Here is a 224296-nt window from a genome sequence, read left to right as displayed (position 1 = left end):
CGATCGCCGCCTCGTTGGACACGGTATCGAGCCGGTCTCGATCGCCGCTGTCGATGGCCGCACGAAGGCGGGGCATGCTGTCGGAAGGCAGGGCGAGGGCTTCACCGGGCGCGCGCTCGATCCAGCGCAAGAGGGTCTCGGCCTGCGTCGGAGTCCACGCCGGGGCGGCGTGCGCGGGAGCGGAAAGGAAGAGGGCGGCGGCAAGCAATAGCCGGGCCAGGCCGCCGATCGTAGGATCGATGCGCGTCGACGGGATATTCATGGGACCACCACGGCGGCGCCCTTGATCCGCCCGTCGCGCAATTTGTCGAGCGCTTCGTTCGCATCGTCGAGCGCGAACCGTTCGATCCGGGTTCTGACGGGCAGGTCCGCAATCGCGGCAAAGAACGCCTCGCCATCGGCGCGGGTCAAGTTTGCCACGGAACGCAGCTTTCGCTCGCCCCAGAGCAATTCATAGGGGAAGGCGGGTATGTCGCTCATGTGAATTCCGGCGCAAACGACGGTGCCTCCCTTTCTGACCGCGGAGAGGGCGAGAGGAACCAACGCGCCCACCGGCGCAAAGATGATCGCGGCGTCTAGCTCGAAGGGCGGGGTCACATCCGATCCACCAGCCCAGGCACACCCCAGTCCGCGCGCGAATTCCTGTCCCTCTTCGTCGCCTGGACGGGTGAAAGCGGCGATCGTGCAGCCGAGACTTGTAGCGATCTGTGCAAGGATGTGGGCCGATGCGCCGAAACCATAGAATCCGATCGTCTGCGCATCGCCTATCTGGCCAAAAGCGCGATATCCGATCAGGCCCGCGCAGAGCAGCGGCGCAGCATGCGCATCGTCGATCGCGGGCGGAAGCGCGAAGCAATAATCCGCTTCGGCCAAGACGTGCGAGGCAAAGCCGCCGTCGACGGAAAAACCGGTAAATTGAGGGGCGTCGCACAGATTCTCCTGGCGTGTGCGGCAATATCTGCACTCGCCGCATGTCGCGCCCAACCAGGGAATGCCGATACGATCGTCCAAGTCGAAACGCGTGACCGCGTCCCCCATCGCAACGACCCTGCCGACGATCTCGTGCCCGGGAACGATCGGTCGTAATCCACGAATGTCGCCATCGACAACGTGCAGGTCGGTCCGGCACACGCCGCAGGCTGCCACCTGGACCACGACTTGCGATGCGTTCGGGGCGGGCATCGCCCGTTCGACCATCTCCAGGGGCGAACCTACTTTCTTGAACTCCATCGCGCGCATGATTGCCGTGGGCGAGGCGCGCCCGTTCATGGTCCGAAACGGCTCAAGCGTCCGATCCGCTCGAGCCGGCCCTTGCGATGGACGGTGATTGGCGCGTGGCCATAGCGATCCCGTTTTTCGCCGACATGGCAATCGCTGATCGGTACTCGGGCCATGCGACCGACATGCCCAAAGCATGATTCGCGTTGGATGCGTAAATCACCGTATACTCATTGCAATCGCGGGTCCCCCCCCCTCGCGATTCGAAGGTGGGTGGTATGGAAACGGTCGACGACAGCAATCAAAAGGCGCCGTCCTTTATTTCCTTGCGCAATGCCGAGGGAATGCATGCACTCATCGATACTGTGCCCGACGCGATGGTCGTCATCGATGGAGAGGGAAGTATTCGCTCCTTCAGCAAGGGCGCGGAGGAGATGTTCGGCTATGGCGAGGCGGATGTTCAGGGCGAAAATGTCAGCCTGCTGATGCCTTCGCCCGATCGGGAAAACCATGATCGCTATATCCGGCGGTATCTCACTACGAACGAGCCGCATATTATCGGAATCGGCCGGGTCACGACGGCACGGCACCGCAACGGCAATACCTTTCCCATCAAGCTGTCGATCGGAGAAATCGAAACCGCGGAGGGACAGGGCTTCGTCGGGTATATCCGCGATCTCACCGAGAGCCATGCGACCGAGCGCGAACTGCATACGCTGCAGTCCGAGCTGGCCCATGTGTCGCGCATTTCGTCGATGGGCTCCTTGGCAACCTCGCTCGCGCACGAATTGAACCAGCCCCTGACCGCGGTAGCGAACTACGCGAATGCCGCGCGGGACCTGCTCGACGAGCCGGGCGAGGAGAACATGGCCCTCATCCGGGAGGCGCTGGAGCAATGTGCTGCCGAGGCTCTGCGTGCCGGGCAGATCGTCCATCGCCTGCGCGATTTCATCAAGCGCGGCGAGACCGAACGGCAAATCGTCAGCCTGCGCCGCATTATCCAGGAGGCAGCGGCGCTCGCCTTGATGAATGGCGATGGCAAGGGCGTCGATTTCGAGACGAGGCTGGACGCATCGCTAGACAAGGTCCTCGTCGATCCCGTGCAACTCCAGCAGGTCGTGCTCAACCTCCTCCGCAACGCGCTCGAAGCGATGCTGGAATCGCCGCACAGACAGTTGAGGGTTATCACGACCGCGACAGAGAAGGCCTTTGTCGAGGTCACCGTTGCCGATAGCGGTCCGGGCCTCGACTCGAAGATCGCCGATCACCTGTTTCACCCGTTCAAGAGCACCAAGTCGGATGGTATGGGGCTCGGTCTCTCGATTTGCCATTCCATCGTGCAATCGCATGGCGGCAAGATTTGGGTAGAACCTTCGGATTTGGGAGGAACGGCGTTTCACTTTACTGTGCCGTTGGCGGAGACAGGAAATGGCGATGACTGAATATCCGATCTATCTCGTGGACGACGATGCCGCCGTCCGCCGTTCGGTCGGGTTTATGCTCAAGACCTCCGGCCACAAGGTCGAAACCTATGTCGATGGATATGAATTCCTGAAAGAACTGCGTTCGCTGGAACCGGGCTGTGTCCTGCTCGACATTCAAATGCCCAAGAGCGACGGGTTGGAAGTGCAAGCCGAGTTGCGTGACCGCGGCGTCGCTTTCCCGATCGTCGTCATGACGGGTCATGGCGACGTCGACGTGGCGGTGCGCGCGATGAAGGCCGGTGCCGTCGACTTCATCGAGAAACCCTTTGCCAAAGAGACCATGCTCGAGGCGGTCGGCGAGGCGTTCGAACGGCTGGATAGATCGGACGCCAAGAGCAGGCGGCGACAGGAAGCCGAAATGCTGCTCAACGGCCTCACGCCGCGCGAGCGCGAAGTGCTGGAAGGGCTTGCGCAAGGCCATCCCAACAAAACCATCGGCTACGATCTCGGAATCAGCTCGCGCACGGTCGAAATACACCGCGCCAACCTGATGAAGAAGCTCGATGTCTACAACCTGTCGGACCTGCTGCGCATTGCCTTTGCCGCGGGTGTGGGTGAAGAAGCAGGCGCGGACATCGGGACCCAGCCGACCGACGGGCCGGCGACCTGAATCGGCTTAGTCGGGCCTGATCGCGGCGACCCGGAACGGGATGGGGCCATTGGCCAGTTCGATGATTTCGAGCATCCTGCCGATCCTCAACGCGCAATCTTCGAACCACGCGATATCGTCGGTTTGCGGACCATTGTTCGTGACGATGAAATGCCATGTCGCTTCTTCGCGCACGATGTAGCCCGAGCGGTCGGGTTCGCTGGGCCAAAATCTCCTCATCGTTGCGCGGCGCTGATCCACGGCGTGCATTAGCGGGTCGATATGCCCATTCGAATTGAGAGGGACCCGCAGGAGATAGGCACGGGTTGCGGACCCGGCGGGAAACACGCCGGTCGGCGCATGCTCAAGTCTGACCAATCTCCAGGGCACTCCGTCAAGCACCCCCTTATCCTTTTATACACCGCTCCCGGCGGGCGGCGATCGCCCGCCGGGAGGCCGCAGTATCGCAAGTCGACGGGCGACGAATCTTCCCGTAAATGTCCCTAGTTTGGGCACGCAGGCGAATGGGGCGCGGCCCTCACTTGGTGAAGCCCGACCCCAACCCATAGACCCGGGCGCCAATCAGAGCGGCAAGGGGCGCTTCGAAAAGGCCCCAGACAATCGAGACGATCGCGATTCCAAATGTCACGAATCCGTTCGCCCACACCGACAGCAGGAACAGGACATAGGCGATGAACCAGAAGGTGAAGGCGGCGACGACCGCCGCCTTGGTATCCGACCGGAAACGCGGGCGCATCGCCGCATAGAGCCAGATCAGAACCACACCGTAGGACAGTGTGAGTATGCTACCGGAAGCGTACTGGGCGGTGCCGGGTTGCGAGATCCCGAAGTCATGCCTCAATTCGGCCCAGTGCTCGGCCAAAAGGACCGCATTCAGCACGTACTCGCCGACGATGATGACGAGACCCGCCACGATGCCTCCGAGTAGGATGCGCGCGAGATGGATGTCCTGCATGGTTCTTCTCCCCGATTACGATTTCTTCCCACGGCCGGGCTCATTGGCGCTTCTTCAGGTCGATCGAGCTTCGGCATCGGTGGATCCTTCGTTCTTTCGCCCAGCCAGCCAATCGCCCAGCCCGATCGGGAAGGGAAAGACGATGGTCGAGCTGTTCTGTTCGTTGGCGAGCACGTTAAGGGTCGAAAGATACCGCAGCTGCATCGCTTCGGGCGCTTCGGACAGGACGCGGGCAGCATCGAGCAGCCTGGCGGCGGCCTGGTGCTCGCCCTCGGCATTGATCACTTTGGCGCGGCGTTCGCGTTCGGCCTCGGCCTGTCGGGCTATTGCCCGAACCATCGATTCATCGATGTCCACATGCTTGATTTCGACATTGGCGACCTTGATGCCCCAGGCATCCGTGTTCTTGTCGAGAATTTCCTGCAGGTCCTCGTTCAGCTTGTCGCGCTCCGACAGCATTTCGTCGAGCTCGTGCTTGCCGAGCACCGAACGCAGGGTGGTTTGCGCCAGCTCGCTGGTCGCCTGCGCGAAATTCTCGACCTGTATGATCGCGCTTTCGGGATCGACGATGCGGAAATAGACCACAGCGTTGACCTCCACCGACACGTTATCCTTCGAGATCACGTCTTGGGTCGGGACATCGAGCACTATGGTGCGCAGATCGGTGCGTACGATCTGTTGCACGAACGGGATCAGGATGATGAGGCCCGGACCCCTGACACCAGTGAACCGACCGAGCGTGAACACGACGGCGCGCTCGTACTCGCGCAGGATCTTGATCGCGGCCCAAAGGAAGAGAAGAACCAGAAGGACCAGCGAGCCGACGAAACCAAAATTCACATATTCCATCGTTATCTCCCGGCTTTCAATTCTCGCTCGCGGCCGATCGTGAGACCGTGAGGTTCAAACCCGCAATCTCGTCGATGACGACCGTCTCGCCTTCTTCCAGGCGATCGGGTCCGTGGGCGTTCCAGCGTTCGGAATGAACGAACACGTGGCCTTTGCCATTGCGCCAGTCGAGCACCGTCGCGGTCACGCCGATCAACTCCTCCGCGCCGGTAACGACGGGGTGTCCGAACGAGCGAATGCCGACCCGCGCCACGAGAACGACTAGTCCCGCCCCGAAGACGGCCAGGGCGGCGATCACGGACCAATTGACCCGGAAATCCGGCACGTCGGTGTCGAACAGCACGGTCGCGCCGAACACGAAGGCGATCACTCCGCCTATGCCCAATATGCCGAACGACGGTGCAAAGGCCTCCGCCACCATCAGCCCGACCCCCAGCGCGATCAGCGCCACTCCCGCAAAACCGACCGGAAGCGCGGCGAGCGCATACAGGGCGATCAGGAGCGAGATCGCGCCGATGGTTCCCGGCACCAGCGCGCCCGGATTGAGGAACTCGAAAACCAGCCCGTAGACGCCGATCATCAGCAAGAGCAGCGCGATATTGGGATTGGTGATCGTCGCCAGGATCTGGGTGCCCAAACTCGGTTCGATTTCGTTGATCAGGAGACCGGCGCTGCTCATCGCGCGTGTCTCGCCGTCCACGATGTATTCACGGCCGTCCAGTTGCCCGAGCAGCGATGCCGGATCGGATGCGACGACGTCGATCACCCCTTGTTCCAGCGCCGCATTGGCGGACAGGCTCGCAGCACCGCGTACCGCCTCTTCGGCCCATTCGGCGTTGCGCCCGCGCATTTCGGCAAGCGAGCGGATATAGGCGACGGCATCGTTGACCGCCTTTCGTTCCGCGGCGTTTGCCGGAACGGCTCCCGTGTCCTGCTCGTCATCGGAGGGTTGCTCGGGAGCGGGCATGCCGCCGATCTGTATGGGAGTCGCCGCGCCGAGATTGGTGCCCGGCGTCATCGCCGCGAAATGGCTGGCGTAGAGAATGTAGGTTCCGGCGCTCGCTGCCCTTGCCCCGCTGGGATGGACATAGGTGGCGACCGGGATGGGCGATGCAAGGATATCCCGAATGATGTCGCGCATCGAGGTGTCGAGGCCGCCGGGTGTATCCATGGCGACGATGACGAGGCTGGCGTCCGCCTGCCTCGCCTGCTCCAGACCGTTGGCCAGGAACGACGCGGTCGCCGGGCCGATCGCCCCTTCGACGCGGAGCAGGATCGCTTCTCCGGATGAGGACCTGGAGGCAGAGCCGAGCACGATTGCCACCGCAACCAGCATCAGCAGGATGCTGCGGACGATCCACCGGCTGCCGCGCGATGCGAGCATCGAAATTCGCTTCCTTCCTGCATCCAGGGCGAACCGGTCGGTACGGCTTCGAAGCGGCCGCAATCGCCCTGAAAAGCGGGGGGATTGCGACATACCCTTCCCGCCTTGGCTATACGGATTTTCGCGGATACGCCGGGCATGACGGTCGGACGGCCTCGGCCTCGGCCGCGTGGCGCTGCTCGTCGTGGGGATCACAGGACGCTGGTGGACAGCCAGTAGGTCGTGGTCGCGCTCAATACGCTGCCGACCAGCACCAGCATGACAGGTGCCGGAAGGCGTTTCGCAACGATTGCGCCAAGAGGTGCGGCCAGCACGCCTCCGATGAGGAGTCCCAGGGTCGCGCCGGCCAGTTCTTCGATCCCGAGCTGGCTGACGAAGGCCCCCGATATGGCAACTGCGACAAAGAACTCGGCGCTGTTTACCGAGCCTACCACTTTGCGCGGCTCGGTGCCCTGAAGCATCAGCCCGGAACTCACGACCGGTCCCCAGCCGCCTCCACCGATCGCATCGAGAATGCCGCCGCTAAATCCGAGAGGCACGACCGCCTTGGGCGTGCGCTGCCGAAACTGGCCATGGATGCCCTTCAGGATCAGGATCACGCCAAGCAGGCCGAGATAGGCGAGAACGAAGGGCTTGACGGTATCGCCGTCGATCTGGGTGAGGCCGTAGGCCCCAATCACGCCCCCCAGGACGCCGGGCAGGGCCACTTTCAGGAACAGCCGCTTGTCGATGTTGCCGCTCAGTGCGTGGCTCGCGCCCGACACCGCCGTGGTGAAGCATTTTATGATGTGAACCCGGTAGGATGCCTGTGCGGGCGGGATACCCATGAAGCCGACCAGCAAGGTGGTTGCGATGGCTCCGAAGGCCATGCCCAATGCGCCATCGACCAATTGGGCCACGAACCCGATCGCGACAAAGGGAAGCAGGTCTCCCCAGGCGGCGTCGACAAAATCCATTTCTCGGCTCCCCCCGACGAACTAGGGCCACCCGTGTTTCGCTCGTATGCGGGAATATACGTGTCCGTGCACTCGCGCGAACCACCAGGGGAGTTCCGCGCACCCCCACTTGCCGTCCCGAGCCGGAATGGGCGTGGCTCGTTCGGCGCCGAGCCCCTGGGCAAGAGGGCATGCTCGTCCGAATAGCCGATAGGCCGACATTCCTCAGGCCCCGGCAGGGGGGCCTCTTGCCGCGCCTTCCTGGACGACGCATGATGGTTCGGTTGCGAATCGAGACTGACGCGGCGGGGGAGAGAGACATGGCTACGGCCCACAAGGACGGCGTAATCGACAAGGAGGCTCTGCGGCGAAAATATGCCGAGGAGCGCGACAAGCGGCTGCGCGCCGATGGTTCGGCGCAATACAAGCGGCTCGAAAGCGAATTCTCCGGTCTCGCCATCGATCCCTATACGCCGCGTGAAGAGCGCGATCCGGTCAGCGATCATGTGACCTTCGCCTTCATCGGTGGCGGTTTTGCCGGGCTGGTCGTCGGGGCGCGGCTCAAGGAAGCGGGGATCGACGACTATCGCATCGTCGAAAAAGGCGGCGATTTCGGGGGGACGTGGTATTGGAACCGTTATCCCGGCGCGCAATGCGACACGGCTAGCATGATCTACATGCCGCTGCTTGAGGAAACCGGGCACATGCCGAGCGAGAAATACGCCCACGCCCCCGAAATCCGCGACCATTGCAGCCGCATCGGCAAGCAGTACGGCCTCTACGACAACGCGCTGTTCCACACGGAGGTAACCGACGTCCAATGGGACGAAGGTCGCAGGCTGTGGATCGTGCGGACCGATCGCGGCGACGAATTCACCGCCAAATATGTCGGCATGGGCACGGGGCCGCTGCATGTCGCCAAATTGCCGGGCTTGCCCGGGATAGAGCAGTTCGAGGGCAAGAGCTTCCACACCAGTCGGTGGGACTATGGCTACACCGGCGGGACGCCCGAAGGCGAGCCGATGACGGGGCTGGCCGACAAGCGCGTGGCGATTATCGGTACGGGTGCCACGGCGGTGCAGGTCGTGCCCAAGGTCGCCCGCGATGCCAGGGAAGTGTTCGTCTTCCAGCGCACGCCGTCGAGCGTCGATGAACGCAACAACCGCCCGCTCGAACGCGACTGGTTCGACAGCGTTACCGGACCCGGCTGGCAAAAGCAGTGGCAGGAAAATTTCGTCGCCAATCTCGGTGTCGGCTTCCCGGCGGAAGATCTCGTCGATGACGGCTGGACCGATCTCGGCAAGCGCATCCGCGCGCAAGTCGTCGACATGCCGCCCGAAGAACGTACGCCCGAAGGCATCATGGCCGCCTTCGAGGATGCCGATAACGAGAAGATGAGCGAAATTCGTGCACGCGCCGAAGCCATCGTCGGCGGCGAAGCGGGCGAGAAGCTCAAGGCCTGGTATCGCCAGCTGTGCAAGCGCCCGTGCTTCCACGATGAATACCTCCAGGCTTTTACCCGGCCCAACACGCACCTCGTCGATACCGACGGCAAGGGCGTCGAGCGGATCACCGCCAAGGGCGTCGTCGCCAATGGCGAAGAATATGAGGTCGACTGCATCGTCTATGCCTCGGGCTTCGAAGTCGGCACCGATTTCACCGAGCGCGCGGGATACGATGTGACCGGGCGTGGCGGGCAGACGCTGTCGGACTACTGGGCGGGCGGCATGCGCAGCTTCCATGGGCTGCATGTGCACGGCTTTCCCAACATGTTCTTCGTCCAGCAGAACCAGGCTGCGGCCTTCATCGCCAACTATCCGCACAATCTCGTCGACCATGCAGACACAGTGGCCTGCGTGGTCGGCCATGCGGAAAGCGAAGGCCATGCGGCGGTCGAGCCGAGCGCGCAGGCCGAACAGAAGTGGATCGATTTCCTGCTCACCGGTCCGGGCGCGCGCCTGGGCAGTACCGAATGCACACCCGGCTATTACAACAATGAAGGGCAGGGCTATGGCGAGCAGGAACGGTTCGCGCTCGGCCATCCAGCCGGGGCGCTAGGCTTCTTCAACCATATCGACCAGTGGCGCAAATCGGGAAAATTCGAGGGTCTCGAATTCAGCTGAGCCACCGGCGGCGGACACGGAAAGGCCGCGCGACGCAGGGTCGCGCGGCCTCGTTTTCATGAGCCGAGAGGATCAGTCCTCGCTCTTGGTTCCGGTCGTGCCGGCCGGAAGCTCGGGGCGTTCGGCTGGCAGGGCGGCGTTGCGGTCGCCCGTCTTCAGATAGGTGTCGAACCAGCGCATCATGCGCAGATTGTAGTCGTAGCGCGCGGCGGCCTTGCGGTTGCCATGGCCTTCGCCCGGGTAGAAGACCATCCGCACCGGCGTATCGGGCTTGCGGATCTTGATCGAGCGATAAAGCTCGAGGCTCTGGCCCGGATCGACGCGGGTGTCTTCCTCGCCATGCATGATGAGCAGCGGGGTTTCCGCCTTGTCGACATGATAGATGGGGCTGACCTCGAGCATCTTCTGCCAGTCGTCCCACGGCCAGGCGCGGCTGTGAACGTTGTACATCTCGAAAGGAATGTCGCCCGTCCCGAACTTGCTGATCTGGTTCGAGATGCCGACGAACATGACGCCGGCGGCGAATTCCTCGCTCCAGCGGGTCGAGGACCAGGCGGTGGCATAGCCGCCATAGGACCCGCCGGTCACGCCCACGCGATCGGCATCGGCAATGCCTTCGGCGACCAGCGCGCGCTTGGCGTCGACCAGATCGGTGAATTCGGGGTCGGTGTAATTGCCCTGGTGTTGCTTGGAGAACGCAGTGCCGTAGCCGGTCGAGCCGCGGTAGTTGGGCAGGAAGACGGCATAGCCCTGGCCCGCCGCGACCTGGCCGGGCTTGGAATATGCGGTCTGCCAGCCATTGCTGTCATGCGCTTCCGGCCCGCCGTGGACGTTGAGGATCAGCGGGGCGCCGCCTGCCGGGGCGCCGCCGACCGGCTCGATCAGCACGCCTTCGACTTCCTGACCGTCGCGCGCGGTGTAACGGAAGGTGCGCTGCTTGCCGAAGTCGATCTCGGACAGCCAGGGGTTGTGGCTGGTCCAGCGGGTGAAGCTGTCGCCGTCGAGGCGGAACAGCTCGGTCGGGTGGCGCGGCGCGCTCGCCTCGACCGCGATGACCGAACCCTCGGTCTCGACATTGCTGATGATCAGCGCGCCGGGATCGATTTCGCGTGCAAGCGAACCGTCGAGATTGTGGATGCGCAGCACGCTCTGCGCGCCGACATGCACTGCCGCGATCAGGCGGCCGTCATCCATGTATTCGACGTCGATCACCGCTTCCGGCGCGCCCGCATTATGTGGCGTCACCGTGCCGGTGGCGGTATCGACGAAATGGATCGTGGTCGCCGCCGGATCGTTTATGTCGACCGCCGCGATCAGCGCCAGCTGGCTCGCATCGGGCGAGATTTCGACATCGTCGATCTTGCCCGGCGTGTTGATGACCAGGCGCACATCGCCCGAAGCCATGTCGAGAATATTGACCTTCTTGTTGACGTACTGGTCGTCGATCAGCGTGGTGGGCGCCGTTTCGATCACGCCGATGCGCGAATCGTCCGCGATCTGGAACGAGGTGACGTAGCCAGGAACGCTGACTTCCTGTGGTTCGGCATCGGGTTCCATGCCGATACGCGCGCGGAAGAGGCGGTTGAGCTGCTGCTCCTCCTCGTAGACGACCGAGTTGAAGCCGGCCTCGCTCTGCTTGGTGCGATCCTTGTCCTCTTCCGCCGCGACCAGCAGGTGCATATGGCTGCCATCGGGCGACCAGGCATAGGAGCGCACGGCTGCGCCTTCGACAGCGGCGAGCTTGCGCTGTGCGCCGCCATCCACGGGGATGCCCCATACGGCGGTTTTATCGTCTCCGTCGGCCCACAGGAAGCTGACCATGCGGCCATCGGGCGAGAACCGGACGCCGCTGACATTCATGTCGTCGGGCAGGAACTCGCGCACATTGCCGGGGCCGTAGGCCATCGACAGCTGCTGCGTCGTGGTTCCGTTCTCCTCGCCTTCGGTGACGTCGGGGAGCCGCGCGGTCGTATAGGCGACACGGCTGCCATCGGGCGAGACGGCGATGGTGCCGACGCTTTCGAGCTTGGCGACGTCTTCGGGGGTCATCGGCCGTGCCTGCGCCTGCGCGGCGATCGAGGCGGTGGCGAGCAAGGCGGCGGCGGTGAGCGGCGCGCGAAGTTTCATATCGGTTGAATCCTCTCCTTAGGGGGTGGTGGGGCCGCTATAGCGATAGGACGGTGCGGGGCAAACCGACGCATGTCGGGTTCGGCTCGACAGGGACGGTGCAAGTGCGTACAATTCCAGCCAACCCCGGGGAGCCAGCAGAGTCTTCGTGCTTTGGGCTGAGAGGGGCAGGTTGCGCTGCCCGACCCGTCGAACCTGAACCGATTAGCATCGGCGGAGGGAGTGGGCGGCACATGCCAAGGGTCCGCTCTCCATCCGCCAAGAGGAGAGATTTCGCGTGGCCGACGCTATCGACATCCCCGCCTGGATCGCCCTGTTTTTCGGGCTCTATGCGCTGTCCGCGGCGATCGGCGAATTGCGCATGCCGGGCGGCTGGGCGGCGCTGCTCGCCCATTTCGAACGCGATATCGGCTTGCGCTTTCTCAGCGGGATCGTCTGCATCGCCCTAGGCGCGGCGATCTACCTCGTTTCGCCATGGCGGCCGGACGACTGGCTTGCCGTGCTCGTCACCGTCCTCGGCGGGTGGATCGCTATCGAAGGTGCGCTCATCCTCGCCTTCGGCGACAGTTTCCTTGCCATCGCCCGGCGCCTGATGGGCGCCGCGAACAAGCTCTGGGCGTGGCTCTCGCTCCTCATGGGCGTGGTGCTGATCGCCGCCGCGCTCATCCGTCTCTAACGTTCCCCCAATCCAAGGAAGGTCCTCATCCATGGCCGACATCAATTCCAAATTCGACATCGGCGTCACCACCGGCCCGATCCGCGGCAGCCGCAAGGTCCATGTCGGCGCGAAGAGCGGCTCGGGCATCCGTGTCGCCATGCGCGAGATCGACCTCGAGGGCGGGGAGCCCAGCGTGCGCGTCTACGACACTTCCGGCCCCTACACCGATCCCGATGCGACCATCGACATCCGCGCCGGCCTCGAGGCCAAGCGCCGCGAATGGATCATGGCGCGCGGCGATGTCGAGGAATACGATGCACGCGAAGTGAAGCCCGAGGATAACGGCCAGCTCGGCCCCGACCGTTCGGGCGGCGTCCCGGCCTTCCCCAATGTCGTCAAGCGCCCGCTGCGCGCCAAACCGGGCGCAAACGTCACGCAAATGCACTATGCGCGGCAGGGCATCGTCACGCCCGAGATGGAATATGTCGCCGAGCGCGAGAACCTCGGGCGCGAAATGCTGCGCGATGCGGCGGCCTACGAGACCGCGCGCGACGGCGGCCAGCCCTGGGGCGCCAGCGTGCCCGATTACGTCACCCCCGAATTCGTCCGCGACGAGGTGGCCCGCGGCCGCGCGATCATCCCCAACAACATCAACCACCCCGAAACCGAGCCGATGGCGATCGGGCGCAACTTCCTCGTCAAGATCAACGCCAATATCGGCAATTCCGCCGTGGCCAGCGACGTCGCCTCCGAGGTCGACAAGATGGTCTGGTCGATCCGCTGGGGCGCGGACACGGTCATGGACCTCTCGACCGGGCGCAACATCCACGACACGCGCGAATGGATCATCCGCAACTCGCCCGTCCCCATCGGCACCGTGCCGATCTACCAGGCGCTGGAAAAGGTCGGCGGCATTGCCGAGGACCTGACCTGGGAGATCTTCCGCGACACGCTGATCGAGCAGGCCGAACAGGGCGTCGACTATTTCACCATCCATGCCGGCGTGCGCCTGCCCTATGTCCCGATGACCGCCAAGCGCGTCACCGGCATCGTCTCGCGCGGCGGCTCGATCATGGCGAAATGGTGCCTCGCGCATCACAAGGAGAGCTTCCTCTACGAGCGCTTCGACGAGATCACCGAGATCATGAAGGCCTATGACATCGCATATTCGCTGGGCGACGGCCTGCGCCCAGGCAGTATCGCCGACGCCAATGACGAGGCGCAATTCGCCGAGCTCTACACGCTGGGCGAGCTCACCAAGCGCGCCTGGGAGCAGGACGTGCAGGTGATGATCGAAGGACCCGGCCACGTGCCGATGCACAAGATCAAGGAGAACATGGACAAGCAACTGGAAGCCTGCGGCGAGGCGCCGTTCTACACGCTCGGCCCGCTCGTCACCGATATCGCGCCCGGTTACGACCACATCACCAGCGGCATCGGCGCGGCGCAGATCGGCTGGTACGGCACCGCAATGCTCTGCTACGTCACGCCCAAGGAACACCTCGGCCTGCCCGACCGCGACGACGTGAAAGTGGGCGTGGTGACCTACAAGCTCGCCGCCCACGCCGCCGACCTCGCCAAGGGCCACCCGGCCGCCAAGGTCCGCGACGACGCGCTGAGCAAAGCCCGCTTCGAATTCCGCTGGCGCGACCAGTTCAACCTCAGCCTCGACCCCGACACCGCCGAGCAATACCACGACCAGACGCTGCCCGCAGAAGGCGCCAAGACCGCCCACTTCTGCTCCATGTGCGGCCCGAAATTCTGCTCGATGAAGATCACGCAGGAAGTGCGCGACTTCGCGGCGAAGCAGAACTCGGACAGCTACCTCGCGAGCGAGAACATCAAGCGCGAGACCTCAGCCGAGGAGGCCGAGGAAGCGGAGAAGGGTATGGAGGAGATGAGTGAGGTGTACCGCGAGAAAGGGGAGAAGTTGTATTTGCCGGAGGAGTGAGCATTTGAATTCAACGAGTCAGGCGCAGGATCGCACCGACTGACCAGATCAAAGTGGTAGCTGTGATCGTAGTCGCGACTGACATCGCGACGAACGAAGCCAACGCAATCGTAGGTTCTGCTTGGTAACTTGCGAAAGTGCCTATCGAAACGATGGCGAAACCAAAGAATCGCCAGAGTGCTGATTGCAGCAATTGGACCAGCTGGCTGAAGCTTTTCGATTCCCGCAAAAGTGCCATACTCTCAGATTTAGTGTGACTGATTAGGAAGCTGGCCGTCGCTAAGCTGAAGCCGAGAAGTGTGGCGGAGATTGTTCCCGCTGTCAGGAATATGCGGCCATCTATTTCGTTCGGCGAACCGAAGAGTAGCCCATTTCGCCAGGCGATCGTAAACGCCACGCCAACTATGCTTGCAACTAGCCAGTCCGCAACGATTCTGTGCCTGAAATACCTTCGCATCAAAATTCACTTGATACTGCCGACTGACGCAATCGCTCGATGTTCTCGGAATAGGCCCGTTCGAGAACGCGATAAGCGTCCTTTGTGTCTATACCACGAGATCGCGAACTGCTCCGAATAAACTCCTCTGCAGTGACCATCTTGCTTTCGAGGATATCGATGTAGCGTGTCATACGCGCTTCTTCGTCCCTGCCACTAGCCAGAATGCTGTTGAATTGATCGCGCTGGTGCGGGTTCCGTTTAATCATGTTGGCAAGCTTGTTGGCTAACTTCAGCAACTTTGCCGAACTGTTATCGGCAGTCATTTTTAGGCCGACGCGCTTTGTTGCACCCAATGATTCTAGCGCTTTGATCGCATCGTAGAGGCTTTCATCTGCCTCTTTAGCGAGTTCAGCAGTGTCTGGGGGAACCTCAACTTCAAGAACCCTAACCGAATTGAGCTTCGCGAGCGTTTGAACAATATCGCGTTCAAGCAATGGCAGAAACGCTGGGGGGGTCGTTGAGTTTGCCCTTTTCCAAGAAATATGGGGTCATCTGAGACAACTTCGGTCCGTCAGCGTTCCATTCAGCCGCTACAAATCCATCTTTGAAAATCACGATATGAGACAGGTCGACAAGGCCTGCATCTTCGTCGAGAGCAAGCGTTTCGAGTTTACCTACTTGTTCTATCTGGGGCAGCCCATCACGACGGATCTTGCCAAATCGCAGCTTGATTGGGAATTCCAAGGTGTCCGGATAAAGCGAATATCTGTAGGGTGATGCTCCATCAGTCCGGTAACGCCCAGTATCGCTAAATTCCAAACCGTCTATACGCTCACAGGCGCTAGGCAGGCCGTCTCTCACCTGATCAAAGTGCGCGATCCGAAAAAAATAGACCTTTCGAGTAATGGTCGGTTCTTCGCGTGCCATTTTTAATCCTTTCAGAACAACCATATTCAGGGTTCGCACTTTGTTCGTCAATGCAACTTTCTAAGTTTTCAGCAACTCTTGGAAGTCTTTGAAACTTGCTCTTCACTGAGCTGCGCGTTATAACTCCCGTATGAACAAGCCGCTCAAGATCACCAGGATCGGCAATTCCGCCGGGATCGTCCTGCCCAAGGACGTGCTGGCGCATCTCGACCGGCAAGTGGGGGACGAGCTGACGCTGGTGCTCAAGCCCAACGGGATCGAGCTTGTCGGCGGGGTGCCGGATTTCGAAGAGCAGATGGCCGCAGCGCGCAAGGTCATGGCGGCACGCAAGCGCGCGCTGCGCGAACTGGCGAAGTGACTTTCTCACGTCATCCCAGCGAAAGCTGGGATCTCCATCGTATCGCTCCACCGCCAGAGATCCCAGCTTTCGCTGGGATGACGGTTAAATCCTGCGATGACTGAGCGTTGGACCTGGATAGCCACCGACGTGGCGCTTGCCGCTCATGCCGAGCAACTGGCCGAGCATGGCGGTGGTGATGGTGTCCGCGATGCCGGAATGCTCGACAGCGCAATGGCCCGACCGCGCAATCTCGCCGACTATGGCGAGCCCGACGCGGCGGCTTTGGCCGCAGCCTACGCCTATGGGATCGCGCGCAATCATCCCTTCGTCGATGGCAACAAGCGCACCGCCGCGGTGGTGAGCGAAACCTTCCTGATGCTCAATAGCCACACGCTCGATGCCACCGACGCCGAACTGGTTGTCGCCTTCGTCGCCCTCGCGGCAGGCGAATTGTCCGAAGACGAACTCGCCGACTGGTTCCGCCAGCATATCGTCGCGACCTAGCGCATCCCCACCAGTACCCGATCCAGCGCCTGCAGGAAGTTCGAGCGGTCCGCCTTGCTGAACGGCGGTGGGCCGCCGCCCATGCCGTCCATCCCGGCGCGCAAGTCTTCCATGATCGCGCGGGTGGCTATGGCGCTGCCGATGCTGGCGGCGTCGAACTCGCGGCCGTCGTGTTTCAGCACGCGCGCGCCTGCCTTCAGGCAGCGCTCGGCGAGCAATATGTCGGCGGTGATCACCACGCTGCGCGCGTCCGCATTCTCCGCGATCCAGTCGTCGGCGGCATCGAAGCTGTCGGAGACCACCACGCGCTTGACCCGCTCGCTCACCGGCACGCGAAAGGGGCTGTTGCTGACCACGCGGACCTGCGCCTTGTAACGCTCCGCCACGCGGTAGATTTCTTCCTTTACCGGGCAGGCATCGGCGTCGACGAGGATGGTGGGGACGAGGATGTTGGGCGCGCTCATGCGCGCCTCGCTAGCGCAGGCGGCCGGGGCAGGTAAACGGCAGGCAAACTTTCCTACATGCCCCATTCTGTGCCTTATCCTGCAGGATGACCCGTCACAGCCCCATCCCGCCCGCCGCTCCCGCCACTCCCGAGCCCTCCGACGCACTCTCCGACTCTGGGCCCGCCACCCGTCACGACGGCTGGTCGCTCGCAAGGCAGGTGCGCTTCCTGCGCGCGCTCTCCGCCACGCATTCGGTGACCGAGGCCGCGAAGTCGGTCGGTATGTCGCGCCAGTCGGCCTATCGCCTGCGCTCACGGCTCAAGGGCAAGGCGTTCGACCTCGCCTGGGAGGTCGCCTTCCACCATTCCTACGACGTGCTCGCGCATGCCGCGCTCGAACGCGCGCTCAACGGGGTGGAGGTGCCGGTCTATTTCCAGGGCGAGAAGGTGGACAGCTATCGCCGCTATGACGAGCGGCTGACCGTCGCGCTGCTCGGCCGGTTCACGCTGGGCGGCAATCCGGCGTTCGGGCGGCTGGGGCCGGGGGCGGAACGGCATGCGCGCGATTTCGAACGGCTGCTCGGGCGGATCGCGGCGGGCGAGGAGGTCGAGACCGGCGCGCCGGGGCCGGACGATCCGGGCGAGCTCGAGGCGCTGCGCGCGCTTGGCACAGGGGCGTACACGCATAAAGGCGCCTCGCCCCACTGTCCGTCCGGTTGGTCGGACGAGGAATTGATCGAGGCATTACAGGAGTTTGAGGATGACGACGAAAGGTGACACGGTGTCACCTTCGTCACGCGGTATCGGCGTTACGCGCGCCCTTCGCCATTCGCCCACCACAGCACGCCGATCGCCGCCGCCGACAGCGCCACCAGCCAGATCTTCGGGTTGATCGTCCAGAAGTTGACGAACAGCGCGCCGTGCATCGCGGTATAGGCGGCGAGCCAGGTCAGGCCCCAGCGCCGCCGAAGCAGCGCGCCCACCGCGCCGACCGAGACCACCAGCCCCATCGCGCCGATGTAGGCGAAATAGGCGGGCACCGAGAAGCCGAGGAGGTTCATCGGTGCCTCGGCCAGGAAAGCGCGCGTGCCGGCCAATGCCTCCGCCGCTTCGCCGCCGAAGCTCCACCAGCCGGCCGCCTCCCCGATCATCAGGCCGCTGACCCCGATGCGGATCAGCCCGGAGGCGAGGAAGACGAGGGCGACGAGGATGGCGATGGCGCGTTTCATGGGCTGTGTCGCTAGTGTAATACACTGGTGCGGTCAATGCGCGCGTGCCGGGGGAGTGCCGCGTCGCCTGCCGTTCGCTTTCGTGCTAGGTCGCGCTCGCTCATGACCCGCCCGAACGAGAGGACCCCCGCCATGCCTGCCTTCAAGCCCTTCCTCGCCGCCGCCCTGCTCGGCGCGCCGCTGGCGAGCGCCGCACCCGCGCTGGCCGACGACCATGCCGCGAGCGAGAAGCGCACCGTGATGCCCGAGGGCGGGCCGGGGCTCGCGATGATGGAGGAATACGGTTTCTCCGAGGCGGTGATCCACGGCGACACGGTCTATCTCTCGGGCGTGATCCTCGGCCCCCCGCCCGAGGGGATGACCCGCGAACAGGCCTATGATCGCAGCTTCCAATATCTCGGCAGCGTGCTCGAACGCGCCGGGTCGAGCTGGGACGACGTGGTCGACATCACCACCTACCATGTCGATATCGACGCCTCGATGCCCGCGCTGGCGGCGGTCAAGAACCGCTATGTGAAGGCCCCGTTCCCCGCCTGGACCGCGATCGATATCGACCGCCTGTTCGCGCCCGAGGGCGAGGTGGAGATCAAGATCACCGCGCGCGTTACGCCCCGCTAGCTGGCACGAAACTGGGCGCGGGCAGGATGCGGTTCGCCTCGCCCGCGCGAACGTGGTATCCTGCGCGCCATCGCATCGCACCCTTAGAGGAGACCCGCCATGCACGCCGCGCACCCGATCCTCGCATTGGCCCTGCTGGCCAGCGCCGCCCCGCTTGCCGCGGGCAGCGAACATCGCCCCGCCATCGCCCCTGCCGGGACCGAGGACACCCGCTATTGCATGAAGGTCGAGGCCGTGACGGGCAGCCGCATCGAGCGCATCATGTGCTGGACCCGCGCCGAGTGGGAGCGGCAGGGCGTCGATGTCGACGCGGACTGGCCGAAAGAGGGCGTGCGGGTCGAAGGCTAGGCTCCGGCAGAATACCGCGAAGAACTTCGGCGGTTTTCCGGCGGATCGGCGATTGCATCGCGGGCGATCCTCCCCATCTCGACAGCTAACAGATCACAACCGAGAGGAGCATCCCCCAATGCAGGTCCAGTTCAATTCCGACAACAGCGTCATGGGCACCGAAAACGTCGCCGAACGCATCGAGGCGGCAGTGCGCGACAAGCTGGCGCGGTTCGAGGAGCGGCTGACCCGGGTCGAGATCCATGTGCGCGACGAGAACGGGCGCAAGGGCGGGGCGGACGACAAGGCCTGCACCATCGAGGCGCGCCCGCGTTCGGGCAATCCCATCGGCGTCACCGCGCACGCCGCCAAGGTCGATGATGCCGCGCGCAAGGCAGCCATTACGCTGGCCCAGCGGCTCGAGCGGAACTTCGGCAAGGAATCGAAGCACAAGCACGAGGCCCGTCCCGACAAGGTGCTGTAGAAGCGGCGAGGCGGGGCATCGCGCGCACCGCTCGCCCGGATGTCGGCACGCTTCGCCGCGCCTCAGCCCCGCCTCGACACAATCTTGCCGAAATTCGAAACATCCGCACGGCCCGTACGTTCGTATCTTGAAGCACCAGCCGGGTGGGCCGGCTGAGGAAATGCTTGAATTTACCGACAAAAGGGAACCGATATGAACAAGCTTACCATTGCGCTCGCCTCTGCCGCATCGCTGGCGATTGCCGCCTGCGCCGAAGCCCCGGCGGAAAACGACGGCTATGACGATACTGCCGCTGCGGCCGACCAGATGGCCAATGCCGAAGCCGAAACCGGCACCATCGTCGAAGTCGCGCAGGGCGACGAGACCTTCTCGACGCTCGTCAGCGCGGTTACTGCCGCAGAGCTGGGCGAAACGCTGTCGGGCGACGGCCCGTTCACCGTCTTCGCGCCGACCAACGATGCTTTCGCCAAGATCCCCGAGGCGACGCTGACCGAGCTGACCACCAACGATACCGAAACGCTCGGCAATATCCTCACCTACCACGTGGTCGAGGGCAATGTGGACGCCGCCACGCTGACCCAGGCGATCACCGATGCGGGTGAGGAAGGCTATACCATCACCACCGTCAACGGCGGCACGCTGACCGCCACTGTGGTCGACGGCAATGTCGTGCTGACCGATGCCGCGGGTGGCACCTCGACCGTCACCGCGACCGACGTCGCCGCCTCGAACGGCGTGATCCACGTGATCGATACGGTGCTTATGCCGCAATAAGCTTCGTTGGAAATCGGAGCGAAAATCGGGAAGCGGCCTCTTTGGGGGCCGCCTTCCTCGCCTCAGCGGGCCTACCGGCTGCCAGCCTGATAGGAGGGCGAAGGGTCGGCCAGATCTTGCTGTTGGACGGCGGGATCGGATTGGACCTCCGGCACCGGACTGGTCGCATAAGTCTGCTCGCCGCGCTCTGCACCGCGTGCCACGGTAACGCGCGGCGGTGAAATTTGGACGGCCACCGGCACCGTCCGGCGCGGCGCGGGTTGCCATCTGGCCAGGCGATCTACCTCGTCCTCGGCCAATTCATCCGCGTAGGTCGCCGCCAGCGGGATGGCATCGGGCTGGTCCCCCCAACCGCCTCGCCTGTCGCGCAATCGCCCGTGCGACGCCAGCGCGGCCACCGGAATGGTGCCGGTCGGGGTGACGAGCGGGTAATGATCGGGTGGCCGCTTGCGCGTGTCGAGCTTGAAGTCGCCGACGCCGGCGTTGGGTGGGGCCTCGGGGATATGGCTCGCCACGCTGCGCTGAAGCATCGGGGTGGAGCCGATCGCCGAGCCGCTCAGCGCGCCGGCCGTGACCACGGCAAGCACGAGAGCGGCGGCGCAAAGGCGAGGGTCGAGGCGAGGCATATTCATGACGACGGGTTTCCACCTTCCCAACGCCGATCGGCCCCGGCGTGTTCCAAAGCCCCGCCGGCTCGCGAACACAGTGGCCCTCGACGATGCGGGCCGAGTTGCATCCAATCCGCCGCCTGCCCGCTGGACACAGGGATTTGGCAGGGTAGTCTCGCCATTGTTTTCGGGAGGGGAAGAGATGAGCAGACAAACTGGCGGATGCCTTTGCGGGGAAATCCGCTATGCATTCGAAGGGGAGCCGGCGGCCACCATGGTGTGCCATTGCACGCATTGCCAGAAGCAGTCGGGCAGTGCGTTTTCGACCATCATCGGCGCGCCGGAAGGGCAGGTCGAGATTACCGGCGATCCCGCGTGCTATCGGGACAGCGGGGAAAGCGGTCGGTCTGTCGAAAGGCAGTTCTGCAACACCTGTGGTTCGCCTCTGTTCACCAGGGCCGAGGTGTCGCCGCAGATGCTGTGGATCAAGGCAGGCACGCTGGACGATACTACGCAATTCACGCCGTCGGCGCATATCTGGACGCGCAGCAAGCAATGCTGGGTCGAGACGGGCGACATTCCCGCTTTCGACACCAATCCCGGCTGAAGGAGCAAGGGCAATGGCCAGCATCCGCGCCCGCCTCGTCAATTTCGCGCTGCCGCTGCTCGGCATCAAGCGCTTCTTTTCCGAGCCGGACAAGTTCGACGAGAGGATTGCAAAGCTGCGGGCGCAAAAGCCGATCCGCCCGCGTGCGAAGTGGCACAAGCGCTTCGCCATTCGCGAGTTTGCCAGCCGCGGCTTCCCGGTGGTGACGATCGAGCCCAAGGGCGGGGCACGGCCGGATGCGCCGCATCTGCTGTACCTGCATGGTGGCGGCTATGTGATGGACATCGCCGCGGTGCATTGGGACACGGTGGCCGATCTGTGCAAGCGGCTGGAAGCATCGGCGACGGTGCCGATTTATCCGCTCGCGCCGGAAAACAAAGCCGAGGATGTGCTGGCGGCCATGCGCTCGCTCTATCATGAACTGGCGGATCGCTACGGGGCGAAGAACATCACCGTGATGGGCGACAGCGCGGGCGGCGGAATGAGCCTGGCGCTGGCGCAACTGTTGAAATCGGAAGGCGCGGCGATGCCGGGCAGTCTGGTGCTCTATTCGCCCTGGCTCGATGCGACCGCGACCGCCGAGGGTCAACGCGCGATCGAAAAGCGCGACCGGATGCTGGCGGTCAGCGGGCTGGAGGCCTGCGGCGAAATGTATCGCGGCGACCTGTCCATCGACGATCCTCGCGTCAGCCCGCTGTTCGGCGAACTGGAGGGCCTGCCGCCGATGGCGATCTTCTCCGGCACTTCGGATATCCTGCTGGTGGACGGCCGCCGGCTTGCCGAGCGGCTGGGCGATGAGGGGATGCCCGAACACATCTATCGCGAGTATGAGGACATGTTCCACGTCTGGATGCTGCTGCCCGTGCCCGAGGGAAAACGGGCGCGTGGCGAGACGGTCGACTTCATCCGCAAATACAGGAGCGCGGCGTGAGGCACAGTAGGTTCTATCTTTGCCTGGGAGCGCTGGCTCTCGGCAGCTGCGGTGACCGCGGCGACGATCCGGGCCCCGGATCGCTGCAGGAATCGACTTTCACCGAGATCGCCGAGGCCGAAGTCGTACACTACACCGGCACCGAGCCGTTCTGGGGCGGCGCGGCAGGCGGCGGCATGGCGACCTATTCCACGCCCGAGAATCCCGATGGCCGCGAGTTCCCGGTACAGCGTTTTGCCGGGAACAACGGCCTTGGCATCAGCGGTCAGCTCGACGGCGCGGGTTTCGATCTGACCATCACTCCGGGAGAATGCTCCGACGGGATGAGCGACCGCAGCTATCCCTATACTGCCACACTGCTTGTCGGGGGCGAGCAGCGCCTGGGCTGCGCCTGGACCGAAAGCCAGCCCTTCAGCGGCCCGGACACGCCGTAATGGCCGACCGTACCCCTATCGGCTGGCGCATCTTCTTCTGGCTTGCTGCGGCCTACAACCTCGTAATCGGCCTCGGCGCATTCCTCGATGCGGAGTGGGGTTCGGCCGAGGCGATCGGCGGAGTGCTGATTTTCTGCTTCGGCATCGTCTATGCGCTGGTCGCACGCCAGCCGAAGCGGTTTGCGCCCGTGCTGATCGCCGGGATACTCGGCAAGGTGATGGTCGTGCTGATGCTCGGCCCTCCTAGCTGGGGTGAGGGCGGTGACCCGGGCGTGGGTGCTATCGTTGCAGGTGATCTGGCCTTTGCACTCGGCTTCGCCGCTTTCCTGTTGCGGGGGCGCAAACTTGGGTAGCATTCCGGCTTTGCCGCGCCTGCTTGGGCTGGCTGGCCTGCTGCCGCAGATCGCCTGCGTCGCAGTGCTCTATGCCGGCCCTACGGAATGGCGCGATCCGGCACAGTCAATCGCTTTCGCCTATGCCGCGCTGATCCTGTCCTTCCTTGGCGGCATGTGGTGGGGGATCGCCGCCGCCGCCCCGGCTGCCGAGCGACGCCATACGCTGGGCTGGGTGTGGATCGCCGCTGTCACGCCGAGCCTAGTCGCGCTGGCCTGCTTCTTGCCTTGGGTGCTGGGCTGGCAGTGGCCCGAACCGTCGTTGGTCATGCTCGGCGGGGCGCTGTTGGTCAGCCTGGGTGTCGATGCCAGGTTGGGCGCGCTCGCGCCGCGCTGGTGGATGGCGCTGCGCGTGCCGCTATCGGTCGGTCTCGGCCTCGCGACGGTCGCCGTCGCGCTGGCCTAGCGTTTCTCGACCCCCGCCGCGTCGAGTTCGGGACCGAGCCGCCCGGTCAGCCACAGCCACCACATGCGGAAATCCGCTCGCAGGCTCCAAAGCGGATAGGTGAAGGTCGCCGGGCGGTTCTTCTCATGCCCGAAATGCGCGATCCAGGCGAAGAAATAGCCCGCCAGCGGGAGCGCCGCGAGCAACAACCATTCTTCCGCCACTATGGCGGCCACGGCCAACGCCACGACCAGCGTGGTGCCGATGTAATGCAGCGCCCGCGTGCCGGGCCGCGAATGCTCGCGAAGGTAGAAGGGCCAGAACTCGGCAAAGGTCGAGTAGCGTCGGTCCGTCATTGCAGTCCCGGAATTTCGAGTTGCGCCGGGCTGGGCGCGTCCGGCATCAGCAATTCGCGCCGTTCCGGTTCCTCGCTCGCAGTTGCAGGCGTCGCAGGAGCCGCACCGATGGCGTTGCAACTGCGTCCGGCGAGGAAATCGAGCGCCGCAGCGACCGAGGCCTCGCTTGGATCGCCGAGCGGTTTGAGAATCTCGTCGGAGGCGGCGCAGGTTTGCGGCATGACATCGGCCAGACCGCTGTAATAGTCGCCCTGATCGTCGGCATTGACCGAGCGGAAGGCGACCACGCGCAGGCGATCGTCGCAGGCGGACCGGTCGCGGGCGATCTGGCCCACGGGCTTGCCGAAGGTGTCCGATCCGACCAGCGCAATGTTGTTGCCGAGGAAGGGAATGAAGGCATTGGCCACCAGTTCGCTAGCCGAAGCCGTGCCATTTGTGCCGATCACGGCGATCTTCGTCGCCGCGATGGCCTGCTGCTCCGATGCGAACAGGCGGGATTCGTCGAAGGCACTCTTCGAATCGCGGTAGACGGTCTTGCTGAAGATCCGGCCGACCTTGTCGGCTGCCAGCAGATCGCCCAGAACCTCGGCCACCGAGACCAGTCCGCCGCCATTGTAGCGGAAGTCGAGGATGATCTGGGTCACCCCTTCGTTGCGGAACGCGGTGAAGGCATCGCGCAACTGCCGCTTGGCATCGTCGACGATGAAGGTGCGCAAATTGACATAGCCGACCTTGGTGCCGCCATTGTCGAGGATCTTCGCGCCGTAGCGGTCGGAAATCGGATCGAGCGCGTATTCGGCCTTGGTTACGTCGACTGTGATTTCGCTGCCGTCGGGTTGACGGACACGCAGATTGCGGGTCACGCCGGGATTGTTCGGGCCGAGCGCATTGACCACCGCCTGCGGCCCGCCCGATGCCATCAGTGTACTGACCAGTTCCCCGTCGATGGCGAGGATCTCGCTGCCGCGGTCGATATTCTGGGCGAAGGCGGGGGCATTCTCGAAGGCCTCGACCACAAAGACCCTGCCTTCGGACTGGTTGTAGCTCAGCCGGACGCCGAAGCCTGCGCTGGAGCCGCTGTTGATCAGTTCGTTTTCTTCCTGGATCGAGGTGATATAGGTGAAGAAGCGATCGCGATCCTGCGCGCGCGCCGGTGCGACCAGCGCGTTGATATAGTCCTGGACCGTGGTGAAATTCGCCTTGTTGACGGTCTGGTCGATCAGGTTGGGGAAAAGGTACCATTCATCGATCTGGGAGAGCACCCAGTCTTGGCGGCTGCCGAGCGAGCAGGTGTTGGCCGTGCCGCCTCCGCCCCCGCCAGTGCCGGCACCGCTACCGCCGCCGGCTGTGGCGTTGCCACCGCCCGAGCCGCCCCCGCCCCCGCAGGCAGCGAGCGAAATTGCCAGTGTTGTCGTTAGAATGGTGCGACCCAGCCCCATGCGATTACTCCCGTACGATATGTCCGATGCCCCGTAAGCGAGGCGATAATGATCCCATGGCGGCTTAATCGGGGGCGGGCAAGGGTGCGCACAGGCGCCCCAAAGACCCGCTTTCCCTTAAAAACGGTGCAAATTCGGTCCGGCGGGATGGTTTGTGACCCCGAGCTATGCCTTAAAGGTTGGCCAAATGCAGCAATGAGCGACGATCTGGAGGAGTATTCATGGCAAGCGGCGTTGCGCCCTGGGTTCAAAAGGCAGTCGGCGGAAACCCCGTCGGCCATACGCTGACCCTGGAAAAGGTCGCCGACGAGCGGGTACTCGGCCGCGGTGGCCTCACGCTGACCAGCGCGGCGTTCCGCCATGAAGGCGAGCTCGATCCCTCTTTCACCGCGATCGAGGAAGACGCGGTGGCCCCGCCGCTCGAATGGACTGCGCCCCCTCCCGGGGCGCAGGAACTGGTGTTGGTGGCAGAGGATGCGGACAAGGGTCACGTCCACTGGACCGTCTGGGGCCTCGCGCCGCAGAAGGGCAAGCTGATGGAAGGCGAGACCCCGCCGCGCACCGGCAAGAACGCGCAGGGTAATTCCGAATGGCTGCTGCCCGACCCGCCGCTGGGCGAAGAACACCGCTACGTTTTCCAGCTTTTTGCGATCGACCTCCCGCTCACACTGATGCCGGGGGCGACGCATGAGGAACTCGTCCGCAATCTGGACGGACACGTGACCGCCGCCGCAGTTCTGACAGCCAGGTTCGAAGGCCATGAGGTCGAGGAACTGGATGTCGACGATCTGGGCGACGTAGAATGAAGCATAGCCAAGGAAAGGATTAGTCATGGCTGGCAAGAACAATGCACTGCAGAAGCCGGTGAACCTGTCGCCGCAGCTCGAGAACGTGGTCGGCAAGGGTCCGATGACCCGTGCGCAGGTGACCTCGAAAGTGTGGGATTACATCAAGGCCAAGGGCCTGCAGGATTCCAACGACAAGCGCATGATCAATCCCGACGACACGCTGGGTGGCGTGATCGGCATGGAACAGATCTCCATGTTCAAGATGACGGGTGCCGTCTCGAAGCACATGAGCTGATCTGCGGTCACCGGCGGCGCAGCGGCCAGTCCGTTACGCCGCCGGTCCACAGCGCCAGCCAGGCGATAAGCGGCTGCGCGATCATCCTCGGTATGTGATAGCCGAGACCGAGCCCGCCATCGGGCTGCGCCATGTCGAGCGCGAAATGATGGATGTTCGCCGGAAACACGCAGACGGCGTAGAGCGCCAGGCCGATGGCGCCCGCGCGGCGCAGCGGCAGACTGGCCCATTGTACCAGCGCCGCCGCGCCCAGCAATTCGGCTATGCCGGTCCAGAAAACAACCGCTTCGGGAGCAGGCACCCAGCGGGGCATGATGGTCAGGAAAGGTGCGGGATCGGCAAGGTGGATAGATCCTGCCAGGGCATAGAACAGGCCGAGCAACCAGCGCAGCCCGGCGCGGATCATGCGCCCGGGTGCCAGTCTGCTGCGGCCAGTTCGAAACCGGAGAATTCGAACCCCGGCGAGACGATGCAGGACATGAGCGCGTAACCTGCCTTGCCTTCGGTCGGTCGGGCGGCCTGCCACCAGTGCGGCGGAATGACATGCTGGACCGCCTGTCCGCCGGTCACATCGGGGCCGAGCAGAATGGTTTCGATGGGGCCGTCATCGCTTTTTGCAAGCGACAGCTCGAGCGGGTCTCCCGCATGCCAGAGCCAGATTTCGGCGGCATCGACCCGGTGCCAGTGCGAATTCTGGCCGTGCTCGAGCAGGAAATGGATCGCCGTCGCGCTCGCTCGTTCGCCATTGGGGGCCGGTGCGCGCCAGGTCTCGCGGTACCAACCGCCCTCGGGGTGTGGCGCCAAACCGAGCTTTTCGATGAGTGCCGCGGCCGAAGTCACTCCTCGACCACCTCGACGCCTTTCCAGAACGCGATGCGGTCCCTGATATCGGCCGCCGCCTCCTTCGGTTCGGGATAATACCAGGCCGCATCGGCGTTCATTTCGCCGCCGGCATTGATCGAATAGTAATTTGCGGTGCCCTTCCACGGGCAGTGGCTGGTGGTCTCGCTCGGCACCAGCACGCCGCGCGCGACGTCGCCCGCGGGGAAGTAGTGATTGCCTTCCACGACGACCGTGTCGTCGCTGCGCGCCAGCGTCTCGCCATTCCAGCGGGCGGTCATGGTCATGATTGGGGCCTTTCCTTGCCGATCCTCTTTGCTAGGACAGCCCGCAAGATGACAAGGGGTTCCTGAACATGCGCCATTTCCTGCTTGCTGCTGCCGCCACGACCGCTCTTGCGACCGCCGGACCGGTGTCGGCGCAAAGCTCGGCAGAGGAAACGGCCGCCGCGGCCCTCGAAGCGGCGCCGGTGTGGGACGGCCACAACGACGTGCCAATCCAGCTACGCGCGCGTTTCGGCAACCGGATCAACGAATTCGATTTCCGCGACACGCTCGACACCGCGCGCGATGGGCGCAATGCCATGCATTCGGACATCTTCCGCCTGCGCCAGGGCAGGGTCGGGGCCCAGTGGTGGTCGGTCTATGTCAGCCCCAGCCTGCCCGAGGCGGAAGCGGTGCAGGCGACCGTCGAACAGATCGATGTCACCAAGCGGCTGATCGCGCGCTATACGAACGACCTCCAGCTGGCGCTGACCGCCGACGAGGTCGAGGAAGCGATGGAGGCGGGCCGGATCGCTTCGCTGCTGGGCATGGAAGGCGGCCATTCGATCGGATCGAGCCTCGCCGTGCTGCGCCAGATGTACGACCTCGGCGCGCGCTACATGACGCTGACGCATGGCAAGACGCTGAGTTGGGCCGACAGCGCGACCGACGCGCCCAGGCATGACGGACTCAACGCTTTCGGCATGGACGTGGTCCGCGAAATGAACCGGATCGGCATGCTGGTCGATCTCAGCCATGTGAGCGAAGCCGCGATGCACGATGCGCTCGATGTGGCGCGGGCGCCGGTGATCTTCAGCCATTCGGGCGCGCGCGCGGTCACCGGCCACCTGCGCAACGTGCCCGACAGCGTGCTCGCCCGCCTGCCCGAAAACGGCGGCATCGTGATGGTGGTCGCGCTGCCGTGGTTCATCACCGAGGATCTGCGCCAGCACGCGGCCGACCGCGCGGCGGAAAAGGCTCGCCTCGAGGCCCTGTATTCCGGCCTGCCCGATACGGTCGAAGCGCAATTGGCGAAATGGGATGCCGAAAACCGTCCGCCGGTTTCGACCATTTCGGACATGGCCGACCATATCGATCATATCCGCGACGTCGCGGGTATCGATGCCATCGGGATCGGCGGGGACTATGACGGCATGCCTACGGGACCGGTCGGAATGGAGGACGTTACCGGCTATCCGGCGCTGTTCGTGGAGCTTGCCGAACGCGGCTATTCGCAGGAGGATCTCGAAAAAATCGCCGCGCGCAACATGATGCGCGTCATGCGCGCAGCAGAAGCCTACGCCGCAAGTGCTGCGGACATGACGCCGATCGAATATGCGGTTGGCGAGCCGCGCGACGAAGAAGGCTAGGTTTTAACGGCGCTTACCGTCATCGCCTTCGAGCCGTCCGAGGATGCGAACGAAGAAGGCGGTCGACCAGCCCAGCAAGATAATTCCGACCACGCCTTCGAGGGCGGCGACCATGCGCCATTCCTGGTGGATCGACGCGTCCGAATAGCCGATTGTCGCATAGCTGATCGTCGAAAAATACAAAGCCTCGCTGAATGAGTGTAGCGCGCCGAGATAATCGTAGAGGAAGGCGAACAGCCAGATCTCGACGAAATGGATGAAGATGATCGCGAACACTGCGATCAGCGTGAAGCCGGCGCCGGTGACGGATAACGGGCGCAGCTTCTCGAAACGCTTGCTCATCCGCTCACCCGACAGCACGCGCTGGATGGTGAACAGGCCCATCCCGTGGATGACCACGCAAACTGCGATCATCGCCGCGCCGATCAGCAATTGTTCGTTGAACGTCGCGCTGATGACCTGGGTGTCGTCCGGCAGGCTGTTCGTCACGGCCCCTCCAGTGTCGGCCCTTCGCCAACGGCGTCACAGGACCGGCCCCGGACCAAGCGATCAGTCGTCCTGATCGGCTTGTTCGGGAAGGCCCGATCGGTCGGTCGAGGCCATTTCCTCGAGTTCGTCCTCGCTCATGCTGTCGTACATCTGCTTCGACGCGCCTTGAAGATCACCGGCGTCGCTCTCGCCACGCTTGGCCGCCAATGCGGCGCCGGCGGCCTGTTGCTGCGCCTTGCTTTTAGCCTTGGCCATGGTTCAGTCCTGCGCTTCCAGCTCGCTACCGCGCTTGAGCACCTCGTCGCCGTCATCCTGCTTGATGAGGTAGGCGGGATTATCCTTGTCGCCATCCTTGGTGACCTCGGTGCCCTGCAGGGTGCGGGTGACCTCGCGTTCGAAACGCTCCTTGATCTGGCCTTTGCCCTTGCCGCTGCCCCAATCCCACTGGACGTACTGGTCGGTCTGGAAACTGTTCGAATTACTCATGGCGACCTCTCTCCGGCTTGCTCAGTTCTCGATGACCTCGATGCCGTTCTCGAATTCGGTCTGATCCCCCTCGGGTGCGGCGACCTGATCGTCGCCGAGATCGGTTTCGCTCGGCACGCCGACGATGCTGTCGGTGGTGTCGCCCTCTTCCTCCATCGACGATATCTGGCCGCTGACGGTGCCCTCTTCTTCCACATCGCCAGTGGTGAGCGCGGGAACGATCCAGACGATCGACATCAGGATTACGGCCAGCAGCAGGCCGCCGGCCAGCACCCAGCGCACGACGCCTTCCTTCGAGCCGCCGCTCGCCTCGGTATCGGTTACATGAATTTCGTCGCCTTGCTTGTGCACGAATTGATACTCCCTGAAATTTTGCGATCCCACTCGTTCTAGGAGGATTTACGCTCCGCTGTTGCGAATGTTCCTGTGCGCTCAGTCGCGCAGGAGGTCATTGATCGCTGTTTTCTCCCGAGTCTGCGCATCGACCGTCTTCACGATGACCGCACAGGCGAGGCCGGGACCGCCATCCTTGCCGGGCAGTGATCCGGGCACCACCACCGAATAGGGTGGGATATGGCCGTGGATGACCTCGCCCGTATCGCGGTAGACGATCTTGGTCGACTGGGTGATGAAGACGCCCATGGCCACGACGCAGCCTTCACCGACGATCACCCCTTCGACGATTTCCGAGCGCGCGCCGATGAAGCAATTGTCGCCGATGATCGTCGGGTTGGCCTGCATGGGTTCGAGCACGCCGCCGATGCCCGTCCCTGCCGAGATATGGCAATTTTCGCCGATCTGCGCGCAGCTGCCGATGCTGGCCCAGGTGTCGACCATCGTGCCCTTGCCGACATAGGCCCCGATGTTGACGAAGCTGGGCATCAGCACGCAGCCGGGCGCGATACAGGCGCCTTTGCGCGCGATCGCGCCGGGCACGACGCGGAAGCCTGCCTGGCGGAAGCAGGCATCGTCCCAGCCGGCGAACTTGCTCGGCACCTTGTCGAAGGCCGGGTGGCCGGCGCTGCCGCCGTCCATCACGCGGTTGTCGTTGAGGCGGAAGCTGAGCAGAACCGCTTTCTTGAGCCACTGATTGACCGTCCAGCCACCCTGGCCGTCGGGCTCGGCGACGCGGCCCTCTCCGCTGTCGAGCATGGCCAGCGCCGCCTCGACCGCCTCGCGCACATCCGCGCTTTGCGGCGTGACATTGGCGCGGTCGTCCCACGCCGCGGTGATGCGATTTTCGAGGTCGGCGCTCATGCTGGTCTCCGTTTGCAATTCCGGAGCGCTCGTTAGCAGGCCCCCCGCGCTAGTCCATCCCCGCCGCCTGCGCGAACTGATAGGCGCGCTCGACCAGCGGTGCGACGCGTTCGGACATCGACTTGGCGTGTGCGCTCGATGCGGTCCCGTCGATCACGCGTTTCTTGATGCCCTGCATGATCCCTGCGAGGCGGAACAGATTGTAGGCGAAGTACCAGTCCATCGGCGGGACCGGATAGCCGGTGCGCGCGACATAGCGTTCGACCGCCTCGTCTTGCGTCGGGATACCCAGCGCGTCGAGGTCGAGGCCGAGCAGGCCCGCGCGCCCGTCATGCGGGTTGTGCCAGTTGAGCATCAGATAGCTGAAGTCGGCGATCGGATCGCCCAGTGTCGACAGCTCCCAGTCGAGCACCGCCAAAACGCGGTTCTCGCTCTTGTGGAAGATCAGATTGTCGAGCCGGTAATCGCCATGAACCACGCTCGATTCGTGCTGAGGCGGGATGGTCTCGGGCAGCCATTCGATCAGCCGCTCCATTTGCGGCATATGCTCGGTCTCGGACAGCTTGTACTGCTTCGACCAGCGCGAGATCTGGCGCGCGCAATAATCGGTCGGCTTTCCGTAATCGCCCAGGCCGATCTCGTCCGGCTTGCGCAGGTGCAGCTCGGCCATGGTGTCGATCATGGCATTGTAGATTTCGCGCCGCTCTTCGGGCGAATAATCGGGCAGCGCGCCGTTCCACAAGCTCCGCCCGTCGGCGAGGCCCATGACGAAGAACTTGCTGCCGATGACCTCCGGGTCCTCGCATAGGCCATAGGTCTTCGGCACGGGGAATCCGGTCGGCCCCAGCGCGTGCATGGCCTTGTATTCGCGGTCCACCGCATGCGCGCTCGGTAGCAGCTTGCCGAAGGGCTGGCGGCGCAGCACGTAGCTGCGTTCCGGCGTGTCGATCCGGTAGGTCGGGTTCGACTGTCCGCCCTTGAACTTGGTATAGCTGATCGGGCCTGCGAAGCCCTCGACATGCGCCTCGAACCACGCGGTCAGCGCGTCGAGGTCCATCCGATCGGCCTCCGGCACTTCGATCGTGCCGACCATTTCCTTGTCGAAATCGATTTCACTCATAGCTGTTTCCCAGCGAAGGCTGGGACCTCCTTCGGGTCGGCGCCTGGCCGGTGGAGGCCCCAGCATTCGCTGGGGCGCATTGCCTAGTCGAACACTATCACGCTGCGGGCGGAGGTGCCCTGCTTCATCTTCTCGAAGCCCTCGTTGATCTTCTCGAGCGGGATCCGCTCGGCGATGATCGTGTCGAGATCGAGCAGCCCGCGCATGTAGAAATCGACCAGGCGCGGCAAGTCGACCGGGAAGTGGTTCATCCCCATGATCGCGCCCTGCAGCTTCTTCCCCGACAGCAAATCCATCGCGCCGAGGCCGACCTTGCAGTCCAGTGGCATCATGCCGAGGATCGTGGCTGTACCGCCGCGACGCAGCAGCTTGACCGCAAGGTCCGCGCTGGCCTGCCGGCCGACCGCCTCGATCGCATGGTGCACGCCGCCGCCGGTGATCTTCATCACTTGCTCGACCGCGTCGTCGGCCATGGCATCGACGGTATGCGTAGCGCCGAGCACTTCGGCGAGCTGGCGTTTCTCGGGCAGAGGATCGATGGCGATGACCTTGCCTGCCCCCGCGATCTTGGCCGCATTGACGGTCGCCAGACCCACGCCGCCGCAGCCGACCACCGCCACGGCTTCGCCGGGGACGACCGAACAGGCGTTGAAGATCGCGCCTGCGCCCGTGGTCACCGCGCAGCCGATCACGGCGGCACGGTCCAGCGGCATGTCCTTGTCGATCGCGACGCAGGCATGCTCATGGATCAGCATCTGTTCGGCAAAGGCCGACAGGTTGAGCATCTGGTTGACCGTTTCGCCACCACCGCGCGTAATGCGCGGCGCGGCGGTCTGCTCGCGCCGGGTGTCGGCCCCCATGCACAGCGCCATGCGTCCGGTGACGCAGAACTCGCAGTGTCCGCAGAAGGCCGAGAGGCAGGAGACCACGTGATCGCCCGGCTTCACCGTCTTCACCTCGCTGCCGACCGCGCGCACCACACCCGCAGCCTCGTGGCCGGGGATGGCGGGCAGCGGGTGCGGATAGGCGCCGTCGATGAAGTGGAGATCCGAATGGCACAGGCCGCAGGCCTTGGTATCGATAAGGACCTCGTGCGGGGCCGGGTCGGCAAGCTCGACCTCACCGATGGTGAGCCCGCCGACCTGTTCGAGGATTGCTGCCTTGGCCATCAGCGCGCCACACCCATGTCGCCCGAGCTGAGGTTCTCGTCTCCCGCGGTCGGGGCGGCGCCTTCGCGCAGGGCATTGGCGGATGGGCCCTTTTCGGGCAGGTGCTTGGCGAATTCCATCCGCGCGATCGAGCGCGCGTGGACCTCGTCGGGGCCGTCGGCAAGCCGCAGGGTGCGCTGGTGCGCATAGGCGTTTGCGAGGCCGTAATCGTCGGACACGCCGCCGCCGCCATGCGCCTGGATCGCATCGTCGATGATCTTCAGCGCCATGTTGGGCGCCTGCACCTTGATCATGGCGATTTCCTGCTTCGCAGCCTTGTTGCCGACCTTGTCCATCATGTCGGCCGCCTTGAGGCAGAGCAGGCGGGTCATGTCGATATCGATGCGGGCACGCGCCACGCGCTCTTCCCAGACCGAATGCTTGTAGATCGGCTTGCCGAAGGCTTCGCGCTCCTGCAGGCGCTTGCACATCTTGTGCAGCGCTTCCTCGGCGACGCCGATGGTGCGCATGCAGTGGTGGATGCGGCCCGGGCCGAGGCGGCCCTGCGCGATCTCGAAGCCGCGGCCTTCGCCCAGCAGCATGTTGTCGACGGGAACGCGCACGTCCTTGAGCTCGACTTCCATGTGACCATGCGGCGCGTCGTCATAGCCGAAGACGGGAAGGTGGCGCAGCACCTTCACGCCGGGCGCGTCCATCGGCATCAGGATCATCGATTGCTGCGCGTGGCGCTTGGCCTCGAAATCGGTCTTGCCCATGACGATGGCGACCTTGCAGCGCGGATCGCCCACGCCCGAGGACCACCATTTGCGGCCATTGATGACATATTCGTCGCCATCGCGTTCGATCCGCGTCTCGATATTGGTGGCATCCGAGGAGGCGGTGAACGGCTCGGTCATGAGGAAGGCCGAGCGGATCTCCCCATGCATCAGCGGGGTCAGCCATTCGTCCTTCTGCGCGCGCGTGCCGTAGCGGTGGAACACTTCCATGTTGCCCGTGTCGGGCGCGGAACAGTTGAACACCTCGGAAGCGAAGCCGATGCGGCCCATTTCCTCGGCGCACAGCGCGTATTCGAGATTGGTCAGGCCCGGGCCTTCGAACTCGTAACTCTCCTCGACATGGTGATGGCCCTCGTTGCGCGGCGGCATGAAGAGGTTCCAGATGCCCTCCTTCTTGGCCTTGGCCTTGAGCTCTTCGACCACCGGAATGACCTTCCAACGGTCGCCCTCGGCGTCCTGCTGCTTGTAGGTCGCAACTGCGGGGCGGATATGGTCGTCGATGAAATTCTTCACCCGGTCGCGCCAGTATGCTTGCCGTTCTGTCGGTTCGAAATCCATCGTTGCTATCCTCTTCTCTCTCGATTCCGTATCTTCAGGAAACTGGCACGGCAGCGGGGCCGCGCCAAGCGATAATCAGGGTGGGGTGACGGCCGCATCGACATCGGCCCGCGCCGCGGCGTCGAGCGCGGCGACGCGCGCTTCGTGCTGCGCGCGGTCGATCGGGAAGCGGCCCAGCCAGTAGGCGGCGATGCAGCCGAGCACGGTAATCGATCCGCAGTAGAGCAGGATCATCTGCGTTACGACCTCGGACGACACGGTCTCGGGCGCGGCACCCGCGGGCAGGTTCGACAGCGCGATCACCTGGCCGCCGATCAATATGCCGCCGCCGGTGGCGCATTTCTGGACGAACCAGTTGCCCGAATAGAAGCTCCCCTCGGCGCGGCGGCCGGTGCGCTCCTGATAAGCCTCGACGATCTCGGCGATCATCGAACTGCCCGAAATCATCACCACCACGCCCAACGTGTTCGATACCAGCAGGAAGGCATAGAACAGCGCCGCGCTGGTCGGCGTGCCGACCGTCGGCCAAAAGCCTGTCAGGTAGAGCGTGAAGGGGGTCAGGATCACGCCCAGCGATCCCAGCGCGCCGATGACCGCGCTCTTCGGTTTGCCCCAGCGGCGGTGCATCGGCCCGACGATGAAGAACATCGCGATGACCGAAAGGAACAGGATGACCGGGAAGATGCGCAGTTCCGCGGTGTCGAACTGCCAGACGAACAGATTGATGTAATTGGTCAGCGAGAAAGTCAGACCCTGGCTGATATAGGCGGCCAGCGCGCCGGCGGCGAAGATCAGGAAGGCCTTCTCGCTGAATGCGTCGACGATCTCGCCGAAGGCACCGCGCCAGGTGAAGGGCGGCGCCTTGGTTTCGGGATATCCCGCGACGAGCGAATGCTGGCCGAGCGCCGAGCCGAGCACCGAAATAGCCATCACGAACGCACCGACCAGCCCGAACCAGAAATAGCCCTCGGGCTGCAGCAGGCCTTCGGCGCCCGGCATAAGGACGAAATAGGCGAGGAACATCATCAACAACCCGCCGCACCATCCGAACAGGTAGCGATAGCGGAACAGCGTGGTGCGCTCGTCGTAATCGGCGGTGATCTCGGGCAGCAGGCTGACCGAGGGCACTTCGCAGGCCGACAGCAGGATGCGCACCGACACCGCGATGGCGAGCAATTCCCAGAAACCGGGCGTACCGCCTCCAGGCGGATGCCACATCAGCACCCAGGCAAAGGCCAGCGGAATGGGCGCCGCATAAAGCCATGGCAGACGCCTGCCCCAGCGCGACCAGGTGCGGTCGGACAGATTGCCCAGCAGCGGGTCGATGAAGGCGTCGATCAGCAGCGCCAGTGCCAGCGCCAGGCTGACCGTGCCCGCATCCATTCCCAAAGCCTGGTTGTAGAAAATCAGCAGGAAGAACGAGAATCCCGAATCTTTCACCCCAAAGGCCACCGCGCCGAAGCCGTGGATCAGCTTGAGGCGCTGGGGGAGGGGGCCGGTGACGAAGGGCATCAGGCGGTCTGCTGCGTCTGTTTGACCTGCTCCTCGAGCGCGATCAGCGCTTCGAAGGCGCCGCCTTCCTCCGGGTCCCAGCTGTGCCGCGGGCCGAGCGTGATGCCGCCATCGACGATCAGCGAGGTGCCGGTGACGAAGCCCGCCGCATCGCTTGCGAGATAGGCGACCGCCTCCGCGATATCGATCGGCTCGCCGCCGCGCGCCACCGGCTGTGCATTGGAGGACATCTGCGCGATCATCGCCTTGGCCTGTGTCTTGAGCTCATCGGGGATGTCGAGGCTGGCGGTGAAGATATTCGTATTGATGAAGCCCGGCTGCACCGCATTCACGCGGATGCCGTGCTGCGCGAGATCGGTCGCCGCGCATTTGGTCAGATGCAGCACGCCGGCCTTGGCGACGGCATAGGTGGTCGGCGAATAGCCGGGACCGACCGCGGCGACGCTCGAGACGTTGACAATGCTCGCGCCGCCCTTTTTCGTGCTTGGGCGGGCCTTCATATGCGGGACCGCGTAACGGATGCCCATCGCGACCGAGCGCAGCAGCAGGTCCATCGTGGTGTCCCAGGCATCGGGCTCGATCTCCTCGATGCTTTCGCGCGCTCCGCCCGCACCGGCATTGTTGAGCAGCGTATCGATGCCGCCGGTTTCTTCGGCGGCGCGGTCCATCAGCACCTCGATTGCCGCCGGATCGCACACGTCGCAGCGGACGAACCGCACGTCGCCTTCGGTTTCTTCGGCGAGCTTTTTGCCGCTCTCGACGTCGATGTCGCTCGCGAAAACCACCGCTCCTTCGCGCGCGAACAGCGCAGTCGCGGCCGCGCCGATACCCGACGCCGCTCCCGTGACGACCACGGTCCTGTCCGAGAATCGCATCCCTACTCTCTCCCCGAATTTCTCCGCGCCCAGCTTAGGCGAGCAGGGCAATGCGTCAACGCATTCCGGCCGACGTTACGGCAATGCGGGCCATCGCGACTGGCCTTGCGCAATTAGGGCGAATCACCCTAACGTAAGCGTCAACATACCGCTGGTTTGAAAAGAGAGGATTGGCCAATGTCCGACAGCGATCTGGAAAGCTTTCGCGCCGAAACGCGCGCATGGCTCGAAGCCAACTGCCCGCCTGAAATGCGCGAGCCGGTCCGCGACGAGGACGACATTTACTGGGGCGGCCGCAACGCCACCTTCAAGAATGACGCACAGAAGGCATGGTTCGAGGCCGCGCGTGACAAGGGTTACACCGTTCCCGCATGGCCCAAGGAATATGGCGGTGCCGGCCTCTCGCCCGCACAGGCCAAGGTTCTGCGCGAGGAAATGAGCGCGATCGGCGCGCGGCCGCCGCTCTCCAGCTTCGGCATCTGGATGCTCGGCCCGGCGCTGCTGCATTTCGGCACCGAAGGCCAGAAACAGCGCTTCCTCAACGAGATCGCGCGCGGCGAAATCCGCTGGTGCCAGGGCTATTCCGAACCGGGCAGCGGCTCGGACCTCGTGAGCCTGCAGACCTTTGGCGAGGACAAGGGCGATCACTGGGTGGTCAATGGCCAGAAGGTCTGGACCTCCTATGCCGACAAGGCCGACTGGATTTTCTGCCTGGTGCGCACCGACAAGGACGACAAGTACCGCGGCATCACCTTCATGCTCTACGACATGGCCAGCGAAGGCGTGTCGACCAAGCCGATCCTGCTGATCAGCGGTAACAGCCCGTTTTGCGAGACCTTTTTCGACGATGTGACAGTGCCCAAGAGCTATGGCGATGACGTTCCCGCCTATGTCGGCGAGATCAATCGTGGTTGGGATGTCGCGAAATACCTGCTCGGCCATGAGCGCGAGATGATCTCTGGCGCGGACGGCGGCGATCGCACCAGCGCGATCGGCGCCGCGCTTGCCCGTGCCAATGGCGAGATCGATCCCGTCTTGCGCGCCGAACTGGCGCAATTCGACGTCGATGCGCTGGCCTATGCCGCGATGGGCGAGAAGTTCCTCGACGAGATCAAGGTCGGCAAGGCGCATCCCGCGCAGCCGAACATGATGAAATATGCCGGGACCGAGCTCAACAAGCGCCGCCACGAGCTGATGATGGCGGCGGGCGGAAGCCATGCGCTCGAATGGGACAGCGAGGAGACGAGCGGCGGCAAACCCTCGCGCAACTGGCTGCGCACCAAGGCGAACAGCATCGAGGGCGGCACGTCCGAGGTCATGCTCAACGTCATTTCCAAACGCATCCTCGAACTCCCGGGAGCCTGATCGATGCCTCTCTATTACGACGACGACCAGACGATGCTGGCCGACACCGCGGGCCAATTCATGGCCGAGGAAGGCTCGATCAAGAACCAGCTGCGCCACTGGCGCGACCGCGAATGCAAGGATGGTTTCGGCCACGCATTGTGGAAGCAGTTCGCCGAAATGGGTTTCACCGGCATGCTGGTCGATGAAAACGATGGCGGGCTCGGCATGGGCCAGGTCGAAGCGAATATCGTGCTCGAGGAAATCGGTCGAAACCTCACGCCTTCGCCCTTCCTGTCCTCCTCCGTGCTGGCTGCCACCGCGCTGAAGCATGGCAGCAACGACGTGAAGGGCCGCTGGCTGCCAGACCTGCTTTCGGGCGACAAGGTCTATGGCGTGGCGATCGACGAAGGACGCAAGCACCGCCCAGAACGCATCGCCTGCAAGGCGGAAAAGTCGGGCAACGGCTTCAAGCTCACCGGCAAGAAGGACTTCGTGGTCTACGGCGCCAGCAGCGAGATGATCGTGGTTGCCGCGCGCACTTCGGGCGACGATAGCGATAAGGACGGCGTCACGCTGTTCGCCGTGCCGCAGGATGCGGCAGGCATGAGCCACGACAGCGTGCGCTTGGTCGACAGCTCGATGGCGAGCCATGTGACCTTCGACGGCGTCGAGCTCGACGGCGATGCGGTGATCGGCGAGGTCGACAATGGCCGCGAAGTGCTCGACGCCATGCTGATGGCGGGCCGGGTCGGTTCGGCTGCGGAAGGCGTGGGCGTTGCGCGCGGTGCGATGGACATGACTGTCGACTATCTCAAGCAGCGCAAGCAGTTCGGCCGCGTGATCGGTGAATTCCAGGCGCTGCAGCACCGCGCCGCGCATCTCTATTCCGAAGTCGAGATCGCCCGCGCCGTAACCGTCAAGGCCGCGCAGCTGTTCGATGCGGGCAGCGAGAAGGCCGACCTCATGGCCTCGGTCGCCAAGGCCAAGGTCGCCAAGGTCGCCGGCCTCGCGGTGCGCGAAGGCGTGCAGATGCACGGCGGCATCGGCATGACCGATGAATACGACATCGGCCTCTATATGAAACGCGACCGCGCGCTGCAGGAATTCCTGGGCGACCAGTATTACCACGCCGGTCGTGTCGCCGAGATGAGCGGCTACTAATCAAACCGTCACCCCGGCGAAGGCTGGGGTCGCGGTCGGCAGGCTCCGCCCGTGCGGCGAGCGATCCCGGCTTGCGCCGGGATGACGAAAGGAAAAGATCAATGACCCTCGAAGACCTGTTCAGCCTCAAGGGCCGCGTGGCGCTGGTGACCGGCGGCAGCCGCGGCATCGGCAAGATGATCGTCGAGGGTTTCCTCGCCGCCGGGATCGAGCGCGTCTATATCAGCGCGCGAAAGATCAACGAGATCGAGGAAACCTGCGCCGAACTGGGCGAGAAAGTGATCGGCATTCAGGGCGATCTATCGACGATCGAAGGGATCGAGAACCTCGTCGAGGAGCTGTCGCAGCGCGAAAGCAAGCTCGACATTCTCGTCAACAATGCCGGCGCGGCCTGGGGTGTCGATTATCTCGAATTCCCCGAGAGCGGCTGGGACAAGGTCATGGACCTCAACGTCAAGACGCCCTTCTTCCTCACGCAGAAGCTGCACAAGCTGCTGACCGCCGCCGCCAGCGCGGAGCAGCCGGGCAAGGTGATCAACATCACCTCGATCGATGGCCAGCGGGTCAATCCATGGGAGACCTACAGCTACCAGGCATCGAAGGCTGCCTTGATCCACCTGACGCGCCGGATGGCCGCGCGGCTGGTCAAGGACCATATCTACGTGACGAGCCTCGCGCCGGGCGCCTTCCCCTCGAACATGAACCGCGCCGCGCGCGATTTCGAGGAGCAATCGGCTGCCGGTATCCCGAACAAGCGGGTGGGCGACAAATTCGATATGGGCGGAACCGCCGTGTACCTCGCCAGCCGCGCGGGCGATTACACGATCGGCGAGACGCTCACCGTCGACGGCGGCATCGTCAACGCGCTGCTGCCGAGCCACTTCGCCCAGCCGGGATGATCCGAACCGGCGAAGACCTCTAATCAGGCCGCCAGAATGCGGTTGCGGCCTTCGGACTTGGCTCGGTAAAGTGCCTCGTCCGCCAGTTTCAGTGTGGCGGCATTGGCATCCTCGCCGCCCACTGCCAGCGCGACGCCTCCCGAAAACGAGATCAGGCCCATCGGCTCGTCAGTTTCGCGCAGCTTGAATTCCTTCTTGGCCAGTTCGTGCCGCGCGTGATCGAGCAGCTTGATGCCCGCTTCGGCATCGGCATCGCTCATCACGAAGATGAACTCCTCTCCGCCCCAGCGACCGACGAAATGCGGACGGCAGATGTCCTCCAGCGTTTTGGCGACCAGCTTGATCACCCGGTCGCCGACGCCGTGACCGTAGCGATCGTTGACCGACTTGAATTTGTCGATGTCGCACAAGGCGATCACGCGCGGCGCGCCTTTCTCGGCCAGTTCGGCAAGATAGGCCTCGATGGCGCGGCGATTGGCGAGGCCGGTCAGCTCGTCGCGATGCGCATCGTTGCGTGCCGCTTCGAGCTCTTCGCGCAGCTCCTTCACCTCTTGCATGGCTTCGGTCAGCCGCCCCTGCGCCTGCTGCGACTGCTCGATCATGCGCCCCACGATCGACAGCGTATTGGCACTGTCGCCGGTGAAGTGATCGGCTTCCTCGGACAGCTCGCGGGCGAAGGCGCCCGTGGCATCCGCAGCCGAAGAGGCAAGCTCGCCCAGCTTGATCGTCTGGTGCCGCAGATGGGCCGCGCGCTCACCCTGCGCCTTGTCCGTCAAGCCGTAGATTGCCGCGCCGCCGTGGCGGTCGAAGATCGTGTCGACTTCTTCCTGCTTGATGCGGTAGCCTTCGTCGACGATTTCCTGGATGGCCCGGCCGATCGGCGAGCCGCTGTCGAACAGCGCGATATAGGCGAGGGTATAATTCTGCGGGCTCGGCGGCAGACGATGGCTCTTGAGGAAAGCCATCGTTTTCTCGCCCTTCTCGAAGTCAACCGCGGCCATCGCTACCCTGCAAAATCGAACCCATATCGCGACGAATCACGCAGGCGTGCATGCCGCGCGTCGATTGACAAATCGCATCTTGGCCCCGGCGTCTCAAGACGGATCATGAGCCTGCTCAGGCCATCAGCTCGCGCACGAAGGGGATCAGCCCCGTCTGGCGCTGGCGTTTCATGCGTTCGGCGTCGAGAATTTCGCGGACTTGCGCAAAACAGGCGTCGACGTCCTCGTTGATGACCACATAGTCATAGGCGTCCCAGTGGCTGATCTCGGCGCGCGCGCGCTCCATTCGCGCGGCGATCACATCGTCGCTGTCGGTGTCGCGGCTGCGCAGCCGTCGCTCCAGCTCGGCGATGCTCGGCGGGAGAATGAACACGCGGACCACGTCCTGCTGGTCCTTCTGGTAGAGCTGCTGCGTGCCCTGCCAGTCGATGTCGAACAGGAAGTCCTGCCCCTCTTTCAACGCGTTGCGGATCCTGCCCTTGGGGGTGCCGTAGCGATGGCCGAAGACGTACGCCCATTCGTAGAAATCGTCTTCCTCGACCATCCGGTCGAACTCCGCATCGTCGACGAAATAGTAATGCACGCCGTCGACCTCGCCCGGGCGTGGAGGGCGCGTGGTGACGCTGACTGAGAGCTTTATTTCCTCGTCCGCTTCGAGCAGCATGCGCGAAATCGTGGTCTTGCCCGCGCCGCTCGGCGAGGAAAGGATGAACATGAGGCCCCGGCGGGCGAGCTTGTCGTGCGAAACGGTGGAATCGGCCATGCGCGCTGTTGGCGCATCGGGCGGGGGCGAATCAACCCCCGCGCATGGCTTGCCGTCAGATCTCGCCGTCGGGATCGGCCTGGCGCTGCAAGGTCCGATTGCCCCGGCGCCGCGATTTGCGCCGCGACTGGCTGCGATCGAACAGGACCTTGAGCACCAGCCCCGTGCCCACCAGCAGCGCGCCGGGCACCGACTTGGTCGCGACCTTGGTCACGCCGTAGGCGGCAAGCGTGTGCACCAGGCTGCGGTTCTCGACCGCGTCCTTGGCGAATTGCTGGCCGTATTGTCGCCCCAGGACCGCCTTCTCCACCGCCATGCGCGACAGGCGGCCCGCGCTGCGCAGCATGATATCGTGAATGATGAGATTTGTCGCGGGATTGGGGCTCGGCCCGGGCACCGGATCGTCCTGCCCGGGAAGATCGTCCGTCGCGCGCTCGAGCTTCTTGCCGACCGCGTCGGTCAGATGGTTCGGCTTGTCTTCGTCGGTAAGCCCGAGTTTCGCCATGTCCTGCCCCGTCTGGCCGGGAAGGCCCGGCGCTTACTTTTTGCGGCCGAAATCGACCGTGACGACGTTCGAGCCGTCTTCGGTATCATCAACGGTCGCGCCTTCCGCCTGTTCCGAACCGTCATTGTCCGGGTGTTCGGTAGCCGCGGGGGCCATGTCGGCGACGGTCGCCTGGAACTGCAGTCCGAAATCGACCGCGGGATCGACGAATTGCGTGATCGCGGCGTAAGGGATGTCGAGTTCGGCCGGAACCTGGTTGAACGACAGGCCCACCGCGAACCCATCCTCGCGCACGTTGAGGTTCCAGAACTTGTTCTGGAGCACGATGGTCATCTCGTCGGGGAACCGCTCGCGCAGGTTTGCGGGGATCGAGACGCCGGGGGCATGGGTCTTGAATGTGATGTAGAAATGATGCGCACCGGGCAGTTCGCCGCCGCCTTCCTCGATTTCGCCGAGCACGCGGCCGACGACGGCGCGCAGGGCTTCCTGCACGATGGAATCGTAAGGGATCAGGCTGTCGGGCGTATCGTCGCTCATGCCTTCTTAGGTGGAGCGGCGTGCGGGCGGGGTCAAGCGGTTTAAGCGCGTCTTTACCCTGCCGATAGGCGCATTTTCTTGCGCCTCGCGGCTTGCGGTTCTAGCGCGGCGGGCATGCGTACAGGCCGGATCGAGCGAAACACCGCGGAAACCAAGATTCTCGTCGAGGTGAATCTCGACGGATCGGGGTCCTATGACATTGCCACGGGCATCGGATTTCTCGATCACATGGTCGAACAGTTCGCCAAACATTCGCTCATCGACGTGACGATGAAGGTCGATGGCGACCTGCATGTCGATCAGCACCACACGACCGAGGACAGCGCGCTGGCGCTGGGCCAGGCGCTGGCCGCAGCGCTCGGCGACAAGGGCGGGATCACGCGCTACGGCAGCGCCTATTCGCCGATGGACGAAACGCTAGCGCGCGTCGCGCTCGACATCTCCGGGCGGCCCTATCTCGTGTGGCGCGCCGGGTTCAGCCAGGAAAAGCTGGGCGAATGGGATACCGAGCTGATCGAGCACTGGTTCCATTCGGTCGCGCAGACCTGCGGGCTGACGCTGCATGTCGAGCTACTCTACGGCCAGAACAACCACCATATCTGCGAGGCGATCTACAAGGGCTTCGCCCGCGCCATGCGCGCCGCGGTCGAAGTCGATCCGCGCAAGGGCGGCGCTATCCCGAGCACCAAGGGCCAGCTCGGTGGGTGACGTGTTATCTGTCTGGTGCGCTCGGGACCTGTGTTCCGACCTTGCTATTCCGTCCCGCGCCCCCTCCCGGCCACCCAAGACACGGTATTCTATGGGTGGCCGGGAGGGGGCGCGGGCTGGAGCAGCCGCTCGGGAGGCATCGTAAATGCCTGCCAATGAAATCGTCGCTCTGATCGACTACGGCGCCGGCAACCTCCACTCGGTGGAAAACGCGCTGCGCAAGGTCGGGGCGAAGGTCACGGTCACCGCCGATCCCGACGTGGTCCGCGCGGCGGACCGGATCGTGCTGCCCGGTGTCGGCTCGTTCAAGGCCTGCGCCGAAGGGCTTCGCGCGGAAAAGGGCGTGATCGAGGCGATGCACGAACGCGTTTTCGTCGGCGGTGCGCCGTTCCTGGGCATCTGCGTCGGCATGCAGTTGCTCGCGGCGCGCGGGCTCGAACATGGCGAGACGCCGGGGCTCGGATGGATCGATGGCACGGTCCGGCTCATGCAACCGACCGATACCAGCGTGAAAGTTCCGCATATGGGCTGGAACGATGTGGCTCCGATGCCGCATGCGCGCGGACATGAGGTGGTTGTCGAGGGCGAGGCCTATTTCCTCCACTCATACCATTTCAAGGTGCGCCACCACGAAGACGTCCTTGCGATGACCGATCACGGCGGCGGGATGGTGGCCGCCATCGGTCGCGACAATCTGGTGGGCGTGCAGTTCCACCCCGAGAAGAGCCAGGCCTATGGGCTCGATCTGCTCTCGAAGTTCCTGGAGTGGAAGCCTTGATTTCGATCAGAACCTCGCCAGCCGCGACCGCCGCAACGGAAGCGGGAACATGATCGTCTTTCCGGCCATCGACCTGAAGGGCGGCGAAGTCGTCCGCCTTGCCGAGGGCGATATGGATCGCGCGACCGTCTATGGCGACGATCCCGCCGCGCAGGCGAGACTGTTCGCCGAGGCGGGTGCGGAGCATTTGCATGTCGTCGATCTCGACGGGTCCTTCGCGGGCGGTGCGCGCAATCGCAAGGCAGTCGAAGCAATCGTGGCGGCATTCCCGGGTCGCGTACAGCTCGGTGGCGGTATCCGCACGCGCGAGGATGTCGAAGGCTGGTTCGCCGCCGGGGTGACGCGGGTCGTAATGGGATCGGCCGCGCTGAAGGATCCCGAATTCGTCAAGGACATGGCGCGCGAACATGCGCACGGCGTGGTCGTGGCGGTCGATGCCAGGGACGGCATGGTCGCGACCGAAGGCTGGGCCGATGTGTCCGACGTGCCGGTGATCGACCTTGCCCGGCGGTTCGAGGATGCGGGCGTCGCCAGCCTGCTGTTCACCGATATCGGCCGCGATGGCTTGCTCACGGGCGTCAATCTCGAGGCTACCGTCGGGCTCGCGCGGCAGGTCGATATCCCGGTCATCGCGAGCGGCGGGGTCGCGGGAATCGCCGATATCGAAGAGCTTGCGCGTCATGCGCATGAAGGGATCGAGGGTGTGATCACGGGGCGCGCGCTTTATGACGGGCGGCTCGATCTGCCCGCCGCTTTGGACCTGGCGAGGGCGGCATGACCGTCCGCATCCGCGTCATTCCCTGTCTCGACGTCGCCGACGGGCGCGTGGTCAAGGGCGTCAATTTCGTCGACCTCAAGGATGCCGGCGATCCGGTCGAACAGGCGCAGGCCTATGATGCCGCAGGCGCGGACGAATTGTGCTTCCTCGATATCTCCGCCAGTCACGAAGGGCGCGGCACGCTGCTCGACATGGTCGAACGCACGGCCAAGGTCTGCTTCATGCCACTGACCGTCGGCGGCGGCGTGCGCAGCGTGGAGGATGCGCGCGCGCTGCTGCTGGCCGGGGCGGACAAGGTCGCGGTCAATTCCGCCGCCGTCAGCCGCCCCGAACTGGTGCGCGAGATCGCCGAGAAATTCGGCAGCCAGTGCGTAGTCGCCAGCGTCGATGCGCGCGCCTCGATCACCGGCAAGACGCGGGGATGGGAAATCTACACTCACGGCGGGCGTAAGCCGACCGGGATCGATGCGGTCGAACACGCGATCCGGCTTGCCGACCTCGGCGCGGGCGAATTGCTGGTCACCTCGATGGACGGCGACGGCACCAAGAAAGGCTACGATGTCGACCTGACCCGCGCGATTGCCGATACGGTATCGGTTCCGGTCATTGCCAGCGGAGGAGTCGGCACGCTCGACCATCTGGTCAAGGGTGTGACCCGCGGCCATGCCAGCGCGGTGCTCGCCGCCTCGATCTTCCATTTCGGCGAACACACGATCGCCGAAGCGCATGCCGCTTTGCGCGCGGCGGGCTTGCCCGCACGCGGCTGAGCGAAAGCTGTCCCGCGACGGGACAGCGCCGCAGCCCTTTACCGCGCGTTTGCTTGCCGATGGTATAGTATCGCCATGTCCAGCCAGATCATCTCGCTGGCCGCGCAATTCGCGGATCTCGGCGGTCCCGCCGGCATCGCCGCGCGCCTGGTCGAACCCAGCGCGCTGACGCTGTTGGCAGCGGGCCTCGGTGGCCTGCTGATCGGGCGGTTCCTGATCGGCCGCAACGCCGATTGACGCTGTGCGCCCGGCCCGTGCATAGCGCGGGGCATGGACACCCTATCCCGCCTCGAACAGACCATCGCGCAGCGGCGCGAGGCCGATCCTTCGCAAAGCTACGTCGCCAGCCTGCATGCCAGGGGCCTGCCGCAGATCGCGCGCAAGCTGGGCGAGGAAGGCGTCGAAGCGGCGGTGGCCACGCTGTCGGGCGGCAGCGAGGAACTGGTCGGCGAGGCCGCGGATATCCTTTTCCATCTGCTGGTGGCGCTGAATGCGCGCGACATTGCGCTGGCCGACGTGCTGGCCGAACTCGACCGGCGCGAGGGGGTGTCCGGTATCGAGGAAAAGGCAAGCAGGTGCGAGTGATGCCCGCCGACCCGGACGCATCCTGGCTGGTTCCCTTGGCCCGGTTCGAAGCGAATCCGGGTGATTACGTTCTTCGCCACGGCACCATGCGGGTGATGCTCTACCATCCGGATCATCCGAATGTGCAGACCCCGCACCGCCAGGACGAACTCTATTTCATCCGCGCCGGCTCGGGGACTTTCACCAAGAGCGGCGAAACGCTGCCGTTCGGGCCGGGCGATGTCATCTTCGTCGAAGCCGGTGCCGAGCACCGGTTCGAGGAATTCGGCGAGGATTTGCTGGTCTGGGTGATCTTCTGGGGACCCGATGGAGGAGAGAAATAATGCCGATCGATCCGACGCAGCCTTATGACGACGACAATATCTTCGCCAGGATCCTGCGCGGGGAAATCCCTTCGACCAAGGTCTATGAAGACGAGTGGGCCTTCGCCTTCGAGGATATCAACCCGCAGGCCGAGGTGCATACGCTGGTGGTGCCCAAGGGTCGCTATGTCAGTTGGGACGATTTCAGCGAACAGGCGAGCGCGGAAGAGATCGCCGGTTTCGTCCGCGCGGTGGGCAAGGTGGCCCGCGACAAGGGGCTGGTCGAGCCGGGCTATCGGATGATGGCCAATGTCGGCGCGCATGGCGGGCAGGAAGTGCCCCACCTGCACGTGCATATCTTCGGCGGGCAGCCGCTGGGTCCGATGATAGCGAGGCGTGGTTAGGGGCGTCGGTTCGAATCTGCTCGGTTCGGGTCGTACCTCCCCGACTTCCTTTGCTCGCCTGACGGCTCGGCTGTACCATCCCGCTCCCTCCCGACCGCCGATGAGATATCGTGCCGTGGGTGGCTGGGAGGGGGAGCGGGACGGACCAGCCAAGGGAAGCACGGATGTGCTTCCCGCACGCAAAAGCAGTTGACCGAATCCCCGTCAGCCTTTAACGGCGCGCTTGATTTCGGCGCGTCGGAACACCATTTCCGGCGCGTATTTATTTGACGAGAGACATCATGAAGATCCGCAATAGCCTCAAGTCGCTCAAGGGCCGCCATCGCGATTGCCGCGTCATCCGCCGCCGCGGGCGCACCTATGTCATCAACAAGACCAACCGCCGCTTCAAGGCCCGCCAGGGCTGATTAGCGCGCTGCTTCCGCGTGGGAGCAGCAGTCTTGCAGACCGGCCCGGCTCCCGAGGGAGTGCGGGCCGTTCGCATTTGAGGTCGTATGATGCAGGTCGATGCGGTTGTCTTCGATGTCGGGCGCGTGCTCTACCAATGGCGCCTTGGCCATCTGTTCGAGAAGATCGTCGAAGACCCGGCGCGGCTGGAAAGGGTGCTGGGCGAGGTCGTGACCGAAGAATGGCATTTCGAGGCCGATCACGGCAGGCCGCTGGCCGAAATGGTGCCCGAGCGGATTGCGCTCTATCCCGATTTCGAACCCGAGATTCGCGCCTACGCCACCCGGTTCAACGAAACCATTCCCGGCCCGGTGCCGGGCAGCCATGCTCTGGTCGAGCGGCTCGATGCGCGCGATGTGCCGCTGTTCGCGATCACCAATTTCGGGGCCGAGTTCTGGGCCGGCTTTCGCCCGACCGCGCCCGTGTTCGACCGGTTTCGCGATATCGTGGTCTCGGGCGAGGAGCGGCTGGCGAAACCCGATCCGGCGATCTTCGCCCTGGCGGAAAGGCGGTTCGGACTGCCGGCAAGGTCGATGCTATTCATCGACGACAATCCCGCCAATGTCGATGCCGCCGCCCAATGCGGCTGGCAGGTCCATCACTTCCGCGCTTCGAAACGGCTCGAGGACGATCTGGCGAACCGCGCGCTGATATGAAAAAGGCCCCGACGATCGCTCGCCAGGGCCTTCGAGTCTGCCACCCGATGGAGAGGGGTGGGGGTAAGACGGTTCAGCCGTTGCACTTCGCCAGCTTTTCGGCATCGAGCGCTTCGTCCTTGGCGGTGAAGGCGGCGATTTCGCCATGTTCGCGCTGGAGTTCGCGGCACACGCGCAGCGGACGCGAATTGCCCTTTTGCGCGACACAGGTCGTGCCCTTACAGTTCCAGGCGACACCGCCGGCAATGGTGGTGGTGCGTTCGGAGACCGGCTGGGCCAGTTCGACGGTGTAGAAGGTGCTGTTCGACCGTGCTTCGGCGGCGGTCGGCGCGATGGCGGCACCGAAGGTCAGCGAGGTGTAGGCGAAGGCAGCGGCGATGGCGCCGATATTGACCGAGCGGGGGAGAGTGGAGGTCATGGGGAGATCCTTCCTGGTTGCAAAATTTTCAACGGGCCTTGATTTCAGTGCAATTGAGTTTCAAATAGCAACCCGTTGCGAATCACTACCTATGCCTATAGGTTGCCCAATGCAACTCAAATCTCGAAAAATTTGGCAAACGCCGAATTTGCGGTAGATAGGTTGTCGGAAGAGGACTGAATTTATGGGTGACATCCGCGAACCGTTGCGTGAACTGACCGAATGCGGCCTGCCGCAGGCGCTGGAGGTCATGGGCGAGCGATGGTCCTTCATGATCCTGCGCGCCAGTTTCAACGGCCTGCACCATTTCGAGGAATTCCTCAGCGAGCTGGGCATCGCGCGTAACATCCTGTCGAACCGCCTCGCCAAGCTGGTCGAACACGGAATCCTCAAGCGCGATCCCTGCGCCGACGACAAGCGCAAGATCGAATACCGCCTGACCGACAAGGGCTTCGACCTGCTGCCCGCAATGGTCGCGCTGCGCCAATGGGGCCAGAAATACGGCGCCGAAGTGGTGGAGAACCCGGTACTCGTCGACGAGCGCGACCGGCTGCCGATCGGACCGACCTCGATCCTCAGCCATGACGGTCGCATTCTCGGCCCCGCCGACCTCTACCTGGTCGAACGCGCCAATCTCGGCATTCGCGCCGATGGCTCCAAGGCGAAGGCCGAGACCATGCTCGAATGCGGCGACGTGATCGACATTGCCAGCGCACGCAAGGCGAAGAGCGCCGCCTGATCGCCGCTCAGTCGCGGAAGCGCGCTCGAGCAGCCGCGCCCGGATCGATCTCGTAGGAAATTCGGATCCGCACCCATTCGCCGACCATCGGCCGACCGCCCCTTTGCGGCGGGCGCACCTTGAACTGCCAGGCCGCTGCCTGCACGGCCTTGCCGATCCCGGACCCTCGCGGCGATTCGCCGACCACCACGCAATCCTCGACCCTGAAATCGGCCACCGTGCGGCAATCGATCAGGCCCCAGCCCGGCCCGCGCGCGGTCGATAGATAGCCGGCAAGCTCGTCGTCATAGGGCCGTCTATACCAGCGCGCGGCGTAGAGCGGCTCGCCATTCGGGCCGCTGCCCGCGACCCGCGGCGTGTCGCCCGCCGCCGGGCTGGAGGCGGGCCCATAGGTCTGCGGCTTGACGGATGTGGCAGGCGGGGCGGCCTTCGGCACGCTTTCGAGCGAGAAGCTGTTGCGAAGGATCGGGCGCGGGGCGGGCAGCGGCGGTGCAAGGGGAGGGACCGGCTCGTCTGTCGCCTGCGGGCGTTGCGGCGGCGCCGGAGCGGCCTGGACGATTTCGGGCACTTCGACCGGCGCAGGGGCGGGCGTCTCCGCCGGTTCGTCTTCGGCGGCGGATGTGGTGAAGGCGACCAGCGTGTCGCGCATCTCGGCCACCTCGCGCTGCACCGAACCGAGCGATAGCAGCACCAGGACCAGCAGCAATTCCAGGATCAGCGCCAGCGCCAGGGCCGGCAACCGTTCGCGCAGCGCGGGCCGCAGCTCGGCATACCGCCGGCGCAGCGAGGCGATGGAATCGGTGGGCAGGGCCGCGGCTGGGCGGATCAATCGCAAGCGTGCCTCGACGGTCAGCGGCAGCGGCCGGATTTCGATAGGTGCCACACGTGCCTTCGCATGCGCGATTTACGGCATGGTGACAAGCAAAGCGTGGACCAGTCGCGTGGTAAAACGGCCCCGTGGCACCGTGACGTCATCGTTAAAGCGATCTCAACATGTCGCTGGCAGGCTGAAGCCCATTCGCGAATCCACCCAGCATTGCCGGACTATCCGCCGTGATCGAAATCGAAGTCCAGAACGAAACGCACCAGAACGTGCATCGTATCAAGGCGATGGCGGTCCCGCGCATCGGCGAAGGGATTCGCCTGCTCGAACCCAATGGGCAATGGGCCTCCTACGACATCCTCGACGTCTGGTACCAGCAGGCCGAGTTCGGCGAGGTCTGGGTCCCCTATATCCACGTCCGCATGACGCCGGAGGAGCTGAAGGCCGGCGAAGCGGCAAGCGTGACGCCGCTGGTCGACAAGGGACAACAGGTTCCGATCGAGGATTTCCTCAAGAAATTCGAAGGCGACCGCGAACACGAACCGGTCAAGCTCAACCTCGACCTGAGCGAGGCGGACTGAGCCTAGCTCTCGTCGTCAATCATCGATTGGATCCGCGCGAGGATCGCCTCCTTGTACTGGTAAATGTCCCGCGGCTCGGCGACAGGATTTAGCGTTTCGTTCTTGTCAGCATCGAAGGTGCCTAGGTGTCTGGTCGTCGGCGAGTTGAAGCGCAGCCTCGCAATCGGCTTGCGATTATTGTCGTCCAATAGGACCGCACAGTATGATTGCGAGTCTCGCATGACGATGCGCGACGTATCGACGAGTTCTGAACCAATGGCGCTTACGATGCGAAAGCCTTCCATCTCGTCTTCGGTCGTATCGACCTCCGAAGTGCTTGCAGGCTCATCGTCTACGCCATCGGACAAGGCTGAAGTCAGGCGCTGGTTGAGACGCTCGCGTAAGAGTGAGTTGAACGCATTGGGAATGTGTCGCGCGACTGCCGCTTTAAGGCCCGCGGTTAGTACGCGGTCAGTAACCTGCTTGCCGATGATCCGCACGAAATCCTGGGAAGGCTTCTCAAGCTCCGCTTCGATTGCCTTTTCGACAGCCCGCTCCATTTGCAGGCTAGCAGCAGCTTCCCTAGTCGCTTCCGGATCAAAATCTCCCTTGTGGAATTTCGCCAGCGCCCTTGCATCCGCCTTTCGAAGGTTGCGTAGGTCAAATTCAAAGAATGGCCGTTCGTCCATCTTGTTCAGCGCATCAAGGTCGGAGTAAAATTTGAACTCAGCGCCGTTGGTCAGGATGGCAAATTTGGCATCAGTGGTCGCAAAATATCGAAACAACTGCGACGCATGCCGGATCGAAAGTGCCTGCGAAGAAGGCTTACACTCGATCAGCATGCTGACATTTCCATTGACGCGGATCGCGTAATCGACCTTCTCGTGGCGGCGTCCGCCGACATCACAGGTAAATTCTGGTACTACCTCATCAGGATCGAAAACGTCATAGCCTAAGGCCTGGAGGAACGGCATAACGAGCGCAGTCTTTGCCGCCTCTTCAGTCGCTAAAATCTCTGCGTGCTGCTTGACCTTTTCTGCCAACGATTCGAGTCGTGATTCTAACTCCATTTGATCCCCCAAGTGATTCTATGCCCGCGGCGGTTGTCTTCTATAACTTAGTGCTTCCGCGACGTGAATGCGGCCGACAGTCTCTGCCCCCGCCAGATCGGCGATCGTCCGCGCGACGCGGAGCATGCGGGTGTAGCTGCGCGCTGACAGGCGCATCGCGGTGGCGGCCTGCATCAGCAATTGGCGGCCCGCCTCGTCGGGGCCGGCGAATTCCTCCAGCGCATCGCCATCGAGATCGGCATTGGTGCGCGTGCCGGTGGCCTCGGCGCGCGCGGTCTGGCGAGCGCGTGCCCTCTCCACCCGCGCGGCGACTTCATCGCTGCCCTCGGCAGGCGGGGGCAGGGCTAAATCGGCGGCGCTGACCGGATCGACTTCGACATGCAGGTCGATCCGGTCGAGCATCGGACCCGAAACCTTGCTCTGGTAATCGGCAGCGCAGCGGGGCGCGCGGCTGCAGGCGAGCGCGGGATCGCCCAGATGCCCGCAGCGGCACGGGTTCATCGCCGCGATCAGCTGGACATTGGCGGGGAAGCTCACATGCGCATTGGCGCGCGCGACATCGACCTTGCCGGTCTCGAGCGGCTGGCGCAGCGAATCGAGCACCGCGCGCTGGAACTCGGGCAATTCGTCGAGAAACAGCACGCCCAGATGCGCTAGGCTCACCTCGCCCGGCTTCACCCGCAACCCGCCGCCGGTGAGCGCAGCCATGCTCGCCGAATGGTGCGGCGCGCGGAAGGGGCGTGTGCGGCTGATGCGGCCTTCTTCCAGCGTGCCGGCGACCGATTGCACCATGCTTACCTCGAGCGCTTCGGCAGGCGAAAGCGGCGGGAGGATCCCGGGAAGGCAGCTTGCGAGCAGGCTCTTGCCCGCGCCCGGCGGGCCGATCATCAGCAGATTGTGCCCGCCCGCCGCGGCGATTTCGAGCGCGCGCTTGGCGGTCTCCTGCCCCTTGACCTGCTTGAGGTCGCCGCCGCTCGGTTCGTTCTCGATCACACCGGGCTCGGGTTCGGGCAGGCGCTGCGTGCCCTTGAGATGGTTCAGCAGGCTGGCAAGGTCGGGCGCGGCGCAGACCGGAACCTCGCTCGCCCAGCGGGCCTCCGAGCCTTGGGCTTTGGGGCAGATCAGCCCGACCTCGGCCTCGCTCGCATGGATCGCCGCCAGCAATACGCCGGGCGAGGGCACGATTCGCGCATCCAGCGCGAGTTCGCCCACCGCGATCCAGTCGCCCAGCTGCTCGGCATCGGTGACGCCCATCGCCGACAGCAGCGCCAGCGCGATCGGCAAATCGTAATGGCTGCCTTCCTTGGGAAGGTCCGCGGGCGAAAGGTTGATCGTGATCCGCTTGGGCGGCAGCGCGAGGCCCATGCTCGAGAGTGCGGCGCGCACGCGTTCCTTGCTTTCGCCAACCGCCTTGTCCGCCAGGCCGACGATATTGAACTTGGGCAGACCGGGGGCGACCGAGCACTGCACCTCCACGCTGCGCGCCTCGAGCCCCAGATAGGCCACCGTTTTGACCAGTGCGACCAGCGTTAACCCCCACTCCGTGATCGTACGGAGGGATGCCTCGAAAGGCGCGATTTGTCGAGGGTAAAGAGCCTCCGACGTGGAGCAAAGGAACATGGTTAACAGCGAGTTATCCAAACCTGTTGGGCGGCTGGAAAGTGGCCGGGCGGCAAATGACCGTCATGTTTCGACAAGCCGCAATCCTGCTTTCCGCCATCGGGTCGCTCTTCGCAGCGCCCGTTTCCGCACAATCGCTGACGCTCGTCAATCTGCCGGTCGTCTACGTCTCCAGTCCGATCGTGCAGCAGACGCACCAGGGCCGGGCCATCGCTCCCGTCCCGGCGGTCCGACCGACGACGCAGCCGCAAGACCAGCGCCAGCAGCTCGCCGCCGTGCGTCCGCAGACCTATACTCCTGCCGCGCTGCCGGTGTGGAAGGCCCCCGCCTATATCGACCGCCGCTTCCGCGATTATAATCGCGGGTTGGCCCAATATGGCCCGTTCCGCGTGCTCGACGAGCGCCGCGTGGCGCTCGTGGGCGAGACCGATGCTGCAACTCCCGGCTATTTCCGTGCGATGATGCGCGCCTTTCCCGGGCTCGAGCAGCTCGACATGGTCGAATGCCCCGGCACGCGCGACGATCGCGCAAACCTCAAGGTCGGCCGCATGATCCGGGAAGCGGGTCTCGTCACGCATGTCCCGACGATCGGTTCGGTACGCTCGGGCGCAGTCGAACTCTTCTTCGCCGGCGTCGAGCGCGACATCGCTCAGGGCGCCGAGTTCGCCGTGCATAGCTGGATGGATGCCTATGGCCGCGAGGCTGAGGATTTCTCGATGAATGCACCGGAAAATCGCCAGTATCTCGACTATTATCGCGAGATGGGCATGAGCGCGGAACAGGCGCGTGCCTTCTACGACTTCACCAATTCGGTTCCGCATCACCGCGCATTGTGGCTGGGCGCGAGCGAGATGCGTCGCTGGACCGGTCGCCCGCAGCAGGCCAAGACGCCTGTCCAGCGCAAGCCTGCACGGCCTGCTCCGACGCTGGCCTATGCCAACGTCACCTTTTCCTGACGCATCGTCGGGCTTGACCTCGGGGCCGCTTTCGCTTAGGCGCGCGGCCCTGTAGGCGGTCGCTTCGAGAAGCGGCCCTTTTTGTTGGTGCGAATCGCTCGGGCCGACAGCCAACCGAATTCTTTTGTAAGGACGATCCGATGAAGCGGACATTCCAGCCCTCGAACCTCGTGCGCGCTCGCCGTCACGGTTTCTTCGCACGCAAGGCCACCCCGGGTGGTCGCAAGGTCCTGCGCGCCCGCCGCGCCCGCGGCCGCAAGAACCTCTGCGCGTGATGTGACCGGTCGCGCCTGAAGCGCGGCGACTATCACTGCGATGCAAGCGGGCTCCCAACGGGGGCCCGTTTTGCGTATCCGGTACCCATGCACCCCTCGCTCTCCGTCATTCGCAAGCGCAGCGATTTCCTCGCCGCGAATCGCGGGCTGCGGGTCGCGCGGCCCGGCTTCGTACTGCTCACCCGACCCAATGACGGGCAGGGCAAGCGCTACGGCATCACCGTCACGAAGAAGATCGGCAATGCAGTCGTCCGCAACCGGATGAAGCGGCGCTTTCGCGAGCTGCTGTGGGCGGCGCTGCCCGAACATGGCCTGCCCGATCACGATCATATCCTGATCGGCCGCGAGGGCGGGGTCGAGCGCGATTTCGCGGCCCTGCGCGAGGAGCTCGCCGCCGCGCTCGCCCGCGCTGCCGAAGGCAAGGGCGACCGCGCCCGCACACCCCGCCACCGGCGGAGCAGGCGCGCATGAAGTATCCGCTGATCTGGATCGCGCGGCTGTGGCAGCTCGGCCCGAGCCGCATCCTGCCGCCCACCTGCCGCTATTCCCCATCCTGCAGCCAGTATGCGATCGAAGCCTTGAGCAAATACGGCGCGATCAAGGGTGGATGGATGGCATTGAAGCGTATATTGCGCTGCAATCCCTGGGGCGGCCACGGCCACGACCCGGTGCCTTAGGCTCCACAACTTGACTGTCTTGACAGGCTAAGACACCGCCCCAAATTCAACATTCGACCGGACAAAGACGGGACCGACCTTGGACAACCAGCGTAACCTGATCCTCGCCATTGCGCTCTCCTTCCTGCTGCTGCTGGGCTGGACATCGGCGATGGACTATTTCTATCCGCAGCCCGAACAGGCGCTGGTCGAAGACCGGGCGGACACCCCGCGCGAACAGGCCAGCCAGGCCGCCGCGCAGCGCACCCGGACCGGCGGGCTGGCCGACCCGGCTATCGAGGCCAGCCGGGTGGTCGATCTCGACAGCGCGCTCGCCAGTGCCGAGCGCGTGCGGATCGATGCCCCGCGCGTCGCCGGCTCGATCAACCTGCGCGGCGGGGTGATCGACGATATCGTGCTCAAGGGCTATAACGAGAACACCCGGGACGATAGCGAGCCGGTGCGCATCTTCGCGCCCAGCGGCACGCCCGAACAGCAATATGCGCAGTTCGGCTGGGTCGGCTCGAACCTCCAGGTGCCCGGCCCGCAGACGCTGTGGGAAGCCGATGGCGAGGTCCTGACCGCCGAAACCCCCGTCACGCTCACGCATGACAATGGCGAGGGGCTGACTTTCTCGATCCGCTATTCGATCGACGACCAGTATATGGTCACCGCCGAGCAGTCCGTGGCCAATTCGGGCGGCAACCCGGCGGTCGTCCAGCCGTTCGGCCTCGTCAACCGCACCAGCCGCACCGCCAGCGAGGATCTGTGGATCGCCCATTCGGGCCCCATCGGCGTATTCGGCGACAGCGCAGAATACGATGTCGATTACGACGATCTCGACGAGGACCAGCGGATCTCCCCCGAGGGGCGCACGAGCTGGGCAGGCTTCACCGACATCTACTGGCTCGCCGCGCTCGTCCCGCAGGACGATAGCGCGCCCGACACCACATTCCGCGCGATGGGCGACGAAACCTACCGCGCCGACATGATCTACGAAGCGACCACCGTTCCCGCGGGCAATGCGCTCACCGTGACCTCGCGCCTTTATGCCGGCGCCAAGGAAAGCGTGGTGCTCGACAGCTATGAAGACGCCGGCCTGCAGAAATTCGGCCTCGCGATCGACTGGGGCTGGTTCCGCTGGTTCGAAAAGCCGATGCTGTGGCTGCTGCGCACGATTTACGACGCGGTGGGCAATTTCGGCATCGCCATCATCGGCCTGACCTTCATCGTGCGCGGGCTGATGTTCCCGATCGCGCAGAAGGGCTTCGCTTCCATGGCCGAGATGAAGGCGATCCAGCCGAAGATGAAAGCCGTCCAGGAGAAATACAAGGACGACAAACAGAAGCAGCAGCAGGAGATCATGGAGCTGTACAAGCGCGAGAAGGTGAACCCGGTGGCGGGTTGCCTGCCGATGCTGCTGCAGATCCCGGTCTTCTTCGCGCTCTACAAAGTGCTCTACCTCGCGATCGAGATGCGCCACCGCGAGTTCCTGTGGATCGAGGACCTCTCCGCGCCCGATCCGGCCAACCTCGCCAATGCGTTGTCCATGGTCGGCATCCAGGTGCCCGGCTGGCTGATGATCATTTTCGGCCTCGGCGTGCTCGCCGTGCTGCTCGGCTTCACCATGTGGCTGACCTTCAAGCTGAACCCCAGCCAGATGGACCCGATGCAGCAGAAGATATTCGACATCATGCCGTGGATCTTGATGTTCGTGATGGCGCCGTTTGCCGCCGGCCTGCTGCTCTACTGGGTCACCTCGAACATCCTCACGCTCGCCCAGCAGAAATACCTCTATTCGAAGCACCCGCAGCTGCGTGCTTCGATCGAGGAGGAAAAGAAAAAGAAGGCGGCCGAGGCAGCCAAGGCGAACTGATTTTCCCAACCTCCGTTCGTGTCGAGCGGGGGCCTAAGGCCGCAGTCGGGATAGGTGTCTCGACTGCGATCGACACGAACGGACAAGGTATGGACGAGCAGGAAGAAGCAGAACGCCGGGAACTGGAGCGGCGGGCGAACAAGCTGTTCTCGGGGCGGGTGGAATTTCTCCTCTCGGCCCCGCAGCTGAAATTCCTGCCCGAACCGACCGTGCCCGAAATCGCCTTTTGCGGGCGTTCCAACGTGGGCAAGAGCTCGCTGATCAATGCGCTGACGAACCGCAAGGCGATCGCGCGCACCTCGGTCACGCCGGGCCGCACGCAGGAACTCAATTTCTTCGAGATCGGCGACCCCACGCTGTTCCGCCTCGTCGACATGCCCGGCTACGGCTTCGCCACGGCGCCGGTAAAGGTCGTCGAGAAGTGGAAAAACCTCGTGAAGACCTATCTGCGCGGCCGCCCCGTGCTCGCCCGCACTTTGGTGCTGGTCGACGGGCGCCACGGCCCCAAGGACGTCGACCGCGAGATGATGAAGATGCTCGACGAGGCCGCCGTCGGCTACCGCGTCGTGCTGACCAAGGCCGACAAGATGAAGGCGAGCGAACTCGCCAAGGTGATCGAGGCCACCAAAGCCGAAGCGCGCAAGCACGTCGCCGCCTATCCCGAAATCCACGTCACCAGCGCGGAAAAGGGCATGGGGATTGGCGAGCTACGGGCTGCGGTGCTTGCGGATGCGGGGGTTTAGGCCGCTCCGACCCAGATCGCTTCATTGCGTTCGCAATGCCTTGCCGAAGTGATCATCCGTCATTGCGAGGAGCCGCAGGCGACGCGGCAATCCATGGCGAAAGCTCGCCAGAACCGCGACCCCAGTGGATTTCGCAAGGGTCCGGCCATGGATTGCTTCGCTGCGCTCGCAATGACTACAACGGGTCATGCCACGCGAGACATTTCAGCCTGCCGTTTACATTATGGCGAACCACAAGAATGGGACGATCTATGTCGGCGTGACATCGAACTTGGTGCAACGCGCATGGCATCACCGCGAAGGCGCGGGCAGCGGATTTACCAAACGCTACGGTTGCAAACGGTTGGTTTGGTTCGAACTGCACGGAACGATGGAGGATGCGATTCTTCGCGAAAAGCAGCTGAAGTCAGGATCAAGGACGAAGAAGATTGCCCTGATCGAAACCGAGAATCCCGAATGGCAGGACCTGTACGAGACCATTCTCGGCTGAACCAAAGCGAGCTTCCACCATGGATTGCCGCGTCGCCTGCGGCTCCTCGCAATGACAGCGGGGGGGGGGGGGGGGGCGACGAACGCCTACCTCGCAAACAGCATCGCATCGTTCGCAAATGCCTTCATCTCCAGCGCATTGCCGCTGGGGTCGCGGAAGAACATCGTGGCCTGTTCGCCGGGCCGGCCCTTGAAGCGGATCGTCGGCGGTATTGCGAATTCGACGCCCGCTGCCTGAAGCCGGTCGGCCAGCGCCTGCCAGTCCTCCATCGCCAGCACGATGCCGAAATGCGGCACCGGCACGCCGTGGCCGTCGACATGGTTGCTGGCCCGGTCCCCCGCCTCCCCGGGCGCGAGGTGGGCGACGATCTGGTTGCCGTAGAAATCGAAATCGATCCATTCGCCCGACGAACGCCCCTCGGCGCAGCCCATTGTCTCGCCGTAGAAGCGGCGTGCTTCGGCGAGGTCGTCGACGGGAAAGGCGAGGTGGAAGGGGCGCAGGCTCATGCCCGGCAACCTAGGCCAGCGCTTTTCGTTTTCCTACAGCACAATGCGCGTGCCAGCCTGCCGCCATGCCGCCCGATCTGTCACCCGAGGACGCCCGCGCCATAATGGACGATTTTATCGCTGGACTGCGGTCCATGCGGTCCACTGTTCAGCATCGACAGCGCAAGGATGAACGCCTAACGACCGACTCGAACGGCAAGGGGCACCGCATGAAACTGATCATCGGCAACAAGAATTACTCGAGCTGGAGCCTGCGTGGCTGGCTGGCGGCCAAGCAGTCGGGCCTCTCGTTCGAGGAGATCACGGTCCCGATGTTCGGCGAGGCGTGGAACGAGCTCAAGGCGAGCGACGGCGGCACGCAGCCTTCGAGCGGCAAGGTCCCGATCCTGTGGGACGACGAGGCAGTGGTGTGGGACAGCCTCGCGATTCTCGAATATCTGGGCGACAAGGTCGGGCGCGATCGCTTCTGGCCCAAGGACGAGGTGGCGCGCGGCATGGCGCGATCGATGGTCGCCGAAATGCACTCCTCCTACCAGGCGCTACGCAGCGAATGCCCGATGAACGTGCGCAAGCGCTTCGACGGGTTCGAGCCCAGCGAGGCGTGCAAGGCGGACATATTGCGCATCCTCGGCCTGTGGGCGGAAGCGCGCAGCCGGTTCGGCAACGGCGGGCCGTTCCTGTTCGGCACTTTCGGCGCGGCGGACGTGTTCTTCGCCCCGGTAGTGTCACGGTTCATCAGCTACCAGATCCCGGTTCCCGGATTCGCCGCCGCCTATATGCAGGCGGTGTGGGAGCACGAGTGGATGCAGGCGTGGATAGAGGCATCGGAAAACGAAGAATGGGTCATCGAACAATACGAAACCATTGCCTGAGCGCATTTGCGGCGCTGGCCGCGCTGCTGCTGCCCGCGCAGGCGCAGGCCTGGGGGTTCTACGCGCATCGGGTGACCGCCGAGATCGCGGAGGCAAACGTCCGTCCCGAAACGCGCGTCGAGATTGCGCGATTGCTCGAGGCGGCCCCGCTGCTGGGGACGCCCGATTGCGCTCTGGACAGCCTTGCCGACGCTTCGGTCTGGGCCGATTGCGTGCGCCGCGATCGCGACCGCTGGGGCTATACCGCGCAGTGGCACTACAAGACCGCGCCGATCTGCGAGGAGTATTCCGCCTTCGCCAATTGCCCCGGCGGGGCCTGCGTCAACGGTCAGATCGAGCGCGCGATGACCGTACTTTCGCGGCGCAACCTGCCCGACAATGTGCGGCTCGAGGCGCTGGCGTGGCTGGTCCATTTCACCGGCGACATCCACATGCCGCTGCATTCGGGCGACAAGGACGATCGCGGAGGCAACGACCGCGAGACCGATTACGGCATCGTACCCTCGCTCAACCTGCACTGGATCTGGGACGGCCCCATGGCCGAGCGCGCGATAACCTCCGCGCAGCCGGCGCTGGTGCGCCGCTACGACAGCGTCGAACGCGCCGCGCTGGCTGGCGGCACCCCCGCCGACTGGGGGCGCGAAAGCTGGCAGCTCTCGCGCGAGCTGGTCTATCCCACCGCTTTCGACACGGACGATCCCTGCGCGGGGGATCTGCCCGGCAAAACCGCGCTCACGCAGGAGGACATCGTGGCGCAACTGCCCGCGCTGCGCCGCCGCGTGCAGCAGGCCGGCCTGCGCATCGCCGATATGCTCGACGAGGCGCTGGGTCCCGCCCAAGCATCGGAGCGCGGCGTTCGCTCCTTCCGCGCCCCACCGCGCGGAGGCGACTAGCGATCTCAGGGGATACGCTGGGTCGGGTAGCGCGTGCCATCCTTGCGCGCGTAGCCTTCGGGATCGAAGACCATGTCGATGTCGGGATATTCGCCCGAATCGCGGTCCTTGTCGCCCGCGCTGACAGCCACGAAGATGCAGTCCGTGTCCGACCGGTTGTGAAGCCGGTGGCCGTTCTCGACCCCCGCCGCCCAGGCGAGCACATCGCCGGGGCGGACAACGGTCTCGCCCTCGTTCTCGATCAGTATCGCCTCGCCTGCGATCATCACCAGCAGCTCGTCTTCGAGCCGGTGCCAGTGGCGCTGCGAGGAATAGGCGCCCGGCTTCAGCACGACATGGCTCGCCCCCATCTGCGTCAGGCCGGCGGCGGGTGCGAGGCGGCGATACCAGCGGCCCGCGACATCGGCGTCGAAGGGCGCGGGATACCCCGTGGCATTGGTCTGGGGGATGGTATCGAGATCGAGCTTGGGCATTGTCGCGCACTCCTGCTAGCGGGGCAAGGATGACCGAAGTTCTCGACCTCGCCAAGCAGCTGATCGCCGAGCCCAGCGTGACCCCGGCTACGGGCCCGGTGTTCGATGCGATGGAGGCGATGCTCGCACCGCTGGGATTCGCGGTCACCCGCTTCACGCGCGGCGAGGGGGAAGCAGGCTCGCCCGAGGCGCCGGTCGAGAACCTGTTCGCGATCCGCAGCGGACCCGAAGGATCGAAGCACTTTGCCTTCGCCGGGCATCTCGACGTTGTGCCCCCAGGCAGCGGCTGGGCGAGCGAGCCCTTCGAGCCCGAAGAGCGCGGCGAACTGCTCTATGGGCGCGGCGCGGTCGACATGAAGGGATCGATCGCCTGCATGGTCGATGCGGTGGCGAACGTGCCTGCCGATGCCGGGACGATCAGCTTCATCATCACCGGCGACGAGGAAGGCCCCGCGCTGCACGGCACCCGTGCACTGATCGACTTCATGCGCGAACACGGCCACCAACCCGACCTGTGCCTCGTGGGCGAGCCCACCAGCGTCAACCGGCTGGGCGACATGATGAAGATCGGGCGGCGCGGTTCGGTCAATATCTGGCTCGAGGTCGATGGGACGCAGGGGCATGTCGCCTATCCGCACCTGGCCGACAATCCGATCCCCAAGCTCGTCGCCATGCTCGCCGAACTCGACGCGCTGGTGCTCGACGAGGGCACCGACTGGTTTCAGCCCTCCAATCTCGAGATCACGGACCTCGAGGTCGGCAATATGGCGCACAACGTCATCCCCGCGAAGGCCGAAGCGCGCATCTCGATCCGCTTCAACGACCGACATTCGGGCGCCTCTTTATCGGAGAAGGTGGGCGCGATCGCGGAGAAGCACGGCGGCGTGGCCAAGCCGATCATCTCGGGCGAACCTTTCCTCACCCCGCCGGGCGAATTCAGCGACATCATCGCCGCGGCGGTAAAGGCCGAGACGGGGATCGACCCCGAACCCTCGACCAGCGGCGGCACCTCGGATGCGCGGTTCCTACGCGCGGTGTGCCCGGTGATCGAATTCGGCCTGTGCAACGCGACCATGCACAAGCGCGACGAGGCGGTGGCAGTGGCGGACCTGTCGACGCTGAGCCGCATCTACGCGCGGATTGCTCGCGATTGCCTTGCAACCTAGATTGCCGTCGCCCCGGCCTTCGAGCCGGGGTCGGGCTTCTTCTTGAAACCTTGCACTGCGCCGCAGGGAAGCACGACCCCGGATCAGGTCCGGGGTGACGATTGTGGGGGTAGGCGGTGTTGGTGCTTCCCTTCCCGCGGCTCATTGCGTAGCCATGCCGCATTCACGGGAGAGGACACCGCATGCTGAAGACCTGGTTCGCAATTCCGCTGTGGCAGCGCGTTATCGGTGCGCTGGTGCTCGGCATCATCGTCGGGTTCGCCTGGGGGCCGGGTGCGGAAAGCATCAAGATCATCGGCGATGTCTTCATTGCCTTCATCAAGATGCTGGTGGTCCCGCTGATCTTCTTCAGCCTGGTCGCGGGCGTCGCGGCGATCGGCGACTTGCGCAAGCTCGGCAATGTCGGCTGGCGCGCGCTGCTGCTGTTCGTCGTCACCGGGCAGATTGCGGTGTGGCTGGGCCTCGGTCTCGGCACGGTGTTCCAGCCCGGCATCGGGCTCGACACCAGCGCGATCGAAATGGGCCCAGTGCCCGATCCTGCGCCCACCACCTGGCGCGAGATGGTTCTGGGCATGGTCCCGCAAAGCCCGGTGCAGGTGATGGCCGACGTCAACGTGTTGCCGCTGATCATCTTCTCGCTGCTGATCGGCATCGGGATCCTGATGGCCAAGGAGGATGGCGCACCCGCGCAGCGCATCTTCGATTCGGGTGCGGTGGTGATGCAGAAGGTCACCATCGTGGTGATGGAACTGACCCCCTTCGGCGTGTTCGCGCTGATGGCCTGGGTGGCGGGGACGCTGGGCGTTCCGGCGCTGCTCGCGCTCGGCCAGCTGGTGGCGCTGGTCTATGGCGGGTGCCTGCTGCTGATCCTGCTGATGTATGCGGGAATCGTGAAATTCCTGGCCAGGCTGCCGGTGGTCGATTTCTTCCGCGGGATCGTCGATGCGATGGCGGTGGCCTATTCGACCGCCAGTTCCAACGCGACGCTGCCGGTGACGATGCGCTGCGTCGAGCGCAATCTGGGCGTCAGCCGCTCGGTCACCAGCTTCACCACCTCCTTGGGCGCGACGATCAACATGGACGGGACCGCGATGTATCTCGGCCTCGCCACGCTGTTCGGCGCGCAGATCTTCGGGGTCGACCTCTCGACCGGCGACTATGTCACTATCGCGGTGCTCGCGACGGTCGGCTCGATCGGCGCGGCGGGCATTCCCGGCGCGGGGCTGATCATGATGGCGGCGATCTTCACCGCGGTCGAAGTGCCGCTGGAAACCATCGCATTCGTCGCCGGAGTGGACCGGATCATGGACATGATGCGCACCGCCACCAACGTCACCGGCGATGCCACAGTGGCGACCACGGTGGGCGTGATGACCGGCGAGATCGACACCGCCGAGATGGTCTCGGCGGACGATGTCTAGCGCGCTTAGCCCCTATGCCAAGGGCCGGAGGCATATGTGGCTGATGCTTGCTTCGGCGCCGGCGGTAATCTGGGGGGTCCCCTTGATACTATTGCCGCTCGACCTTCCGTTCGACACGGTCATGGCAATGACGTTGCCATTTATGGGTCTGCTCTTGGTCCTTGGATTGCGCTCACTATTCATCAAGTGCCCTTCCTGTGGGCGATCTCTTTTCATGCGAGATTGGTTGGGCATTCCAATTACGACGGTCTGGCCTGCTCGTGAATGTGGCAAGTGCGGTCGTGATCTAACTGGGTCCTAGCGCCCCTTCGGCTTCTCGAGCACCTTCTTCCGGTAGCTGCACAAATCCACCACCGGGCACCGCCAGCATTCGGGCGTCCTGGCCTTGCACACGTACCGCCCGTGCAGGATCAGCCAGTGATGCGCGCCTAGCCTGAACGGCTGGGGCACACGCTTTTCGAGCTTGGCCTCGACCTGTTCGGGCGTCTTGCCCTTGGCAAGCCCGGTGCGGTTGCCGACGCGCAGGATATGCGTGTCGACCGCGAAGGTTTCCTGCCCGAACCAGCAATTGAGCACGACATTGGCGGTCTTGCGGCCGACGCCGGGCAGCCGGACGAGGTCCTCGCGGGTGTCGGGCACCTCGCCGCCATATTCGTCGACCAGCAATTGCGAGAGCGCAATGACGTTCTTCGCCTTGGAATTGAACAGGCCGATGGTTTTGATGTGCTGTTTGAGGCCCTCTTCGCCGAGGTCCAGCATCTGCCGCGGTGTCTCGACCTTGCGAAACAGCGCGCGGGTGGCCTTGTTGACCCCCACGTCGGTCGCCTGGGCGCTCAGCGCCACCGCCACCACCAGCTGATAGGCATTGCCATATTCCAGCTCGGTCTCGGGTGCGGGGTTGTCCTCCGCCAGCCGCCGGAAGAACTCGAAAATCTGGTCTTTGGTCATGAGGTCAAGGTCATAGGTCGGTCTTGGTCTCGATCTCTTCGAGCGCCCTCTTCATCGCCTCGCGCCGGCGCTGCATCGCATCGGAAAAAGCCGCCGCGACGATGCCGGTAGGCAGTGCCACCAGCAGAACCCCGCCAATCGCGACTATCATGCCGATCAGGCGCCCGGCGGTGGTGACAGGATAGACGTCGCCATATCCTACCGTGGTCAGCGTGATCACCGCCCACCACAGCGCGCGGGGGATCGAGCCGAAGGCCTTGGGCTGGATCGACCCTTCGATCCAGTAAAGCCCCGCCGCGCCGAGCAGCACCAGCACGAAGGCCAGCGTTGCGCAGACCAGCAAGTCGTAACTGCGCTCCTTCAGCGCACCCGCAATCTCGCGCATCGCAGCCGAAAAACGGCTGAACTTGAGGATCGAAACGATCCTGAGCAGCCGGATCACGCGCAGCACGGCGGCATTGGCGACGAAGAAGGGCGCAAGGCTGACCACGACCACCAGCAGGTCGATCAGCCCGATGGGCGAAATCATGAAGCGCCAGCGCTTGCCCCAGTCGCTGCCCGGACCCTCGCGTTCGGGCGCGGCATAGACGCGCGCCACATACTCGATCAGGAAGATCATCCCGAAGACGAATTCGGCGAGCAGGATTTCGCGCTGGTAGGGCACGCGGATTATCGGTTCGGTAGCGATGATGCCCACGCCCAGCGCGGCGAGGATCGTCCACACCACCAAAATATTGAGCCCGGTCAGCTTGCCGTTCGGCCAGGAGCCGACATGCAATTGGTGGTGAAGGCGCTCGCGCAGGGTCATGACGTCAGATGCCCAGCACCTTGTCCATCGTATAGCGTCCGGCCTTTCGGCCGACCAGCCACTCCGCCGCGCGCACCGCACCGCGCGCGAAGATGCTGCGGTTCTCGGCGCTGTGGGCGAGGGTGATGCGTTCTTCTTCACCGGCAAGGATCACGCTGTGCTCGCCCGCCACGGTCCCGCCGCGCAGCGCGGCGAAGCCGATCGCGCCCTCTGTCCGCGCGCCGGTGTGCCCGTCGCGCCCGCGTTCCGAATGCCCCGCCAGCTCGATCCCGCGACCGCTGGCGGCCGCTTCGCCGAGCAGCAGCGCCGTGCCGCTGGGTGCGTCGACCTTGCGGCGATGATGCATCTCCACGATTTCGATGTCCCAATCGGGACCGAGCCGTGAAGCCGCTTCGCGCACCAGATGGGCGAGTAACGTCACACCCAGAGAGGTATTGCCCGTCTGGAGCACGGGTACCACCCGCGCGGCTTCGTCGATCGAGCTGTGATGTTTGTCTTCCAGACCGGTGGTGCCGATCACGATCGGGATTCCCGCACCAATCGCGGCGTGCAGGTTGGCACACAGCGCGGCCGGGGCGGAGAAGTCGACCAGAACGTCGCTTGCATCGGCCAGGCCGGCCGCATCGCCGCCCTTGTCGATGCCCCCTGCCAGCGTGTGCGTGCTCGCCGCGATCACTTCACCCAGCGCTTGCCCCATCGCGCCCTTGCTTCCGATAATTCCGATCCGCGCCATTGGGTCTCCCTGCCCGGGCTGGTTCACGGCCCCATTTGACCTGTCCCGTTGCATCGCTACTTGAGGGCAATGGCCGATATACGCAACATCGTGATCCTGACCGGCGCGGGGATTTCCGCCGAAAGCGGCATCGATACCTTCCGCGACGCGGGCGGCTTGTGGGAACAGCACAAGGTAGAGGACGTCGCCACGCCCGAAGCCTTCGAACGCGATCCTGACCTCGTGCTGCGTTTTTACGACAAGCGCCGCGAAGCGATCCAGACGAAGCGCCCCAATACCGCGCACAAGGCTTTGGCGCGGCTCGACGAGGAGTGGGCCAGGAAGCCGGGACACGAGCTGCTGATCGTCACTCAGAATGTCGACGATCTGCACGAACGTGCCGGTGCGGGCCGCGTACTGCACATGCATGGCACGCATCTCAACGCCTGGTGTACGGCCTGCGATGTGCGGACGCCCTGGAGCGGCCCGCTGATCGAGCGCCCGCCATGCCCGGCATGCGGGACGAGCGCGCTCCGCCCCGATGTCGTGTGGTTCGGAGAGATGCCCTACGAGATGGAGCGGATTTATTCGGCGCTGCGCGAGGCCGACCTGTTCGTCTCGATCGGTACTTCCGGCGCCATCTATCCTGCCGCGGGCTTCGTGCAGGAGGCGCGGTCGATGCGCATCCGCACGCTCGAACTCAACCTCGAAGCGAGCATGGGTTCGCGCTGGTTCCACGAATCGCGCCACGGCCCCGCGACCGAGGTGGTGCCGCAATGGGTGGAGGAGATTCTAGGCGGCTGAGCCGCAGGTCTTGCAGGCCGGGTCCTTGGCAATTGTGAAGCTGCGCATGCCGGGCTTCAATCCGTCGAGCAGGTGGACGCGGCCCCAGTCGGCCTCGCCCAGTGCGCTAACCCCGTCGAGCAGCACGCGCACCGCCTGCATGGCGGCGAAGGTGGCGACCCAGCCGGCCATCGCGCCGAGCATGCCGTCTTCCGCGCAGGTATCGCAATCCTCGGCATCGAAGGCATCGCCGACGAAGCAGCGATAGCAGGCTTCGCCCGCGAGGTGGCCGGCGAAAGCGCCGACCTGCCCCTGGAAGCGCCCGACTGCGGCAGAGAGCAGTGGCACGCGCTCGGCGACGCAGGCATCGGAGACGGCCAGCCGCGTGGCGAAATTATCGGTTCCGTCGAGCACCAGATCGGCCCCGACCACCAGGTCGTGCGCATTGGCGGCGGTGATCCGCCGGTCGCTGATCTGCACCTCGAGTTCGGGATCGAAGCCGGTCACCCAGCGCTTCGCGATCACCGCCTTGCCATGCCCGACATCGCGCGCATTGAAGAGCGTTTGACGTTGGAGATTGCTCGTATCGACACGGTCGTCATCGACCAGCGTCAGCCTGCCGATCCCGGCGCCCGCAAGGTACTGCAGCGCAGGCGAACCGATCCCACCGAGCCCGACCAGCACCAGATGCTTGCTCGCCAGCGCGACCTGACCCGCGCCGCCGATCTCGGGCAGCACGATGTGGCGCGCAAAGCGGTCGAGGCGGTCGGGGGACAAGCTCATGGAAAGGCTGTTGGCAGGCTGTACGCAAGCTGTCGACAGGTCTGTGGGAAGACCTGTCGATCACGCGCGAACGAATTGTGGAAGCAGCTTGCAGAGCTGCGGACTATTATGTTAGCTTTCGAGCTGCCTCAGCAGGCTGCGGACATCGCCGTCCATATCGGCATCGCGCTGGCGCAGGTCTTCGATCAGCCGCACCGCGTGGATAACGGTCGAATGGTCGCGCCCGCCGAACTTGCGTCCGATTTCCGGATAGCTGCGCGGCGTGAGCACCTTCGACAGGTACATCGCCACCTGTCGCGGGCGGACCACGGCGCGCGCGCGGCGCTTGGAGCTCATCTCGCTGCGATCGATGCGGTAGAACTGGCACACGGTGCGCTGGATCTCGTCGATGGTGATCCGGCGGCGATTGGCCGAGAGAATGTCGGTGAGCTGTTCCTCGGCCAGCTGGAGCGAGACTTCCTGCCCGGTCAGCTGCGCATAGGCGATTAGCTTGTTGAGGCCGCCGACCAGCTCGCGCACGTTCCGCGTGATCGTGCGGGCGAGGAAGTCGAGCACGTCGTCCGGCACGTCGAGCGGAGCGAAGCGCGTCAGCTTGGAGGTGAGAATCTTCTTGCGCAGCTCGATATCCGCGGCCTGGATATCGGCGACGAGGCCCATCGAGAGGCGCGACAGCAGCCGCGGTTCGACCCCGTCGAGCGCCTGCGGTGCGCGATCGGCGGCGAAGACCAGTCGCTTGCCTTCGGCGAGCAGCGCATCGATCGTGTAGAGCAGTTCTTCCTGCGCCGATGCCTTGCCGATGATGAACTGGATATCGTCGACCAGCAGCAGGTCGAAGCTGCGCAGGCGGGCCTTGAATTCGAGCATCTGGTTGGCTTTGAGCGCCTGCACGAATTCCACCATGAAGCGCTCGGCGCTGCAGTAGAAAATGCGGCTGCGGGGATGGGCCTGCAGGAAGCTGTGGCCGATCGCATGCAGCAAGTGCGTCTTGCCCTGACCGGTCGCGGCCTTGAGGTAGAGCGGCGAGAATTGCGGCTTCTCGGTCGCGCCCATGCGCTGCGCGGCATTGAAGGCGAGCACATTGGCTTCACCGGTGATGAAGGCGGCAAAGGTCAGCGAAGGGTCGAGACCGACCGAGCTGGTGAAGCCCGTGTCGCCCAGCGTATCGGCGCCGATCGCCATCATCGACGTGTCCGCGCCGTCATTGGCCGGGCGGCGACCGTTCGAATGCAGCCGCAAATCGGCGACCTGACGGCGGCCCGGATGGACCTGGATGCGCACGTCGCGCACTTCGCTGCGCGCGATCTTCCAAGCCAGGCTCAGCCGGTCGGCGAAGCGGTCCTTGACCCAATTGGCGCTGAATTCGGTCGGCAGAAACAGGTCGAGCGTGCCCGTGTCCTTGTCGATCCCGCCCACCTGGATCGGTTTGATCCACTGGCTATGAAGCTGGTGACCGAGATCTTTTCGCAGTCCCTGGCTTATATCGGACCAGTCCGCTGCCAGGTTCACTGCTTCTTGATCTTCCATGAAATCGTCCTGTGACTGCCGTGCCCCATTTTCCGATGCCTTGCGCATTCTCTTGAATCCCCCGGTCGGCGTCTCGCGACGCTTCGATTTTCCATCTGCGGCAAGGCCGGGCACAGCGTGGCCCGGCTCCGGATTCGGTGCGTCCGGAGATTTCCTCACTCATTCGATTTTCTAAGAGCCCGGGCTGTCCCGCCCCGAGCCGAGATGCATTGTGTAAGTCGCTCGCCGGATGAGTCGCAAGGGGGATAACTGCAAAAAATATGAAATATAGTTGTTGACTCGGTTGTAAGCCGCAGGCTGCCGTATAAGTCGATGAAATCGCGCCACTTACCAGAATTTGCGCACGCGAATCGTGAGAAACCCGTACTTTATGTTACAGCGGTGTTTCCGGCCCGTATCGAAAAGCAACTGGATTACGACAAAAGGGCCGCCGGTCGAACCGGCGGCCCCGAATTTTTCAGTAAAGCCGGCCTGAGACCGGTGAAGGATCAGAGAGCGGCGACGCGCTTGGTCAGGCGGCTCATCTTACGCGCTGCCGTGTTCTTGTGCATCACGCCACGGGCCACACCGCGGGCCAGTTCGGGCTGCGCGGATTTGAGCGCGGACTGAGCGCCGTCCTTGTCACCGCCTTCGATCGCGACTTCCACCTTTTTGAGGAAATTGCGGATGCGGCTCATGCGGGCGCCGTTGATTTCGGCCCGGCGGGCGTTGCGACGGATGCGCTTCTTGGCTTGCGGCGTGTTGGCCATAAACGTTCTCGGGTCTGTCCTCGTCAGGCCGCACAATTCGCGCGGCGGAAAATGTCTGTAATGCGTGCGAAGGGGCGGCATGGGCCGCCGGAAAGCGGCGCACTTAGCCCTATGGTCCCGAATCGTCAAGTAATTCGTCGTCGGGGAAGTGGAACCGCGTGCATCGGCTCCGGTTGGGCCTATATGGGGCGCTCTACCGGAAAGGACAAGACGTGCGCGACAAGCCCGAAAAGACCGATGCCGAATGGCGCGAGAAACTGACGCCCGAGCAGTACCACATCCTGCGCGAAGCCGGCACCGAACGGGCCTTCACCGGGAAATACGACAAGCATTACGATCCGGGCGAGTATTATTGCGCGGGCTGCGGGCAAAAGCTGTTCGAAAGCGACGACAAATACAACAGCGGCTGCGGCTGGCCGGCCTTTACCGCGCCGGCCGAGGGCGAGGTGGTGGACGAGCATCGCGATACTTCGCACGGGATGACTCGCACCGAGGTCACCTGTTCGAATTGCGGGGGCCATCTGGGCCATGTCTTTCCCGACGGACCGCGCGATCGCGGCGGCATGCGCTACTGTATCAATTCGGCCGCGCTCGATTTCGAGCCGGAGGATCGAGCGGAGTAAATTCGGTCCGTCCCGTTCACACGCGGTTAGACCTCGCCATGCAAGATCATGGCAATTATAGGGCGGCGAACAGCAAGGGTACCTGCATAATCGATGGATAAGAGAGGGAGCCGCCGCAAGCGCACGGCCAGCCGCAAGCGCGCCGCAGCGGATCGGCCGCAGAGCGGGGTGAAATTCTGGGCGCGTCGCCTGGCGATCTGGGGTAGCGCACTGGCATTGCTGGTGGCGCTGTTCGTCGGTCTCGCCGTGGCATTCGCCGCGCGTTCGATGCCGGGTTACTACCAGCTCAAGGCGACCCAGACCGCGCAGACCATCGTCGTGCGCGCGCGCGACGGCACCGAAATCGTCGAACTGGGCCCGAGCTTCGGAAAATGGCTGACCTCCGAGGAAATTCCGCAGGTCATGAAAGATGCGATGATTTCGGTCGAGGACCGGCGCTTCTATTCGCATTTCGGAATCGACTTCTGGCGCACCGGGGGTGCTATCATCGAGGGGATCACCGGCTCGCGCGCGCGCGTCGGTGGGACCTCGACGATCTCCCAGCAGCTCGCGCGCAACGTCTTCCTCAACAACAACCGCTCGCTCGATCGCAAGCTGCGCGAAGCGGTGCTGGCGATGGCGCTGGAGGCCAAGTTCTCCAAGGAACAGATCCTCGAGCTGTATCTGAACAAGGTCTATTTCGGCGGCGGGGCCTATGGTATCGATAGCGCCAGCCGGAGGTTCTTCAGCCATCCGGCAACCGAGCTGTCGGTGGCCGAGGCGGCCATCATTGCCGGCCTGGTCAAGGCACCCAGCCGCTATTCGCCGACAGCCGATATCGACGCTGCGGTCGGTCGCGCCAGCGTGGTGCTGCGCCTGATGAAGGAACAGGGGCGCATCGCCCCGGACGTTACCGTCGATCCCAGTGCCGTGAACCTCAAGGAGCAGGCGGGCCAGAACTCGGTGCGCTATTTCACCGATTGGGCGCTGCCGCAGCTCGACCTGTTGCTGCCCGAAACCTTCGAGCCGATCGAAGTGTGGACCACTCTCGATGTCGGAATGCAGCGCGCCGCGACCGCCGCGATCCAGGCGAATACGCCCGACGGTGCCCAAGGGGCAATGGTCAGCATGGATCGCGATGGAGCGATCCTCGCTCTGGTCGGCGGCACCGACTATGTCGAGACCAATTACAACCGCGCGACCGATGCGCAGCGCCAACCGGGATCGTCGTGGAAGCTGTTCGTCTATCTGGCCGCGCTCGAATCCGGTTACACGCCCGATGATCGCGTGGTCGACACGCCGGTCACCATCAATGGGTGGAGCCCGCGCAACTCCAGCGGGCGCAATGTGGGCGAGATCGACCTGCGTACCGCTTTTGCCTATTCGATCAACACGGTCGCCGCGCAGCTCGGCAATGAAGTGGGCTTCGGCACCGTTGCCTCGATGGCGCGGCGCTTCGGGATCACGACCGAGATCAACACCTATCCGGCGATGGTGCTGGGATCGAACGAGGTGCGGCTGGTCGACATGACCCGCGCCTTCGCGGTCGTTTCGGCCAAGGGGAATTCGGTCGAACCATACGGCATCCTCAAGGTCGAGACAGCCGAAGGCGAACTGCTCTACCAGCACGAGGCGGCGCGCCAGTCGCAGTTGGTGCCCGATTACGTGGCGGCGGGGATAACCGACCTGCTGCAGACCGCGGTGGCGACGGGTACCGGTCGTGCGGCGCAGATCGGTCGGCCGGTAGCGGGCAAGACTGGCACGACCAGCTCGAACAAGGACGGCTATTTCGTCGGTTTTTCCTCGGGCATCACCACCGGCGTATGGATGGGACGCGACGACAATTCACGCGTCGGCGGACTGCAGGGCGGTACCGCACCCGCGCGCGCCTTTGCCGCCTATATGCGCTATGCGGTGAAAGATCGCCCGGTCGAACAATTCGACACCGACCTGCAACTGCCCGAATGGCAGCTCGAGCCGGACGACGAATACATGCTCGGCGATCCTGAGGATTACTACTTCATCGACGAGCAGGGCAATCTGATCGAACCGGGCACGTCAGACTTGCCGCGCGACGATCCCTTCGCCGACGAATTCGACCGCACTCTCGATCCCAATCGCCCCCGTCGGCCGGTAATGCCATCGCCGCGTCCCCCGCAGCAGCTGCCTCGCGGAGCGGATGGCGCACCGCAAGCCGTCGGCGACGATTTCCTCGACGAAGCGACCGGCGGAGGACGCGAGGAGCCTCCTCCGCCCACCCCCCGCCAGACCAATTAGGTGACCGGCAAAGAAATGGGCGGCCCTTCCAATAAGGAGGACCGCCCATTTTCGACGCTTTAGCGATCAGCGCAGGCGTACTGCGATATATTGTGCCGGGCCACCACGGCGCTGCGCGCGCAGCAGGACTGCTTCGCGGTTCTCGCGTTGGGCCTCGAGAATGGTGTTTTCCAGATCCTCGAGTGTGGTCACCGGACGATAGTTCGCGGTCAGGATAATGTCGCCGCGGCGCAGGCCCTTGCGAGCCGCATCGGAGTTCTGGTCGACTCCCGCGACAACTAGGCCTTCGGTATCAGCGCTCACACCCAGCTGGCGCGCGATCTGCGTGGTCAGCGGAAGAACCTGCAGGCCGAGCCTCTCCTCGATCACGGCATTCTCGCTCGGTTCCATCGCCTCTTCTTCCTCGGCGTCCGGATCGAAGAGCTGCTGCTGCCGCAATTCCTCTTCGCTCGGGCGTTTGCCGACGGTCACATTGAGGCGGCGCGTCTCGCCATCGCGGATCAGCTCGACCGGGATCGTGGTACCGGGACGGATATTGGCGACGAGGAAGGACAGCGTCTGGTCGGGGGTCACATCCTGACCATTGATCCTGGTCACGATATCGCCGGGGCGGATACCTGCGCTTTCGGCCGGTTCGCCGGGCTGGACCGACTGGACGAATTCGCCCCGATTCTGCGGAATGCCGAGCGAGTCGGCGAGATCGTCGGTCACCGGCTGGATCTGCACGCCGAGATAGCCGCGCTCGATTTCGACGCCGTCGCGCAACTGGCGTATGATCGGCGCCGCGATTTCGGCGGGGATGGCGAAGCCGATGCCCACGCTGCCGCCGGAAGGCGAGAAGATCGCGTTGTTGATGCCGATCACATTGCCCTGCATGTCGAACAGCGGACCACCCGAATTGCCGCGGTTGATGGCCGCGTCGGTCTGGATGTAGCGGTCGTAGGCGCCCCCCTGACCAGTGTTGCGATAGACCGCCGAGACGATGCCCGAAGTCACCGTGCCACCGAGGCCGAAGGGGTTGCCGATCGCCACCACCCAGTCGCCCGGGCGCGCCTGCGCACTGTCGCCGAACTCGACGAAGGGAAAGGCTTCGCGGCGGGCGATCTTGAGTACGGCAAGGTCGCTCTGCGCGTCGGTGCCGACCAGTTCGGCTTCGTATTCGGTGCCATCGGGCATGGTGACGGTGATTTCTTCCACCGTGCCGCGTCCGCTGGGACTGACCACGTGGTTATTGGTTACGACATAACCGTCTGCCGAGATGATGAAGCCCGAGCCGAGCGACTGGCCTTCGCGGAATTGCGGTTCCTGCTGCTGGCCGCGGCGCCGGTTGAACAATCCCTCGAACGGCGTGCCCGCGAACGGGTTACCATTATTGGTCGCTACTTCGATCCGCTGGCGGGTCGAAATGTTGACCACCGCCGGCTGCAATTGCGCGGTCAGATCGGCGAAACTTTCGGGCGCGCCGGCACGCGGTACGACGCGCGCCATCTGGCTGTCGTCGTTCTGGGCAACCTGGGCGCCGGCCGGATAGCCGGTCGCGAGCGAGATCGCGGCACCGCCCACCAGCAGCGCACTCGTCACGGAATATGCATATCGCACGGGCTTCACGTCCTTTTCGTCCTCTTCTCTAGCTTACACGGCTTGCAGCCACGGTATGGCTACCGCTCTGCGCGCCTTGCGTTCCGGCGGGCGAATGTCTCGCCCGCCGCTGAATGCCGTTTGAACGACGCCTATGCCGCTCGACGAACGGTCAACGCCGCCCGCGGAACTGCCGCAGATATTCATTGTCCGGCGACAGGATGATGCTGCTTTCCGACGGGTTTTCGTTATTGGAGAAGGTCGCGTCGTAGCTCTGCATCGCGCGGTAGAAATCGTAGAACTCCGCATCCTTGCCGAAGGCCTCGGCATAGATACGCGCGCTTTCCGCATCGGCTTCCGCGCGAATGATACGCGCGTCGCGGCTGCCACCTGCGCGGATCGTGCGGGCTTCGCGCTCGCGGTCCGATTCCATCCTCCGGAATGCCGATTGCAGCGGCGCCTCGGGCAGGTCGGTGCGCATGATCTTCACATCGACCACTTCGGCGCCGTATTGGCGTGCCTGCCGGTCGAGATTGGCCCGGACATTGGCCAGCGCGCTGCCGCGCTCGGCGGTGAGCATCGACTGGAAGGTGCGGCGGCCGAGTTCCTGGCGCAGGACCGAGTTGAGGATCGGCTCGAGCGCATTGCGCACGCCGTCCGTGGTGCCCGCACGTTCGACCATGCGGACGGGATCGGTGATGCGGAAGCGGGCATAGGCGTTGACCAGCAGACGTTGCTGGTCGGCCGATAGCACTTCCTCGTCGTTCATTTCGAGATCGAGCAGGCGCTTTTCGACGCGCCGGACCGAATCGATGAAGGGCACGCGCAGGTAAAGGCCCGCGCCCGTTTCGCCGCCCGGCGTGTTCACCGTGCCGATCGGATTACCCGTGCGGATGATGACCGCCTGCTCCTCTTCGGGGACGACATAGGCGCTCATCATGAAGGCGATCAGCAGCACGGCGAATGCGATGACCGAGTTGCGGTGGTTCTGCAGAAAATTGCTCATGTCACTGACCCTCCGTCGCCGTCACGGTAGTTGTGGGCTGCTGCGCCCGTCGGCGGATTTCGGGCAGCGGGAGATAGGGGGTCACATTGTCGGTTTCGACGATGGTCTTGTCGGTCTGGCTCAGCACACGCTCCATGGTCTCGTAATAAAGACGCTGGCGGGTGACCTCCGGCGCAAGGCGATACTGTTCGTAGACCTTGTCGAAGGCCTCCGCCTCACCTTCGGCCTGCGCCAGCACCTGCTGGGCGTAGCCGCGCGCCTGGTTGCGCGCCGCATCCGCATTCTGCTCGGCTACCTGCACGTCGCGGAAGGCATCGACCACCTGCGCGGGCGGATCGGCCTTCTCGATTTCGACACCCAGAACGCGGATGCCCGCGCCATAGCTGTCGAGGGTTGCCTGCATGCGTTCGCGCACATCGAGTTCGATCGCCGCACGGCCCTGGCCCGAGAAGGTCTCGTCGAGCTCGGTTTCGGCAACCGAAGCGCGCATCGCGGCCTCCGCTGCCTCGTTCACCGTCTCCACGGGGTCGACCACGCGAAACTTGAAGCCTTCGAGATCCTTGATGTTCCAACGCACGATATAGGACAGATCGACCAGGTTCTGATCGCCCGTCAGGATCAGCTTGGCCTGGCTGTTATTGCCCGGAATACGGACGGTGCGCACGCCTTCGACATCCTCGACGTCGACCGTCTCGATCGGGAATGGGGCGGAGAAATTGAGCCCCGGCTCCATCTTTCGGGTGTAATTGCCCAATGTCTTCACAACCGCTTCTTGCTGCGGCCCGATCAGGTGGAAGCTGGTCGCCAGCAGGCCGATGCCCACGATGGCAACCACGGCTATCGGGAACCAGCTCTTGCCGCCAGGGCGCTGCGGGAAGCGGAAATTCGGTCCGCCGGGTCCACCGCCGCCGCTGCGGCGCGGGCCTTCGGGGCCGCGGCTCTTGAAGATGTCCTCAATATTGGGCGCGCGGCGACCGCCATTGCCACCGCCACCGGGGGGGAGCCACGGGTTGCGCGGGCCCTTGGGCTTGTCGCCGCTTTCGGCGCCTGCCGGCTTGTCGCCATCGCCCCCATTGCCCGAGCCGCTGCCCCAGGGGCTTTTCTTGCCTGCCATTGCGAGGGAAATCCTCTGTCCTAACCCGTCAAAAACTCTCATGGTCATTGTTATAGGTGCGCTTCTCGGGAAAAACAGGGGTTGCGACGCGCTTTTCGATGCTACAGCAGCCGCCCCCATGAGTTCGACCGATCCCAAATCGCTGCTTCCCGACAGCCTCGCCGCCCGTGTTTCCGCGCTGACCATCAAGAATGGTCGTGCGATAGCCGTCGTCGATGCGGCCGGCCTGGGCGAGCAGGAGCGGGCCGAAATCGAGCGCGCGATTGCCGAAATCCTTGGCGAACGGGACGAAGTATCGGACGTGCGCGTGGTGATGACCGCCGAACGCACACAGCGCCGCCTGATCGCGATCGGCAGCGGAAAGGGCGGGGTGGGCAAATCGACGCTCACCGCCAATCTCGCCATCGCCCTGCAGAAGGCGGGCCGCAAGGTCGGGCTGGTCGATGCGGATATCTACGGCCCCTCGCAGCCGGTGATCCTCGGCAATCAGGGACAGAAGCCGGTGGCGCGCGACGAGAAGCTGGTGCCGGTGGAAAGCGCCTTCGGCATTCCGGTGCTGTCGATGGGACACCTGGTGGAGCCGGGCCGCGCGCTTGCCTGGCGCGGGCCGATGGCGGGCAATGCACTGGCGCAGCTGGTCGATGCGCATTGGGGCGATGTCGACACGCTGCTGGTCGATCTGCCACCGGGCACGGGCGATGTGCAATTGACGATGTTGCAGCGCTTCAAGCCGGTCGGAGCAGTGCTGGTCTCCACCCCGCAGGATCTCGCGCTGATGGATGCCGCTCGCGCGGGCCAATTATTCGATCAGGCGGGCGTCCCGGTGATCGGGCTGGTCGAGAACATGGCGGGCTATGCCTGTCCGCATTGCGGCGAAGTGTCCGATCCCTTCGGCAAGGGCGGGGTCGAAAAGGCCGCCGGACGGCTCGAGCTGCCGTTCCTGGGACGCATACCGCTCGATCTCGCCATTCGCGAAGGCAGCGATAGGGGCGAGCCGCCTGCGAGCGGCGACGATGCGTTTGCCAAGCCGTTTCACGACATCGCCGCCAAGGTCGACGCATGGATTGGCGCGCGAAGCTAGACGCGCTCCCCGTCACGCGGCGTCAGCTGGTCGCGGGTGCGGCGGCAGGCGGCGGGCTGGCGGTAGTCTGGTGGCTATGGCCGCGGCACTATACAAGCCCGCTCGCGCCGGGCCCGAATGAGCGCGATTTCGGCGGCTGGATCACCATCGGCACCGACGGGGTGGTCACCGTGGCGGTCCCGCAGCTCGAAATGGGGCAGGGCGTGACCACCGTCCTTTCACAGGTGGTCGCCGTGGAATTGGGCGCCGACTGGCGCCAGGTCGCCGTCGAGCCCGCGCCGCCCGCGGGCCTCTATGCCAATATCCCGCTGGCGGCGAAATGGGCGCCGCTATGGTCAAACCTGCCCAGCTTCGCGAGCGATCCCGACAGCCGGCTGGCCGAGAACTTCGCGCGCTCCAATGCTTTCGCCGCGACCGCCGAAGGATCCTCTCTGACCGCCTACGAACAGCCGCTGCGCGAGGCGGCGGCTGCCGCACGCGCCATGGTCGCCATGGCGGCGGCAGAGCGCTGGGACGTCGAATGGGAGGAATGCGCGGTAGGGGCAGGCCTGGTGCGCCATGGCGAACAGCAACTCGGCTTCGGCGATCTGGTCGAGGACGCGGCACAGCTGGATCCGCCCGATCCTCCGCCCCTGCGCGTGGCTCCGGCCAGCGAGGATCCTTCTCCTGCACAAGCCGAACTCGCCCCTGCCTTTCCCCGGCTCGACCTGCCCGCCAAGGTCGACGGCAGTTTCCTGTTCGCCGGCGACATCCGCCTTCCCGGCCTGGTCTATGCCTCGATCCGCCACGGGCCCCTGGGCAAACCCGAGCTCTCTGCGTTCGAGGCGGGCGCGGTCGAAGGGCTCGACGGCCTGGTCGGCGTCGTGCGGTCGAAACGGTATCTTGCCGCCGTCGCGGAAAGCTGGTGGATCGCCGAACAGGCTCTGAAGAAAATGCGCCCGATCTTTGCCGGGCCGCCCGCGGCGGAAAGCGCCGCGGCGCTCCAGAGTCTGGAGGAGGCCCATGGCACGATCGAACCCGAGCGGACATATGCGACGGGCGATGCCGACAATCTGCTGGCGCGGCCCGACTACGCGCAAAGCTATTCCGTCGCCCCGGCAGTGCATGCGACGATCGAGACCGCCAGCGCGACCGCGCGCTACGACAGCGGAAAGCTGGAATTGTGGATCGCCGCGCAGGCCCCCGAGCTCACGCGCCGCGCGGCCGCCAAGGCGATCGGATTGTCGATCGAGGACGTCGTGCTCTATCCGACCGCGGCCGGCGGCAGTTTCGATGCTCGGCTCGAACGGCGGCATGCCATCGAGGTGGCGCAGATCGCGAAGGAGATCGGGCGGCCCGTACAATTGACCTGGCCGCGCGTGCAGGAGCTCCAGTCGATCCCCGTGCGCACACCCGTCAGCGCGCGGCTGGAAGCGGCATTCCTCGCCGCGAGCGGCGGGCGCATCGCCGCCTGGCGCAGCCGGCTGGCCATGCCCGCCACAGTCCGTGAATTCGGTCATCGCCTGTTCGACAACAAGACCCCGCAGGCCGCGATGGAACACGCTGCGCAGGAATCGGACGCGCTTGCCTGCGATGGCGCGATACCGCCCTATGCAATCGACCATGTCGCGGTCGATCACCTGCCCGTGACGCTGCCCTTCCCGACCGGGCGGATGCGCGGCAATGCGCAGGCCTACAACGCGTTTTTCACCGAAAGCTTCATCGACGAACTGGCCGAGCGTGCGGGGCGCGATCCCTTCCTCTACCGGATGGAGATGCTCTGGCAGTCGCCACGCATGGCCGATACGCTGCGCCGTGCCACCCGTCTTGCCAATTGGGACGGCGGGCGCCGCGGGACCGGGCAGGGGCTGGCCATGGTACGCATAGGTTCGCCCGACAGCGGCGGCCGGATTGCCTGCGTTGCGCAGGCTGCGCTGGGTGAAGGAGGCGTCAGAGTGACGCGCCTGCACGCGGCGGTCGATATCGGGCGCGTGGTCAATCTCGATATCGCGCGCCAGCAAATCGAGGGGGGCCTCGTTTTCGGGCTGTCGCTCGCCACCGGATCGAGCATTGCCTACGAAGAGGGCAAGCCGGTCCCCGGCCGTCTTGCGGGCCTCGCTCTGCCGACGCTGGCCGACTGCCCCGAGATCGTGATCGAATTCCTCGCCAGCGACGCGCCGGCCTTCGATCCGGGCGAGCTCGGCGTCGCGGTTGCCCCCCCGGCGATTGCAAATGCCCTTTACTCGGCGACCGGAGTGCGCTTTCGCCGCCTGCCATTGCTTTCGGAGGGTTTATGACCTGGCAGCCGCAGAAAATTCCTGCCGACCATCCCCCGGTGAAATCGGGCGGGATTGGCGTGCTGATCGTCAATCTCGGCACGCCCGACGCTCCCGAAACCGGGCCGGTCAAGCGCTACCTGGCCGAATTCCTGTCCGACCGCCGCGTGGTCGAAATCCCGTCGATCGCGTGGCAGCCGATCCTGCGCGGCATCATTCTCAATACGCGCCCGAAGAAGAGCGCGCAGGCCTATCGCGAGGTCTGGAGCGAGGAAGGCTCGCCTTTGGCGGTGGTCACGCGCAACCAGGCGTTGGCGATGCAGGAGCGGTTGGGCGATGCCGTGCAAGTCGACTGGGCGATGCGCTACGGGACGCCTTCGATTCCTGAAAAATTGCAGACGCTGATGGATGCCGGGTGCGAGCGCATTCTGCTGGCTCCGCTCTACCCGCAATATTCCTCGGCCACGACGGCGACGGTTGTGGACAAGGCTGCGGACAAGCTGCGGGAAATGCGTTGGCAACCCTGCCTTCGCACGCTGCCGCCCTATCACGACGATCCGGCCTATATCGATGCGCTGGCGCAGGACCTGTCGCGTCAGATCGACGCGCTCGACTTCGCGCCCGAGGTGCTGGTGCTGAGCTTCCATGGCATGCCCGAGCGCACCTTGCACCTGGGCGATCCCTATCATTGCCAGTGCCAGAAAACCTCGCGCCTGTTGCAGGAAAAGCTCTCCCGCCCGGGGCTGCGCTTTCGGACCAGCTTCCAGTCGCGGTTCGGGCCGGCCAAATGGCTGGAGCCCGCGACCGACATGGTGCTGGAGGAAGAGGCGCAGGCGGGCACCAAGCGGCTCGCGATCGCGGCACCGGGCTTCTCCGCCGACTGCCTCGAGACCCTGGAGGAGCTCGCAATTCAGGGCAGGGAGCAGTTCGAGGAGGCAGGTGGCGAGCGGTTCGCCGCGCTTGCCTGCCTCAACACGTCCGATGCGGGCCTTGCCATGTTGGAGACGCTGTTGCGGCGCGAATTGGCGGGGTGGATTCCCGCCTAGGAATTACTTACACTGCGGTAAGTTGTCAGGAGCTACCTATGGCCACGCTTGCCCCGCACCAACCTGCCGAAGCCATCCCCTCGCACTGGACCGAGGGCAATCCCGACGAGGACTCGCTCGCCCATATCCCCGGCGAGAAGGGCTGGCCGCTGGTCGGTAATACATTCAAGATGCTGGCCGATCCGCATGGCATGGCGCGCAGGATGGTCGAGAAATACGGGCGGGTGTACAAGAACCGCGCCTTCGGCGGCTGGAACGTGGCCTTGATCGGGGCCGATGCGAACGAGCTGGTGCTGTTCGATCGCGAGAAGCTATTTTCCTCCGAACAGGGCTGGGGCCCGATCCTCGACAAGCTGTTCCCGCGCGGTTTGATGCTGATGGATTTCGATCATCACCGGGCCGACCGCCGCGCGCTCTCGATCGCCTTCAAGCCCGGCCCGATGCGGCATTATTCGGGCGCGCTCAATCGCGGGATCGCAAAGCGCGTCGAGGAATGGGGCGCGGGCCATATGCGTTTCTATCCCGCGATCAAGGAGCTGACGCTCGACCTTGCGGCCGACAGCTTCATCGGCATCCCCTGGGGTCCCGAGGCGGACACGATCAATCGCGCCTTCGTCGATATGGTGCAGGCCAGCGTCGCTCCCGTGCGCAAGCCGCTTCCCTTTAGCCAGATGAAGCGTGGCGTCGACGGTCGCGCCTATCTGGTCGATTACTTTACGCAGGAAACCCATCGCCGTCGCGCCGAAGGGGGTGGGCAGGACATGTTCAGCCAGTTCGCCACCGCCGAATATGACGATGGCAGCCTGATGCCGGTCGACGAGGTGGTCGACCACATGAACTTCCTGATGATGGCCGCGCACGACACGATCACCTCTTCGGCGACCTCGCTCTTGTGGCTGCTCGCCAAGCATCCCGAATGGCAGGAGAAGCTGCGCGAGGAGGTCGAGGCGGTCACGGGCGGTGCCGATGCAAACGGGCGCCCGCGCGATCTTGCCTATGAAGACCTCGGCAAGCTCGAGCTGACCGAGATGGCGTTCAAGGAAGCCCTGCGCTTCATCCCGCCGGTGCCCTCAATGCCGCGCCGCGCGCTGCGGGATTTCGAGTATGGCGGTTACAGGATCCCCGCGGGCACGCCTGTAGGTATCAATATCCACTGGACCCACCACAGCGAAGATTACTGGGACGAACTGGAGAAGTTCGATCCCATGCGTTTCACGCCCGAGAAGGTGAAGGCGCGGCACAAATATGCCTGGGTCCCCTTCGGCGGCGGCGCGCACATGTGCCTGGGGCTGCATTTCGCCTATATGCAGGTGAAGATCCTGATGGCGCAGCTGCTGCCGCGCTTTCGCGTGGAATTGGCAGGCGGCGATCCTGACTGGCAGGCCTGGCCGATCCCCAAGCCGAAGGACGGGCTGAAGATCGAATTGCGGGCGCTGTGAGTCCCCGCGAATGCGGGGACGTCAGTCGGTCAGGTCCGCGCTTGCTGCCCGAGACCCCGCCTTCGCGGGGGATCATCACTAGAAATCGATCGCTATGCCGTCCTTGACCCAGTCGCCATAGCGGGTCGGGCTCAGCTCTTCCTCGTCCTCGCTCTTCCGCGGTTCTGGGGGGGGATCGTTGGTCCAGTGGGCCGGCTTTTCGAAGCTTTCGGGTCGTTTGGTCGCGCGCTCGGTCATGCATGGGAAATGCGCAAGCTGGCGCGCGGTTTCAAGTGGGGCTAGGGGCGCTGGCGATGGCTCAACCACAAGGTATCCACGCGCGCCGCGCCGCGCTGCGCCTGCTCGATGCGGTGCTGCGCCGCGGCGAGACGCTCGACATCGCCTTTGCCGGCGCGACCAAGGATGTGCGCAAGTTCGAGGACAAGGCGCTCGCCCGCGCGATTGCGAGCGAAGTTCTGCGTTGGCTGGTCGATCTCGATGCATTGATCGATAGCGCCACGAAGAAGCCACTGCCCGGCGATGCCAAGGTGCGCACGGTGTTGCGCATGATGCTGGCACAATGGCTGCGGCTGGGAACGCCGCCGCATGCGGTGGTCGCGACCGGGCTGGACCTGCTCGCGGGCGGCCCGCGCAGGTTGGCGCATGGTGTGTTCTCGACGCTGACCAGGCGCGAGGCATCGCTGCCCAGGGTGCCGACGCTGCCCGCCGAGGTCGCCGCACGTTGGGGTGAGCGCGCACCGGCCATCGCTGCGGGCCTTGCCGACCCTCCGCCGCTCGACCTGACGCTGCGCGATCCGGGAGAGACCGAACATTGGAAGGTCCAGCTCTCCGCCGACAGCCTGATGCCCGGCCATTTGCGCCTGCCGCGTGGTGAGAATGTCGAGAAGCTGCCAGGCTTTGCCGACGGCGCATGGTGGGTGCAGGATATCGCCGCTTCGCTGCCCGCACGCCTTCTGGGCCGGGGAGAGCGCCGCCATGCGCTCGATCTTTGTGCCGCGCCCGGCGGCAAGACGCTCCAATTGGCGGCGCAGGGCTGGCAGGTCACAGCGCTCGACATATCGAAACGCCGGCTCGATCTGCTCAAGGCCAATCTCAAGCGCACCGGACTGAAGGCCGGCACGATCCGCGCGGACGCGTTGCAATGGCAGCCCAAGCACCGGTTCGATGCCATCCTGCTCGACGCGCCCTGCACCGCGACCGGCACCGCGCGCCGCCATCCCGATGTGCTCCACCGGATCGGTGCGCGGCAGATCGAGGAGATGGCCGAGTTGCAGGAGGCCCTGCTCGAACGCGCGCAGAACTGGCTCAAGCCCGGCGGCACGCTGGTCTATGCAACTTGCTCGCTGGAACGCGAAGAGGGCGAAGCGCGGGCGGCGGCGGTCCCGCTACCCGTCGCCGCGATCACGCCGGATGAGTGCCCCGCCGGTCTCGTTCCGACAGCCGAGGGCTGGGTGCGCACCGATCCCGGCATGCTTGCCGAGTGCGGCGGCCTCGACGGGTTCTTCGTCGCCCGATGGCACGCGCCACCTGCCAGCTGATCAACGCTTGGCGCGGATCGACGCGGTCGGCACGAATTCCTCCGGGATCGCCCGCGCATACGTCTCGAACAGCGCCTTCAACTCGGGGCTTTCATCGAGCAATTCGGACGGGTCTGGCAGTTTGGACGGCGTATAGAAAAGATCGAACTTCGGCGACCTCAAGGCTTCGAGAGAGACGCTGCGATTGCGTTCGTCCTCGATTCCTTCGATCAGGAGTGCCGCAGCTTCTTCGCGTCTGCTCACGCACAACAGTGCCTGCGCCGCCAATGGAGGATATTCCGCACGATTCTCGCGGAGGAACCGCAATTCCTCGTCAATCGTCTCTGTCCTGCCGAGGGCATTGAGGGCGCAGACGTGGTCGCGCGCGACGATCATGCGCGCAAACGGGGTGCCCGATTTGTCCGCGACGTTACGGGCAAGTGCTGCCGCCTCGAGACCCTCCTCCCAGCGCTCTTGGCCTACCAGGCGCGAAGCCCGGTTGATGACGAAATTGACGACCCAATGGTGTTCCGCGGGATCCAGCTCTGCCAATTGGTCGAAGATGGCGTCGGCTTGGTTCGGGTTGCCAAGCGCATCGTGGGCATAGGCTTCGATATTGAGTGCCCATGCATCGCCTTCCTCGATCGATTCCAATGCGCCTTCGCGTTCGCGCCACCCCCGCGCGAGCACGATGGCGTCTTCGAAACGACCGGCATAATGCAGGGCGCGGGCCGCCGTGGAGAAGCGGTCCCTGTCCTGCGGATGATTCTCCAGCCGGCCCGTTGCCCAGAACACGTACTCATCGGCGATCTTGTCGAGATTGGGACCCGCGCGGTCGGCCACGACCGGCCAGATCGGCTCGAATCGCCGTTCGCCGAGCAGCTCGATGTAGGTTGAGGGCGAACGAAGATTGCCAAGTAATTGCGGGACCATGTCGATGCGGTCTCGCCTTACGGCCGCAGTGAGTGCCCATCTCGACACGCCGGGATGCATTTCGGCAGGGATGGTACCCATCCGGCCATCTTCTATCCATTCGAGCATCAGGTCTTCGAGCTTGTCGTCGAAGCCTTGCTTGTGGAGCATCCGAACTCCACTCCAGAAACCCGATGGGTTGAGCCCGCCCAGCTCTTCATCATCGAGGCTGCGCAGGCGTGACAGATACTCCTCTGCGTCTTCCATCCGGCGCGCGAGGTAGAAGCCATCGTTGTTCAGCCGCAGTGTCGGCCATTTCGCTTCAAGCCGTTTTATTTTCTCGAGAGCACCCGGATAATCGCCCTCGGTTTCATCACACATCGCGCCGGCGAAAAGAGCGCCGCGCTCGTAAGCTTCCTCGTCTGGGAACCGCTTCTCGAGCTCGCCGAAGAGTGGTACGCCAAGCTCGCAGGGACGGGCGGTCCACGGATCGCTCTCGTCGCGCAGCATGGCCACGAGTTCCCGGTCGCTTCTCGCCCTGGCGTCGAAGGGTGCAGGTTGGCTGGCCGTTTCCCGTGCCGCAAGCGGCGCAGCAAATAAAAGCGATACGAAAATTAGTCTCTTCATGTTGCGACCCCTCAAGTTGGGGGTCTGTATTTACTGACTGGCGCGATATTACAAGCCGTGCCCGCGCTATTCTCCGGCACCGATGGTCTCGGCCAGTTCGAGACCGGAGAGAAAGGCGGCCTCGACGCGCGGGGCGATCAGCCAGTCGCCGCATGCGCCGATGTGCTGGGCGTCGTCCCACAGGGGCTGCGTGCCGGCGGCACCCGATTTAGCGTAGCGCCAGCGATGGGCGCTGCGGGCAAGGATCGGGGGAAGGGTTCCACCCACGGCGTCCAAGAACGCGTCGAGTAACGCCCTGCCCGCCATTTCGGCGTCCTCCTCCAGATGCGCACGCGACCATTCGGGCGAGCCCTGCACCACCCAGCATTCCTCATCCGAGCGCTGCGGCTTCGTAGAGTTGCGCGCCGCCCAGCCGATCGGGCCTGCGTCGCGCAGTGTGGCGTCGATACCCGATAGCGGTTCGGAAAAAGCGACCATCAGCGTCCAGCAGGGATCGGACACCGTCGCTGCCGCGAGCGCGCCCATGGTTTTGGCGTGCGGGGTTAGCAGGGGGACGGCCTGTTCGGCGGGCAGGGCCACGACGACTGCGTCGAACATCGCGTCGGTGACGCCATCCCCCCGAAGCCGCCAGCCCTCTAGCGTTCGATCGAGGCTATCGATCCGCGTGCCGAAGCGCAGGTCCAGATGGCTCGCCATCGCCTTGAGCGGAGCATTCATCGCGGGCGTTCCGACCCAGGCTTCCGCGCCCGCTTGCGGCCAGCGCGCGACGATGCGATTGCGCTCCCACGCCTCGACCCGAGCGGCGAAGCGAGGGTCGCGCACCGTGAAATACTGCGCCCCGTGATCGAAGTGGAGCATGCGGCCGTCGTGCTCGATCCGCCGGGTCGCCATGCGCCCGCCGGGGCCGCGGCCCTTGTCGAACAGCGCCACCTCGTGCCCCAGCTCGCCCAGGCGCAGCGCGCAGCTCATCCCGGCCATGCCGGCGCCGATGATCGCGATCTTCATCGCTGCGGTACTCGGCTCAGGCGTCTTCCCTGAGGTATTTCTGGAAGCTCTTGCGCAGCTTCATCAGCTTGGGCGGGATGACCGCGAGGCAATAGGGATTGCGCTGGCCTTCGCCTTCCCAATATTCCTGGTGGTAATCCTCGGCCGGATACCATTCCCCGCTTTCGATGGTGGTCACGGCTTCCTCGCCGGGATGCTCTTCGTTCCAGCGCGCGATGGCGGCCCTGGCTTCTTCTTCCTGCCCGTCGAGCGGGAAGATTGCGCTGCGGTACTGCGTGCCGACATCGTTGCCCTGCCGGTTGAGCTGGGTCGGGTCGTGCGTGCCCATGAACACGTCGAAAAGCTGGGCGAGCGTGATCCGCTCGTCGTCGAACGTCACGCGCACGCCCTCGGCATGGCCGGTGTTGCCGGTGCAAACTTCCTTGTAAGTCGGGTCGGGCTTGTCGCCGCCGATATAGCCGCTCTCGACCTCATTGACGCCGATCACATCCTTCATCACCGCTTCGGTGCACCAGAAGCACCCGCCGGCAAAGATCGCCTGCTGTGTAGCCATGTCCGTCATTCTCCTTTGCGCAGGAGAGATAGGTAGCCGTCTTCGCCTTGTCATCCACCCAATGGACGTCCAGAAGACCATGCGGACGAACCGAGGAGAGTTACTATCATGCGCCTGATGCTGACTGCCGCTGCTGCCGCCCTTGTCGCGGCGCCGCTCGCTGCCGACGATCACGCGGCCGACCTGGAAACCGTGCTGGCCGCCGACCTGCGCGACGACGATCGCGCGCGCGACCAATATCGCAACCCGGCTGAAACGCTCGCCTTCTTCGAGGTGACGCCCGACATGACCGTGGCCGAATATGGGCCGGGCGGTGGCTGGTACACCCGCGTACTCGCGCCCTATCTGCTGCCCGCGGGCAAATATATGGCCTTCGATCAGGACAGCGACGGACGCGAATATCGCGACCGCGCGCAAGAGGCGCGCGCCAAGGGCTGGACCGAGCGGTTCAAGCAGAATGTCGCCGAGGGGCTGGGTGTCGAGGCCGACAGCGTAACCGCCTTCGAGATCGACGAGATGCCCGAAGGCATCGAAGGCACGGTCGATCGGGTGCTGATCTTCCGCTCGATGCACGGTCTCAACATCGGCAACAGCGCCGACGACGTGCTCAAGGCCGCGCGCCGCATGCTCAAGGACGATGGCATGGTCGGCGTGGTCCAGCACCGTGCGCCCGAAGGGGCGAGCTACGACGATTACGGCGCGCGTCAGCGCGGCTATATGCGCAAGCAGGATGTCGTCGCGATCTTCGAGGCCAATGGCTTCGAACTGGCCTCTGAAAGCGAGATCAACGCCAATCCGAACGATCCGGCGGACTGGGAAGGCGGCGTGTGGACGCTGCCGCCGGTGCTGCGTTACGGCGACCAGGACCGCGCGAGATACCTCGCCATTGGTGAAAGCGACCGGATGACGCTGCTGTTCCGTAAGGCCCGGTAAACATTGCCTGTACGGCGACGGCGGCCTATCTCGCCAGAATGAGAAGCCTGACCGTCGCCGTCCTGCAATTGCCGCTTGCCCGCGAAGAGGCGGCGGACAATATCGCCGCGGTTTCCGCGCTGGTCGAAGAAGCGGCGGGCAGCGGCGCGCAGGTGATCTTGCCGCCCGAACTGTTCGCGGGCGAGTATTTCTGCCGCGAAGAGGAAGAAGAGCTGTTCGACCTCGCCCACCCCACCGCCGAGAGCCCCAGCGTGCTGGCCATGCAGGACCTGGCCGCAAAGCTCGGCGTGGCGATCCCGACCAGCTTCTTCGAGCGCGACGGGCATCACTACTACAATACGCTGGCGATGATCGGACCCGATGGCGCGATCATGGGCACCTATCGCAAGAGCCACATCCCCGACGGGCCGGGTTATGAGGAAAAATACTATTTCCGCCCGGGTAACGACGGGTTCAAGGTGTGGGATGTGTTCGGCGCGCGCATCGGCGTCGGCATCTGCTGGGACCAGTGGTATCCCGAATGCGCGCGGGTCATGGCGCTGAAGGGCGCCGAGGTGCTGTTTTACCCGACCGCTATCGGGTCCGAACCCTATGACGCCGATCTCGACACCAGCCGCATGTGGCGCCGCGCGATGATCGGCCATGCCGTGTCGAACTGCATGCCCGTCTGCGCCGCGAACCGGATCGGGCATGAAGGCCCCGCCGACCGCCAGCAGAGCTTCTACGGTCACAGCTTCATTTCCGACGAATGGGGCGATCTGGTGGAGGAATTCGGCGGCTCGTCCGAAGGCGTGCTGGTCGCGACGCTCGATCTCGACCGGGCGAAGAAACACCGTGCGGGCATGGGCTTCTTCCGCGATCGGCGACCGCAGCTCTATGGGCGCATCTGCGAGGACATCTGATCTTGGGCGGCGGCATCGACCAGGTTCAGCTCGACGCGCTGTTCACGGTCGCCCTTGAGGCGGGTATCGCCCGGATCGAGAAGGACGGCACATTCTTCCCACTGCTGTTCGAATTGCGCGCGAACGGTGCCATCCAGAACGTCGCCGTTCTCGAAACCGCGGCCATCGACGGCGCGCAATCCGTGCTCGACCGATTCGCCGAGCTACTCCGGATGCGTGCGGAGGAGGGCACGATCAAGGCCGTCGCCATCGTCCAGCACCATGCCATGCAGGGAGCGATGGAAGTGCGCCTGCGCGCTCCGAATTACTCGGGTGATGTGCACGCTCCCTTCGAACTGGCGCGTGGCGGCCTGCTCAAGCGAAAGCGCAGTCTCACGCTTGGCGAATTTGCCGTACGCACGGTCGAGAACGAGATTTTCCGGCCGTCGGCAGGCCCGCAATGCCATGATCGCACATTGAAGCCGGGGCCATGACCGCGGCAGGCCGGCACCGATATCTGATCGCGCTGGGCTCGAACCGGCGATTGCCCGGCATCGGCAATCCGCGCGCGGTACTTGAGGCGGCGATCGCCGCGCTGGCCGAAGAAGGCTGGCATATCGAGGTCGTGTCCGGCTGGATGGCCAGCGCGCCGGTCGGCCCCTCGCTGCGCCGCTATACCAATGGCGCGGCGGTGATTGCCGGCGACCTCGAACCGGCCGAGGCGCTCGCCAGCCTGCAGGATGTCGAGCGTGGCTTCGGGCGCGAGCGGCGCGGCCAGCGCTGGCGCTCACGCACGCTCGATCTCGACATTGTCCTGTGGAGCGGCGGAGCTTGGCATGCTCCCGATCTTTCGATCCCGCACCCGCTCTTCCGCGAGCGCGATTTCGTACTGCGCCCCGCAGCGGAAATTGCTCCGGATTGGCGCGATCCGGTAACCGGGCATACCGTCAGGCAGCTCGCCGCACGCCATTCCTGAGCGATGCGGGTGGAATGCGGCATGACCGGCTTGACCACCCGCGACAGCAGCCCTAGGTGGCACGCCGTGGTCGGGCCGTTAGCTCAGTCGGTAGAGCAACTGACTTTTAATCAGTAGGTCGCTGGTTCGAACCCAGCACGGCTCACCACCACTCTTCGCCCCGAGGCCGGAGCGCCGGCACCACCGTCCGGAGCAATTTGCCTATGAAGACCCGCGCCGCCGTCGCCTTCGCCCCGAAACAGCCGCTCGAAATCGTCGAGCTGGATCTCGAAGGGCCCAAGGCAGGCGAAGTGCTGGTCGAGATCATGGCGACGGGCATCTGCCACACCGATGCCTATACGCTCGACGGGCTGGACAGCGAAGGTATCTTCCCCAGCGTCCTCGGCCATGAAGGCGCAGGCGTGGTGCGCGAAGTCGGTGCGGGTATCACCAGCGTGAAGCAGGGCGATCACGTGATCCCGCTCTACACGCCCGAATGCCGCCAGTGTAAATCGTGCCTTTCGGGCAAGACCAATCTGTGCACCGCGATCCGCGCGACGCAGGGCAAGGGCCTGATGCCCGACGGCACCACGCGCTTCTCTCACAAGGGCGAGCCGATCTTCCATTATATGGGCTGCTCGACCTTTTCGAACTTCACCGTGCTGCCCGAAATCGCGGTCGCCAAGATCCGCGAGGACGCGCCGTTCAAGACCAGCTGCTACATCGGCTGCGGGGTCACGACCGGCGTGGGCGCGGTGACCAATACCGCCAAGGTGCAGGTCGGCGACAATGTGGTGGTCTTCGGCCTTGGCGGGATCGGCCTCAATGTCATCCAGGGCGCGCGGCTGGCGGGCGCAAACATGATCGTCGGCATCGACATCAACCCGGACCGCGAGGAATGGGGCCGCAAATTCGGCATGACGCTCTTCCTCAACACGAAGGGCATGAGCAACGACGAAGTGGTCGCCAAACTCGTCGAGATGACCGATGGCGGGGCGGACTACACCTTCGACTGCACCGGCAACACCGATGTCATGCGCACTGCGCTGGAGGCCTGCCATCGCGGCTGGGGTACTTCGATCATCGTCGGCGTGGCCGAAGCGGGCAAGGAAATCGCGACGCGGCCGTTCCAATTGGTGACGGGCCGCAACTGGCGCGGCACCGCATTCGGCGGGGCCAAGGGCCGCACTGACGTCCCCAAGATCGTCGACTGGTACATGGACGGGAAGATCGAGATCGACCCGATGATTACCCATGTCCTGTCGCTGGAAGAAATCAACAAGGGCTTCGACCTGATGCATGCAGGCGAATCCATCCGCAGCGTGGTGGTGTATTGATGGCAAACAAGCTTTATCCCGATGCCGCAGCGGCCCTTGACGGGCTGCTGACGGACGACATGCTCATTGCCAGCGGCGGCTTCGGCCTCTGCGGCATCCCCGAGCGCCTATTGACCGCGATCCGCGACAGCGGGGTGAAGGGCCTGACCTTCGCCAGCAACAATGCGGGTATCGACAACGAGGGCATCGGCATGCTGCTGCGCACCCAGCAGGTGAAGAAGATGATCTCGTCCTATGTCGGCGAGAACAAGGAGTTCGAACGCCAGTTCCTTTCCGGCGAGCTCGAAGTCGAGTTCTGCCCGCAGGGCACGCTCGCCGAACGCATGCGCGCAGGCGGCGCGGGCATTCCCGGCTTCTACACAAAGACCGGCGTCGGCACCCAGGTCGCCGAGGGCAAGGAGCACAAGGAGTTCGACGGCGAGACCTATATTCTCGAACGCGGCATCTTCGCCGACCTTGCGATCGTGAAGGCGTGGAAGGCCGATGAGACCGGCAACCTCGTCTTCCGCAAGACCGCGCGCAACTTCAACCTGCCCGCCGCAACCTGCGGCAAGGTCTGCGTGGTCGAGGTGGAGGAAGTGGTACCCACCGGCAGCCTCGATCCCGACTGCATCCACCTGCCGGGCGTCTACGTCCAGCGGATGATCGTGGGCGCGCCTTACGACAAGAAGATCGAGTTCGAGACCACGCGCGAAAGGGAGGCCGCATAATGAGCTGGGATCGCAACCAGATGGCCGCCCGTGCGGCCAAGGAACTGGAAGACGGCTATTACGTGAATCTCGGCATCGGCATCCCGACGCTGGTCGCCAACCACATCCCCGAGGGCATGCATGTCACGCTGCAGAGCGAGAACGGCATGCTCGGCATCGGGCCATTTCCCTATCCTGACGAGGTCGATGCGGACCTGATCAATGCGGGCAAGCAGACCATCAGCGAACTGCCGCACAGCGCCTATTTCGACAGCGCGGCGAGCTTCGCGATGATTCGCGGCGGGCATATCGACCTGACCGTGCTGGGCGCGATGGAAGTGGCCGAAAATGGCGATATCGCCAACTGGATGATCCCGGGCAAGATGATCAAGGGCATGGGCGGCGCGATGGACCTCGTCGCCGGGGTGAAGAAGATCATCGTCGTGATGGACCACAATGCCAAGGACGGCAGCCCCAAATTCATCCCCGAATGCACGCTGCCGCTGACCGGGCAGAACGTGGTCGACATGATCATCACCAATCTGGGCGTGTTCCATCGGCCGAACCACGACAGCGCCTTCCGCCTGATCGAACTGGCGCCGGGGGTGACCGCAGAGGAAGTGGCCGAAAAGACCACGGCGCAATACGAGGTCGCGCTCTAGCGGGATGGCGGGCGCGCTGGAGACCCTCGAGGAGCATCGCAGCCATGGCGGGGTGCAGGGCGTCTACGCCCACGCCTCGACCCGCACCGGCACACAGATGACCTTCTCGGCCTTCGTGCCCGGGCACGAAGCAGGCGCCAAGCTGCCTGTTCTGTGGTTCCTCTCGGGCCTGACCTGCACGCATGCCAATGTCACCGAGAAGGGCGAGTATCGCGCCGCCTGCGCCGAGCATGGCGTGATCTTCGTCGCCCCCGACACCTCGCCGCGCGGCGAGGACGTGCCCGACGACGATGCCTACGACTTCGGCAAGGGCGCGGGCTTCTATGTCGATGCCACACGGGAGCCATGGGCCGAGCATTTCCGCATGCGGACCTATATCGATCAGGAACTGCCCGCGCTGCTCGATGCACACTTTCCCGCCGACATGGGACGGCAGGGCATTACCGGTCATTCAATGGGCGGGCACGGTGCGCTAACCATCGCCTTGCGCAATCCCGACCGCTTTCGCTCGGTCAGCGCCTTCTCTCCGATCGTCAGCCCGCTGAACTGTCCGTGGGGAGAGAAGGCCCTGGGCGGATACCTGGGCGCAAACCGCGATGCCTGGCGCGAATACGACGCCTGCGCATTGATCGAGGACGGCGCGCGGCTCGAAAACCTGCTCGTCGACCAGGGGACGGCTGACGATTTCCTCGAGGACCAGCTCAAGACCGAGCTGCTGGTCGAGGCGTGCGAGAAGGCCGGCATCCCCGCCGATATCCGCATGCAGCCAGGATACGATCACTCCTATTGTTTCATCTCGACCTTCTTGGCAGAGCATGTCGGCTGGCATGCCGAGCGCCTGACGCGCTAATTCGGTACGACCGAGCGGGAAAGACGCATGGGTCTCGTGCGTTGCCTCGGCATGTTCGTCGATAACACCTGGCTCGACTTAGCCCTTCGCGGCATCCTCCTGTCCGCTGCGGCGATCTGCTGGATCGTCGTCCTGATCCGCGTGACCGGGCTGCGGTCCCTCTCCAAGATGACCAATTTCGACTTCGTGATGACCGTGGCGCTGGGCAGTCTCGTCGCCGGGGCGGGGCAGGCCAGCGACTGGCAGGCATTCGTGCAGGCGATGATTGCGATGCTCGGCTTGTTCGTTGTGCAGTACACGGCCGCACGTATGCGCAAGGCTTCGGACGCAGCGGAAAGCGCGATGCAGAACGACCCGGTTTTCCTCATGCGCGATGGCGAGTTCTTCGAGGACGCGCTCCGATCGACGCGCGTGGCCAAGAGCGACCTGATCGCCAAGCTGCGCGAGGCCAATGTGCTCGACCTGACCAAGGTCCGCGCGGTGGTTTTGGAGACGACGGGCGATGTCTCGGTCCTCCATGGCGAGAGTCTCGACGAGACCCTGATCGAGAACGTGGAGCGGCTCTAGCGCCGGTCGAGCCACCTCGCCAGGGCGACGCCGCCGGTAATCAGGAAGGGCACCATTACGATGCTGAGCGCGACCTTGGCGATCACCTGCCCGATCAGCAGATTGGTGATGTCGAACTGCCCGTAAAAGGCAAGCGTGATGAAGATCACCGAATCGATTGCCTGGCTCAATGCCGAGGCGATCGCGCCGCGCACCATCAGCGAGACGGTCGACGCCCCTTCGGAAGAGCCGCGCAGGCGCGAGAAGATCCACACGTTGAGCAGCAGCGAAACGATATAGGCGGCCGGCCCGGCCATCCACACGCGCCACAAGGTGGCATGGACGCGTTCGAAGGCGGCGAGATCCTCCGACCGGAATTCGACCATTTCGGTCGAGGCGGGCAGGTTCAGCACCAGCTGCATCAGCACGGACGCCACCAGCAAGGGCACGAATCCCCACCAGACGATCCGGTTGGCGAGCTTCTCGCCATAAAGCTGCGCGATCGTGCTCGAAATCACCACCAGCAGCAGGAAGGCGAAAATGCCCGATTCGACCGCCAGGTCGGTCGGCCACAATTGCACCTGCTTGAATGCCAGCACGCCCGCCAGCACGGTCATCCCGCCATAGAGCATCGTATAGACGAACAGGCCGCGCGGCATAGCAGCGGCTGCGAGCCGGGTCTCGTTGGCGGGTTCGGTCATGGGTTCGGCCTCGTAGATATCGTGGACGGCGAGGCCGTCGGCGAGCGGTGAAAATTGACTAATGGAGCCCCGCAAGCAAGACAGCAGCCGATTTCATCCGCAACTTGTCCGCATTCGAAGGGACCTTCATGTCGCCCATCCTGATCAATCTCGTCGGTATAGCGGCGATCCTGCTGATTGCCTTCCTGCTGTCGACGGGCAAGCGGCGAATCAAATTGCGGGTGGTGGGTGCGGCATTCGCCCTGCAGGCGCTGATGGCGCTGCTTGTATTGCGCACGCCGTGGGGCGTCCAGCTGATCCAGGCGATGTCCAACGGGGTCATCGCGCTGCTGGATTATTCGAAGGTCGGGATCGAGGCGGTGTTCGGCCCGATGGGCGCCAACCCCTTCACCAACACATTCGTGATCGCGGCGTTGCCGGTAATCGTGTTCTTCGCCGCGATCGTCTCGATCCTCTACCACTGGGGCATCATGCAGCGGCTGGTGCGCTGGGTGGGCGGCGCGATCGGCTGGATCACCGGCATCAGCAAGGTCGAGGCACTGGGCAGCGCGGCCAATATCTTCGTCGGCCAATCCGAAAGCCCGCTTGTTGTGCGCCCCTATCTCGCCGCCCTGACGCCCAGCCGGCTGTTCACGCTGATGAGCGTAGGCATGGCGGGTGTCGCGGGGACTATCCTTGCCGCATACGCCAGCTTCATCGGTGCGGATGCGGTGCCTTTCCTGCTGGCGGCGGCCTTCATGTCGGCGCCGGGCGGCATCCTGATGGCCAAGATCATCATGCCCGACGATGAAAGCGTGTTGGCGCGCGATGCTGCCGAACTGGCCGGAGTCGATCCCGAAGGCGAAATCGTGCTCCCCGAAGCGCGGATCAGCGCCGAGGGGCCAGCAGCCCTGACCGAAAGCGGCAAGCCGCACGAGGTGCAGGTCGCCGAAACCTTCGAGGAAGGGCATAAGCCCGCCAATGTCATCGAGGCCGCCGCGCAGGGCACGCAGACCGGCGTCAAGCTCGCCGTCGCGGTCGGCGCGATGGTGATGGTCTTCGTCGCGCTGGTGGCGCTCGCCAATGGCATTCTCGGCGGGATCGGTGGCTGGTTCGGCTATCCCGATGTGAGCTTCCAGCAATTGCTCGGCTTCGTCTTCGCGCCGGTCATGTTCCTGATCGGCATTCCCTGGGAGCAGGCCGGAACCGCCGGCGGGCTGTTCGGCACCAAGATCGTGCTCAATGAATTCGTAGCCTTCATCGATCTCGGCGCGATGGACGGATCGGTCCTGTCCGAACGCAGCCGCGCGATCGTGACCTTCGCATTGTGCGGCTTTGCCAATTTCAGCTCGATCGCGATCCAGATGGCGGTCACCGGCGGACTTGCGCCAAATCAAAGACCGGTGATCGCAAAGCTGGGTATCCGCGCGCTCGCCGCCGGCAGCCTCGCCAATCTGATGAGCGCGGCGCTGGCGGGACTCTTCCTACCATACTAAAGGGCGCACCCACTATGACCGATTCGAACACCGATATCGCGGTTGTGTCGCTGGCACAGCCGCTCGAGAGCATTGCCGACGAGCTGGGCCGCAGTTTCGAGGAATACGGCTTTGCCGTCATTCGCGACCACGGCATCCCGCAGGACCTGATCGACCGCGCCGAGGCGCTGGCGAAGGAATTCTTCGCGCTGCCCGACGAGGTGAAGAAGGCCTACCACATCCCGGGCGGCGGCGGCGCGCGCGGCTATACGCCCTTCGGTACCGAAAAGGCCAAGGACGCCAAGGTCCACGACCTCAAGGAATTCTGGCACGTGGGCCGCGAATTGCCCGAGGGCCATGAGCTGTCCGAATATATGGCCGACAACGTCTGGCCCGGGGAAGTCGAAGGTTTCCGCAAGACCTTCACCGAGCTCTACGCCGCGTTCGAGGAAGCCGGCGGCCGCGTGCTCGAAGGTATCGCGCTGCATCTGGGGCTGAACCGCGAGTTCTTCGCGCCGACCGTCGAGGACGGCAATTCGGTCATGCGCCTGCTGCGCTATCCCCCGCTGGAGGGCGAAGAAGCCGAAGGCGCGATTCGTGCGGCCGCGCATGGCGACATCAACACGATCACGCTACTGCTCGGTGCCGAAGAGGCAGGCCTCGAACTGCTGACCAAGCAGGGTGACTGGAAGGCGGTCGACGTGCCGGAAGGGGCACTGGTCATCAATGTCGGCGACATGCTCGACCGGCTGACCAACGGCAAGCTGCGCTCGACCACCCACCGCGTGGTCAATCCGCGTGGCGAGGCGGCCTATCGCGCACGCTATTCGATGCCTTTCTTCCTCCACTTCCGGCCCGATTACGTGATCGAGACGCTGCCATCCTGCATCGATCCGGAACAGCCCGAGAATCGGCCCGCGCCGATTTCGAGTCACGAATTCCTGCTGCAGCGTTTGCGCGAGATCAATCTGGCGTGACCCGGCCTCCGGCATTGCGAAATTCGTTGCAATAGAGCACCGAAACCGAGAAAGTTTCGCGCCGTTGCTATTTTGCAACGCACAAAAATCTCTGAAAAATAGACACTTGTTGCGGGTGCGTCTCGCATCCGCAACAAGTGTCTTGACCTTGTCATAAAAAGATAGCTTGGGCGCAACGTCCTCCCGCCAGAGGGAGCGCGTTCCAAGCCTCCGCACACCTCACACGAGACTGAAGGGATCATCTCGATGAAGTTCAAATATCTCCTGGCGGCGTCGGTCGTCAGCATCACTGCCACCGCGGGCATCGTTGCAGCCCCCGCCGCAGCTCAGCAGATTACCTCGGGCATCGAGGGACGCGTTGTCAGCGAGACCGGCACTCCGCTTGCAGATGCGACGATCACTGTTACCGATACGCGTACTGGCCAGACTCGTACGCTCGAGGCCAACAATGAGGGCTCGTTCCGCACTGCGTCGCTCGTCCCCGGCGGCCCCTACACCGTGACCGTCACGGCGCCAGGCTACGAAGGCCAGACGGTCGAGGGCGTCTCCATCACCGTTTCGGGCAACACCGACTTCACCTTCGAACTGACCCAAAACGTCGCCGAAAACGTGATCGTCGTCAGCGGTGCACGTGCAAACGTCCAGCAGCTCGCTGTCGGCCCGGGCAACGCCTTTGGCGTCACGACGCTCGAAAGCTTCCCTTCGCTCAATCGCGACGTTCGCGACATCATTCGCCTCGACCCGCGCGTCAGCCTTGAGCGATCGGACGACGTCGATCGCATCTCCTGTCTCGGCGGCAATGACCGCGCCAATACCTTCACCGTCGACGGGATCGTCCAGTCCGATGTCTTCGGGCTGAACGGTACGCCCTTCGCCGCACGCAACTCGCTTCCGCTCCCTTTCGATGTGATCCGTGAAACCTCGGTTGAATTCGCGCCCTTTGACGTTGAATATTCAGACTTCACCGGATGTCTGGTGAACGTCGTTACGAAGTCGGGTACCAACCAGTTTTCCGGCAGCGCCTTCTACACCTATTTCGACGGTGGCATGCAGGGTGACCAGGTCGAACAGGCGGACGGCAGCTTGCGCGACATCAATGCGGGCCGTGAAGAGCGCTGGGGCGTGACGCTTGGCGGTCCGATCGTTCCCGACCGCCTGTTTTTCTTCGCTGGCTATGAAGAAACCGATCTTGGCGACGGCTTCAACGACGGCCCCTTCGGCTCGGGTGCGGCCGACGAGTTTGATTTCGTCACTCAGGCGCAGTTCGACCGGTTCGCGCAAATCGCACGTGACGTTTACGGTCAGGAAATTGGTCCTGTCCCCACTCAGCTGGCTCAGCGCGACGTCCGTTATTTCGGTCGTCTCGACGCCTACATCACTGAAGATCACCGTCTCGAGGCAACCTATCAGCGCCTCGAGGAAACGAACATCGAAACCGACTTCGGCAGCGATCAGTTCGGCGGTCTCAACAGTTTCGAAGACGAAGGCACGATTAGCGATTACTACTCCGTGCGCCTTTACTCGGACTGGAGCGATAAAGTCAGCACCGAGCTGCGGCTTTCGCGCTCGGAAGTCGGCGACGTGCAGGGGCCTGTTGGCTTCGGAGAAGCACAGAGCGACAACCCCACTGTCCGCCTCGCCGTCGGTCTCGACAACGCCACCAACGGTCTGATCCCGAACGGCGACAACGGCATCCTGACGACCGGACCGGGCATTTTCCGTTCGGCCAACCAGCTCGATACCAAGATCGACCAGGCTCGCTTCGTCATGAATATCGATGGCGGCGATCACCAGTTCAAGCTGGGTGCCGAAATCAATGACCTCGAAGTGTTCAACCTGTTCGCCATCAATGCAACCGGCACGATCTTCTTCGAGAACCTCGACGATTTCGAACAGGGTCTCGTCGCACCGGGCTTCTTCTCAAGCGTATTTGCCGGTGCCGACGATCTAGTGAACGGTGGTCCTCTTGGCGGCGCCACGATCGCGGTCACGCCTTCGGGAGACATCAACGAAGCTGCAGCGCTTTTCAATCGCACGACCTACAGCTTCTTCGCACAGGACACCTGGCAGGCAACCGATCAGTTGACGCTGACGGGCGGTATGCGTGTCCAGCTCTACACGGGTGACGCCCCGCGTCCAAACCCGCTGTTCCTGGAACGCTTCGGCTACACCAACGCCAATCCCTTCAGCAAGATCGACCCGGTCCTGCTGCCGCGTTTCGCTGCCACCTACGACTTCGACAATACCGGGATCTTCTCCAACACCCGCTTGACTGCCGGTGTGGGAATTTTCTCGGGCGGCGACCCGGTCGTGTTCTTCTCGAACGCTTTCTCGAACAACGGTTTCTCGACCGCTAACGGCGATACGTTCGACTGTAATGCAAGCGATCTCAACATCGATCCGGCCACCGGCCAGATCGACGTAGTGACCGGCGGGACCTTCACCGGCATTCCGGCCTGCGCCATTGCCGCTGGCTCGGCGGCAGCTGCGGCGGGGCGTGCCGACGTCCAGTCCACCGATCCGGACTTCGACATCCCGACCGCCATGCGCGCCAACATCGGCATCGCGACCGACTTCGGCACGGAAACTGGCTTCTTCAGCAACTGGCGCCTCAACGTCGACTACATCTACACTCGTTTCAACGACACGCTGAGCATCGTCGATCTGACCCAGATCGTCGACCCGAGCCTCGGAGCGAATGGTTTCACCGTCGACGGTCGTCCGATCATTCGTCCGATCGATCCGTTGAATGCAGGTTGTAACGCGACGCTGATCGACAACAATCCGCCGACCTACGACAATGTCACGGCGGCATGCTTCGGCACCCGGATCGACGACTTCCTCCAGCTGACCAACGGGCCGAGCTTCGATAGCCACAATGCTTCGTTGATCCTGTCCAAGCGCTTTTCGGAAGGTGTCTTCACCGAAGGCGGTCGTGTGAATGTCAGCTTCGGCTACGCATTCAGCGATAGCGAGCAGACGATCAACTTCCGCTCGTCGACGGCCGGTTCGAACTTCGACAATACGCCGTCGTTCAACCGTCAGACGCCTGCGATTTCGCAGTCGGGCTTCGAAACCCGCCATAACTTCGTCGCGTCGATAAATCTGCGCGAGGAATTCTTCGGCGATTTCGGCACCGGGCTTGGCCTGTTCTTCCGCGCCTCGGAAGGTCGCCCCTACAGCCTCGTCTTCGACGACATTCGTGGCGGCGAGTTCACCGACTCGAGCTCGAGCGAGAACAACATCCTCGCTTACATCCCGACCGGTGTGAATGATCCGAACCTGTCGCCCGATTCGGATACGGAAGCCGTGCAGGCATTCCTTTCGGCGATCAACAACACCAATCCGGACATCGTCAGCAAGATCAATTGCAACTTCACGCCCGGCCAGACGGTCAAGCGCAATCAGTGCCGGAACGGCTGGTTCTATGATCTCGACCTGCGCATCAGCCAGGAAATACCGTTCCTCGGTAGCCTGACCGGATTGGTGAGCGATCGCATCGAACTGTTCGCCGACTTCGACAACTTCCTCAATCTGCTCGACAGCGGTTGGAACACGCGTCGTGCGCTTGGTGGCTTCGATGGCCGTGTTGCCCTCGTGGACGGCAGTTTCGACGATCAGGGCCGCTACATCATCGAGAGCTTCGATGCGGGCGACGGCGAAGCGAACACGTTCGAATCCAATACGGTCTGGCGTATCCAGGTCGGCGTGCGTTACGAGTTCTAAATCGCCTCGTAACCGCAGTGATGCGGACAAAGGAGCGGCGGCCCCCACAGGGCCGCCGTTTCCTTTTTCCGCTGCCAGAACCGCGATCGTTCGGAACTGGCATCAATATTGGACCGTTTTGCGGCAATGACTGCAGATGCGTCCAACTTCAGCGCGATCAAGCATCGCCCCAATCCCTGGGTGATCGCGCTTATCGTGCTCGTCCACATCGGCATCTTCTATCTGCTGGTCCGCGCGCTGGCGCCCGATATGGTCGACAGCCTCGAACGTTCGGTCGTCTCCGCCGTCACCGTAACCGTCACGAGCCCGCCCGACCCTGAACCGGTAGAGCCCGAGCCCGAGGGAGCGCAGGGCGATCCCGGGCGCGAAGCGGTGCCGGCTCCGGTGACTGCGCCCGAACAGCAGCGCCCGCTGCGCGAAGATCCACCCGCGCCGCGGGCGGCATCGACGGGGGCGGCCGCTACCTCCGGCGCGACCGAGGAGGGAGAGGGCACGGGCCGCTCGGGCCAGGGTGAAGGCACGGGGAGTGGCGAGGGCGGCAGCGGGCAGGGCGGCGGGGTGGCGACCAAACCCGTGCTGACACGCGCGATCACCGATGCACGTGCCTTTCCCGTACCGCCGGGCGGACGCCAAGCGCGGATCGGCCAGTCGGTTATCGTCCGGCTGACCGTGTCGGCCCAAGGCCGCGCCACGCGCTGCAGTATCTATCGCCCGAGCCCGTTCCCGGAAACCGATGCCGCCGTGTGCCGGCTCGCTCTCGACCAATTGCGTTTCGAGCCGGCGCGTGATTCACGCGGCAGGCCGGTCGCTGCGACGTTCTACTACCAGCAGCGCTTCTTCAATTGAGCGACGGTAGCGGTGCTGCTTACTGCTGGTCGAAGGCGGTGAGCATCTCGACGAGCTCGTCCCTGCCATAGGGCTTTGTCAGGAGGCCCGATGCTCCAAGTTCGGTGACCCGGCTTTCCATCTCGCCATATCCGGTCGCCAACCAGAAGGGCACTCCGCCCTCCCGCAATTTTTCCGCCACCGGCTCGCTGTTTTCCTTGCCGAGATTGTAGTCGAGGATGGCAAGCGCCGGCCGCGTCTTCGCCAAGGCATCGAGCGCGGCCGCGACCGAACTCTCTATGCGCACCTTCTCAATACCCAGTTCCCTGAGGCAGTCTTCCGCATCGAGTGCGATGATCATGCTGTCTTCGACCAACAGGACGCTCTCGGGCAGGTTTTTCGGACGGTCGTTCTTCATCTTCTTTGCCTGTGCAACTGGTCCGCCGGCGCGCCCACGCCATTCGACGAAGCGCGCAGGGATGCAAAAGCGCGCCTCGACGCCTTCCAAACGGTAATGGACTTCGGCGGTGCCTTCGAGCTCGTGAGGCAACGAGCGTTCGATGATCGTGCTGCCGAATCCACGCCGCTTGGGCGGCTTGACCGGCGGCCCGCCGCTTTCGCGCCAGTCGACGCAGAAATTGTCCTCGTCGTCGCGGCTGACTTCGACCTCGAGCTTGCCCGACTGATCGCTCAGCGAGCCGTATTTGGCCGAATTGGTTATCATCTCGTGGATCACGAGCGCCATCACCGTATAGGCCTCGGGAGAGATCATCGCCTCCGGGCCCTTCACCTCCAGCCGATCGGTCTTGCCGCTCAGATAGGCATTGGCCTCGGTCTCGATCAGTTCCGAAAACGGTGCGTGGGACCAATTGCCCTTGGTGATGTTGTCATGCGCCGCCGCGAGCGAACTGACCCTGCCCCCGACGATTTCGACGAAGGTCTCGATATCGGTCGCATCGTTTTTCGACTGGTTGATGAGGCCGCGAATGAGATTGAGGATATTGCGCACGCGGTGGTTGAGTTCGGCGATCAGCAATTCCTGCTGCTGTTGCGCTTTGGTGCGTTCGGTCACCGCCTCGTCGGTCAATCGCAGGATGATCTCGAGCAGAGTGACGCGCAGACCCTCGGCAATGTCGAGTTCGGCTTGCGACCATTTTTCCGCGCGCCCCTCGACCGTTTCCTGCCACGCCTCGAAGCTCTTGCGCGGGGTCAGGCGATCGCCATTCGGACCTGCCTCTACCGGCTTTTCGGGATTGCCCGCCCAGGTGACGGTGTGGGTCAGCGGCTTGCGCCACAGTATCAGATAGTCGCGCGGCGTGCGCGATACGGGGATTATCAGCGCGCCCGCCGCGCGGTCGGCGAACCGTTCGGCTCGCGGCAGTCTTTCGGCAATCGCCTCGCTCGCAAGCAGTTTACTGGTCGCCCCGCCGTTGAGGCTGGGAAGGATCGCGCGAAACTCTTCCTCGTTCGGGGCCGAGCCACGCGAATCGTAAATGTCCTCGACGAAAACGCTCACGCCATCGTGCGGGATCACCTGCTGGATGACGGGTTCGATCGTCGGCAGGCTCGAGGAAAGCGGTGTGCCTGCGGCGATGTCGCGCATCAGCCGCGAATGGACCTCGCGGCCCTTCTCGCGGCGGTCGGCCGCCTGGCTCGACAGCGTGCGGTCGAGCATGAGCGAAAACAGTTCGGAAAACAGTTCCGCCGCAGTACGCTGCGAATAGGGCAGCAATTTGGGACCATAATGATGGCAGGCGAACAGGCCCCAGAGCTTCCCCCCGATGATGATCGAGATCGATAGCGAGGCACCGACCCCCATGTTCTTGAGGTATTCGATATGGATCGGAGAGACGGCGCGCAGCGTGCTCATGCCGAGATCGAGCGGTTCGCCATCGAACGAGACGCCCGGCTCGATCTCCACCGGGTCGGCCTCGACGTCGGCGATGATGCGGAACCGGTTGCGCAGGTAGAGCGCGCGCGCCTGATTGGGGATGTCCGATTTGGGATAGCGCAGGCCGTGGAACTTCTCGAGATCCTCGCGCGCCGCCTCGGCAATGACTTCGCCCGAAAGATCCTCGCGAAAGCGATAGACCATGACGCGGTCTATCTGCAGCGCATGACGAAGCTGGCGTGCGGCCTCGTCGGCCAGCGCCTGGACATCGCGGTGTTTCTCGAGCCGGGCCATGATCGGGCGGAGGAGAGCGAGTTGGCGATTGAGGTCCCCCGCTGCATGGGGTTCGACTTCGATTACGGTATTCGCGCCCGAACTGTGCAGCGCGCAATCGAACAGCGTGCCATCGTCGAATAGGTCAAGCCCGAACACCCGCTCGACCTGGTCGGGAATCGCGAGTGCGGCGGCGGCGCTACGCAGCTGTTCGAGCGCGGCGGGAGCGACCAGCGAGCCCAGCCGGTCGCCGATTTCGAGAGATCGGTCCGCTCCGAAAATCGCTTCGAGATTGGTCGAGCGATGCGCGACGAACCAGTCCGCGTTGACCGCAACCAGCGCCCCGAAGGCCTGGATCCGGCCGAGCTGGTGGATCGGTTCGCGATCGCAGTTCGAAAGATTGACCTCCTGCACGCCCATCACGCGGCGACCGGCGACAGGGCATGCGCGACGACGGCATTGAAATGCGCAAATGTCGCCTGCGCGGCTGCGAGCGCCGCCCGGTCCCGATCGGGCGAATGCGGCCGTTCGAATATCGGGCGCAAATCCTGCCAATAGGCGGTCATACGCCGGTCGGACAGGAAGGCGGTGGGCCATTGCATACCGGTTTTGGCAAGCCGCGCGAGGATCGCCCGGTTGCCGAGCGATGACCCTGCCATCACCCAGCAAACGCCGACCGGGTCCGCATCGGCAGGCGTCTCCAGAGCCGGGAAATCGGTAGGCGCAGCACGACCCAGCGTTTCGAGATCCTGCGCGATCAGGCCGGTCTGGCCTGGCGGACCGGTCGTCGGCGCGCGGTCGGCCAGCCACAGTTCGACGCCTTGGCGGGCGCGGTATTGGATTTCGAGAAAATCGGCATAGTCGCGCTCACCCCCTTCGGTGAGCGTGCCGAGGCGACCATCGAGCCGGTCGTGGCTCGGCGCGGTACAGGCTTTGAGATATTCCCTGGTGGTGCGACCCACCCCACTGGTCACCGGCATTCGCTCGGCCTCGCTTTCCGTACCGTCCTGCCCTGAAGCAGGCATGGGCCCGCCGCGCGGTAAGATCAATTCCCGCTTCAACGCAAAGCGCGCATGCTCGCGAATAGTTCCCCGATCCGCAAGTATTTTTGCCGGGAGCAGATCTGGATTATTTCGCCTCGAGCAGTTTCTGCCCTTTCTGGCGGATGGCGCTGGCGACCATCGGCTCGACGAAAGAGATGGCTGGCGGCAGGTTGACCTCGAAGATCACCTGGTCGTCCTCGATGATCACCGCGCCGTCGACGCCCTGGCCCATCGCCTTGACCGACAGGTCCATGCGGTCCTCGTGCGGCCAGCTGGTGGTGACGTCGGCCATGCCGCCGGGCACGAACTGACCGATCTCGTGGCTGCGCGAATGGAGGCGGCGGCGGACCTCGGCCTTGTCGAGATTGTGGGGAATGGGAACGCGCATCAGCTTTTGTCCTCGAGCCGGGGGCTGGTCTGGGCCCCTTCGCCGAATTTGTAATCGAGATAGCGATGCTTGATCGCCAAATCGTCGAGCGAGCCTTCGGCGAGTTGGCGGGTAATCGAATCGATCTCGCTGCTGATCTTGCCGAGGCTGTCGGTAAGCTGGGCATCGGGCGTCGCGCCGGCGCGCTCTTCACTGCGCAGATGCGCCGGGATCCGCCGGTAGCTGTCGATCATCTCGGGCAGTTGCTCGCCCACCAGGCTGCGCACTTCGCGGGCCTTGGGATGGTTCTGGTCGAGCCCCTCCAATTGCAGGCCCAGCGCATCGAGCTGGACGCCCATGTCGTCGACGATGCGCGCGGCGGGCGGGGGCAGGGCCGGGCGCTGCGCCTCGAGCCACAATTCGGTGCGGCTGACCATCTGCTGGACATTGCCCTTGTTGATGTCGGCGCGCTTGGGCGTTTTCATCTTGGGGTAATTGCCGAGCACGCCGATGGCCACCACGCTGGCAACCACCAGCGCCATCACGCCGAGGAAGCCGATCCCGTCGATGATCATGCCGAGCACGCCCATGCCCACCCACAGCGCGAACAGCGCAATGGCGATATTGCGGACCTTCTTCATCAGGTGATCGCGTTTCACCTTGGCCGAACCCTCGCCGATGGACGGCGCGCGGCGGTGACGACCGCCTTCGCGATTGTCGCGCAGCAGCGCCTTGCCTTCGGAAAGAATGCGATCGTTATCGCGGGTGAGGTCGTTCACTGGGCCAAGCTCCTCAGCCCTCGATGCTCAGCAGGCTGCTTTCGGAGACCTGCTTTTGCGCCTGCGCCTGGCCTTCGGCCCGCGCGATGTAGCCCTTCGATTTCTCGACCTCGTCGCTGAGCAGGTTGACCGTCTGCTTCATGCTGTCGAGCGCGCGCAGCTTGAAGCTGTCGACCTCGTCCATCGTATCGTAGATGTTCTGAAACGCACGCTGGAGCGTTTCGAGCGGGATGGTGCTGGCCGCGGCCTGCTCGTGGATCTTGCCCGTCTGGTCGCGCAGCAGCGTGCTGGTGGAATCGATGATGCCCGCGGTGGTATCGTTGAGCGCGGTGATCTGGCCCAGCACCAGCCGCTGGTTGGTCATCGCCTCGGCCACGGTCACCGCGGTGCGCAATGCGCCGACGGTAGTGGTGCTCGCGCGGTCCACGCCCTTGACCAGCTCGACATTGTTCTTCTTCACCAGGTCGAGCGCGAGATAGCCCTGCACGCTCACCGCCATCTGGGTAAGCAGGTCCTGCGTGCGCTGCCGGACATAGAACAGCGCGGTTTCGCGGATCGCCTTGGCCTTGGCCGGATCGGTCGCGTCGAGCTCGGCGGCCTTTTCCTCGAGCTTCCCGTCGAGCGAGTTCGAGATGTGGATCATCTGTTCCAGATTGCCCATCGCCTCCCACAGCTTCTGCCGTTCGACGTCGATCGCGGCATTGTCCATGATCAGCTCGTCCTTGCCGCTGGCGAGGTTGTTGAGGATCGACTGGATGTGCGTCTGCGCGCTCTGGTAGCTGCGGAAATAGTTGGTCAGCTTGTTGCCGAAGGGGATGATGCCCAGGATTTTGCGCGGGCCCGACAGCTTGCCCCGTTTGCCCGGATCGAGATCCTCGACCACGCGGCGCAGTTCGGCGAGATTGGCGCCGACGCCTTCGTCCTTGTCCATCGCGCGCACGGGCCGGTCGAGAAAGCGGTTCGACATGCCCGCAGCGGCCATGATTTCCTTGCGGCCCATATTGGTCAGCTGGTCGACCTTCTTGCCGAATTCGGGCGAATTGGCATCTTCGGCGATTAGGTCCTCGACGAAGCCATCGACTTTCGATTCCAGCTTGCTCTTAACCTCCTCGGATACCGGTACGAGGCCCGCCGCCTTCTCCGGCTTTACCTCGGGCACCGGTTCGGGAGGTGTCAGGTCGAAGGCGGTTTCGGTGGCAGTGGCAGTCTGCGGTTTGGTATCGCTCATGGGCGCGGTTCTCTCCAAGCGGCTTCAATCCTGTATTAAGGTGGCAATACACGATCTTCAAGCGCGGTTGCGTGGGGTCGGGCAGATCATGCCGCGCCAGATGGCAATTGGGCAAGCCAAATCTCAGCAGGCCACCTTCCGGCCGTGAGCAGCTATTCGCGCAGATTTCGCTTTGTCGAAAGGGGGTTAGTCGTTCGGTATGCGCCCGAAGACCGATCTCTTCACGATCGGAATTGCCGCGCGCTTTCCGGAGCGATGTCGGCGTCCAGCTGAATGTCGGCGAGCGCGGCCTACTCTCGAAGGTCCTCGCCAAGAATGCGTGAGGTCACACGTAACTTTCAGCAGGGACCGGTCGGCCTATCGGTCGATTTCTGCGCGCGGGTGCAGGGCTAATCCGGCGAGGAATCCTCGCGCCGCGTGACGAAGCTGACTAGCGCCTCGATTATCTGGCTGTGGCGTGCTGGCTTGTCGATGCAGACCCGGGCGCGGAAGGCTTCCGGCAGCAATTCGGGCTGGCATTGTGCGCTAACGAAGGCGTAGGGAACATCGTGCCGGTCGAGCGCTTCGGCGATCGGCCAAACCAGCTCTCCGCCCAGATCGATATCGAGCAGCGCGGCATCCAGTTCCTCTTCCGACACCAGGCGCATACCTGTCGCGACGTCGAAGGCCGGGCCGACCGCCTTCGCCCCTACGTCCTCGACCAGATCGGTGATGTCATAGGCAAGGATCGGGTTGTCCTCGACGACGAGAACCCGCTTGCCCGGAAGACGGTGTGGCATCTTGGCGCCTATCAACCAGCTGGTGCGACCCGAGCGGTTATGATCCCAATACGCGAAACTATGACGGGTTCCGCCGGAATTCGATAATATGCGAGGGAACCGCGACGAGCAGCAAAGCGCCGGGATTTCCCAATGCGCGCAATTCCCTCGAAACTTCAGGCAGCGAGATCCAGCGGCTGGATTTCGCCGGCGAGATAGAGCTTCTTCGCCTTTGCCCGGCTCAACTTGCCCGAGCTGGTGCGCGGCAAGGTGCGCGGCGGGACAAGTTCGACGACACAGCTCATGCCGGTTACGCCGCGAACCTTGTCGGCAATCTGGTTGCGCAGCTTGATCCGTTCTTCGGGATCCGACACGCGGCAATGGACCAGCACAGCGGGTGCTTCTTCGCCATTGTCGGTGTCGACCGAGAAGGCGGCGATGTCGCCGTGGTTGAAGCCCGGCAATTGCTCGACCGCCCATTCGATATCCTGCGGCCACAGGTTCTTGCCGTTGATGATGATCATGTCCTTCGCCCGACCGACGATGAACAGGTAGCCATCGGCCATGTAGCCCATGTCGCCAGTATCCAGCCAGCCATCGACGAGGCAGTCGGTGGTCGCCTCCTCATTGCGGAAATAGGAGTGCATCACGCTCTTGCCGCGGCACCAGACCTTGCCGATCTGGTGATCGCCGCGTGGCTGGCCGTTCTCGCCACGGATTGCGACCTCCATTCCCGGGATCGGCTTGCCGCAATTGACGATGGCGCGGTAGCGCGCGGGCTTGGAAAGGTCGCGCGGACGGCCCGACAGGCGCTCTTCCTCGACCAGTTCGACGCGGATGCCCTCGCCCGGCGGCATGACGGTGACCGCCAGCGTCGCCTCGGCGAGGCCGTAGCTCGGGTTGAAGCTGCTCGCCTGGAAACCCGCATCGGAGAAGGCATTGACGAAGCTCTGCATCACGTCGGGCCGGATCATGTCCGCGCCATTGCCCGCCACGCGCCAGCGCGACAGGTCGAAACGGTCGGCGACATGGCTCTGGCTGGAAATGCGCCGCGCACAGATGTCGTAGCCGAAGGTGGGCGAATAGCTCAGCGTGGTGCCCTTGTTGCGGCTGATCAGGTCGAGCCAGGCCAGTGGGCGACGCGCGAAATGTTCGGTCTTGAGCAGATCGACAGACACCTGGTTGGCGACCAGCGACAGGAAGCAGCCCACGAGCCCCATGTCGTGATACCAGGGCAGCCAGCTGACTACCCGGTCGTTGGTACCGATATCCATCGATTCGGCGTGGCCGCGCAGATTGTGCAGCAGGGCTTCGTGGGTAACGGCGACCCCGGTAGGGAAGCGGGTCGAACCGGACGAATATTGCAGATAGCAGATGTCGTCCGGCTGCGCTTCGGGGAGATCGACCCTGGGCGCGGGACGCCGGGCGAAGTCTTCCCAGCTTTCTCCGTCGCAACCCTGACGATCGGCGGCAGCCTTGGCCATATCGGCGATTTCGCCCGGATAGATGAGGATTTTCGGGTCCGAACTCTGCAACTGTACCGAAAGCTGGTCGATATAGCTTTCCTTGCCGCCGAAAGTGGTCGGGAGGGGCAGGGGGACCGGCCAGGCGCCCATCAGCGTGCAGGCGCAGAAGAGCGCCGCGAATTCGGGACTGGTCTCGGCGACCAGCGCGACGCGATCTTCCTTCTCGATGCCCATCTCGACGAGCCGGTAGGCCGCCTCGAGCGCGTCCTCGCGCATCTGGGCATAGGGGTAGATTCGCTCCAGTGTCCCGCGCATGTCATGGAAATTGAGGCCTTTCGCGCTACGCGCAGCGTAGTCGATGGCTTCGTTGAAGGTCGCGAAGTCCGAACGGCGGCGCGGCAGGTCGCAGTCGTTCGGCGTCGGCGTAAGTACGGCGTCGGTCATAATTATCGGCGATACCCGTGAATAGCTGGGGCCTTGCGGCCTCCCTCATTGCTTGATCTTGCGCGCAATCCGTAAGGTCGAGCGCTCTCCCGCGTTTCCCAATCTGAAAGGAGTGTGGCAGGAATATGGCCGATGGATGATGAACGCGCAACTTTCGGACGCACTCGCCGCCGGGCAAAACCGCTCGATCGCACGCGGCTGGAGGAGCTGGCGGTAGCCTATGTGGCGCGTTTCGCGACCAGCGCGGGCAAGCTCGAGGCCTATCTTCGGCGCAAGCTTCGCGAGCGCGGCTTCGTCGAGGAGGAGGAGCCGGATGTCGAAAACATCGTCTCGCGATTCGTGGCCAAGGGCTATGTCGACGATGCGGCCTACGGACGGGCCAAGGCGAACGACCTGGCGGCACGAGGCTATGGCGCGCGGCGAGTCGAGCAGAATTTGCGGGCGGCCGGAATCGACGAGGATCTGCGGCAATCGCTTGCGCCGGGGGAAGCGCAAAAGCGCAATGCGGCGCTGGTTTTCGCGCGCAAACGCGGCTTCGGCCCCTTCGAACAAAAAGCCGATGTCGCGCCCGATGATGCGCGCAAGCATAAGGAAAAGCGGCTTGCCGCATTGGTGCGCGCGGGTCATGAGTTCGAGCACGCCAGGCGCGTCGTCGAGGCGCGCAGCATCGAGGAACTCGAGGAATGGATCGCAGAAGCAAGAGACGAAACGGATTGAGTACTCTCGGCGCGCTCGCGGCGCTCGTCGTCGCAGTCGGTTGTTCGCCGCAGACGCAGGCCGGATCGCCTGCCGAGCAGGGCGTCGCGACTGCGGAAACGGCCGCGGCCGAAGTGCATCCGGTGTCGGGCCTGCAAATCGCCCCGCTTACCGTGACCGCGGACGGGAAGCGTATCGAATTCGCGGTCGAGGTCGCGGACACGCGCGAAGCACAGGCGCGCGGACTGATGTTCCGCACCGAGCTGGGCGATTTCGAGGGCATGATCTTCCCCTATGACGGCACCACGGCGCAAAGCTTCTGGATGAAGAACACGCCGCTCCCGCTCGACATCATCTTTATCGGTCCCGACCGGCGCATCAGCAATATCGCCGCGATGACCGAGCCCTATTCGCTCGAATCGGTCTATTCGATCGGCCCGGTTCTCGGCGTGCTCGAATTGCGCGGCGGCCGCGCGGAGGAATTGGGCATCGAACCGGGCGATTTGGTCGAATGGTAAGTATCGAACTGGCTTGGCCCGCGCGCGCGAATCCGCTAACCGCGCGGCCATGAGCTTTCTCGGCAAGATCTTCACCTGGTGGAACGGCGCCACCATCGGCACCCACCTTTGGTCCTCGCGCAATGGCGAGCACGTCGGCACCGACGCGCAGGGCAACAAGTACTACCGCTCGAAAAAGACGACCGGCGACGGTCGTGAGCGCCGCTGGGTGATCTACGAAGGTTCCAACGACGCCAGCCGCGTGCCGAGCGAATGGCACGGCTGGCTGCATGGCGCCTTCGACGACGTTCCCGAAAGTCACTTGCCCCCGGCCCGCATCTGGGAAACCGATTACACGCCCAACGCTACCGGCACGGCGGCGGCCTATCGTCCGGCCGGTGCGCTCGAACGCGGCGGGCGGCGTGCCAGCGCGTCGGGCGATTACGAAGCCTGGTCGCCCGAGGCGTGACGATGCGCGGGGCGCATGCCCTCATTGGCCTCGCGCTGGTGCTTGGCGCGTGTAGCGAGGAGGCAAGCGAGCCCGCCGACGCCGTCGAAACGACCATTCCCGAAGACTTGCAGCAGGGCGAAATGCCAGCGCAGCCCGCCGCCGAGGCGGGGATCGGTACGCCGATGGAGGAACGCGTCGCCACGCTGGGCCTGCTCAACAAGCGCAACAATGTCAGCCGGAACCTCGAGATGAGCCCCGGCGAACAGCAGCGCGTGGGCGACGTGATCGTGCGCCTGCAGGCCTGCGAGCGAACCGCGCCGTGGGAAATGCCGAAGGAAACCGGCGCCTTCGTCCAGGTCCTGGTCAAGGAACGGGGCACGGGAGACGATTTCCGCAAGATCTTTTCAGGCTGGCTGTTCAAGAACTCGCCCAGCCTCAATGTGGTCGAGCACCCGATCTACGACGTCTGGGTCAAGGACTGCGCAATGGACTTCCCGGGCGAGGAATAGGCGCCGAAACGCGCGATCACATCGGGCAGCGACGCAGCCGGATAGCCGATGGCCCCGGCCAGCAAGGCCATGTATTTCTCTTGCGGGATCGCGACCGCGCCCATCCGCGCCAGGTGTTCGGTCATGAACTGGCAGTCGAGCAATGCATATCCCGCCTCGCGCATGGCAGCGACCAGCCAGGCCAGCGCGACCTTGCTGGTATCGGTCTGCCGACTGAACATGCTTTCGCCGCAGAAGACGCGATCGAACCCTACGCCGTACAAGCCCCCGACCAGCTCGCGTCCCTGCCAGCATTCGATCGAATGCGCATGGCCGGCCATGTGCAGCGCATTGTAACTGGTTTCGATCCGATGGCTGATCCAGCTTTCGGCATGTTCCTCGCGTGGGGCCGCGCATTCGGCGATGACGCGCGCGAACGCTGCATTGCAGGTGACGTGGAAGCGATCCTGCCGCAGCACCTTCTTCAGGCTTTTCGACAGGCGGAAGCCGCCCAGCGGGATAATCGCCCGTTCGCGTGGCTCGACCCAGTAGACTTCCGGGTCGCCGCGGTGATCGGCCATCGGGAAGACTCCGCCGCGATAGGCGCGCAGCAAAAGGTCGACCGGGATGCGGGAGGTGGCGGGGGCGTGCATTGCGGCACATCATATCACTTCGCGACGCCCGGCGATATGCGTCTTGCCAAGTGCAGGCGAGCCCATTAATGCGCGCCCTTCCTGCAGGGGTGTAGCTCAGCTGGTAGAGCATCGGTCTCCAAAACCGAGGGCCACGGGTTCGAATCCTGTCACCCCTGCCATTTCCCGCGCTTTCGGCGCTTGTGCGCCGCCGACGCCCGCCCTATCGCGCGAGGCATGACCGACAACAAAAGCGAACGCGACCTTTCGGATCGCAAATTCTACGCGGCCGACCAAGAGGCCGAATTCGGAAAAACCCTGCTGCACCAAACGCCGCAGACCGCGCATCCCGCCTATAGGCTGGCGTTTCAGGATACCGATTTCCTGCTGCGTGACGAGTTGCGTCCGGTGCGCTTCCAGCTCGAGCTGCTGAAGCCCGAAATGTTGCTCGACGAGGCGGGCGTCGGCTCGACGCTGGTCGTCTACGGTTCGGCGCGCATTCCCCCACCCGAGGCGGCCGAGACCGCGCTCGAAGGCGCCAAGGAACTGCCCGAGGATGAGCGCCGGGTGGTCGAGAACCTCGTCAAGAAAAGCAAATATTACGCCGAGGCCTACAATCTGGCGAAAATCGCCTCGGAGAAATCGATCGTCGAGGAGGGTAAGCGCCAGTTCGTCGTGTGCTCGGGCGGCGGGCCTTCGATCATGGAGGCGGCCAACAAGGGCGCCAGCGATTCGGGTGCGGAAAGCATCGGTCTCAACATCATCCTGCCGCACGAGCAGGCGCCCAACAGCTATGTGACGCCCTATCTGTCGTTGAACTTCCACTACTTCGCGCTGCGCAAGATGCATTTCCTGCTGCGGGCCAAGGCCGTCGCGGTGTTCCCCGGCGGTTTCGGCACCTTCGACGAATTCTTCGAACTGCTGACGCTGATCCAGACGGGGAAGATGAAGCCCATGCCGATCCTGTTGTTCGGCAAGGAATTCTGGACCCGGGTGGTCGATTTCGAAGCATTGGCCGAGGAAGGCACAATCTCGAAGAAGGATCTCGACCTGTTCCGCTGGTGCGAAACCGCGGAAGAGGCCTGGGCGCATATCGCAGCCTTCTACGACCTCGATCGCTAGCTATCTTCTGCGGGCTTCAGCCGGCGCACCGCCTGTTGACCCAGCGGGCCGGAACCACTGCCGTAGCCGGGGGCGTTTTCGATCGCTGCATAGGTAAAGGCCCGCGCGATACGGATCGCGTTGACGAGCGGCTGGCGATGGCCGAGCATTGTCGCCAGCGCGCTCGATAATGTGCACCCCGTGCCGTGTGTATGCTTGGTGTCGATCCGCGCGTGCGCGAAGCTGGCGAGCTTGCCGGTGGGCGAAACGATCCGGTCGACCACCTGTGTTTCGTCGCCGGCATGGCCACCCTTCGCGAGCACCTGCACGCCGTGGCGATCGGCGAGCGCCTTGGCGGCGTCGAATACAGCGTCATCGGGGATTCCCCCGCGACCCGTAAGAACTTCGAGTTCGGGCAGGTTGGGCGTGACGACGGTCGCGATTTCCATCAGCCCGGCAAATCCGGCGATGGTCTCCTCGTCAGCGAGAATCGATCCGCTGGTCGCGACCATGACCGGGTCGAACACGATCGGCCCGGCGAAGGTATCGAGACGTTCTGCCAGGAGCCGCGCGGTTTCGGGCGAGCCGAGCATGCCGATCTTGATCGCATCGGCGCCAATGTCGGCCAGGCAGCATTCTACCTGCTCGAGTACGAACCCGGGCGACAGCGCCTCGACCCCGCGCACTCCGAGCGTGTCCTGAGCCGTGACGGCGGTGATGGCGGTCATCGCATAGCCGCCGAGCATGGTGATCGTCTTGATGTCCGCCTGGATACCCGCACCGCCCGAACTGTCGGATCCGGCGATCGACAGGATGCGGGGAGGGGGCGTGTCGCTCATCCCTTGAACTTGCGCGTCGTGCTCGGCGGGAATTTCCCGTGGAGCTGTTTCGCGCGAGTCGGGCGGTCCATCAGCTCGCCGCCGCAATTCGGGCAGATGTCGTCGAGTTCCTCCGCGCACTCGGCGCAAAAGGTGCATTCGAAGCTGCAGATGAACGCGCCCGAAGCCTCAGCCGGGAGGTCGGTGCCGCACCGTTCGCAATCGGGGCGCATTTCGAGCATCAGACAGCTTCCCTTACCGCATCGCAGATCCGGTCGACGACGTCCTCTATCTGGGCGGCGTCGTCGCCCTCGGCCATGACACGGATCAACGGTTCGGTGCCCGAGGGACGGATGACCAAGCGGCCCTTGCCATCGAGTTCCTGTTCGGCTTTCGCAACCACTTGCCGAACGGTCCCGTTCTCCAGCGGTTCGCCACCCGAATAGCGCACGTTCTTGAGCAATTGCGGAACCGGATCGAATACGTGGAGCAGCTCGCTCGCCGGCTTGCCTGAGCGCACGAGACTGGCCAGCACGCGCAGCGCCGCCACCGTGCCATCGCCAGTCGTGCCGTGATCGAGCAGGATCATGTGCCCCGATTGCTCGCCACCGACATTGAATCCGCCGCCTTTCATACGTTCTAGAACGTAGCGATCGCCGACCTGGGTGCGTTCGAGTGAGAGGCCGATGCCGGCGAGATAGCGTTCGAGGCCGAGGTTCGACATAACCGTCGCGACGACACCGCCGCCCTGCAGGTCGCCACTCTCCTGTAGGCGAGTGGCAATCAGCCCCATGATCTGATCGCCATCGACCGTCTTGCCCTTCTCGTCGATCACGATCAGGCGGTCCGCATCGCCATCGAGCGCAATGCCGATATCCGCGCCTTCCTCGACCAGGCGCGCCTTGATCGCATCGAGCGCAGTCGAACCAACCCCGTCGTTGATATTGGTGCCATTGGGCTCGACTCCCAAAGATATGACCTCCGCACCCAATTCCCAGATCGCGCTGGGGGCTACCTGGTAAGCCGCCCCATGAGCGCAATCGAGCACGACCTTGAGCCCGTCGAAGCGAATATCGCTCGCAACCGATTGTTTCACGGCATGGATATAGCGACCGCGTGCATCCTCGATCCGGCGCGAGCGGCCGATGCGTTCGGGCTCGACCAGCGGCGGCTCCTGATCGAGCAAGCGCTCGATCTCCGCCTCGGCCTGGTCGCACAGCTTGAACCCGTCGGGACCGAACAGCTTGATGCCGTTGTCCTGGAACGGATTGTGGCTGGCCGAGATCATGACACCGAGGTCGGCGCGCATCTCGCGGGTAAGCAGCGCGATCGCCGGCGTCGGCAACGGCCCGGTCATGATGACATCCATTCCCACGCTGGTGAATCCCGCTACCAGCGCACTTTCCATCATGTACCCCGAAAGCCGGGTATCCTTCCCGATGACCACGCGGTGGCGATGTCCGCCGCGCAGGAAGTAGGCGCCTGCCGCCTGGCCGACGCGCATTGCGGTCGAAGCGGTCATCAAGCCCTCGTTCGTGCGGCCGCGAATACCGTCAGTGCCGAAGAATTTGCGTGCCATTGGCGGGATATCTCCTTGTCCTGCACACCCCATGGCGCGAATGGCTTACGAATAAAAGACCGCCTTGCGCCCTTTTCGCGTACAATATCGCCGCTATGTGCAACCACGCGTCCGCACGGGCGTTAAGGACGCGAGTACGGAAGATTTTAACACCAACCCAAGAGGGGACTATCCATGGCTTTTGAGCTGATCGACCTGCCTTACGACGATACTGCGCTGGAACCCGCCGTGTCGGCAAAGACGCTGTCGTTCCACCACGGCAAGCACCACAAGGCCTATATCGACAAGACCAATGCGGCGATCGAAGGCGGCGACCTGGCCGACAAGAGCCTGGAAGAGGTGATCGCGGCCGCCCGCGGCAGCAACCAGGGCCTGTTCAACAATTCGGCGCAGAGCTGGAACCACGGTTTCTACTGGCATTCGATGGCCGGTTCGGAGACCGCTGCGTCGGACGAGCTCAAGAGCATGATCGACGATGCCTTCGGTTCGGTCGACGGGCTCAAGGAAAAGCTCGCCGAGCGCGGTGCCGGCCACTTCGCCAGCGGCTGGGTCTGGCTTGCGGTCAAGGGCGGCAAGCTGACGATCGAGGAAACGCATGACGGCGATACGCTGGCCGACCAGGACGGCGTCAACCCGCTGCTCGTGATCGATCTGTGGGAGCACGCCTACTACCTCGATCACCAGAACGCGCGCCCGGCCTATCTCGATGCGGTCAACGGCAAGCTGAACTGGAAGTTCGCGAGCGAGAACCTCGCGCGTGGCACGACCTGGCAGTATCCCGCCTAAGCCGGAACTCCGCCTGAAAAATCGAAACCCGCCGCCAGCGATGGTGGCGGGTTTTCTATTTGGGCGATGGCTCGGCGGTATCGTGATCGTCGAAGAGATTGGTGGCGAACAGCGGTTCGCCGAAGATGAAGCCGACCAGATTCGGCCGGCCGATATGATCGAACAGAGCGGTCAGCATCAGCAGGATCGGTACGGAGAGAAGGGCGCCGAAGAAACCCCAGATCCAGGTGAAATAGGACAGGGCGATCAGGATCATCACCGGGTTCATCGTAAAGCGCGCGCCCAGGATCGAGGGCGTGATCATATTCGCCTCGATCGTATGCAGGGCAAGATAGGCGGCCGCCGGCACCAGGCCGAGCACGATCGTGTCGGCGGTGCCGATACCGAACAGGCCGAGCAGTGCGATCATCACGATCGGGCCGACATAGGGCAGGAAGTTGAGCAGCGCGGCGAGGCCGCCCCACATGATCGGCGCATCGACGCCGAGCGCCCATGCGCCCAGTGCCACGACCACCCCGACCAGCGCGTTGATCCAGCCGACCGTCAGAATGTAGGCGGCGACCCGATCCTGCACTTCGCGGATCACCCGAGCCGCCTTGATGCTGGTGCCGAAGCTTGCGCGACCGAACAGCAGCCGCTGGCGCAGGCGCACGCGCGCCTCGATCATGAAGTAGGCCATCAGCAGGGTGAGGATGGTCTCGATGATCAGGCCCGGCGTGGCAAAGGCGACCTGTTCCAGCAGGCTGGGCGCGGCCAGAACGACTTCGCGCGTGCGATCGTCGCTCATCAACGCCGCGAGCTGTTCGTTGATCGTCGCCACCCAGGCGAACCGCTCACGCAATTCTCCGAACCGTGCCATCACCCCCTGGGCCATGGCCGGCACGTCGTCGAACAGCGCGATCGCCGGCTGCAGGATCAGCGCCAGCGCGAGCAGCAGGATCGCGAAGAAGAACAAGAGCGCCGTGATCGAGGCGAGCGCATTGGGCAGGCCCCAGCCATTGAGCTTGTCTGCCAGCGGCGAAAGGATCACCGTGAGCACGAGCGCAGTGACGACGGGGAGGAACACCACCGATCCGATCGACAGGACGAAGGGCAGCGCGAAGAACAGGCCGAGGCCGATCAGCAGCACGAGCGAGGAAATCAGCCGCAATTCCTGCTCGGCGAAGGCAAGCCTGCGCGACCGGCGGGTCTGTGCCGGGCGCGCGTCGTCTTCGGGAGGCTTGGTCTCGCTCATCAGCGCCTATCTGCCCTGCGCCGCGAATCGTGACAAGCGGCGAGCGCACCTCGATTTTCTAATTGCGGCTGCCACCCTGGCCTGCGGCGACATCGTCGAGTTCCTCGAGGATCGCGCGGTGTGCGGCATTGTCGTCGATCGAGCGCTTGGGAATATTCCCATCGGCAAGCATGGCGTTGAGCGCGGCGCGTGCGCGGCCCACGCGGCTCTTGATCGTTCCCACCGCGCAATCGCAGATCGTCGCCGCCTCTTCATAGGAGAAGCCGCCAGCGCCGACCAGCAGCAGCGCCTCGCGGCGTTCGGGCGGCAGCGTCAGCAGCGCACGGTGCATGTCCGACAGGTGGATCGGCTCTTCCTGACCGGCCGGCGCGGTCAGCACGCGCTCGGCGACCGTCTCGTCATATTCCCCGCGGAAGCGATTGCGACGCATGTCGGTGAGATAGGCGTTGCGCAGAATGACGAAGGTCCAGGCGCGCATGCTGGTGCCGGGCTGGAAGCGTTCCTGCGCCGCCCATGCCTTGAGCAGCGTTTCCTGCACCAGATCGTCGGCCATGTCGGCGCGGCCGCACAGCCCGCGGGCGAAGGCGCGCAGGTGGGGAACCACTTCGGTCAGTTCGCGCTTGAAATCGGCCTTTTCGGAAGCCGTCCGTTCCTCGGCCGCCATCACTTCTTGGTGTCCAGCTGGTCGAGGAGGTCCTGGAAACTGTCGGGCAGCGGCTCTTCTACGACCGAATCATAGAGACGCCGAAGCCCGCTCGCCCAGTCCGGATCCTTGCCCTTGCCGGGGGAACCCGAACCGGGGTGCGGACCGCCGGCGGGCACGCGCTGCGGATTTTTCGGAGTGTCGGAACTCATGGCTTGAAAGGTTATACCCTCTTGGTTTCCTGGCGCGAGTATTGTCCTGCGGCAGGAGTGTCGATCCCGGATGTGCTACGCACAACGCACGTCTAGCCGGCAGGTTCCCGAATGCAACGCATTGGAACCAATCGCGCCGCGCCGCATACTATCGCATACTATGGGGCCGCATAAGTTTGCAGGGGCGATGAGCTGGTAGCCGAAGAACTCCAACGCAAAGGGCGCCGCAGGCGTTGGTTGATCGATTATCCGCGCGGAATTCCGGTGCTGATATTCATCCTCGTCACCGGCATCACGGTGCTGAGCGTCTTCGCCATCGAGCGGGGCGAAAAGCAGCGCGATGCCGCGGATGTCGCTCGCAAGGCGCAGGCGATGACTTCGGCGATCGAACGCCGGGCCTACACCAGCTCGGCCTATCTGCGCGCGGGCGCGGCGCTGTTGTCGACGCAGGACGATGTGACACCCGAACTGTTCCGCCGCTTCGTTTCGGAACTGCGGCTCGATGCGAATTATCGCGGTGCCGAAGGTATCGGCTGGGCCCCCGTGGTCGAGGCCGAGGAACTCGCTGAATTCGAAGCGCGCCTCGGCATGAGCCGCGTGGAAGAACAATCGGTCTCCCCCTCGATAGAGGAACAGCCGCGCGATACGCTGACGCCGATCCTCTATCTGCAGCCCGACACCGTGCGAAATCGCCGGGCGTTGGGCTATGACATGTATTCCGAGCCCGTCCGCCGGGCAGCGATGGACCTTGCTGCCGCCAACGACCGACCGACGGCGAGTGGCCCGATCGTGCTGGTGCAGGAGGGCGGCGGCGATGCGGCCGGCTTCCTGATCTACATGCCGGTCTTCGAAGGCCTCAGCAGCTCGCGCGAGCTCAAGGGATTCATCTACAGTCCCTTCAACGCCGCGCAGTTCCTCAGATCGGCATCCGATCTGGTCAGCTATGAAGCCATCGGTTCGCGGCTGCTCGATGGCGAGGCGACGTCGCAAACCTCGATGGCGCAGACCGAGGCGTGGGTCGATGGCCGCTCGACGGTGACGCGCGAAGTGAACCTCGCCAATCGCCGGATGGTGCTCGAAGTGCAGTCGGCGCGGGAGGATGGGCTGTCATCGATGTCGATGATCACCTTGCTGTTCGGCCTCGCCGTCGCCAGCCTCCTGATGCTCGTCTCGCGTCTGCTGACCCAGCAGAGTCTCGAAGACCGACGTGCGATCAGCTGGTTCGAAGAGCAGAACTCGATCCGCAACTCGCTGACCCGCGAGCTCAATCACCGGGTCAAGAACACGCTCGCCAACGTGCTGTCGATCGTCTCGCTGACGCGCCGTCGGTCCGAAAACCTCGACGAATTCGCCGAAGGGCTCGACGGGCGGATTCGCGCGCTGTCGGCAACGCACGACCTGCTGACCCAGTCGGAATGGGGCACGACCCCCATCCGCTCGGTAATCGAAGTCGAACTGGCGCCCTATGCGCGCGACGCCGACCATCGGCTCGAACTCGATGGTCCGCATACCGAACTCGCGCCCAACGATGCCCTATCGCTTGGGCTCGCGATCCACGAACTGGCTACCAATGCCGCCAAATACGGCTCGCTCAGCGTGTCGGGCGGTAGCGTTGCGGTGCGCTGGAGCCAGGTCAACGATACGCTGGCCAAGGTAGAATGGATCGAAAGCGGCGGTCCGCCCGTCTCGCGGCCGCAACGCCGCGGGTTCGGCACAGATCTGATCGAGAAGATCGTTGCGCATGAATTGCGCCACCCCGTCGAACTGGAATTCCGCCCCGAAGGCGTACGCTGCACATTGCTTGTTCCCGTGCGCGAGCCGAGCGAGTTCGAGCTTCGCCGCAAGGGGCCCGGCGGCCGCGGGCACTGAAGCGCTTCGCCCACGAAAAAGCCCGGACCGAACGGCCCGGGCTTTTGCATCTTACCAATATGCTTCGGAACGTGTCAGCCGAGCGGGCGGCTCGAGCCGAAGAACAGCGCCTGGCTGATCGCCGCGCGGACCGTCTGCTCCTGGAACGGCTTGGTCACGAGATAGGTCGGCTCCGGACGATCGCCCGTCAGCAAGCGCTCGGGATAGGCGGTGATGAAGATCACCGGCACGGAACTGATCGCGAGAATGTCGTCGACCGCGTCGAGGCCAGAGGAGCCGTCGGCAAGCTGGATATCCGCGAGCACGAGACCGGGGGTCTTTTCGGCGACCACTTCCTGCGCCTGCGTGCGCGTGGCAGCCGTGCCGCAGACTTCGTGGCCGAGCGAGGTCACGAGGTCTTCGAGCTGCATGGAAATCAGCGGTTCGTCTTCGATGATGAGCACGCTCGTCGTCGATTCGCGGTCGATCTCGGAAACCGCTTCCTGCGCCAACCGCTCGATATCGTCGGCCGACATGTCCATGATCTCGGCGGCCTGATCCGACGAGAAATCTTCCAGCGTCGTCAGCAGCAGCGCCTGGCGGTTGAGCGGCGTGACCGATTTGAGGCGGTCCTGGGCCGCGCCTTCGTGCCCATCGCCGCCGACGGTTTCGGGCACATCCATATAGGCGCTCGACCAGACCTTGTTGAATGCCCGATAAAGCGGCACGCGGCCGCCTTCGAGCGATTGTTTGAGCTCGCTGTCGGCCAGAGCGGCTTCGAGCGTGGCACGGACAAACGCGTCTCCCGTAGCCTGCGATCCGGTCAGCGCGCGCGCATAGCGACGCAAATAGGGCAGGTTACGAGCAATTTGATCACCAAGCGACATTTAGACCCCTTCCTTAAGGTGCGCGCTTCTAACGTACTGCACGTGGTTAGGTTCCAAGCTCTCCGGCTGCAAGGCGCGGTTTGACAAACGCGTCTTTTCAGGCGCATCCACGCCAGCGAAACCTAGCCGAGAGGAGGCGAGAGCGTTGCACGAGATTGCCGATCCCATCGCCTGTCCGGCGTGCCCGCTTCAATCCTGTCCGGGGCTGCGCAAGCTGGAAGAAACCCAGCTCGCCTACATGCAGAAATTCAAGGACGGCGAGGTCTGGCTCGATCGTGGCGATGTGCTGATCGACGAGGGAATGCAGCACGAGCGCCTGTATACGGTCCTCGATGGGGTGCTGATCCGGTCGCGCTCTCTCGACGATGGACGGCGGCAGATCGTGAACTTCATGTTCCCGGGCGATCTCATAGGCCTTCAGGGCGCTTTCGACGAGCCTTCGAGCCACACGATCGAGGCGCTGGTCGACGCGCGCTTGTGCCGCTTTCGCCGGGCCGACTTCGTGGAACTCGTGTCGGAGCATCCGAGCCTCGGCTACGACATAACCTGGCTCGCCGCGAAGGAGGAGACTGCACTCGAGGGACATATCGTCTCGCTGGGGCAGCACAACGCGCGCGAACGCGTGACCTATCTTGCGGTCTGGTTGCTGGACCGGGCGAAATCGACCTGTCTGGCCGACGACGACAATATCGTCTCTCTGCCGATCACGCAGGCGCAGATTGCCGATATGCTCGGGCTCTCACTCGTCCACACCAACCGCACGCTGCGCCAGCTGCAGCGCGAAGGGCTGGTCGAATGGAAATCGCGGGAAATCCACGTGCCCGACCCGGCCAAGGCGGCGGATTACGCGCAGTTCGATCGTGACAAGGACAAGTGCAGGCCCTTCATTTGAGGGGGTTTTGACCGGGCTCAAAAAAAATGTTGGTGGCCGGGAACCCTCTTTCTGGCAGCGCGTATCCTCTATGTCACCGCCGAGACCCCCCCCTCCCGTCCAAGCGGCTGGTGATACGATCCCGAAAGGCCTCCGTTGCAATGCAACGGAGGCCTTTTTTCTCGGTGGTGACACGACTTTGGCGTGACGAAGGGGGCGCATCGGACGAAAGCCTACCGTTCCTAAGCCAGGTCCCCTGCCGGGCGATCAGCGCAGGGCGCCGCGCAAACGCGAAATGATCCCGCGCCGCTTGGGCTGGCGCAACAATTCGACGAGCACTTCCGCGTCATACGGCTTTTCCAGGATACAGCCGAGCGCGGCCACATCCGCGGGAATGTCCTGCGGCGCGCCGGTCGAGAAGATGATCCGCGGGCTGTCGGGGCCGAGCGTGCGGACGAGCTCGGCGATCGCCCATCCATCATCGCGGTCGGCCAGGTGGACGTCGAGGACGATGACCTTGGGCTGCTCTTCGCGCAGGTGGCGCAGCGCGTCTTCGGTCGACGTCGAAAGCTCTACGCGCGCAACGCCAGCATCCAGCAGCGTCTGCTCGATCGTGAGGCCGAGAACCGCATCATCTTCGACCACCAGCACATGGGCCGGCAATTTCTCGCGTGCGGTGGTCTTGGGGTGTTGCGTCATCGGTTCCCGTAAGGATGGGCGGAAATCGCCTCGCATCTATCCGCCCAACGGAGCGGCTGCGCGGGCAGTTCCCGTCGCGTGCCGTTCTCCTGCGGACCGTGGCATTCTTGCGACAGCAGGCGCGGCTCAGCGGGCCAGCGGCCTTTGATAGATCGCGTATTCGCGATTGACCCTGCTCTCGATGGCATCGGCGATCGCCTTCATCCCCCGATTGTCATCGAGAATCCAGCCGATTTCCGCGCGCTGCGTGCCGTAAAGGCGGGTCGCAGTCTCGCGGATCTGGCTGATCATCATGAAGGCGAGTTGGCTGGCAAGGCGCGAATTGTGCAGCTCTTTCAAGACGCCCATCAATGGCACGCGCATATCCGATCCCATGGGCTTGCGCATCCACCGCAGCAGGTGAAGCCAGCCGAACGGGAACAGCTTGCCATCGACCTTGCGCAGCACGCCGTTCACGTCGGGGAAAGTCAGCATGAACGCGACCGGGCGACCGTCGAGTTCGGCGATCATGTTGATCTCCTCGTGAATGACGGGCTTCAGCTTCTTGCCGGCATAGGCGATTTCCTCGGGAGTGAAGGGCACGAAGCCCCAATTGTTCGACCATGCATCGTTGAGGATGGCAAGGATCACCTCGACCTCCTCGTCCCAGCGCTTCTTGTCGACCGTGCGCACGGTAATGCGCTCGTTGCGCTGGCCCGACTGAACGATGCGGCGCACCAGCGGGGGAAAATCGTGGGTGACGTCGAGGTCGTAGGTCAGCAAGGTCTTGGCACGCGCGTAACCCGCGCTTTCGATCCAATTCTGATAGGCTGCAGGGTGGTGGCCCATCATGATGAGCGGAGCGTGATCTTGGCCTTTGGTCAGCAGGCCGGGTTCTTCCCAGATCGACATGGAGATCGGACCGATGGCGCGGTCCATCCCTCGGCCGCGCAGCCAGTGTTCGGCTTGTGCGAGCAGCCGATGCGCGCTCGCCTCGTCCTCGGCGTCGAAATAGCCGAACATGCCCGCGCCGGGCCCGAAGCCCTGCTCGCGCGGCAATTCGAGCGCGAGGTGGTCGATATGCGCCGAAATCCGGCCCACCGGCTTGCCGCCGCGGCGGGCAACGAACAGCTGGTGCGAAGCGTGACCGAAAAAGGGATTCTTGTCCGGATTGACCAATTCGAGCTGCTCGGAGCGTAGTTGCGGCACGGAATGCGGTTCGCGCGCAGCGAAGGCGCGGCCGATGTCGACGAACTCGGCACGCCCCTTCTTGCCTTCTACCGGCTCGATCACCACATTTGCATCCAACATTCGCGCATTACCTTCGTTCAGCCCCGATTAGCCCTGTGTGCGCTAGCTGATCTTTGTCAAGGAAACGCGCGTCCACGATCACTATGATCGACACCGCGCGCTGTATCGCGCGTGCGTTTTCGGCTAGAGGCCTCCCAGGAATTTCGACCATGAGTGTGCAACAGACACAGATTTCGGCTGCCGACATCGTCTCGCATCGCGACGCGGGATCGGGCTGGCATGCCCAGATTCCCGATGACAAGGCAATGCTGCGCGCCGCGCGCGACCTGACCAAGGACATCGCCGAACACCGTGCGGCAATCTACTGGCCCGACATGATCGGCTCGGCCGTGGTGGGCTATGCCTCGCTCGCGGGTGCCATTCTCGTCGATAGCGTGCCGGTCGCGATCGGGCTTGCGGTGATTTCGGTTCTCGCGCTCTACCGTGCGCTGTTGTTCATCCACGAAATCTCGCATTTCCGAAACGGCGCGCTGCCCGGCTTCCGCACCGCGTGGAATGCCTTCGTGGGCGTGCCCATGCTGACGCCGTCGTTTATGTACGAACAGGTCCACACGCTGCACCACAAGCGCACGCAATACGGGACCGTGGCGGATCCGGAATACCTGCCCCTGGCGCTGATGAAACCGTGGAGCCTGCCCGCATTCGTGCTGATCGCCCTGCTGGCGCCAGCCGCGCTGCTGTTCCGTTTTGCGGTGTTGGTCCCGCTCGGCGCGATCATCCCGCCCATCCGCCGGCTGACCTGGCAGCGCCTCAGCGCGCTGGCAATCAATCCCGAGTTCCGCCGCCGCCCGCCCGAAGGCGATCTGCGCCCGCGTGTGGTGTTGCAGGAAGTCGGCGGCATGCTGTGGAGCTGGGCGCTGATCGGCAGCGTCTTCGCCTTCGGCTGGAAACCGCTGCTCGTCGCCTTCGCGGTGGCTTCGGTCGTCGCGCTGCTGAACCAGCTGCGTACGCTGGTCGCCCATCTTTGGGAGAACGAGGGCGAGGCGATGACCGTTACCGCGCAGTTCCTCGACAGCGTCAATGTCCCGCCGCCCGGGATGATCGCCGAACTGTGGGCGCCGGTGGGCCTGCGCTATCATGCACTGCACCATCTGATGCCATCGATGCCCTATCATGCGCTGCCCGAGGCGCACCGTCGCCTGGTCGCCGAGCTCGAAGCGGATTCGAGCTATCACGGCGCCAATCACGCGGGGATGGGCGTGCTGGTCGCGCGGATTGCGCGGAATACCATGCGGTAGGGTTTCGGTTGGGTCCGGGTCGATTGGCTCGGGCTTGCGTTTTTGTTGCGTACGTGAAGCGCATCCGCGCTTCCCTTGGCTGTTCCATCCCGCTCCCCCTCCCGGCCACCCATTCAGGATAATTCCGTGGGTGGCCGGGAGGGGGAGCGGGCTGGAACAGCAAGCCTTCGACGGAGGTCGAAGGCGCACCCAACGAAAAAGGCCGCTCCCCTCGGTGGGTGGGAGCGGCCTTCGCATTTCACCCGGCAGTGGGCCGGGTAAACCGTTTGGTCTTAGTCGACCTTGATCTTGGCCTCGACGCCGTCCTCGCTGACGGTGGCATCGACATCGCCGCCGTCGATGGTCAGGCTCGAGCCTTCGGGAGTGTCGTCGTCAACGACGACCGTCTCGGTCTCGACCGGCTCGACCACGGTGGTCTCGGTCACTTCGGCGGTAGCGGTCTCGTCGGTAGCGGGCGCTTCGGCTTCACCGCAGGCGGCGAGGGCGAACGCGGCGGCGAGCGCGGGGATTGCAAGGGCTTTCATGCCAAATCTCCTTTGTGGCAACATTGTGGCGTCAATGCGCCGGAAATTAGGCGGTTCCCGTGAAGCTCATAAAAACTTGATCATCGCAATGCGGCGTTCGCGCGGGAGGCCGTGTTCGACCTCCTGCTCGATATCCGCCGCGAGCCGGGGATACACCTCGAGGTCCGAGATCGTTTCGAAGCCGTGCCGGGCATAAAAGGGTCCGTTCCAAGGGACATCGCCGAATGTCGTCAGCGTAACGGCGCGAAATCCGCTATTGTGCGCATCTATGGCGACGGCGCGCAGCAGGACGCTTCCGATACCTCGGCCTTGAAAATCCGGATGGACCGAGAATTCGCGGATATGCAATTCGCGGCTGAAGGGTTCGGTCGACAGGAAGCCGACGATCCTGCCCTCGCTTTCGGCCACCAGCGAGTGGCCCTTGCCGATCATTCTGCGCTGCTCGTCGGCAGGGATCGCGTGCATTCCGGCGAGTCCCGCCAGCCCTTCGACGGTCTCGAACAGCTTCCCCGCGGCGCGTTCGATCGCGGGCAGATGTTCGCCATCCTCGGGCCTTGCGAGCCTTATCGAGAAATCGCTCATTCCTCGGTTCGGATCAGCACAGTCTCGCCGATCAGCAGGAACAGCAGGAACGGCGCCCATGCGGCGAGGAAGGGCGGGTAGCCGCCGAAGCTGCCCATGGCGAGCGCGGCGTTGTCGACCACGAAATAGGCGAAGCCGAGCGCCATGCCGATCACCGCGCGAAGGAACAATTGGCCGGACCGCGCGAGCCCGAAGGCGGCGACGGCGCCCAGCAGCGGCATCAGGAAAGCCGACAGGGGTCCGGAGATCTTGTGCCACCATTTGGCGCGCAATTCGTCGGTCCGTCGTCCCGCACGCTCGAATTCGGCGATCGATTGGGTCAGCGTCCAGAACGCTTCGGCATCGGGATCGATCTTGGCGAGGTCGATCCGGTCGGGCGTCAGCCCCTCGCCGACCACCATGGTTTCGGGCGCGTCGGTGACCGCATTCTGCACGCGGAACCGGGTGATCCCTTCGAGCCGCCAGCCGGGCCCGGCATAGCGAGCCGCGTCGGCTTCGACCTGCTCGACGATCATTCCCTCGTCGTTGCGGCTGTACCAGGTGACCTTGCGCATCGCGATCGCCTCGCCCTGGCCGGCGAGATAGCCGGCGGTGAGGATATTGCCGTCGTCGTTGAGATAGATGTTGGCCCGCACCCCGCTTTCGGTCGGAATCGGCCCGAACTCGACCGCCTCCCATGCCTTGAGCGTCTCGGTCGCGCGGGTGACCACGCGTTCGTTGAAGGCGAAGGTGAGAAGCGAGACGATGCCTGCGGTCAGCAGCAGCGGCGCGAGCACCTGATGGGCGGACAGGCCCGCCGCCTTCATCGCGATCACCTCGCTGTTCTGGTTCAGCGCAACCAGCGTGATCAGCGTCGCCAGCAGCACCGAATAGGGGAGGAAGCGCGATATCAGCTGCGGTATCCGCAAGGCCGCATAGGTCAGCAATTCGCCTTGGCCATTACCCTCGACGGCGAGGATTTCGCCGCTGCTGGACAGCAGGTCGAGCATCAGCAGCACGAGCACCAGGACGAACAGCATCGCCGCGATCCGCAGTGCGAACATCTTCGCCAGATACACCGTCAGCGTGCGCGAGGGAAAAAAGTCGAGCTGCATGGGATCCCGTCGTTATTCCGCCGCTGCGAGGTCGATCTTCAGCCGTCTGCGACCGAACAGCCGGCCGAGGCGCTTGGTCATCTTGCCGAACCAGATTTCGAGCGCGCCGATCGCCTGCCCGCCGGGCACGTAGGCGACGCGCCAATACATCCACACGATCAGGGCAGCGAACAGGAAGAACGGTCCCCACAATGCGATAATCGGATCGAGCCGGCCAAGCGCGGCGATGTCCTCCCCGTATTGGTTCACCTTGTGATAGGCGACCACCATGATGATCGAAAGGAACACGCCCAGCGCACTGGAAGATCGCTTGGGCGGCACGCCCAGCGCCACGGCCAGCAGCGGCATCAGCGCCATCATCACCACTTCGACCAATCTGAAATTGAAGCTCGCCTGGCTGGCATCGCGCTTGTCTTCGGGCTGTTCGTCGCTCCAGCCGATCCGCAGCAGTTCGGGCAGGATGTATTCGCGCTCGGCATCGCCGCGGGCGCGGAATTGCTCGACCGCGGGCAGGTCGATCGGCAAATCGTGGCGGGTGAAGGTCAGCACGCGCGGGGTCTGGCTGCCGGTATCCTGCACGATGGTGCCATCGGTCAGCCGCAGGATAATGGTGTCCGGATTGTCGGTGGTAGCAAGGAAAGCGCCTTCCTTGGCCGAGATCGACAGCACCTGGCCCTTGTCGTTCGCGACGCGGGCGAAAATGCCCATCAGCCGACGTCCGTCATCCTCGCTCTGTTCGATCCGCAATGCCATGCGGTCTGCCAGCGTGGTGAACTCGCCGACCTTGATCGAGGCACCCAGCGCGCCCGAGCGCAGTTCGTATTCCATCTGCTCGTAATAATAGCGGCTGACCGGCTGGATGAAGAACACCAGCGCGACGTTGATCGCCATCAGCACCGCCGTGATCGCGAAGGGCACGCGCAGCAGCCGTCCGTAGCCGAGCCCGACCGCGCGGAACACGTCGAGCTCGCTGGTCGTGCCAAGCTTGCGAAAGGCGAGCAGTATTCCAAGGAGCAGGCCGAGCGGGATGGCGAGGCTTGCATATTCGGGCACCAGTGCCACCAGCATCTTGAAGACCACGCCCACCGGCCCGCCTTCGACGGCCACGAAATCGAACAGGCGCAGCATCTTGTCGAGCACGAGCAGCGACGCGGCGATGGCGAATACCGAAAGCATCGGCACGATGACGAGCCGGAATATGTACCGATCGATGCTGGGCAGGAATGAAAGCACGGGTGTCGCCGGTCAATTGTTTCCGAAGGATGCCCTAGCGCGCTTTTGGCCGCAGGTCATGCCCCAATGCGAAAAGCGCCGTCACCAGAAGCGGCTCCCGGCAACCCCCTTGAAGGGACCGGCTTCGCGAGAGGTGATCCAGCCGCCGTAAAAGCCGCCGGGCTGGGGTGCCGCCCGTTCCCCGTCGACCAGGCAGGTATCGAAAGGTTCGGGATAAAAGGCGATGTGTCCGGCAATGCCGCTAAAGCCGGGAGTGGGATCAGGGTAGTCCCAGCCGACCGCTTCGAGTGTCTCCCCGGCGATCCGCACGTCCCAATAGCGCGCCTGCCCCTTCCATTCGCACAGCGAGCGCCGCGTATTGGTAGCCAGCAGGTCCATCGCGATATCCGCCTGCGGCAGGTAGTATGTCGGCGGATGGCTCGTTTCGAGCGTGCGCCAGGCCCTGCGCGTGTCGGCCAGCGTTACGTCCCGATGGCGGATGACGATGTGCCTGTCGGTCGGTTCTGCGATCGCGGGGCGCGGATAATCCCAGACACTCTCCTGGCCCTCGGCCACCGGATCGGGTTCGGGATGGCCTGAAAATGCGATCGCCTCAGGCCTTTTCCAGCGTGCACTGCAGCGGGTGCTGGTTCTGGCGCGCGAAATCCATCACCTGGTGGACCTTGGTCTCGGCGACTTCGTAGGGGAAGATGCCGCATACGCCGACCCCCTTTTGATGGACGTGCAGCATCACCCGTGTCGCCTCCTCCATATCCATCTTGAAGAAACGCTTCAGCACGATGACGACGAATTCCATCGGCGTGTAATCGTCGTTGAGCAGCAGCACCTTGTACTGGCTCGGCTTCTTCGGCTTAGCGCGCGTCTTGGTGGCGATTCCGACCTGGCCGTCGCCTTCGTTGGCGTCGTCATCGCCATCGGCGGCGCGGATCGGGAAGGGGGGCAGGGCGTGGATCATTGTTGCAGCCATTATCGTAACGCTTCGCCAAATCGCAAGGCGTCAGCGCCGAGCAATTGCGTGCGCGCGTCCCGAAAGCGCAGTTTGCCTCGGGGTCAGAATGAAAAAAGGGCCGGATGGCAAAAACCATCCGGCCCACGGTGTCCAATTCGCCGGGCGGGGGAGAGAGGAGAGAGTGCCCGGCGGATTGAAGCTCGTGCGTATCGCTTACGCGGCCTTGCCGACCTTCTCGGCGGCCAGGCTCATGCGGTTCGAAACCGGAGCGAAAGCGTCGTTGGCGAGCTTCAGCATGGCTTCGGTGTTCTTCGAAGTGGTCGAAACCAGCGCGTCGAAGTTGCGACGGGCGATTTCACCCTGCAGCTGGAACAGTTCGGTCGGCGACTTGACGGCGGCGAACTTCTTGACGTCTTCCTGCACGGTCTCGGCAGCCGACTTGGCTTCCTCGACATAGGTGCGGCCCATGTCCTGCATGCCCGAGGCAAGAATCTTGCCCGATTCGACGAGGGCTTCGAGGTTGCCCTTCTGGAATTCGGCGGCGTCCTTGGTCATTTCGGTGCCCTTGTCATAAGCGGCCTTGGCGCGGGTCTGCACGTCGGCAGCCAGTTCTTTCGCCTTGGCGGTGTAATCGGTGGTGGCAGTCTTCTTGGCAGTGGCCATGATGGTGTCCTTCAACTGGGAAATCGGGGTGGTCTTGGCGGGTTTCGCCTTGGCAGCGGCCTTCTTGGGGGCAGCGTTGGTCTTTTTGGCGGCGACGGGCTTCTTGGCCGGTGCAGCCTTCTTCTTGGCGACGGTCTTCTTCGGTGCGGCTTTCTTGGCCGGAGCTCGCTTCTTGGCCGGCGCCTTCTTCTTCTTCGGCGTTGCCTTCTTCGGTTCGGCCGCAACGGCCTTGGCGACAGCCTCGGCCTTTACCGGCGCCGTGGTGTCCGCGTCGACGGCCTGCTCGACCTTCTTGGCGTTCACCGCATCCGCGGTCTTCTTTTCCGCAGCCTCGGCAAAGGCCTTCTCGGCGGCGGCGTCTATTTTGCTCTGGCTCTCGGCCATGGGAAACCTCGCTTTGTTGCAGTGCACAAAATAGGCATTGCATGTGCGAAGTCAAGTATTTTTTGTGCAGTGCACAATTCGGCGCGATGGACCGTGTTTTCAGTGCGTTAGCGCGTGGCGACGTAGCGTCCGGGCGCGTCTTCGATCACTTTGTCGCCCTTTCCGCCGGGCTTGCGCTTGCCCTTTGCGGGGACGGTTTCCTCGTCCTGCTCGCGCAGCCAGTCGATCCAGTCGGGCCACCAGCTACCGGGATGCTCCTTGGCGCCCTCGCGGAATTCCGTCAGCGTGCGCGGCGTACCCTCGTTGGTCCAGTACTGGTACTTGCCCGCCTCGGGCGGATTGACGACGCCCGCGATGTGTCCCGAGCCGGCCAGCACGAATTTGAGCGGGCCCTTGAAGTGCTCGGTGATCTTCCAGACGCTTTCGGCCGGCGCGATATGATCTTCCTTGCCCGCCTGCACATAGGTCGGGGTCTCGACGATCCCGAGGTCGATCGGCGTGTTGTCGACGCTCAGCGCATCGGCCTCGACCAGCTTGTTGTCGCGGTAGAGGTCGCGCAGATATTGCTGGTGCCACTTGGCCGGCAGGTTGGTCACGTCGCCGTTCCAGTGGAGCAGGTCGAACGCCGGATAGTCCTCGCCCAGCAGGTAGTTGTTGACGACGTAGTTCCAGATCAGGTCGGTGCCGCGCAGCAGGTTGAAGGTGGCGGCCATGTAACGCCCGTCGAGATAGCCCTCGGCGCTCATTGCCTTGACCATGCCCAGCTGCTGGTCGTCGACGAAATTGAGCAGCTCGCCCGCCTTCTCGAAATCGACCTGCGCGGTAAAGAATGTCGCGCTCTTGACCTTGTCCTGCTCGCCGCGGCGGTGGAGGAGGGCAAGCGTGGCCGCCAGCGTGGTGCCGGCGACGCAATAGCCGATCGTGTGGACGCTCGGCACGTCGAGCCGCTCGCGGATATGGTCGATCGCATCGATCTGTCCGCGCACGTAATCGTCCCAGATCACGTCCTTCATGCTGGCATCGGCCGATTTCCAGCTCACCATGAACACGGTCACGCCCTGTTCGACCGCCCAGCGCACGAAGCTCTTCTTCGCGTTGAGGTCGAGGATGTAGAAGCGGTTGATCCATGGCGGGAAGATCACCAGTGGCACTTCCATCACTTCCATCACTTCCTCGGTCGAAGGCGAATACTGGATGAGCTGGTAGAGCGGGGTTTCGTGGACGACCTTGCCCGGCGTCACCGCGATATTCTCGCCCAGGGTGAAGGCGCTGGCATCGGTGTGCGAGAGCTGCCCGCGGCGCAGGTCCGCCAGCAGGTGCTCCATGCCTTTCACCAGATTGTCGCCCCGCGTCTCGAGCGTACGTTCCATCACCACCGGGTTGAGCAGCGGGAAGTTCGACGGGCTCGCCGCTTCGGTGATCGCGCGGGTGGTGAAGCGCAATTGCTCGCGCCTGTCGTCCGACAGGCCCTCCATCCGGTCGACCATCTCCGCGACGCGTTCAGCGAGGAAGAGATAGGTCTGGTGGATCAGCGCATAGGCGGGATGCGCACGCCAGCGCGGGTCGGCGAAGCGGCGATCCTTGCGCGGCAGGTCTGGATCGCCCTCGGCCTCGGGCTGTCCGTCCGCGCCCAGGCCGTACTGCCCCAGCACCTGCTGCCACAGCGCCATGCCTTCCTGCATCAGCGCCTGCTGCTGCGCGGGGTCGGCGATCGGCATCTGCCGGTACCAGTCCTCCGCCATGCGCATCCAGCGCGAGGGATCGAAATAGGGCGCCAGCGCCTGCGGATTGGCGAGCTGTTCGGTCTGGTACTGCAGCCACAGCCCCTGCAGCTTGGCTCCCACCTCGGTCCAGTGCTGCATGTCCTCCGCGCTCAGCGGCGCGCCCGAGGACGCCTCGGCCAGCGGCGCGAACAATGCGCGCGCGAATTTCGCCGGGGCTTCGAACATATTGGTGAAGGGATCGGGGCCGTCGTCGGTCATTCTCGCTCCTGCCTGGTGCCAAGCGCCTGTTGGGTAGGCCATAGGATATTGCGTGGCTTCATGCACCTAGGCCGATTGCACCTGCACCGTGAATAGGTAATCAGTGTGACTTAACCAATGCTCGAAAGAGGCCGAATGTCCGACGAATTCTACCGCATCAAACGCATGCCCCCCTATGTCATCGCCGAAGTCAACGCGATGCGGCATGCCGCGCGGCAGGCCGGGCGCGACATCATCGACCTCGGCATGGGCAATCCCGACCAGCCGCCGCCCCAGCATGTGATCGACAAATTGTGCGAGGTCGCGGCGAAACCCGATGCGCATGGCTATTCGCAGTCGAAGGGCATTCCCGGCCTCAGGCGCGCGCAGGCGAATTACTACCAGCGCCGTTTCGGGGTCGAGCTGAATCCGGAAACCGAGGTGGTCGTCACCATGGGCTCGAAAGAGGGCCTGTCGTCCATGGCGACTGCGATCAGTGCGCCGGGCGACGTCATCCTCGCGCCCAGCCCGGCCTATCCGATCCACACCTACGGCTTCATCATTGCCGGCGCCACGATCCGCAGCGTGCCGACGACGCCCGACGAGCACTACTGGAAGGCGCTCGACAACGCGATGGCCTATACTGTGCCGCGCCCGACGGTGCTGGTGGTCAACTATCCCAGCAACCCGACGGCAGAGACGGTCGACCTCGCCTTTTACGAGCGGCTGGTCGAATGGGCGCGCGAGAACCAGGTCTGGGTCCTGTCCGACCTCGCCTATTCGGAACTCTATTACGACGGCAAACCGACTCGTTCGATCCTCGAGGTGCCCGGCGCGAAGGATGTGGCGGTGGAATTCACCTCCATGTCCAAAACCTATTCCATGGCTGGCTGGCGGATCGGCTTCTGCGTCGGCAATACGCAGCTCGTCGCGGCGCTGACACGGGTGAAGAGCTATCTCGACTACGGCGCCTTCACCCCGGTCCAGGCCGCCGCCTGCGCCGCGCTGAACGGGCCGCAGGACGTGGTCGAGCAAAACCGCCTGCGTTACCAGCAGCGGCGCGATGTGATGGTCGAGAGCTTCACGCGCGCAGGCTGGGAAATCCCCTCGCCGCCCGCCAGCATGTTCACCTGGGCGAAGCTTCCGCCCGGTTTCGAGGACATGGACAGCCTCGAATTCTCCAAGCAATTGCTCCAGCATGCGGAAGTGGCCGTGGCGGCCGGGGTCGGTTTCGGCGAGGAGGGCGAGGGCTATGTCCGCATCGCCATGGTCGAGAACGAACAGCGCATTCGTCAGGCGGCGCGCAATATAAAGCGCTTCCTCGCCGAACACGCGCGCGGATAGCGCCGAAGAAACATCCGTAACGGTAGTAGTTCTACGCTACCCCCGTTCCCAAATACATGCGTTGTCTTCACCTTCGGATTCATCCGGGGGCAAGGGGCGATTCGTGACTTTTCCGACACTCCAGTGGCTATCGCGCAGTCCTTCGGTGCCGGCGCGCTGGGACTTGCGGCTCGTGAACTGGACGATGGACCATGCAACGATCCGCGCGCGGGATTGCGAACGCCTGCTCGGCGTGCTCGACTGGCGGCCGGACAGCAGGCTCCCGCAATGGCGCGAGCTTGCCGGGCGTGCCTTCGTCGTCGCGGTCGGTGTCGACGATCCGGCCGAACGCGCCGGGCTGCTCGGCCAGGGATTCGGCGATGCGCTGGGAAGCCGAATCGCCTTCGTCGAACTGGGCACGCGTCTGCTGGTACTCAAGGGGGCGAACGGCGCCATGCCGCGGCGGCTGGCCGCAGGACCGGTCACGCTCGACCTGTTTCACCGTGACGGATGGGTCGGGGGGCGCTGGCTGGGGCTGCACCCGCGCGAATTCAAATTGCTCTGGCGGCTCGCCGAAACGCCCGGCACGCGGGTATCGAGCGCGCGCCTGCTGCGCGAAGTCTGGCGCCTGGAGCATTTGCCCGAAACCAATTCGCTCGCGGTTCATGTCTCGCGCCTGCGCGCCAAGCTCGCGATCGCGGGCTGCGACTGGCTGGTGCGAACGGATCCGGAGGGCGGATATCGTCTCGTGACCTCTCCCAAGGCGAATCCCAACGCGAAGGAAATGCGCGCGCATTGCGCCTGACATGTGCCGTCCCGCTGGACTTTACGCTTACGTAAGGTACCAAGGTGCCAAACGACATTTCCGACGAGAGGCAAAGCCATGAATTTCAGCGACCGCGTATCCATCGATCTGGCCGACAATGGCGTGGCGCAAGTGCGCTTCACCCGCGGCGACAAGATGAATGCGCTCGACCCCACGCAGTTCGAGGCGATCACCGAGGCGGGGAATGCATTGCGCGAGATGGCGGGCCTGCGCGTGGCGGTGCTCTCGGGCGAGGGGCGCGCCTTTTGCGCCGGGCTCGATACCTCCAGCTTCGGCGGGGATCCGACGGGGTCGGGCACGCTCGCAGAACGGACGCATGGCAATGCCAATCGCTCGCAGGAAGCCGCGATGACCTGGCGCAAGTGCCCCGTGCCGGTAATCGCCGCGGTCCACGGCGTGTGTTTCGGCGGCGGTCTGCAGATCGCCAGCGGCGCCGATATCCGCGTGGTTCATCCGGCGACGCGTATGGCGGTGATGGAAATGAAGTGGGGCCTCGTGCCCGACATGGGCGGTTATGCGCTGTGGCGCGGTCTCGTGCGCGACGATGTGCTGCGCGAGCTGACCTATACCAACCGCGAATTTTCCGGTGCCGACGCGCTCGGCCTCGGCTTTGCCACCATGGTCGAGGACGATCCGCTCGCCCGCGCCACAGCCATCGCCGAAACCATCGCCAACAAGAACCCGCAGGCCATCCGCGGTGCCAAGCGCCTGTTCAAGGTGATGCAAGAGGAAGGAGAAGACGCGATCCTGCTCGCCGAAAGCGAGGAACAGGATCAGATCATCCGCACACCCAATCAGGTCGAGGCGGTCATGGCCGAAATGCAGAAGCGCGCACCGTCCTTCACCGACGGGTGAGTGCGCGCTGATCCACTCGAAATTGCGCCCCCAGGGAAATGGGCGCTCCAGACCGGGGTGACGGGGAGAGTAGCGCTTGGCCACGACAAAACCTGGAAACCGCAAGCTAGCGCCGCTGAAGGTCGCGCTCGCCATCCTCGGGCTGTTTGCAGCGGTATCGCTGCTGGGCGGAACGGCGATCTGGTCGGTGCTCGGACTGGCGGACGATCTCGATATCGACGGACGCGCCGCGCAGGTCCGCACAGTCGAGCCGGGCTTCGGCGCAGGTTGGGGCGCCTATGGCGGCGATGCGCTGGGATCGCGCTATTCGAATGCGGCGCAGATCACGCCCGAGAACGTCGGCGATCTGGAGATCGCCTGGCAGGTCTCCACCGGCGCGCTCGAAGGACGCGATTCGGCCCGGTCGCGCACTGCCTTCCAGACCACGCCGATCCTCGTGGAAGATCAGCTGGTCCTGTGCACCCAGTTCAACGAGGTAATCGCGCTCGCACCCGATACGGGCGAAGAAATCTGGCGCCATGATCCGCAGATCCCGATCGACGGGCGGCCTGCCAACCAGTTCACCTGCCGCGGCGTCAGCTACTGGCAGGGCGAGGGGGCTGACGACGCGCCCTGTTCCTCGCGCATATTCACCGGCACGGTCGATGCGCGGCTGATCGCACTCGATACGCATACCGGACGGCCCTGCGCCGAATTCGGCGACGGCGGGTCTGTGCGGGTCGAGCCGAGCATGTCGCTGCGCTGGCCCGGCGAGTTCCAGATCACCTCGGCCCCGGCGATCACGGGCGACGTCGTCATCACCGGCTCGGCCATCGGCGACAATCTGCGGACCGATGCGCCTGTCGGGATCGTCCATGCCTATGACGTGCGCAGCGGCGAGCCTTTGTGGACCTTCAACCCGGTGCCACGCGATCCGGACGATCCGGCGCGGGAAAGCTGGGCGGGGAATTCGGCCGACACGACCGGCCATGCCAATGTCTGGTCGACGATTTCGGTCGATGCGCAGCGCGGCCTCGTCTTCCTGCCAACCTCCAGCCCCAGTCCCGACTATTTCGGCGGCAACCGCGTGGGCGACAATCGCTACGCCAATTCGGTCGTCGCGCTTGATGGCAGGACCGGCGAGGTCGCCTGGCATTTCCAGACCGTACACCACGACCTGTGGGACTACGACGTGCCCGCACAGCCCGGGCTCTACCAGGTGTGGAAGGATGGCCGCGCGCATGATGTGGTCGCGCAGGTGACCAAGACCGGCCTTGTCTTCGTGCTCGACCGCGAGACGGGCGAGCCCTTCCTTCCGGTCGAGGAGCGGACGGTCCCGCAGGGCGGCGTGGAGGGCGAAGTGCTGTCACCCACCCAGCCGTTTCCCGTCCGCACACCGCCGCTGGTCCGCAACACGCTCGATCCCTGGGATGCCTTCGGGGTGACGCTGTGGGACCGCTGGGCCTGTGCCAATGCCATCTCCGACCTGCGCCGCGAAGGCCTCTACACGCCGCCGAGCGAGCGGGGCACGCTGGCCTATCCCTTCACCGGGGGCGGGGCGAACTGGGGCAGCGCTGCCTTCGATCCGGGCCGCAACCTGCTGGTGGTCAACATGAACAACGTCGCCGCCTTCGTGCGCCTGACCAGGCGTCCGGACGAAGGCGAGGAGATCGATGCGATCGAGGATGGCGCCGAATTCGCCCCGATGGAGGGCTCGCCCTATGTCATGCACCGTGCACCGCTGCTCTCGCCGCTCGGCCTGCCGTGCTCGCCGCCGCCCTGGGGCGTGCTCGCGGCGGTGGACCTCGCAAGCGGCGAGATCGTCTGGCGGCGGACTCTCGGCACGACCGAGGACCTCGCGCCGGGTGGTATTGCGCTCGACATCGGGACGCCCAGCCTCGGCGGGCCGGTCGTGACTGCCTCCGGTCTCGTGTTCATCGGTGCGACGATGGACGATTACCTGCGCGCCTTCGACGTCGAGACGGGGCGCGAATTGTGGAAGGGCAGGCTGCCTGCGGGCGGGCAAGCGACGCCGATGACCTACCGATATGGCGGCAGGCAATATGTCGTCATCGCCGCGGGCGGGCACAGCACTGCCGGGACCCGCATCGGCGACAGCCTGGTCGCCTTCGCCTTGCCCGAATAGGCCGTCGTTCGGTCCGCCCGCTGGGTTTGGGCACTTTCCTACAGACTGCCATCCGCCCTAACATCGGGACGTTCTTTGAAGATCGTCTATCCGGCGTCTATCGCCGACCTCGCCCGCCCGCCGGTGAAGGTCACAGGTGCTGCAGGGCGTTTCGGCACATGTGTCTGTAATCGCAGCCGAATTGCGGAAGGTCACGGTTTCCGAAAGCCGCGTCGGCGGTCCAGGTTCAGCCGAACACCGCCACGCATTGCATCCCGTCGAGCACCTGCCGGCCGTCGGCGTTCCACAACCGCAGCCGTTCGCTGGAATAGCCGTGCGCGGCATGCTGGCTGGCATTCTCGCTCATCCACCAGCCGTCGCGCGTCTGCGGTGTCGGCTCGAGCAGGTTGAACGACCAGTTGATCGAGCTGATCGGCCCCTGCCGCTGCATCGCGCGCATTGCGCCGGGCGGGAGGACATCGCCGAGCAGGATCAGCTCGCTCACCGGGTCGAGCCCCTCGCGATCCGTCAGCCGCGCCCAGCGGCGCACCACCGGCTCGCCCGGCCCCTGCAGGTCCTGCGCCCGGCGGATCTCGAAGTTGTTCTGGATGAAGGCCGGTCCCTTGCCCTTCATCGCGATCTGCGCTTCCTCGGGCGGTCCAGGCCAGTCGGCAACCGGTGCGGCATCGTGCACTGCATTCGCCTCGCGCTCGGTGCCGAACAGCCAGAAGGCGGTGAGCGTGCATTTGCCTTCCGACCACAGCTCGCTGCGCACCTGCGCGACATTGCGTCCCTGCCGCACGATTGCGCGCTTCAGCTCGACCTCCGGCCCGGTCGGCGCGACGAAGGCCACCTGCGCGGCGCGCAGCGGCGGCAGGTCGGGAAAGGCCCGCACCGCCGCGGTGTAGGCGATCAGGGCCGAGGCACCGCCGTATAGCGTCCTCCCCTGCATCCAGTTGTCGAGGCCGGAAAAGCGGGTTTCCCCGCCCTTGGCGGTGATCGGATCGAGAAGGCTGGCAATGCTCATGAAGGCGGTCATTGCCTCTGTCGTGCCGTGCGTCCAGACTGACGTTACGTAAGGCATGAAGTGACGATTGCCTTTAGGGCAGAGAATCGCTAGTGCGCCGCTTCCTTCCCGAGAGGGTGGGCGAGGCCCGATGGCGGAGTGGTTACGCAGAGGACTGCAAATCCTTGCACGCCGGTTCGATTCCGGCTCGGGCCTCCACTTCTCGCTGGTCGGCGAAGAGTGCCGCTTTAGCTCAGTTGGTAGAGCACATCATTCGTAATGATGGGGTCACGTGTTCGAGTCACGTAAGCGGCACCATTTTCCCAAGTGTCCGGAATTTACATGACATTTCCGTCGCGGAAGTGTTACGCAGCCCCCCTGCCATAGAGAAGAGGCCCGATTCCAAGGGTCCGTCGGATCGCTGAGAATTTCGGCTAGCGCGCCCCGCAGGCGCGCGGTTGGGGGGCGATCCAGATGGGCATTTGCCAGCACGACAACGACGAGATTGCGCGCGGTCAGAGGGCCGCCTTCCTTGGCATACAGGCCATACTACTGGCGGGGGGTGCGGCAGTTGCTGTGCCATCGGTTGCATACGCGCAAGCGGTGCCGAGCCGGACCGAGCTGACCCCGCCGCAGGCACGCGAGCCGGCCCGACCGCCGACCACGCTGACGATCGATGGCGGCATGGAACGCTCTCCCTGCGCGCTCGACGCTCCCGATCTCGCGGACATCAAGGTCACGCTCAACTCGGTGCGCTTCGTCGGTGCGGAAAAGGCGCCCGATGTCGCGCTGGATGGGGCCTATCGGAGCTACCTTGGGCGCGAGCTGCCGATCTCCGTGCTGTGCGACGTGCGCGCGGCGGCCAACCAGCGATTGCAACGGGCAGGCTATCTCGCGACGGTCGAGATTCCGGCGCAGCGCCTGTCGAATGGCGATGCCGAGATGCGCATCGTGTTCGGCCGCGTGACCGCGCTGCGCGTGCGCGGCGATGCCGGGCCGTCGGAACGGCTGGTCGCCGGCTATCTCGAGCCGATCACGCAGGATGCCGTGTTCAACACGAGGCGGGCCGAGCGCTACCTGCTGCTGGCCGACGATCTGCCCGGCGTCGACGTTCGCCTTTCGCTGCGTCCGGCGGCGGACGGTGCACCCGGCGACCTGGTCGGCGACATTGCGGTGATCCGGCGTCGCGGCACGCTCGACTTCAATGTGCAGAACTATGGCGCCAAATCGCTGGGGCGGTTCGGCGGGCTTCTGCGCGGCGAGGTTTATGACATCACCGGCCTCGGCGATCGCACCAGCGTCGCGCTGTTCTCGACTGCGGACTTCGAAGAACAGCAGACCGTCCAGCTCGGGCACGATTTCGCGATCGGCGGCGAAGGGCTGCGGATGTTCGGCCAGTTCACCTACAGCTGGACCGATCCCGATCTCGACCTGCCGGGACTCGACGTCGAGTCCGAAACGCTCTTCGCCACGCTTGGCCTGGCCTATCCGCTCCAGCGCAGCCGCAGCGCCTCGCACGTGCTGAGCGGCGGGTTCGATTTCGTCGACCAGGACTTGACGGTGAACGATCTGCGCCTAACCCGCGACCGGGTGCGAACCGTCTTCCTGCGGCTCGACTCGTCCTATGTCGACGCCGACAGCATTTCGGGCACGGACGGGTACACCGCCTTCGAGCCCCGCCTCGGTGCTTTCGGCGCCGTGGAAGTGCGTCAGGGCATCGACGTGTTCGATGCCAGCCCCGACTGTCGCCCTAATCCCGGAGGCTGCATTGCAGCAGGCATCGCACCCAACCGGATCGAGGCCGACCCCACCCCGCTGATGGTGCGGGTCGAAGGCCAGGCCGACTATCGCCCGCTGCCGGCGCTGCGTTTCTCGCTCGGAATGAGCGCTCAATTCACCGGCGACCCACTCCCGGCGTTCGAGGAATTTGCCGGTGGAACCTATTCGATCGGACGCGGCTATGACCCGGGCAGCATCCTGGGCGACAATGGCTACGCGCTCTCCTTCGAGATCGGCTACGGCTCGTTGGCACCGGCCGGTCCGCGCGCAGTGGCGTGGGAAGGTTACCTCTTCACCGACATGGCCTGGGTGTGGAACGAGGACCCGAGCCGCGCCCCGCTCAATCCCGACCGCCTGTGGTCCGCAGGGGCGGGCGTCCGCTTTGCCTATGGCAGCGCGATGCAGGCCGATGTGACGCTGGCCGTGCCGCTCGAAAAGCCGGACTTCGCCGCCGATCGCGGAGACGTTCGGCTGCTCTTCTCGCTCACCACCCGCGTGCTACCCTGGAGGTTCTGACATGGCCCGCTCTCCCCTTTGCCGCACGCCCCTGCTGCTTGGCGGGGCGGCGCTCGCCATGGCCACCGTGCTGGCCCATCCGGCACCCGCCAGGGCCGATGCGTTCAACGCCTCGCCCGTCTTCGTGCGCGGCAGCGGCAATGTCGACCGTTCGGTCGCGAACACCGACACGATCACGATCACCTCTTCGACTGCCGTCCTCGACTGGACGCCCTTCGAGGACAATTCCGGCAATGCGCTGACCTTCCTGCCGAACGGGAACACGGCCTATTTCCAGGACGCGCCGGGGCAGGGCGGCTTTGCGGTGCTCAACCGGATCCTGCCGTCGACCAACGGGAATATAGTGGTATTCGAAGGATCGGTGATCTCGCGCCTGCAGGATGCCAGCGGCGGATTCTCGAGCGGCGGGACTGTGGCATTCTACTCGCCGACCGGAATCCTCGTCGGAAGCACGGCGGTGTTCGACGTCGGGCAATTGCTGCTGACCACGCTCGATCCCGATCTCGACAGTTTCGAGAGCTATGCGGCCGGGGGAACGCTGCGCTTGGCCGGTCCATCGGGCTCCACCGCCGCCGTCGACATTGCCGCTGGCGCTCAGTTCTCGGCGAGCGGCGAGGGCAGCTATCTCGCCGTCGCGGCGCCGCAGATCATCATGCGGGGCACGGCCCATATCAACGGGTCGACAGCCTATGCGGCGGGCGAAAAGGTTAATCTGACCTATAACAACGGGCTGTTCGACATCCAGATTCCCGTCGGTACGAGTGTCGGAACGCCGATCGATCACAGCGGAACCACCGGCGGGCCATCGAGCACGGGCTCGGGCGACAATCACATGATCTACGCGGTCGCCAAAGCGCAGACCGATCCGATCACCATGCTGCTGCGCGGCAATCTGGGGTTCGATGCCGCGACCACGGCCGGCATCGACAATGGCGATATCATCCTGTCGGCCGGCTATGACGTCTTCGGACGCAACGTCTTCACCGGGTCGGTTGCTAGTGCTGCGACCGCGGAGTCGATCTCTATCCTCGGTGGATCGAACCTGAGTTCCAGCGTGTTTGCAGGCGCCACGGGCGGCTTCAATGCGGACACGGATGCAGGCACTATCGGTTTCGCCGACGATCTGACGATCCGCGCGGCCCGCTCCATTTCCATAACGGCGCGCAACGGAAACGATCTTACCGTCGCCGGAGACTCAAGCTTCCAGGCCAAGGGCACAATCGCTCCTTCGGGCGATGTGACGGGGGGAGAGATCACGCTTACCGGGCGCGATGCGGCTACCCTTGCTTTCGGTGGGATTCTTTCGGCCTTCGCCACTCCGGACCAACGCGATGGGACATCGACCGGTGGTGACATAGCGCTGATCGCCGATGGCGGGACCGTCTCGGTCGGTGGCGATGTCGACCTGTTCGCTCAGGCCAACAACCATTTCCCCAGCGGGACGCTTGGCGACGGGTTCGGCGGCACGACCCGTCTGCTCGCCGAAAACGATGGCCTGATCGACCTGCGTGGCGGCTTGCATATGAATACCAACGCCTTCGGCAATGGCCTCGCTGGGCGAACCGCCACGGCGGGAACCAGCGAAGTTTTGGCACGCAGCGGCGGTCGGATCGACGTGGCGGGTGATGCGCTGATGCAGGCATCGGGATTTGGCGGCGATGCGGACGGTTCGCTCGGTGTGATCGATGGCGGCGCCGGGATTGGTGGGCTGGTGCAGGTTCGGGCCGATGGAGGCAGCATCGCCTTTGGCGGCACTGTGTCCATGCGGGCGGAAGGAAACGGTGGCCACGGTGCGAGTTTCTTTGGCGCGGGACCGGGCGATGGCGGCGGGATCGGCCGCGGAGGCCTGGTGCTGATCAATTCCATCGATGGGTCGATTACGATTGCCGACACGACTACGCTTCTCGCAAGAGGTAGCGGTGGCCGTGGCGGTTCCGGAGGCGCGGGCTTCGGGGGGCGCGCGCAGGTCCTTGCTAATGGCACCGGAAGGGTGGACTTGGTCGATCTCTCCGCCTCCGCGCATGGATTGGGCGGTGACGGTTCTGCGGATCATGGTCGCGGGGGCGACGGCGAGGGTGGCCAGTCCGTAGTCTTCACTGAGGGGGCGGGCGACATCCGCCTGAGCGGAAATGCAAACCTTCAGGCCAACAGCTTCGGTGGCGATGGCCATGCAGGGGGCAATGCGACGGGCGGCAACGCAGGTCTCTACGCCGTAGCCGGCTCGATCGCCGTCGATGGCAATGCGTACGTTTCCACGCAGGCGTTCGGCGGCGACGCGACTATCGGTTTCGGCGGCAATGGCGGGGATGCGCTCGGAGGCACCTCCTACCTTCTGGCAGATGGATCACCGACGGAAAGTGCAAGCGTGACGATCGGCGGGAATGCCGACGTCTACGCTAGCGGTTACGGCGGCAATGGGGGAGCAGGCGATGGTTCGACGATAGCCGCAGGCAATGGCGGGACCGGAACCGGCGGTACTTATCAGGGGGCACCGGGCACCGGCGGAGCCTTCGCTCTTGCCGGGCGTGACGGGGGCTTCCTGAGCGTCGCGGGTACGACCTTCCTCCAGTCGTCCGGATACGGCGGTCGTGGCGGAACGGGCGGGACCGGCCAGATGGGCGGTGCAGGTGGTGCGGGAATTGCCGGCACAACGCAGGCGGGCACCTATAGGGCATTTGGCGATGGCTCGCTCGGCGACGGGCAGGCCATTTTCGATGCACTCACCCTGACTGCCAGCGGATTCGGTGGGCAAGGTGGAACGGGCGGATCAGGGCTGGGCATCGGCGGTATCGGCCGAGGCGGGTTCGCCGGCGTCTTTGCCGTGGATTCGCGGGTCGATGCTGCGCGCATCTCGACGACGGCAAGCGGATTCGGTGGCTTCGGCTCGACCGGCGGCGAAGGCTTCGGTGGCAATGCCGGCGTGGCGGTAACTTCGGGCATGATGACCGCCGCCAGCCTTTTCGCCTCGGCCGGCGGCAGCGGTGGCGGAGCCACGACCGGACAGGGCGGTAACGGCACGGGCGGGGAAACCTCGATCGATACCGACGTGGACACGAATTCGATCCTGAATGTGACCGGCGACATCGATTACTCCGCATTCGGCTCTGGAGGATCCTCCGAATTGGGCAATGGCGGCATCGGGCAAGGCGGAACGGCCCGCCTTGCCAATGCCCGCACCGGGAGCATTATGGTCGGTGGTCGCATCGCCCTGTCGGCGGGGAGTAGCGGTGGATCGGGTGTTGTCGGCGGCGATGCCTTTGCCGGAAATGCGCTGTTCGAGGCCGAGGAGAATTCCACGACAGATATCGGTTCGCTCGGTCTGGTCGCAAACGCTTCCGGCGGTTCGGGCACCGTTACGGCTGGAATGGCCGTTGCGGGCGATGCACGCCTGTTTGTGAACGGCGGCGCGTTCACCGCGCAAGGCAATGTGGATATCTTCGCCGACGCCTTCGGCGGAACGGGCCTCGATGGGGCCAATGGCGGGGCTGCCTATGGCGGGATCGCGAGCATCCAGATCGATGGCGGCGATGCGACCATCGGCGATGGGCTGATCGTCTTTGCCGGAGGCTTCGGCGGCTCGGCGCAAGGTCCGGGCGGCGATGGAGGCGACGGCTTCGGCGGAGCGGCCCTGGTGTCCGTGGGGGGCAACGCCAACCAGCTGGGCAGTCTCACGGTCGATGGCACGCTCAGCATGCTCAGCGATGGCTATGGCGGTCGCGGGGGCGATGGCGATGGCATCGTTGCGGCGGGCAAGGGCGGGCTGGGCCAGGGCGGGCGCGATGCCGTCGCCAGCCTGGTCGACGGCGAGCAGGGAACCGGTGCCTATATCTTCGTCGATGCAGACTACGGCCGTCTGTCCATCCCCGGCGACGCAAATGTCACCGCGCTCGGTCAGGGCGGAGAAGGTGGCAATGCGCCCGAAGGAAGCACGGGAGGGCGCGGCGGCGACGCGATCGGCGGCGACGTATTGGTCGGTCTCGTCGGACCAATGGCGGGCGGACCGCGACTTGGCTCTGCGGTATTCGGCACGCTGAATGTTGCCAGTCGGGCGGATGCCGGTTCGGGCGGAACGGACGACACGGGGCGCTATACCGGTATGGGCGGCAATGCCTTTGGCGGCAACATCCTGGTCGCCAGCCGCGGATCGGGCCTGTCTGCCGGTTCGATCGGCATTTTCGACACCAGCGTCGGCGGAGCCGGAAGCACCGGCGGGAATGCTACCGGCGGCCAGGCCGGCATGGCGACGAGCGATGGCGGGACGATCGATGTGGGCGACTATCACGCCGCGTCGGTTGCCTATGGCGGTCTCGGACAATCCGGCCAGGGCGGCAATGCGATAGGCGGGATCGCCTTTCTCGGCTTCCAGGGTGGCACGACCAGTATTTCGGGATCGGCCACCGTCGACGCCAGCGGTTATGGCGGCGAGTCGATCGAGGGCGATGGCGGCGATGGGACGGGCGGCACGGCCGATATCGCCATCTTCAGTGGGAACGCGGGCAGTGGCAGCGTGACCGGACCGGTCAACATTTCCGCCAACGGCTTTGGTGGCAGCACGCAATCGACGAACGGCGTAGGCGGGACCGGAACGGGTGGGCTCGCCTATGTGCGCAGCCAGGCAGGAGGAAGCATCAGCTTCGGCAGCGTCTCGCTTTCCGCCAACGGGACGGCCGGCGTCGATGCGGATGGTGCGCCGTCGGGCGATGCCATCGGCGGTCTGGTTCAGGTGCTCGCAGATGGCGGAGGTCTGCTCACCGCCGATTTCCTGGAGATCGATGCCAGCGGTGCCGGCACCGCGGGATCGTTCCAGATTATCGCCAATGGCGGCACGATCGAGCTCGACGAAGTCGATGCCAGTGCCGTCGGCTCACAGGCCGGCGATGCTTCACTGATCCGCGCCGCTGGCGGGACGATCCCGATAAGCGGGTCGGCCCGGTTCACGCTGACGGGCGATCTCGACATCGTCACGGCAAACGGCGGATTTATCGGCGGCCCGAGCCTCGGTGCGCCTTCTGCCCGGATCGACATTTCCACCGAAGGTACCGTCACGATCGATGGCGACGATGACGACCGGATCAGCTTCGGCGGTGAGACGCTGGCCATCCGATCGCGCGAGCTCGATATCCTGTCGGGCGCGCGGATCGGGGCGCAATTGCTGCAATTGAACGTCGTCGGGAACGATCATCAGACGGTGATCGGGGGCAGCGGCGACACGGCGGGATACACGCTGACCCAGGACGAACTCGGCCGCATCGATGCTGGCGCAGCCACATTCGCAACATCCCTCGATGGCTCGGCATCCGATGACCTCCTGTTCCGCGACACGACCATTTCCGGTTCCCTCGACGAGGGGGTTTCCGAACTCGAGATCAGTGCCAGGGTGGTGCGCGTGGAAGGGATGGTGACCTATCGGGACGCCGCCGACACCGACTATCTCGGTATTTTCGCCGACCGGCTTGAAATCGTGACACCGGGCGGAATCCAGATCCTCGGTCTGAATGATCGATATACCGGCACGTTCGAGTTCGAAGGCGGCAATTTCTGGATGGCCGACGCCGACACTATCGCGCTGCTGCAGGGAGATGTCGCCTTCGAGGGACGCAACGACCTGCTCGCGACCTCGGCACCGGGCAGCGACGATCCCCTTGGCTATCTGAGGGCCGGTGACGTCGAGATCGATATCTGGGAATCCTTCCTCGTGCGCAACACCGGCACCGCCGCAGAGCCCGGCGGCATCACCGTGACGGGATCGCTGACCGTCGATGGTGATGGCGACGAGTCCGAAGTCCTGCTCGATGTGTTTGCCTATGGACGTCGGCAGAATGAAGACGGGTCCTTCACGACCGGCGCCGACTTCTTCGCACTGGTCGATTTTGAAGGTGGGGAAGAGGAGGAAGGCGAGGTCAACTACTCCGATGATGCGCAATTCAACAATTGCGGCATCAATTCCGGAGAATGCACGGTGGTCGAAGAGCCCGACGAGCGCGAGGAAGTGCTCGAAGTGGTCGAAGAAGAAGCGCCGGCTGCCGCTGTGACCACGACAGAGCCGGTCGCCTCCGCGCCGATCGAGCAAAGTGAGCAGGACAGCAATGTCGAGTTCGGTGCCGACTTCCCGGGTCTGCTCAGCGCGTCGTTCATCGCCGAACAGGATACGATCGACGACCCGGTGGCGAGCGGCGGAGACATCGCGCTCTACGGTTCCGGCGATGGGGGCGACGACGATGGCGAAGAAGAGGGTGCTGCCGGGGAGGATACCGATGCGCAATAAGACCCGCTTCGCCCTGTGTATGTGTGTAGCCGCCTCACTGGCCCTGTTCGATCCGGCCCATCCGGCATCGGGGCAAGAGCGGGAACGCGCGATCAGCTATAGCGATACCTTCCCGATCGGGGGCAACGGCCTGTGCGAGGCGCAGATCATGCCGCCGCAGGCCGGTGCCGGCCTGTTCGACCGCAGCTATGCGATCGTTTGCCGCGACGCTGCGGCGCCGGTGGGTACGCTGTGGGTGATCCGCGATGCACAGGGAAGCGATGCCCGGGCGCGCTTCCTCCCGTCGGCCGAATGCCTCGCGGGCGACGGCGCGGCCGTGCCCGAGATACTCGCCGCAAGCGCAAGCTATGCCTGTACCGATAGCGATCTCGGAACCCGGCGGGTTCTCGTGGCCGGCGAGGCGGGCGGCAGGCTTTATGCGGGCGAGGCGATCGCGGCATATGGGGACGCGGTAAGGCTGGGGATCGCCACGCTGGTCAACGACCGGCCGGTGCAGGGGGATGTCGAGATTCCGCTCACCGAGACCGGCGATGCAGCAGCCTTTGCCCGGGCGCAGGCCCGCGCGCTCGCCTCGGATGCCGTCATCGTCGAGGCCTATCGCCGCAGCAACAGCGGCGATTTTGCCGAAGCGGCGGAGTTCTTCGCGCAAACTGCCGCCACCACCGAGGGGAGCGATGCGGCCGAAGCCCGCCTCAACGCGGCCCTGCTCCAGTCGAACCTCGGCAATTTCGCCGAAGCGGCGCGGGGATTTTCAATTGCGAGGGGGCAGGTCGCAGGCGATCCGGTGCTGTCGCGACTGCTGCGCAATTACGAGGCTATCGATGCGCTCAATGCTGGCGCGCCGGAGGTCGCGCTCGATATTCTCGAACGGCCCTTGCAGTCGGGTGCGACCTCTCGCGACGCGCTTGAATCGCTGGAGATCACCGACGCACTGGCGGCGCGCCTGTCAGCCGAGCAGGCGAGCGCGCTCGATTCCGTCGGTGGACTGACGGGGCTCGAACGGGCCGATCTGCTCGATGGTCAGACGGCCTATCTCAAAGCCACCGCGCTGCGGTTGATGGGACGCAGGGCCGAGGCCGAAAGCCATCTGACCGACGCCGACACGAGGCTCGCACGCGTGCGCAACGGGACGGTGCGTTCGATCCTCTGGTTGAGGGCGCAGGTCATGGGCGAATTGGCCGATCTGGCAGAGGAAAGAGGCGATAGCGCCGCTGCCGAGGCCTATCACGCAGAAGCGATCGGCGTGCTCGCGGCCAACTATCCCAATTCACCGGCCCTCCTCAGCAGCAAGGCGCAGTTCGCCGGATTTCTCGCCCGCAGCGGTCGGACCGGCGACGCGCTGGCGACTTATCGCGAGCTGGTCGACAAGGCGGAGGGCAAGCCCGCGCCCTCGTTGCGGCGCCTGCTCGTCCCCTATTTCAACCTGCTGACCGATGGCGGCGTGGCCGGCAGCGACGCGGCGGCCGACATCTTCCTCGCCAGCCAGCTGCTGCAACGCCCGGGCCTCGCCCAGACGCAGGCCGTACTCGCCCGCGAACTGTCGGGCGGGAGCGACGAGGCCTCGCAATTGTTCCGCAAGGCGGTCAATGTCGGGCGGTCGGTCGAACAGGCGCGCAATCGTGTCGCACTGCTAGAAGGCCGCGCCGCGAGCGATCCGCTAGCCGCCGAACGGCTGGCCACCCAGCTCGCCACGCTCGAAAAGCTCGAGGCGCAGCAGCTGGCGATTCAGGACAGGCTGGGTGAGTATCCCCGGTTTCGTGCGGTCTCGGATGGGCGCGTTACGTTGGACGAACTGCAGCAGACGCTCCAGCCCGGCGAAGCCTATCTCAAGCTGGCCACGCTGAACGGTGCGACCTTCGTCATCTACGCCACGCCCGACATGGCCCGCGCCTATCGTGCCGGGATCGATCCCGAAGCGCTGGAGGCCGAAGTCGACGAACTGCGCGCGACCATCGCCTATGTCGAGAATGGCCAGACGCTCACCTTCCCCTTCAACATCGAGAAATCGCGCTCGCTTTACCAGGCGCTGCTCGATCCCATCGACGGGGAGCTCGGTTCGGTCGAGCATCTGATCTTCGAACCCGATGGTGCGATGCTGCGCCTGCCGGTCAATCTACTCGTGGCCGACGACCAAAGCGTCGAGCGGTACGCCGAGCGGATCGCGCGGGGCGGCGACGAATATGATTTCACCGGCACCAACTGGCTGGGCCGCAAGGTGCGGATCACCACCACCGTTTCGCCGAGCGCCTTCCGCGATGTGCGGCAGGCGCCGCGGTCATCGGCCTCGCGCGAATACATCGGCTTCGGCGAGAATACGCCGCTGGCCGAGGATCGCGGCACGCTCGGCACTCGCTCGGCGCTGGCAGGCGGGACGGACTGCCTCTGGGCTCCGGCAATCTGGGATTATCCGATCAAGGCCGACGAGCTCTACACCGCGTCGCGCAGTCTGGGTACGAGCGCTGCCGAAGAACGGATCGTCACCGGCGATACCTTTACCGATAGCGCAGTGTTGAGAATGGACGATCTGGACGAGTATCGTATCCTCCATTTCGCGACGCATGGCCTCGTCACGGCACCGCAGCCCGAATGTCCGCCCCGGCCCGCCCTGCTCACCTCGTTCGGGGGCGACCATTCCGACGGGCTGCTGTCCTTCGCGGAGATTTTCGATCTCAAGATCGATGCCGATCTGGTTATCCTCTCTGCCTGCGACACGGCGGGCGCGGCAACCCGCGGCGCATCGCGCGAGGCGGGCGTTTCGGGGGGAGGCTTTGCGCTCGATGGCCTGGTCCGCGCCTTCGTCGGCGCCGGCGGACGCACGGTGGTCGCCAGCCACTGGCCCGTGCCCGACGATTACGATGCCACCAATCGGCTGATCGACGGGTTCTTCGCCGCCCCTGGGGGGACCCCGCTGGCCGAAGCGATGCGCCGTTCGCAGGGCGCCCTGATGGATCGGGCGGAAACCTCGCACCCGTTCTACTGGTCGGCCTTCGCGATCGTCGGCGATGGCGGTGCGCAACTGCGCAACTAGGCCGGGAGACCCGGCCCGCGCCGCCGACGCCTATTTGAGCGGGAGGATCTTGCCGATGATGTATTCGGCGGCCTCCTCCGCTGTCATCTCGACCGTGTTGACGCGGATTTCCGGGTCCTCGGGCGCTTCATAGGGGCTGTCGATCCCGGTGAAGTTCTTCAGCTTGCCCTCGCGCGCCTTCTTGTAGAGGCCCTTGACGTCGCGCGCCTCGGCAACCTCCAGCGGCGTGTCGACGTGAATCTCGATGAACTCCCCGCCATCGATCATGTCGCGCACCAGCTGGCGATCGGCGCGAAACGGGCTGATGAAGGCGGTCAGCACGATCAGCCCGGCATCGGTCATCAGCTTGGCGACCTCGCCGATCCGGCGGATATTCTCGATCCGGTCGCTTTCTGTGAAGCCCAGATCCTTGTTGAGCCCGTGGCGGACATTGTCGCCGTCGAGCAGGAAGGTGTGCCGGTTCATCAGCGCCAGCTTCTTCTCGACCTCGTTGGCGATGGTCGATTTGCCCGAGCCCGACAGCCCGGTGAACCACAGCACGCGCGGCGTCTGGTTCTTCATCTCGGCATGGTGTTTGCGCGAGATATCGGTCGGCTGCCAGTGGACGTTCTGGCTGCGACGCAGGCTGAAATGCAGCATCCCCGCGCCAACCGTGTGATTGGTGATCTTGTCGATCAGGATGAACCCGCCGAGCGCGCGGTTGTCCTCATAGGGATCGAACACGATGCGCTTGTCGGTGGTGATTTCGCATACGCCGATCTGGTTGAGATGCAGTGTCTGCGAGGCGAGGTGCGACCCCGAACCGCTCGGATTGTTGACGTCGATCTCGTATTTGGGATGCGCCACGGTCACGCTGACGGTCTGCGTGCCGAGCTTGAGCCAGTAGGCGCGGCCCACGACCAGCGGCTCGTCGTCCATCCACACGATGGTCGATTCGAACTGGTCGGCGACTTCGGGCGGGCTGTCGGCAGTTGCGAGCACATCGCCGCGCGAACAATCGATCTCGTCCTCGAGCGTGATCGTCACCGACTGGCCGGCGACCGCTTCATCGAGGTCGCCATCCATCGCGACCACCGATTTTACTTTGCTGGTCTTGCCCGAGGGCAGGGAGCGCAGCATGTCGCCTGGCTTGACGGTGCCGGTGGCGATCTGGCCCGCGAAGCCGCGGAAGTCGAGATTGGGACGATTGACCCATTGCACCGGCATCCGGAAGGGCTTCGCCTGGTTGGCGGTGTTGTTGACCTCAATCGCTTCGAGATGGTCGATCAGCACCGGGCCGTCGTACCAGCCGGTGTTGTCCGAACGCGTGGTGATGTTGTCGCCGGCAAGGCCCGACATCGGGATGGCGGTAAAGCTTTCGATACCGATGCTCTTCGCGAAGGCCTCGTAATCAGCAACGATCGCGTCATACTTTGCCTGGTCGTAATCGATCAGGTCCATCTTGTTCACCGCAAGCACCAGGTTCCTGATGCCGAGCTGGTGGCACAGGAAGCTGTGGCGCTTGGTCTGCACCAGCACGCCCTTGCGCGCATCGATCAGGATTACGGCGGCGTCTGCGGTCGAGGCGCCGGTCACCATATTGCGCGTGTACTGCTCATGCCCCGGGCAGTCGGCGACGATGAACTTGCGCTTCTCGGTCGCGAAAAAGCGATAGGCGACGTCGATCGTGATGCCCTGTTCGCGCTCGGCCGCAAGCCCGTCGACCAGCAGGGCGAAATCGATTTCCTGCCCCTGCGTGCCAACCTTCTTGCTGTCGTTCTCGAGCGCAGCCAGCTGGTCCTCGAAGATCATCTTCGAATCGTAGAGCAGGCGGCCGATCAGCGTCGATTTGCCATCGTCCACGCTGCCGCAGGTGATGAAGCGCAGCATCGACTTGTTCTGGTGCTGCTCGAGATAAGCCTCGATATCTTCGGCGATCAGGGCGTCGGTCTTGTAGATCGGGTCGGTCATGTTTCTCATCCCGTCATCCCAGTGGTTGCGTTAGCAGGCCAAAGGCCAAAGCTGGGTTCGTTGTCGGTGAAGCCGGTCGGTTGGAGGGCGACCCCGGATCAAGTCCGGGGTTGACGCTTCGGAACGCTGCGCATTCCGTGGCGCGTCAAAAATACCCCTCCTGCTTCTTCTTCTCCATCGACGCGTCGCCCGCGTCCTTGTCGATCACGCGGCCCTGGCGCTCGCTGGTGGTGGTGAGCAGCATTTCCTGCACCACTTCCTGCAAGGTGGACGCCTCGCTTTCCACGGCGCCGGTCAGCGGGAAGCAGCCCAGCGTGCGGAAGCGGATGGATCGGGTGGTGATCTCCGGGCGATAGCCCATCGCCTTCTCAAGCCGGTCGATATCGTCGGCCATGAAAAGGCCGCCATCGTGCTCGTAGGTCGGGCGCTTGGCGCTGAAATAGAGGGGCACGATCTCGATGTTCTCGGCCATGATGTATTGCCAGATGTCGAGCTCGGTCCAGTTGGACAGCGGGAACACGCGGATGCTCTCACCCTTCTTCTTGCGCGCGTTGTAGAGGTTCCACAGCTCGGGGCGCTGGTTCTTCGGATCCCAGCCATGCGTGGCGGTGCGGAAGGAAAAGATGCGCTCCTTCGCGCGGCTCTTCTCCTCGTCGCGGCGCGCGCCGCCGAAGGCGGCATCGAAGCCATGCTTGTCGAGCGCTTGCTTGAGCCCTTCGGTCTTCCACATGTCGGTGTGCAGCGGACCGTGGTCGAACGGGTTGATCCCGCGTTCGGCGGCCTCGGGATTCTGATGGACGATCAGCTCCATCCCGGCATCCTCTGCGGCTTTTGCGCGCAGCTTGTACATTTCCTGGAACTTCCAGGTCGTGTCGACATGCATCAGCGGGAAGGGCGGGGGCGAGGGGTAGAAGGCCTTCTTGGCGAGGTGCAGCATCACGGCGCTGTCCTTGCCGATCGAATAGAGCATCACCGGCTTGTCCGCCTCGGCGGCGACTTCGCGCATGATGTGGATGCTTTCGGCCTCGAGCCGCTGAAGATGGGTCAGGGTCTTGGTGTCGGTCATTCGATGGCTCCGCGTTTCCAGGCAGAGAGATAGGTTTGCGCGCTCCATATGGACCTCCCAAATGGGAGGTGATAGAAAAAGTTGTATGCGTATTCCCAATCTCGGCGAGACCGATCTGCTGGTGCCGCTGCATTCGGGCGTGTTCGAACAACCCATGTGGCAGACCTTCCTGCGCCAGCTCAGCCGGGTGTGCGAGGCGCAAGGCGTGTCGATCCGGCTCGAAAGTGCGGGCGAAGGCGGCGACGTCACGCTGGCGGAGGGAAACACGTTCGCTCTCCCCAAGGCCGATATGCGCGAAGGGAGGGTCTATTCGGGCGAGGAATTGGGCACCGAGCATGTATCGCTGCGCGCCGTTCGGCTCGGGAACGAGGGTCTTGCGCTCACGCTGGCGGTCCTGTCTCCCGGCGCAGCCGGGGCCGAGATCGCCAGCCTGATTTCGGCACTCGTGCCGCATCTGCGTGTCGCGTTGCAGGTGCTTGCCTCGCTCGAGCGCGAGCGCAGCCGCGCCTCGGTCAGCGCAGAGGCCTTTCGCCGAATGAATTTCGGCTGGATCGCACTCGACGAACGCTGCCGCATCGTCGATCTCGATGCGCAGGCCGAGCGCCTCCTCGCGCGCTCGGGTGCTTTGCGCCGCGGACCTTACGACCGGCTGGTCCCGGCCCTGCCCGCGATCGACCGCCAGCTGACCGCGCTCGTCAAGGCCATGGCGGGGGACCGGCGCCATCGCCCCCGCGCGATCAATCTCAGCCAGGATCCGTGGACCGATATTCTTGTCGCGCCCGTGCGCATCGAGGCGCTCGCCGGGAAGGACAAGGCGGTGGCAGTGGTCTATCTGCGTGGCGACCGCTCCTCGAGCGCCGACCGGCACGAACAATTGGTCGATGTCTTCGACCTGACGCCCGCCGAAGCGCGGCTCGCCTGGTCGCTCGCGCAAGGGCTGTCGATTGCGCAGGCGGCGAAAGCGCATGGGCTGACCGTGGAGACCGCGCGCTATTATTCGAAGAAAATCTACGCCAAGACCGGCGCGCGGGGGCAGGTGGACCTGGTACGCAATATCCTTACCGGGGTGCTGGCGCTGGCCTAACAATTACCGGTCATTGCGAGGAGCCGCAGGCGAGGCGGCAATCCGTGGCGCCGGGCGGGCAGCGGGTTCCGGTGATGGATTGCTTCGATCTAGTCGGTGCGGGCGGTCAAATCGGGCCAGAAATTGTCGGCGCCGCGTGCGATGACTCCGCTGCCGAGTTTCGCGCTCCAATAGGCGTCGTTGCCGTGTTCGGAGCGCCATTGCCACAGGCGGCGGGTGAGGTGCTGCAGGCTGTATTCCTGCGTGAAGCCGATGGCCCCGTGGACCTGGTGCGCGATCGCCGTGCCGACCTCGACCGCCCGGTTCGCGCGCAGCTTGGCGGCCGCAATCTCTAAATCGGCGAGGCCGCGATCGAGCGCCTGCGCGGCTCCCATCGCCGCACAATTGGCGGCAGCCGCCTCGCAGGAGAAAGTGGCAAGGCTCTGCTGCACCGCCTGGAACCTGCCCAACGGCCGACCGAACTGCTGGCGCTCGTTGACGTAATCGACCGACAGCGCGAGCGTCGCGTCGAGCGCTCCGGCTATCTGGCAAGAGCGTGCGAAAGCCATCGCAAGTTCGCGTTCAACGCCCTCGGCCCGCTGGATCACCAGCGCCGGGAGGTCGATGCCGAGCGCGTGATATCCGGAAAGCCGGAAGACGGTCAGTGCATCGAGCCAGTCGCCGCCGAAACCGCCCTCGGTCTCGGGCGCCAGCAGTAGCGGGAGGCCGAGTTTCTCGATCCGCGCGAGGTCGCGCTCCTCGCTTGCGACCGGGCCGAGTTCGGCAAACAGCGGATCGGCCATTTCCGCCAGCATGCGGCGGGTGTCGCTCATCCCAAGGTGCGTCATCGAAGCCCCAGCCCCCTTGCGATGATGCCCTTGATGATCTCGCGCGTTCCCCCGCGCAGCGAAAAACTGGGGCTGACCTGGAGCAGGTAGAAGCAGACCGCGTGCAGAACCTCGGCTTCGGCGTCGCCGAAATCGACCGCTGCCTGCACCAGCTGCGGGATCGCCTGCTCGTAGGAATTGCCGAGGTCCTTGACGATGGTCGCCTCCAGCGCCGGATCCTCTCCGCGCGCCAGCTTGGCCGCGACCGAGGCGCTCATCAGTCGCAGCGTCCACGCCTCCGCCGCCAGACGCCCGACCAATTGCGCCAGTGCCGGATCGTCCTTCGCCCCGGCGTGGCGTACAAGTTCGAGGAACAGCACCATGGAGGACAGGTATCGTTCCGGCCCCGAGCGTTCGAGCGAGAGTTCGGCGGTGGCCTGCTTCCACCCTTCGCCCTCCACGCCGAGCAGAGCGGAGGCGGGCAGGCGCACGTTCTCGAAGAACACCTCGTTGAATTCATGCGCGCCGGTAAGGTCGACGATCGGCCGCACGCTGACGCCGGGCGCATCCATAGGGATGACGAATTGCGAGAGGCCGGCCTGCCGCTCGCTCCCCGCCTCGCTGCGGACCAGCGCGATCATGAAATGGCTGACATGCGCGCCGGTGGTCCAGACCTTCTGACCCTCGATGACCCACTCGTTGCCGTCGCGCCGGGCCGATGTCCTTACCGAGGCGAGGTCCGATCCCGATCCCGGTTCGCTGAGTCCGATGCAGGCGTAGGCCTCGCCGCGCGCGATCGCGGGCACCCAGCGGCGCTTCAATTCCTCGTTGCCGAGCCGCAGCAACAGAGGCGCGCTCTGCCGGTCGGCGATCCAGTGCGCGCCGACCGGGGCACCCGCCGCCAGCAGCTCCTCGATCACCACATACCGTTCGAGCTGGCTGCGTTCGTGCCCGCCGTACTCTGTGGGCCAGGTCATGCCAAGCAGTCCCGCTTCGCCCAGTTTACGGCTGAAAGCGGGGTCGGCCTTGGTCCAGCTGTTGGCGCGGCGGACGGGATCGCTCTCCCCGTGCTCCGCTACCAGCGTACGCACCTGCTCGCGCAGGGCGGGCGCAGTATCGGGCCAGTCGACCGTTTCGGTGACGAAGGTCTGCAAGGGTTCTCCTCTCTCGCGCACTGCTCTCGCCAATCTCACGCCGTGGCGCAAGACCCGTTGCATCGAGCAACGAATCCCGACAGTGTATGAGGCAAGAGACGAATCCCCAGATTTGCGCGAGGAGAGAGCAGATGACCGACTACAAGAACCTGATCGACGGCGAGATGGTCGATAATGGCGAATGGCTCGAGGTCCTGAACCCGGCCAACGAGCAGGTCGTCGGCCGCGTGCCCGCTTGCGGCAAGGACGAGCTCGACCGCGCAGTCGCCGCCGCCCGCCGGGCCTTCAAGGTGTGGAAGAAGACGAGCGCAGAGGAACGCCAGAAGGTCGTCCAGGGCATCGCCGCGGCGATCAAGGACAATGCCGACGAGCTCTATCGCCTGCTGACCACCGAACAGGGCAAGCCGCATGCGCAGGCGCAGCAGGAAATTTACGGGGCCGCGGGCCTCGCCGCCGCGCAATCGACGCTGACGCTCGACGACGTGATCAACCAGGATGACGACACGCGCCTTTCGCGCACCCGCCGCGTCCCGGTTGGCGTGGTCGGCGGCATCGTGCCGTGGAACTTCCCGATCATGATGGCGATCCAAAAGATCGTCCCCGCGCTGGTCGCCGGCTGCACCATCGTGCTCAAACCTTCGCCCTTCACGCCGCTGACCACGTTGCGCATTGCCGAGCTGATCAAGGACGTGGTGCCCGCGGGCACCGTCAACATCATCACCGGCGAAGACAGCCTCGGCCCGATGATCACCGAGCATCCTGATATCGACAAGATTACCTTCACCGGCTCGACCGCTACGGGCAAGAAGATCATGGAAGGCGCCAGCGGGGACCTCAAGCGCATCACGCTGGAACTCGGCGGCAACGATGCCTCGATCGTGCTGCCCGATGCCGATGTCGAGAAGGTTGCCGAACAGCTGTTCTGGTCGAGCTTTTCCAACGCCGGCCAGGTCTGCATCGCGGCCAAGCGCGTCTACATCCACAAGGACATCTACGAAGACCTGTCCAAGGCGATCGCCGAATATGCCAAGACCGTGGTCGTGGGCGATGGATCGCAGCAGGGCACGGGAGTCGGCCCGATCCAGAACAAGAAGCAGTACGAGCGCGTGCTCGAGCTGATCCAGGACGCCAAGGACAATGGCTACAAGTTCCTAACCGGCGGGGACAAGGACCCCTCTGGCACGGGCTATTACGTGCCGATCACGATCCTCGACAATCCGCCCGAGGACGCGCGGATCGTGGCCGAGGAACAGTTCGGGCCGGTCATGCCGCTGCTCAAGTTTGACAGCGTTGATGAAGTCATAGAACGGGCGAACAATTCGGAATATGGCCTCGCGGGCGCGGTCTGGACCAAAGACACCGACAAGGGCGTCGAGATTGCCGAACAGCTCGAGACCGGCACGGTGTGGATCAATGAATTCATGCACCTGTCGCCCTTCGCGCCCTTCGGCGGGCACAAGCAATCGGGCTTCGGCGCCGAATACGGCGTCGATGGGTTGAAGGAATTCACCTATCCGCAGGTCATCACGGTCAAGCGCGACGCGGCCGTCTGATAGGGTCTCCTAGTCCGGGAGGAGCGGGCCGAAGCCCCCTCCGCCCGGGGTCAGGATCACGAAGGCATCGCCAGGCTGCATCTCGGTCGAGCCGGTAGCGCCAATTTCCGCGCGCGTGCCATCTGCGCGTTCGACCCAGTTGCGACCAGGGGAGGCGTCCTCGCCTCCGCAGATACCGCGCGGTGCCACTTTGCGTCGGTTGGCGAGCATGTTGGCGCGCATCGCTTCGAGGAAGGTGATCCGCCGCTCCACGCCATCGCCGCCCGTGAAGGTGCCATCGCCGCCAGAGCCGTGGCGAATGGCGAAGCGGTCGAGCCTGACCGGCAGCCGCGTTTCGAGGATTTCCGGATCGGTCAGCCGCGAATTGGTCATGTGCGTTTGCACCGCGCTCGTACCGGGATGGTCGATCCCTGCGCCCGAGCCGCCGCAGATCGTTTCGTAATACTGGTGCGCCGCGTTGCCGAAGGTGAAATTGTTCATCGTCCCTTGCGCAGGCGCGAGGCGGCCGGTCGCTGCGAACAGTGCGTCGGTCACCACCTGGCTGGTCTCAACATTGCCCGCGACCACCGCCGCGCCCGGATTGGGATTGAGCATCGATCCGTCGGGCACGACGAGCTCGACCGGCCGCAGGCAGCCGTCGTTCATCGGGATCGCATCGTCGATCAGCGTGCGCACCACATAGAGCGCGGCGGCGCGGGTGATCGATTTGGGCGCGTTGAAATTGCCGGGAAGCTGGTCGCTGGTGCCGGTAAAGTCGAACACGGCGGAGCGCGCCTCGCCGTCGATGCGGATCGCGACCTTCACGACCGCGCCATTGTCCATCGGGTAGGCGAAGCTGCCGTCGTCCAGCTTGCCGAGCAGCCGACGTACGCTTTCCTCCGCATTGGCGAGGACGTGGTCCATGTATGCGCTGACGATCGCGGCCCCCTGGTCGCGCGCGGCGGCGTCGAGCAGTTCCTGCCCCCGCGTGCAGGCGGCAAGCTGGGCGCGCAGGTCGGAGATGTTGCGGTCGGGATTGCGCGCCGGGTAGGTGGCCGAGGCGAGAGTTTCGCGCATTTCGGCCTCGCGGAAGTGCCCCTCGTCCACCAGCAGCACATTATCGATGAGGACGCCTTCCTCCTCGATTGTGCGGCTTTCGGGCGGCATCGACCCGGGGGCGATCCCGCCAATGTCGGAATGGTGCCCGCGCGCGGCGACGAAGGCGTCGGGCTCGCTAGCATTGTCGCCGAAGAACACAGGCACGATGACCGTGATGTCGGGCAAATGCGTCCCGCCGCGGAAGGGATCGTTGAGGACATAGGCGTCGCCCCGCCGGAACCCGCGCCCGTCGCGCTGGTCGCCCCGCGCCTCGATCACTCGCGCGATGCTGTCGCCCATGCTGCCGAGGTGCACCGGGATATGCGGCGCATTGGCGATCAACGCGCCGCTCGCATCGAACAGCGCGCAGGAAAAATCGAGCCGCTCCTTGATGTTGACCGAGGTCGCGGTCGACTGGAGGACGACGCCCATCTCCTCGGCGATGGCCATGAAGAGATTGTTGAAGATCTCTAGCCTGACGGGATCTACTTCCGTCCCCGCCGCTCGTTCGCGGGTAAGCGGAACCGCTCGCGTGAGGACGAGGCTGCCGTCCTCGGCGAGCCGTCCCTGCCAGCCCTCCTCGACCACGGTGGTAGAGGACGGGTCGATGATCAGCAGCGGTCCGTCGCGGGTTACGCCTGCGGTCATCGCCGCGCGTTCGAGCGTGGGCCAGTCCCCCGATGCGGTGCCGCTGGCGGCGATGGGTTCGGCCTCGAGCGCCCCTAGCCCGCCCGAAGTGCCACTCGCCTCGACGCCCAGCGCCTCGAAGATGATCGGCGCCTCGGCGTCGGAATAGCCGTAACGCTGGCGGTGGAGTGTACGAAACTGTCGGTCCATCTCGGCCATGTCAGTGCAATGGATGGCAAGCAGGCTGTCGCTGCCCTCGAACCTTAGCCGGGCGCGGGCTTCGAGCGTGATCGCGTGTTGATCGATGCCCTGTTCGACCAATGCTTCCCGCGCTTCGCTTTCGAGCGCGCCAAGCTCTTCCGAGAACCCGGCTTCGAGGCCCCGCACGACGCTCACCTCGCGGATCGCCTTCACCGGGGCGAGGCCGATCCCGTAGGCCGAGAGGATGCCCGCGAGCGGGTGGACGAGCACGGTCTCCATCCCCAGCGCATCGGCAACGCGGCAGGCATGCTGGCCGCCCGCTCCGCCGAAGCAGGCAAGCGCGTAGCCGGTCACATCGTGCCCGCGCGCAACGCTGATCTTGCGGATGGCATTAGCCATGGAATCGACCGCGATTGCGAGGAAGCCCTCGGCGATTTCTTCGAGCGATTTGGACGCGTTCAGCGCTGCCGCGACCTCTTCCAGCCGCTTTCGTGAGGCGCCCGGGTCGAGCGGCTGGTCGCCGCTTGCCCCGAAGACGCTCGGGAAGAAGGCCGGGTCGATGCGGCCGAGGAACAGGTTGCAGTCGGTCACCGTCAGCGGGCCGCCCTTGCGGTAGCAGGCAGGCCCCGGATCGGCGCCCGCGCTTTCCGGCCCGACGCGGAAGCGTCCACCGTCATATTGGCAGATCGATCCGCCACCCGCCGCCACCGTGTGAATTTGCATCATCGGCGCCGCAACGCGCACGCCCGCCACCACGCTATCACCAGTCAGTTCGTATTCGCCCGCATAATGCGCGACGTCGGTGCTGGTCCCGCCCATATCAAAGCCGATCAGCTTGCGATGGCCCAGTGGCTCGCTCGCCGCGACCATCCCGACCACGCCGCCCGCCGGTCCGGACAGGATCGCATCTTTCCCTCGAAACGCGCCGACCTCGGCCAGCCCGCCGTTCGACTGCATGAAGCGCAGCGTGCCGACCTCGGGAAGACCCGCCTGCAGCCCGTCGGTGTAGCGCCGCAGCACGGGCGAGAGATAGGCATCGACCACGGTTGTATCGCCTCTTGGAACGAGGCGGATCAGCGGGGAGACTTCGTGGCTCACGCTGACCTGCGCAAAGCCAAGCTCGCGGGCGATCGCGGCGAGCCGTTCTTCGTGCTCGCGGTATTTCCAGCCATGCATGAGCACGATGGCGAGTGCGTCGAAGCCTTCGTCGCGCAGAGTGGAAAATGCCACGCGTGCCGCATCCTCGTCGAGCCGGAGCAGGACCTTTCCGTCGGCGGAGACCCGCTCTTCGATCTCGATAATCCGCGAAGGAAGCTGCTCGGGCAGGACAATGTGGCGAGCGAAGATTTCCGGCCGCGCCTGATTTCCGATCCGCAGGGCATCGCCGAAACCACGGGTGATGGCGAGTGCCACGCGTTCGCCCTTGCGCTCTAGCAGCGCATTGGTGGCCACCGTGGTGCCGATACGCATTTCGGCGATCGGTCCTTCGCCATGGCAATTCATCAGGCGCCGAACGGCCTCGCTTGCGGCGTCCCGGTAATGGCCTGGATTTTCGGACAGCAGCTTGTCGGTCACGAGGCGACCCTCGGGTGTCACCGCGACGACGTCGGTGAATGTTCCGCCCCGATCGACGGCAAAGCGCCAAGCGCCCGTTCCAGCCCCATTATCCATGTCGACGCGCTTCGCACGCGCGGCGGGCAAGATCAAACCGATCATGAGGCTGGAGCGGCAATGCGCCCATCCGTTCTTGCTCCGACCAATTGCCAAATCGGCTGTTAACCATTTTTCGCTAGCCCCTTGGAGCGCGGCGGGAGGGGGTCTCGTCGCTGAACGGAATTGGGGTCGCTTATGCACCAACCTAACCGTCGGCCGTTCGAACAAGCTTCGAACCTGGCCAGTATTTGCGATTGGACGCGTGGCCACGTGGCGCCCGGTTTCGAGCCCGTGGCCCATGCCTTTGCCGCCGCCATCGAGGCTCAGACCGCACTCGGGGCAGCCTGCTCCATCATCTATCGCGGTGACTGCGTGGTGGACCTGCAGGGGGGCTGGCGCTCGAAGAGCCGGACGCAAGAATGGCAGGGCGACGATATCGCGCTTGTCTATTCGCTCACCAAGGGGCTTACGGGAATGGCCTGCGCCGTCGCCGTGTCGCGCGGCTTGTTCGCCTACGAAGAGCGGTTGGTCGACATCTGGCCCGAATTCGGCACGCACGGGAAAGATGCGGTGACCGTCGGCGAGGCATTGTCCGAACAGGCCGGCCTTGCCGCGATCGACTTCAAGCTCACACGCGGCAACATGGGCGATGAGGAGGCGATCTGCGCCGCAATCGCCGCGCAGAAGCCCAATTGGGCGCCCGGCACGCACAGCGGCAATCATGCCTATACGCTGGGCTGGATCGCGAGCGAGCTGATCCACCGGCGCGACCCGCGCGGCCGCCGCCTGCCGCAATACTTCGCCGAGGAAATCGCTCGGCCGCTGGGAGCGGATGTCTATCTGAGTCTGCCGGAGGATTTCGATCGCAGCCGGATCGCCCGGATCAAAGGGTTCGGCATGGCGGATCTCTTCATTCACCACACCACCATGCCCTGGCCGCTGACGATCAAGATGTGCCTGCCGGGGACGTTGGCCTTCCGCACGCTCAACAACCCGCTGATCCTCGAAGGGCCGGGCGCGCTCGACTGCGAGGACTTCTGGCGTGTGGGTCAGGGTGCGGCAGGCGGGATGGCTTCCGCGCGGGGCTTGGCGACCCTGTACCAGGCCTTTGCCGAGGGTGGCGAAAAGCTCGGGATTTTGCCGCAGGTGATGGACGCCCTGCGGCAGGGCCATGCCTATCCATCCAAGGGCCTGAAAGACCAGGTCCTGACCGCCGACATGTATTATTCGCACGGTTTCGAAAAGCCTTTCGCCGAGTGGGAATACGCCCGCACCCGCAGCGCTTTCGGCAGCTTCGCGGTGGGCGGCTCGCTTGCCTTCGCCGACCCTGAAGACGGCGTCGCCTACGCCTGGATCACCAACCAACTCGGCACCGGGAAATGGGACGATCCGCGCGAAAAGATCGTGCGCGACGCCTTCTACGCGTGTCTGGAGACAAGTGCATGAGTATTGCCCAGATCGTCCTCTCGGACCTGCACCTCGGCGCGCGCGACAGCCTGCTTACGCATGTGAACGCCAGCGGCGAGATTGCCGAAGGTCCTTCGGAAGTGCTGTCTGCCTTTGCCAATGGCCTGCGCGAAACCCTTGGCGATGGCGAGAAGCCGCAGCTGGTCCTGCTCGGAGATGCGCTCGACCTCGGCCTTTCGCCCTTCGGCGACGTGTCGCAGAGCTTCCTCCAGCTGGTCGACGCCTTCTTTCCCGAAGACGGGCGCGAGCTGTTCCGTCGCGACATCGTCTATGTCGCGGGCAATCACGATCACCATTTGTGGCGCATGGCGCAGGATCATCAGTTTGTGATGGCTCTGCAATCGGGCCGCATTCCGCGCGATATCGAACAGATCACGCCGATCATGGGACAACCGACCATCGGTTGCCGCCTGATGGAATCGCTTCTCGCGCATCGGCCCCATATGGCAGGCGCGACTGTCCGGATCTCCTATCCCAATTGGGGCCTCGCCGACGCCGCTGCGAGCCGCGCAGTGGTCATGCATCACGGGCACTATCTCGACGGCATGTATCGCGCGCTGTCGACGCTGCGCGGCTTTCTCGAGGATAGCGAGGCGCGTCCCGCGACCATGGAACAGCTCGAGGCCGAAAACGGGCCGTGGATCGACTTTCTCTGGTCCGATCTGGGCAGCGCAGGAGACATGGGCGACGAGGCCGGGTCGCTTTACGCGACGATGCTGAGCGCCGGTGCGAGTCACGATTTCGCCGAGAGCATTGCCCGGCGAGCCACCGGAGGGCTTAATTCGAAGCTGGGCATCAATCCGAAGATGCAGCTCAAATACGGCATCACGCTCGACAATCTGATCCGCGCCGGGGTCGATCTGTCCGCAGGCCGGGCCGCGGAACGTCAGCGCGATGGCTACGGCCATGTGCTCGGCGAGGAGGAGGTCGAAGACATCGGCTGGTATCTCTCGACACCGGTGGCAGTGCAATTGCGCGACGAGCTGGGAGAACTGCCGCGCGAACTGAATTTCGTGTTCGGCCATACGCACAAGCCGTTTCAGGACGAGCTGACCGTCGATGGGTTCGAATTGCCCGTCGGCGTATTCAATACGGGCGGGTGGGTGCTCGACGAGCCCACGCTGATGCCGGTGCAGGGCTGCGCCGCCATGCTTGTATCCGACGATCTGGAAGTCGCATCCCTGCGGCTTTTCAACGACCCGACGGACGGCACGATGGCGCCCGTGCGGGTCGAGGGCAGCGGGCGCGTCTCGCGCCTGGCCGAGGAGGCCGGCGCCGCGGTCGACAAGGCGGCGAGCCACTGGAGCGATTTCTCGCGCACGGTTCATGCGCGCATCGTCGAGGAAGCGGATAAACGCGTGCGCCGCATGCTCGACCGATCCAACGAAGGCCATCGGGAGGCGGCGGAATGACCATGCAAAAGCGCATTGCGAAGGGGCTCGACAAGGCCAAATCCCACTACACCGTTCTCGTCATCGGGTCGGGCTATGGCGCGGGCGTCGCCGCTTCGCGGCTGGCGCGCGCCGGGCAGGATGTCGCGGTTCTCGAGCGCGGCAAGGAGCTGTTGCCGGGCGAATATCCGGACAAGATCTCCGAAGCGCAGGGCGCAATGCAGATCAACGCCAAGGGCGGCCGCATCGGCGAACCCGACGCGCTGTTCGAAGTGCATGTCAACGATGATCAATATGCGCTCGTCGGCTGCGGGCTCGGCGGCACGTCGCTGATCAATGCCAATGTCTCGCTGGAACTCGACAAGCGCCTTCTCGATCAGGCGCACTGGCCTGCCGCCTTCCGGGACAACCCGCAGGAAATCGACGCTTATTACGAGCGCGCGCGCGAAATGCTCGCACCCAATCCCTATCCCGACGGCCACCCCAAGCTGGGCAAGCTGGAGGCGCTGGAGCACTCGGCCAAGGCGATGGGACAGCGCTTCTACAAGACGCCGATCAACGTCACATTCGAAGACAAGACGAACCGGTTCGGCGTTCCGCAGCCCGCCTGTACCAATTGCGGCGACTGCGTCTCGGGTTGCAACGTGGGCGCCAAGAACACCACGCTGATGAACTACCTGCCCGATGCGGCGAACCACGGAGCGGAGATTTTCACCCAGGCCAAAGTGCTGTGGGTCGAACGCGATGGCGACAAATGGCGTGTCCATCTCGAACCCAATGGCAAGCACGCTCCGAAGGGGCCTGCCAGCATCACCGCCGACCACGTCATCCTGGGTGCGGGCGCGATCGGGTCCACCGAAATCCTGCTGCGCTCGCGCGAAAGGGGGCTCGATCTGTCCGACCGGTTGGGCGCGAACTTCTCCGGCAACGGCGACGCCCTCGGTTTTGCCTATGACAGCTATCTGAAGGCGGAAAAGCAGGGCGATGAACTCACCGCCAAACCGCTCTACGCCATTGGGGTCGGCGCGTCGGATGTCGCGCAGGAGGCCTATCCCGGCCCCTGCATTACCGGCGTGATCGACATGCGTTCGAGCGACGATCCGACCGAGGGACTGGTGATCGAGGAAGGCGTCGCCCCCGGCATCATCGCCAGCGCCCTCGCGCCGGCCTTTTTCTTCGGCGAGGCGCTCGCCGATGGTTTCACGCGCTTCGGCATGGATCAGGTCAAGCCGCGCCTGATGGATGCCAAGGCGATCGGCGAAGCCGTGCAGACCGACCCCGGGAGCATCGCCGAATGGGCCTACAAGGGACCGATGGCGCGAACGCAGACCTACCTCGTGATGAGCGTCGATGATTCCGGCGGACGATTGGCGCTCGACGGTGACCGGATCGCAATTCACTGGAAGAGCGCGGGCGAACAGCGCACTTTCCGCCGCGACGATGACCGCATGCGCGAGGCTGCGCAAGCGATCGATGCGCAGTATTTCTCCGACCCGCTGTGGGCCGATCCCTTCGGCAAGAAGCTCATCACCGTGCACCCGATCGGTGGCTGCGGCATGGGCGACGATGCCGCGAGCGGTGTGGTAGACGACAGTTGCCGCGTGTTCGCAGGGGCAGTCGGCAACGATGTGCACGAGGGGCTCTACGTCTGCGACGGTGCGGCGCTGCCGGGCGCTGTGGGCGTCAATCCGCTGCTGACCATCACTGCCGTCGCCGAACGCGCGGTTAAAAAGCTGGCAGCGAGGCAGGGCTGGAGCATCGACTATACTCTGGGCGCGGAAGGTCCGCTGCCCGAACCGGTCGCCGAGGAAAAACCCGACGCTGAGCCTGCACAGGTCCTCGCGCAGCGGGGCGATGCGCTCAAACTGGGTGTCGCCAAATGGGTTGCGGGCCATGCCCTCGCACCCGTCGCGAACGGGATAGAGGAGGTTGCGGACCATTTCGAGAACGGAGCGATCGACAAGGCCAAGGCGGCCATACGCAAGCTGATCCGCGATCATCCCGAAGCGATCAGCCCGGGGCTGTCCTTCACCGAAACCATGGCCGGACATATCAGTGCGACCGGTTGCCATCACCGCCCGTGCGACCATGCCGAGCGTATTCGCGACGACTATGCCAATGGCGAGGCCTGGGGGCGCGTCGAGGATAGTGCCTGCAGCTTCCTGCTGATGGTGACGACCGACAACCTTCATCGCATGATCGAGGACAAGCAGCATCGTTCGCGCATCACCGGCGAGGTGACCCTGAGCGCCGTATCACCCGATCCGCTGCCGGTGCGCGAGGGCATCTTCCGCCTGCTGGTGGCCGATCCGGAGGCTGCGGAAAGCTGGAAGATGCTCTACGACATGGTCCTCGACGGGCCCGACGGGCCAATCCACTTCCATGGGTTCAAGACGCTCGAGCAGCGCGGCAAATCCGATCCCTGGACCGACCTCACCACGCTTTTCGTCACCCTGCGCCACGGCGAGGACGAAAACGGGACGCTGATCGGTCGCGGCGTGCTCAAGCTGGGCATCGACGAATTCATGCGCCAGCTGACGACTATCGAAGTCCACGACAGCAATACGTTGATCGGCCACATCGTGAACCTGATTCCGCAGGCGAGGAAAGCGATCGAGACCTATTTCGTCGCCAAATATGCCGGCTTCTTCGCGATGACGGTGTTCCGTGCCTATGGCGGAATGCTGGCGACGCTCAACGATTTCCCGGCCAAGGATGCCGATGAGCTCATCCCGCGCGAGATGCGTCTTCCGCCTGCGGAGCGGCATATCGTCCCGACCGCGGATGGCGCGAAGATCGGTCTCACCCGCTATCGCGGCGGACCGCGCGGGCCGCTGGTTCTCGCGCCCGGTTTTTCGGTTCGCGCGGCGAGCTTCGCTACCCCGACAGTGGAGGAAAACCTCGCCGAAAGCCTGGTCGCGCAAGGTTACGACGTGTGGCTGTTCGACTATCGCGCCAGCGCGGATTCGGGCAATGATACCCAGCATCCGCCGGCCTTCACCATCGACGATATTGCGCGCTACGACTGGCCCGCGGCCATCGCCAAAACCCGCGCCGTCTCGGGTGCCGAGAGCGTGCAGGCGATCGCGCATTGCGTCGGTTCGATGAGTCTGCTGATGGGTATCGGTGCGGGCTGGGTGTCGGGCGTGCGCTCGATGATATCCTCGCAGCTGACACTGCATCCGGTGACCGACTGGCTCAACTACATGAAGGCCGATCTTGGCGTCGCAGGTGTGCTCGGGCAAATATCGCTGCTCGACGGCCACCTCGATTTCGCCAGCCAGGGGACCGAGGCGGACTACGAGATCGATGCGATCGCGTATCAGATTCCCGTCCCCGAAGGGCAGGCCTGCAAGAACCCGACCTGCCGCCGCGTGTTCGGCGTGTTCGGACCAAGCTGGGACCACGCCCAGCTCGGCCACGAAACGCATGTCGCACTCGGCAGCATGTTCAGCCGCGTGCCTCTCAAACCGTTCGAGCAATTGCAGGAGATCATGCGCCGCGGGCTTGCCGTCGACACTGGCGGTCGGCCGATCTACACCTCGGACGAAGCCGCGAAACGTCTGGCCCTGCCGATCAGCTTCCTGTCGGGGGCGACCAATCGGATATTCTACCCGGAAAGCGGTCAGCGCACCCGCGTTTGGCTGCAGGACCGGAACGGCCGCGAACTTTACCGGCAGCACATCATTCCGGGCTACGGACACATGGACCTGTTCATAGGTCGCAATGCCCATCGCGACATATCTCCACTGATTCTGGAACAATTGGCATGGCTCGACGGCGCGGCGCTATCTGGCTCCGGCAAAGAATCGTCAGTCATTCGCCATGGAAGGATTTAGCAGGCCGGTGGCTATGGACGAGCGCGATGCGAATTTCCCGACACTCCATTGCGCGACAGGCCAAGTCACTCGGACGTCAGCAAGCGGCTTAGATGGGTATGAAGTGAATTGTGCCAGAGCTTCATGCCGGCCTTTGCCGGTAAAGCGGGAAAGAACCGCTCTCATGCAAACTCAGGGTGACAGGGAGCGGCTCGATGTGTGTGCTCTGCCATTAGATCACCAGATCCTTATTGCAGTAAGTAGTGTTTCGCATACTTATTGTGTCAGAGTTGTCGGTTTCTTGGGGGAATTATGGAAGCCCACTTAGATCAGCACGTCATCGATTCCATCGGGCATGGGGTGATATTTGCTGATACGACGGAGACGATCACATACGCCAACAGATATTTCCGTGAAATCACAGGATATTCGAACTCCGAGATAGTCGGAAGGAATTGCCGTTTCCTTCAGGGAGAGGACACCTGCCCCGAGGCCAAGAAGCGCATCAAGGAAGCCATTGAGAACGGCCAACAGTTCGATGGCCAGATACTCAATTACCGAAAGAACGGCGAAGCCTTCTGGAACGACTTGTCGATTACCCCGCAGTTCGATGCCGATCGCGAGTTGACCGGCTACGTGGGAATAATGCGCGACGTTACCGAACGCCAGATGCACCGACAGCGCATAGAAAAACTAGAACAACACTTGCGACTGATTTTCGAGAAGATTCCCGCGGGAATGGTGGTCCACCGGGCGGACGGCACGATCGAAAGCGTCAATCCGGAAGGTCGCAGATTGCTCGACCTTCCGTCCTCTGGCGACATCGACGGGCTGAGGTTCGAGGATCTGAACCTCTTCGCAGAGGACGGGTCACGTCTCGGCGTTGACGATTGCCTCGCCAGCATGGTGGCAGCGACGGGTCAGGAGATGCGCGATCTGATCGCAAGCATCGTCCATAAGGCTTCAGATCAAAAGATCTGGCTGAAGTGCAGCGTGTTTCCGACACATGAAGAATCTGGCGAGCTATCGGCCGTTGTGCTGAGCTTTAGCGATATCACGCATGAGTACGAATCCGAGCGCGAGCGCCAACGCTTCGAACTCGCAGCGCAGGTGACCAAGAGCATCGTTTTCGACTGGGATCTTTGTACCGGGGAATATTGGGCCAACCGCAACTTCAAAACCATTTTCGGGTTCGAGCCTCCAAAGGAAAGAAATCCGTCGGATCCGCCGCATTACGTGTTCGAGGAGGATAGGAATGACTATCAGCTAGCATTGTCTCGCGCGTTGGAGCAGCAACGGTCTAGATTGGACCGGGAATTTCGTTTCGTGAAGCCGGACGGATCCTTGGGCGTCGTGCGCTCCGAATTGATGGTGCATTATGACGACGATGGGCAAGCAGTCCGGATTATCGGATTGAAACGAGACCTGACCGAACTGCGACGGCAAGAGGAAAGGCTGGCCGAGTCCGAAGAGCGCATGCGCATCGTGGCCGAGTTGTCCAGCGACCTGCTGTGGGAACTCGATCCAGAAACAGATGTCGTCTGGAGGGCAAGGGACGGGGTGGAACGGCTCGGGCTCGATCCGGCGCTGGCGCCGTGTTCGGGGGGCGCATGGTACGATCTCATTCTTCCCGAAGACCGCGAGCGCGTGGTGGCGAGCTTTCGCCAAGCGATCGAGAATGGCGCGGGCCGCTGGAGAGAGGAATACCGGATCGAAAGGGCGGATAGATCGGCCCTGCAGGTTGCGGACACCGCTGCCATCATCCGCGAGGAAGGCGGCAAGCCAACGAAAGTGGTCGGAGCCGTTCGCGACATCACCGAAAGCCGCCGCCTGGACGAGTTCCTCCGCGAGAAACAATCGCTTGAGTCGCTGGGCAAGCTGACAGGGGGGGTCGCGCACGATTTCAACAACATGCTCATGATAATCATGGGCAATACCGAGATCCTGATGGATAGTGTGGAAGATCCAGAAACCCGTGAGCTTCTCGATCTCATTCAATCGGCCGCTCGCAGCGGGGCCGAGTTAACCAGCCATCTCCTGGCCTTCGCCCGTCAACAGCCCCTGGCACCGCAGCATGTGGACATCGCCGATCAGATGGATCAGGTCGCCAAGTTGATACGATACGGCCTGCCGGAGGACATCAGCCTCAAGATCGATCTGACCGAAGACAATCTCTATGTCGAAGCCGACCCCCATCAGCTCGACAATGCCCTCGTCAATCTGGCCGTAAATGCGCGCGATGCAATGCCCGATGGTGGAAGGTTGACCGTTGAAGTGTCCTCCCATCGCGTCGACGTGGGCCCGCTCCATGCCGTTCTTGCACCGGGCGAATATGTCCGGATCACGATGAGCGATACGGGGCCGGGCATGACCCCCGAAATCGCCTCACGCGTCTTCGAACCCTTCTTCACCACCAAGGAAAGGGGCGAGGGAACGGGTCTCGGACTGAGCATGGTCTATGGATTCGCCAAACAATCGGGGGGGCATGCGTTCATCGAAAGCTCACCCGGCGAAGGGACCTCGGCAAGTATCTTTCTGCCGCGGATATCCAAGGCCCGGTTCGATGCGGAAAGCGACCAGGACGACACCTCATTCCCGCTATCAGAGGGGAAAATCCTGGTCGTCGAAGACGAAGAACAGGTCCGCCATTACGTGGAGCGAATCTTCGAGAGCGAGGGGCTAACTGTTCTCAGCGCATCCAACGCCATCGAGGCTCTTGAATTGCTGGAAGATCACCACGACGTCGACTTGCTCGTCACCGATATCGTCATGCCCGGCGGAATGAACGGGCTGCAACTGGCGGAAACGGCACGTCGGCGGCTACCGGGGCTCAAGGTGTTGCTGACTTCGGGGAATGCCAGCATGGGCACGCTTCGGGAAGGCTTCGATCGACGAGAGGATACTCTCTTGCCCAAGCCTTATACGCGCGAGGCGCTTGCCCGGGCGGTTTCCCGCGTAATGAGCAGGCCAGAGGCCCGCTGAGCACTCGAGCACAGCTACTGCGCCAGGCTGGCTTTCTCGAATAGCAACGCAAACTCGACCGCGTTCCGCACGCCGAGTTTCTTGAAAATACTCGCTCTATGTGTCTCGACGGTGCGCGGGCTGATGTCCAGAATGCGCGCAATCTCCTTATTGCTATGACCATCGGCGATCTGGGCCGCGATATCCCTCTCTCGCGAAGTCAGCGAGGCAATCTGCGATTTGATATGTTCGACTTCGTCGATCCTGCGACGAAGCTCGGCGGATCGAGCGATATGTTCACCGATCTTGCGAGCGAACCGCTTGATCGAGACCGGTTTCTCGACGAAATCGACGGCCCCGGCATTCATGGCGTCGACCGCAAGGCAGATTTCGCCGTGAGACGTCAACATCACGACGGGAATTGCTTGCGCCGCGGGAGGAATCCTGTCGAGAACGCTCAGGCCATCCATCTCGGGCATGCGCATATCGAGGATGACGCAATCCGGCAGCTCGAACTCCAGACTCTCGAGGAAATCCGCACCGCTGCGGAATGGGCGGCAGGTAAACCCATGGCGTTCGAGACCCCGAACCAGAGTCTGCCTTACTCCCGATTCGTCATCGACGATCGCCACGCGAGGCTTGGATTGTGGCTCCTCGGATGGGTGTTCCGGTTCTGAGAACGATCTTTCCTCCACCTGAGTGTCGCCGTCCTGTAAGGAAGAGGCAATCAATGCGGCCGCTTCGTCGGCAGGCATGGGGCGTCCGGTCCAGTACCCCTGCAATTGGTCGCATCCCGCCTCCTGCAAAATCTGGGCGACGGTTTCCGTTTCCACCCGCTCCGCCGTGCACACGATGTCCGTCCGTTTAGCCAACTTGACGACGGCGCGCACGATTTCGGCCGCCCTTGCCTCGTGCTCCATTCGCGCGACGAAGCTCCCGTCGATCTTGATTTCCGAGAACGGATAATCGGACAGCTGTTTGAGTGAAGAGAAACCGATTCCGAAATCGTCGATAGCTATACCATATCCTGCGACACGCAGTTTGGTGAAGGACTTCAAAACGGCTTCATCTTCGGGCAGGCCCGACCGCTCGGTAACTTCGAAAACGACCTGGGACGCCTCCAGGCCGTGCGCCTGGCGAAGTTGCTCGATCTTTTCGATCATGCCCGCCTGCTGGAAGAACTCCGGTTCGATATTGATCGAGATAATCTGATTGCCAGGCAGTTCCATCGATGCCCAGGCGAAGCCCAGCTCAATCACGGTCGCCGTGAATTCGTTGATTCTTCCGAGACTTTGCAGCCTGGCGATGCAGTGTTCGGTTGGCAGGACGCCTCCTGCCGCATTGCGGAATCGTGCGAGCACCTCGAATCCGGCCAAATCCCGCGATTGCGACCAGACTTTCGGCTGAAAGTAAGGTTCCAGTGTCGCTTCGATCTGGGCGAATTCTTCGCGCGAACAGGTCAATGCTTCGGACGGTTGCGAAATCGGATCGCCGTCCTTGGTAAATGCATCTGCCTTGAGCAGGCGTTCGAAATCGGCGTAGCTGAAGGGCTTCGGGAGGAGGCCGCCAATCCTGGCCCCGCTGTTGCCGAGCAACTTTCCCGCCGCTTCGAGGACCGGCGCATCGGCGCCGCTGGTGAGAAATACGCGACCGTCGAACCGCAGGCTCTGCAATTCCTCGACGATGTCGATACCCCCGATGTCGGGCATATGCAGATCGAGCAGAACGTCGGGAGACGACGCCATATCCTTCAGTTCGGAAAAGAAGGCGCGGGGCTCGGTGAAGCCGTGAGCTTGAAATCCAGCCCTCACTGCGAACCGCTCGAACAGCGCAACCGCCTGAGGATTGTCGTCTAGAATGAGTAATTGACGCACATCACCTTCCGCAAGGGTGACCGCGCCGCTATCACTCTTGCAGCTTTAAGGCAATCGCCGCTTGGCCGGCTAAGCGTGCATAACCTCATGGGAAAAGGGACACCTTGTGCAGGGACAGGTGTTGTCGCTTACCTAGATCGTAGTCCTTTGCGGCGTGGTCCAGTCGAGGCCGCGGGCGATCTTCAGGTACTATTCGTCAGCGATGCGAGCGTGGGAATGGACATCGGCTTGTCGAGGGCGAAGCCCGCCTGATCGCCGTTCGTCCAGCGAACGGTTGCGTTTTCGAAAACTGCTCCGCCAATTTCGAGTGTCGAGAGGCAGCCCGTGGGGACGGGTTCTGGCACGGAGATGCAGAACCCCTTTTGCGCGATGTTCCGGGCGCTTCCGACGATACACCGCCCGCCGAAGTATACGGCTGCGGTTTCTTCGAACGGAATGCGAACCGAACGATACGGGAAAGCGTCGGACGGGGCGATCTCGCAGGGCAATTCATTCTCCAGGCCAAAGCGCGTCCCATCGACCCAGACGACGTTTGCCGTGACAAACGGGCGGCTGCCCCAGCGATATCGAACAGTCTCGCCTTTCGTAATCGGTATCTCGCCGTCGAAGCCGCACCCGTAATCCGAGCAGTCCTTCATCGTCGCAGCGTAGGCCTTCCCCGCGATCTCGATGCAGGCGGGCCTGAAAGTTCGGATGCTGCGCTCGATCCGCCGCCGATCATGCTGCGGATAGCATTGCAATTGCGATTGGTTCTGCATGTGTGAACTCCCCTTACTGCCCAGCACAATGGTCAGCCTGATTACTGTTGGGGGATTAAGCAAAACCCAAATTGGTCGGTGGATTAACTCTATCGGTAGAGAAGGAAAACATTAACCATGGCCCGAGAACTTAAGAGCGGCCGGATCGCGCTGGCCGGGTAAGCCTAGTGGGCAACCCGCTGACCGGTTCGGACCGGACACCCCTCAATTGCTCGCTCGAAAATGCGTGATCAGCAGATCCGCGATCTTCGGCAAAAGCTGCTTCGGCAGCGCATGTCCGAGTTCGCCGATCTCCGCGTGACGCGCTGTCGGGATCAAATCGGCAATGTGCTGCCCATGGGGTGGCGGGTTGAGCGGGTCCTGCCCGCCCTGGATCACGAACGTCGGAACGTCGACCTGCGACAATTCGGCACCGCGCTGAAGCGGAACCGGCTCAGCGCGTGCGTGGGCAGTCGCGGGGGCCGGCGTACCCGCATGGCGGATGGCTGCGCGTTCGCGGCGAGCGAAATCATCGGCATCGAAGGCTGCGACCTCCCCGTTTAAGGTGCGCCAGACCTCGACGCGCCGCCCGACCTCTTCCGCCTCGGTCTCACCCGGCGTGAACATGGCAGCCAGCTGCCGGACGACGTCCGGTGCCGGCCCGGGTAGCGGGCCTGGCGACGTTTCCCCGTTCATGGCCCGCATGTAAGCGCCCGCGAAATCGACATCGAGTGCTGCCGTCAGCATCAGCGTGAGCGAGCGCAGCCGCTCGGGTGCTTCGATCGCGAGAAGTTGGCCGATCGTGCCGCCCAGCGACAGCCCGACCACATGCGCCCGGTCGATGCCATGCGCATCGAGGACGGCAAGCGCGTCGGCGGCGAGGTCAGCAATGGCATAAGGCGCCTCATCGAAGTCGCGAGTGGTCGAGCGCCCAGTGTCACGATGATCGTAGCGAATGACCCGAAGACCGCCTTGGACAAGGCGCGAGACCAATGAATCCGGCCACATGGATCCGGGCGCATTGGCCCCGGCCACCAGCAGAACGGCATGATCGCCGATCTCGCCGAATGCTTCGCTCCACAGTTCGATGTTGCCATTTTGCGCAGTCTTGGTGCTGGGTTTCATGGGTCCCTCGTCCTCTCGCTTCTCTGGATTGGGGCGTATCTTCTCGAGGCCTTGCCGATGAGGCGAATGGCCATCAGCCGGTCTGCATTTCCCGTCCTGCGCGGCTGGTGATCGAGAAGTATTCGGGCAACAATTCGGCGAGTTTGGCCCTGCCAGCATCGAGCAGAACCGCCTCGAGCGCGCGCGCATCACCTTCGACTGCGCCGATCCCGATGTACCCTTCGCGTTTCAGGCCCTTCAGCGTCGTCGTCAATACCGGGCGCGATATGTCGATCCTTTCGCGGATTTCGGGGCCGGTCAGCCGTCCTCCTTCGCGCTCCAGCACGATGAGGATGAGAAACCGGGTCTGCGACAGGCCGTGCCGCGAGAAGAGCTGTTCCAGGTCGCGCAGCAGAAAGCTAGCGTGTTGCAGCGTTTCAAGGGCGCGCCGCGTGGCCGGCTTGTCCATTTCGGAATAGCGGCTGGCATAGGCCGACATGATCGCATCGCTGGGCAATTCTTTCAGAAGGAACATCGCCAGCGCTCACCCTTGAGTCCCCGCCATCATGGCGATGAGGGTGTCGCTGGCGATGCCCGCGCCGAAATGGTGTAGCACATGCTCCTCGAAATAGGCGTTCTGGTGGTCCTCGAAAGCGCCCACCCCATCGGTCACGACATAGGCGTTGTAGCCGAGATCATGCGCTTGGCGAAGCGAGGATTCGACGCAGACATGCGTCGCGAAGCCAAGGAAAATGACCGTGTTGATGTCGTTATTGCGCAGAAAGGCATCGAGCGTGGAGTTGGTGAGCACGCTCGCCCCGCTGCGGCCGACGGTCACGAATTCGTCCGTTCGGGGCTTGAAGGCGACCGGGAAATTCGAACCGTCGCCGGTCCAGGTGCCGGCATTCTGGATCGCCCGACGCAGGCCGAGGGCATCTTCGGCCGGGCCGAAAATCCGGTAAGCGCGATCACCGCGCAGGTCGAGGGGGGCATGAGCGACCGTCCAGCCTGCTTCGCGCGCCGCCTCAAGCATGCGCGCACCATTGTCGATTGCCGTCTGGAATTGCGCTTCGTCCCTGACCAGCAATTCCCTCAGCGTACCGTCGGGTGCGACCCACTCGTTCTGGAATTCGATGAAGACGAGCGCTGTGCGCTCCTTGTCTAGCGGTGGCGGACTTGCGGGCGCTTCGGCAACTGCGGACACGGCGAAACCTCCAAGAGCGATGATAAACAGGAACGAGCGAACGGAACGAAGAAAGGCCATCGGTAGCTCCCTTTATGTTAGCTACCTAACGATAAATTCAGGGGTGGGTTCCTGTCAACCGCGCTTTGAGACCATAGGGGAAGGATTGCTAAATCAGGGGGGGGAGGCGGTCCGTGGTGTCAATGCGACGCTAGAAGGATCGCCATCAATCGACATTCGCACCAGGCGGTCCGGCCTTCCATCGCTCTACCAGAAAATCGATGAACGCCCGCGTCTTGCGCGCAAGGATCGGCCGGTCGGGGAAGACGATCCAGACGTGCGCAGGCTGGGGTCTGAACGCCGGCAAGACCTCGACCAGCTGTTCGCTCCTCAAATCCTCGTCGACCAGAAACCCGGCGAGCAGCGCGATCCCGGCACCATCCAGCGCGGCCTGGCGCAGCATCACGGCATTGTCGGCGGCGAGCTTGGGGCGGACGGGAATCTCGACCTCGCGGGACGATTCTGACAATTTCCAGACAGGACCCGCCGTCAGGGGACTGAAATGCAGGAGGTCGTGCTTTGCCAAGTCCGACGGGACATTCACTTCAGGGGCGCGGGCCAAATATTCGGGAGCCGCACACAAGTACCTTGGGATCTCGGCCAGGCGACGCGCTTTCAGGCCAGCCCCGCTCGCGAACACACCGATGCGGATCGCGGCATCGAACCGGTCTTCGATCAGGTCGATGTAATCGTCCGATACGCTCAGTTCCAATTCGATGCCAGGATGCGCACGCCTGAAATCGGCCAGCAACGGTGCGATCGCGATCTGTCCGAACGAGGTCGGCAGGGCCAGGCGCAAGACGCCCGTGGGCTCGGCCGAAAATCGGGCGACCACGGCCTCCGCGTCGGCCAGGCGCGACAGCAGATCCTGCGCATGCGGCAAGAGCGCGGCGCCCGCCTCGGTGAGCGTGACCGATCTGGTGTGCCTGTGAAACAGGGGAGTGCCAAGCGAGGCCTCGAGCGCCTTTATCCGTCGACTGAGGACCGAGGGGTGCAATTGCAGCGCCTCCGCCGCGCGCGCGAAGCTCAGGTTCGCCGCAACGGCACAAAACTCCGTCAGGGCTTGGGTGGAAAGCGAGGAGGGCATTGATGCCTCTTATGCAATTATTGGTGCCCAAACACCACTTTATTCCCACGATGGCACCGATCCATATTGGGGGGCAGCCATTCACGCAAGGACCGAAGCATGCGCAATTCAGCTCCGATGGATCGTCCCGCCAAGCGACTCGACCCGTCCGCCCGACGTGCTCTCACAGCTTGTCTTCCCGCAGCGCTGTTCATGCTGGCGGCGCCACCAAGCGCTCATGCACGCGATGGTTCCTCGCCTGATCACGGCGCAAATACCGGCACGGCTTTCGCCGCCATGGACCATTCCCTGCGTGCCGCGATCGACACAAAACATACCATCACGCTCCCGCCCCGGGTCGAATGGCCCAATGGCATCGCTTTCGACGGCGAGGGTCGCTTGCTCGTCGGCGCAATCACCGCGCCGGTCATCGCCCGGTTCGAGAACGGCGCCTGGACGGAGATAGACGTGGCAGCTCCCGGCATCTTCTCGGTGACGAGTCTGACCCATGATCCCCGGCGCAATCTCGTCTGGGGCACCTCGCCGGCATTTCTCGATGAAGATTCCGACCAGCAGCACGGCCTATATGCGCTTGAGGGCGAGGAGCTCGGGCTGGTCAGGTTTCTGCGACTGCCCGACGATGGTTTCGCCAACGACACCGAGATGGCTGTCGATGGCCGGTTGCTCGTGACCGACAGCGTAAACGGCCGAATTCTGGCCTATGATTGGGAGCGCGATGCCTTCGAGGTCCTGGTGGAAGACGAGCGTCTGAGGCCGCTCAACCGTGTTGGCGCGGCGGGGGTCACCGTGGATCCGCAAGGGCGCGTCTATGTTGCCAATTACGAGACGGAAGCATTGCTCATTCTGGCCGACGGCGCGCTGCGCCCGATCGCACTGGCCCGCCCACTCGAGAACCCGGACGGGCTCGCGCTGACAGAGGACGGCGCACTGCTGGTGGCGGAAGGCGCAGTGCAAAGCGGCAATGGGCGACTGCTGCGCATTCCCGAGCCATCCGCGCCGGGGCCTCGGCCGGTCGAAACGGTGAGCGAGCGTATCGAATCGCCGGTGAATCTGACGGTTGGTCCGGAGGGCTTGGCCTATGTCACCGAATCTCGCATCCGGCGGAAAATCGGACCCGATCCGACCGAGGCAAGGCCGTATGATTTTCGCGTCATCGTGAGCGAGCTGGCGGCGGACGCCGGGCAAAGCTCCGAGTGATCGCTCGCACGAGCGAAACCCGTTCTTATCGTCGGGACCGAGCCGCCGACAAATGCTCCATCGCCGCCTGCCATAGATTTTCGACCAGGTCGCCGGCCGGGCCTTCGCCCGCCAATCCGCCCGACTGGCCTGACCATGCCTGCATACGATCGATATCGTCATCGTCGCGTCCTGCGGCGGTCATGGGCTGGGTCAGGAGGCGCTGCCAGGGATAGGCTGCCGGCTGCGGCGCATCGGGCCGAGCGGCAGCGCGGGCGAAGGCCGTATCGGCGGCGCGCCCGGCCCGGCCCGTAAAAGCGCGCGTGAGGATCGTTTCCTCGGGCAATGCCCGGCCGATCGCGTCCTTCCAGGAAGAAGGGATGGCGCTTTCGGTGCAGCGCAGAAAGCCGGTGCCGATCTGGACGGCGGACGCGCCGAGCATGAAGGCGGAGGCAATTCCGCGACCATCGGCAATGCCGCCGGTTGCTACGACCGGCACGTCCACAGCATCGACGATACTGGGCAGGAGCGAGAACAGGCCCACCTGGGTCGCCTCTGCCGCGCATTGATCGAATGCGCCGCGATGGCCACCGGCCTCCATCCCTTGCGCCACTATGACGTCGGCACCTGCCTGCGCCGCTTCCTTCGCTTCGGAGACCGTTGTCACGCTTGCCATCCAGGGAATGCCGGCCGTCTTCAACTTCGCTACGAATTCGGCAGGAAAGACGCCCATGATCGAAGAGATTGCCGCGGGCCGTGCCGCGAGCATGGCTTCGCATTGCGCAGCGAAATCTGGCAGCGGTGACGGCAGAGGGTCCGGTGCAGGCGTATCGCACCAGCACGACACAAAACGGCGCCATTCCGCTTCGCGGTCCGGTTCCGGGCGCGGCGCCGTTTCCGGGATCCAGACATTGAGCTGGAAGGCGCTGCCAGCCGCCGAGCGCACTTCATCGGCCCATGCCGCGATCTGCTCGGGCTGCATCATGAGGCATCCGGCTGCGCCCCATCCGCCCGCCTTCATGATCGCGATCGACAAGGCAGGCGGACATGCGCCGGCCATCGGGGCCAGCATTACCGGGAACTGGCCACCGAAACGTTCGCAAAAGCAATTGCCGCGTTTGATGGGATCGACATCCATGGGGGCAGATGCGCGGATCGTCGGCCCGTCGTCAACCGCGCTGCCCGGGAATGGTGTACCCGCCGTCGACCAGGATCGCCTGACCGGTGATATTCGACGCTCGGTCGGATAGCAGGAATGCGGCCAATTGCGCGGTTTCCTCCGGCGTTCCCATCCGGCCGACGGGGTGGGCCTTGCCGAAAGCGTCCAGCACCGCCTCGTCATGGTCGAAGGCAATGCGCGTCATCTCGGTATCGATGCCGCCGGGATTGATGTTGTTTATCCGGATCCCGAGCGGTGCGAGCTCCAGTGCGGCGGCGCGCAGCAACCCGTCCATGCCGGCTTTGCTCGCGGAGTATACGGTAGATCCGGGCAGCGCGCCGAAGGCGAGCCATGACGAGGTGTTGACGATCGCGCCGCCGCCCTGGTCTTTCATTGTCCGAGCCTGCGCGCGCATCGACATCCAGATGGATTTCAGGTTGGTGTCGAGCGTGGAATCCCAGTCCGCTTCGGACTGCTCCAGCATCGGTGAAAAATTGCCGATCGTCCCCGCATTATTGAAGGCGAAATCGAAGCGCCCGAAAGCGTTCGCAGTTTCCGTCACGATCCGCTCGTGATCTTCGGATCGTGTCACATCGGCGATCACGGCGATGGCTTCGCCGCCCGCGTCCTCGATACTCTCGACCAATTCCTCGAGCCGGTCCCTGCGCCGCGCAACCAGTGCCACCTTCGCGCCTTCACGGGCGAACAGCTTGCCTGCTGCCGCACCGATGCCGGAGCTGGCACCGATGATTGCCCCGCACTTGTTCTCTAGTAACGCCATCGCTCTATCGTCCCTTTGCTGATGATGGCTTGGACATATTGCGCAATGGAGGCTTGATTAGGGGCCGAAACTGCATTGCCTGTTTCCGGCATGGCAATATTGCGATCCACGCTCGCTTCTGGACGGACCAGCGAGGCTCGAGGAACCGGGCGGGCCCCGATAGTCCCGACAGACTTGCGACCGGCTCATCGGCCCGGATTCGCGCGAGCCAAGCGAGGCCTCTCCACTGGCTTGGAAGGCCGCGAACGGGGCTTATTGGCTCACTCGGCTACGTTCGAACCGGTGGCGCATTCGGGAAGCACTTCCGGGGACCGCCTATCCAGTTGGGCGATAACCTCCTCATATCCGTATCGGGGCGACCAGTTCAGCTCTCGCCGGGCCTTGCCAGACGAGTAGACCCGGTCGATGGATCGGGGCAGAGGCCAGTTGCGGGCCTCGAACTCCGCATGGAGCGTTGGCATGCGCTGCCTTATGACTTCCGGTGCGTCGCGTTTCAGCGCGTCGCAGTCGTCCTTGTGAAAAGGTGTATCGCCCGAGACGTTGAACACCTCGAAATTTCGGCCTCGATGGTTCGCCGCCGCGACATGGGCCGATGCTACGTCTCGCGCGTCCACCCCGCGGTGCAGCCGGTATGCAGCCATGACCTGGGCCGGTTCCGGAAAGCACCGTGACATCCTGATCACGCGGACATCGAAGTTCTTGCCGGCCTGCGATCTCGCCACCGCCTCGGCCTGGAGCTTCGTGCGGTGATAGATCGTGCGGGGCAGGGGGTCTGTTTCCTCCGTCACCCAGACCGCGGTGTGGTCGTCTTGCGAGGCATGGCCGTACAAGGCAGTGGTGCTGGTGAGGATGAAGGTCCGCACCCCGGATGCTCTCGCGATTTCGAGCGCCTTGAGCGTTCCATCGACATTGATCCGCTCGAATTCACGGTCCGCAACTAGGCCGACATGGGGCGCGTGGAGCGCCGCGACATGGAAGACCGCCGCGGCCCCGTCGAAGCCTTTCTTCAGGGCATCCTCGTCCAGCAGATCCGCCACGATCGTCGTCGCGGAACTGGGGCTGCGATCGATACTTGCGACGTCGCCCGTTTCGCAAACCAGCCTATGAATGGCGCGGCCGATACGCCCGCTGCTTCCGGTGATGGCAAATTTCGGCATCTGGAGGGTTCCCAATTTGCATCGAAGTCCAATCCGCCAAGCGGATAAGCGAATGCCGACGATTGCAAAACCTTGATGATCGACGCCCTTGCCCAAGAGAGGGTTCTGTTGCGCGCGGCGCTTTCTTCCTTCGGCCCGGGCTTGTCTGCCATGCGCACGGATCACCCCTGCGCGCCGATCAATCGGGCCATAGCGGGCGCAGCGCTTCCGGAATGACTGCTCGTATCCGCGCCGCCCGTTCGGGCCCAAGCTTACTTTCCCAAAGCCAGAATACGTCCGAGACGAGGGACGGAACCCGGAAATGATGCGCCTTCACGCGTTGGTAAACGCGTTCCTGAAAGGTCTCGGCATCGACCACGTCCTTCGGCTCTGCGGCAAGCGACCACCCTTCGAGGAAGATGCCTCGCTCGAGCGCCGGGAACTGGTTGGCGATCTCCACCACATCTTCGGCGGGCAGGCATTTGCGCAGCTCATGCATTACCGCTTTCATCTGCGGTCCGGATTGATGCGTGGTGCGCACTCCCATGCGTTCGGCCAGATCGCGGCACCATTCGACATGAAGGTCGCTGGCGCGCTCGACATCGTAGGGGTGGGCCAAGACTTTTCCTCTTCCCGATAGTTACAGCCAGTCCAGGCGACGTCCGGGTCAGCGCATGTGCCCGGTCACGGTCTATGGGCGCCACAATCGCGCCCTGCCGCCACGCATGCGCTGGCGAGGAGCCGGTCGCAACATGCGCGTTCAAGTCCGCACCCCAGACCCTTCGCGCGCGCCATGGAACCGGCGAGCAAGCGCCCGCAACGCTTCCACATGGGCCAGGGGATTCTCGTCGGGCTCGAACGACACGGAAAGGTGGCCGCGAGGAAGATCGACGATCAACCGGCTGGAATGTTCGTATCCGACCAGCACGAAGCGCGTCCCTCCTTGGTCCGGATTGGCGCGCGATCCGGCCAGCGTCAGCAGCGACGGATTGACGAACAGCTCGTCGTATCGATCACTGCTCGCACAGGATGCATTGCCCGGTTCTCTTCGCTCGAGCGAGTGCAAATCCTCATCCTCGAGAATGGCGACACACCTAATACCGGGACTGACATCGAAAAATTCGGAGAACACCTTCGCGGATAGGGCATGGGAGGGCGAGGCGGAGCGATCTTGCCGCAACGGCTTCGGCTCCGGCGAACCGGTCGGCACGACACGGCACGGATAGTGGCGGAGATAATGATCGCCGACATAGAGCGTGGCAAGATAGTGCAACGCTGATCGCGCGCCATTGCGGATAGTCTGCAGCAGGCCTTTCGGAGATTCCCAGCTCATGAGCGATCGGTGATCGTTGCGATCACTCCGTCCCGGAAGGTGAAATCCGTGGTCCCGCCGAGTGCGATCCTCTCGCCGGACCGAGGGCCTCCGGGCAGGTCCCGCGCGAGGACGCCGCGAAAGGAAATCGCCTCCCTCAGGCCTGTCGCTTCGTCGTCGCCGAATTCGCTCAGACTGCGGAGCGTCTGGTGCCGCTCCGCGAACATGGCTGCGCCGGCTTCCGCCAGTTTGCGAAACGCCTCTAGTCCGGTCGCGCGATGCGTGGTCTGCCCTCCGGCGATGTTCCTGAATTCTACGTCGACATGCAGTGGCTTCATCATCGCCCCGACGTCGAACGCGTTGTATGCCTCGATATAGGCTTCGATCAGTTTCCTCTGTTCGCTAGCGTCCATTCGCCCTCCCTTCGTCTGCGCCAGGCTCATCGTCGAGGAAGGCGAGCACCTGCCGGACCACCTTGTGCGGAGCTTCCAGCTGCGGCAGATGCCCCGCACCCTCGATCACGGCCAATTCGGCATCGAGGAGAGAGGCAAGTCTCCTGCCTCTTGCCAGGGGTATCCAGGGATCGCGTTCTCCCCAGAGCACTTTGACGGGAGATTGCACCTCGGACAGGCGACCCTCGAACTCGGCGGTATACCGCTCGTCGGCTTGCGCGAACTGGTTGTAGAAGCTGTTCCGACCTTCATCGGTCAGCCATGGTGCACAAAGCTGCTCGAAATCGCCGTGCGGGATTTCTGTGGTCAAAGCACCCTGGATATAGGCGGCGACCACCGCTTTGTGGATCGCCGGGGGAAGCCCCCGGAAGGCTTCGGCATGGCGACCAACGTGGTCGAAGAATTCGGAGCCCCACGGCCTGAGGGCTACTACGTTCATGAGAAAGTAGCGGCGATATTCGCAACCGTGCAGCAAATGCGCCCGCAACGAAACCGCCCCGCCGAAATCGTGCCCCAGCACATGCGGGCGATCCAGCTTAAGCGTGTCGAGCATGTAGGCGAAGACTTCGCCCTGCACATCGAGCGAAGTGGGCCGGGTGCCCGGCATTTCCGACTGTCCATAGCCGGGCATATCGTACCAGTGGACGCGGAATCTTCGGGCAAGCGGTTCGATGATTCGATGCCAGCAGAACGATGACCACGGCCAGCCGTGGGCAAGGATCAGGTCTTCGCCCTCGCCGCAGGTGCCGCAGGCGACCTCGCCGGCCGGGGTCCTTATTCTCCGATCGACATTCCAGGCGAATTCCATTCCCACAAACCACACCTTCATTCGCGAACCGATCGTGCGAAGCCTTGCGACGCACGCGATTCGCTTCTACCAATCTAGACCGACCAGTCTACCTAAAGAATGTATGAACAACTCAGCTTCTGAACGCCTTACCCAAGCCGCACTTCGCCTGTTTCAGGCGAAGGGGCTTTCTTCGGTCGGGATCAACGAAGTGGTCAGGGAAGCGGGCGTCGCCAAGATGTCGCTTTACAACAACTTCTCTTCCAAGTCCGACCTTGCGTGGGCCGCGTATGCAGCGATTTCACGAGAGCGGCGCCAATCGTTTGATGCACTGATCGCCGCCTCCGACTCGCCCAAGGCCGGAGTTTTGGGCTTCTTCGATCTGGCAAAGACATTGGCCAATCGCCCGGACTTTCGGGGATGTGCTTTCATCAACCTTGCTGCACACACTTTCGAGGACGAGCGGCTGGCCCGGCTGGTTCGTGATCACAAGTCTGCGCGGCATTCCCGTCTTGAAGAGCTGGCGCGGCATTGCGGGGCCGACGATCCGGCACGCTTGGCGCGGCAATTGCTCGCGCTTTGGGATGGGGCCGTGTCGCAGGCTGCCATCGAAAACGACACAGAGCCGGTCGATGCGGCTCGCGAAGCCGCCGAGGTGCTTCTCGAACGAGCCTGCCAATGAACCCGCTTCACCCGCCTTGCGTGCTCGCAGGCACCAAATCCGGCGCAATATCAACCCAAGAAAAGCCCTTTGACGAGGATCGCGATGCTTACCGCAACCTTTATCTTCCGACCCGGTGAACGGGACGACGAATTCGAAGCCCTTACGCTCGCCCTCAGTGAGCGAGCTCGTTGCATCGAGGGCTTCGTAGACGAAGAGGAGTGGTGCTCCCTGGACAGCGAGACGCGTCTTGTGAATTACTACTGGAGAGATCGAGAGAGCCTTGACCGCTTCGTGACGGATCGCATCCATCGATATGCGAAGAGCCGTCAGAAACAATGGTATGACGGCCACCATGTCATCATCTCCGAAGTGGTTTCAACCTATGGCGATGGAGGTATTCCTCACGCAACTGGCCGCTCGCGGTACCCCAAAGGAAAGCTGCCGTGAGCGCCGAAGTCTGGGCGGCATTCCTGCTGTTCGCGCTGGTCGCGGTTGCCACACCGGGCCCCAACAACCTGCTCCTGCTCGATGCTGGCCTGCGTCAGGGGCTCCGTAAGACGCTTCCCTTCGTGATCGGGATAAACATCGGATTTTCGATGTTGATGCTGGCGATCGGCTTCGGGCTGGGTCGGCTGTTCGAGGAAAGTCCTGCGATCCAGATAGCCCTCAAGATTCTCGGTACTGCCTACTTTCTATATCTTGCATTCCGGATGTTCCGGCCTGCGCAGGCAAGGGAGCAGGAAGAGAAGCCATGGAGGTTGGGGTTTTGGTCCGGGATCGCCATCCAGGCGGTCAATCCCAAAGCCTGGGTGATGTGCATCACGACGATCTCCCTCTTTCTCCCCCGCGATTGGGATATCGGGACTCTGGGATCGATGGTGGGTGCGTTCGTGGCTCTGGGCGCACCGGCCAATATCGCCTGGACCGGGTTGGGGCGCTCCCTCAGGTCAATGCTGTCCGACGCCAAGCGGCTCCGGCTCTTCAACATGTCGATGGCAGCGCTACTTATCCTCTCGATTGCACCAGTGTGGATTTCCAGATTCTGATGGAGGTCCTTGTGCTCTCGCTATTTTCCGTCCTCTGCGCGGCAATCCTCGCCCAAGCGCATCCGTTCACCGTGATCCCGGTTGGCCGCCATCCTGCTGTCCTCGATCTCGTTCGCGTCCCGCATGACGCACCCAGGGTATTGCATTCCAAAGCGCCTTATCACCGTCGAAAATGCGCGCTCCCAGGCAAAGGCGGTCCGCTGTCTTGGCTACCTTTCGCCATCAATACCGACTAGGATGAAGAGGTCTTACACGTCCGGCGGCTGGAAATGCCACTCGCCGCCGAGACGAGACATTCGATAAAACCAATATAATACAGGTATTGCCTCTCGGTCGGATTGCGCTAAGGTGGCGCTGTGACAAACAACACCGACATTCGTGACGCTTTGCAACGCGACGCAGCTGCCAGCGTCTCCGCTATGCTCGAAGGGCAAGTCGAAGCGGCGAGAACGACTCTTGCCTTGGCGCCGCTCATCGAACGCGCTGGCGCCGAATCGGCGGAGCGTTTGCGAGGTGGAGGTCGTATTGTATTGGTAGGCGCGGGCACGTCGGGACGGATCGCCGTCCAGGACGGGGTCGAACTGGCACCCACCTATGGCTGGCCCATGGACCGCATGGTCTTTCTGCTCGCAGGCGGACGGGGAGCTCTCATGGAAAGCGCAGAAGCCGCCGAGGACGATGCCGGTCTCGCCGAGGAAGAAATCGCACGCCATGCCATCGCGCCGAACGATGTCGTAATCGGCGTGGCGGCCAGCGGGAGCACGCCTTACACCTGCGCAGCGATCAAACGAGCACGGGCAGCCGGTGCGCTGACCATCGGCATTGCCAATCGAGCGGACACGCCGCTGCTCGAACTGGCCGAAATCGCTTTGTGCGCGGAGACGGGTGCGGAATTCGTCGCGGGCTCGACGCGGATGAAGGCCGGAACGGCGCAGAAGATCGTCCTCAATACGCTTTCTACCGCGATCATGATCGCACTGGGGCGGACGCATGATGGATTGATGACGCATATGTCCGTCTCGAACGAGAAGCTCCGCCGGCGCGCAGTCGATATCATCTCGACCATATCGGGCGCTCCGGCCGACCGCAGCCGGAAAGCGCTGGAGGCGGCGTGCAACGAACTGCCGGTCGCAATCCTGGTGGCTGCGGGGTATGATCGCGAAGAAGCGAAGCGGCGGTTGGTCGAAGCGGATAACAGCGTCGGTCGGGCGCTTTCGCGACGTCCGTCGCATATGGCAGGAGTGCCCGATGACGCTTGACCTGGCCCCGGGCCGGACCCGTTCCACCCCGCTCTATCTGCAGATCGCAGCGAATCTCAAGCAGCACATCATCGCGGGCGAGTGGGGGGTCGGCGAGGCTCTCCCGTCCGAACGCGAACTTTGTGCCCTGACCGATGCGTCGCGAGTCACGGTTCGCAAAGCGATCGAGGAGTTGATCTCTGAAGGATTGCTCGTTCGCCGGCAGGGGTCGGGGACTTTCGTCAACCGCTTGATCGAGGCCAAGAACGACGCCCTGGGCAGCTTCAGCGACGAAGCGGTCGCCCGCGGCGGTACTGCCGGCACGATCTGGATCATGCGGACGATCGCTCGCCCGACTGAAGACGAGGCGGGGATACTGAAGGTCGGCGCGGACAGCGAAGTGGTCCGCTTGGGCCGCGTGCGGCTGCTCGACGGCGAACCGCTGGCGATCGAGCATGCTGTAGTGCCTAAACCTTTCCTGCCGCCGATCGACGACCTCGGGGAATCGCTCTACAAGGCTTTGGAAACGTTTGGAAACCGTCCAGTCGGCGGGACTCAGTCCATCCATGCTTCGCTGGCGACCCCGACCGAGGCGGGATTGCTGTCGATCGAAGAGCAGAGCGCGGTGCTGCGCATCGAACGGGTGACGCGCAATGCAAAGGAAGAGGTCGTCGAGCTGACCCGTTCGGTCTATCGCGGGGACCGCTACAAATTCGTGTCGGACCTGCACCGGTGACCGGCTTGTCGGCCAGTGAGGCAGATGCCGGAAAGCTTCCCCAAGCGCTGCCGGACATCGACTGGCTCGATACGGACGAGATCCGCCTGCGCCAGACCAGCTACTGGGATGCCTCCTCGCTCACCGCGCGGGCGCTAGCCAGGCCCACCACGACGGAGGAAGTCTCCAACGTTCTGCGCATTGCATCGTCGACAGGGCAGCCCGTTTTCACGCATGGTGGCCGAACGACATGCGTGGATGCCGTCAGGACAGACGCAGGCGACATAATCTTGTCGCTCGAACGGATGAACCGCATCCTCGAGATCGATCCGGTCGAGGGCATTGCGGTCGTCGAGGCGGGGGTGGTGCTCCAGGCGCTGCAGGAAGCGGTCGCACAAGCGGGCATGTTCCTGCCGCTCGATCTCGGTGCGCGCGGAACGTGTACCATCGGCGGCAACGTTGCGACCAATGCGGGCGGCGTGAATGTGCTGCGGTACGGCATGATGCGCAATCTCGTCCTCGGGATGGAGGCCGTCCTGCCGACAGGCGAGGTGATCTCGTCGATGAACCGCATGCTCAAGAACAATTCGGGCTTCGACCTGAAGCAGCTTTTCATCGGCACGGAAGGGCTTCTTGGTGTGGTGACAAAGGTCGTCCTTCGCCTCGAACCGGATGTCGGCGCTCGCGACGTGGCCATGCTCGCGCTCGATGATTTCGATGCGGTGCTCAAGCTGCAGGCCGATACCAAACGGACTCTGGCTGCACGGCTACTGTCGTTCGAGGTGATGTGGGGCGCATATTACGATGCGGTCACGGCGGATGGCGGCCACCGCCCGCCCTTGCCGCGCGAAGCGCCCTTCTACGTCCTCGTCGAAACCGTCGCGGCTGAGGCGGGCGGCGGCGAGACATTGCTGTCCCTGCTCGAACGCAACCTCGAAGGTGGCATTATTGCCGATGGCGTCGTGGCCGGATCCGAGCGCGAACGGTCGGATTTCTGGAGAGTGCGCGACGACTTCGAGCGCATCCTCGCCGAACCGCCTGTCTATCTTTACGACGTCAGCCTCCCGCTCCGGTCGATGGAAGCCTATGTCGGCGAAGTGGAGAAGGCGTTTCGGGATGCTTTCCCCGATGGGGCGCTCCACGTCTTCGGTCACATCTGCGACGGCAACCTTCACCTGTTCCTTGCGCCAGGCACGGCTGGAAGCGACAGGCCCGACATGCGCCGGACTGCGGACGAGGCGGTCTATACCGCTCTGTCACGCTTCGAAGGTGCGATTTCGGCCGAACACGGGATTGGCCGTGAAAAGAAAGAGTGGTTGCCGATTTCGCGAAGCCCTGAGGAAATCGCCTTGATGCGCACGCTCAAGCGCACGCTCGATCCCGCCAACATCCTCAATCGCGGACTCGTCTTCGATGTTTGATGACATAAAAAAGCTGGCGGCGGTCGCAGCAAAGGAGGAGCGTCATATCATCGGCCTGATGAGCGGGACGTCGCTCGACGGCCTCGACATCGCGCTGTGCCGGGTGGCGGGCTCGGGCGATGCGACCCGCTTGACGCTTGAGGATTTCACCACCGTCCCGTATGCCGCCGCCTTCCGCGAACGGGTGGCGGAAGTGTTCGCACGGCGAACGATCGATCTCGAGCGGCTTTGCCAGCTCAACCCTTTCGTGGCCCATGTGCATGCGGATATGATCCTGAAAACGCTGGACGAATGGCGTCGCCCGGCCGACAGCATCGACCTGATCGCCAGCCACGGGCAGACTGTCTACCATGCCCCGGGAATGCCGGGTAAGGGCTCGCCCGATGGCAATGCGACGCTTCAGCTGGGCGATGGCGATCACATCGCGCACCGCACCGGCATCATCACCGTGCACGATTTTCGGCAGAAGCAAATCGCGGCGGGCGGCGAGGGTGCGCCGCTGGCCGCTTATGGCGACCATTTGCTGTTCGGAGACGAGGAGGCGGACCGCGTCCTGCTCAACATCGGTGGTATCGCCAATCTGACTTTCGTCTCCAGCGCGAAAAACGGTCGCCGTTCGTCCTGTTCCGACATCGGGCCGGGGAATACGGTGATGGACCAACTGGTCCAGCGCCATTCGCCTCTCATGCGATTCGACGTTGACGGGACCATGGCCGGATGCGGATCGGTGTTGCCCGAACTGCTCGACGCGCTGCTGTCCCACCCATTCTTTTCGCAACCCCCACCCAAAACGACCGGGCCCGAAACCTTCAATCTCGCCTGGCTCGACGAAGCGATAGCACGCACGGGCTGCGGGCAGCCGCGCATCGAAGACCTGCTCGCCACCCTCAGCCAGTGTTCGGCCCGTTCGATCGCCATGGCGATCGAGGCACTGAAAATCGCCCCCGATGCATGGGTCTATGTAAGCGGCGGCGGAGCGCGGAATCCCACACTCATGGCGAATATCCGGCGCGAGCTTGCTGGCGGGCACAGGGTTGTCACGACCGATGATCTCGGCATCGATCCGGATGCCAAAGAGGCGGTCCTTTTTGCGGTTCTCGCCAATGAGACAATCGCGGGACAGCGCATGGAATCTGGCCGGATCGCCGGCATGCCGGCCGTGTCGATGGGCAAGATCAGCTTGCCGGGATAGGTGAGATGGAAAGCAATCCGAAGCACGAAACCGATCCAGGCGAAGTCCGATTCTGGCTTGGCATCGATGCGGGGGGCACCAAGAGCCGCGGCAGTCTTGTCGATGGCGAGGGGCGGGAAATCGCTCGCGTTATCGCCGGACCGGGCAATCTTCGTATCGGCGTGGAGGCGGTCGAACAGCTGACGCTCGGGATCGCGCAGGAGGCGTTGGACCAGGCAGGGCTTTCCGGAGACGCGGTTGGGACGATCGGTCTGGGCCTTGGCCTCGCCGGGCTTTCGCGGGCGAGCCAGTCGCGCCAGCTGGCGGCCCATAATTGGCCCTTCGCCGAAGTCGCCATCGCCTCCGACGCCGCGATTGCAAACCTGGGTGCGCATGGCGGAGAGGATGGTGCGATCCTGATCGTCGGCACCGGATCGATTGCCTATTTGCGGGTGGAGGGGCGTGTCGACACGATGGGTGGATACGGCTTTCCGATCTCGGATGAAGCCAGCGGTGCCGCTCTGGGTCTGAGCGCGGTCCGTCACGCCCTGCGCGCGCTTGATGGGCGCACGCAGTCCACGCCGCTGAGCGATGCGGTGACGGGCCGGTTCGACGACAACACGGAAGCGGTAATCGAATGGATGGCCGCGGCCACACCCGGAGACTACGCGACTATGGCGCCGCTGGTGATCTCTTATGCGGAACAGGGCGACTATATCGCCCGGTCGATCGTCATCGAAGCGGTGCGGCACATCGAACGCTTCATCGAAACCATCTTCGAAAAGGGCGCGCCGCGGTGCTCGCTTATGGGCGGGCTGGCACCGCATTTGCGACCATGGCTGAGGGCTCGAACGAGCGACATGCTGGTCGAGCCGCTCGGTGATGCGGTGAGCGGAGCCCTGATGCTCGCCGGAGTTCCCAAGGACCGGATGCAGTTCGCCGTGGCGGAAGCTGACAGGGCAAGCACATGATCGGGGAGACGCAAACGCGGATGGCCATCGAGGCAGCCGAAGCACCCGATCGCATCGCGCTGCAGGCTGCCTCGCTAGCGGAGCCACTTGCGGATTTGGCTGCGAAATGGTCGGCCTCGCCGCCCCACGCGATCGTGACCTGCGCGCGCGGAAGTTCAGATCACGCGGCGCTCTACGGGAAATATGCCCTGGAAATCGCCACCGGGCTGCCGGTTGCGTCTCTGGGGCCTTCGGTCGTCTCGGTGCATGAGACCCCGTTGCGGCTGGATGGGATGCTCTACATTACCGTTTCGCAATCGGGGCAGAGCCCGGATCTCCTGCGCTGTGCCGAAGCGGCGCGAGCAGGGGGCGCGCTGGTGGTCGCAATCGTCAACGATTCCGCATCGCCGCTTGCCGGTGCGGCCGACATCGTGCTCGATATGCAGGCCGGTCCCGAACATGCGGTGGCAGCGACGAAATCCTTTCTCTGTACACTGACGACCATTGCACGCCTCATCGCCGCCATTACCGATTCCCCGGCTACCGATGCGGCTGTGGATCGCCTGCCCGACCAGTTGCGGTCCGGATCGAACGATCCTTGGCCTTCGGAGATCGTGGATCGGTACGTCGATGCCGGTCGCGCATTCGTCATCGGGCGTGGGCCCGGCCTGGGTGTGGCCGCAGAGCTGGCGTTGAAGGCGAAGGAAGTGGCGGGCCTTCATGCGGAAGCGTTCAGCGCTGCCGAGGTTCAACATGGTCCCAAGGCCGCGATCGGGCCGGATTCTCCGGTGATCCTGCTCGGTACCGAGGATGCGGCCAAGGTCAGTGTGGAGGAGGCCGCCCGAACAGTGAGCGGGCTCGGCGCTCCAACTTTTGGAAGTCTCGTCGCGGTCTCAGGCATCGTCGATCTGCCGACTGTACGAACAGGCCACCCACTCACGCAACCGATCGTGCAGGCCGGCGCCTTCTATGGTTTCATCGAGAAGCTTTCGCGTCGTCGCGGGCTCGATCCCGACAATCCACCATCGCTGCGCAAGGTAACAAAGACGCTATGACCACCCTGAGCGGCGCGCAGATCCTGCTACCATCGGGAGATTGGTGCGAGGGTGCCGTCACTCTCGAAGAGGGCAGGATCGAGACGGTGGAAGCCGGGCCCGCATTGCCCCGTCGACCGGACACTCGGGAGCTGGATGGCGGCTACCTCGTGCCCGGCTTGTTCGATATCCAGGTCAACGGCGGCGGCGGTGTGCTATTCAATGATGCCCCAACGCTCGAAACCCTGCGCACAATGTCCGAAGCGCATAGGGCATTCGGCACCTGCGCCATGCTTCCGACTTTGATTTCGGACGACATCGAGAAGGTGCGGGTCGCGATTGCCGCGGTCGAGCGAGCAATGGCCGAGGGCGTGCCGGGCATTGTCGGCATCCACCTCGAAGGACCGATGCTTAATCCGGCCAAGCGCGGCATCCACGATGCTCGCCATTTCCGTACCTTCGATGCCGAAACGCTGGAGCTGTTTTCCTCCATGCAAGGAGGAAGGACGTTGATTACGCTTGCTCCTGAGGCGGTCGAACGCGACCACATACGCGAACTGGCACGGCGCGGGATCAGGGTGGCGCTGGGCCACTCCCTTGCCGGATACGACGAGGCCCGCATCGCCGAAGCCGATGGAGTGACCGGCTATACCCATCTCTTCAACGCCATGACCGGAATCGAATCGCGCAAGCCGGGCGCGGTCGTCGCGGCACTCGAAGGCCAGGCCTGGTGCGGACTCATAGTGGACGGACATCATGTCGACCCGGCCGTCCTGCGTCTCGCGATCCGCGCCAAGGCCGACCAGCGGTTCTGCCTTGTGACCGATGCCATGCCCGTTGCCGGCACTGACCTCGAGGAATTCGTCCTGGGCGGACGTCGCATAGTGATCCAGGATGGCGCATGCCGGGGGGAAGACGGGACGCTGGCAGGATCGGCGTTGACGATGATCGGCGCTGTTCACCGTGCCACCGAAAGTCTCGGGATCGATCTCGCGAGCGCACTACGCTTCGCTTCTATGGAGCCAGCCCGTTTCATGGGACTGGAGGGCGAACTGGGGACGGTGGAAGCGGGGCGTCGGGCGAACCTACTGCATCTCGATGGCGACCTGCGGGTGCAGCGAAGCTGGATCGATGGCGACATGGTCGAAGTGCCGGCGTGAGCGGGACATCCCGGCGCCTGTTGTCGGTCGATGCCCTGCGCGGCTTCGACATGCTCGTCATCATCGGTCTCGATGCGCTGGTCCATGCCATGGCGCGCGTCTGGCCCGTTCCACCTTTAGCCTGGCTTTCCAACCAGTTCACGCATGCCGAATGGGCCGGGGTCCATGCCTACGACCTCGTCTTTCCCCTGTTCATCTTCCTGTCGGGTGTCTCGCTGGCGATCGTCGACGCCCGCCCCTCCTCGGCAGCGATGTCGCGCCGCCGGCGCTTGGCATGGGCGGCGCGCCGCATGCTTATCCTCGTCCTCCTCGGCATCGTCTACAATTTCGGCGGGGACTGGTCTTGGGACCGGTTGCGCTTCCCGAGCGTGCTCGGGCTGATCGGCGTGAGCTATTTCATCGCTGCAGCCACGCTGATCCTGTTAAGGGGATGGAAGGCGCGCATCGGCGTCGGGCTGGCCATTGCCGGGACCGTCGCAGCCCTGCATCTCGTCTACCCCGTTCCGGAACATGGTGCTGGTCTGTTGACGGCCGAAGGAAGCGTTAACGGTTATCTCGACCGGCTGCTCCTGCCCGGACGCCTCCATGCTGGGAGCTACGATCCGGAAGGTTTGCTGGGAATGTTATCGGCTGCGACTATCGCGTTGGCCGGTGCGGGAGCTGGCGCAGTGATGGTCTCGGGCCACCGCTACAGCGGTCCGGCAGCCATGGGATTGGCGGGGTTGGTCAATCTTGCGACCGGTATTGCGATAGGCGCCGTCTATCCCCCAATCAAAGCAATCTGGACCGTCAGCTTCGATCTGATCGCGATCGGCTGTTGCCTCTTCCTGCTTGCCGCGGCCCGACGACTGTTCGATGGGGAAGGGACAAATGCGATGGTCCGGCGCTTGGGCGAGGTGCCCGCTCCCATCGGTGCAAATGCAATCCTAGCCTACATGCTGGCGCGCTTCCTGATCTACCCGCTGTACCCACCGCTAGCTACACTTTCGCCCTTGTGGGAAGTGGCTGGATTGTGCGCGCTTATCGTCATCCAGTGGACACTGCTTCGCTGGCTTTTCGCCAGGGGCTGGAGCCTCAGGGTTTGACGAGCGACGGGCGGCGAAAATCGCGCGATCACGGCAAGCCGCTTGCCAAGAGGTCGTAAAGTGGTAATATATAGGTTCACAAGCAAAGCTATCGGGAGGACCAAGTGAAGACATCCGCAAGACTTTTCGCCGGCACCATGCTCGCAGGTGCCGTAGCCGCCTTCCCCGCGGTGGCCTTTGCACAGGATTCCGATCCCGAAAGCGAATCCGGAGCCAGTGAGCCCGGCAATGCCATCGTGGTGACCGGATCGCGAATTCAGCGGACCGAACTGACGGCAACAAGCCCGGTTTCTTCCTTCGACGAGGAACAGATCGAACTCGATAGGGCGGTCACTATCGAAGATATCAGTGCCCGGATCCCGCAGTTTGCCGGAGGGGTCAACGCCACCCAGACTGGTAGCGACGGGCGTGGCGCGCAGACACTCGACCTACGTAACTTAGGGCAGAACCGGACGCTTGTACTGCTCAATGGTACTAGAATGGTTCCTTTTAGTTTCCGGAATGCAGTTGACGTCAATAGCATCCCGGCACCGCTTCTCAAGCAGGTCGATGTCCTTACCGGCGGTGCAGCGGCGGTCTACGGTGCCGATGCGGTCGCGGGCGTGGTTAACTTCATCGTCGATACCGCCTTCGAGGGCGTCCGTGTCGGCGGCAGTTGGGAGGGCGCCGACGATCTCCAGACCTACAACACCAATCTCACGCTCGGTGCCAGCCTCGGCGACAGGGGTGGCATCGTCTTTTATGCCGATTACACCGATCGCGGCGAATTGCTGGTGGGCGATCGGGATTTCCTCGCTGACAACACCACTTCGACCTTGGCCGGCGCCGGAGGCAATTTCACCGACGTCGCGAGTGGCAATTTCTTCGCTTTCGACGAGAGCGGGACATTGCGAACGACCCGCCAGACTTCGGATTTCTCCGACCTCTACCCGGCGGTGCAGCCGCTAGAGCGTATCAACGTGTCGACGTTCTTCGACTACGAGATCGCGCCCTTCGCCGAGATCTATGGCCGGGCGATGTACACGAAGGTCGACACGGTGGGCGCCGGCCGCGCGGGCAACAATCCGGTCACGGTCAACGAAACCGTGTTCATCGACGAGACCAACCCATTCCTGACCGACGACATCCGCTCGCGGCTGACGTTCGTCAACGGCCAGGCGGAAGTGGCGGTCGAACGGACGCTGGGAGAACTCGGCATCCTGACGGCGGCCACCGAGCGAACGACCACGCAGTACCAGGTCGGCCTGCGCGGCCCGCTGGCCGATTGGCTACGCTACGATGCCTATGTCCAGCACGGCCGCGTGGAAGAGGAAACGGTAACCTCGGGCGACGCACTCAGGGTCGACGGTTCGGGCAACAGCCGCTTTGCCGCCATCGTCAACAGCGTCGATATCTTCGGCCCCGGTGCGGACCTGGCAGGTTTCGGATCGAATTTCGTTCAGGAAATCCGCGACCGCAAACAGACCGTCGCAGCCTTCAGCATCTCCGGCGACAGCTCGCCCCTGTTCTCCTTGCCGGCCGGCCCGATCCGCTTCGCCGTCGGCTACGAATACCGCGATGAATCGCTCGAAACGGGGGACGAGGCCGCGCTGGTCAACGGCCTGACCTATCGCGGAAGCACGGGTGGCGTGATCGTAGGCGGTTTCGATGCGAACGAGGTCTACGCCGAAGTGCTCGTCCCCGTGCTCGCGGACAAGCCATTCTTCCAGGAGCTTACGTTGGAAGGGGCGATCCGCTTTTCCGATTTTTCGAACGCCGACGTCGGCAACACCGATAAGCTCGGCTTCTCCTGGCAGGTCGACGACAACATCCGCTTTCGCGGAACGCGCCAGACGGTCGTTCGGGCGCCCAACATCGGCGAGTTCGCAGCGCCGGTCTTCTCGATCCCGTTCTCGCTGCTCCGCACCGTTCCGCGATTGCAACCCCGCTACCTCGGCGATCCATGCGTGATCGGTACCGGCGATCAGGCGCAGTGCGACCGTTTCGGGGCGCCGCCGCAAGGTTCCTATGACAGCCTCGATCCCGCCAATCTCACGGGTCAGTACTTCTTCGGCGGCAATCCCGATATCGGTCCGGAGAATGGTACGACCTACACGCTCGGGGCGATCATCACACCGCAATTCGCACGCGGGCTCGAGATCATCGTCGATTACTACGACATCCGGATCACCGATGCGGTGGGGCAAATCCAGCCCGTCGACGCGCTACAGAGCTGCTATGTCGACAATCCCGTGGCGGACAACCCGATCTGTCAGGCCATCTCTCGCGACCCGACGACGGGCTTCATCGACGATGCCTTGGTAAACGATCGCAATCTGGGGGTTATCGAGCAGTCGGGCGTCGATATCGACGTCAATTACAGTATCGATCTGTCCTCGACCGGCTTCGTCACCGGGCTTAGGCTCGGTTACCAGGGTACGATCGTTACCGACTATACGATCCAACGCAATCCGGTGCTCGATCCGGTGGACTGCAAGGGAACCTTCGGTTTTGCCTGCTCGTCCGACGCGGTCAGCCTGGTCCAGCCCGACTACCGCCACCGCGTCGCAGCGACATTCGATGCCGACATGGGGATGCTGCAGTTCGTGTGGCGCCGGATCGGCGAGGTGGAAAACGCGTCCGACCGAACCGAAAAGATCGGCGCCGTCGACTATTTCGACATCAATGCCCAGTTCGACACCGGCATCTACGACATGAAGATCAATGTCGGTGTGCGGAACCTGTTCGACAAGGAGCCGCCTCAGCCCGCATCGCCGGGAGCGTTCGGCACCTATCCGGGAACCTATGACATCGTCGGGCGGACTTTCGGGGCTTCGGCCAGTATCACCTTCTGATCGCGGAGCTTGACGACCGGTTGGTTTCCCTTCCAACCGGTCGTTGCCTTCGGCGTCGGAGGGAACCGGGCCGAGCGCCCAAGAACTAGGGTGCGCACTCCATGTCCATGACATCAGGTTTCGCTGCGATCGATTGGCTGGTGGTCGCAGTCTACCTCGTCGGGAATGCGGCGCTGGGCTGGTATCTTTCGCGGCGGGGCGCGCGATCGGCCAAGGAATACTTCCTGGCCGACGGACAGATGCCGGGCTGGTTGATCGCCTTTTCCGTGCTCGCGACCACGCAGTCGGCGGCGACGTTCCTCGGCGGTCCCGACTTCGGATATCGGTCGGACTATACCTATCTCGCGGGATCGTTCGGCGCGGTGCTGGCGAGCGTCGCGGTGGCGAGTATTCTGCTTCCGCGATTCTATGCCCAGAACGTCACCACGGTTTATGAATTGCTCGAGCGGCGCTACGGCGTGCTGGCCTTGCGCAGTGCCGCCGCCATGTATCTTGTCGGCCGTATTTTCGCCAATGGCGCGCGCCTGTTCATGGCCGCGCTCGCCGTGGCCATGATCCTGTTCATGCGCGCCGATTTCGCGGCCATCGCGCTGGCCACCGCGATCATTGTCCTGCTGGGACTGGCATTGACGCTGGTCGGCGGATTGCGATCGGTCATCGCGAGCGACGGCGTGCAGTTCGCCGTCTACGTCGGGACGGCCGTGGTGGTCCTCTACGTTTTGTACATGCAGCTCGGTCTCGAGTTCGAGCAAGTGCTCGCGGCGCTCGATTCCCCGCCATCGGGAGACAGCAAGCTGACTGTCTTCGACTTTTCGTTCACGCTCGACGACCCGTTCACCATTCCAGCGGCGCTGACCGGTGTGGTGCTGCTCAACATCGGCAACTTCGGCCTCGACCAGGATACGACCCAGCGCCTTCTTGCTGCAAAGAGCTCGCGACATGCGGGTCGTGCGCTGTTCTGGTCGACCATCGGCGCGCTGCCCATCATCTTCATCTTCCTGAGCATCGGGCAATTGCTCCATCTGTTCTACGACCGCGGGGATTTGACCGGCATTCCCGTCACCGGTGAGGATCTCGACAGCGTGACGATCTTCATGCGTTACATTCTGACCGAACTTCCCGACGGGCTGAAAGGCCTGTGCGGCGCGGCGATCGTGGCCGCGGCGGTCTCCACGCTGACCTCGGGCCTCAGTTCGATGACCTCGGTGGTGGTCACCGATTTCTACAAGCCCTGGGCGGGACCGATGTCGGAAGAACGAACCGTGTTCGTCGGGCGGATCGCGATGGTCGTGATCGCCGTCGTCCTGGGCCTGATGGCGCTGGTCTGTTTCTTCTGGCAACGTCAGTCCGACCTGCCCCTCCTCGAATTCGCCCTGCAGGTGATGGTGTTCGCCTATGCCGGCCTGCTCGGCGTGTTTGCCGCGGCCGTATTCACGGGACGAGGAAGCGAGGCCTCGATCATCTGGGCGTTGGTCGTGGGCTTCTTTGCGATGGTCCTTGGCGAAGCGGGCATCGGTGGCGCGATCGGGGTCCCCGACAGCGTGACGTCGCTCGCCTTCTCCTGGAAACTGCTCGCGGGCTCTGCGCTGTCATTCCTCGTTGCCATCAGCGTGCGTGCACCCATCTCCGCGAGCAAACCCCGGCATCCCGAGCCCATGATGACACGATGATCCACGCGCTGAGCGAGGGAAGGTCCGCTCTCGGTAACGAGGATCGGTTCGGATACGCAGCAGGCGCGGCCTGGGTGCTCGATGGCGCCACCGATATCTCGCGGGCGCAGCTTGAGGGGCGAACAGCTGCCTGGTGGCTGGTTGAAGCCTATCAGGCGGAATTGCAGAATCGGTGTCCATTCGGTGTTTCGGAAATAGCCCGGACATTCTTGGCGAGCCTCTCCAGCGGGGTCCGCGACCGGTTGGAGGCGAGATTCCCCGCTGCGCCCGCTCCGGTCCGCAAAGCGCTCGAGCAAGCGTCCGCGGCGCTCAGCCTGGTCCGCAAGACGACTGACGGCTGGTCGGTGCTTTGCTTGGCGGATTGCCCGGTCCTCTACCGCAATCCCGCAAACGGGCGCGTGCAGGCAATAGTCGATCCCGGCTTCGTTCGGTTCGAGCAACGGTCGCTCGATGCCTTGCAGGATGCGCGGGCCCGTGCGCCCGATGCAGATTACGATCGGTTGCTCGAAATGATCCGTCCGGTGCTCGAACAAAACCGTCAGGTGATGAATCTCGAGGAAGGCTATGCCGTGGGAGGCATCCGTCCTCCGCACCAGGCTCTCGTGAGCGAGCGCGATCTGCCCGCAGGAGTGACGGCCTTTGCCATCATGAGCGACGGATTTTCGCGCTGGTACGATCTCTTCCGCCTGGGAACCGCGGAAGATCTATTCGTCCGGATAGAGAAAAGCGATCTCGGTGAGGTCCTCACCGAGCTACGCCAGGCCGAGCGCCGGGATCCACTTGGCAAGCTGTTCCCACGTTTCAAACAGCATGACGATGCCACCTGCCTCTACGTCCAGGCGGCCGATCTGTGACGCAATCTTGGCGTACACCCCTATGGCTCATCGAGGCCTTTTACGGGACGCCTTGGCCCATGGCGGCGCGGCTGGCAAACTATCGACTGATCGGGCGGTGGGGGTACGAAGGCGCAATCTATGCGCCAAAGTCGGACCGGAGTTTGCGGAGCGAGTGGCAACGCGACTTCACGCGCGAAGAGAGCTCGCAACTCGAGGAAATGGCGGCGACGGCCCGCGAATCCGGTCTGGAGTTCGGAGTCGGACTGAGCCCACTGCAGATATGGAAGGACTGGTCGCGGGAAAACCGGGCTAGGCTCCGCTCGAAGCTTATCAGCTTGCATGATCGCGGATGCCGTGTGCTGAGCCTCCTGTTCGACGACATGCGTGGCGACCTCCCGCAACTCGCCAGCTTCCAGGGAGAGATCGTCGCATTCGTCCGCGATCATTGGCCCGGACACCGCGTGATCGTTTGCCCGACCTACTATTCGGACGATCCCATTTTGGCTTCGATCTTCGGCGAACCGCCAACCTGCTACCTGGAAGAACTATCCCATCGTATCGCACCCGACATCGATATCTTCTGGACGGGACCGAAAGTCGTCAGCGACGCGATCGGATTGGATCAAATACGCGAGGTGACGTCGCGCATGGGAAGGCGGCCGTTCCTGTGGGACAACTATCCCGTCAACGATGGTGCTCGGACGAGCCGCTATCTTTTCCTGAAAGGAGTGCAGGGGCGGGGTCCCCTGATGTCCGGGCAGCTGGCTGGTTACGCTGCGAATCCGATGGTGCAGCCGCACCTTTCGCAGATACCTCTGCACGCGCTTGGCGGGCTGGCCCGCGACCCGGTCAATCATTGCGCCGACGCTGCATTCGAAGATTCGGTCCGCGCATGCGTTTCCGGCCGGGCGGCGGGTGCGATACTCGCGTATGTCGATGATTTTTGTGAACGTGGGCTCGATCTCCTTTCCGAGAGGGAAAAGGAGCCGATCGCCGATGCCTTCCGCAAGATCGGTGGGCCACATGCAAGCGAACTGGTCGCCTGGTTGGCGAATGAATATGAATTCGATCCCGATTGCTTGACCGGTTGATCGGGACCTACCGTCATCGCCCGCGCTCCAAGGCACGCAAGACCTGCAAGAGTCCTCGATGGATCGACTGATCTTTCGCATCGGTCCGATCCGGTGAAGTCCTATGCTGACCTGACAGCCCAACTATTCTGGAGCAGTCTAGCTTAGGCGCGCCCATGCTCGCTAGGTCGGGAAGCGGCTCCTGGGAGCGTGCGACAATCCGCTGCGTCTGTCGGGGGAACACATCTGGGAATATCTGCAGATGCTGCCCAAACGCATTCCTGGAACAAAGGAAAATGGCGGAGACGGAGGGATTCGAACCCTCGATACCCGTTACCAGGTATGGCTCCTTAGCAGGGAGCTGGTTTCAGCCACTCACCCACGTCTCCGCTGACGCATCTTGGCTGCGAGGGGCGCGCTATAGCCATGGCCCCGCGTGCCTTCAAGGGGAGTTTTTGCAACGGTTCCTGTGCGCATAACGCCGCCCGGCGACTCGCTTCGCCGCGTTTTCGATTCGGTTCATCGCCGTTTCATTGCCGCGGCGCTCAAAGGGGATTCTTCTCGTGGCGCAGCTGTCTGCGCATGCGCCGCCGACACGGAGGGATCGATGATGAAGTTCACACGCAAACTGCCGCAATTCGGCTTCGCACTCGCCGCATTCGGCATGATGGCCGGCCCGCTTGCGGCGCAGGTCGAGACGATCGACCCCGATACCGCCATCGACGGCGATCTGGTCGAACAGCCTGGCGACCAGCCGGTCTATGGCGAGCCGGAGGAGGCCACTACCTATACCGCCGAACCCGACGCGGCGGCGCCCGCCGACGCCTATCCAGACCAGCCGCAATGGTCCGAACAGGCGGCGGAGGATGCGGCGAGCGAAGCGGTCGATACCGCCGCTGTCGACGATCCGGACACGACCTATCGCGAGGACGACCTGATCGGTGCGGCCGAGGGCGTCTTCGGCAAGGGCGCCGAGGGCGTCGCCAAGATGGTCCGCAAGCTGCTGGCCGAACAGGGTGAACCCAACGCCTATATCGTCGGTCGCGAGGCGGGCGGCGCGTTCATCGTCGGTGCGCGTTACGGATCGGGCACGCTTTACCACAAGGTCGAGGGCGAGCGTCCGGTATACTGGACCGGGCCGTCGGTCGGTTTCGATGCCGGAGCGAATGCGGGCAGCACCTTCGTGCTGGTCTACAACCTCTACGATAGCGAGGAACTCTACGAGCGCTATCCATCGGGCGAAGGCCAAGCCTATGTCATCGGAGGCGTCACCGCGAGCTATCTGCGCAAGGGCGACGTCGTGCTGATCCCCATCCGCATGGGCGCAGGGCTCAGGCTCGGTATCAATGCCGGTTACATGAAGTTTTCCAAGAAGCAGCGCTGGCTGCCGTTCTAACTCGAAAGGAGCGCTTCGGGTCGCACAACCAGAATTCCGGATGGCTCCAGGGCCGCGACAGGATTTCCTGTTGCGGCCCTTTCCATATCCGGCGATGAGGCGGGCATGCTTGACCAACTCGAAGCCCAGTCCCCCGACGCGCTGCTCGCGCTTATCAAGATGCACGCACAGGACCCGCGCGAGGACAAGATCGACCTCGGCGTAGGCGTATATCGCACCAATGACGGCGCGACGCCGGTCTTCCGCGCGATCAAGGCTGCCGAACAGCGGTTGGTCGATGCCCAGGAGTCCAAGAGCTACCTCGGCCCCGAAGGCGACACCGGCTTCGTCGACGCGCTCAAGCCCTATATCTTCGGCAAGGATGCCGCGATGGGGGGGCGGCTCGAAGGCATGCAGACGCCCGGTGGTACCGGCGCGGTTCGGCTTGCCGTCGCGCTGGCCAAGTCCGCCGGTGTAACCCGCATCCACCTCGGCGTGCCGAGCTGGCCCAACCACGCGCAGATCCTGCAGGACGTGGGGGTCGAAACCAGCACGTTCGACCATGCGAAGGACGACGGCACCGCCGATGTCGATGCATTGCTCGCTGCGATCGGCAATGCGCGCGAAACCGATGCCGTGCTGCTGCATGGCTGCTGCCACAACCCGACCGGGGTCGATTACACCGATGAACAGTGGGATCGGATCGCCGATGCCCTTGTCGACAAGGGCATCCTGCCGATCCTCGACGTGGCTTATCATGGGCTGGGGCACGGCCTCGAAGAAGACGTGGCTGGAGTGCGCAAGGTGCTCGCCAAGGTGCCCGAGGCGCTGGTGGCCTATAGCTGCGACAAGAACTTCGGTCTCTACCGCGACCGTGTGGGGGCCTTCTACATGGTCGCGAAGGACGCTGCGGACCTGCCGGCGATCGCGTCCAATGCCAATGCGCTGGCGCGGGCCAACTGGTCGATGCCGCCCGACCACGGCGGGGCCGCCGTCCGCATCGTCCTGCGCGACGAGGACCTGACCAGGCAATGGCTCGACGAGCTGGGCGAAATGCGGGCGCGCATGCGCCGTGTGCGCGAACGGCTGGCGGCGGCGGACAACGAGGCACCCGGCCTGAACCTTGCCGCCCTGGGCGGGCAGAACGGGCTCTTCGCAATGCTGCCGCTGTCCAAGGATCAGATCGCCAGGCTGCGCGAGGACCATGGCATCTACATGGCCGGGTCGGGCCGCATCAACGTGGCGGGCTTGCACGCCGGCAATACCGAGAAGTTCATCGCCGCGCTGGCCGACGTCACGAGCGGATAGGTGGACCGGCAGCCGACTCTGGAGACCGAGCGGCTGATACTGCGCCCGCTCACCGAGGATGATCGCGAGGCGTTGTACGAAGTCGCGTCCGATCCTGCCGTGTGGGAACAGCACCCGATCCACGACCGCTGGCGGCGCGAGGTGTTCGATGCCTTCTTCGATGATGCGCTGGCGAGCGGCGGCGCCCTGGCGGTGGTCGACCGGCGCGACGATGGTATCCTCGGCTCCACCCGCTATGACCGCTACGACCCGGACGAGGGCGGGGTGGTCGAAATCGGCTGGACCTTCCTCGCGCCCCGTTGCTGGGGCAAGGGCATCAATCCCGAAATGAAGCGCGCCATGCTGGCCCATGCCTTCGAGCACGTCGCACTGGTCGAGTTCCGCGTCGGCGACACCAATTACCGCTCGCGCAATGCGCTGGAGGCGATCGGCGCAGAGCGCACGACCCGCTACGAACTGGAGAAATACCAGGGCAAGCGCGTCGTCCACCTGGTCTACGAGATTACGCGAGATAGCTTTGCCCACGGCCCGCTCATGTGATGTTGGACCGGTGTAGGACTGCCCGAGGACAGTACAGCGACATGGACCGCATGGACCACGGTCCAGAGCTAAAAACCGCGGTTGGGTGAGCGAGGCCGCAGCGGTTCTCATTGCTGACTGGAAAGACACTCGCGCCATCGCGGTTCGTCAAGCAAATCCCGGGCAAGTAGGAAAGTCGCTGCGATCCCACCCCTTGCGGTGCGCGCCGGCCTGCGGCAGCAATGGTTTCCGAGAGGATAGGGAGAGAGCGATGGCACAGGCGCATATCGATGCCGGACCGCAAAAGCCGGCAGTCGCCGACGATCTGGCAGCGACAGACCTGATACAGAGCCTTGCGAAAGGGTGGGCGGATTTTCGTGCCCATCCCCGGTTCGGATTTTTCTTCGGCGCGATCTACGTGGTGGCTGGATGGGCGCTATCCTATGCGCTGGCGGGATCGGCCGGTACCGCATGGCTGATCGTGGCGGCAGCGGGCTTTCCACTCGTCGCGCCGTTTACCGCGGTCGGTCTCTACGAAGTCAGCCGCCGCCGCGAGGCGGGTCTGCCGCTCGGCTGGCGACCGGTACTGGGTGCCTTGCGCGGCCGCGGCGACGACCAGTTGCTGATGATGGGCGGCATCATCTTTGTCGCTTTCTCCTTCTGGATGATCCTCGCTCACGGGATCTTTGCCATCTTCCTCGCCGAATCGGGGGTGGGAAGCCACTCGCTCGAGATCTTCCTTACGTCCGCGGGCCTCGCGATGTTGCTGGTGGGCGGCATCATCGGCGGGCTCCTGGCGCTGGCTTTCTTCGCGGTAATCGTGATCAGCCTGCCGATGCTGGTAGACCGGGACACCGACTTCATTTCGGCGATCATCGCCAGCCTTGCCGCGATGCGCGCCAATCGCGGCGTGTTGCTGCTCTGGGCGGGCTTGGTCGCGATCGCATTGTTCGTGGCGATGATCCCGGCATTTCTCGGACTGCTGGTCGTGCTGCCGGTTTTGGGACATGCCACGTGGCATCTCTATCGTCGCACTGTCGCTCCCGAAGACTAGCGCGGCGCTTCCCGCCGCACGTCTCAAGCGAAATTGCGGTGGCAACCGAGCGAGGAGGCCCGGCGTCGAAATCGCTTTCCATCCGCCAATGACCTGCTAATGCGAACGCTTATCAAAAAGAGGATCCATTTCTATGCGTAAGCTGGTACTTGCCGCCGCCCTTTCGGGCACCATGCTCACTCTCTCGGCCTGCTCGGGCGGAACCGAAGACGCCACCGAAGCGAGTGAGGCTGCCGGTCCTGCCGATACCGGATCCGCTGACGCTGCAGCCACCGACGGCGCCGTGCTCGATGCCAGCACCGCGACTGCCGAAGAGCTTGCCGCTGTCGAAGGCGTGAGCGAAGAGCTTGCGGCAGCCATCGTTGCCGGACAGCCCTACGGCAGCGTCACCGACCTCAACGCCAAGCTGCTCGAAACGCTTGACGCCGAACAGGCCGCCGCTGTGCTGGAGGGCGTCTTCGTGCCGGTGAACCTCAACACGGCGAGCAAGGAAGAACTCCGCCTCATCCCCGGCATGACCGAGAAGATGGAGCACGAGTTCGAGGAATACCGCCCCTATGCCGACATGGGTGACTTCGACCGCGAGATCGGCAAATATGTCGACGAAGCCGAAGTCGCCCGGTTCAAGAACTACGTCACTCTCTGACGGCGCTGCAGGTAAACCCTGACGATCTCGATCGCGGCCAGGACCCCTGCGTGGATCCAGGCCGTGGTCGGATCGAAGGCCGACCATACCCAGTGCAGGAAGGTCAGGATAGCCGCCGGATAGACGAGGCGGTGCAGTTTCTTCCAGGACCGCCTCAGCCGTCGCACCGACACATCGTTCGAGGTGATCGCCAGCGGCAGGAAGAGCGCGAGCGCGATCCAGCCCACGAAAATGTAAGGTGTCGACAACTCGGCAAGGATCAGGTCGGGCGAGGCCTTGCGTATCACATAGATCAGCGTGTGCCCCGCGGCATAGGCGAAGCTGGCGACGCCAAGATCGCGGCGGCGCCGCATGAGCCAGCCGGTCCACCGCTGGCGGCGGAACATCAGCCGCAGCGGCGTGACCGCCATCGTCGCCATCAGCAGCCAGGCCGCCCAGTCGCCGCTATCGCCGATCGCATGACCATAGCCATAGGCGTCGGGTGTCATGGCCCAGCGCCAGCCGATCCACAGCCCCGGCAGGGCAAGTATGAGCCACAGCAGCGGGCGGGAGTTCACGAGGATTTTCGGCACCGCGCGCCCCGGGCTTCCTGTCAGGCGGCGAGGCTTTGCATTCGCCTGAGATAGCGTGCGAGCACGTCGATTTCGAGATTGACCGCATCGCCCTCGGACAAATCGCCCAAGGTGGTCACCTCGCCCGTATGCGGGATGATGTTGAGTGCGAAGCGCACATCGCCATTGGGCTCGTCACTTACATCGTTGACCGTCAGCGATACGCCATCGACGGTGATCGAGCCTTTTTCCGCGACAAAGGGGGCGATGTCCTCGCCCGCGAGGATTTCGAGCCGGGTCGATCCGCCGATATCCTCGGCCAAGGCCACGCGGCCGACCGCATCGACATGCCCGGTGACGAGATGCCCGCCGAGCTCGTCGCCCAGCCGCAGCGCGGGCTCGAGGTTGAGCCTGCGATCCTTGCGCCACTGGTCCTGTGCGGTGCGGCTCACGGTCTCGCCCGACACATCGACCGCAAACCAGGCATCGCCTTCCTCCCCGCCCCTCTCGACCACGGTCAGGCACACGCCCGAACAGGCGATCGAGGCGCCGATGTCGATTCCGGCCGGATCCCAGGGACAGGCGATGACGACGCGCAGATCGCCCTTGTTCTCGATACTGGCAATGGTGCCGATGGCAGTAACGATCCCGGTGAACATGCGTGCTCCTGGCTAACCCTCTATTTCTCGCGCAGGCGGCTGTAGGCTTCGAAACTGTCGCTGCCAAGCTGGCGACGCTCGGCAAGGGCCCAGCGGTCATGCGCATCGGCGAGGACTGCGAGGCCGATATCGCCCACAGCCCCGCGTCCGCCACCGATAACGATCGGCGCGCGATAGATTTCGAGCCGGTCGACGAGATCGGCGGCGAGGAAGCTGGCGGCAATGTTCGCGCCCGCCTCGACATAGAGATAGAGCGCCTCGAGCGCCGCGATCTGCTCGGGCGTGTTGATGACCTTCACCCCGTCGGGCGGGACGCCGCGAGTCAGCACCACGCGCTGCGGGCTGGATGCTTCCAGCCCGGGCAGGCGGACATCGAGCTTCGGTTTGTCCGCACGCCACGTTCCGCCACCAACCACGATGGCATCGGCCATCGCGCGGCGCGAATGGACATGCGCGCGCGCTGCCCCGCCGGTGATCCATTGGCTTTCGCCGCTGCTCGTGGCGATGCACCCGTCGAGCGACATGGCGATCTTCATCGTCACATGGGGCCGCTGGGACCGGGCACGGGTCAGATATCCCGCCAGGCTCGCCTCGGCAGCGGGCGAGGGGAGTAGATCGGCGTCGATTCCCGCTTCGCGCAGGCGGGCCATGCCATCGCCTGCCGTTCTTGGATCGGGATCTTCGACGCCCGCGACGACCCGAGCGACGCCTGCCTCGACCAGCAGGGTGCTGCATGCCGGGCCGCGTGCCGAGCGGTGGGCGCAGGGCTCCAGCGTGACATAGGCGGTCGCGCCGCGTGCCCTCTCACCTGCCTGCGCCAGGGCCACCGCCTCGGCGTGTGGTCGCCCCCCGGGCGCAGTCCAGCCGCGACCGACCACGATACCATCCTTGACCAGGATGCAGCCTACGCCCGGATTGGGATAGCTCGACGGGCGCGTGCGCGTGGCCAGACGCGCCGCCGCTTCCAGCCAGCGCGCGTCAGTCGCCGGTGCCGTCAACCGCCGAGCCCGCCCGGTAAAGTTCGCGCTGCCGGGCTTCTGCCTCGGCCTCTTCGCGCGCACGGTCGATCGCCGCCTGCCGCTCCATCGCCTCGACATCGAGCCCGGTCGCCCGGCCGAGCGCCTTGTAGGCCTCGATCTTGCGCTGCTGCAATTCCGCCGCTTCCGCCTCGCGCGCTTCCTTGCGCCGCTGGTTCTCGATGTTCGAGCGGCGGATTTCTTCGTCGCTGCGCCCTTCGGCGAAGGTGGTGATATAGGTCACTTCGGGCGCATCTGGCGGGCGGAAATGCGATTCCTGCGACAGCACGGCCAGCGAGGTGAGGGGGATTGCGAAAGACACTGCCAGCAGCGGCCAGCGATAGGGCCGCGGTTCGCGGATATAATCCCACAGATCGGCAAACCCCGCCTTGGCATTGAAACGTGTCTTGAAGCGCATGGCCCACAAGATAGGGGCTTTCGATGAACCGCGCCAGTATCGCTTACCCGAATGCGGCGTAGAGCTCGCGGCCATGGCGGCTCAGCCAGCCATTGGCCTGCTCGATATCGTCCTCGTAGAGCCGTTCGAGCAGCGCGTGGAAGGCAGGCGAGTGATCGAAATGAACCAGATGCGCGACTTCGTGCGCGACGACCGAACGACGGACGGGGTCCGGCGCCTGGACCAGCCGCCAATTGAGGCGCAACACGCCTTCCGAGGAGCAGCTGCCCCAGCGGCGCCGCGCCCGGGTCAGCCTGACCTCGGCGGGTTCGATCTCGCCGCGCGCGCAATACCCGGCCGCATCGTCGGCGAACAGCCGCAGCGCCTCGCCCTCGAGCCAGCGTTGCAGCCGCTTGCCGAGCGTATGTTGCGGCCCGCCGAGCGACAGTGCTCCGCCCGACAAGGAAGGCTTGCGCGGTGCGTCCTCGCGCCAGTCCACGGAGATCGGGGCCCCGCGATACAACACTTTGCCCTCGCGCACCGGATCGCGCCGCTCGGGCACCTTGGCGAGTTCGGCGGCCAGCCATTCGCGGCGCGCATGGGCGAAGGCGATCGCCTCGACGCTGCGGCACCAATGCGGCAGGGTGATGCGCACCGCGCTGCCATCGGGCGCCATCCGCAAGGTCAGGCGCTTGGCGCGGCGGTTGCGGGTCAGCTCGATCGGTAGCTCGCGTCCGTCCAGCTCGATCACCGGCTCCAGCGCTTCGCGGCGGAGCCAGTCGATCATGCCGCCGCCTCCTCGTCGTCATATTCCCCGTCGCCCCAGTCGACGACATGGTGTTCGAGCGGCCCTGCCTCGTCCTCGCCGATCACCCGGCCCGCGACCGATACTCCGGCGCGCACCACACCCTCGCGGTCGCCGGTCAGCAGGTAATGCCAGTGAGGGAGCGGCTGGTTGTCCGCCCGCCTGCGATAGGCGCAGGTCGACGGCAGCCAGGTGACGTCGTCGACGATCTTGAGCGTCAGACGCAGGCAATCGGGCACGAAGGCCTTGCGGTGCGCGTAATCGGTGCAGCGCGCGGTCTGCGTGTCGAGCAGTTTGCACGCGACATTGGTATGCTCGATCTCGCCGGTGTCTTCATACTCGACCTTGTGCAGGCAGCAGCGGCCGCATCCGTCGCACAGCGCTTCCCATTCGTCCTGATTCAGGTCGGCCAGCGGCCGTTCCCAGAAGCGGTCCCTCAGCGCACCCATTTTTCCAGTTCCGCAGCAACCGCTACAGGCCCCTCGTCGGTCGGAAGCATGGCCAGCGGATTACCGTCCGGACCGAACAGATAAGTGATGTTGGTGTGCCCGACGAGGTAACCGCCCGCCTCGTTGGGCTCCTCGATAGTATAGGCCGCGGCGAAGGCATCGGTGACCGTATCGATCTGTTCCTTGGTGCCGGTCATACCGATCAGGCGCGGGTGGAAATTGTCGGTGAATTCGGCGAGCACGTCGGGCGTGTCGCGCGCCGGATCGACGCTGATGAAAAGGGGCTGGATCTGCGCGCCGAGCTCCGGGTTGTCCTGCTCAAACGCTTTCAGCCCCGCCATCGCGCGCTGGGTATCGACCGGGCACACGTCGGGGCAGTAGGTATAGCCGAAATAGAGCGTGCGGTACTGCCCGTCGAAATCGCTCCAGCTTACCGGCGTGCCGTCTTCACCGGTCAAGGTGAATTCGTCCCCGATCGCGGCGCCGGCGAGCGGGGGTTCGGGTGGCGGCGCGCTCTCGCAAGCAGACAGCAGGGCAAGGGCGGCGATAGGGGGGGCGATCTTGCGTAGCATGGTCTGACGGTTCATGGTCTGCTAAGCGCCGCTCCGCAAGGGCGTGTCGGTCTATGATGTGCGGATAATAGGGGCTTTCAGACGGTGAAGCGTTTCGCGAAATTTTCTCTTCTCTTCACGCTTGCAGGAGCGATTGTCGCGACTCCGCTGCAGGCGCAGATGCAGCGCGACGGATATCAGTTCCTCGAGGCGGTAAAAAAGCGTCAGGGCGACGAGGTCACCCAATTCCTTTCCGAGCCGGGTAGCATTCTCGTCAACACGCGCGACGTCACCAGCGGCGAGACCGCGCTGCATATCGTGACGCAGAGGCGCGATGCGGTGTGGATGCGCTTCCTTCTCGCCAAGGGTGCCAATCCCGACATTGCGGACAAGAACGGTACGACACCGCTCCAGCTTGCCGCGCAACTCGGTTTCGTCGAAGGGGTCGAAATCCTGGCGGAGCGCGGAGCAAAGGTCGACGTGCCCAACAGCACCGGCGAAACGCCGCTGATTTCCGCCGTGCATCGGCGCGACGGGGGGCTCGTCCGTCTCTTGATCGAGAAGGGTGCCAGCGCCGACCGCGCCGACAATTCGGGCCGGACCGCGCGCGATTACGCAACCTTGATGGGCGCGCGCTCCGACATGCTCGAGGAGATCGAGCGGGCTGAGGCCCAGCGCGGCGAGCAGACCGAAGCCTACGGGCCGAACTGAGCGATGGATGTCGAAGACCTGACGCTCGATGAGCTGCGGCTCGCGCTTGCCCCCGGCATTGCCGAGGCAGCCGTATTCGACGGCTGGAGCCATGCCGCGCTCGACATGGCCGCCGATCAGCTCGGCGCCGATCGCGACGTTGCGCGCCTGGCCTTCAAGGACGAAGGCGCGATGGGCATGATCTGCGCCTGGATCGAAACCATCGACCGGCAGATGGCGCTCGACCTTCCGGCGGAAAAGCTCGCCGAAATGAAGATTCGCGAGCGTATCCGCAGCCTAATCCAGTACCGGCTCGATGCGGTCGTTGGGCTTGAGGAGGCGCTGCGCCGCGCGCTCGCGATTATGGCCATGCCGCAGAATGCAGCGCGCGCGCTCAAGACCGGCTGGCACAGCGCCGATGTGATGTGGCGGCTCGCGGGCGATACGGCGACCGATTACAACCACTATACCAAGCGCGCGATCCTCGCCTCGATCTATGGCGCGACGCTTGCGGTCTTCGTCGAGGACGAGAGCGAGGACAAGGCGGATACGAAAGCCTTTCTCGATCGCCGGATCGACGGCGTGATGAAGTTCGAAAAGGCCAAGGCCAAGTGGCTGAATTCCGAGCGCGAGAGTTTCAGCGTCTCGCGCTTCCTTGGAAGACTGCGCTACCCGGCGCGATAGCCCGCTATTGATAACCAGTTGCAACTGGCGCCCACTTCTGACAGGGCGACGCGCATGACGCTCGACGGTTTCGAACATGACAAGACTGCGCGCATCGTCGCGGTCGACTGGACTGCCCTGGCCGAGGACGAGGGCAAGCGCCTCAAGGCGCTGGGCGTGGACGAGGGCGCGGAAGTCGCGGTTGTCCACCGCGGCATTTTCGGCACGCGCGACCCGCTCGCAGTGCGTATCGGGCGGATGACCATCGCCTTGCGCCGGTCGCATGCCCTCGCGATCGAGGTCGAGGCCGCATGAGCCGCGACGATCCGGTCAAGGGGCGCATCGCGGCGCTCGTCGGCAACCCCAATGCCGGCAAATCGGCGCTGTTCAACGCGCTGACCGGCGCGCGCCAGAAAATCGCCAACTACCCGGGCGTTACCGTCGAACGAAAGGCCGGGCGACTGCTCTTGCCGGGCGGCGATCCTGTCGAGCTGATCGACTTGCCGGGCTCATACAGTTTCGATGCCGCGAGCCCAGACGAGGAAGTCACGCGCAAGGTCGTGCACGGGGAATTCGAGGGCGAGGCGACGCCCGACGTGATCGTGCTGGTGCTCGACGCAGCCAATCTCGAGCAACATCTCGTCTTCGCACAGGAAGTGCTCGAACTGGGACGTCCGACGGTCGTCGCCCTCAACATGATCGATCTCGCGGAGCGGGACGGGCTGACGCTCGATGCCGAAGCGCTTTCCCAAGCGCTGGGGGTTCCCGTCGTCCCGACGGTCGCGGTGCGTCGCAAGGGGCTGGCGGAACTGGCGGCAGCCATCGCCGAAGCCGAAAGGCACGCCGACGAAGAGGCGCACAAGCGCTGGCACATCACATTGCCCGAACGCAGGCTGGCGGCAAAACACATGGCGCGGGGCGCGATCCTGTCGAAGTCGGCGCGCCACACGGTCGAGAACGGCATCGACCGCGTGCTGCTCAATCCGTGGATCGGGCCGGTCATCCTGTTCGGCCTGCTATTCGTGATCTTTCAGGCGGTGTTCGCCTGGGCAACGCCTTTCGCCGATGCGCTCGAAGGCGGCGTGGGCGCGATCTCGGGCCTCGTCACGGACACGTTGGCGCCCGGTTTCATCCGCGATTTCCTGACCGAGGGTGTGCTGGCCGGCGTCGGCTCCGTGGTCGTTTTCCTGCCGCAGATCGTCATCCTGTTCTTCTTCATCCTGGTGATGGAGGCGAGCGGTTACATGGCCAGGGCAGCCTTCCTGATGGATCGGCTGATGGCGGGCGTGGGTCTTTCGGGGAAGAGCTTCATCCCGCTGCTGTCGAGCTTCGCCTGCGCCATCCCGGGTATCATGGCCACCCGCAGCATTCCCGATGCCAAGGATCGACTCACCACCATTCTCGTCGCTCCGCTGATGACTTGCTCGGCGCGCTTGCCCGTCTATGCGGTGATCATCGCGGCGGTCATTCCGGAAACGACGGTCGGGCCCGGCGTGGGGCTGCAGGGGCTGGTGCTCTTCGCGCTCTATATTGCGGGCATCGTCGGCGCGATGGCGGTTGCCCTGGCGCTGCGCAATTCGGTCGCCAAGGGTGCGGCGAGCGGTTTCATCATGGAAATGCCGCGCTACCAGCTGCCGCGCGTAAAGGATCTTGCCATCGGCCTGTGGCAGCGCGCCTGGGTGTTCCTGCGCCGTGCGGGCACGATCATTTTCGTCGTCACCATCGCGCTGTGGTTGATGCTGAGCTTCCCCAAGGCCGAGCCGGGCGAGAGCCAGATGGATGCGAGCGTCGCGGGCATGATCGCCGATGGCCTGCATCCGGTGCTCGAGCCGATCGGCTTCAACCGCGAAATGAGCCTGGCTCTGGTCCCCGCAATGGCCGCGCGCGAGGTCGCCGTCTCGGCGCTCGCCACGACCTATGCGGTCGATGCCGAGGACGAGGACCTTGCAGCGGAGGGCGTGACCGACCGGATCGCCGAGCTATGGAGCCTGCCCACCGCGCTGGCCTTCCTCGCCTGGTTCGTCTTCGCACCGCAATGCATTTCGACGATCGCGGTCGCCCGGCGCGAGACCAATGGCTGGAAATGGCCCGCCTTCATGGTCGGCTATCTCTTCGCCCTGGCCTATGTTTTCGCCGGACTGACCTTCTGGATCGCGACTGCGCTCGGCTTGTAGCGAATTCGCTCCGCCATGGTGGAAACTCGACCGTGGCCCTAGAAGCGACTCGAAGCCTCGGTTAGGCCCTTCGCCAACAGATACGAAGGGACGATTCGATGGCCGGAAGCCTCAACAAAGTCATGCTGATCGGGAACCTGGGCGCAGACCCGGAAATCCGCAGCTTCCAGAACGGCGGTCGGGTCGCCAATTTGCGCCTCGCCACCACCGAGACGTGGAAGGATCGCAATACCGGCGAACGCCAGGAACGCACCGAGTGGCACAGTGTCGCGATCTTTTCCGACGGCCTCGTCGGCGTGGTCGAGCGCTTTCTGCGCAAGGGTTCGAAGGTCTATGTCGAAGGCCAGTTGCAGACCCGCAAGTGGCAGGACCAGTCGGGCAACGACCGCTATTCGACCGAAGTCGTGATCCGCGGCCTCAACGGCACGCTGACCATGCTCGACGGCGCGCAGAGCGGTTCAGGGGGCGGCGGTAACCGCGGCGGCGGTGGCAATTACGGTGGCAGTTCTGGCGGAGACCAGGGCGGCGGCTGGAATCAGGGCGGTGGCGGATCGTCTGGCGGCAGCTCCGGCGGTTCGGGCGGCGGTTCGAACTACGACGATCTCGACGACGACATCCCGTTCTGAGTCGCGTCCTGTGTTCAGCCCCGCGTGGGCGGGACTGAACCGATGGGAGCGTCCACTAGCGACGACATTGCGGTCGTTGGCATATTAATATGTCCCGCGTAGTTTCCGACAATGGTTTCAATCCTCTCGGAAACGATCGCGCCGGTATTGGGCGCTGTCTGGCTAGCTGGCGGAGCGATCATGCTCCTTCTTTTCGCCAAGCAAAAATGGCATCGAGAAATGGCGGTGGCGGCAGTCGCGATGATTATCTTTGGAGCGATAATCCTAGCCTCAGGTTCGGCTGAAACTCGATTATTCTCGCTAGCGGCCGGAGTATTGGTAGGTACAGGGTTATCCTTCTACGGGTTCAGAAGTTAAGTCGGTGAGCCAGTCCGCTTCCCACGCCAGTTTGTGTCCGATCTACTGAGGTGGCGCTACCCCAGGTGCGGACAGTCGGTGAACGGCCAGGTTGCGGACGTAACGACAAATAGTTAGGCTAGTCTCGGCTCTGACACGGTCGGCGTGGGCGAACCAAATATGGTTCGTCTTGGCGGGTTCGACTCCCGCCCGTGAGTCCCTCCGACCCTAACGTCCTCGCGTGCGCATTCAATTCCGGTCGAGATGTCCGCTTCCCACCCAAAAACGGAATTTAGCCGCTCTCACCTTTGAGCTTCGCCAGCGCTTCCGCCAGCGGGCCGCTCGGCGCTTGTTCTTCGTCGCTGGTGATGCCGGCTTTCTGGCGTGTCTCGTCGGCGCCGGGGCCCTCGCGGTAGGGATCGATGGCGAGCGCCAGCGTCTGGGCGATGGCTTCGCCGAGGTCGAAACTGGCGCCCTCATACTCGATCTCGTCGAGATCCTCGCTGTCGAGCTCGATCTCCTCGTCCGGTGCGTAATCCGGCGCCGACCCGGCGGGTACGAAGCGCAGCGCCAGGGGTTCCGCGACATCGTAAGACAGGTCCTCGCGCGTCACCGCGCAGGGTTGTACGATGGTCGCGGTCAGCGTGCCATTGGCCAGCACAGCCTCGTCCTTCGTGTCGAATTCCACCCTGGCGGTCAGCTTGGGGATTGCGGTCATCGCGAATCGTTCGGCCAGCGCGGCGCGTTCGGTTTCGCTGGTCTCGATCACCATTGGCTCGGCCGGTAGCGCGCGGGGCTTGACCAGGCGGCTGAGTTCTGGGGTGCTCATGTAACGATCTCTCCGGCGCGCAGCTGATCGATCGTCGTGCGTTCGAGCCGTGCGTGGAGCGCGGCCATCCGTTGGACCAGCGCTTCGGCCTCGTCCGGCTGCGCCATGGTGACGTTGCGGCGCACCGCATCGACCAGCACCTTGGGGTCGCTGCGCAAACCTTCGCGATAGGCGCCGATGCGCCCGTTCAGGCTTTCCATCAGCGCATTGATCTTCTTGCCCACGGTGGGATCGCCGATGCCGGCCTCGCGCATCTGCCCCTCCATGTCCTCGACGAACAATTCGGTCAGCCGCGCGGTGCTGGCTTCCATTCCGCCTTCGTCTTCAAGTCGCAGCATGACCAATGTCAGAACCAGCGTGATCATGTCGTACCGCCCCTCGACGCTGTCGGCGACGCCGCACATGCGATACCAGTCGGGATCGCGCGCTTCGGCGACGGTGCGATGCCACAATGCGCGCCATTCTTCGCGCGGGTCGGGCTGGGTGCCGAAAAGGCGGGACAGGAAGGACACGAGAATACTCCGTTCAGCGGCAATTCAAACCGCGATCCCCAAGCGCTCCCCATTGCCGAGTTGCATGGGTCGCCGCTTTCGGATTAAGGCGTTCCCCGAGCATATAGGCAGGGGGCCGCCCGCGGCCAAGCGCCTGCCGACAGACGGAGATTTGCTGTTCCCATGAACAGGTCGAAAATTCTGGGTCTCGCCGCCATCGGTGCAGCAGCCATTGCAGTGAGCGGCTGCACCTCGATCCGCGAACCACGCGGATACATCGTCGATGCAACTTTGCTGCAGACGGTCCAGCCCGGGATCGACAACCAGCGCAGCGTCGAAGGCACGCTGGGCCGCCCGACCTTCGAAAGCCAGTATGGTCAGACCACCTGGTATTACGTGTCGAGCACGACCGGCCGCCGGCCCTTCGTCCGCCCGCGCATCCGCGAACATTCGGTGCTGGCGGTGAAATTCGACGAGGCCGGCAATGTGATCTCGGCCGAACGGACCGGGATCGACAAGGTCGTCTACCTGAGCCCCGATGGCGATGCGACGCCAACGCTCGGTCGCGAGCGGACCTTCCTCGAAGATCTGTTCGGCAATATCGGCGCAGTCGGTGCGCCGGGCGCCGCGGGGCCGGGCCAGTAAACAGCTGAAGCGCACGGCTTGACCCCCGCCGCGCGCGCCCCATATCGCGCGGCATGAGTTCACAAGACGATCGCCACGGGCTGACCCAGTGGCATTCCACCACCATCATCGGCGTCAAGCGCGGCGATAAGACGATTATTGCCGGGGACGGACAGGTCTCCATGGGCAACACGGTGATGAAGCCCAATGCGAAGAAGGTTCGCCGTATCGGCGACGAGGGTAAGGTCGTCGCTGGGTTCGCGGGTGCGACCGCCGATGCCTTCACCCTGTTCGAACGGCTCGAGCGCAAACTCGAACAGCATAATGGCCAACTCCTTCGCGCTGCGGTGGAGTTGACCAAGGACTGGCGCATGGACAAGTACCTGCGCAATCTCGAAGCGCTGATGATCGTGGCCGACAAGGAGAACCTGCTGGTCCTCACCGGCAATGGCGATGTGCTCGAACCCGAAGGCGGGATCGCGGCGATCGGATCGGGCGGCAATTACGCGCTGTCGGCCGCCAAGGCGCTGGTCGATTACGAAGACGATGCCGAAACCATTGCGCGCAAGGCGATGGCGGTCGCCGCCGATGTCTGCGTCTTCACCAACGGCAATGTGACCGTCGAAACGGTCTGAGGATTTGATGGACAATCTGACTCCCAAGGCGATCGTCGCCGCGCTCGACGAGCACATCATCGGCCAGAAAGACGCCAAGCGCGCGGTTGCCGTGGCGCTCCGCAACCGCTGGCGCCGGCAGCGGCTCGGTCCCGAACTGCGCGACGAGGTGACGCCCAAGAACATCCTGATGATCGGTCCCACCGGCTGCGGCAAGACCGAGATCAGCCGCCGGCTGGCGAAGCTCGCCGAAGCGCCGTTCATCAAGATCGAGGCGACCAAGTTCACCGAAGTCGGCTATGTCGGCCGCGATGTTGATCAGATCGCGCGTGACCTTGCCGAAGAGGCAATCCGTCTCGAGAAGGAGCGTCGTCGCGAGGCTGTGCGGGAGGCCGCGAGCGAAGCGGCGATGGAACGCCTGCTGACGGCGCTGGTTGGCGACAATGCCAGCGAGGCGACACGCGAGGCGTTCCGCCAGCGGATCGTCGAGAATGCGATGAACGAGACCGAGGTCGAGGTCGAGGTGCGCGAACAGCCGGGCCAGCAGATGGACATTCCCGGCATGCCCGGCGGCGTCGGCATGATCGACCTCAGCGACATGCTCGGCAAGGCGATGGGCAAGAGCCCGATGAAACGCCGCAAGCTGAAGGTCCCCGATGCCTGGGACCGCCTCGTCGACGAGGAAGCTGAAAAGCGGATGGACCAGGACGACGTCAATCGCGTCGCGCTCGAAAATGCCGAGACCAACGGCATCGTCTTCCTCGACGAAATCGACAAGATCGCCGTTTCCGACGTCCGCGGCGGGAGCGTCAGCCGCGAGGGCGTGCAGCGCGACCTGCTGCCGCTGATCGAAGGCACGACGGTGGCGACCAAATACGGCCCGATGAAGACCAATCACGTGCTCTTCATCGCGTCGGGCGCGTTCCACGTTGCCAAGCCCAGCGACATGCTGCCCGAACTGCAGGGCCGCCTCCCGATCCGCGTCGAACTGCGCGCGCTGACCGAGGAGGACTTCGTGCGTATCCTCAAGGAGACGCGCGCCAACCTCGTCGAACAGTACACAGCGCTGATCGGTACCGAAGACGTGACGCTGGACTTCACCGACGATGCGATCGCCGAAGTCGCCAAGCTGGCGGCGCGGGTGAATGAGACCGTCGAGAATATCGGGGCTCGCCGCTTGCAAACGGTGATGGAACGCCTGCTCGAAGACATAAGCTTCGAAGCCGAGGAACATACCGGCGAGACCGTGACGATCGACGCGGCATATGTTCGCGAGCGGCTCGAAACGCTCGCCGGCGACGCCGACCTTAGCAAGTATATTCTCTAGCGTGGTGGAGTATGCGCGCCTGGTCCCTGGCGACGCCGACAGGCTGGAAGAGCTCAACCTGTTCTTCGCGCGCGTATTTCCCGATCCTGAGGTTCTCGATTGCGAGGGTGCCTCGGCGCAGCAGCGCGCCGCATGGCTCGCCGATAATGGCAATGTCGCGCTGGTCGCGCTGGAGAGTTCGGAAATCGTCGGCGGGCTTGTCGCCTTCCGCTTCGACAAGATCGAAGGTCGGCGCGAGTTCTACATCTACGATCTTGCCGTCGCGGAAGCGTATCGCAGACGCGCTATCGCGACCCGACTCATCGAGGCGCTCTGCCGGATCGCCCGCGATGCCGGGGCGTGGGTGGTATATGTACAGGCCGACCAGGCGGATGCCCCTGCCGTTGCGCTCTACACCAAGCTCGGCGCGCGAGAGGATGTCCTCCATTTCGATATCGATCCGAAAGTCATGAAGCCGTGAGTGACGCAGTCGGCGAGCTTCGGGCCATGCTTGCCGGCATGGCCCCGCGACTCGATCCGCGTCGCTGGCGCTTCGTCCTCGTCGAACCCGGCAATGCTCCGCAATTGCTGGGCGCCGCGATCGCCACCATTCGCGAGGATGAGGGCGTGACGGCGATCGTTCCGGCAAGGCTTGCAGAGAAGCTGGGCATGGAGGGACCGGACTTTGCGCGTATCACCTTGACCGTCCATTCCGATCTCGAAGGCCTCGGCCTTACCGCGGCCGTCGCCAGCGCGCTCGCCGAGGCTGGCATTGCCTGCAACATGATCGCAGCCTTTCACCACGATCATGCCTTCGTGCCCGCCGACCGTGGGGAAGAGGCGCTGGAGATTCTATCGGCGCTCCAGGCCGGGCATAACTGATCCGGGCGCAGGCCGGGGTCACAGGCCGTCAAGTGCCATGGCCGGCGGGGCCCCCGTCTGCGCGGGGACTCGCCACAATCCTCACGGATGCGGCGCCAGCCCGATTTCGACGCCGGTCTTGTCGGTCAGCGCGAATTTGTCGACAAGGTCGCTGCTTGCCCGGTTGAGCCCGATGACCTGCACGCTGCGCCCGTTGCGACGCATGCGCTCGACCACCTTGTCGAGCGCGCCCACCGCGCTGATGTCCCAGAAATGCGCCTTGGACACGTCGATGATGACGTGGTCCGCCGGGTCGGGCTGGGTGCTTTCGGGGCCGAGCGCTGCTTCGAAGCGCTCGACGCTGGCGTAGAATATCTGGCCCTTGGCGCGATAGGTGGCGGTATCGCCCTCGCGCTCGCGAACCACTTCGAACATGGTCATCACCTTATGGGTGAAGAACACGCCCGACAGAACCACGCCCGCAAGCACGCCCAGCGCGAGGTTGTGCGTGGCGACGACGACCGCCACCGTGGTCAGCATCACCACCGAGCTTTGCCAGGGGTGCTTCGAGAGATTGGGGATCGAGTTCCACGAGAAGGTCCCGATCGAAACCATGATCATGATCGCTACCAGCGCGGGCATCGGTACCTGGCCGACCAGATCGCCGAGCACTGCCAGCAGGATCAGCAGCGAAAGACCCGCGGTGAAGGTCGACAGACGCCCGCGCCCGCCGCTTGTGACGTTGATGACCGACTGACCGATCATTGCGCAGCCGCCCATGCCGCCGAACATGGCCGCGACGATGTTGGCCACGCCCTGACCACCGCTTTCGCGGCGCTTGTTCGAACCGGTGTGGGTCATGTCGTCGACGATCTGCGCGGTCAGCAGCGATTCGAGCAGGCCGACCGCCGCCATGGTCGCCGAATAGGGAGCGATGATGGCGAGCGTTTCCCAGGTGAGCGGCACGTCGGGCAGCGCGAAATAGGGCAGGCCCTCGGGCAGCTCGCCCATGTCGGACACGGTATTTACCGGCGCGTCGATCCAGATGGTGAGCGCGGTCAGCACCACGATCGCGACCAGCGGGCTGGGCACGGCGGTGGTCAGCTTGGGGATCAGGTAAATCATCGCCAGCGCGGCGGCGACCATGGCATAGGTCATCCAGCCGATCCCTTCCGCGCGCGGGTCGAGCTGCGGAAGCTGCGCCATGAAGATCAGGATGGCGAGCGCGTTGACGAAGCCGGTGATGACCGAGCGGCTGACGAACTGCATCAGCAGGTCGAGCCGCAACAGCGCAGCGATGCCCTGGAAGACACCCATCAGAATTGTCGCGGCAAAGAGGTATTCGACCCCGTGGTCGCGCACCAGCGGGATCACGACGACCGCGACCGCGGCGGTAGCGGCCGAAATCATGCCGGGTCGACCGCCGGTAAAGGCGATCACCATGGCGATGGCGACCGAGGCGTAGAGGCCGACGCGCGGATCGACGCCCGCGATGATCGAAAAGCCAATGGCCTCGGGGATCAGCGCTAGCGCGACGACCAGTCCGGCGAGCAGGTCGGCACGGATATTGGAGAACCAGTCGCGGCGAATCGCGTCACGGTCGAACATGCGGAAATTCCGTTCGTCAAGCTTGGGAAGGGTGCCGCGGGCGCGGCAAATCGCGCGCTACATGGACAATGTTGCACTGCAACACAACCCTTGGGCCTGCGAATTCCTATTCGGCGTGCGTGCGCTCGGCCTGCTGGCGTGCCCACATTTCCGCATAGAGGCCGCGCGCCGACAGCAATTCGTCATGCGTGCCGCTTTCCGCCAGCCGACCCTGTTCTAGCACGAGGATCCGGTCGGCATCGGCGATGGTCGACAACCGGTGCGCGATGGCGAGTGTGGTGCGGTGTTCCGAAACGCGGCGCAGGGTGGCGAGGATTTCCTGTTCGGTACGGCTGTCGAGCGCGCTGGTGGCCTCGTCCAGCAGCAAGATCGGTGGATCCTTCACCAGCGTGCGGGCAATGGCCACGCGCTGCTTTTCGCCGCCCGAAAGCTTGAGACCGCGTTCACCGACCTCGGTGTCGAGACCATCGGGAAGTTGCTCGATAAACGGCAGGATCGCCGCTGCCCGCGCGGCCTCGATCACCCGCTCGCGCTGGGCCCCGTCGCGGCCATAGGCGATGTTGTAGCCGATCGTGTCGTTGAAGAGCACGCTGTCTTGCGGAACGATGCCGATCTTGTCGCGCAGACTCGCCTGCGTGACGCTCGCGATGTCCTGTCCGTCGATCAAGATGCGCCCCGCCTGCGGATCGTAGAAGCGGAACAGCAAACGCCCGATGGTGCTCTTGCCCGCCCCGGAGGGGCCGACGATCGCGACCTGGCTGCCAGCCGGGACCTCGAAGCTGAGGCCGTGGAGGATCGTGCGATCCGGCTCATATCCGAAGACGACGTTGTCGAACGTCAGCGTCGGGCGCTGGATCACCAGCGCGGGCGCGCCGGGAATGTCCTTCACCTCTGCTTCGGTATCGATCAGGCGGAACATCTCGGCCATGTCGATCAGGCCTTGCCGCACCGTCCGATAGACCATGCCGAGCATGTCGAGCGGGCGGAAGAGTTGCATCAAGTAGGTGTTGACCAACACGAGGTCGCCGGTCGTCAGCACGCCCTTGCTCCATTGCCAGACGGTAAAGGCCATGGCGCCGCCCATCAGCAGATTGGTGATGACCGCCTGGCTGATATTGAGCAGGCCGAGCGAGTTCTCGCTCTTGGTCGCGGCATCGGCGAAGGCACTGGCCGATTCGGCATAGCGCGCCCGCTCGCGCGCCTCCGCGCCGAAATATTTGACCGTCTCGTAATTGAGCAGGCTGTCGACCGAGCGGGCGAGGGCGGTCCCGTCGAGCTCGTTCATCTGCCGGCGCAGCTCGTTGCGCCATTCGGTGATCTTGTGGGTCACCGTGATGTAAGCCGCAACTGTCAGCGCCGTGGCCGCGACCAGCTCCCAGCCGAAATTGATATAGAAGATGATCCCCACGGCTATCAGTTCGATCGCGGTCGGGGCGATATTGAACAGCAGGAAATAGAGCATGATGTCGATGCTCTTGGTCCCGCGGTCGATCGTCTTGGTGACCTCGCCCGTGCGCCGCGACAGGTGGAAGCGCAGCGATAGCTGGTGCAACCGGGTGAAGGTGTCTTCGGCCAGCTGGCGGGTGGCATCCTGCCCGACCCGCTCGAAGGTCATGTTGCGCAGATTGTCGAACACGACTGCGGCCAGGCGTCCCGCTGCATAGGCGATCACGAAGGCCAGCGCGACCATTGCCGCCTCGTTGCTCGGCGTGGTCATCGCATCGACCGCGCCCTTGTAGGCGAAGGGCAGTGCCAGCATCGTGCCCTTGGCCAGCAGCACGAACAGCATCGCGCCCACGATCCGCCGCCGCAGGTTCGGATTGTCGGCGGGCCAGAGATAGGGGAGGAAGCGCCGGACGGTGGCCCAGCCTTCGGGATCGTCGTGCTGGGCGGTACTGGCGG

The 224296-nt window shown here is 64.1% G+C and carries 228 protein-coding genes and 5 tRNA genes (2 of these 233 only partly in view); 124 read left to right on the top strand and 109 right to left on the bottom strand.

The genetic code is table 11. From position 1 onward, the window contains the following. On the bottom strand, positions 1 to 262 hold the 5' end (the start) of the coding sequence (locus ACQY4G_RS03375) for a L,D-transpeptidase family protein (RefSeq protein WP_421993106.1). 989 nt of this gene lie to the left of the window's left edge; the window shows 262 of its 1251 coding nt (coding positions 1-262); its start codon is at positions 260 to 262; its stop codon lies beyond the left edge, outside the window. Next, positions 259 to 1269, bottom strand: a complete 1011-nt coding sequence (locus ACQY4G_RS03370) for a zinc-dependent alcohol dehydrogenase family protein (protein WP_421993104.1) — start codon at positions 1267 to 1269, stop codon at positions 259 to 261. Before ACQY4G_RS03370 ends, ACQY4G_RS03375 begins: the two co-directional genes overlap by 4 nt. A 293-nt stretch (positions 1270 to 1562) precedes the next feature. Here ACQY4G_RS03370 and ACQY4G_RS03365 point away from each other — a divergent pair, with 293 nt between their 5' ends. After that, positions 1563 to 2660 carry a PAS domain-containing sensor histidine kinase gene (locus ACQY4G_RS03365; RefSeq protein ID WP_421993102.1) on the top strand — a complete coding sequence of 366 codons (1098 nt, stop codon included), beginning with the start codon at positions 1563 to 1565 and terminating at the stop codon, positions 2658 to 2660. Further along, on the top strand, positions 2653 to 3312 hold the full coding sequence (locus ACQY4G_RS03360) for a response regulator transcription factor (protein WP_067696203.1): 660 nt from the start codon (positions 2653 to 2655) through the stop codon (positions 3310 to 3312). Before ACQY4G_RS03365 ends, ACQY4G_RS03360 begins: the two co-directional genes overlap by 8 nt. Positions 3313 to 3318: 6 nt before the next feature. Here the strand turns inward: ACQY4G_RS03360 and ACQY4G_RS03355 are convergent, their stop codons facing one another. The 5 genes from ACQY4G_RS03355 to ACQY4G_RS03335 all read right to left on the bottom strand — a co-directional run bounded on the left by ACQY4G_RS03355 (position 3319) and on the right by ACQY4G_RS03335 (position 7456). Further along, positions 3319 to 3531: a hypothetical protein gene (locus ACQY4G_RS03355; RefSeq protein WP_291177312.1), complete on the bottom strand. Its 213-nt coding sequence runs from the start codon at positions 3529 to 3531 to the stop codon at positions 3319 to 3321. A 298-nt stretch (positions 3532 to 3829) separates the two neighbouring features. Then, positions 3830 to 4267, bottom strand: coding sequence for a hypothetical protein (locus tag ACQY4G_RS03350; protein WP_421993100.1), 438 nt, complete (start codon positions 4265 to 4267; stop codon positions 3830 to 3832). A 54-nt stretch (positions 4268 to 4321) separates the two neighbouring features. Further along, positions 4322 to 5116 (bottom strand): slipin family protein, encoded by a 795-nt coding sequence (locus tag ACQY4G_RS03345; protein ID WP_067695666.1) that lies wholly within the window; start codon positions 5114 to 5116, stop codon positions 4322 to 4324. Between the two features lie 16 nt (positions 5117 to 5132). Then, entirely contained in the window at positions 5133 to 6500 is a 1368-nt protein-coding gene (locus ACQY4G_RS03340) for an NfeD family protein (RefSeq protein ID WP_421993098.1), read from the bottom strand. 191 nt (positions 6501 to 6691) lie between these two features. After that, the gene (locus ACQY4G_RS03335) at positions 6692 to 7456 is read right to left on the bottom strand and encodes a sulfite exporter TauE/SafE family protein (RefSeq protein WP_421993096.1); all 765 of its coding nucleotides are present in this window, start codon (positions 7454 to 7456) and stop codon (positions 6692 to 6694) included. 299 nt (positions 7457 to 7755) lie between these two features. On the opposite strand from ACQY4G_RS03335, the gene ACQY4G_RS03330 reads away from it, so the two are divergent. Then, entirely contained in the window at positions 7756 to 9558 is a 1803-nt protein-coding gene (locus ACQY4G_RS03330) for a flavin-containing monooxygenase (RefSeq protein WP_421993094.1), read from the top strand. 72 nt (positions 9559 to 9630) lie between these two features. On the opposite strand, the gene ACQY4G_RS03325 is transcribed toward ACQY4G_RS03330, so the two are convergent. Beyond that, a complete protein-coding gene (locus ACQY4G_RS03325; RefSeq protein ID WP_421993092.1) occupies positions 9631 to 11685 on the bottom strand; it encodes a S9 family peptidase in 2055 nt (684 codons plus the stop codon). A 277-nt stretch (positions 11686 to 11962) separates the two neighbouring features. On the opposite strand from ACQY4G_RS03325, the gene ACQY4G_RS03320 reads away from it, so the two are divergent. Together ACQY4G_RS03320 and thiC are read left to right on the top strand one after the other, a co-directional pair. Further along, positions 11963 to 12361 (top strand): hypothetical protein, encoded by a 399-nt coding sequence (locus ACQY4G_RS03320; protein WP_425061714.1) that lies wholly within the window; start codon positions 11963 to 11965, stop codon positions 12359 to 12361. 31 nt (positions 12362 to 12392) lie between these two features. Next, positions 12393 to 14294 (top strand): phosphomethylpyrimidine synthase ThiC, encoded by a 1902-nt coding sequence (gene thiC, locus ACQY4G_RS03315; protein ID WP_421993086.1) that lies wholly within the window; start codon positions 12393 to 12395, stop codon positions 14292 to 14294. A 10-nt stretch (positions 14295 to 14304) separates the two neighbouring features. Here thiC and ACQY4G_RS03310 read toward each other — a convergent pair whose 3' ends face one another. From ACQY4G_RS03310 to ACQY4G_RS03300, 3 genes are read right to left on the bottom strand one after another with little or no spacing between them, the layout of a single operon-like run. After that, on the bottom strand, positions 14305 to 14691 hold the full coding sequence (locus ACQY4G_RS03310; RefSeq protein WP_421993084.1) for a hypothetical protein: 387 nt from the start codon (positions 14689 to 14691) through the stop codon (positions 14305 to 14307). 59 nt (positions 14692 to 14750) lie between these two features. Continuing rightward, positions 14751 to 15227 (bottom strand): hypothetical protein, encoded by a 477-nt coding sequence (locus ACQY4G_RS03305; protein ID WP_421993082.1) that lies wholly within the window; start codon positions 15225 to 15227, stop codon positions 14751 to 14753. Continuing rightward, entirely contained in the window at positions 15220 to 15660 is a 441-nt protein-coding gene (locus tag ACQY4G_RS03300) for a hypothetical protein (protein WP_421993080.1), read from the bottom strand. Before ACQY4G_RS03300 ends, ACQY4G_RS03305 begins: the two co-directional genes overlap by 8 nt. 130 nt (positions 15661 to 15790) lie before the next feature. On the opposite strand from ACQY4G_RS03300, the gene ACQY4G_RS03295 reads away from it, so the two are divergent. After that, complete coding sequence (locus ACQY4G_RS03295) at positions 15791 to 16018, top strand: AbrB/MazE/SpoVT family DNA-binding domain-containing protein (protein ID WP_421993078.1); 228 nt, start codon at positions 15791 to 15793, stop codon at positions 16016 to 16018. A 96-nt stretch (positions 16019 to 16114) separates the two neighbouring features. Then, the gene (locus tag ACQY4G_RS03290; protein ID WP_421993076.1) at positions 16115 to 16504 is read left to right on the top strand and encodes a type II toxin-antitoxin system death-on-curing family toxin; all 390 of its coding nucleotides are present in this window, start codon (positions 16115 to 16117) and stop codon (positions 16502 to 16504) included. Here the strand turns inward: ACQY4G_RS03290 and ACQY4G_RS03285 are convergent. Further along, positions 16501 to 16968 carry a YaiI/YqxD family protein gene (locus ACQY4G_RS03285; RefSeq protein ID WP_421993074.1) on the bottom strand — a complete coding sequence of 156 codons (468 nt, stop codon included), beginning with the start codon at positions 16966 to 16968 and terminating at the stop codon, positions 16501 to 16503. The genes ACQY4G_RS03290 and ACQY4G_RS03285 overlap by 4 nt on opposite strands. Positions 16969 to 17054: 86 nt before the next feature. Between ACQY4G_RS03285 and ACQY4G_RS03280 the strand changes: the two genes are divergently transcribed. Beyond that, positions 17055 to 17726, top strand: coding sequence for a hypothetical protein (locus tag ACQY4G_RS03280; RefSeq protein WP_421993072.1), 672 nt, complete (start codon positions 17055 to 17057; stop codon positions 17724 to 17726). Between the two features lie 32 nt (positions 17727 to 17758). On the opposite strand, the gene ACQY4G_RS03275 is transcribed toward ACQY4G_RS03280, so the two are convergent. Further along, entirely contained in the window at positions 17759 to 18178 is a 420-nt protein-coding gene (locus tag ACQY4G_RS03275) for a hypothetical protein (protein WP_421993070.1), read from the bottom strand. A 132-nt stretch (positions 18179 to 18310) separates the two neighbouring features. Here ACQY4G_RS03275 and ACQY4G_RS03270 point away from each other — a divergent pair, with 132 nt between their 5' ends. The 4 genes from ACQY4G_RS03270 to ACQY4G_RS03255 all read left to right on the top strand — a co-directional run bounded on the left by ACQY4G_RS03270 (position 18311) and on the right by ACQY4G_RS03255 (position 20381). Beyond that, positions 18311 to 18796: a RidA family protein gene (locus ACQY4G_RS03270; protein ID WP_425061713.1), complete on the top strand. Its 486-nt coding sequence runs from the start codon at positions 18311 to 18313 to the stop codon at positions 18794 to 18796. 99 nt (positions 18797 to 18895) lie between these two features. Beyond that, positions 18896 to 19144 carry a hypothetical protein gene (locus ACQY4G_RS03265; RefSeq protein WP_421993066.1) on the top strand — a complete coding sequence of 83 codons (249 nt, stop codon included), beginning with the start codon at positions 18896 to 18898 and terminating at the stop codon, positions 19142 to 19144. 118 nt (positions 19145 to 19262) lie between these two features. Further along, entirely contained in the window at positions 19263 to 19607 is a 345-nt protein-coding gene (locus tag ACQY4G_RS03260; protein WP_421993064.1) for an HPF/RaiA family ribosome-associated protein, read from the top strand. Between the two features lie 192 nt (positions 19608 to 19799). Beyond that, positions 19800 to 20381: a fasciclin domain-containing protein gene (locus tag ACQY4G_RS03255; protein ID WP_067695630.1), complete on the top strand. Its 582-nt coding sequence runs from the start codon at positions 19800 to 19802 to the stop codon at positions 20379 to 20381. 71 nt (positions 20382 to 20452) lie between these two features. Here the strand turns inward: ACQY4G_RS03255 and ACQY4G_RS03250 are convergent, their stop codons facing one another. Further along, positions 20453 to 21013: a hypothetical protein gene (locus ACQY4G_RS03250; RefSeq protein WP_421993063.1), complete on the bottom strand. Its 561-nt coding sequence runs from the start codon at positions 21011 to 21013 to the stop codon at positions 20453 to 20455. A gap of 178 nt (positions 21014 to 21191) precedes the next feature. Between ACQY4G_RS03250 and ACQY4G_RS03245 the strand changes: the two genes are divergently transcribed. The 5 genes from ACQY4G_RS03245 to ACQY4G_RS03225 are packed head-to-tail and all read left to right on the top strand — an operon-like array spanning position 21192 to position 23759. Next, complete coding sequence (locus ACQY4G_RS03245; RefSeq protein WP_291177362.1) at positions 21192 to 21596, top strand: GFA family protein; 405 nt, start codon at positions 21192 to 21194, stop codon at positions 21594 to 21596. Positions 21597 to 21609: 13 nt separating this feature from the next. Beyond that, a complete protein-coding gene (locus tag ACQY4G_RS03240; protein ID WP_421993061.1) occupies positions 21610 to 22527 on the top strand; it encodes an alpha/beta hydrolase in 918 nt (305 codons plus the stop codon). Then, positions 22524 to 22961: a COG3650 family protein gene (locus ACQY4G_RS03235; RefSeq protein WP_291168891.1), complete on the top strand. Its 438-nt coding sequence runs from the start codon at positions 22524 to 22526 to the stop codon at positions 22959 to 22961. The genes ACQY4G_RS03240 and ACQY4G_RS03235 overlap by 4 nt, the downstream gene beginning before the upstream one ends. Then, positions 22961 to 23314, top strand: coding sequence for a hypothetical protein (locus ACQY4G_RS03230; RefSeq protein ID WP_291168894.1), 354 nt, complete (start codon positions 22961 to 22963; stop codon positions 23312 to 23314). Before ACQY4G_RS03235 ends, ACQY4G_RS03230 begins: the two co-directional genes overlap by 1 nt. After that, entirely contained in the window at positions 23307 to 23759 is a 453-nt protein-coding gene (locus ACQY4G_RS03225; protein WP_421993059.1) for a DUF3429 domain-containing protein, read from the top strand. The genes ACQY4G_RS03230 and ACQY4G_RS03225 overlap by 8 nt, the downstream gene beginning before the upstream one ends. On the opposite strand, the gene ACQY4G_RS03220 is transcribed toward ACQY4G_RS03225, so the two are convergent. Further along, positions 23756 to 24094 carry an Mpo1-like protein gene (locus ACQY4G_RS03220; protein WP_421993057.1) on the bottom strand — a complete coding sequence of 113 codons (339 nt, stop codon included), beginning with the start codon at positions 24092 to 24094 and terminating at the stop codon, positions 23756 to 23758. The two genes, ACQY4G_RS03225 and ACQY4G_RS03220, sit on opposite strands and share 4 nt — an antisense overlap. After that, the gene (locus tag ACQY4G_RS03215) at positions 24091 to 25533 is read right to left on the bottom strand and encodes a S41 family peptidase (RefSeq protein ID WP_421993055.1); all 1443 of its coding nucleotides are present in this window, start codon (positions 25531 to 25533) and stop codon (positions 24091 to 24093) included. The genes ACQY4G_RS03220 and ACQY4G_RS03215 overlap by 4 nt, the downstream gene beginning before the upstream one ends. Positions 25534 to 25754: 221 nt before the next feature. On the opposite strand from ACQY4G_RS03215, the gene ACQY4G_RS03210 reads away from it, so the two are divergent. Continuing rightward, on the top strand, positions 25755 to 26339 hold the full coding sequence (locus ACQY4G_RS03210; protein ID WP_421993053.1) for a YbhB/YbcL family Raf kinase inhibitor-like protein: 585 nt from the start codon (positions 25755 to 25757) through the stop codon (positions 26337 to 26339). Between the two features lie 25 nt (positions 26340 to 26364). Then, positions 26365 to 26616, top strand: coding sequence for an SWIB/MDM2 domain-containing protein (locus tag ACQY4G_RS03205; protein ID WP_067695606.1), 252 nt, complete (start codon positions 26365 to 26367; stop codon positions 26614 to 26616). Between the two features lie 7 nt (positions 26617 to 26623). On the opposite strand, the gene ACQY4G_RS03200 is transcribed toward ACQY4G_RS03205, so the two are convergent. The 3 genes from ACQY4G_RS03200 to ACQY4G_RS03190 are packed head-to-tail and all read right to left on the bottom strand — an operon-like array spanning position 26624 to position 27743. Continuing rightward, positions 26624 to 27022, bottom strand: coding sequence for a DoxX family protein (locus tag ACQY4G_RS03200; protein WP_421993051.1), 399 nt, complete (start codon positions 27020 to 27022; stop codon positions 26624 to 26626). After that, positions 27019 to 27456 (bottom strand): cupin domain-containing protein, encoded by a 438-nt coding sequence (locus ACQY4G_RS03195; RefSeq protein WP_421993049.1) that lies wholly within the window; start codon positions 27454 to 27456, stop codon positions 27019 to 27021. Before ACQY4G_RS03195 ends, ACQY4G_RS03200 begins: the two co-directional genes overlap by 4 nt. Beyond that, positions 27453 to 27743: a DUF427 domain-containing protein gene (locus ACQY4G_RS03190; protein WP_421993047.1), complete on the bottom strand. Its 291-nt coding sequence runs from the start codon at positions 27741 to 27743 to the stop codon at positions 27453 to 27455. The genes ACQY4G_RS03195 and ACQY4G_RS03190 overlap by 4 nt, the downstream gene beginning before the upstream one ends. 68 nt (positions 27744 to 27811) lie before the next feature. On the opposite strand from ACQY4G_RS03190, the gene ACQY4G_RS03185 reads away from it, so the two are divergent. Next, a complete protein-coding gene (locus ACQY4G_RS03185; protein ID WP_421993045.1) occupies positions 27812 to 29089 on the top strand; it encodes a dipeptidase in 1278 nt (425 codons plus the stop codon). Between the two features lie 3 nt (positions 29090 to 29092). Here the strand turns inward: ACQY4G_RS03185 and ACQY4G_RS03180 are convergent, their stop codons facing one another. From ACQY4G_RS03180 to ACQY4G_RS03135, 10 genes are all read right to left on the bottom strand, one after another. Beyond that, complete coding sequence (locus ACQY4G_RS03180; protein ID WP_291168919.1) at positions 29093 to 29578, bottom strand: potassium channel family protein; 486 nt, start codon at positions 29576 to 29578, stop codon at positions 29093 to 29095. 60 nt (positions 29579 to 29638) lie between these two features. Further along, positions 29639 to 29833 carry a DUF3008 family protein gene (locus ACQY4G_RS03175; RefSeq protein WP_421993043.1) on the bottom strand — a complete coding sequence of 65 codons (195 nt, stop codon included), beginning with the start codon at positions 29831 to 29833 and terminating at the stop codon, positions 29639 to 29641. Positions 29834 to 29836: 3 nt separating this feature from the next. Continuing rightward, the gene (locus ACQY4G_RS03170; protein WP_421993041.1) at positions 29837 to 30064 is read right to left on the bottom strand and encodes a DUF2945 domain-containing protein; all 228 of its coding nucleotides are present in this window, start codon (positions 30062 to 30064) and stop codon (positions 29837 to 29839) included. A gap of 21 nt (positions 30065 to 30085) precedes the next feature. Further along, positions 30086 to 30415: a hypothetical protein gene (locus ACQY4G_RS03165; RefSeq protein WP_198147720.1), complete on the bottom strand. Its 330-nt coding sequence runs from the start codon at positions 30413 to 30415 to the stop codon at positions 30086 to 30088. An 81-nt stretch (positions 30416 to 30496) separates the two neighbouring features. Then, positions 30497 to 31321, bottom strand: coding sequence for a 2,3,4,5-tetrahydropyridine-2,6-dicarboxylate N-succinyltransferase (dapD, locus tag ACQY4G_RS03160; RefSeq protein ID WP_421993039.1), 825 nt, complete (start codon positions 31319 to 31321; stop codon positions 30497 to 30499). Positions 31322 to 31370: 49 nt separating this feature from the next. Beyond that, positions 31371 to 32441, bottom strand: coding sequence for a phosphotransferase family protein (locus ACQY4G_RS03155; RefSeq protein ID WP_421993037.1), 1071 nt, complete (start codon positions 32439 to 32441; stop codon positions 31371 to 31373). 83 nt (positions 32442 to 32524) lie between these two features. Continuing rightward, on the bottom strand, positions 32525 to 33610 hold the full coding sequence (locus ACQY4G_RS03150; protein ID WP_421993035.1) for a Zn-dependent alcohol dehydrogenase: 1086 nt from the start codon (positions 33608 to 33610) through the stop codon (positions 32525 to 32527). Then, entirely contained in the window at positions 33610 to 34944 is a 1335-nt protein-coding gene (locus ACQY4G_RS03145) for an acyl-CoA dehydrogenase family protein (RefSeq protein ID WP_421993033.1), read from the bottom strand. Before ACQY4G_RS03145 ends, ACQY4G_RS03150 begins: the two co-directional genes overlap by 1 nt. 75 nt (positions 34945 to 35019) lie before the next feature. Beyond that, positions 35020 to 36456 carry an MFS transporter gene (locus tag ACQY4G_RS03140; protein WP_421993031.1) on the bottom strand — a complete coding sequence of 479 codons (1437 nt, stop codon included), beginning with the start codon at positions 36454 to 36456 and terminating at the stop codon, positions 35020 to 35022. Continuing rightward, positions 36456 to 37331 carry an SDR family NAD(P)-dependent oxidoreductase gene (locus tag ACQY4G_RS03135; protein ID WP_421993029.1) on the bottom strand — a complete coding sequence of 292 codons (876 nt, stop codon included), beginning with the start codon at positions 37329 to 37331 and terminating at the stop codon, positions 36456 to 36458. Before ACQY4G_RS03135 ends, ACQY4G_RS03140 begins: the two co-directional genes overlap by 1 nt. A 177-nt stretch (positions 37332 to 37508) precedes the next feature. Here ACQY4G_RS03135 and ACQY4G_RS03130 point away from each other — a divergent pair, with 177 nt between their 5' ends. The 3 genes from ACQY4G_RS03130 to ACQY4G_RS03120 all read left to right on the top strand — a co-directional run bounded on the left by ACQY4G_RS03130 (position 37509) and on the right by ACQY4G_RS03120 (position 40738). Continuing rightward, positions 37509 to 38696: an acyl-CoA dehydrogenase family protein gene (locus ACQY4G_RS03130; RefSeq protein WP_421993027.1), complete on the top strand. Its 1188-nt coding sequence runs from the start codon at positions 37509 to 37511 to the stop codon at positions 38694 to 38696. A 3-nt stretch (positions 38697 to 38699) separates the two neighbouring features. Then, positions 38700 to 39839 (top strand): acyl-CoA dehydrogenase family protein, encoded by a 1140-nt coding sequence (locus ACQY4G_RS03125; protein ID WP_421993025.1) that lies wholly within the window; start codon positions 38700 to 38702, stop codon positions 39837 to 39839. Positions 39840 to 39940: 101 nt separating this feature from the next. Continuing rightward, positions 39941 to 40738 (top strand): SDR family oxidoreductase, encoded by a 798-nt coding sequence (locus tag ACQY4G_RS03120; RefSeq protein ID WP_291177420.1) that lies wholly within the window; start codon positions 39941 to 39943, stop codon positions 40736 to 40738. A gap of 23 nt (positions 40739 to 40761) precedes the next feature. Here ACQY4G_RS03120 and ACQY4G_RS03115 read toward each other — a convergent pair whose 3' ends face one another. The 4 genes from ACQY4G_RS03115 to ACQY4G_RS03100 form a co-directional block, all read right to left on the bottom strand. Beyond that, positions 40762 to 41739 carry a GGDEF domain-containing protein gene (locus tag ACQY4G_RS03115; protein WP_421993023.1) on the bottom strand — a complete coding sequence of 326 codons (978 nt, stop codon included), beginning with the start codon at positions 41737 to 41739 and terminating at the stop codon, positions 40762 to 40764. A gap of 115 nt (positions 41740 to 41854) precedes the next feature. After that, entirely contained in the window at positions 41855 to 42502 is a 648-nt protein-coding gene (gmk, locus tag ACQY4G_RS03110) for a guanylate kinase (protein ID WP_421993021.1), read from the bottom strand. 55 nt (positions 42503 to 42557) lie between these two features. Then, positions 42558 to 43007: a hypothetical protein gene (locus ACQY4G_RS03105; RefSeq protein WP_067695555.1), complete on the bottom strand. Its 450-nt coding sequence runs from the start codon at positions 43005 to 43007 to the stop codon at positions 42558 to 42560. 33 nt (positions 43008 to 43040) lie between these two features. Continuing rightward, positions 43041 to 43544 (bottom strand): SspB family protein, encoded by a 504-nt coding sequence (locus ACQY4G_RS03100; RefSeq protein WP_067695552.1) that lies wholly within the window; start codon positions 43542 to 43544, stop codon positions 43041 to 43043. Positions 43545 to 43658: 114 nt separating this feature from the next. On the opposite strand from ACQY4G_RS03100, the gene hisB reads away from it, so the two are divergent. The 10 genes from hisB (at position 43659) to ACQY4G_RS03050 (ending at position 48969) form a co-directional block, all read left to right on the top strand. Then, positions 43659 to 44252, top strand: a complete 594-nt coding sequence (gene hisB, locus ACQY4G_RS03095) for an imidazoleglycerol-phosphate dehydratase HisB (RefSeq protein WP_421993019.1) — start codon at positions 43659 to 43661, stop codon at positions 44250 to 44252. Between the two features lie 145 nt (positions 44253 to 44397). Then, the gene (hisH, locus tag ACQY4G_RS03090) at positions 44398 to 45030 is read left to right on the top strand and encodes an imidazole glycerol phosphate synthase subunit HisH (RefSeq protein ID WP_421993017.1); all 633 of its coding nucleotides are present in this window, start codon (positions 44398 to 44400) and stop codon (positions 45028 to 45030) included. 49 nt (positions 45031 to 45079) lie between these two features. Then, complete coding sequence (gene hisA / locus ACQY4G_RS03085) at positions 45080 to 45808, top strand: 1-(5-phosphoribosyl)-5-[(5-phosphoribosylamino)methylideneamino]imidazole-4-carboxamide isomerase (protein ID WP_421993015.1); 729 nt, start codon at positions 45080 to 45082, stop codon at positions 45806 to 45808. Beyond that, positions 45805 to 46575, top strand: a complete 771-nt coding sequence (gene hisF / locus ACQY4G_RS03080; protein ID WP_291177435.1) for an imidazole glycerol phosphate synthase subunit HisF — start codon at positions 45805 to 45807, stop codon at positions 46573 to 46575. Before hisA ends, hisF begins: the two co-directional genes overlap by 4 nt. A gap of 75 nt (positions 46576 to 46650) precedes the next feature. Further along, positions 46651 to 46812 (top strand): hypothetical protein, encoded by a 162-nt coding sequence (locus ACQY4G_RS03075; protein ID WP_157075195.1) that lies wholly within the window; start codon positions 46651 to 46653, stop codon positions 46810 to 46812. Positions 46813 to 46845: 33 nt separating this feature from the next. Then, complete coding sequence (locus ACQY4G_RS03070) at positions 46846 to 47160, top strand: phosphoribosyl-ATP diphosphatase (RefSeq protein WP_421993013.1); 315 nt, start codon at positions 46846 to 46848, stop codon at positions 47158 to 47160. Beyond that, on the top strand, positions 47160 to 47483 hold the full coding sequence (locus tag ACQY4G_RS03065) for a cupin domain-containing protein (protein WP_291177441.1): 324 nt from the start codon (positions 47160 to 47162) through the stop codon (positions 47481 to 47483). Before ACQY4G_RS03070 ends, ACQY4G_RS03065 begins: the two co-directional genes overlap by 1 nt. After that, positions 47483 to 47866 (top strand): histidine triad nucleotide-binding protein, encoded by a 384-nt coding sequence (locus ACQY4G_RS03060; RefSeq protein ID WP_421993011.1) that lies wholly within the window; start codon positions 47483 to 47485, stop codon positions 47864 to 47866. Before ACQY4G_RS03065 ends, ACQY4G_RS03060 begins: the two co-directional genes overlap by 1 nt. Positions 47867 to 48147: 281 nt before the next feature. Further along, positions 48148 to 48273, top strand: a complete 126-nt coding sequence (gene ykgO, locus ACQY4G_RS03055) for a type B 50S ribosomal protein L36 (protein WP_050599643.1) — start codon at positions 48148 to 48150, stop codon at positions 48271 to 48273. A gap of 87 nt (positions 48274 to 48360) precedes the next feature. Beyond that, positions 48361 to 48969, top strand: a complete 609-nt coding sequence (locus ACQY4G_RS03050; RefSeq protein WP_421993009.1) for an HAD family hydrolase — start codon at positions 48361 to 48363, stop codon at positions 48967 to 48969. Between the two features lie 73 nt (positions 48970 to 49042). Here ACQY4G_RS03050 and ACQY4G_RS03045 read toward each other — a convergent pair whose 3' ends face one another. Continuing rightward, a complete protein-coding gene (locus ACQY4G_RS03045) occupies positions 49043 to 49387 on the bottom strand; it encodes a CC_3452 family protein (protein WP_067695533.1) in 345 nt (114 codons plus the stop codon). Positions 49388 to 49571: 184 nt separating this feature from the next. On the opposite strand from ACQY4G_RS03045, the gene ACQY4G_RS03040 reads away from it, so the two are divergent. Continuing rightward, complete coding sequence (locus ACQY4G_RS03040) at positions 49572 to 50126, top strand: winged helix-turn-helix transcriptional regulator (RefSeq protein WP_067695530.1); 555 nt, start codon at positions 49572 to 49574, stop codon at positions 50124 to 50126. A gap of 7 nt (positions 50127 to 50133) precedes the next feature. Here the strand turns inward: ACQY4G_RS03040 and ACQY4G_RS03035 are convergent, their stop codons facing one another. Further along, complete coding sequence (locus tag ACQY4G_RS03035) at positions 50134 to 51009, bottom strand: hypothetical protein (protein ID WP_421993007.1); 876 nt, start codon at positions 51007 to 51009, stop codon at positions 50134 to 50136. A gap of 170 nt (positions 51010 to 51179) precedes the next feature. Here ACQY4G_RS03035 and ACQY4G_RS03030 point away from each other — a divergent pair, with 170 nt between their 5' ends. Continuing rightward, the gene (locus tag ACQY4G_RS03030; RefSeq protein ID WP_234002410.1) at positions 51180 to 51530 is read left to right on the top strand and encodes a hypothetical protein; all 351 of its coding nucleotides are present in this window, start codon (positions 51180 to 51182) and stop codon (positions 51528 to 51530) included. Between the two features lie 2 nt (positions 51531 to 51532). On the opposite strand, the gene ACQY4G_RS03025 is transcribed toward ACQY4G_RS03030, so the two are convergent. Both ACQY4G_RS03025 and ACQY4G_RS03020 read right to left on the bottom strand, forming a co-directional pair. Then, the gene (locus ACQY4G_RS03025; protein ID WP_421993005.1) at positions 51533 to 52552 is read right to left on the bottom strand and encodes a type I restriction endonuclease; all 1020 of its coding nucleotides are present in this window, start codon (positions 52550 to 52552) and stop codon (positions 51533 to 51535) included. Between the two features lie 45 nt (positions 52553 to 52597). After that, the gene (locus ACQY4G_RS03020; RefSeq protein WP_421993544.1) at positions 52598 to 54106 is read right to left on the bottom strand and encodes a YifB family Mg chelatase-like AAA ATPase; all 1509 of its coding nucleotides are present in this window, start codon (positions 54104 to 54106) and stop codon (positions 52598 to 52600) included. 149 nt (positions 54107 to 54255) lie between these two features. On the opposite strand from ACQY4G_RS03020, the gene ACQY4G_RS03015 reads away from it, so the two are divergent. The 7 genes from ACQY4G_RS03015 (at position 54256) to ACQY4G_RS02985 (ending at position 59195) form a co-directional block, all read left to right on the top strand. Further along, complete coding sequence (locus tag ACQY4G_RS03015) at positions 54256 to 55155, top strand: hypothetical protein (protein WP_421993003.1); 900 nt, start codon at positions 54256 to 54258, stop codon at positions 55153 to 55155. Positions 55156 to 55295: 140 nt separating this feature from the next. Beyond that, on the top strand, positions 55296 to 55430 hold the full coding sequence (rpmH, locus tag ACQY4G_RS03010; protein ID WP_006833929.1) for a 50S ribosomal protein L34: 135 nt from the start codon (positions 55296 to 55298) through the stop codon (positions 55428 to 55430). Between the two features lie 87 nt (positions 55431 to 55517). Further along, positions 55518 to 55901 carry a ribonuclease P protein component gene (gene rnpA, locus ACQY4G_RS03005; protein ID WP_421993001.1) on the top strand — a complete coding sequence of 128 codons (384 nt, stop codon included), beginning with the start codon at positions 55518 to 55520 and terminating at the stop codon, positions 55899 to 55901. Then, a complete protein-coding gene (gene yidD, locus ACQY4G_RS03000) occupies positions 55898 to 56107 on the top strand; it encodes a membrane protein insertion efficiency factor YidD (protein WP_067695508.1) in 210 nt (69 codons plus the stop codon). Before rnpA ends, yidD begins: the two co-directional genes overlap by 4 nt. Positions 56108 to 56186: 79 nt before the next feature. Next, positions 56187 to 57962 carry a membrane protein insertase YidC gene (yidC, locus tag ACQY4G_RS02995; RefSeq protein ID WP_421992999.1) on the top strand — a complete coding sequence of 592 codons (1776 nt, stop codon included), beginning with the start codon at positions 56187 to 56189 and terminating at the stop codon, positions 57960 to 57962. 89 nt (positions 57963 to 58051) lie between these two features. Beyond that, positions 58052 to 58705 carry a ribosome biogenesis GTP-binding protein YihA/YsxC gene (gene yihA, locus ACQY4G_RS02990; protein WP_421992997.1) on the top strand — a complete coding sequence of 218 codons (654 nt, stop codon included), beginning with the start codon at positions 58052 to 58054 and terminating at the stop codon, positions 58703 to 58705. A gap of 223 nt (positions 58706 to 58928) precedes the next feature. Then, entirely contained in the window at positions 58929 to 59195 is a 267-nt protein-coding gene (locus ACQY4G_RS02985; protein WP_421992995.1) for a GIY-YIG nuclease family protein, read from the top strand. An 86-nt stretch (positions 59196 to 59281) separates the two neighbouring features. Here the strand turns inward: ACQY4G_RS02985 and ACQY4G_RS02980 are convergent, their stop codons facing one another. Then, complete coding sequence (locus tag ACQY4G_RS02980; RefSeq protein WP_421992993.1) at positions 59282 to 59701, bottom strand: VOC family protein; 420 nt, start codon at positions 59699 to 59701, stop codon at positions 59282 to 59284. Between the two features lie 209 nt (positions 59702 to 59910). On the opposite strand from ACQY4G_RS02980, the gene ACQY4G_RS02975 reads away from it, so the two are divergent. Together ACQY4G_RS02975 and ACQY4G_RS02970 are read left to right on the top strand one after the other, a co-directional pair. Beyond that, complete coding sequence (locus ACQY4G_RS02975; RefSeq protein ID WP_067696190.1) at positions 59911 to 60573, top strand: glutathione S-transferase family protein; 663 nt, start codon at positions 59911 to 59913, stop codon at positions 60571 to 60573. Then, complete coding sequence (locus ACQY4G_RS02970; RefSeq protein WP_421992991.1) at positions 60540 to 61466, top strand: S1/P1 nuclease; 927 nt, start codon at positions 60540 to 60542, stop codon at positions 61464 to 61466. The genes ACQY4G_RS02975 and ACQY4G_RS02970 overlap by 34 nt, the downstream gene beginning before the upstream one ends. Positions 61467 to 61471: 5 nt before the next feature. Here ACQY4G_RS02970 and ACQY4G_RS02965 read toward each other — a convergent pair whose 3' ends face one another. Further along, positions 61472 to 61939, bottom strand: coding sequence for a cupin domain-containing protein (locus ACQY4G_RS02965; RefSeq protein ID WP_421992989.1), 468 nt, complete (start codon positions 61937 to 61939; stop codon positions 61472 to 61474). 29 nt (positions 61940 to 61968) lie between these two features. Between ACQY4G_RS02965 and dapE the strand changes: the two genes are divergently transcribed. After that, positions 61969 to 63105, top strand: coding sequence for a succinyl-diaminopimelate desuccinylase (gene dapE, locus ACQY4G_RS02960; protein ID WP_421992987.1), 1137 nt, complete (start codon positions 61969 to 61971; stop codon positions 63103 to 63105). 182 nt (positions 63106 to 63287) lie between these two features. Then, positions 63288 to 64526 carry a dicarboxylate/amino acid:cation symporter gene (locus ACQY4G_RS02955; RefSeq protein WP_421992985.1) on the top strand — a complete coding sequence of 413 codons (1239 nt, stop codon included), beginning with the start codon at positions 63288 to 63290 and terminating at the stop codon, positions 64524 to 64526. Between the two features lie 297 nt (positions 64527 to 64823). On the opposite strand, the gene nth is transcribed toward ACQY4G_RS02955, so the two are convergent. From nth to dapB, 3 genes are read right to left on the bottom strand one after another with little or no spacing between them, the layout of a single operon-like run. Further along, positions 64824 to 65474, bottom strand: a complete 651-nt coding sequence (nth, locus tag ACQY4G_RS02950; RefSeq protein ID WP_421992983.1) for an endonuclease III — start codon at positions 65472 to 65474, stop codon at positions 64824 to 64826. A gap of 10 nt (positions 65475 to 65484) precedes the next feature. Continuing rightward, positions 65485 to 66282: an ion transporter gene (locus tag ACQY4G_RS02945; protein WP_421992981.1), complete on the bottom strand. Its 798-nt coding sequence runs from the start codon at positions 66280 to 66282 to the stop codon at positions 65485 to 65487. A gap of 4 nt (positions 66283 to 66286) precedes the next feature. After that, a complete protein-coding gene (gene dapB / locus ACQY4G_RS02940) occupies positions 66287 to 67015 on the bottom strand; it encodes a 4-hydroxy-tetrahydrodipicolinate reductase (protein ID WP_421992979.1) in 729 nt (242 codons plus the stop codon). A 69-nt stretch (positions 67016 to 67084) separates the two neighbouring features. Here dapB and ACQY4G_RS02935 point away from each other — a divergent pair, with 69 nt between their 5' ends. Next, a complete protein-coding gene (locus tag ACQY4G_RS02935) occupies positions 67085 to 67798 on the top strand; it encodes an NAD-dependent deacylase (RefSeq protein ID WP_421992977.1) in 714 nt (237 codons plus the stop codon). Here the strand turns inward: ACQY4G_RS02935 and ACQY4G_RS02930 are convergent. The 3 genes from ACQY4G_RS02930 to rpsT all read right to left on the bottom strand — a co-directional run bounded on the left by ACQY4G_RS02930 (position 67787) and on the right by rpsT (position 70833). Beyond that, positions 67787 to 68560 carry a HesA/MoeB/ThiF family protein gene (locus tag ACQY4G_RS02930; protein ID WP_421992975.1) on the bottom strand — a complete coding sequence of 258 codons (774 nt, stop codon included), beginning with the start codon at positions 68558 to 68560 and terminating at the stop codon, positions 67787 to 67789. The genes ACQY4G_RS02935 and ACQY4G_RS02930 overlap by 12 nt on opposite strands. A 111-nt stretch (positions 68561 to 68671) precedes the next feature. After that, positions 68672 to 70084, bottom strand: a complete 1413-nt coding sequence (gene dnaA, locus ACQY4G_RS02925; protein WP_234002409.1) for a chromosomal replication initiator protein DnaA — start codon at positions 70082 to 70084, stop codon at positions 68672 to 68674. Positions 70085 to 70572: 488 nt separating this feature from the next. After that, complete coding sequence (rpsT, locus tag ACQY4G_RS02920; protein WP_067695465.1) at positions 70573 to 70833, bottom strand: 30S ribosomal protein S20; 261 nt, start codon at positions 70831 to 70833, stop codon at positions 70573 to 70575. A gap of 212 nt (positions 70834 to 71045) precedes the next feature. Here rpsT and msrB point away from each other — a divergent pair, with 212 nt between their 5' ends. Continuing rightward, entirely contained in the window at positions 71046 to 71456 is a 411-nt protein-coding gene (gene msrB / locus ACQY4G_RS02915) for a peptide-methionine (R)-S-oxide reductase MsrB (RefSeq protein WP_421992973.1), read from the top strand. A 93-nt stretch (positions 71457 to 71549) separates the two neighbouring features. Next, entirely contained in the window at positions 71550 to 73712 is a 2163-nt protein-coding gene (locus tag ACQY4G_RS02910) for a transglycosylase domain-containing protein (RefSeq protein WP_421992971.1), read from the top strand. Positions 73713 to 73778: 66 nt separating this feature from the next. Here ACQY4G_RS02910 and ACQY4G_RS02905 read toward each other — a convergent pair whose 3' ends face one another. From ACQY4G_RS02905 to hflK, 3 genes are all read right to left on the bottom strand, one after another. Next, positions 73779 to 75311, bottom strand: a complete 1533-nt coding sequence (locus ACQY4G_RS02905) for a Do family serine endopeptidase (RefSeq protein ID WP_421992969.1) — start codon at positions 75309 to 75311, stop codon at positions 73779 to 73781. A 151-nt stretch (positions 75312 to 75462) separates the two neighbouring features. Then, positions 75463 to 76296 carry a protease modulator HflC gene (hflC, locus tag ACQY4G_RS02900; RefSeq protein WP_291169039.1) on the bottom strand — a complete coding sequence of 278 codons (834 nt, stop codon included), beginning with the start codon at positions 76294 to 76296 and terminating at the stop codon, positions 75463 to 75465. A 1-nt stretch (position 76297) separates the two neighbouring features. Beyond that, positions 76298 to 77410, bottom strand: coding sequence for a protease modulator HflK (gene hflK / locus ACQY4G_RS02895; protein WP_067695455.1), 1113 nt, complete (start codon positions 77408 to 77410; stop codon positions 76298 to 76300). A gap of 118 nt (positions 77411 to 77528) precedes the next feature. Between hflK and ACQY4G_RS02890 the strand changes: the two genes are divergently transcribed. The 4 genes from ACQY4G_RS02890 to ACQY4G_RS02875 are packed head-to-tail and all read left to right on the top strand — an operon-like array spanning position 77529 to position 83231. Further along, positions 77529 to 78491, top strand: coding sequence for a P-loop NTPase (locus ACQY4G_RS02890; RefSeq protein ID WP_421992967.1), 963 nt, complete (start codon positions 77529 to 77531; stop codon positions 78489 to 78491). Next, positions 78470 to 80767: a molybdopterin cofactor-binding domain-containing protein gene (locus ACQY4G_RS02885; protein WP_421992965.1), complete on the top strand. Its 2298-nt coding sequence runs from the start codon at positions 78470 to 78472 to the stop codon at positions 80765 to 80767. The genes ACQY4G_RS02890 and ACQY4G_RS02885 overlap by 22 nt, the downstream gene beginning before the upstream one ends. Beyond that, a complete protein-coding gene (gene hemH, locus ACQY4G_RS02880; protein WP_421992963.1) occupies positions 80764 to 81792 on the top strand; it encodes a ferrochelatase in 1029 nt (342 codons plus the stop codon). The genes ACQY4G_RS02885 and hemH overlap by 4 nt, the downstream gene beginning before the upstream one ends. 38 nt (positions 81793 to 81830) lie before the next feature. After that, positions 81831 to 83231 carry a cytochrome P450 gene (locus ACQY4G_RS02875; RefSeq protein ID WP_421992961.1) on the top strand — a complete coding sequence of 467 codons (1401 nt, stop codon included), beginning with the start codon at positions 81831 to 81833 and terminating at the stop codon, positions 83229 to 83231. A 78-nt stretch (positions 83232 to 83309) separates the two neighbouring features. Here ACQY4G_RS02875 and ACQY4G_RS02870 read toward each other — a convergent pair whose 3' ends face one another. Then, a complete protein-coding gene (locus tag ACQY4G_RS02870; RefSeq protein WP_421992959.1) occupies positions 83310 to 83468 on the bottom strand; it encodes a DUF1674 domain-containing protein in 159 nt (52 codons plus the stop codon). A gap of 56 nt (positions 83469 to 83524) precedes the next feature. Between ACQY4G_RS02870 and ACQY4G_RS02865 the strand changes: the two genes are divergently transcribed. Continuing rightward, positions 83525 to 84769, top strand: coding sequence for an RsmB/NOP family class I SAM-dependent RNA methyltransferase (locus ACQY4G_RS02865; protein ID WP_421992957.1), 1245 nt, complete (start codon positions 83525 to 83527; stop codon positions 84767 to 84769). Here the strand turns inward: ACQY4G_RS02865 and ACQY4G_RS02860 are convergent, their stop codons facing one another. From ACQY4G_RS02860 to msrA, 3 genes are all read right to left on the bottom strand, one after another. After that, complete coding sequence (locus ACQY4G_RS02860) at positions 84770 to 86287, bottom strand: hypothetical protein (protein WP_421992955.1); 1518 nt, start codon at positions 86285 to 86287, stop codon at positions 84770 to 84772. A gap of 66 nt (positions 86288 to 86353) precedes the next feature. Further along, positions 86354 to 87292: an NAD(P)/FAD-dependent oxidoreductase gene (locus tag ACQY4G_RS02855; protein WP_421992953.1), complete on the bottom strand. Its 939-nt coding sequence runs from the start codon at positions 87290 to 87292 to the stop codon at positions 86354 to 86356. Positions 87293 to 87308: 16 nt separating this feature from the next. Further along, on the bottom strand, positions 87309 to 87845 hold the full coding sequence (msrA, locus tag ACQY4G_RS02850) for a peptide-methionine (S)-S-oxide reductase MsrA (RefSeq protein ID WP_421992951.1): 537 nt from the start codon (positions 87843 to 87845) through the stop codon (positions 87309 to 87311). Between the two features lie 108 nt (positions 87846 to 87953). On the opposite strand from msrA, the gene ACQY4G_RS02845 reads away from it, so the two are divergent. From ACQY4G_RS02845 to ACQY4G_RS02800, 10 genes are all read left to right on the top strand, one after another. Next, on the top strand, positions 87954 to 88778 hold the full coding sequence (locus ACQY4G_RS02845) for a class I SAM-dependent methyltransferase (protein WP_421992949.1): 825 nt from the start codon (positions 87954 to 87956) through the stop codon (positions 88776 to 88778). Between the two features lie 38 nt (positions 88779 to 88816). Continuing rightward, the gene (aguB, locus tag ACQY4G_RS02840) at positions 88817 to 89680 is read left to right on the top strand and encodes an N-carbamoylputrescine amidase (protein WP_421992947.1); all 864 of its coding nucleotides are present in this window, start codon (positions 88817 to 88819) and stop codon (positions 89678 to 89680) included. A gap of 2 nt (positions 89681 to 89682) precedes the next feature. Next, a complete protein-coding gene (locus ACQY4G_RS02835; protein WP_421992945.1) occupies positions 89683 to 90153 on the top strand; it encodes a hypothetical protein in 471 nt (156 codons plus the stop codon). Further along, on the top strand, positions 90150 to 90635 hold the full coding sequence (gene folK, locus ACQY4G_RS02830; RefSeq protein WP_421992943.1) for a 2-amino-4-hydroxy-6-hydroxymethyldihydropteridine diphosphokinase: 486 nt from the start codon (positions 90150 to 90152) through the stop codon (positions 90633 to 90635). Before ACQY4G_RS02835 ends, folK begins: the two co-directional genes overlap by 4 nt. Positions 90636 to 90707: 72 nt before the next feature. Next, positions 90708 to 90783: transfer RNA gene (locus ACQY4G_RS02825), tRNA-Lys, on the top strand. Positions 90784 to 90838: 55 nt separating this feature from the next. After that, positions 90839 to 91951 carry an S-(hydroxymethyl)glutathione dehydrogenase/class III alcohol dehydrogenase gene (locus ACQY4G_RS02820; protein ID WP_421992941.1) on the top strand — a complete coding sequence of 371 codons (1113 nt, stop codon included), beginning with the start codon at positions 90839 to 90841 and terminating at the stop codon, positions 91949 to 91951. Beyond that, complete coding sequence (locus tag ACQY4G_RS02815) at positions 91951 to 92661, top strand: CoA transferase subunit A (RefSeq protein WP_421992939.1); 711 nt, start codon at positions 91951 to 91953, stop codon at positions 92659 to 92661. The genes ACQY4G_RS02820 and ACQY4G_RS02815 overlap by 1 nt, the downstream gene beginning before the upstream one ends. Beyond that, positions 92661 to 93302 carry a CoA transferase subunit B gene (locus ACQY4G_RS02810; protein WP_421992937.1) on the top strand — a complete coding sequence of 214 codons (642 nt, stop codon included), beginning with the start codon at positions 92661 to 92663 and terminating at the stop codon, positions 93300 to 93302. The genes ACQY4G_RS02815 and ACQY4G_RS02810 overlap by 1 nt, the downstream gene beginning before the upstream one ends. 4 nt (positions 93303 to 93306) lie before the next feature. Then, positions 93307 to 94152, top strand: coding sequence for an S-formylglutathione hydrolase (gene fghA / locus ACQY4G_RS02805; RefSeq protein WP_421992935.1), 846 nt, complete (start codon positions 93307 to 93309; stop codon positions 94150 to 94152). Positions 94153 to 94179: 27 nt separating this feature from the next. Continuing rightward, positions 94180 to 94719 carry a DUF421 domain-containing protein gene (locus tag ACQY4G_RS02800; protein WP_421992934.1) on the top strand — a complete coding sequence of 180 codons (540 nt, stop codon included), beginning with the start codon at positions 94180 to 94182 and terminating at the stop codon, positions 94717 to 94719. On the opposite strand, the gene ACQY4G_RS02795 is transcribed toward ACQY4G_RS02800, so the two are convergent. Next, on the bottom strand, positions 94716 to 95399 hold the full coding sequence (locus ACQY4G_RS02795; RefSeq protein WP_067696171.1) for a queuosine precursor transporter: 684 nt from the start codon (positions 95397 to 95399) through the stop codon (positions 94716 to 94718). The two genes, ACQY4G_RS02800 and ACQY4G_RS02795, sit on opposite strands and share 4 nt — an antisense overlap. A 128-nt stretch (positions 95400 to 95527) precedes the next feature. Here ACQY4G_RS02795 and ACQY4G_RS02790 point away from each other — a divergent pair, with 128 nt between their 5' ends. The 4 genes from ACQY4G_RS02790 to ACQY4G_RS02775 all read left to right on the top strand — a co-directional run bounded on the left by ACQY4G_RS02790 (position 95528) and on the right by ACQY4G_RS02775 (position 102402). Beyond that, a complete protein-coding gene (locus ACQY4G_RS02790; protein WP_067695394.1) occupies positions 95528 to 96874 on the top strand; it encodes a NupC/NupG family nucleoside CNT transporter in 1347 nt (448 codons plus the stop codon). A gap of 14 nt (positions 96875 to 96888) precedes the next feature. Continuing rightward, on the top strand, positions 96889 to 97830 hold the full coding sequence (locus ACQY4G_RS02785; RefSeq protein WP_421992932.1) for an isopenicillin N synthase family dioxygenase: 942 nt from the start codon (positions 96889 to 96891) through the stop codon (positions 97828 to 97830). A 246-nt stretch (positions 97831 to 98076) separates the two neighbouring features. Further along, positions 98077 to 101556, top strand: coding sequence for a carboxypeptidase regulatory-like domain-containing protein (locus ACQY4G_RS02780; RefSeq protein ID WP_421992930.1), 3480 nt, complete (start codon positions 98077 to 98079; stop codon positions 101554 to 101556). A 126-nt stretch (positions 101557 to 101682) separates the two neighbouring features. Beyond that, entirely contained in the window at positions 101683 to 102402 is a 720-nt protein-coding gene (locus ACQY4G_RS02775; RefSeq protein ID WP_421992928.1) for a TonB family protein, read from the top strand. A gap of 19 nt (positions 102403 to 102421) precedes the next feature. On the opposite strand, the gene ACQY4G_RS02770 is transcribed toward ACQY4G_RS02775, so the two are convergent. From ACQY4G_RS02770 to ACQY4G_RS02740, 7 genes are all read right to left on the bottom strand, one after another. Then, complete coding sequence (locus ACQY4G_RS02770) at positions 102422 to 104965, bottom strand: HWE histidine kinase domain-containing protein (protein WP_421992926.1); 2544 nt, start codon at positions 104963 to 104965, stop codon at positions 102422 to 102424. Then, the gene (locus ACQY4G_RS02765) at positions 104965 to 105570 is read right to left on the bottom strand and encodes a biliverdin-producing heme oxygenase (RefSeq protein WP_421992924.1); all 606 of its coding nucleotides are present in this window, start codon (positions 105568 to 105570) and stop codon (positions 104965 to 104967) included. Before ACQY4G_RS02765 ends, ACQY4G_RS02770 begins: the two co-directional genes overlap by 1 nt. A gap of 103 nt (positions 105571 to 105673) precedes the next feature. Beyond that, positions 105674 to 105976, bottom strand: coding sequence for a polyhydroxyalkanoic acid system family protein (locus tag ACQY4G_RS02760; protein ID WP_291177586.1), 303 nt, complete (start codon positions 105974 to 105976; stop codon positions 105674 to 105676). Next, positions 105976 to 106734, bottom strand: coding sequence for a hypothetical protein (locus tag ACQY4G_RS02755; protein ID WP_421992922.1), 759 nt, complete (start codon positions 106732 to 106734; stop codon positions 105976 to 105978). The genes ACQY4G_RS02760 and ACQY4G_RS02755 overlap by 1 nt, the downstream gene beginning before the upstream one ends. A 13-nt stretch (positions 106735 to 106747) precedes the next feature. After that, positions 106748 to 107962: a toxic anion resistance protein gene (locus tag ACQY4G_RS02750; RefSeq protein ID WP_067695371.1), complete on the bottom strand. Its 1215-nt coding sequence runs from the start codon at positions 107960 to 107962 to the stop codon at positions 106748 to 106750. Between the two features lie 389 nt (positions 107963 to 108351). After that, the gene (locus ACQY4G_RS02745; RefSeq protein ID WP_421992920.1) at positions 108352 to 108741 is read right to left on the bottom strand and encodes a response regulator; all 390 of its coding nucleotides are present in this window, start codon (positions 108739 to 108741) and stop codon (positions 108352 to 108354) included. A 155-nt stretch (positions 108742 to 108896) separates the two neighbouring features. Next, on the bottom strand, positions 108897 to 110630 hold the full coding sequence (locus ACQY4G_RS02740; protein ID WP_421992918.1) for a fatty acyl-AMP ligase: 1734 nt from the start codon (positions 110628 to 110630) through the stop codon (positions 108897 to 108899). Between the two features lie 132 nt (positions 110631 to 110762). Here ACQY4G_RS02740 and ACQY4G_RS02735 point away from each other — a divergent pair, with 132 nt between their 5' ends. The 4 genes from ACQY4G_RS02735 to ACQY4G_RS02720 are packed head-to-tail and all read left to right on the top strand — an operon-like array spanning position 110763 to position 112783. Beyond that, positions 110763 to 111347: a regulatory protein RecX gene (locus ACQY4G_RS02735; RefSeq protein WP_421992916.1), complete on the top strand. Its 585-nt coding sequence runs from the start codon at positions 110763 to 110765 to the stop codon at positions 111345 to 111347. Then, the gene (locus tag ACQY4G_RS02730) at positions 111344 to 111844 is read left to right on the top strand and encodes a DUF192 domain-containing protein (RefSeq protein WP_421992914.1); all 501 of its coding nucleotides are present in this window, start codon (positions 111344 to 111346) and stop codon (positions 111842 to 111844) included. The genes ACQY4G_RS02735 and ACQY4G_RS02730 overlap by 4 nt, the downstream gene beginning before the upstream one ends. Before the next feature lie 49 nt (positions 111845 to 111893). After that, positions 111894 to 112292, top strand: coding sequence for an NADH:ubiquinone oxidoreductase subunit NDUFA12 (locus ACQY4G_RS02725; protein ID WP_067696165.1), 399 nt, complete (start codon positions 111894 to 111896; stop codon positions 112290 to 112292). 2 nt (positions 112293 to 112294) lie between these two features. After that, positions 112295 to 112783, top strand: a complete 489-nt coding sequence (locus tag ACQY4G_RS02720) for a DUF2155 domain-containing protein (protein ID WP_421992912.1) — start codon at positions 112295 to 112297, stop codon at positions 112781 to 112783. Here ACQY4G_RS02720 and aat read toward each other — a convergent pair. Then, on the bottom strand, positions 112732 to 113415 hold the full coding sequence (gene aat / locus ACQY4G_RS02715) for a leucyl/phenylalanyl-tRNA--protein transferase (protein WP_421992910.1): 684 nt from the start codon (positions 113413 to 113415) through the stop codon (positions 112732 to 112734). The two genes, ACQY4G_RS02720 and aat, sit on opposite strands and share 52 nt — an antisense overlap. 85 nt (positions 113416 to 113500) lie before the next feature. On the opposite strand from aat, the gene ACQY4G_RS02710 reads away from it, so the two are divergent. Beyond that, positions 113501 to 113576: transfer RNA gene (locus ACQY4G_RS02710), tRNA-Trp, on the top strand. A gap of 55 nt (positions 113577 to 113631) precedes the next feature. Next, positions 113632 to 114516: an LOG family protein gene (locus ACQY4G_RS02705; RefSeq protein WP_291177605.1), complete on the top strand. Its 885-nt coding sequence runs from the start codon at positions 113632 to 113634 to the stop codon at positions 114514 to 114516. Here the strand turns inward: ACQY4G_RS02705 and thiD are convergent. From thiD to glmM, 3 genes are read right to left on the bottom strand one after another with little or no spacing between them, the layout of a single operon-like run. After that, a complete protein-coding gene (gene thiD / locus ACQY4G_RS02700; RefSeq protein WP_421992908.1) occupies positions 114513 to 115334 on the bottom strand; it encodes a bifunctional hydroxymethylpyrimidine kinase/phosphomethylpyrimidine kinase in 822 nt (273 codons plus the stop codon). The genes ACQY4G_RS02705 and thiD overlap by 4 nt on opposite strands. Further along, positions 115331 to 115555 (bottom strand): DUF1272 domain-containing protein, encoded by a 225-nt coding sequence (locus ACQY4G_RS02695; RefSeq protein WP_067695346.1) that lies wholly within the window; start codon positions 115553 to 115555, stop codon positions 115331 to 115333. Before ACQY4G_RS02695 ends, thiD begins: the two co-directional genes overlap by 4 nt. Continuing rightward, a complete protein-coding gene (glmM, locus tag ACQY4G_RS02690) occupies positions 115555 to 116892 on the bottom strand; it encodes a phosphoglucosamine mutase (protein ID WP_421992906.1) in 1338 nt (445 codons plus the stop codon). The genes ACQY4G_RS02695 and glmM overlap by 1 nt, the downstream gene beginning before the upstream one ends. Before the next feature lie 174 nt (positions 116893 to 117066). Between glmM and ACQY4G_RS02685 the strand changes: the two genes are divergently transcribed. After that, positions 117067 to 117678 carry a superoxide dismutase gene (locus tag ACQY4G_RS02685; protein WP_067695338.1) on the top strand — a complete coding sequence of 204 codons (612 nt, stop codon included), beginning with the start codon at positions 117067 to 117069 and terminating at the stop codon, positions 117676 to 117678. A 55-nt stretch (positions 117679 to 117733) separates the two neighbouring features. Here the strand turns inward: ACQY4G_RS02685 and ACQY4G_RS02680 are convergent, their stop codons facing one another. From ACQY4G_RS02680 to ACQY4G_RS02670, 3 genes are read right to left on the bottom strand one after another with little or no spacing between them, the layout of a single operon-like run. Continuing rightward, positions 117734 to 118912 carry an AI-2E family transporter gene (locus ACQY4G_RS02680; RefSeq protein WP_421992904.1) on the bottom strand — a complete coding sequence of 393 codons (1179 nt, stop codon included), beginning with the start codon at positions 118910 to 118912 and terminating at the stop codon, positions 117734 to 117736. A 58-nt stretch (positions 118913 to 118970) separates the two neighbouring features. Continuing rightward, the gene (locus tag ACQY4G_RS02675) at positions 118971 to 119576 is read right to left on the bottom strand and encodes a sigma-70 family RNA polymerase sigma factor (protein ID WP_067695332.1); all 606 of its coding nucleotides are present in this window, start codon (positions 119574 to 119576) and stop codon (positions 118971 to 118973) included. Beyond that, entirely contained in the window at positions 119576 to 119767 is a 192-nt protein-coding gene (locus ACQY4G_RS02670) for a NepR family anti-sigma factor (protein WP_067695329.1), read from the bottom strand. Before ACQY4G_RS02670 ends, ACQY4G_RS02675 begins: the two co-directional genes overlap by 1 nt. A 237-nt stretch (positions 119768 to 120004) precedes the next feature. Between ACQY4G_RS02670 and ACQY4G_RS02665 the strand changes: the two genes are divergently transcribed. Next, complete coding sequence (locus ACQY4G_RS02665; protein WP_421992902.1) at positions 120005 to 121636, top strand: CHASE domain-containing protein; 1632 nt, start codon at positions 120005 to 120007, stop codon at positions 121634 to 121636. Between the two features lie 74 nt (positions 121637 to 121710). Here the strand turns inward: ACQY4G_RS02665 and ACQY4G_RS02660 are convergent, their stop codons facing one another. Continuing rightward, on the bottom strand, positions 121711 to 122502 hold the full coding sequence (locus tag ACQY4G_RS02660; protein ID WP_067695326.1) for a response regulator: 792 nt from the start codon (positions 122500 to 122502) through the stop codon (positions 121711 to 121713). Positions 122503 to 122647: 145 nt separating this feature from the next. On the opposite strand from ACQY4G_RS02660, the gene ACQY4G_RS02655 reads away from it, so the two are divergent. Beyond that, positions 122648 to 123394 (top strand): Crp/Fnr family transcriptional regulator, encoded by a 747-nt coding sequence (locus tag ACQY4G_RS02655; protein ID WP_067695323.1) that lies wholly within the window; start codon positions 122648 to 122650, stop codon positions 123392 to 123394. Between the two features lie 246 nt (positions 123395 to 123640). Here the strand turns inward: ACQY4G_RS02655 and ACQY4G_RS02650 are convergent, their stop codons facing one another. Next, the gene (locus ACQY4G_RS02650) at positions 123641 to 124072 is read right to left on the bottom strand and encodes a response regulator (protein WP_067695320.1); all 432 of its coding nucleotides are present in this window, start codon (positions 124070 to 124072) and stop codon (positions 123641 to 123643) included. Between the two features lie 126 nt (positions 124073 to 124198). Beyond that, positions 124199 to 125362 (bottom strand): N-acetyltransferase, encoded by a 1164-nt coding sequence (locus ACQY4G_RS02645; RefSeq protein ID WP_421992900.1) that lies wholly within the window; start codon positions 125360 to 125362, stop codon positions 124199 to 124201. Positions 125363 to 125511: 149 nt separating this feature from the next. Between ACQY4G_RS02645 and ACQY4G_RS02640 the strand changes: the two genes are divergently transcribed. Next, positions 125512 to 126600 carry a fatty acid desaturase family protein gene (locus ACQY4G_RS02640; protein ID WP_421992898.1) on the top strand — a complete coding sequence of 363 codons (1089 nt, stop codon included), beginning with the start codon at positions 125512 to 125514 and terminating at the stop codon, positions 126598 to 126600. Between the two features lie 272 nt (positions 126601 to 126872). Here the strand turns inward: ACQY4G_RS02640 and ACQY4G_RS02635 are convergent, their stop codons facing one another. From ACQY4G_RS02635 to ACQY4G_RS02600, 8 genes are all read right to left on the bottom strand, one after another. Beyond that, entirely contained in the window at positions 126873 to 127124 is a 252-nt protein-coding gene (locus ACQY4G_RS02635) for a hypothetical protein (RefSeq protein ID WP_421992896.1), read from the bottom strand. 66 nt (positions 127125 to 127190) lie between these two features. After that, a complete protein-coding gene (locus ACQY4G_RS02630; RefSeq protein ID WP_421992894.1) occupies positions 127191 to 127706 on the bottom strand; it encodes a GNAT family N-acetyltransferase in 516 nt (171 codons plus the stop codon). Further along, complete coding sequence (gene lptG, locus ACQY4G_RS02625) at positions 127703 to 128800, bottom strand: LPS export ABC transporter permease LptG (RefSeq protein ID WP_421992892.1); 1098 nt, start codon at positions 128798 to 128800, stop codon at positions 127703 to 127705. Before lptG ends, ACQY4G_RS02630 begins: the two co-directional genes overlap by 4 nt. Positions 128801 to 128812: 12 nt before the next feature. Continuing rightward, the gene (locus ACQY4G_RS02620; protein WP_421993542.1) at positions 128813 to 129976 is read right to left on the bottom strand and encodes an LptF/LptG family permease; all 1164 of its coding nucleotides are present in this window, start codon (positions 129974 to 129976) and stop codon (positions 128813 to 128815) included. Between the two features lie 138 nt (positions 129977 to 130114). Further along, complete coding sequence (locus tag ACQY4G_RS02615) at positions 130115 to 130588, bottom strand: DUF427 domain-containing protein (protein WP_421992890.1); 474 nt, start codon at positions 130586 to 130588, stop codon at positions 130115 to 130117. A 37-nt stretch (positions 130589 to 130625) separates the two neighbouring features. Then, positions 130626 to 130988 (bottom strand): ATP-dependent Clp protease adapter ClpS, encoded by a 363-nt coding sequence (gene clpS / locus ACQY4G_RS02610; RefSeq protein WP_198147712.1) that lies wholly within the window; start codon positions 130986 to 130988, stop codon positions 130626 to 130628. 207 nt (positions 130989 to 131195) lie between these two features. Beyond that, positions 131196 to 132029, bottom strand: a complete 834-nt coding sequence (locus tag ACQY4G_RS02605) for a phasin family protein (RefSeq protein WP_421992888.1) — start codon at positions 132027 to 132029, stop codon at positions 131196 to 131198. Between the two features lie 107 nt (positions 132030 to 132136). Then, entirely contained in the window at positions 132137 to 134011 is a 1875-nt protein-coding gene (locus tag ACQY4G_RS02600) for a PHA/PHB synthase family protein (protein ID WP_421992886.1), read from the bottom strand. A gap of 135 nt (positions 134012 to 134146) precedes the next feature. Here ACQY4G_RS02600 and ACQY4G_RS02595 point away from each other — a divergent pair, with 135 nt between their 5' ends. The 4 genes from ACQY4G_RS02595 (at position 134147) to ACQY4G_RS02580 (ending at position 139119) form a co-directional block, all read left to right on the top strand. Next, positions 134147 to 135334 carry an LL-diaminopimelate aminotransferase gene (locus tag ACQY4G_RS02595; protein ID WP_421992884.1) on the top strand — a complete coding sequence of 396 codons (1188 nt, stop codon included), beginning with the start codon at positions 134147 to 134149 and terminating at the stop codon, positions 135332 to 135334. Between the two features lie 103 nt (positions 135335 to 135437). After that, on the top strand, positions 135438 to 136118 hold the full coding sequence (locus ACQY4G_RS02590; RefSeq protein WP_421992882.1) for a winged helix-turn-helix domain-containing protein: 681 nt from the start codon (positions 135438 to 135440) through the stop codon (positions 136116 to 136118). 78 nt (positions 136119 to 136196) lie between these two features. Beyond that, complete coding sequence (locus ACQY4G_RS02585; RefSeq protein WP_421992880.1) at positions 136197 to 136994, top strand: crotonase/enoyl-CoA hydratase family protein; 798 nt, start codon at positions 136197 to 136199, stop codon at positions 136992 to 136994. A 76-nt stretch (positions 136995 to 137070) separates the two neighbouring features. After that, a complete protein-coding gene (locus tag ACQY4G_RS02580; protein WP_421992878.1) occupies positions 137071 to 139119 on the top strand; it encodes a pyrroloquinoline quinone-dependent dehydrogenase in 2049 nt (682 codons plus the stop codon). Positions 139120 to 139345: 226 nt separating this feature from the next. Here ACQY4G_RS02580 and ACQY4G_RS02575 read toward each other — a convergent pair whose 3' ends face one another. Next, a complete protein-coding gene (locus ACQY4G_RS02575) occupies positions 139346 to 140182 on the bottom strand; it encodes an acyl-CoA thioesterase (RefSeq protein ID WP_421992876.1) in 837 nt (278 codons plus the stop codon). 67 nt (positions 140183 to 140249) lie between these two features. Between ACQY4G_RS02575 and ACQY4G_RS02570 the strand changes: the two genes are divergently transcribed. From ACQY4G_RS02570 to ACQY4G_RS02550, 5 genes are all read left to right on the top strand, one after another. Continuing rightward, positions 140250 to 140323, top strand: a tRNA-Cys gene (locus ACQY4G_RS02570). A 23-nt stretch (positions 140324 to 140346) separates the two neighbouring features. Beyond that, positions 140347 to 140422 (top strand) — tRNA-Thr (locus ACQY4G_RS02565). Positions 140423 to 140707: 285 nt separating this feature from the next. Then, on the top strand, positions 140708 to 142399 hold the full coding sequence (locus ACQY4G_RS02560; RefSeq protein WP_421992874.1) for a ShlB/FhaC/HecB family hemolysin secretion/activation protein: 1692 nt from the start codon (positions 140708 to 140710) through the stop codon (positions 142397 to 142399). Position 142400: 1 nt separating this feature from the next. Continuing rightward, positions 142401 to 148664, top strand: coding sequence for a beta strand repeat-containing protein (locus ACQY4G_RS02555; protein WP_421992872.1), 6264 nt, complete (start codon positions 142401 to 142403; stop codon positions 148662 to 148664). Then, positions 148654 to 151692, top strand: coding sequence for a CHAT domain-containing protein (locus ACQY4G_RS02550; protein ID WP_421992870.1), 3039 nt, complete (start codon positions 148654 to 148656; stop codon positions 151690 to 151692). The genes ACQY4G_RS02555 and ACQY4G_RS02550 overlap by 11 nt, the downstream gene beginning before the upstream one ends. Positions 151693 to 151722: 30 nt before the next feature. Here ACQY4G_RS02550 and cysN read toward each other — a convergent pair whose 3' ends face one another. Next, complete coding sequence (gene cysN, locus ACQY4G_RS02545; protein WP_421992868.1) at positions 151723 to 153651, bottom strand: sulfate adenylyltransferase subunit CysN; 1929 nt, start codon at positions 153649 to 153651, stop codon at positions 151723 to 151725. 136 nt (positions 153652 to 153787) lie between these two features. Next, the gene (gene cysD / locus ACQY4G_RS02540; RefSeq protein ID WP_421992866.1) at positions 153788 to 154708 is read right to left on the bottom strand and encodes a sulfate adenylyltransferase subunit CysD; all 921 of its coding nucleotides are present in this window, start codon (positions 154706 to 154708) and stop codon (positions 153788 to 153790) included. An 85-nt stretch (positions 154709 to 154793) separates the two neighbouring features. Here cysD and ACQY4G_RS02535 point away from each other — a divergent pair, with 85 nt between their 5' ends. Continuing rightward, positions 154794 to 155792, top strand: a complete 999-nt coding sequence (locus ACQY4G_RS02535; RefSeq protein ID WP_421992864.1) for a helix-turn-helix transcriptional regulator — start codon at positions 154794 to 154796, stop codon at positions 155790 to 155792. Between the two features lie 89 nt (positions 155793 to 155881). On the opposite strand, the gene ACQY4G_RS02530 is transcribed toward ACQY4G_RS02535, so the two are convergent. Further along, positions 155882 to 156604 (bottom strand): acyl-CoA dehydrogenase family protein, encoded by a 723-nt coding sequence (locus ACQY4G_RS02530; protein ID WP_421992862.1) that lies wholly within the window; start codon positions 156602 to 156604, stop codon positions 155882 to 155884. A gap of 11 nt (positions 156605 to 156615) precedes the next feature. After that, a complete protein-coding gene (locus tag ACQY4G_RS02525) occupies positions 156616 to 157773 on the bottom strand; it encodes an acyl-CoA dehydrogenase family protein (RefSeq protein ID WP_425061711.1) in 1158 nt (385 codons plus the stop codon). A 110-nt stretch (positions 157774 to 157883) separates the two neighbouring features. On the opposite strand from ACQY4G_RS02525, the gene ACQY4G_RS02520 reads away from it, so the two are divergent. Continuing rightward, a complete protein-coding gene (locus ACQY4G_RS02520) occupies positions 157884 to 159305 on the top strand; it encodes an aldehyde dehydrogenase family protein (protein ID WP_421992858.1) in 1422 nt (473 codons plus the stop codon). A 9-nt stretch (positions 159306 to 159314) separates the two neighbouring features. On the opposite strand, the gene ACQY4G_RS02515 is transcribed toward ACQY4G_RS02520, so the two are convergent. Beyond that, on the bottom strand, positions 159315 to 162881 hold the full coding sequence (locus ACQY4G_RS02515) for a hydantoinase B/oxoprolinase family protein (protein WP_421993540.1): 3567 nt from the start codon (positions 162879 to 162881) through the stop codon (positions 159315 to 159317). A gap of 252 nt (positions 162882 to 163133) precedes the next feature. Here ACQY4G_RS02515 and ACQY4G_RS02510 point away from each other — a divergent pair, with 252 nt between their 5' ends. From ACQY4G_RS02510 to ACQY4G_RS02495, 4 genes are all read left to right on the top strand, one after another. Next, entirely contained in the window at positions 163134 to 164309 is a 1176-nt protein-coding gene (locus tag ACQY4G_RS02510) for a serine hydrolase domain-containing protein (RefSeq protein ID WP_421992856.1), read from the top strand. Next, positions 164306 to 165742, top strand: a complete 1437-nt coding sequence (locus ACQY4G_RS02505; RefSeq protein WP_421992854.1) for a metallophosphoesterase — start codon at positions 164306 to 164308, stop codon at positions 165740 to 165742. The genes ACQY4G_RS02510 and ACQY4G_RS02505 overlap by 4 nt, the downstream gene beginning before the upstream one ends. Further along, positions 165739 to 169560: a GMC family oxidoreductase N-terminal domain-containing protein gene (locus ACQY4G_RS02500; protein WP_421992852.1), complete on the top strand. Its 3822-nt coding sequence runs from the start codon at positions 165739 to 165741 to the stop codon at positions 169558 to 169560. Before ACQY4G_RS02505 ends, ACQY4G_RS02500 begins: the two co-directional genes overlap by 4 nt. A gap of 291 nt (positions 169561 to 169851) precedes the next feature. After that, positions 169852 to 172521 carry a PAS domain S-box protein gene (locus ACQY4G_RS02495; RefSeq protein WP_421992850.1) on the top strand — a complete coding sequence of 890 codons (2670 nt, stop codon included), beginning with the start codon at positions 169852 to 169854 and terminating at the stop codon, positions 172519 to 172521. A gap of 14 nt (positions 172522 to 172535) precedes the next feature. Here the strand turns inward: ACQY4G_RS02495 and ACQY4G_RS02490 are convergent, their stop codons facing one another. From ACQY4G_RS02490 to ACQY4G_RS02465, 6 genes are all read right to left on the bottom strand, one after another. After that, the gene (locus ACQY4G_RS02490; RefSeq protein WP_421992848.1) at positions 172536 to 174173 is read right to left on the bottom strand and encodes an EAL domain-containing protein; all 1638 of its coding nucleotides are present in this window, start codon (positions 174171 to 174173) and stop codon (positions 172536 to 172538) included. Between the two features lie 383 nt (positions 174174 to 174556). Then, positions 174557 to 175132 (bottom strand): PilZ domain-containing protein, encoded by a 576-nt coding sequence (locus ACQY4G_RS02485; protein ID WP_421992846.1) that lies wholly within the window; start codon positions 175130 to 175132, stop codon positions 174557 to 174559. A gap of 204 nt (positions 175133 to 175336) precedes the next feature. Next, complete coding sequence (locus tag ACQY4G_RS02480) at positions 175337 to 176236, bottom strand: alpha/beta fold hydrolase (RefSeq protein ID WP_421992844.1); 900 nt, start codon at positions 176234 to 176236, stop codon at positions 175337 to 175339. Between the two features lie 73 nt (positions 176237 to 176309). Beyond that, on the bottom strand, positions 176310 to 176750 hold the full coding sequence (locus ACQY4G_RS02475) for a MarR family winged helix-turn-helix transcriptional regulator (RefSeq protein WP_421992842.1): 441 nt from the start codon (positions 176748 to 176750) through the stop codon (positions 176310 to 176312). Positions 176751 to 176759: 9 nt separating this feature from the next. Next, entirely contained in the window at positions 176760 to 177479 is a 720-nt protein-coding gene (locus ACQY4G_RS02470) for an isochorismatase family cysteine hydrolase (protein ID WP_428483089.1), read from the bottom strand. A gap of 145 nt (positions 177480 to 177624) precedes the next feature. Then, positions 177625 to 178545: a LysR substrate-binding domain-containing protein gene (locus tag ACQY4G_RS02465; protein ID WP_421992838.1), complete on the bottom strand. Its 921-nt coding sequence runs from the start codon at positions 178543 to 178545 to the stop codon at positions 177625 to 177627. Positions 178546 to 178644: 99 nt separating this feature from the next. Between ACQY4G_RS02465 and ACQY4G_RS02460 the strand changes: the two genes are divergently transcribed. Beyond that, positions 178645 to 179742 carry a hypothetical protein gene (locus ACQY4G_RS02460; RefSeq protein WP_421992836.1) on the top strand — a complete coding sequence of 366 codons (1098 nt, stop codon included), beginning with the start codon at positions 178645 to 178647 and terminating at the stop codon, positions 179740 to 179742. A gap of 25 nt (positions 179743 to 179767) precedes the next feature. Here the strand turns inward: ACQY4G_RS02460 and ACQY4G_RS02455 are convergent, their stop codons facing one another. From ACQY4G_RS02455 to ACQY4G_RS02425, 7 genes are all read right to left on the bottom strand, one after another. Further along, positions 179768 to 180859, bottom strand: a complete 1092-nt coding sequence (locus ACQY4G_RS02455) for an NAD(P)H-dependent flavin oxidoreductase (RefSeq protein ID WP_421992834.1) — start codon at positions 180857 to 180859, stop codon at positions 179768 to 179770. Between the two features lie 31 nt (positions 180860 to 180890). Continuing rightward, positions 180891 to 181661 (bottom strand): SDR family NAD(P)-dependent oxidoreductase, encoded by a 771-nt coding sequence (locus ACQY4G_RS02450; RefSeq protein ID WP_421992832.1) that lies wholly within the window; start codon positions 181659 to 181661, stop codon positions 180891 to 180893. A gap of 260 nt (positions 181662 to 181921) precedes the next feature. Then, the gene (locus ACQY4G_RS02445) at positions 181922 to 182983 is read right to left on the bottom strand and encodes an NAD-dependent epimerase/dehydratase family protein (protein WP_421992830.1); all 1062 of its coding nucleotides are present in this window, start codon (positions 182981 to 182983) and stop codon (positions 181922 to 181924) included. A gap of 13 nt (positions 182984 to 182996) precedes the next feature. After that, positions 182997 to 183416: a DUF2267 domain-containing protein gene (locus tag ACQY4G_RS02440; protein ID WP_421992828.1), complete on the bottom strand. Its 420-nt coding sequence runs from the start codon at positions 183414 to 183416 to the stop codon at positions 182997 to 182999. 141 nt (positions 183417 to 183557) lie between these two features. Beyond that, positions 183558 to 184130, bottom strand: coding sequence for a hypothetical protein (locus ACQY4G_RS02435; protein WP_421992826.1), 573 nt, complete (start codon positions 184128 to 184130; stop codon positions 183558 to 183560). Further along, positions 184127 to 184522, bottom strand: a complete 396-nt coding sequence (locus tag ACQY4G_RS02430) for a nuclear transport factor 2 family protein (RefSeq protein ID WP_421992824.1) — start codon at positions 184520 to 184522, stop codon at positions 184127 to 184129. Before ACQY4G_RS02430 ends, ACQY4G_RS02435 begins: the two co-directional genes overlap by 4 nt. Continuing rightward, complete coding sequence (locus tag ACQY4G_RS02425) at positions 184512 to 185390, bottom strand: alpha/beta fold hydrolase (RefSeq protein WP_421992822.1); 879 nt, start codon at positions 185388 to 185390, stop codon at positions 184512 to 184514. Before ACQY4G_RS02425 ends, ACQY4G_RS02430 begins: the two co-directional genes overlap by 11 nt. A gap of 82 nt (positions 185391 to 185472) precedes the next feature. On the opposite strand from ACQY4G_RS02425, the gene ACQY4G_RS02420 reads away from it, so the two are divergent. From ACQY4G_RS02420 to ACQY4G_RS02350, 15 genes are all read left to right on the top strand, one after another. Further along, a complete protein-coding gene (locus ACQY4G_RS02420; protein WP_421992820.1) occupies positions 185473 to 186030 on the top strand; it encodes a TetR/AcrR family transcriptional regulator in 558 nt (185 codons plus the stop codon). 84 nt (positions 186031 to 186114) lie between these two features. After that, entirely contained in the window at positions 186115 to 186459 is a 345-nt protein-coding gene (locus ACQY4G_RS02415; protein ID WP_421992818.1) for an antibiotic biosynthesis monooxygenase family protein, read from the top strand. Beyond that, positions 186456 to 187058, top strand: a complete 603-nt coding sequence (locus ACQY4G_RS02410; protein ID WP_421992816.1) for a LysE family translocator — start codon at positions 186456 to 186458, stop codon at positions 187056 to 187058. The genes ACQY4G_RS02415 and ACQY4G_RS02410 overlap by 4 nt, the downstream gene beginning before the upstream one ends. Positions 187059 to 187414: 356 nt before the next feature. Then, entirely contained in the window at positions 187415 to 188317 is a 903-nt protein-coding gene (locus ACQY4G_RS02405; protein ID WP_421992814.1) for an N-acetylmuramic acid 6-phosphate etherase, read from the top strand. Next, positions 188307 to 189032, top strand: a complete 726-nt coding sequence (locus ACQY4G_RS02400) for a GntR family transcriptional regulator (RefSeq protein ID WP_421992812.1) — start codon at positions 188307 to 188309, stop codon at positions 189030 to 189032. The genes ACQY4G_RS02405 and ACQY4G_RS02400 overlap by 11 nt, the downstream gene beginning before the upstream one ends. Continuing rightward, the gene (locus ACQY4G_RS02395) at positions 189029 to 190432 is read left to right on the top strand and encodes an FAD-binding oxidoreductase (protein WP_421992810.1); all 1404 of its coding nucleotides are present in this window, start codon (positions 189029 to 189031) and stop codon (positions 190430 to 190432) included. Before ACQY4G_RS02400 ends, ACQY4G_RS02395 begins: the two co-directional genes overlap by 4 nt. Then, on the top strand, positions 190425 to 191624 hold the full coding sequence (locus tag ACQY4G_RS02390) for an anhydro-N-acetylmuramic acid kinase (protein ID WP_421992808.1): 1200 nt from the start codon (positions 190425 to 190427) through the stop codon (positions 191622 to 191624). The genes ACQY4G_RS02395 and ACQY4G_RS02390 overlap by 8 nt, the downstream gene beginning before the upstream one ends. A gap of 5 nt (positions 191625 to 191629) precedes the next feature. Further along, a complete protein-coding gene (locus ACQY4G_RS02385) occupies positions 191630 to 192574 on the top strand; it encodes a BadF/BadG/BcrA/BcrD ATPase family protein (RefSeq protein ID WP_421992806.1) in 945 nt (314 codons plus the stop codon). A 134-nt stretch (positions 192575 to 192708) separates the two neighbouring features. Further along, positions 192709 to 193608 carry an SIS domain-containing protein gene (locus tag ACQY4G_RS02380; RefSeq protein ID WP_421992804.1) on the top strand — a complete coding sequence of 300 codons (900 nt, stop codon included), beginning with the start codon at positions 192709 to 192711 and terminating at the stop codon, positions 193606 to 193608. Further along, positions 193605 to 194747 carry an N-acetylglucosamine-6-phosphate deacetylase gene (gene nagA / locus ACQY4G_RS02375; protein ID WP_421992802.1) on the top strand — a complete coding sequence of 381 codons (1143 nt, stop codon included), beginning with the start codon at positions 193605 to 193607 and terminating at the stop codon, positions 194745 to 194747. The genes ACQY4G_RS02380 and nagA overlap by 4 nt, the downstream gene beginning before the upstream one ends. Then, positions 194744 to 195832: a hypothetical protein gene (locus tag ACQY4G_RS02370; protein ID WP_421992800.1), complete on the top strand. Its 1089-nt coding sequence runs from the start codon at positions 194744 to 194746 to the stop codon at positions 195830 to 195832. Before nagA ends, ACQY4G_RS02370 begins: the two co-directional genes overlap by 4 nt. A 104-nt stretch (positions 195833 to 195936) precedes the next feature. Beyond that, positions 195937 to 198666, top strand: coding sequence for a TonB-dependent receptor plug domain-containing protein (locus ACQY4G_RS02365; protein WP_421992798.1), 2730 nt, complete (start codon positions 195937 to 195939; stop codon positions 198664 to 198666). Positions 198667 to 198767: 101 nt separating this feature from the next. Then, positions 198768 to 200336: a sodium:solute symporter gene (locus tag ACQY4G_RS02360; RefSeq protein ID WP_421992796.1), complete on the top strand. Its 1569-nt coding sequence runs from the start codon at positions 198768 to 198770 to the stop codon at positions 200334 to 200336. Next, positions 200333 to 201190, top strand: coding sequence for a protein phosphatase 2C domain-containing protein (locus tag ACQY4G_RS02355; RefSeq protein WP_421992794.1), 858 nt, complete (start codon positions 200333 to 200335; stop codon positions 201188 to 201190). Before ACQY4G_RS02360 ends, ACQY4G_RS02355 begins: the two co-directional genes overlap by 4 nt. A 59-nt stretch (positions 201191 to 201249) precedes the next feature. Beyond that, the gene (locus ACQY4G_RS02350; protein ID WP_421992792.1) at positions 201250 to 202263 is read left to right on the top strand and encodes a beta-N-acetylglucosaminidase domain-containing protein; all 1014 of its coding nucleotides are present in this window, start codon (positions 201250 to 201252) and stop codon (positions 202261 to 202263) included. Positions 202264 to 202539: 276 nt separating this feature from the next. Here ACQY4G_RS02350 and ACQY4G_RS02345 read toward each other — a convergent pair. Beyond that, positions 202540 to 202631: transfer RNA gene (locus tag ACQY4G_RS02345), tRNA-Ser, on the bottom strand. Between the two features lie 218 nt (positions 202632 to 202849). Here ACQY4G_RS02345 and ACQY4G_RS02340 point away from each other — a divergent pair. The 5 genes from ACQY4G_RS02340 (at position 202850) to ACQY4G_RS02320 (ending at position 207144) form a co-directional block, all read left to right on the top strand. After that, positions 202850 to 203638 carry a DUF1134 domain-containing protein gene (locus ACQY4G_RS02340; protein ID WP_421992790.1) on the top strand — a complete coding sequence of 263 codons (789 nt, stop codon included), beginning with the start codon at positions 202850 to 202852 and terminating at the stop codon, positions 203636 to 203638. A gap of 105 nt (positions 203639 to 203743) precedes the next feature. Continuing rightward, the gene (locus tag ACQY4G_RS02335; RefSeq protein WP_421992788.1) at positions 203744 to 204925 is read left to right on the top strand and encodes an aromatic amino acid transaminase; all 1182 of its coding nucleotides are present in this window, start codon (positions 203744 to 203746) and stop codon (positions 204923 to 204925) included. Next, a complete protein-coding gene (locus tag ACQY4G_RS02330; protein WP_421992786.1) occupies positions 204926 to 205465 on the top strand; it encodes a GNAT family N-acetyltransferase in 540 nt (179 codons plus the stop codon). A 250-nt stretch (positions 205466 to 205715) separates the two neighbouring features. Beyond that, positions 205716 to 206498, top strand: a complete 783-nt coding sequence (locus ACQY4G_RS02325; RefSeq protein WP_421992784.1) for a DUF2189 domain-containing protein — start codon at positions 205716 to 205718, stop codon at positions 206496 to 206498. Between the two features lie 133 nt (positions 206499 to 206631). Next, positions 206632 to 207144, top strand: coding sequence for a hypothetical protein (locus tag ACQY4G_RS02320; protein WP_421992782.1), 513 nt, complete (start codon positions 206632 to 206634; stop codon positions 207142 to 207144). Here ACQY4G_RS02320 and ACQY4G_RS02315 read toward each other — a convergent pair. From ACQY4G_RS02315 to ACQY4G_RS02285, 7 genes are read right to left on the bottom strand one after another with little or no spacing between them, the layout of a single operon-like run. Continuing rightward, the gene (locus tag ACQY4G_RS02315; protein ID WP_421992780.1) at positions 207129 to 207701 is read right to left on the bottom strand and encodes a sulfite oxidase heme-binding subunit YedZ; all 573 of its coding nucleotides are present in this window, start codon (positions 207699 to 207701) and stop codon (positions 207129 to 207131) included. The two genes, ACQY4G_RS02320 and ACQY4G_RS02315, sit on opposite strands and share 16 nt — an antisense overlap. Positions 207702 to 207736: 35 nt before the next feature. Then, entirely contained in the window at positions 207737 to 208354 is a 618-nt protein-coding gene (locus ACQY4G_RS02310) for a riboflavin synthase (RefSeq protein WP_421992778.1), read from the bottom strand. Between the two features lie 20 nt (positions 208355 to 208374). Then, the gene (ribD, locus tag ACQY4G_RS02305) at positions 208375 to 209352 is read right to left on the bottom strand and encodes a bifunctional diaminohydroxyphosphoribosylaminopyrimidine deaminase/5-amino-6-(5-phosphoribosylamino)uracil reductase RibD (RefSeq protein ID WP_421992776.1); all 978 of its coding nucleotides are present in this window, start codon (positions 209350 to 209352) and stop codon (positions 208375 to 208377) included. Continuing rightward, the gene (locus ACQY4G_RS02300; protein WP_067693857.1) at positions 209333 to 209788 is read right to left on the bottom strand and encodes a hypothetical protein; all 456 of its coding nucleotides are present in this window, start codon (positions 209786 to 209788) and stop codon (positions 209333 to 209335) included. The genes ribD and ACQY4G_RS02300 overlap by 20 nt, the downstream gene beginning before the upstream one ends. A 43-nt stretch (positions 209789 to 209831) precedes the next feature. Then, on the bottom strand, positions 209832 to 210554 hold the full coding sequence (locus tag ACQY4G_RS02295; RefSeq protein ID WP_421992774.1) for a M48 family metallopeptidase: 723 nt from the start codon (positions 210552 to 210554) through the stop codon (positions 209832 to 209834). Then, the gene (locus ACQY4G_RS02290; protein ID WP_421992772.1) at positions 210551 to 211021 is read right to left on the bottom strand and encodes a YcgN family cysteine cluster protein; all 471 of its coding nucleotides are present in this window, start codon (positions 211019 to 211021) and stop codon (positions 210551 to 210553) included. Before ACQY4G_RS02290 ends, ACQY4G_RS02295 begins: the two co-directional genes overlap by 4 nt. Further along, complete coding sequence (locus tag ACQY4G_RS02285; protein ID WP_425061708.1) at positions 211009 to 211608, bottom strand: SCO family protein; 600 nt, start codon at positions 211606 to 211608, stop codon at positions 211009 to 211011. Before ACQY4G_RS02285 ends, ACQY4G_RS02290 begins: the two co-directional genes overlap by 13 nt. A 144-nt stretch (positions 211609 to 211752) precedes the next feature. On the opposite strand from ACQY4G_RS02285, the gene ACQY4G_RS02280 reads away from it, so the two are divergent. From ACQY4G_RS02280 to ssb, 5 genes are all read left to right on the top strand, one after another. Then, positions 211753 to 212283: an ankyrin repeat domain-containing protein gene (locus ACQY4G_RS02280; RefSeq protein WP_421992768.1), complete on the top strand. Its 531-nt coding sequence runs from the start codon at positions 211753 to 211755 to the stop codon at positions 212281 to 212283. Positions 212284 to 212286: 3 nt separating this feature from the next. Beyond that, a complete protein-coding gene (locus ACQY4G_RS02275; protein ID WP_291169301.1) occupies positions 212287 to 212946 on the top strand; it encodes a COQ9 family protein in 660 nt (219 codons plus the stop codon). Positions 212947 to 213000: 54 nt separating this feature from the next. Next, positions 213001 to 213240: a FeoA family protein gene (locus ACQY4G_RS02270; RefSeq protein WP_421992766.1), complete on the top strand. Its 240-nt coding sequence runs from the start codon at positions 213001 to 213003 to the stop codon at positions 213238 to 213240. Then, positions 213237 to 215099 (top strand): ferrous iron transporter B, encoded by a 1863-nt coding sequence (gene feoB, locus ACQY4G_RS02265; protein WP_421992764.1) that lies wholly within the window; start codon positions 213237 to 213239, stop codon positions 215097 to 215099. The genes ACQY4G_RS02270 and feoB overlap by 4 nt, the downstream gene beginning before the upstream one ends. Before the next feature lie 98 nt (positions 215100 to 215197). Then, positions 215198 to 215725 (top strand): single-stranded DNA-binding protein, encoded by a 528-nt coding sequence (gene ssb, locus ACQY4G_RS02260; protein ID WP_421992762.1) that lies wholly within the window; start codon positions 215198 to 215200, stop codon positions 215723 to 215725. Positions 215726 to 216353: 628 nt separating this feature from the next. Here ssb and ACQY4G_RS02255 read toward each other — a convergent pair. Further along, positions 216354 to 216890, bottom strand: a complete 537-nt coding sequence (locus ACQY4G_RS02255; RefSeq protein WP_421992760.1) for a YceD family protein — start codon at positions 216888 to 216890, stop codon at positions 216354 to 216356. Beyond that, entirely contained in the window at positions 216887 to 217402 is a 516-nt protein-coding gene (locus ACQY4G_RS02250; protein WP_421992758.1) for a ubiquinol-cytochrome C chaperone family protein, read from the bottom strand. The genes ACQY4G_RS02255 and ACQY4G_RS02250 overlap by 4 nt, the downstream gene beginning before the upstream one ends. A 162-nt stretch (positions 217403 to 217564) precedes the next feature. On the opposite strand from ACQY4G_RS02250, the gene ACQY4G_RS02245 reads away from it, so the two are divergent. Genes ACQY4G_RS02245 through ACQY4G_RS02225 form a run of 5 tightly spaced genes read left to right on the top strand, consistent with a single transcriptional unit; the run spans position 217565 to position 220807 of the window. Continuing rightward, positions 217565 to 218026 carry an outer membrane protein assembly factor BamE gene (locus ACQY4G_RS02245; RefSeq protein WP_067693893.1) on the top strand — a complete coding sequence of 154 codons (462 nt, stop codon included), beginning with the start codon at positions 217565 to 217567 and terminating at the stop codon, positions 218024 to 218026. Between the two features lie 53 nt (positions 218027 to 218079). Then, complete coding sequence (gene hslV / locus ACQY4G_RS02240) at positions 218080 to 218640, top strand: ATP-dependent protease subunit HslV (RefSeq protein WP_067693896.1); 561 nt, start codon at positions 218080 to 218082, stop codon at positions 218638 to 218640. Between the two features lie 4 nt (positions 218641 to 218644). After that, the gene (hslU, locus tag ACQY4G_RS02235; RefSeq protein ID WP_421992756.1) at positions 218645 to 219946 is read left to right on the top strand and encodes an ATP-dependent protease ATPase subunit HslU; all 1302 of its coding nucleotides are present in this window, start codon (positions 218645 to 218647) and stop codon (positions 219944 to 219946) included. Positions 219947 to 219950: 4 nt separating this feature from the next. After that, complete coding sequence (locus ACQY4G_RS02230; protein ID WP_421992754.1) at positions 219951 to 220406, top strand: GNAT family N-acetyltransferase; 456 nt, start codon at positions 219951 to 219953, stop codon at positions 220404 to 220406. Further along, positions 220403 to 220807 carry an ACT domain-containing protein gene (locus ACQY4G_RS02225; protein ID WP_421992752.1) on the top strand — a complete coding sequence of 135 codons (405 nt, stop codon included), beginning with the start codon at positions 220403 to 220405 and terminating at the stop codon, positions 220805 to 220807. Before ACQY4G_RS02230 ends, ACQY4G_RS02225 begins: the two co-directional genes overlap by 4 nt. A gap of 81 nt (positions 220808 to 220888) precedes the next feature. On the opposite strand, the gene ACQY4G_RS02220 is transcribed toward ACQY4G_RS02225, so the two are convergent. Both ACQY4G_RS02220 and ACQY4G_RS02215 read right to left on the bottom strand, forming a co-directional pair. Beyond that, on the bottom strand, positions 220889 to 222394 hold the full coding sequence (locus tag ACQY4G_RS02220; protein ID WP_421992750.1) for a SulP family inorganic anion transporter: 1506 nt from the start codon (positions 222392 to 222394) through the stop codon (positions 220889 to 220891). A 106-nt stretch (positions 222395 to 222500) separates the two neighbouring features. Beyond that, positions 222501 to 224296 carry the 3' portion of an ABCB family ABC transporter ATP-binding protein/permease gene (locus ACQY4G_RS02215; protein ID WP_421992748.1) on the bottom strand. It continues 13 nt past the right edge of the window, so the window shows 1796 of its 1809 coding nt (coding positions 14-1809); its start codon lies off the right edge, out of view; its stop codon occupies positions 222501 to 222503.

The organism is Qipengyuania sp. (assembly GCF_965277845.1).
In the GTDB taxonomy this organism is placed as follows: domain Bacteria; phylum Pseudomonadota; class Alphaproteobacteria; order Sphingomonadales; family Sphingomonadaceae; genus Qipengyuania.
This window is presented reverse-complemented; position numbering and strand designations above follow the sequence as displayed.

Coding starts and splice junctions, on each gene's coding strand:
- ACQY4G_RS03370 (WP_421993104.1), bottom strand. CDS start 1,269: ATGAACGGGCGCGCCTCGCCCACGGCAATCATGCGCGCGATGGAGTTC.
- ACQY4G_RS03365 (WP_421993102.1), top strand. CDS start 1,563: ATGCATGCACTCATCGATACTGTGCCCGACGCGATGGTCGTCATCGAT.
- ACQY4G_RS03360 (WP_067696203.1), top strand. CDS start 2,653: ATGACTGAATATCCGATCTATCTCGTGGACGACGATGCCGCCGTCCGC.
- ACQY4G_RS03355 (WP_291177312.1), bottom strand. CDS start 3,531: ATGAGGAGATTTTGGCCCAGCGAACCCGACCGCTCGGGCTACATCGTG.
- ACQY4G_RS03350 (WP_421993100.1), bottom strand. CDS start 4,267: ATGCAGGACATCCATCTCGCGCGCATCCTACTCGGAGGCATCGTGGCG.
- ACQY4G_RS03345 (WP_067695666.1), bottom strand. CDS start 5,116: ATGGAATATGTGAATTTTGGTTTCGTCGGCTCGCTGGTCCTTCTGGTT.
- ACQY4G_RS03340 (WP_421993098.1), bottom strand. CDS start 6,500: ATGCTCGCATCGCGCGGCAGCCGGTGGATCGTCCGCAGCATCCTGCTG.
- ACQY4G_RS03335 (WP_421993096.1), bottom strand. CDS start 7,456: ATGGATTTTGTCGACGCCGCCTGGGGAGACCTGCTTCCCTTTGTCGCG.
- ACQY4G_RS03330 (WP_421993094.1), top strand. CDS start 7,756: ATGGCTACGGCCCACAAGGACGGCGTAATCGACAAGGAGGCTCTGCGG.
- ACQY4G_RS03325 (WP_421993092.1), bottom strand. CDS start 11,685: ATGAAACTTCGCGCGCCGCTCACCGCCGCCGCCTTGCTCGCCACCGCC.
- thiC (WP_421993086.1), top strand. CDS start 12,393: ATGGCCGACATCAATTCCAAATTCGACATCGGCGTCACCACCGGCCCG.
- ACQY4G_RS03300 (WP_421993080.1), bottom strand. CDS start 15,660: ATGGCACGCGAAGAACCGACCATTACTCGAAAGGTCTATTTTTTTCGG.
- ACQY4G_RS03295 (WP_421993078.1), top strand. CDS start 15,791: ATGAACAAGCCGCTCAAGATCACCAGGATCGGCAATTCCGCCGGGATC.
- ACQY4G_RS03290 (WP_421993076.1), top strand. CDS start 16,115: ATGACTGAGCGTTGGACCTGGATAGCCACCGACGTGGCGCTTGCCGCT.
- ACQY4G_RS03285 (WP_421993074.1), bottom strand. CDS start 16,968: ATGAGCGCGCCCAACATCCTCGTCCCCACCATCCTCGTCGACGCCGAT.
- ACQY4G_RS03280 (WP_421993072.1), top strand. CDS start 17,055: ATGACCCGTCACAGCCCCATCCCGCCCGCCGCTCCCGCCACTCCCGAG.
- ACQY4G_RS03275 (WP_421993070.1), bottom strand. CDS start 18,178: ATGAAACGCGCCATCGCCATCCTCGTCGCCCTCGTCTTCCTCGCCTCC.
- ACQY4G_RS03270 (WP_425061713.1), top strand. CDS start 18,311: ATGCCTGCCTTCAAGCCCTTCCTCGCCGCCGCCCTGCTCGGCGCGCCG.
- ACQY4G_RS03265 (WP_421993066.1), top strand. CDS start 18,896: ATGCACGCCGCGCACCCGATCCTCGCATTGGCCCTGCTGGCCAGCGCC.
- ACQY4G_RS03260 (WP_421993064.1), top strand. CDS start 19,263: ATGCAGGTCCAGTTCAATTCCGACAACAGCGTCATGGGCACCGAAAAC.
- ACQY4G_RS03255 (WP_067695630.1), top strand. CDS start 19,800: ATGAACAAGCTTACCATTGCGCTCGCCTCTGCCGCATCGCTGGCGATT.
- ACQY4G_RS03250 (WP_421993063.1), bottom strand. CDS start 21,013: ATGAATATGCCTCGCCTCGACCCTCGCCTTTGCGCCGCCGCTCTCGTG.
- ACQY4G_RS03245 (WP_291177362.1), top strand. CDS start 21,192: ATGAGCAGACAAACTGGCGGATGCCTTTGCGGGGAAATCCGCTATGCA.
- ACQY4G_RS03240 (WP_421993061.1), top strand. CDS start 21,610: ATGGCCAGCATCCGCGCCCGCCTCGTCAATTTCGCGCTGCCGCTGCTC.
- ACQY4G_RS03230 (WP_291168894.1), top strand. CDS start 22,961: ATGGCCGACCGTACCCCTATCGGCTGGCGCATCTTCTTCTGGCTTGCT.
- ACQY4G_RS03220 (WP_421993057.1), bottom strand. CDS start 24,094: ATGACGGACCGACGCTACTCGACCTTTGCCGAGTTCTGGCCCTTCTAC.
- ACQY4G_RS03215 (WP_421993055.1), bottom strand. CDS start 25,533: ATGGGGCTGGGTCGCACCATTCTAACGACAACACTGGCAATTTCGCTC.
- ACQY4G_RS03210 (WP_421993053.1), top strand. CDS start 25,755: ATGGCAAGCGGCGTTGCGCCCTGGGTTCAAAAGGCAGTCGGCGGAAAC.
- ACQY4G_RS03205 (WP_067695606.1), top strand. CDS start 26,365: ATGGCTGGCAAGAACAATGCACTGCAGAAGCCGGTGAACCTGTCGCCG.
- ACQY4G_RS03200 (WP_421993051.1), bottom strand. CDS start 27,022: ATGATCCGCGCCGGGCTGCGCTGGTTGCTCGGCCTGTTCTATGCCCTG.
- ACQY4G_RS03190 (WP_421993047.1), bottom strand. CDS start 27,743: ATGACCATGACCGCCCGCTGGAATGGCGAGACGCTGGCGCGCAGCGAC.
- ACQY4G_RS03185 (WP_421993045.1), top strand. CDS start 27,812: ATGCGCCATTTCCTGCTTGCTGCTGCCGCCACGACCGCTCTTGCGACC.
- ACQY4G_RS03175 (WP_421993043.1), bottom strand. CDS start 29,833: ATGGCCAAGGCTAAAAGCAAGGCGCAGCAACAGGCCGCCGGCGCCGCA.
- ACQY4G_RS03170 (WP_421993041.1), bottom strand. CDS start 30,064: ATGAGTAATTCGAACAGTTTCCAGACCGACCAGTACGTCCAGTGGGAT.
- dapD (WP_421993039.1), bottom strand. CDS start 31,321: ATGAGCGCCGACCTCGAAAATCGCATCACCGCGGCGTGGGACGACCGC.
- ACQY4G_RS03155 (WP_421993037.1), bottom strand. CDS start 32,441: ATGAGTGAAATCGATTTCGACAAGGAAATGGTCGGCACGATCGAAGTG.
- ACQY4G_RS03150 (WP_421993035.1), bottom strand. CDS start 33,610: ATGGCCAAGGCAGCAATCCTCGAACAGGTCGGCGGGCTCACCATCGGT.
- ACQY4G_RS03145 (WP_421993033.1), bottom strand. CDS start 34,944: ATGGATTTCGAACCGACAGAACGGCAAGCATACTGGCGCGACCGGGTG.
- ACQY4G_RS03140 (WP_421993031.1), bottom strand. CDS start 36,456: ATGCCCTTCGTCACCGGCCCCCTCCCCCAGCGCCTCAAGCTGATCCAC.
- ACQY4G_RS03135 (WP_421993029.1), bottom strand. CDS start 37,331: ATGCGATTCTCGGACAGGACCGTGGTCGTCACGGGAGCGGCGTCGGGT.
- ACQY4G_RS03130 (WP_421993027.1), top strand. CDS start 37,509: ATGTCCGACAGCGATCTGGAAAGCTTTCGCGCCGAAACGCGCGCATGG.
- ACQY4G_RS03125 (WP_421993025.1), top strand. CDS start 38,700: ATGCCTCTCTATTACGACGACGACCAGACGATGCTGGCCGACACCGCG.
- ACQY4G_RS03120 (WP_291177420.1), top strand. CDS start 39,941: ATGACCCTCGAAGACCTGTTCAGCCTCAAGGGCCGCGTGGCGCTGGTG.
- ACQY4G_RS03115 (WP_421993023.1), bottom strand. CDS start 41,739: ATGGCCGCGGTTGACTTCGAGAAGGGCGAGAAAACGATGGCTTTCCTC.
- gmk (WP_421993021.1), bottom strand. CDS start 42,502: ATGGCCGATTCCACCGTTTCGCACGACAAGCTCGCCCGCCGGGGCCTC.
- ACQY4G_RS03105 (WP_067695555.1), bottom strand. CDS start 43,007: ATGGCGAAACTCGGGCTTACCGACGAAGACAAGCCGAACCATCTGACC.
- ACQY4G_RS03100 (WP_067695552.1), bottom strand. CDS start 43,544: ATGAGCGACGATACGCCCGACAGCCTGATCCCTTACGATTCCATCGTG.
- hisB (WP_421993019.1), top strand. CDS start 43,659: ATGCGTACAGGCCGGATCGAGCGAAACACCGCGGAAACCAAGATTCTC.
- hisH (WP_421993017.1), top strand. CDS start 44,398: ATGCCTGCCAATGAAATCGTCGCTCTGATCGACTACGGCGCCGGCAAC.
- hisA (WP_421993015.1), top strand. CDS start 45,080: ATGATCGTCTTTCCGGCCATCGACCTGAAGGGCGGCGAAGTCGTCCGC.
- hisF (WP_291177435.1), top strand. CDS start 45,805: ATGACCGTCCGCATCCGCGTCATTCCCTGTCTCGACGTCGCCGACGGG.
- ACQY4G_RS03075 (WP_157075195.1), top strand. CDS start 46,651: ATGTCCAGCCAGATCATCTCGCTGGCCGCGCAATTCGCGGATCTCGGC.
- ACQY4G_RS03070 (WP_421993013.1), top strand. CDS start 46,846: ATGGACACCCTATCCCGCCTCGAACAGACCATCGCGCAGCGGCGCGAG.
- ACQY4G_RS03065 (WP_291177441.1), top strand. CDS start 47,160: ATGCCCGCCGACCCGGACGCATCCTGGCTGGTTCCCTTGGCCCGGTTC.
- ACQY4G_RS03060 (WP_421993011.1), top strand. CDS start 47,483: ATGCCGATCGATCCGACGCAGCCTTATGACGACGACAATATCTTCGCC.
- ykgO (WP_050599643.1), top strand. CDS start 48,148: ATGAAGATCCGCAATAGCCTCAAGTCGCTCAAGGGCCGCCATCGCGAT.
- ACQY4G_RS03050 (WP_421993009.1), top strand. CDS start 48,361: ATGATGCAGGTCGATGCGGTTGTCTTCGATGTCGGGCGCGTGCTCTAC.
- ACQY4G_RS03045 (WP_067695533.1), bottom strand. CDS start 49,387: ATGACCTCCACTCTCCCCCGCTCGGTCAATATCGGCGCCATCGCCGCT.
- ACQY4G_RS03040 (WP_067695530.1), top strand. CDS start 49,572: ATGGGTGACATCCGCGAACCGTTGCGTGAACTGACCGAATGCGGCCTG.
- ACQY4G_RS03015 (WP_421993003.1), top strand. CDS start 54,256: ATGACCGTCATGTTTCGACAAGCCGCAATCCTGCTTTCCGCCATCGGG.
- rpmH (WP_006833929.1), top strand. CDS start 55,296: ATGAAGCGGACATTCCAGCCCTCGAACCTCGTGCGCGCTCGCCGTCAC.
- rnpA (WP_421993001.1), top strand. CDS start 55,518: ATGCACCCCTCGCTCTCCGTCATTCGCAAGCGCAGCGATTTCCTCGCC.
- yidD (WP_067695508.1), top strand. CDS start 55,898: ATGAAGTATCCGCTGATCTGGATCGCGCGGCTGTGGCAGCTCGGCCCG.
- yihA (WP_421992997.1), top strand. CDS start 58,052: ATGGACGAGCAGGAAGAAGCAGAACGCCGGGAACTGGAGCGGCGGGCG.
- ACQY4G_RS02985 (WP_421992995.1), top strand. CDS start 58,929: ATGGCGAACCACAAGAATGGGACGATCTATGTCGGCGTGACATCGAAC.
- ACQY4G_RS02980 (WP_421992993.1), bottom strand. CDS start 59,701: ATGAGCCTGCGCCCCTTCCACCTCGCCTTTCCCGTCGACGACCTCGCC.
- ACQY4G_RS02975 (WP_067696190.1), top strand. CDS start 59,911: ATGAAACTGATCATCGGCAACAAGAATTACTCGAGCTGGAGCCTGCGT.
- ACQY4G_RS02970 (WP_421992991.1), top strand. CDS start 60,540: ATGGGTCATCGAACAATACGAAACCATTGCCTGAGCGCATTTGCGGCG.
- ACQY4G_RS02965 (WP_421992989.1), bottom strand. CDS start 61,939: ATGCCCAAGCTCGATCTCGATACCATCCCCCAGACCAATGCCACGGGG.
- dapE (WP_421992987.1), top strand. CDS start 61,969: ATGACCGAAGTTCTCGACCTCGCCAAGCAGCTGATCGCCGAGCCCAGC.
- ACQY4G_RS02955 (WP_421992985.1), top strand. CDS start 63,288: ATGCTGAAGACCTGGTTCGCAATTCCGCTGTGGCAGCGCGTTATCGGT.
- nth (WP_421992983.1), bottom strand. CDS start 65,474: ATGACCAAAGACCAGATTTTCGAGTTCTTCCGGCGGCTGGCGGAGGAC.
- ACQY4G_RS02945 (WP_421992981.1), bottom strand. CDS start 66,282: ATGACCCTGCGCGAGCGCCTTCACCACCAATTGCATGTCGGCTCCTGG.
- dapB (WP_421992979.1), bottom strand. CDS start 67,015: ATGGCGCGGATCGGAATTATCGGAAGCAAGGGCGCGATGGGGCAAGCG.
- ACQY4G_RS02935 (WP_421992977.1), top strand. CDS start 67,085: ATGGCCGATATACGCAACATCGTGATCCTGACCGGCGCGGGGATTTCC.
- ACQY4G_RS02930 (WP_421992975.1), bottom strand. CDS start 68,560: ATGAGCTTGTCCCCCGACCGCCTCGACCGCTTTGCGCGCCACATCGTG.
- dnaA (WP_234002409.1), bottom strand. CDS start 70,084: ATGGAAGATCAAGAAGCAGTGAACCTGGCAGCGGACTGGTCCGATATA.
- rpsT (WP_067695465.1), bottom strand. CDS start 70,833: ATGGCCAACACGCCGCAAGCCAAGAAGCGCATCCGTCGCAACGCCCGC.
- ACQY4G_RS02910 (WP_421992971.1), top strand. CDS start 71,550: ATGGATAAGAGAGGGAGCCGCCGCAAGCGCACGGCCAGCCGCAAGCGC.
- hflC (WP_291169039.1), bottom strand. CDS start 76,296: ATGAGCAATTTTCTGCAGAACCACCGCAACTCGGTCATCGCATTCGCC.
- hflK (WP_067695455.1), bottom strand. CDS start 77,410: ATGGCAGGCAAGAAAAGCCCCTGGGGCAGCGGCTCGGGCAATGGGGGC.
- ACQY4G_RS02890 (WP_421992967.1), top strand. CDS start 77,529: ATGAGTTCGACCGATCCCAAATCGCTGCTTCCCGACAGCCTCGCCGCC.
- ACQY4G_RS02885 (WP_421992965.1), top strand. CDS start 78,470: ATGGATTGGCGCGCGAAGCTAGACGCGCTCCCCGTCACGCGGCGTCAG.
- hemH (WP_421992963.1), top strand. CDS start 80,764: ATGACCTGGCAGCCGCAGAAAATTCCTGCCGACCATCCCCCGGTGAAA.
- ACQY4G_RS02875 (WP_421992961.1), top strand. CDS start 81,831: ATGGCCACGCTTGCCCCGCACCAACCTGCCGAAGCCATCCCCTCGCAC.
- ACQY4G_RS02870 (WP_421992959.1), bottom strand. CDS start 83,468: ATGACCGAGCGCGCGACCAAACGACCCGAAAGCTTCGAAAAGCCGGCC.
- ACQY4G_RS02865 (WP_421992957.1), top strand. CDS start 83,525: ATGGCTCAACCACAAGGTATCCACGCGCGCCGCGCCGCGCTGCGCCTG.
- ACQY4G_RS02860 (WP_421992955.1), bottom strand. CDS start 86,287: ATGAAGAGACTAATTTTCGTATCGCTTTTATTTGCTGCGCCGCTTGCG.
- ACQY4G_RS02855 (WP_421992953.1), bottom strand. CDS start 87,292: ATGAAGATCGCGATCATCGGCGCCGGCATGGCCGGGATGAGCTGCGCG.
- msrA (WP_421992951.1), bottom strand. CDS start 87,845: ATGGCTACACAGCAGGCGATCTTTGCCGGCGGGTGCTTCTGGTGCACC.
- ACQY4G_RS02845 (WP_421992949.1), top strand. CDS start 87,954: ATGCGCCTGATGCTGACTGCCGCTGCTGCCGCCCTTGTCGCGGCGCCG.
- aguB (WP_421992947.1), top strand. CDS start 88,817: ATGAGAAGCCTGACCGTCGCCGTCCTGCAATTGCCGCTTGCCCGCGAA.
- folK (WP_421992943.1), top strand. CDS start 90,150: ATGACCGCGGCAGGCCGGCACCGATATCTGATCGCGCTGGGCTCGAAC.
- ACQY4G_RS02820 (WP_421992941.1), top strand. CDS start 90,839: ATGAAGACCCGCGCCGCCGTCGCCTTCGCCCCGAAACAGCCGCTCGAA.
- ACQY4G_RS02815 (WP_421992939.1), top strand. CDS start 91,951: ATGGCAAACAAGCTTTATCCCGATGCCGCAGCGGCCCTTGACGGGCTG.
- ACQY4G_RS02810 (WP_421992937.1), top strand. CDS start 92,661: ATGAGCTGGGATCGCAACCAGATGGCCGCCCGTGCGGCCAAGGAACTG.
- fghA (WP_421992935.1), top strand. CDS start 93,307: ATGGCGGGCGCGCTGGAGACCCTCGAGGAGCATCGCAGCCATGGCGGG.
- ACQY4G_RS02800 (WP_421992934.1), top strand. CDS start 94,180: ATGGGTCTCGTGCGTTGCCTCGGCATGTTCGTCGATAACACCTGGCTC.
- ACQY4G_RS02795 (WP_067696171.1), bottom strand. CDS start 95,399: ATGACCGAACCCGCCAACGAGACCCGGCTCGCAGCCGCTGCTATGCCG.
- ACQY4G_RS02790 (WP_067695394.1), top strand. CDS start 95,528: ATGTCGCCCATCCTGATCAATCTCGTCGGTATAGCGGCGATCCTGCTG.
- ACQY4G_RS02785 (WP_421992932.1), top strand. CDS start 96,889: ATGACCGATTCGAACACCGATATCGCGGTTGTGTCGCTGGCACAGCCG.
- ACQY4G_RS02780 (WP_421992930.1), top strand. CDS start 98,077: ATGAAGTTCAAATATCTCCTGGCGGCGTCGGTCGTCAGCATCACTGCC.
- ACQY4G_RS02775 (WP_421992928.1), top strand. CDS start 101,683: ATGACTGCAGATGCGTCCAACTTCAGCGCGATCAAGCATCGCCCCAAT.
- ACQY4G_RS02770 (WP_421992926.1), bottom strand. CDS start 104,965: ATGGGCGTGCAGGAGGTCAATCTTTCGAACTGCGATCGCGAACCGATC.
- ACQY4G_RS02765 (WP_421992924.1), bottom strand. CDS start 105,570: ATGCCTGCTTCAGGGCAGGACGGTACGGAAAGCGAGGCCGAGCGAATG.
- ACQY4G_RS02760 (WP_291177586.1), bottom strand. CDS start 105,976: ATGCGCGTTCCCATTCCCCACAATCTCGACAAGGCCGAGGTCCGCCGC.
- ACQY4G_RS02750 (WP_067695371.1), bottom strand. CDS start 107,962: ATGAGCGATACCAAACCGCAGACTGCCACTGCCACCGAAACCGCCTTC.
- ACQY4G_RS02745 (WP_421992920.1), bottom strand. CDS start 108,741: ATGCCACACCGTCTTCCGGGCAAGCGGGTTCTCGTCGTCGAGGACAAC.
- ACQY4G_RS02740 (WP_421992918.1), bottom strand. CDS start 110,630: ATGACCGACGCCGTACTTACGCCGACGCCGAACGACTGCGACCTGCCG.
- ACQY4G_RS02735 (WP_421992916.1), top strand. CDS start 110,763: ATGGATGATGAACGCGCAACTTTCGGACGCACTCGCCGCCGGGCAAAA.
- ACQY4G_RS02725 (WP_067696165.1), top strand. CDS start 111,894: ATGAGCTTTCTCGGCAAGATCTTCACCTGGTGGAACGGCGCCACCATC.
- ACQY4G_RS02720 (WP_421992912.1), top strand. CDS start 112,295: ATGCGCGGGGCGCATGCCCTCATTGGCCTCGCGCTGGTGCTTGGCGCG.
- aat (WP_421992910.1), bottom strand. CDS start 113,415: ATGCACGCCCCCGCCACCTCCCGCATCCCGGTCGACCTTTTGCTGCGC.
- ACQY4G_RS02705 (WP_291177605.1), top strand. CDS start 113,632: ATGACCGACAACAAAAGCGAACGCGACCTTTCGGATCGCAAATTCTAC.
- thiD (WP_421992908.1), bottom strand. CDS start 115,334: ATGAGCGACACGCCCCCTCCCCGCATCCTGTCGATCGCCGGATCCGAC.
- ACQY4G_RS02695 (WP_067695346.1), bottom strand. CDS start 115,555: ATGCTCGAAATGCGCCCCGATTGCGAACGGTGCGGCACCGACCTCCCG.
- glmM (WP_421992906.1), bottom strand. CDS start 116,892: ATGGCACGCAAATTCTTCGGCACTGACGGTATTCGCGGCCGCACGAAC.
- ACQY4G_RS02685 (WP_067695338.1), top strand. CDS start 117,067: ATGGCTTTTGAGCTGATCGACCTGCCTTACGACGATACTGCGCTGGAA.
- ACQY4G_RS02680 (WP_421992904.1), bottom strand. CDS start 118,912: ATGAGCGAGACCAAGCCTCCCGAAGACGACGCGCGCCCGGCACAGACC.
- ACQY4G_RS02675 (WP_067695332.1), bottom strand. CDS start 119,576: ATGGCGGCCGAGGAACGGACGGCTTCCGAAAAGGCCGATTTCAAGCGC.
- ACQY4G_RS02670 (WP_067695329.1), bottom strand. CDS start 119,767: ATGAGTTCCGACACTCCGAAAAATCCGCAGCGCGTGCCCGCCGGCGGT.
- ACQY4G_RS02660 (WP_067695326.1), bottom strand. CDS start 122,502: ATGTCGCTTGGTGATCAAATTGCTCGTAACCTGCCCTATTTGCGTCGC.
- ACQY4G_RS02650 (WP_067695320.1), bottom strand. CDS start 124,072: ATGACGCAACACCCCAAGACCACCGCACGCGAGAAATTGCCGGCCCAT.
- ACQY4G_RS02645 (WP_421992900.1), bottom strand. CDS start 125,362: ATGTTGGATGCAAATGTGGTGATCGAGCCGGTAGAAGGCAAGAAGGGG.
- ACQY4G_RS02640 (WP_421992898.1), top strand. CDS start 125,512: ATGAGTGTGCAACAGACACAGATTTCGGCTGCCGACATCGTCTCGCAT.
- ACQY4G_RS02635 (WP_421992896.1), bottom strand. CDS start 127,124: ATGAAAGCCCTTGCAATCCCCGCGCTCGCCGCCGCGTTCGCCCTCGCC.
- ACQY4G_RS02630 (WP_421992894.1), bottom strand. CDS start 127,706: ATGAGCGATTTCTCGATAAGGCTCGCAAGGCCCGAGGATGGCGAACAT.
- lptG (WP_421992892.1), bottom strand. CDS start 128,800: ATGCAGCTCGACTTTTTTCCCTCGCGCACGCTGACGGTGTATCTGGCG.
- ACQY4G_RS02620 (WP_421993542.1), bottom strand. CDS start 129,976: ATGCTTTCGGTATTCGCCATCGCCGCGTCGCTGCTCGTGCTCGACAAG.
- clpS (WP_198147712.1), bottom strand. CDS start 130,988: ATGATCCACGCCCTGCCCCCCTTCCCGATCCGCGCCGCCGATGGCGAT.
- ACQY4G_RS02605 (WP_421992888.1), bottom strand. CDS start 132,029: ATGGCCGAGAGCCAGAGCAAAATAGACGCCGCCGCCGAGAAGGCCTTT.
- ACQY4G_RS02600 (WP_421992886.1), bottom strand. CDS start 134,011: ATGACCGACGACGGCCCCGATCCCTTCACCAATATGTTCGAAGCCCCG.
- ACQY4G_RS02595 (WP_421992884.1), top strand. CDS start 134,147: ATGTCCGACGAATTCTACCGCATCAAACGCATGCCCCCCTATGTCATC.
- ACQY4G_RS02585 (WP_421992880.1), top strand. CDS start 136,197: ATGAATTTCAGCGACCGCGTATCCATCGATCTGGCCGACAATGGCGTG.
- ACQY4G_RS02575 (WP_421992876.1), bottom strand. CDS start 140,182: ATGCCTTACGTAACGTCAGTCTGGACGCACGGCACGACAGAGGCAATG.
- ACQY4G_RS02555 (WP_421992872.1), top strand. CDS start 142,401: ATGGCCCGCTCTCCCCTTTGCCGCACGCCCCTGCTGCTTGGCGGGGCG.
- ACQY4G_RS02550 (WP_421992870.1), top strand. CDS start 148,654: ATGCGCAATAAGACCCGCTTCGCCCTGTGTATGTGTGTAGCCGCCTCA.
- cysN (WP_421992868.1), bottom strand. CDS start 153,651: ATGAGAAACATGACCGACCCGATCTACAAGACCGACGCCCTGATCGCC.
- cysD (WP_421992866.1), bottom strand. CDS start 154,708: ATGACCGACACCAAGACCCTGACCCATCTTCAGCGGCTCGAGGCCGAA.
- ACQY4G_RS02535 (WP_421992864.1), top strand. CDS start 154,794: ATGCGTATTCCCAATCTCGGCGAGACCGATCTGCTGGTGCCGCTGCAT.
- ACQY4G_RS02530 (WP_421992862.1), bottom strand. CDS start 156,604: ATGAGCGACACCCGCCGCATGCTGGCGGAAATGGCCGATCCGCTGTTT.
- ACQY4G_RS02520 (WP_421992858.1), top strand. CDS start 157,884: ATGACCGACTACAAGAACCTGATCGACGGCGAGATGGTCGATAATGGC.
- ACQY4G_RS02515 (WP_421993540.1), bottom strand. CDS start 162,881: ATGGATAATGGGGCTGGAACGGGCGCTTGGCGCTTTGCCGTCGATCGG.
- ACQY4G_RS02505 (WP_421992854.1), top strand. CDS start 164,306: ATGAGTATTGCCCAGATCGTCCTCTCGGACCTGCACCTCGGCGCGCGC.
- ACQY4G_RS02500 (WP_421992852.1), top strand. CDS start 165,739: ATGACCATGCAAAAGCGCATTGCGAAGGGGCTCGACAAGGCCAAATCC.
- ACQY4G_RS02495 (WP_421992850.1), top strand. CDS start 169,852: ATGGAAGCCCACTTAGATCAGCACGTCATCGATTCCATCGGGCATGGG.
- ACQY4G_RS02485 (WP_421992846.1), bottom strand. CDS start 175,132: ATGCAGAACCAATCGCAATTGCAATGCTATCCGCAGCATGATCGGCGG.
- ACQY4G_RS02480 (WP_421992844.1), bottom strand. CDS start 176,236: ATGAAACCCAGCACCAAGACTGCGCAAAATGGCAACATCGAACTGTGG.
- ACQY4G_RS02475 (WP_421992842.1), bottom strand. CDS start 176,750: ATGTTCCTTCTGAAAGAATTGCCCAGCGATGCGATCATGTCGGCCTAT.
- ACQY4G_RS02470 (WP_428483089.1), bottom strand. CDS start 177,479: ATGGCCTTTCTTCGTTCCGTTCGCTCGTTCCTGTTTATCATCGCTCTT.
- ACQY4G_RS02465 (WP_421992838.1), bottom strand. CDS start 178,545: ATGCCCTCCTCGCTTTCCACCCAAGCCCTGACGGAGTTTTGTGCCGTT.
- ACQY4G_RS02460 (WP_421992836.1), top strand. CDS start 178,645: ATGCGCAATTCAGCTCCGATGGATCGTCCCGCCAAGCGACTCGACCCG.
- ACQY4G_RS02455 (WP_421992834.1), bottom strand. CDS start 180,859: ATGGATGTCGATCCCATCAAACGCGGCAATTGCTTTTGCGAACGTTTC.
- ACQY4G_RS02450 (WP_421992832.1), bottom strand. CDS start 181,661: ATGGCGTTACTAGAGAACAAGTGCGGGGCAATCATCGGTGCCAGCTCC.
- ACQY4G_RS02435 (WP_421992826.1), bottom strand. CDS start 184,130: ATGAGCTGGGAATCTCCGAAAGGCCTGCTGCAGACTATCCGCAATGGC.
- ACQY4G_RS02430 (WP_421992824.1), bottom strand. CDS start 184,522: ATGGACGCTAGCGAACAGAGGAAACTGATCGAAGCCTATATCGAGGCA.
- ACQY4G_RS02425 (WP_421992822.1), bottom strand. CDS start 185,390: ATGAAGGTGTGGTTTGTGGGAATGGAATTCGCCTGGAATGTCGATCGG.
- ACQY4G_RS02420 (WP_421992820.1), top strand. CDS start 185,473: ATGAACAACTCAGCTTCTGAACGCCTTACCCAAGCCGCACTTCGCCTG.
- ACQY4G_RS02415 (WP_421992818.1), top strand. CDS start 186,115: ATGCTTACCGCAACCTTTATCTTCCGACCCGGTGAACGGGACGACGAA.
- ACQY4G_RS02400 (WP_421992812.1), top strand. CDS start 188,307: ATGACGCTTGACCTGGCCCCGGGCCGGACCCGTTCCACCCCGCTCTAT.
- ACQY4G_RS02390 (WP_421992808.1), top strand. CDS start 190,425: ATGTTTGATGACATAAAAAAGCTGGCGGCGGTCGCAGCAAAGGAGGAG.
- ACQY4G_RS02385 (WP_421992806.1), top strand. CDS start 191,630: ATGGAAAGCAATCCGAAGCACGAAACCGATCCAGGCGAAGTCCGATTC.
- nagA (WP_421992802.1), top strand. CDS start 193,605: ATGACCACCCTGAGCGGCGCGCAGATCCTGCTACCATCGGGAGATTGG.
- ACQY4G_RS02360 (WP_421992796.1), top strand. CDS start 198,768: ATGTCCATGACATCAGGTTTCGCTGCGATCGATTGGCTGGTGGTCGCA.
- ACQY4G_RS02355 (WP_421992794.1), top strand. CDS start 200,333: ATGATCCACGCGCTGAGCGAGGGAAGGTCCGCTCTCGGTAACGAGGAT.
- ACQY4G_RS02350 (WP_421992792.1), top strand. CDS start 201,250: ATGGCGGCGCGGCTGGCAAACTATCGACTGATCGGGCGGTGGGGGTAC.
- ACQY4G_RS02340 (WP_421992790.1), top strand. CDS start 202,850: ATGATGAAGTTCACACGCAAACTGCCGCAATTCGGCTTCGCACTCGCC.
- ACQY4G_RS02335 (WP_421992788.1), top strand. CDS start 203,744: ATGCTTGACCAACTCGAAGCCCAGTCCCCCGACGCGCTGCTCGCGCTT.
- ACQY4G_RS02325 (WP_421992784.1), top strand. CDS start 205,716: ATGGCACAGGCGCATATCGATGCCGGACCGCAAAAGCCGGCAGTCGCC.
- ACQY4G_RS02320 (WP_421992782.1), top strand. CDS start 206,632: ATGCGTAAGCTGGTACTTGCCGCCGCCCTTTCGGGCACCATGCTCACT.
- ACQY4G_RS02310 (WP_421992778.1), bottom strand. CDS start 208,354: ATGTTCACCGGGATCGTTACTGCCATCGGCACCATTGCCAGTATCGAG.
- ACQY4G_RS02300 (WP_067693857.1), bottom strand. CDS start 209,788: ATGCGCTTCAAGACACGTTTCAATGCCAAGGCGGGGTTTGCCGATCTG.
- ACQY4G_RS02295 (WP_421992774.1), bottom strand. CDS start 210,554: ATGATCGACTGGCTCCGCCGCGAAGCGCTGGAGCCGGTGATCGAGCTG.
- ACQY4G_RS02290 (WP_421992772.1), bottom strand. CDS start 211,021: ATGGGTGCGCTGAGGGACCGCTTCTGGGAACGGCCGCTGGCCGACCTG.
- ACQY4G_RS02285 (WP_425061708.1), bottom strand. CDS start 211,608: ATGAACCGTCAGACCATGCTACGCAAGATCGCCCCCCCTATCGCCGCC.
- ACQY4G_RS02280 (WP_421992768.1), top strand. CDS start 211,753: ATGCAGCGCGACGGATATCAGTTCCTCGAGGCGGTAAAAAAGCGTCAG.
- ACQY4G_RS02275 (WP_291169301.1), top strand. CDS start 212,287: ATGGATGTCGAAGACCTGACGCTCGATGAGCTGCGGCTCGCGCTTGCC.
- ACQY4G_RS02270 (WP_421992766.1), top strand. CDS start 213,001: ATGACGCTCGACGGTTTCGAACATGACAAGACTGCGCGCATCGTCGCG.
- feoB (WP_421992764.1), top strand. CDS start 213,237: ATGAGCCGCGACGATCCGGTCAAGGGGCGCATCGCGGCGCTCGTCGGC.
- ssb (WP_421992762.1), top strand. CDS start 215,198: ATGGCCGGAAGCCTCAACAAAGTCATGCTGATCGGGAACCTGGGCGCA.
- ACQY4G_RS02255 (WP_421992760.1), bottom strand. CDS start 216,890: ATGAGCACCCCAGAACTCAGCCGCCTGGTCAAGCCCCGCGCGCTACCG.
- ACQY4G_RS02245 (WP_067693893.1), top strand. CDS start 217,565: ATGAACAGGTCGAAAATTCTGGGTCTCGCCGCCATCGGTGCAGCAGCC.
- hslV (WP_067693896.1), top strand. CDS start 218,080: ATGAGTTCACAAGACGATCGCCACGGGCTGACCCAGTGGCATTCCACC.
- ACQY4G_RS02220 (WP_421992750.1), bottom strand. CDS start 222,394: ATGTTCGACCGTGACGCGATTCGCCGCGACTGGTTCTCCAATATCCGT.